The organism is Siphonobacter curvatus (assembly GCF_002943425.1).
GTDB lineage: Bacteria > Bacteroidota > Bacteroidia > Cytophagales > Spirosomataceae > Siphonobacter > Siphonobacter curvatus.
In genome coordinates, this window is record NZ_PTRA01000001.1 from 461,371 (window position 1) to 692,056 (window position 230,686).

At 48.4% G+C, this 230,686-nt stretch carries 183 protein-coding genes (2 of these 183 running past the window's edge); 91 read left to right on the forward strand and 92 right to left on the reverse strand.

All coding sequences use genetic code 11. From position 1 onward, the window contains the following. The 5 genes from C5O19_RS01895 to C5O19_RS01915 form a co-directional block, all read left to right on the forward strand. On the forward strand, window positions 1–543 hold the 3' portion of the coding sequence (locus C5O19_RS01895; protein WP_104709668.1) for an aldo/keto reductase. Its footprint begins 429 nt before the window's first position; the window shows 543 of its 972 coding nt (coding positions 430–972); the start codon falls outside the window, past its left edge; the stop codon is at window positions 541–543. A gap of 266 nt (window positions 544–809) precedes the next feature. Continuing rightward, a complete protein-coding gene (locus C5O19_RS01900) occupies window positions 810–1,817 on the forward strand; it encodes a sugar kinase (RefSeq protein WP_104709669.1) in 1,008 nt (335 codons plus the stop codon). Window positions 1,818–1,999: 182 nt separating this feature from the next. Next, window positions 2,000–2,668 (forward strand): bifunctional 4-hydroxy-2-oxoglutarate aldolase/2-dehydro-3-deoxy-phosphogluconate aldolase, encoded by a 669-nt coding sequence (locus C5O19_RS01905; protein ID WP_104709670.1) that lies wholly within the window; start codon window positions 2,000–2,002, stop codon window positions 2,666–2,668. A 122-nt stretch (window positions 2,669–2,790) separates the two neighbouring features. Next, window positions 2,791–3,375, forward strand: coding sequence for a LysE family translocator (locus C5O19_RS01910; protein ID WP_262509723.1), 585 nt, complete (start codon window positions 2,791–2,793; stop codon window positions 3,373–3,375). A gap of 80 nt (window positions 3,376–3,455) precedes the next feature. After that, window positions 3,456–4,088, forward strand: coding sequence for a LysE family translocator (locus C5O19_RS01915; protein ID WP_104709672.1), 633 nt, complete (start codon window positions 3,456–3,458; stop codon window positions 4,086–4,088). Here the strand turns inward: C5O19_RS01915 and C5O19_RS01920 are convergent. Further along, window positions 4,085–5,866: an ABC transporter ATP-binding protein gene (locus C5O19_RS01920; protein WP_104709673.1), complete on the reverse strand. Its 1,782-nt coding sequence runs from the start codon at window positions 5,864–5,866 to the stop codon at window positions 4,085–4,087. The genes C5O19_RS01915 and C5O19_RS01920 overlap by 4 nt on opposite strands. Before the next feature lie 278 nt (window positions 5,867–6,144). On the opposite strand from C5O19_RS01920, the gene kduI reads away from it, so the two are divergent. Further along, the gene (kduI, locus tag C5O19_RS01925; protein ID WP_102201309.1) at window positions 6,145–6,975 is read left to right on the forward strand and encodes a 5-dehydro-4-deoxy-D-glucuronate isomerase; all 831 of its coding nucleotides are present in this window, start codon (window positions 6,145–6,147) and stop codon (window positions 6,973–6,975) included. Between the two features lie 136 nt (window positions 6,976–7,111). Continuing rightward, window positions 7,112–8,359 (forward strand): metal-dependent hydrolase family protein, encoded by a 1,248-nt coding sequence (locus C5O19_RS01930; RefSeq protein ID WP_104709674.1) that lies wholly within the window; start codon window positions 7,112–7,114, stop codon window positions 8,357–8,359. Window positions 8,360–8,362: 3 nt separating this feature from the next. On the opposite strand, the gene C5O19_RS01935 is transcribed toward C5O19_RS01930, so the two are convergent. Beyond that, entirely contained in the window at window positions 8,363–9,694 is a 1,332-nt protein-coding gene (locus C5O19_RS01935; protein ID WP_104709675.1) for an Nramp family divalent metal transporter, read from the reverse strand. Between the two features lie 206 nt (window positions 9,695–9,900). Between C5O19_RS01935 and C5O19_RS01940 the strand changes: the two genes are divergently transcribed. From C5O19_RS01940 to C5O19_RS01965, 6 genes are all read left to right on the forward strand, one after another. Next, window positions 9,901–10,563 (forward strand): metal-dependent transcriptional regulator, encoded by a 663-nt coding sequence (locus C5O19_RS01940; protein WP_104709676.1) that lies wholly within the window; start codon window positions 9,901–9,903, stop codon window positions 10,561–10,563. A gap of 153 nt (window positions 10,564–10,716) precedes the next feature. Next, on the forward strand, window positions 10,717–11,796 hold the full coding sequence (locus C5O19_RS01945; RefSeq protein ID WP_104709677.1) for an LptF/LptG family permease: 1,080 nt from the start codon (window positions 10,717–10,719) through the stop codon (window positions 11,794–11,796). A gap of 116 nt (window positions 11,797–11,912) precedes the next feature. After that, the gene (locus C5O19_RS01950) at window positions 11,913–12,824 is read left to right on the forward strand and encodes a DMT family transporter (protein ID WP_104709678.1); all 912 of its coding nucleotides are present in this window, start codon (window positions 11,913–11,915) and stop codon (window positions 12,822–12,824) included. 360 nt (window positions 12,825–13,184) lie between these two features. Continuing rightward, window positions 13,185–15,665 (forward strand): S9 family peptidase, encoded by a 2,481-nt coding sequence (locus C5O19_RS01955; protein ID WP_104709679.1) that lies wholly within the window; start codon window positions 13,185–13,187, stop codon window positions 15,663–15,665. Between the two features lie 203 nt (window positions 15,666–15,868). Next, on the forward strand, window positions 15,869–17,752 hold the full coding sequence (locus C5O19_RS01960) for a hypothetical protein (protein WP_104709680.1): 1,884 nt from the start codon (window positions 15,869–15,871) through the stop codon (window positions 17,750–17,752). Between the two features lie 53 nt (window positions 17,753–17,805). Beyond that, a complete protein-coding gene (locus C5O19_RS01965; protein ID WP_104709681.1) occupies window positions 17,806–19,653 on the forward strand; it encodes a M61 family metallopeptidase in 1,848 nt (615 codons plus the stop codon). A 78-nt stretch (window positions 19,654–19,731) separates the two neighbouring features. On the opposite strand, the gene C5O19_RS01970 is transcribed toward C5O19_RS01965, so the two are convergent. Further along, entirely contained in the window at window positions 19,732–20,142 is a 411-nt protein-coding gene (locus tag C5O19_RS01970; RefSeq protein WP_104709682.1) for a phage holin family protein, read from the reverse strand. Window positions 20,143–20,357: 215 nt separating this feature from the next. After that, window positions 20,358–20,609, reverse strand: a complete 252-nt coding sequence (locus tag C5O19_RS01975) for a DUF6582 domain-containing protein (RefSeq protein ID WP_104709683.1) — start codon at window positions 20,607–20,609, stop codon at window positions 20,358–20,360. Between the two features lie 136 nt (window positions 20,610–20,745). Here C5O19_RS01975 and C5O19_RS01980 point away from each other — a divergent pair, with 136 nt between their 5' ends. Next, on the forward strand, window positions 20,746–23,508 hold the full coding sequence (locus C5O19_RS01980) for a TonB-dependent receptor (RefSeq protein ID WP_104709684.1): 2,763 nt from the start codon (window positions 20,746–20,748) through the stop codon (window positions 23,506–23,508). 127 nt (window positions 23,509–23,635) lie between these two features. On the opposite strand, the gene C5O19_RS01985 is transcribed toward C5O19_RS01980, so the two are convergent. Next, window positions 23,636–24,358, reverse strand: coding sequence for a hypothetical protein (locus tag C5O19_RS01985; RefSeq protein WP_104709685.1), 723 nt, complete (start codon window positions 24,356–24,358; stop codon window positions 23,636–23,638). 437 nt (window positions 24,359–24,795) lie between these two features. On the opposite strand from C5O19_RS01985, the gene C5O19_RS01990 reads away from it, so the two are divergent. From C5O19_RS01990 to C5O19_RS02010, 5 genes are all read left to right on the forward strand, one after another. Then, window positions 24,796–25,989, forward strand: coding sequence for a glycosyltransferase family 87 protein (locus C5O19_RS01990; RefSeq protein WP_104709686.1), 1,194 nt, complete (start codon window positions 24,796–24,798; stop codon window positions 25,987–25,989). A gap of 37 nt (window positions 25,990–26,026) precedes the next feature. Further along, window positions 26,027–26,734, forward strand: coding sequence for a glycosyltransferase family 2 protein (locus C5O19_RS01995; RefSeq protein WP_243406306.1), 708 nt, complete (start codon window positions 26,027–26,029; stop codon window positions 26,732–26,734). Then, complete coding sequence (locus C5O19_RS02000) at window positions 26,709–27,491, forward strand: polysaccharide deacetylase family protein (protein ID WP_104709688.1); 783 nt, start codon at window positions 26,709–26,711, stop codon at window positions 27,489–27,491. Before C5O19_RS01995 ends, C5O19_RS02000 begins: the two co-directional genes overlap by 26 nt. Before the next feature lie 430 nt (window positions 27,492–27,921). Then, window positions 27,922–30,993: an amidohydrolase family protein gene (locus C5O19_RS02005; RefSeq protein ID WP_104709689.1), complete on the forward strand. Its 3,072-nt coding sequence runs from the start codon at window positions 27,922–27,924 to the stop codon at window positions 30,991–30,993. A gap of 211 nt (window positions 30,994–31,204) precedes the next feature. After that, window positions 31,205–32,500: an amidohydrolase family protein gene (locus tag C5O19_RS02010; protein ID WP_104709690.1), complete on the forward strand. Its 1,296-nt coding sequence runs from the start codon at window positions 31,205–31,207 to the stop codon at window positions 32,498–32,500. 174 nt (window positions 32,501–32,674) lie between these two features. On the opposite strand, the gene C5O19_RS02015 is transcribed toward C5O19_RS02010, so the two are convergent. After that, complete coding sequence (locus C5O19_RS02015) at window positions 32,675–33,616, reverse strand: NAD(P)-dependent alcohol dehydrogenase (protein WP_104709691.1); 942 nt, start codon at window positions 33,614–33,616, stop codon at window positions 32,675–32,677. Between the two features lie 146 nt (window positions 33,617–33,762). On the opposite strand from C5O19_RS02015, the gene C5O19_RS02020 reads away from it, so the two are divergent. The 3 genes from C5O19_RS02020 to C5O19_RS02030 all read left to right on the forward strand — a co-directional run bounded on the left by C5O19_RS02020 (window position 33,763) and on the right by C5O19_RS02030 (window position 36,745). Beyond that, window positions 33,763–34,302, forward strand: a complete 540-nt coding sequence (locus tag C5O19_RS02020) for an RNA polymerase sigma factor (RefSeq protein WP_094808259.1) — start codon at window positions 33,763–33,765, stop codon at window positions 34,300–34,302. Window positions 34,303–34,569: 267 nt separating this feature from the next. Continuing rightward, window positions 34,570–35,253 (forward strand): response regulator, encoded by a 684-nt coding sequence (locus tag C5O19_RS02025; RefSeq protein ID WP_104713794.1) that lies wholly within the window; start codon window positions 34,570–34,572, stop codon window positions 35,251–35,253. A 100-nt stretch (window positions 35,254–35,353) separates the two neighbouring features. Further along, window positions 35,354–36,745 carry a sensor histidine kinase gene (locus C5O19_RS02030; protein ID WP_104709692.1) on the forward strand — a complete coding sequence of 464 codons (1,392 nt, stop codon included), beginning with the start codon at window positions 35,354–35,356 and terminating at the stop codon, window positions 36,743–36,745. 63 nt (window positions 36,746–36,808) lie between these two features. On the opposite strand, the gene C5O19_RS02035 is transcribed toward C5O19_RS02030, so the two are convergent. Further along, entirely contained in the window at window positions 36,809–37,282 is a 474-nt protein-coding gene (locus tag C5O19_RS02035) for a DinB family protein (RefSeq protein WP_104709693.1), read from the reverse strand. Window positions 37,283–37,474: 192 nt separating this feature from the next. On the opposite strand from C5O19_RS02035, the gene C5O19_RS02040 reads away from it, so the two are divergent. Next, window positions 37,475–38,731 (forward strand): sulfite oxidase, encoded by a 1,257-nt coding sequence (locus C5O19_RS02040; protein ID WP_104709694.1) that lies wholly within the window; start codon window positions 37,475–37,477, stop codon window positions 38,729–38,731. Between the two features lie 36 nt (window positions 38,732–38,767). Further along, window positions 38,768–39,160: a hypothetical protein gene (locus C5O19_RS02045; RefSeq protein ID WP_104709695.1), complete on the forward strand. Its 393-nt coding sequence runs from the start codon at window positions 38,768–38,770 to the stop codon at window positions 39,158–39,160. Window positions 39,161–39,574: 414 nt separating this feature from the next. Here C5O19_RS02045 and C5O19_RS02050 read toward each other — a convergent pair whose 3' ends face one another. The 5 genes from C5O19_RS02050 to C5O19_RS02070 form a co-directional block, all read right to left on the reverse strand. Continuing rightward, entirely contained in the window at window positions 39,575–40,111 is a 537-nt protein-coding gene (locus C5O19_RS02050; protein ID WP_104709696.1) for a YceI family protein, read from the reverse strand. Window positions 40,112–40,138: 27 nt separating this feature from the next. After that, window positions 40,139–41,053 carry a DUF5777 family beta-barrel protein gene (locus tag C5O19_RS02055; RefSeq protein ID WP_104709697.1) on the reverse strand — a complete coding sequence of 305 codons (915 nt, stop codon included), beginning with the start codon at window positions 41,051–41,053 and terminating at the stop codon, window positions 40,139–40,141. Window positions 41,054–41,088: 35 nt separating this feature from the next. Next, complete coding sequence (locus C5O19_RS02060) at window positions 41,089–41,535, reverse strand: QcrA and Rieske domain-containing protein (protein WP_207766377.1); 447 nt, start codon at window positions 41,533–41,535, stop codon at window positions 41,089–41,091. Between the two features lie 139 nt (window positions 41,536–41,674). After that, window positions 41,675–43,021 (reverse strand): outer membrane beta-barrel protein, encoded by a 1,347-nt coding sequence (locus C5O19_RS02065; RefSeq protein ID WP_104709698.1) that lies wholly within the window; start codon window positions 43,019–43,021, stop codon window positions 41,675–41,677. Beyond that, window positions 43,014–43,595 carry an RNA polymerase sigma factor gene (locus C5O19_RS02070; protein ID WP_104713799.1) on the reverse strand — a complete coding sequence of 194 codons (582 nt, stop codon included), beginning with the start codon at window positions 43,593–43,595 and terminating at the stop codon, window positions 43,014–43,016. The genes C5O19_RS02065 and C5O19_RS02070 overlap by 8 nt, the downstream gene beginning before the upstream one ends. A gap of 340 nt (window positions 43,596–43,935) precedes the next feature. Between C5O19_RS02070 and C5O19_RS02075 the strand changes: the two genes are divergently transcribed. Next, complete coding sequence (locus C5O19_RS02075) at window positions 43,936–44,772, forward strand: c-type cytochrome (RefSeq protein WP_104709699.1); 837 nt, start codon at window positions 43,936–43,938, stop codon at window positions 44,770–44,772. A 23-nt stretch (window positions 44,773–44,795) separates the two neighbouring features. Further along, window positions 44,796–45,242 carry a nuclear transport factor 2 family protein gene (locus C5O19_RS02080; RefSeq protein WP_133163285.1) on the forward strand — a complete coding sequence of 149 codons (447 nt, stop codon included), beginning with the start codon at window positions 44,796–44,798 and terminating at the stop codon, window positions 45,240–45,242. A gap of 53 nt (window positions 45,243–45,295) precedes the next feature. On the opposite strand, the gene C5O19_RS02085 is transcribed toward C5O19_RS02080, so the two are convergent. Next, window positions 45,296–46,801 (reverse strand): peptide MFS transporter, encoded by a 1,506-nt coding sequence (locus tag C5O19_RS02085; RefSeq protein WP_104709701.1) that lies wholly within the window; start codon window positions 46,799–46,801, stop codon window positions 45,296–45,298. Window positions 46,802–46,983: 182 nt separating this feature from the next. On the opposite strand from C5O19_RS02085, the gene C5O19_RS02090 reads away from it, so the two are divergent. The 3 genes from C5O19_RS02090 (at window position 46,984) to C5O19_RS02100 (ending at window position 50,452) form a co-directional block, all read left to right on the forward strand. Then, window positions 46,984–47,667 (forward strand): peptidoglycan DD-metalloendopeptidase family protein, encoded by a 684-nt coding sequence (locus C5O19_RS02090; protein WP_104709702.1) that lies wholly within the window; start codon window positions 46,984–46,986, stop codon window positions 47,665–47,667. Between the two features lie 94 nt (window positions 47,668–47,761). Further along, window positions 47,762–49,078 (forward strand): M16 family metallopeptidase, encoded by a 1,317-nt coding sequence (locus C5O19_RS02095; RefSeq protein ID WP_104709703.1) that lies wholly within the window; start codon window positions 47,762–47,764, stop codon window positions 49,076–49,078. Window positions 49,079–49,087: 9 nt separating this feature from the next. Continuing rightward, entirely contained in the window at window positions 49,088–50,452 is a 1,365-nt protein-coding gene (locus C5O19_RS02100; RefSeq protein ID WP_104709704.1) for a M16 family metallopeptidase, read from the forward strand. A gap of 126 nt (window positions 50,453–50,578) precedes the next feature. On the opposite strand, the gene C5O19_RS02105 is transcribed toward C5O19_RS02100, so the two are convergent. Together C5O19_RS02105 and C5O19_RS02110 are read right to left on the reverse strand one after the other, a co-directional pair. Further along, on the reverse strand, window positions 50,579–52,207 hold the full coding sequence (locus C5O19_RS02105; RefSeq protein ID WP_104709705.1) for a hypothetical protein: 1,629 nt from the start codon (window positions 52,205–52,207) through the stop codon (window positions 50,579–50,581). A 60-nt stretch (window positions 52,208–52,267) separates the two neighbouring features. After that, entirely contained in the window at window positions 52,268–52,801 is a 534-nt protein-coding gene (locus C5O19_RS02110) for a hypothetical protein (RefSeq protein WP_133163286.1), read from the reverse strand. 440 nt (window positions 52,802–53,241) lie between these two features. Between C5O19_RS02110 and C5O19_RS02115 the strand changes: the two genes are divergently transcribed. After that, on the forward strand, window positions 53,242–54,516 hold the full coding sequence (locus C5O19_RS02115; RefSeq protein ID WP_243406307.1) for an aminotransferase class I/II-fold pyridoxal phosphate-dependent enzyme: 1,275 nt from the start codon (window positions 53,242–53,244) through the stop codon (window positions 54,514–54,516). A 218-nt stretch (window positions 54,517–54,734) separates the two neighbouring features. Next, a complete protein-coding gene (locus C5O19_RS02120) occupies window positions 54,735–54,917 on the forward strand; it encodes a histone H1 (protein ID WP_094811031.1) in 183 nt (60 codons plus the stop codon). Between the two features lie 59 nt (window positions 54,918–54,976). Here the strand turns inward: C5O19_RS02120 and C5O19_RS02125 are convergent, their stop codons facing one another. Further along, on the reverse strand, window positions 54,977–55,378 hold the full coding sequence (locus C5O19_RS02125; protein ID WP_104709707.1) for a MaoC family dehydratase: 402 nt from the start codon (window positions 55,376–55,378) through the stop codon (window positions 54,977–54,979). A gap of 372 nt (window positions 55,379–55,750) precedes the next feature. Between C5O19_RS02125 and mdh the strand changes: the two genes are divergently transcribed. Then, the gene (mdh, locus tag C5O19_RS02130) at window positions 55,751–56,680 is read left to right on the forward strand and encodes a malate dehydrogenase (RefSeq protein ID WP_104713803.1); all 930 of its coding nucleotides are present in this window, start codon (window positions 55,751–55,753) and stop codon (window positions 56,678–56,680) included. Between the two features lie 88 nt (window positions 56,681–56,768). Here the strand turns inward: mdh and azu are convergent, their stop codons facing one another. Continuing rightward, window positions 56,769–57,245, reverse strand: coding sequence for an azurin (azu, locus tag C5O19_RS02135; protein ID WP_104709708.1), 477 nt, complete (start codon window positions 57,243–57,245; stop codon window positions 56,769–56,771). A 291-nt stretch (window positions 57,246–57,536) separates the two neighbouring features. On the opposite strand from azu, the gene pgeF reads away from it, so the two are divergent. Then, window positions 57,537–58,292 (forward strand): peptidoglycan editing factor PgeF, encoded by a 756-nt coding sequence (gene pgeF, locus C5O19_RS02140; RefSeq protein ID WP_104709709.1) that lies wholly within the window; start codon window positions 57,537–57,539, stop codon window positions 58,290–58,292. A 51-nt stretch (window positions 58,293–58,343) separates the two neighbouring features. Here the strand turns inward: pgeF and C5O19_RS02145 are convergent, their stop codons facing one another. The 12 genes from C5O19_RS02145 to C5O19_RS02200 all read right to left on the reverse strand — a co-directional run bounded on the left by C5O19_RS02145 (window position 58,344) and on the right by C5O19_RS02200 (window position 77,809). Next, entirely contained in the window at window positions 58,344–59,474 is a 1,131-nt protein-coding gene (locus C5O19_RS02145; RefSeq protein ID WP_104709710.1) for an alpha/beta hydrolase, read from the reverse strand. Between the two features lie 577 nt (window positions 59,475–60,051). Continuing rightward, window positions 60,052–61,251 (reverse strand): serpin family protein, encoded by a 1,200-nt coding sequence (locus C5O19_RS02150; protein WP_104709711.1) that lies wholly within the window; start codon window positions 61,249–61,251, stop codon window positions 60,052–60,054. A 139-nt stretch (window positions 61,252–61,390) separates the two neighbouring features. Then, entirely contained in the window at window positions 61,391–64,012 is a 2,622-nt protein-coding gene (locus C5O19_RS02155; RefSeq protein ID WP_104709712.1) for a glycoside hydrolase family 2 protein, read from the reverse strand. A gap of 109 nt (window positions 64,013–64,121) precedes the next feature. Continuing rightward, window positions 64,122–66,413 carry a GH92 family glycosyl hydrolase gene (locus tag C5O19_RS02160; protein ID WP_104709713.1) on the reverse strand — a complete coding sequence of 764 codons (2,292 nt, stop codon included), beginning with the start codon at window positions 66,411–66,413 and terminating at the stop codon, window positions 64,122–64,124. Window positions 66,414–66,656: 243 nt separating this feature from the next. Next, window positions 66,657–67,619, reverse strand: coding sequence for a lipid A deacylase LpxR family protein (locus tag C5O19_RS02165; RefSeq protein ID WP_104709714.1), 963 nt, complete (start codon window positions 67,617–67,619; stop codon window positions 66,657–66,659). A 169-nt stretch (window positions 67,620–67,788) separates the two neighbouring features. Beyond that, the gene (locus C5O19_RS02170) at window positions 67,789–70,899 is read right to left on the reverse strand and encodes an efflux RND transporter permease subunit (protein ID WP_104709715.1); all 3,111 of its coding nucleotides are present in this window, start codon (window positions 70,897–70,899) and stop codon (window positions 67,789–67,791) included. A gap of 27 nt (window positions 70,900–70,926) precedes the next feature. Beyond that, the gene (locus tag C5O19_RS02175) at window positions 70,927–72,003 is read right to left on the reverse strand and encodes an efflux RND transporter periplasmic adaptor subunit (protein ID WP_104709716.1); all 1,077 of its coding nucleotides are present in this window, start codon (window positions 72,001–72,003) and stop codon (window positions 70,927–70,929) included. A gap of 30 nt (window positions 72,004–72,033) precedes the next feature. Next, window positions 72,034–73,293 carry a TolC family protein gene (locus C5O19_RS02180; RefSeq protein ID WP_165795915.1) on the reverse strand — a complete coding sequence of 420 codons (1,260 nt, stop codon included), beginning with the start codon at window positions 73,291–73,293 and terminating at the stop codon, window positions 72,034–72,036. Window positions 73,294–73,546: 253 nt separating this feature from the next. After that, entirely contained in the window at window positions 73,547–74,365 is an 819-nt protein-coding gene (locus tag C5O19_RS02185; protein WP_104709718.1) for an ion transporter, read from the reverse strand. 182 nt (window positions 74,366–74,547) lie between these two features. Continuing rightward, a complete protein-coding gene (gene pyk, locus C5O19_RS02190) occupies window positions 74,548–76,059 on the reverse strand; it encodes a pyruvate kinase (RefSeq protein WP_104713805.1) in 1,512 nt (503 codons plus the stop codon). A gap of 565 nt (window positions 76,060–76,624) precedes the next feature. Beyond that, window positions 76,625–77,041: an ExbD/TolR family protein gene (locus C5O19_RS02195; protein ID WP_094815567.1), complete on the reverse strand. Its 417-nt coding sequence runs from the start codon at window positions 77,039–77,041 to the stop codon at window positions 76,625–76,627. Between the two features lie 78 nt (window positions 77,042–77,119). After that, window positions 77,120–77,809 (reverse strand): MotA/TolQ/ExbB proton channel family protein, encoded by a 690-nt coding sequence (locus C5O19_RS02200; protein WP_094815565.1) that lies wholly within the window; start codon window positions 77,807–77,809, stop codon window positions 77,120–77,122. A 262-nt stretch (window positions 77,810–78,071) separates the two neighbouring features. Between C5O19_RS02200 and C5O19_RS02205 the strand changes: the two genes are divergently transcribed. The 7 genes from C5O19_RS02205 (at window position 78,072) to C5O19_RS02235 (ending at window position 86,875) form a co-directional block, all read left to right on the forward strand. Further along, window positions 78,072–78,818, forward strand: coding sequence for a hypothetical protein (locus C5O19_RS02205; RefSeq protein WP_133163287.1), 747 nt, complete (start codon window positions 78,072–78,074; stop codon window positions 78,816–78,818). Window positions 78,819–78,909: 91 nt separating this feature from the next. After that, window positions 78,910–81,723: a M16 family metallopeptidase gene (locus C5O19_RS02210; RefSeq protein WP_104709720.1), complete on the forward strand. Its 2,814-nt coding sequence runs from the start codon at window positions 78,910–78,912 to the stop codon at window positions 81,721–81,723. Window positions 81,724–81,903: 180 nt separating this feature from the next. Continuing rightward, window positions 81,904–83,226, forward strand: coding sequence for an MFS transporter (locus tag C5O19_RS02215; RefSeq protein WP_104713807.1), 1,323 nt, complete (start codon window positions 81,904–81,906; stop codon window positions 83,224–83,226). 85 nt (window positions 83,227–83,311) lie between these two features. Continuing rightward, on the forward strand, window positions 83,312–83,965 hold the full coding sequence (locus tag C5O19_RS02220; protein ID WP_104709721.1) for a GDSL-type esterase/lipase family protein: 654 nt from the start codon (window positions 83,312–83,314) through the stop codon (window positions 83,963–83,965). A gap of 129 nt (window positions 83,966–84,094) precedes the next feature. After that, window positions 84,095–85,051, forward strand: coding sequence for a D-2-hydroxyacid dehydrogenase (locus tag C5O19_RS02225; RefSeq protein ID WP_104709722.1), 957 nt, complete (start codon window positions 84,095–84,097; stop codon window positions 85,049–85,051). 125 nt (window positions 85,052–85,176) lie between these two features. Then, a complete protein-coding gene (locus C5O19_RS02230; RefSeq protein WP_094810171.1) occupies window positions 85,177–85,524 on the forward strand; it encodes a BlaI/MecI/CopY family transcriptional regulator in 348 nt (115 codons plus the stop codon). 1 nt (window position 85,525) lies between these two features. After that, entirely contained in the window at window positions 85,526–86,875 is a 1,350-nt protein-coding gene (locus C5O19_RS02235) for a M56 family metallopeptidase (RefSeq protein WP_104709723.1), read from the forward strand. Window positions 86,876–86,906: 31 nt separating this feature from the next. Here the strand turns inward: C5O19_RS02235 and C5O19_RS02240 are convergent, their stop codons facing one another. The 8 genes from C5O19_RS02240 to C5O19_RS02275 form a co-directional block, all read right to left on the reverse strand. After that, window positions 86,907–87,695, reverse strand: a complete 789-nt coding sequence (locus tag C5O19_RS02240; protein ID WP_207766378.1) for a TPM domain-containing protein — start codon at window positions 87,693–87,695, stop codon at window positions 86,907–86,909. A gap of 69 nt (window positions 87,696–87,764) precedes the next feature. Continuing rightward, the gene (locus C5O19_RS02245) at window positions 87,765–88,190 is read right to left on the reverse strand and encodes a TPM domain-containing protein (protein ID WP_104709725.1); all 426 of its coding nucleotides are present in this window, start codon (window positions 88,188–88,190) and stop codon (window positions 87,765–87,767) included. Between the two features lie 59 nt (window positions 88,191–88,249). Beyond that, window positions 88,250–88,831 carry a LemA family protein gene (locus C5O19_RS02250; RefSeq protein WP_104709726.1) on the reverse strand — a complete coding sequence of 194 codons (582 nt, stop codon included), beginning with the start codon at window positions 88,829–88,831 and terminating at the stop codon, window positions 88,250–88,252. 159 nt (window positions 88,832–88,990) lie between these two features. Next, entirely contained in the window at window positions 88,991–89,941 is a 951-nt protein-coding gene (locus tag C5O19_RS02255) for a glycosyltransferase family 2 protein (protein WP_104709727.1), read from the reverse strand. A 51-nt stretch (window positions 89,942–89,992) separates the two neighbouring features. After that, window positions 89,993–91,672 carry a hypothetical protein gene (locus tag C5O19_RS02260; RefSeq protein WP_104709728.1) on the reverse strand — a complete coding sequence of 560 codons (1,680 nt, stop codon included), beginning with the start codon at window positions 91,670–91,672 and terminating at the stop codon, window positions 89,993–89,995. Then, on the reverse strand, window positions 91,656–92,615 hold the full coding sequence (locus tag C5O19_RS02265) for a glycosyltransferase family 2 protein (protein WP_243406308.1): 960 nt from the start codon (window positions 92,613–92,615) through the stop codon (window positions 91,656–91,658). The genes C5O19_RS02260 and C5O19_RS02265 overlap by 17 nt, the downstream gene beginning before the upstream one ends. A gap of 116 nt (window positions 92,616–92,731) precedes the next feature. Then, window positions 92,732–94,141, reverse strand: a complete 1,410-nt coding sequence (locus tag C5O19_RS02270; protein ID WP_104709729.1) for a hypothetical protein — start codon at window positions 94,139–94,141, stop codon at window positions 92,732–92,734. 15 nt (window positions 94,142–94,156) lie between these two features. Further along, window positions 94,157–95,293, reverse strand: a complete 1,137-nt coding sequence (locus C5O19_RS02275; protein WP_104709730.1) for an acyltransferase family protein — start codon at window positions 95,291–95,293, stop codon at window positions 94,157–94,159. Window positions 95,294–95,781: 488 nt separating this feature from the next. Between C5O19_RS02275 and C5O19_RS02280 the strand changes: the two genes are divergently transcribed. Then, window positions 95,782–96,618: a polyprenol monophosphomannose synthase gene (locus tag C5O19_RS02280; RefSeq protein ID WP_394341761.1), complete on the forward strand. Its 837-nt coding sequence runs from the start codon at window positions 95,782–95,784 to the stop codon at window positions 96,616–96,618. An 89-nt stretch (window positions 96,619–96,707) separates the two neighbouring features. On the opposite strand, the gene C5O19_RS02285 is transcribed toward C5O19_RS02280, so the two are convergent. Next, window positions 96,708–97,448, reverse strand: a complete 741-nt coding sequence (locus C5O19_RS02285) for a glycosyltransferase family 2 protein (protein ID WP_102200825.1) — start codon at window positions 97,446–97,448, stop codon at window positions 96,708–96,710. Window positions 97,449–97,737: 289 nt separating this feature from the next. On the opposite strand from C5O19_RS02285, the gene C5O19_RS02290 reads away from it, so the two are divergent. Then, window positions 97,738–101,610: an AAA domain-containing protein gene (locus C5O19_RS02290; RefSeq protein WP_104709731.1), complete on the forward strand. Its 3,873-nt coding sequence runs from the start codon at window positions 97,738–97,740 to the stop codon at window positions 101,608–101,610. A 52-nt stretch (window positions 101,611–101,662) separates the two neighbouring features. Here C5O19_RS02290 and C5O19_RS02295 read toward each other — a convergent pair whose 3' ends face one another. Genes C5O19_RS02295 through C5O19_RS02310 form a run of 4 tightly spaced genes read right to left on the reverse strand, consistent with a single transcriptional unit; the run spans window position 101,663 to window position 103,636 of the window. After that, complete coding sequence (locus tag C5O19_RS02295; RefSeq protein WP_094810082.1) at window positions 101,663–102,205, reverse strand: NADH-quinone oxidoreductase subunit C; 543 nt, start codon at window positions 102,203–102,205, stop codon at window positions 101,663–101,665. Continuing rightward, window positions 102,202–102,744: a NuoB/complex I 20 kDa subunit family protein gene (locus C5O19_RS02300; RefSeq protein WP_094810084.1), complete on the reverse strand. Its 543-nt coding sequence runs from the start codon at window positions 102,742–102,744 to the stop codon at window positions 102,202–102,204. Before C5O19_RS02300 ends, C5O19_RS02295 begins: the two co-directional genes overlap by 4 nt. Further along, window positions 102,741–103,205: an NADH-quinone oxidoreductase subunit A gene (locus C5O19_RS02305; RefSeq protein WP_104709732.1), complete on the reverse strand. Its 465-nt coding sequence runs from the start codon at window positions 103,203–103,205 to the stop codon at window positions 102,741–102,743. The genes C5O19_RS02300 and C5O19_RS02305 overlap by 4 nt, the downstream gene beginning before the upstream one ends. Continuing rightward, window positions 103,202–103,636 carry a DUF4296 domain-containing protein gene (locus tag C5O19_RS02310; protein WP_104709733.1) on the reverse strand — a complete coding sequence of 145 codons (435 nt, stop codon included), beginning with the start codon at window positions 103,634–103,636 and terminating at the stop codon, window positions 103,202–103,204. Before C5O19_RS02310 ends, C5O19_RS02305 begins: the two co-directional genes overlap by 4 nt. A gap of 98 nt (window positions 103,637–103,734) precedes the next feature. Between C5O19_RS02310 and C5O19_RS02315 the strand changes: the two genes are divergently transcribed. From C5O19_RS02315 to C5O19_RS02365, 11 genes are all read left to right on the forward strand, one after another. Next, the gene (locus C5O19_RS02315) at window positions 103,735–104,592 is read left to right on the forward strand and encodes a DUF58 domain-containing protein (protein ID WP_104709734.1); all 858 of its coding nucleotides are present in this window, start codon (window positions 103,735–103,737) and stop codon (window positions 104,590–104,592) included. Window positions 104,593–104,665: 73 nt separating this feature from the next. Next, window positions 104,666–105,565: a hypothetical protein gene (locus C5O19_RS02320; RefSeq protein ID WP_104709735.1), complete on the forward strand. Its 900-nt coding sequence runs from the start codon at window positions 104,666–104,668 to the stop codon at window positions 105,563–105,565. 39 nt (window positions 105,566–105,604) lie between these two features. After that, on the forward strand, window positions 105,605–106,624 hold the full coding sequence (locus tag C5O19_RS02325; RefSeq protein WP_104709736.1) for a VWA domain-containing protein: 1,020 nt from the start codon (window positions 105,605–105,607) through the stop codon (window positions 106,622–106,624). A gap of 200 nt (window positions 106,625–106,824) precedes the next feature. Further along, entirely contained in the window at window positions 106,825–107,475 is a 651-nt protein-coding gene (locus C5O19_RS02330; RefSeq protein WP_104709737.1) for a ribonuclease HII, read from the forward strand. 209 nt (window positions 107,476–107,684) lie between these two features. Then, window positions 107,685–108,524: a MotA/TolQ/ExbB proton channel family protein gene (locus C5O19_RS02335; RefSeq protein WP_104709738.1), complete on the forward strand. Its 840-nt coding sequence runs from the start codon at window positions 107,685–107,687 to the stop codon at window positions 108,522–108,524. Between the two features lie 124 nt (window positions 108,525–108,648). Then, window positions 108,649–109,269, forward strand: a complete 621-nt coding sequence (locus C5O19_RS02340; protein ID WP_104709739.1) for an ExbD/TolR family protein — start codon at window positions 108,649–108,651, stop codon at window positions 109,267–109,269. 42 nt (window positions 109,270–109,311) lie between these two features. Beyond that, entirely contained in the window at window positions 109,312–109,857 is a 546-nt protein-coding gene (locus C5O19_RS02345; protein ID WP_104709740.1) for an ExbD/TolR family protein, read from the forward strand. A gap of 93 nt (window positions 109,858–109,950) precedes the next feature. Beyond that, entirely contained in the window at window positions 109,951–110,790 is an 840-nt protein-coding gene (locus C5O19_RS02350) for an energy transducer TonB (protein ID WP_104709741.1), read from the forward strand. Between the two features lie 68 nt (window positions 110,791–110,858). Further along, entirely contained in the window at window positions 110,859–111,086 is a 228-nt protein-coding gene (locus C5O19_RS02355) for a hypothetical protein (RefSeq protein WP_104709742.1), read from the forward strand. 10 nt (window positions 111,087–111,096) lie between these two features. Then, window positions 111,097–112,044: a PstS family phosphate ABC transporter substrate-binding protein gene (locus C5O19_RS02360; RefSeq protein WP_104709743.1), complete on the forward strand. Its 948-nt coding sequence runs from the start codon at window positions 111,097–111,099 to the stop codon at window positions 112,042–112,044. 233 nt (window positions 112,045–112,277) lie between these two features. Then, window positions 112,278–114,083 (forward strand): tetratricopeptide repeat protein, encoded by a 1,806-nt coding sequence (locus tag C5O19_RS02365; protein WP_104709744.1) that lies wholly within the window; start codon window positions 112,278–112,280, stop codon window positions 114,081–114,083. 298 nt (window positions 114,084–114,381) lie between these two features. Here the strand turns inward: C5O19_RS02365 and C5O19_RS02370 are convergent, their stop codons facing one another. The 23 genes from C5O19_RS02370 to C5O19_RS02480 form a co-directional block, all read right to left on the reverse strand. Continuing rightward, window positions 114,382–117,240: a sialate O-acetylesterase gene (locus C5O19_RS02370; protein WP_165795916.1), complete on the reverse strand. Its 2,859-nt coding sequence runs from the start codon at window positions 117,238–117,240 to the stop codon at window positions 114,382–114,384. A 158-nt stretch (window positions 117,241–117,398) separates the two neighbouring features. Next, on the reverse strand, window positions 117,399–119,117 hold the full coding sequence (locus C5O19_RS02375) for a hypothetical protein (RefSeq protein WP_104709746.1): 1,719 nt from the start codon (window positions 119,115–119,117) through the stop codon (window positions 117,399–117,401). Window positions 119,118–119,190: 73 nt separating this feature from the next. Next, window positions 119,191–120,192, reverse strand: coding sequence for a GTPase ObgE (gene obgE / locus C5O19_RS02380; RefSeq protein WP_104709747.1), 1,002 nt, complete (start codon window positions 120,190–120,192; stop codon window positions 119,191–119,193). 240 nt (window positions 120,193–120,432) lie between these two features. Then, window positions 120,433–121,011 carry an adenylate kinase gene (locus C5O19_RS02385; RefSeq protein ID WP_104709748.1) on the reverse strand — a complete coding sequence of 193 codons (579 nt, stop codon included), beginning with the start codon at window positions 121,009–121,011 and terminating at the stop codon, window positions 120,433–120,435. Between the two features lie 109 nt (window positions 121,012–121,120). Next, window positions 121,121–121,873: a 3-deoxy-manno-octulosonate cytidylyltransferase gene (gene kdsB, locus C5O19_RS02390; protein ID WP_104709749.1), complete on the reverse strand. Its 753-nt coding sequence runs from the start codon at window positions 121,871–121,873 to the stop codon at window positions 121,121–121,123. 169 nt (window positions 121,874–122,042) lie between these two features. Beyond that, window positions 122,043–123,056, reverse strand: a complete 1,014-nt coding sequence (locus C5O19_RS02395) for a transaldolase family protein (RefSeq protein ID WP_104709750.1) — start codon at window positions 123,054–123,056, stop codon at window positions 122,043–122,045. Window positions 123,057–123,385: 329 nt separating this feature from the next. Beyond that, window positions 123,386–123,907 (reverse strand): gamma carbonic anhydrase family protein, encoded by a 522-nt coding sequence (locus C5O19_RS02400; protein WP_104709751.1) that lies wholly within the window; start codon window positions 123,905–123,907, stop codon window positions 123,386–123,388. 14 nt (window positions 123,908–123,921) lie between these two features. Beyond that, a complete protein-coding gene (locus C5O19_RS02405) occupies window positions 123,922–124,800 on the reverse strand; it encodes a phosphatase PAP2 family protein (RefSeq protein WP_165795917.1) in 879 nt (292 codons plus the stop codon). A 16-nt stretch (window positions 124,801–124,816) separates the two neighbouring features. After that, the gene (argH, locus tag C5O19_RS02410; RefSeq protein ID WP_104709753.1) at window positions 124,817–126,151 is read right to left on the reverse strand and encodes an argininosuccinate lyase; all 1,335 of its coding nucleotides are present in this window, start codon (window positions 126,149–126,151) and stop codon (window positions 124,817–124,819) included. 109 nt (window positions 126,152–126,260) lie between these two features. Continuing rightward, window positions 126,261–127,502, reverse strand: a complete 1,242-nt coding sequence (locus tag C5O19_RS02415; RefSeq protein ID WP_104709754.1) for an outer membrane beta-barrel protein — start codon at window positions 127,500–127,502, stop codon at window positions 126,261–126,263. Window positions 127,503–127,628: 126 nt separating this feature from the next. Beyond that, window positions 127,629–128,144, reverse strand: a complete 516-nt coding sequence (locus C5O19_RS02420) for an NADH-quinone oxidoreductase subunit J family protein (RefSeq protein ID WP_104709755.1) — start codon at window positions 128,142–128,144, stop codon at window positions 127,629–127,631. Between the two features lie 37 nt (window positions 128,145–128,181). Further along, the gene (locus C5O19_RS02425) at window positions 128,182–128,700 is read right to left on the reverse strand and encodes a NuoI/complex I 23 kDa subunit family protein (protein WP_104709756.1); all 519 of its coding nucleotides are present in this window, start codon (window positions 128,698–128,700) and stop codon (window positions 128,182–128,184) included. Between the two features lie 92 nt (window positions 128,701–128,792). Beyond that, complete coding sequence (nuoH, locus tag C5O19_RS02430; protein WP_104709757.1) at window positions 128,793–129,941, reverse strand: NADH-quinone oxidoreductase subunit NuoH; 1,149 nt, start codon at window positions 129,939–129,941, stop codon at window positions 128,793–128,795. 126 nt (window positions 129,942–130,067) lie between these two features. Next, window positions 130,068–131,168, reverse strand: a complete 1,101-nt coding sequence (locus C5O19_RS02435) for a 2Fe-2S iron-sulfur cluster-binding protein (protein WP_104709758.1) — start codon at window positions 131,166–131,168, stop codon at window positions 130,068–130,070. 64 nt (window positions 131,169–131,232) lie between these two features. After that, complete coding sequence (gene nuoF / locus C5O19_RS02440; RefSeq protein ID WP_104709759.1) at window positions 131,233–132,576, reverse strand: NADH-quinone oxidoreductase subunit NuoF; 1,344 nt, start codon at window positions 132,574–132,576, stop codon at window positions 131,233–131,235. 87 nt (window positions 132,577–132,663) lie between these two features. Continuing rightward, a complete protein-coding gene (locus C5O19_RS02445) occupies window positions 132,664–133,161 on the reverse strand; it encodes an NADH-quinone oxidoreductase subunit NuoE family protein (RefSeq protein WP_104709760.1) in 498 nt (165 codons plus the stop codon). Between the two features lie 6 nt (window positions 133,162–133,167). Further along, a complete protein-coding gene (gene nuoD, locus C5O19_RS02450; RefSeq protein WP_243406309.1) occupies window positions 133,168–134,448 on the reverse strand; it encodes an NADH dehydrogenase (quinone) subunit D in 1,281 nt (426 codons plus the stop codon). Between the two features lie 75 nt (window positions 134,449–134,523). Next, entirely contained in the window at window positions 134,524–135,024 is a 501-nt protein-coding gene (locus C5O19_RS02455) for an NADH-quinone oxidoreductase subunit C (RefSeq protein ID WP_104709761.1), read from the reverse strand. 32 nt (window positions 135,025–135,056) lie between these two features. Continuing rightward, window positions 135,057–135,614: an NADH-quinone oxidoreductase subunit B gene (locus tag C5O19_RS02460; RefSeq protein WP_104709762.1), complete on the reverse strand. Its 558-nt coding sequence runs from the start codon at window positions 135,612–135,614 to the stop codon at window positions 135,057–135,059. 42 nt (window positions 135,615–135,656) lie between these two features. Continuing rightward, window positions 135,657–136,052 (reverse strand): NADH-quinone oxidoreductase subunit A, encoded by a 396-nt coding sequence (locus tag C5O19_RS02465; protein WP_104713815.1) that lies wholly within the window; start codon window positions 136,050–136,052, stop codon window positions 135,657–135,659. Between the two features lie 182 nt (window positions 136,053–136,234). Further along, window positions 136,235–137,602 (reverse strand): neutral/alkaline non-lysosomal ceramidase N-terminal domain-containing protein, encoded by a 1,368-nt coding sequence (locus C5O19_RS02470; RefSeq protein ID WP_104709763.1) that lies wholly within the window; start codon window positions 137,600–137,602, stop codon window positions 136,235–136,237. 74 nt (window positions 137,603–137,676) lie between these two features. Next, on the reverse strand, window positions 137,677–138,141 hold the full coding sequence (locus C5O19_RS02475) for a DUF3299 domain-containing protein (protein ID WP_104709764.1): 465 nt from the start codon (window positions 138,139–138,141) through the stop codon (window positions 137,677–137,679). Window positions 138,142–138,241: 100 nt separating this feature from the next. After that, window positions 138,242–139,480, reverse strand: a complete 1,239-nt coding sequence (locus tag C5O19_RS02480) for an ABC transporter permease (RefSeq protein WP_104709765.1) — start codon at window positions 139,478–139,480, stop codon at window positions 138,242–138,244. A gap of 247 nt (window positions 139,481–139,727) precedes the next feature. On the opposite strand from C5O19_RS02480, the gene C5O19_RS02485 reads away from it, so the two are divergent. The 4 genes from C5O19_RS02485 (at window position 139,728) to bla (ending at window position 142,927) form a co-directional block, all read left to right on the forward strand. Continuing rightward, window positions 139,728–140,393, forward strand: a complete 666-nt coding sequence (locus tag C5O19_RS02485; protein WP_104709766.1) for a sensor histidine kinase — start codon at window positions 139,728–139,730, stop codon at window positions 140,391–140,393. A gap of 145 nt (window positions 140,394–140,538) precedes the next feature. After that, on the forward strand, window positions 140,539–141,201 hold the full coding sequence (locus tag C5O19_RS02490; RefSeq protein WP_104709767.1) for a response regulator transcription factor: 663 nt from the start codon (window positions 140,539–140,541) through the stop codon (window positions 141,199–141,201). Window positions 141,202–141,305: 104 nt separating this feature from the next. Then, complete coding sequence (locus C5O19_RS02495) at window positions 141,306–141,932, forward strand: ABC transporter ATP-binding protein (RefSeq protein WP_104709768.1); 627 nt, start codon at window positions 141,306–141,308, stop codon at window positions 141,930–141,932. Between the two features lie 110 nt (window positions 141,933–142,042). After that, complete coding sequence (gene bla, locus C5O19_RS02500; protein ID WP_165795918.1) at window positions 142,043–142,927, forward strand: class A beta-lactamase, subclass A2; 885 nt, start codon at window positions 142,043–142,045, stop codon at window positions 142,925–142,927. Window positions 142,928–142,937: 10 nt separating this feature from the next. On the opposite strand, the gene C5O19_RS02505 is transcribed toward bla, so the two are convergent. The 7 genes from C5O19_RS02505 to C5O19_RS02535 form a co-directional block, all read right to left on the reverse strand. Next, window positions 142,938–143,507 (reverse strand): uracil-DNA glycosylase family protein, encoded by a 570-nt coding sequence (locus C5O19_RS02505; RefSeq protein ID WP_104709770.1) that lies wholly within the window; start codon window positions 143,505–143,507, stop codon window positions 142,938–142,940. 32 nt (window positions 143,508–143,539) lie between these two features. After that, on the reverse strand, window positions 143,540–144,130 hold the full coding sequence (locus C5O19_RS02510; protein ID WP_104713817.1) for a precorrin-2 dehydrogenase/sirohydrochlorin ferrochelatase family protein: 591 nt from the start codon (window positions 144,128–144,130) through the stop codon (window positions 143,540–143,542). 65 nt (window positions 144,131–144,195) lie between these two features. Continuing rightward, window positions 144,196–145,590: a glycoside hydrolase family 140 protein gene (locus C5O19_RS02515; RefSeq protein ID WP_165795919.1), complete on the reverse strand. Its 1,395-nt coding sequence runs from the start codon at window positions 145,588–145,590 to the stop codon at window positions 144,196–144,198. A 124-nt stretch (window positions 145,591–145,714) separates the two neighbouring features. Then, window positions 145,715–151,345 (reverse strand): beta strand repeat-containing protein, encoded by a 5,631-nt coding sequence (locus tag C5O19_RS02520; RefSeq protein ID WP_104709771.1) that lies wholly within the window; start codon window positions 151,343–151,345, stop codon window positions 145,715–145,717. 763 nt (window positions 151,346–152,108) lie between these two features. Beyond that, on the reverse strand, window positions 152,109–153,176 hold the full coding sequence (locus tag C5O19_RS02525) for a T9SS type A sorting domain-containing protein (RefSeq protein ID WP_104709772.1): 1,068 nt from the start codon (window positions 153,174–153,176) through the stop codon (window positions 152,109–152,111). Window positions 153,177–153,195: 19 nt separating this feature from the next. Next, entirely contained in the window at window positions 153,196–156,531 is a 3,336-nt protein-coding gene (locus tag C5O19_RS02530) for a hypothetical protein (RefSeq protein ID WP_104709773.1), read from the reverse strand. Window positions 156,532–157,036: 505 nt separating this feature from the next. Next, entirely contained in the window at window positions 157,037–160,018 is a 2,982-nt protein-coding gene (locus C5O19_RS02535) for a S9 family peptidase (RefSeq protein ID WP_104713821.1), read from the reverse strand. Between the two features lie 160 nt (window positions 160,019–160,178). On the opposite strand from C5O19_RS02535, the gene C5O19_RS02540 reads away from it, so the two are divergent. After that, on the forward strand, window positions 160,179–161,945 hold the full coding sequence (locus tag C5O19_RS02540) for a CotH kinase family protein (RefSeq protein ID WP_104709774.1): 1,767 nt from the start codon (window positions 160,179–160,181) through the stop codon (window positions 161,943–161,945). Window positions 161,946–162,034: 89 nt separating this feature from the next. On the opposite strand, the gene galU is transcribed toward C5O19_RS02540, so the two are convergent. Together galU and C5O19_RS02550 are read right to left on the reverse strand one after the other, a co-directional pair. After that, window positions 162,035–162,904 (reverse strand): UTP--glucose-1-phosphate uridylyltransferase GalU, encoded by an 870-nt coding sequence (gene galU / locus C5O19_RS02545; RefSeq protein ID WP_094810575.1) that lies wholly within the window; start codon window positions 162,902–162,904, stop codon window positions 162,035–162,037. A 189-nt stretch (window positions 162,905–163,093) separates the two neighbouring features. After that, on the reverse strand, window positions 163,094–164,089 hold the full coding sequence (locus C5O19_RS02550; RefSeq protein ID WP_104709775.1) for a mevalonate kinase family protein: 996 nt from the start codon (window positions 164,087–164,089) through the stop codon (window positions 163,094–163,096). A gap of 208 nt (window positions 164,090–164,297) precedes the next feature. Between C5O19_RS02550 and C5O19_RS02555 the strand changes: the two genes are divergently transcribed. From C5O19_RS02555 to C5O19_RS02565, 3 genes are all read left to right on the forward strand, one after another. Next, complete coding sequence (locus C5O19_RS02555) at window positions 164,298–164,837, forward strand: TrmH family RNA methyltransferase (RefSeq protein WP_104713823.1); 540 nt, start codon at window positions 164,298–164,300, stop codon at window positions 164,835–164,837. A gap of 31 nt (window positions 164,838–164,868) precedes the next feature. Next, window positions 164,869–165,333: a prolipoprotein diacylglyceryl transferase gene (locus tag C5O19_RS02560; protein WP_104709776.1), complete on the forward strand. Its 465-nt coding sequence runs from the start codon at window positions 164,869–164,871 to the stop codon at window positions 165,331–165,333. 76 nt (window positions 165,334–165,409) lie between these two features. After that, window positions 165,410–166,294: an SMP-30/gluconolactonase/LRE family protein gene (locus tag C5O19_RS02565; protein WP_104709777.1), complete on the forward strand. Its 885-nt coding sequence runs from the start codon at window positions 165,410–165,412 to the stop codon at window positions 166,292–166,294. A 143-nt stretch (window positions 166,295–166,437) separates the two neighbouring features. On the opposite strand, the gene C5O19_RS02570 is transcribed toward C5O19_RS02565, so the two are convergent. Further along, window positions 166,438–166,962, reverse strand: coding sequence for an acyl-CoA thioesterase (locus C5O19_RS02570; protein WP_104709778.1), 525 nt, complete (start codon window positions 166,960–166,962; stop codon window positions 166,438–166,440). Between the two features lie 186 nt (window positions 166,963–167,148). Here C5O19_RS02570 and C5O19_RS02575 point away from each other — a divergent pair, with 186 nt between their 5' ends. Further along, on the forward strand, window positions 167,149–167,775 hold the full coding sequence (locus C5O19_RS02575) for a DedA family protein (protein WP_104709779.1): 627 nt from the start codon (window positions 167,149–167,151) through the stop codon (window positions 167,773–167,775). A 258-nt stretch (window positions 167,776–168,033) separates the two neighbouring features. On the opposite strand, the gene C5O19_RS02580 is transcribed toward C5O19_RS02575, so the two are convergent. Together C5O19_RS02580 and C5O19_RS02585 are read right to left on the reverse strand one after the other, a co-directional pair. Beyond that, window positions 168,034–169,086 carry a tetratricopeptide repeat protein gene (locus tag C5O19_RS02580; protein ID WP_104709780.1) on the reverse strand — a complete coding sequence of 351 codons (1,053 nt, stop codon included), beginning with the start codon at window positions 169,084–169,086 and terminating at the stop codon, window positions 168,034–168,036. A 350-nt stretch (window positions 169,087–169,436) separates the two neighbouring features. Further along, window positions 169,437–170,051: a class I SAM-dependent methyltransferase gene (locus tag C5O19_RS02585; RefSeq protein WP_104709781.1), complete on the reverse strand. Its 615-nt coding sequence runs from the start codon at window positions 170,049–170,051 to the stop codon at window positions 169,437–169,439. Between the two features lie 178 nt (window positions 170,052–170,229). Between C5O19_RS02585 and pheT the strand changes: the two genes are divergently transcribed. The 4 genes from pheT to rny all read left to right on the forward strand — a co-directional run bounded on the left by pheT (window position 170,230) and on the right by rny (window position 175,311). Beyond that, window positions 170,230–172,659 carry a phenylalanine--tRNA ligase subunit beta gene (gene pheT / locus C5O19_RS02590; RefSeq protein WP_104709782.1) on the forward strand — a complete coding sequence of 810 codons (2,430 nt, stop codon included), beginning with the start codon at window positions 170,230–170,232 and terminating at the stop codon, window positions 172,657–172,659. Window positions 172,660–172,718: 59 nt separating this feature from the next. Then, window positions 172,719–173,078: a hypothetical protein gene (locus C5O19_RS02595; RefSeq protein WP_094810557.1), complete on the forward strand. Its 360-nt coding sequence runs from the start codon at window positions 172,719–172,721 to the stop codon at window positions 173,076–173,078. Between the two features lie 288 nt (window positions 173,079–173,366). Next, complete coding sequence (gene zapA, locus C5O19_RS02600) at window positions 173,367–173,648, forward strand: cell division protein ZapA (protein WP_102200859.1); 282 nt, start codon at window positions 173,367–173,369, stop codon at window positions 173,646–173,648. A gap of 91 nt (window positions 173,649–173,739) precedes the next feature. Next, window positions 173,740–175,311, forward strand: coding sequence for a ribonuclease Y (gene rny, locus C5O19_RS02605; RefSeq protein ID WP_094810553.1), 1,572 nt, complete (start codon window positions 173,740–173,742; stop codon window positions 175,309–175,311). Window positions 175,312–175,384: 73 nt separating this feature from the next. Here rny and C5O19_RS02610 read toward each other — a convergent pair whose 3' ends face one another. Together C5O19_RS02610 and C5O19_RS02615 are read right to left on the reverse strand one after the other, a co-directional pair. Beyond that, window positions 175,385–176,185 carry a hypothetical protein gene (locus tag C5O19_RS02610; protein WP_104709783.1) on the reverse strand — a complete coding sequence of 267 codons (801 nt, stop codon included), beginning with the start codon at window positions 176,183–176,185 and terminating at the stop codon, window positions 175,385–175,387. Window positions 176,186–176,362: 177 nt separating this feature from the next. Next, window positions 176,363–176,737: a Rid family detoxifying hydrolase gene (locus C5O19_RS02615; RefSeq protein ID WP_094810549.1), complete on the reverse strand. Its 375-nt coding sequence runs from the start codon at window positions 176,735–176,737 to the stop codon at window positions 176,363–176,365. 146 nt (window positions 176,738–176,883) lie between these two features. Here C5O19_RS02615 and C5O19_RS02620 point away from each other — a divergent pair, with 146 nt between their 5' ends. The 17 genes from C5O19_RS02620 to C5O19_RS02700 all read left to right on the forward strand — a co-directional run bounded on the left by C5O19_RS02620 (window position 176,884) and on the right by C5O19_RS02700 (window position 202,031). Further along, a complete protein-coding gene (locus tag C5O19_RS02620; protein ID WP_104709784.1) occupies window positions 176,884–178,002 on the forward strand; it encodes an AI-2E family transporter in 1,119 nt (372 codons plus the stop codon). Window positions 178,003–178,024: 22 nt separating this feature from the next. Then, window positions 178,025–178,960: a DMT family transporter gene (locus C5O19_RS02625; RefSeq protein ID WP_243406310.1), complete on the forward strand. Its 936-nt coding sequence runs from the start codon at window positions 178,025–178,027 to the stop codon at window positions 178,958–178,960. A gap of 256 nt (window positions 178,961–179,216) precedes the next feature. Further along, window positions 179,217–180,236, forward strand: coding sequence for a class 1 fructose-bisphosphatase (gene fbp, locus C5O19_RS02630; RefSeq protein ID WP_104709785.1), 1,020 nt, complete (start codon window positions 179,217–179,219; stop codon window positions 180,234–180,236). Window positions 180,237–180,408: 172 nt separating this feature from the next. After that, window positions 180,409–180,885 (forward strand): ferritin-like domain-containing protein, encoded by a 477-nt coding sequence (locus C5O19_RS02635; protein WP_104709786.1) that lies wholly within the window; start codon window positions 180,409–180,411, stop codon window positions 180,883–180,885. Window positions 180,886–181,247: 362 nt separating this feature from the next. Continuing rightward, the gene (gene glmS / locus C5O19_RS02640; RefSeq protein ID WP_104709787.1) at window positions 181,248–183,086 is read left to right on the forward strand and encodes a glutamine--fructose-6-phosphate transaminase (isomerizing); all 1,839 of its coding nucleotides are present in this window, start codon (window positions 181,248–181,250) and stop codon (window positions 183,084–183,086) included. A gap of 492 nt (window positions 183,087–183,578) precedes the next feature. Continuing rightward, window positions 183,579–186,671 carry a SusC/RagA family TonB-linked outer membrane protein gene (locus C5O19_RS02645; protein WP_243406396.1) on the forward strand — a complete coding sequence of 1,031 codons (3,093 nt, stop codon included), beginning with the start codon at window positions 183,579–183,581 and terminating at the stop codon, window positions 186,669–186,671. A gap of 11 nt (window positions 186,672–186,682) precedes the next feature. Beyond that, window positions 186,683–188,530 (forward strand): RagB/SusD family nutrient uptake outer membrane protein, encoded by a 1,848-nt coding sequence (locus C5O19_RS02650; protein ID WP_104709789.1) that lies wholly within the window; start codon window positions 186,683–186,685, stop codon window positions 188,528–188,530. Between the two features lies 1 nt (window position 188,531). Then, window positions 188,532–189,200, forward strand: coding sequence for a DUF3823 domain-containing protein (locus C5O19_RS02655; protein ID WP_104709790.1), 669 nt, complete (start codon window positions 188,532–188,534; stop codon window positions 189,198–189,200). 384 nt (window positions 189,201–189,584) lie between these two features. Continuing rightward, entirely contained in the window at window positions 189,585–191,120 is a 1,536-nt protein-coding gene (locus C5O19_RS02660) for an alpha-N-arabinofuranosidase (protein WP_104709791.1), read from the forward strand. 21 nt (window positions 191,121–191,141) lie between these two features. Continuing rightward, the gene (locus tag C5O19_RS02665; RefSeq protein WP_104709792.1) at window positions 191,142–193,091 is read left to right on the forward strand and encodes an alpha-L-arabinofuranosidase C-terminal domain-containing protein; all 1,950 of its coding nucleotides are present in this window, start codon (window positions 191,142–191,144) and stop codon (window positions 193,089–193,091) included. 105 nt (window positions 193,092–193,196) lie between these two features. Then, a complete protein-coding gene (locus tag C5O19_RS02670; protein WP_104709793.1) occupies window positions 193,197–194,120 on the forward strand; it encodes an arabinan endo-1,5-alpha-L-arabinosidase in 924 nt (307 codons plus the stop codon). 201 nt (window positions 194,121–194,321) lie between these two features. Then, window positions 194,322–195,017 (forward strand): NUDIX hydrolase, encoded by a 696-nt coding sequence (locus C5O19_RS02675; protein WP_104709794.1) that lies wholly within the window; start codon window positions 194,322–194,324, stop codon window positions 195,015–195,017. Between the two features lie 156 nt (window positions 195,018–195,173). Continuing rightward, entirely contained in the window at window positions 195,174–196,838 is a 1,665-nt protein-coding gene (locus tag C5O19_RS02680; RefSeq protein ID WP_104709795.1) for a ribulokinase, read from the forward strand. 112 nt (window positions 196,839–196,950) lie between these two features. Next, window positions 196,951–198,435 carry an L-arabinose isomerase gene (gene araA, locus C5O19_RS02685; RefSeq protein WP_104709796.1) on the forward strand — a complete coding sequence of 495 codons (1,485 nt, stop codon included), beginning with the start codon at window positions 196,951–196,953 and terminating at the stop codon, window positions 198,433–198,435. A gap of 322 nt (window positions 198,436–198,757) precedes the next feature. Beyond that, window positions 198,758–199,459, forward strand: coding sequence for an L-ribulose-5-phosphate 4-epimerase (locus C5O19_RS02690; RefSeq protein WP_104713827.1), 702 nt, complete (start codon window positions 198,758–198,760; stop codon window positions 199,457–199,459). Window positions 199,460–199,565: 106 nt separating this feature from the next. Next, window positions 199,566–201,221 (forward strand): sodium/sugar symporter, encoded by a 1,656-nt coding sequence (locus tag C5O19_RS02695; RefSeq protein ID WP_104709797.1) that lies wholly within the window; start codon window positions 199,566–199,568, stop codon window positions 201,219–201,221. Window positions 201,222–201,374: 153 nt separating this feature from the next. Then, the gene (locus C5O19_RS02700) at window positions 201,375–202,031 is read left to right on the forward strand and encodes an HAD family hydrolase (protein ID WP_104709798.1); all 657 of its coding nucleotides are present in this window, start codon (window positions 201,375–201,377) and stop codon (window positions 202,029–202,031) included. 260 nt (window positions 202,032–202,291) lie between these two features. Here C5O19_RS02700 and C5O19_RS02705 read toward each other — a convergent pair whose 3' ends face one another. The 5 genes from C5O19_RS02705 to folP all read right to left on the reverse strand — a co-directional run bounded on the left by C5O19_RS02705 (window position 202,292) and on the right by folP (window position 207,595). Further along, complete coding sequence (locus C5O19_RS02705; protein ID WP_104709799.1) at window positions 202,292–203,458, reverse strand: metallophosphoesterase; 1,167 nt, start codon at window positions 203,456–203,458, stop codon at window positions 202,292–202,294. Between the two features lie 140 nt (window positions 203,459–203,598). After that, a complete protein-coding gene (gene lysM / locus C5O19_RS02710; protein ID WP_104709800.1) occupies window positions 203,599–204,078 on the reverse strand; it encodes a peptidoglycan-binding protein LysM in 480 nt (159 codons plus the stop codon). A gap of 124 nt (window positions 204,079–204,202) precedes the next feature. After that, window positions 204,203–205,249, reverse strand: a complete 1,047-nt coding sequence (locus C5O19_RS02715) for a M15 family metallopeptidase (RefSeq protein WP_133163288.1) — start codon at window positions 205,247–205,249, stop codon at window positions 204,203–204,205. Continuing rightward, a complete protein-coding gene (locus C5O19_RS02720; RefSeq protein WP_094810508.1) occupies window positions 205,246–206,067 on the reverse strand; it encodes an aminotransferase class IV in 822 nt (273 codons plus the stop codon). Before C5O19_RS02720 ends, C5O19_RS02715 begins: the two co-directional genes overlap by 4 nt. Before the next feature lie 676 nt (window positions 206,068–206,743). Further along, a complete protein-coding gene (gene folP / locus C5O19_RS02725; RefSeq protein ID WP_104709801.1) occupies window positions 206,744–207,595 on the reverse strand; it encodes a dihydropteroate synthase in 852 nt (283 codons plus the stop codon). Between the two features lie 175 nt (window positions 207,596–207,770). Here folP and atpD point away from each other — a divergent pair, with 175 nt between their 5' ends. The 3 genes from atpD to C5O19_RS02740 all read left to right on the forward strand — a co-directional run bounded on the left by atpD (window position 207,771) and on the right by C5O19_RS02740 (window position 211,075). Further along, window positions 207,771–209,288, forward strand: coding sequence for a F0F1 ATP synthase subunit beta (atpD, locus tag C5O19_RS02730; RefSeq protein WP_104709802.1), 1,518 nt, complete (start codon window positions 207,771–207,773; stop codon window positions 209,286–209,288). Window positions 209,289–209,407: 119 nt separating this feature from the next. Then, on the forward strand, window positions 209,408–209,650 hold the full coding sequence (gene atpC / locus C5O19_RS02735; RefSeq protein ID WP_104709803.1) for an ATP synthase F1 subunit epsilon: 243 nt from the start codon (window positions 209,408–209,410) through the stop codon (window positions 209,648–209,650). A gap of 168 nt (window positions 209,651–209,818) precedes the next feature. Further along, window positions 209,819–211,075, forward strand: coding sequence for an OmpA family protein (locus C5O19_RS02740; RefSeq protein WP_165795920.1), 1,257 nt, complete (start codon window positions 209,819–209,821; stop codon window positions 211,073–211,075). Window positions 211,076–211,095: 20 nt separating this feature from the next. Here C5O19_RS02740 and C5O19_RS02745 read toward each other — a convergent pair whose 3' ends face one another. Then, window positions 211,096–212,754 carry an LIC_10190 family membrane protein gene (locus C5O19_RS02745; protein WP_104709805.1) on the reverse strand — a complete coding sequence of 553 codons (1,659 nt, stop codon included), beginning with the start codon at window positions 212,752–212,754 and terminating at the stop codon, window positions 211,096–211,098. An 81-nt stretch (window positions 212,755–212,835) separates the two neighbouring features. Continuing rightward, the gene (locus C5O19_RS02750) at window positions 212,836–215,322 is read right to left on the reverse strand and encodes a glycosyltransferase family protein (RefSeq protein WP_104709806.1); all 2,487 of its coding nucleotides are present in this window, start codon (window positions 215,320–215,322) and stop codon (window positions 212,836–212,838) included. 365 nt (window positions 215,323–215,687) lie between these two features. Here C5O19_RS02750 and C5O19_RS02755 point away from each other — a divergent pair, with 365 nt between their 5' ends. The 3 genes from C5O19_RS02755 (at window position 215,688) to C5O19_RS02760 (ending at window position 217,758) form a co-directional block, all read left to right on the forward strand. Continuing rightward, on the forward strand, window positions 215,688–216,203 hold the full coding sequence (locus C5O19_RS02755; RefSeq protein ID WP_207766379.1) for an SMI1/KNR4 family protein: 516 nt from the start codon (window positions 215,688–215,690) through the stop codon (window positions 216,201–216,203). After that, the gene (locus C5O19_RS26155) at window positions 216,182–216,412 is read left to right on the forward strand and encodes a hypothetical protein (RefSeq protein ID WP_207766380.1); all 231 of its coding nucleotides are present in this window, start codon (window positions 216,182–216,184) and stop codon (window positions 216,410–216,412) included. The genes C5O19_RS02755 and C5O19_RS26155 overlap by 22 nt, the downstream gene beginning before the upstream one ends. A gap of 311 nt (window positions 216,413–216,723) precedes the next feature. Continuing rightward, window positions 216,724–217,758 (forward strand): hypothetical protein, encoded by a 1,035-nt coding sequence (locus tag C5O19_RS02760; RefSeq protein ID WP_165795921.1) that lies wholly within the window; start codon window positions 216,724–216,726, stop codon window positions 217,756–217,758. A 467-nt stretch (window positions 217,759–218,225) separates the two neighbouring features. Here C5O19_RS02760 and C5O19_RS02765 read toward each other — a convergent pair whose 3' ends face one another. From C5O19_RS02765 to proS, 6 genes are all read right to left on the reverse strand, one after another. After that, entirely contained in the window at window positions 218,226–218,396 is a 171-nt protein-coding gene (locus C5O19_RS02765) for a Sec-independent protein translocase subunit TatA/TatB (RefSeq protein WP_102201177.1), read from the reverse strand. Window positions 218,397–218,548: 152 nt separating this feature from the next. Further along, window positions 218,549–219,970 carry a TolC family protein gene (locus C5O19_RS02770; RefSeq protein ID WP_165795922.1) on the reverse strand — a complete coding sequence of 474 codons (1,422 nt, stop codon included), beginning with the start codon at window positions 219,968–219,970 and terminating at the stop codon, window positions 218,549–218,551. A 44-nt stretch (window positions 219,971–220,014) separates the two neighbouring features. After that, window positions 220,015–221,382, reverse strand: coding sequence for an HlyD family secretion protein (locus C5O19_RS02775; protein ID WP_104709809.1), 1,368 nt, complete (start codon window positions 221,380–221,382; stop codon window positions 220,015–220,017). Window positions 221,383–221,426: 44 nt separating this feature from the next. Further along, window positions 221,427–223,544 (reverse strand): peptidase domain-containing ABC transporter, encoded by a 2,118-nt coding sequence (locus tag C5O19_RS02780; protein ID WP_104709810.1) that lies wholly within the window; start codon window positions 223,542–223,544, stop codon window positions 221,427–221,429. A 266-nt stretch (window positions 223,545–223,810) separates the two neighbouring features. Then, entirely contained in the window at window positions 223,811–226,285 is a 2,475-nt protein-coding gene (locus C5O19_RS02785) for a glycoside hydrolase family 95 protein (protein WP_104709811.1), read from the reverse strand. Between the two features lie 180 nt (window positions 226,286–226,465). After that, complete coding sequence (gene proS, locus C5O19_RS02790; RefSeq protein WP_104709812.1) at window positions 226,466–227,938, reverse strand: proline--tRNA ligase; 1,473 nt, start codon at window positions 227,936–227,938, stop codon at window positions 226,466–226,468. 236 nt (window positions 227,939–228,174) lie between these two features. Between proS and C5O19_RS02795 the strand changes: the two genes are divergently transcribed. Next, window positions 228,175–229,260: a hypothetical protein gene (locus tag C5O19_RS02795; RefSeq protein ID WP_165795923.1), complete on the forward strand. Its 1,086-nt coding sequence runs from the start codon at window positions 228,175–228,177 to the stop codon at window positions 229,258–229,260. A 156-nt stretch (window positions 229,261–229,416) separates the two neighbouring features. Then, window positions 229,417–230,686, forward strand: the 5' portion of a protein-coding gene (locus C5O19_RS02800; protein ID WP_133163290.1) for an OmpP1/FadL family transporter. Its footprint extends 383 nt past the window's final position; only the first 1,270 of its 1,653 coding nucleotides appear in the window; the start codon lies at window positions 229,417–229,419; its stop codon lies beyond the right edge, outside the window.

Here is a 230,686-nt window from a genome sequence, read left to right on the forward strand (position 1 = left end):
GTTGAAAAACTGACAAAAGAGGGGAAAGTGGCTCATTGGGGCATTTCGGTGAATCGTTGGGAGCCGGATAACGTACTGCAAACCCTGCGTACGGGATTGATTTCATCGGTACAGGTGATTTATAACATTTTCGATCAGGCTCCGGAAGATAACCTGTTTCCGCTTTGTAAGGAACTTGACGTCGCTGTAATCGCTCGGGTACCTTTCGATGAAGGCACCCTAACGGGTAATCTGACCAAGGATACTACGTTCCCGGCAGACGACTGGCGTTCGACCTACTTCGTTCCCGAAAACCTGAATGCCAGCGTCGATCACGCCGAAGCATTGAAACCGTTGATCCCGGAAGGAATGAACCTGCCCGAAATGGCTTTACGCTTTATCTTGAGCAATCCCGACGTTGGAACGATCATTCCGGGGATGCGAAAAATCCGTAATGTCGAAGCTAATATGGCTACTGCCGATGGCAAAGGCCTTTCTACGGAATTACTGGACGAACTCAAAAATCACCGCTGGGACCGTACGCCTACGGAGTGGAGTCAATAGCCTAATACGCTGTTTATTGGGGAAGTGTATTGTTCGTCGGGTAAGTACCATTGGGTCTGGTCCGTTGTATTTACCCGACGAAATGAATCTGGGGAATGGAATCTTCATAAATCTATTACTCGATTCTCCCGGTAAGTCGGGGTATCTATCCCTTCCTAACGTCTTTTGTCTATATCAGAAAAGGATTTAGTATCCGTTTGGGTCGAAAGCAGAGTTAGGCTCCTACTAAATTCTTTCAGTACCTGTCCCAAGGATTGCTACCCTACATGAAAAAAGTTGTCACTTTTGGCGAGGTTATGCTCCGGCTCAGTACGCCGGGCTTCGCCCGTTTTGTTCAGACTACAAGTCTAAATGTGAATTTCGGTGGTGGAGAAGCCAACGTGGCAGCCGCTCTGGCGTACCTCGGCATTCCCGCCAGTCACGTAACCCGGTTTCCCGATAACGATTGGGGATACGCCGCTGCGGCGGCCTACCGTCGGTATGGCGTGGAAACGCAGGATATTGTATACGGCGGAGATCGTATTGGTACTTATTTCCTGGAAACCGGAGCCATGATGCGGGCCAGCCGTATCATTTACGATCGTACGAATTCAGCCTTTGCTCAGCTTGACCCGAAGGAACTCGATTGGGAGCGTATCCTGGCGGATGCTCAGTGGTTTCACTTTACGGGTATTGCCCCGGCGATTTCCGAAGGAGCTGCTCAGGCCTGTCGCGATGCCATTGCCGTAGCGAATCGGATGGGGATTACGGTTTCGGCAGATGTCAATTCCCGGAAAAACCTCTGGAAATGGGGCTCTACCGCGGCTGAAGTCATGACGGAGCTAACGGCCGGTTGCGATGTAATTGTTTGTGGAAAAGGCGACGCGGAGGAGTTATTTGACATTACGCCCAAAACGCAGGAAAAAGGCTTTATTGCCGTTTGCCGGCAGATTCAGGAGAAGTTTCCCCGCGTCAAAAAGATCATCAATACCAAACGGGGCTCCCTTTCGGCTTCGCACAACACCCTGCAGGGACGTTGCTGGAATGGCGAAGACCTCGTACAGACCATGACGCACGAGATGGTACCGATGGTGGACCGGATCGGTGGGGGAGATGCTTTCCTGGCGGGGTTCATTTACGGGCAAATTCAAGGCTTTTCCGATCAGAAATCCATCGATTTTGCGACGGCGGCTTCCGCATTAAAACACAGCATCGAAGGCGATTTCAATCTGGCCTCCGTAGCCGAAATCGAAACCGTCATGAGCGGCGATACGAGCGGACGGCTGAGTCGATAGGTACAGTTAGCGTTTAGGGTTTAGAGTTTTGGGTTAGATATCACAATGGATCAGTCAAAATTCTGCCTTAGCTGAAACGCTGACAGCATTAAAAGTAATTAGGATAACTGAGGTAGTAGAAAGGGCGAAAGGTTTGGAGCATATCGAACGCTAAACCCTAAACACCAAACTCAAAACTCTACATGGCAAGTTTCACTCGTTTGCAGGTTTATCAAACCTTACTGGAAAATCCGATTATGCCGATTTTCCACCATAATGATTTAGAAGTAGCGAAGAAAATACTGACGGCCTGCTACGAAGGGGGAATTCGGATTTGTGAATTCACGAACCGTGGTGATTACGCTCATGAAACGTACTCCGAACTGCGGAAATTTGGTAAGAAAAACTTCCCTGATCTAGTTGTAGGAGCGGGTACCATTGTGGATGCGGCTTCGGCTACGCTGTTCATTCAGCTAGGGGCGGATTTTGTAGTAGCTCCGGTATTACATCAGGATGTGGCTATTACCTGTAACCGCCGGAAAATTGCCTGGATGCCGGGTTGCTTTACCCTTTCAGAAATCTCCAAAGCCGAAGAGTGGGGAGCGGAAATTGTCAAGTTATTTCCCGGCCAAGCGTCCTCACCCGATTTTGTGAAAGCCATCAAAGGCCCTATGCCCTGGACGGATATTGTGGTAACGGGCGGCGTAGAACCCACCGAAGCTAGCCTAAAAAGCTGGTTCGATGCAGGGGCACGCGGTGTCGGAATTGGTTCACAGCTTTTCCCCAAATCACTGGTAGAAGCGAATGAATGGCAGGCTATTGCCGATAAAATTACGGAAGCCGTTCGCGTAGCGAAATCCCTGAAGGCATAAACTTACTGAACTACTTGTACCTGAAGATCGCTGGTTGCTGGCGATCTTTTTATTTTTGGGGCTGATTTGATTTTCCCTTGAAAACAGCCTGTATTTTTCTCGTAACTTTTGCCATCAGCTTTTTGGGATCGGTCCATCCAGGGCCGGTAAACCTATCGGTTATACAAGCCGTATTGAGGAAAAATTTCTACGCTGCTTTGTGGATAGGTTTGGGTGGAGCAGTGGTTGAAATTCCGTACGGGTACTTGGCTTTGCAGGGCGTGCAATTTGTTGAGCGTTACCCCAGTTGGCTTAAATCACTTCAATTACTGGTCATTCCAGTTTTGTTTCTTCTAGGCATCGCTGCGTTACTACGAAAACCCAATACTCAGCAAGAGCTTCCCCAATCTGGTACACCCCGCTGGGCCTTTGCCAAGGGCTTATTTCTGTCTTTTTTGAATGGACAACTGCCTTTGTACTGGTTTGCCATTCTACTCAACTACCAGGCTTACTACTGGCTCAAAGTACAATCCGGCTGGCATGAGTTAGGCTTTGTCATGGGAGCCAGTTTAGGGGCTTTCGCCTTGCAATTCAGTTACGCAAAATTGGCCTTACGCTACGAAAACCAACTGCTCAAACACATTAAGATTGAGTGGATGGAACGAATCATCGGTCTACTGTTTATTGCCGTAGGCCTTTGGCAGACTTTCCTATACTGGTGGAATTAAGGAAGGTGGTCTGGAATACCTTTTTGACAAATAGACCTACCTAGGGTTGCGAGAATACCCACCTCTCAGCCCAGACCATCATGAAAATTTTATGGATTTTTACAGTAACCTTTATCATCGGTTGTCTGGGTTCGATTTACCCAGGCCCGGTCAAGCTTAGTATTGTGCAGGTAGTCATGCAAAAAAACCTGCGGGTAGGCATATGGGCTGCCGTAGGAGCATCTTTACCTGAGATACTGGGCAGTGCACTGGCCATTTACAGCTTTCGCTGGTTGCAGCAGGTACCCGATGTACTGATCTGGTTTCAATGGTCGGTTATTCCCATACTGCTGATCATCGGATTTCTGACCTTGCAAAAGAAGTCAACTCCTGACGTAGAGCAGCAGGAAAGTGCATCGCCCGCCAATCGATCGGCTTTTACGAAAGCCATGGTGTTGAACTTGTGCAATCCGCAGTTGGTACCCTTTTGGCTGGTCACTACGGTATGGTTCAATAGCAAGCCGGGCTTATCGCTGGACTCGTTTGGACACGAGCTGTTTTTCATTATCGGAGCTACGGGAGGTTCATTTGCGATGAACTACCTGTATGCCAAACTAACTTCGGTAAATCGAGAGCGAATTCTGGATAAAATTCAGCCCCAAACCATCCGGTTACTGACGGGTTGGGGCTTCATCTTATTGGGCGTATGGCAGGCCGTACAGGCGTTCGCTTAAGCCTCTTCACCTTGTAGCTGTTTCTCGTAAAGTTCCCGATACGCTCCATTTCGCTTCATCAATTCTTCGTGCGTACCCTGTTCCACAATGGCACCGTCATCAAGCAGTACAATTTGATCGGCCAGTTTAGCCGAAGAAACCCGGTGACTGATAATGACCGAGGTGCGGTTCGCCATGATGCCTTTTAAGTTATTGAGAATCGTCGCTTCCGTTTGGGTATCCACCGCCGATAAGCAGTCATCCAGAATCAAAATTTTAGGTTCACGAGCAACGGCTCGGGCGATACTGAGGCGTTGTTTCTGTCCACCGGAAAGCGTAATCCCGCGTTCACCAATTTTGGTGTCGAATCCTTCGGGGAAGTCTACGATGTTCGCGTACAAGTCCGCATCCCGAACCGCCTGAACTACTTTTTCCTGCGAAAGATCCGGCAAGCCAAAGCGAACGTTGTTGGAAATTGTATCCGAGAACAAAAAGACATCCTGCGGTACGTAACCCATCTGACGACGTAAGGCCGGAATCTGATACGATTGAATCGGTGTTTGGTCAATCAGAATATCTCCCGAAGAAGCGTCGTACATCCGCGTGAGTAAACTGGCCAGCGTACTCTTACCCGAACCCGTACCGCCCAGGATTGCTACAGTTTCTCCCGCCTTGATGCGGAGGTTGAAATTTTTCAAAGCCACAATCCCCGAATCCGGGTAAATGAACGTGACGTGTTTAAACTCCACATCACCCGCAATTTCTTTCTCCAGATTTTCCGTAGAAATCAGGTCCGTTTTCTGATTCAGAAACTCATTGATCCGTTCCTGCGAAGCCGCTGCCCGCTGGATTTGCGAGGTCGTCCAGCCCAGAGCCGTTACGGGCCAGGTCAGCATGTTCACGTAAATCAGAAACTCGGCAATGTTACCAGGCGTCAATCGGCCCGCAATCACTTCCTGCCCCCCCACGTATACGCAAAGAATGTTCGATAAGCCCACCAAAACAAAAATCAGTGGGGTAAACATGGAGTCTACTTTTGTCAGACTCAGGGATTTATTACGGTAGCTTTCGGATTGCTTTTCAAACTGCCGGGTGGAGAACGTTTCCTGTACATACGCTTTCAGTACCCGGATGCCGGAAAAGGCTTCCTGGGCATTGGTGGAAAGCTGAGACAGATTCCGCTGAATTTCTTCCGAACGTTTGTTCATAACGCTCGACACGAAGAAGATACTGATCGAAAGTATTGGTAAGGGCAACAGCACATAAAAAGTTAGGTGCGGACTAACGGATACCATGTAGCTGATTACCATGATGAACAGCGTAATCAGGTTGAGTCCGTACATAATACTGGGGCCTACGTACATCCGTACTTTTGAGACGTCCTCGGAGATACGGGCCATCAGATCACCCGTGTTGTGCCGACGGTAAAAACTCAGGGGGAGGGTTTGGTAGTGATTATAAATCTCATTCTTCAGATCATACTCAATCAGGCGGGACATAACAATGAGCGTTTGCCGAACCAGAAAAAGGAATACTCCTTTCAGTAAGGCCATCGCCAGAATGAGCAGACCGTAAATGAGAATGTTATACGAGAAATCCTGGTAGATATTGGCCTGTACCTTGGTGCCATCGAAGAGGAAGTACAAATCCAGTGTTTCCTTTACCAGGTCCAGCGAATGCCGGACAATCTGGGCGGGAATAATCCCAAAAAGGTTGGAAATAATGGTAAACAATGTCCCCAAAAACAGGGTACCCTTGTACTTCCAGAGGTATTTATTGAGATAAGCGAGGGATTTCAATGGATATCTTGTTAATGAGTTGTGAGTTTTGGGTTTTGGGTTTTGGGTCAAAAGTTTCGCTAATGATTAAAAAACGAAAGAATCAATCCTTTAATCATTGATTATCTGCATAATGAACACAAGCGATGTGCTAGGCACGCTGAAACTCTAAACCCTAAACGCTGAAACCTAAACTGAAAACAAAGATAGTCAGGATTGGTTCGCTTCTTTGGGAATTGAAGGGTACGAATGCTTGATTCTCGTCTATTTCATATTCTGAAGCCATTATTATTCTACTCATGCAGACTCGCTATGCACACCACCCTGATGACGTTCGGCATTATGATACCGACCGTTTGCGGGAACAATTCCTGGTAGAGAACGTCATTGCCGACGATCAAATCCAGTTTACGTATTCGCACTATGACCGTTTTATTGTGGGAGGCGTGAAACCCGTTAGTCAGGAAATTTCACTACCTACCTACGACGAATTACGTGCCAACTACTTCCTCGAACGCCGCGAACTGGGTATCATCAACGTTGGTGGCCCGGGCATCGTTTCGGCCAACGAAGAACGCTACGAGCTTAGCAAATACGAAGCGTTGTACCTGGGTAAAGGCACAATGAATGTAACCTTTGCCAGTGCTGATCCGGCTCAGCCTGCGGTATTTTACCTGGCTTCAACACCCGCTCACCGGATTTGCCCCAATGCCAAACTGACGAAAGAAGGAGCTTCGCCCGTCAACGCTGGTTCGAAAGAAACGGCCAATGAACGGACGATTTACAAATACATTCACGCGGAAGGTCTGGAGTCCTGCCAGCTGGTTATGGGCCTTACGATTCTTAGTACAGGTAGCATCTGGAATACCATTCCGGCTCACGTACACGATCGTCGGATGGAAGCGTATTTCTATTTTGACGTTCCCGAAAATCAGCGGGTTTTCCACTTTATGGGGGAACCCCAACAGACCCGGCACTTGCTGGTGAACAACTATCAGGCGATCTTATCGCCGCCGTGGTCCATTCACTCGGGAGCGGGTACGTCGAACTATTCTTTCATCTGGGCAATGGCCGGAGAAAACTATACGTACACCGATATGGATCTGGTGGATTTGAAGAATCTGAAGTAAGTTAATCTTTGATTTATAGCAGTACAAAAGCCCGAAACCGGATTCATTCTGGATTCGGGCTTTTAGGTATGTAACGGGAAATACGAAGCGATTCAATTATTTTCGAACATTCGTACCACCGCTCGTTACTTCCACCATGTTTAGAAAATTACTCGCTCTTCTCTTCCTGACTACGTCGCTGAGTCAGGCCCAATCGTCGTTCGTACTCATTCCAGACCGCGTATTTGACGGAACGGACGTGCATACGGGCTGGCAGGTACTGGTAACCGGCAATCAGATTATTGCCGTAGGACCCAACTTGCAGCCGCCCGCCGGAGCCGAGGTTATCGTACTGAAAAATCAAACCTTACTGCCGGGATTGATCGAAGGCCATTCGCATCTGTTTCTGCATCCGTATAACGAGACTTCCTGGGACGATCAGGTATTACGGGAATCGCCAATGGAACGGGCCGCCCGGGCCGTTGTACACGCCGAAAAAACGTTACTGGCGGGTTTTACGACCGTACGGGATTTGGGTACCGAAGGAGCTGATTTTGATGACGTTGGGCTAAAACAAACCATCGAGAAAGGTATCATTCCCGGCCCTCGCATGATTACGGTAGGCCGGGCCCTGATCGCTACGGGTAGTTATGGACCCAAAGGCTACAACACCCGCACTAACGTACCGCAGGGAGCCGAAGAAGCAGATGGACAGGATCGACTCATTCAGGCCGTACGCGGACAAATTGGCCGCGGTATTGATGTTGTAAAAATTTACGCGGATTACCGCTGGGGACTCATGGGTGAGGCTAAGCCAACCTTTCTCCAGGAGGAAATCGAGTTAATGGTGAAAGTAGCGGCCTCGTCGGGACGTTCAGTCATTGCTCACGCGTCTACCGAAGAAGGCATACGACGAGCGATTCTGGGCGGTTGCAAAACCATCGAACACGGAGACGTCGGGACGCTTGAGTTATTTCGATTGATGAAAAGCAAAGGCGTTGCGTATTGCCCCACCTTAGCCGCTAGTGATGCTATCAGTCAGTACCGGGGCTGGAAAAAAGGACAGGATTCCGAACCTGAGCGAATAGTACAGAAACGAAAAAGCTTTAAAGCAGCTCTCGAATCTGGTGTGACGATTGTGATGGGTGGAGATGTGGGAGTATTCACGCACGGCGACAATGTACGTGAAATGGAACTCATGCAAGAATATGGAATGAAACCGCTCGACGTTCTTCGATCCGCTACTTCGGTACCCGCCCAAGTGTTTGGGCAGCCGAAGTTAGGCGAAGTAAAAACCGGAAAATTCGCGGATTTGATTGCCGTTGAAGGGGATCCTACCCAGAAGATTACGCACCTACGAAAGGTGAAGCTGGTCATGAAAGATGGGAAATTGTACAAGCGATAGCCCTTAAAAGCTGGCAATAATCAAATACAAGTTCAGTACGAAGATAATCGCCGCAATGATCCAGCTGGTAATACTCAGCCACCGGGCATTCACGAAGGAGCCCATCAAATCCTTTCTGGAGGTAAACCAGACCAGCGGCACTACCGCAAAACTCAACTGGATAGACAGTACCACCTGACTGAACACCAACAGTTCAGACGTGCCTTTTTCGCCGTACAAAAGCGTAGCGACAAACGCCGGAATGATGGCGATGGATCGGGTAAGGAGTCGGCGAATCCAGGGTTTCAGACGTAAATTCAGAAAGCCTTCCATCACGATCTGCCCGGCCAGTGTACCCGTCACCGTCGAGTTTTGACCCGCTGCCAGCAGGGCTACGGCAAAGGAAATACCGGCCAGTTTTACGCCCAGAACGGGGTCGAGTAAACGATGAGCATCGGTAATATCAGCGACGCTTTGATTGCCCGTACTGTGAAAAGCCGCCGCCGCCACAATCAGGATAGACGCGTTGATGAAAAAAGCCAGAAACAGAGACAGGGTAGAATCAAGCGTAGCAAACTTCACGGCTTCCCGGCGACCTCTTTCGTCACGCGTGAAGCCTCGCGTCTGGACGATGCTACTGTGCAGGTACAGATTGTGCGGCATCACGGTAGCTCCCAGAATGCCGATGGCCACGTACAATTTGTGCCGATCCATGACAATTTCGGGTCGGGGAATCAGATTCTGGACAATGGCTGGCAAACTCGGATGGGACGCAACCATCTGATAAATGAAACAGCAGAGGATAACGAAAATAAGCCCACCTACGATGCTTTCCAGGGCCCGAAAACCCCGGTTCTGAAAGTACAGGATCACCAGTACGTCGAGAATCGTAATGACTACGCCCACGGTGAGCGGTAACCCAAAGAGTAGATTAAGAGCAATGGCTGATCCCAGTACTTCCGCAACGTCGGTCGCAGCAATGGCAATTTCCGCCAATACCCACAAGGTTAAGCCGACCGGACGAGAAAACTGATCGCGGCAGGCCTGAGCCAGGTCACGACCCGTAGCAATGCCTAGCTTTAAAGCCAGGTGTTGTAATATCATCGCGAACAGGTTCGAAATCAGAATGACCGAAAGTAGGGTATACCCAAAACGGGACCCCCCTTCAATATCCGTGGCCCAGTTGCCCGGGTCCATGTAGCCTACGGCCACCATGAGTCCTGGTCCGGCAAATGCCAGAAATTTACGCCAGTTACTGGCTCCTTCCGGAATGCGTACGGAGGCGTGTGCTTCCGGCAGCGAGTGATCCAGAAAAGGAGAAGCTTTGGAACCTGACGTAGATAAAGGCGAATTCATACCAAATATAATGCGAGTTATGGTCCTGCTACCCGAAGTTTGGTGTATCCATTTTCAACGGAGCAGAAATCTAATATGCTGCAATCCAAGGTTAAACGAAGCAAATGTAAAGATGGTTTCGAAAAATCAAAACATTTTTTTAGGGTGCCCTAAATTTTTATTTTTGACTTCCTCAAAAGTACCTTTGTAGCCAACTGAATTTGCGAATGGCTTCATTAACGGAAGAAAACTATCTGAAACTGATCTACCATCTCTCAGGGCCCGGCTATGAAGAGGTGAGTACGAACGCCCTGGCGGAGCAAACGCAGACGAAAGCGGCGTCAGTGACGGATATGTTACGGAAACTGGCAGAAAAAAATCTGATCCATTATAAAAAGTATCAGGGCGTTCGGCTTACGGAAGAAGGTCAGCAAGAAGCCCTGAAAGTGATTCGACGGCACCGATTGTGGGAGGTTTTTATGGTGGAAAAGCTGGGTTTTCGCTGGGATGAGGTACATCCAATTGCCGAAGAACTGGAGCACATCGCTTCGGAAGAACTCATCAATCGCCTGGATGCCTTTCTGGATTTTCCAGAGTCCGATCCGCACGGCGATCCCATCCCGACGGCTTCGGGCCGAATGCCTTCCGCTGAATATGAGAAATTAGCCGAAGTGCCTGTTCATCAGGAAGTTATCATGATGGGCGTATCGGAGCATACGGCTCCGTTTTTGCAGTTTCTGAGTAAATCAGGGCTCATACCCGGAAGTTTGGTGCAGGTGCTGGAAGTCAACGAGTTTGACCGTTCGATGACGATCCAGGTTAACGAAGCTCATCCTTCTTTCGTGAGCTATGAGGTGGCCCGTAATATTCTGGTGCAGACGAAAGGCTAAGCCAGAACCTGTTCACTGAAATTTCTGTTGCTGCTCATTAGCGTAGGGTCGTCCGTTTTTTTAGCCTACGTTATTTGCATTTTTTAAGAAGGGGCTTTGCGAAAGTAGTTTTAGTTTCGCGTACAGAATTCCCCGAACCGTGACCCCGGAGCCGTGAAAATACTCGACTGGTATATATTCAAGCGATTTCTGACGACCTACGTTTTTGTCGTTTCGCTGGTGACATTGATTATTCTGGTGATCGACTACACCGAAAAGGTCGAAAACTTCATTCGTAATAAGCCCTCCACGCACGATCTGTTGTTGGTGTATTACGTCAATTTAGCCATTTTCTGGGCCAACTACGTAAGTCCGCTGATGGTCTTCATTACGGTCGTTTTCTTTACGGCCAACCTGGCGGCTAAAACCGAGATTATTGCCATTTTTAGTACGGGCGTCAGTTTTCTTCGCTTCATGCGACCGTACCTGCTGGCGGCCTCGCTCATCGCGGGGGTGATTTTCTATCTGGTGGCCTATGTCATTCCGACAGCTGATAAAAAGCGGCTGGCCTTCGAGCAGAAGTACGTGCAGGGAGGAACGTATTATTACGACAAACGCGATGTACACATCCAGGTCGGTCCGAACGTGTACGCGTACTTGGCGAGCTACAACAACAGCACCCAGCAGGGCGATAAGTTTACACTGGAAAAGTTTGAAAATAATAAGCTGGTACAGAAACTAGCGGCTTCGTACATCGTCTGGAAGCCAGAGATTAACAAGTGGTCGGCGGTGGATTACAGCATCCGTACCATCACCGAAACGGGCGAACAGCTTACGTACGGAAAGCTGATTGATACGACATTGGCCCTGGAACCCAAAGATTTTGGAAGCACGCAGGATCTGGAGAAAACCTTTACGCTAACCGAACTCAATGAGCATATTCAGAAGCTCCAGAGCCGGGGAGCGGAAGGAGTCGAACTATACCTGATCGAAAAATACCAGCGATTGGCTAGCCCCTTTGCCATTGTTATTCTGACGGCTATTGGCGTCATTGTTTCCGCCCGGAAATCGCGGGGTGGGGTAGGTTTCCAGATCGCCCTGGGTTTTGGACTAGCCTTTATTTACATTCTGTTTTTCATGATGAGTAGCGGTATTGCCAAAAAAGGGGCCTTTGATCCCTTCCTGGCCGTGTGGTTACCCAATATTGTGTTCTCAGTAGTTGGACTGGTTCTGTATCGCACTGTACCGCGTTAAAAAAGTATCGACACCGTAAGAAGCCCCTTATCTTTACGGTATACATCATTCATGCCTGTTTCCGCCCCCATAACTCGGCCCGATGGTCGAGCCGTATTTCTTTTGATCTGATTGCCATGAGGCCCACTGTTCGCGATTACTTACAATTACACTTTATTGTTCTGATTTTTGGTTTTACGGCCATTTTGGGAAGGCTGGTTACCATTCCTGCGTTGTCATTGGTATTCTGGCGTACAGGGCTGGCTACGCTGGGCATGTGGGCCTTTTTGCGTTGGCAGAAACAGGCGAAGCCCCAACAGCCGATTCCGGTCGTGAAACTGTTACTGACGGGCACGCTCGTGGCGGCTCACTGGCTGTTGTTTTTTGGCTCGGCCCGGGTTTCCAACGTTTCAGTGTGTCTGGCGGGTATGTCGACCGGTTCATTGTGGACGGCGGTGGTAGAGCCCTTATTTACCCGGCGTCGCATTAGTCCCATTGAAATTTTCCTGGGATTACTGGTCATGGCGGGTTTGTATCTAATCTTTTTGTTTGAATTCGATCACGCGTTGGGTTTAGCCATGTCGGTGACGGCGGCCTTCCTTTCGGCCCTGTTTTCCGTGTTTAATTCCATGTTCAGTCGTCAGGTAGAACCCCGCCTGATTACCGCTTACGAAATGACCGGGGCCTGGATCAGTACGGCCGTATTTCTGCCCCTGTACTATGGCGTACTGGCTCCGGAAGAGCCCGTAGCAATTTTACCGCAGGGCTGGGACTGGCTTTGGGTCGTGGTACTGGCGGGCGTGTGTACCGTATACGCTTATGCGGCATTTGTGCGGTTGTTTCAAACCTTTACGGCCTTCGTGATGAACCTGGCCGTAAACTTGGAACCCATTTACGGAATTCTACTGGCTTTCTTCATTTTTGGCGATGCCGAAAAAATGACGACGGGCTTTTACGCAGGGGCTTCCCTGATTTTAGGGGCCGTATTGTTGTATCCGGTTTTAAGCCGTTGGTCGAATCGGCGGGCGAAAGAGACGATAAACCCGTAAGCTATTCGCAGGAGTGATTAAATTGGTTGAAACGTTTTGAAAAGCGTGACGGGTAGCTTCAGGTTTGAGATTGGTTTTAGGTCGAAGCTGATTTCAAGTTTGAGCGATTTTAGGTTTGAGAGCAGTTTGAAATCAGCTTTTGGTTTGAAACGATTTCAGGTAACCTGTTTTAGGGGAAAGTTTCAATCTTAGAGTATTTAATCGGCTGTTCCGGGACCAGTGCCCGGCACTCCAATTCCTCCATTTAAACTTAAACATGACTCAAACTTCAAACCCTATTCAAACCAACCCTAACCTGCCTTCGAACCCACGCTCTTCCGCTATAAACACCTGTAAAATCTCTACATCATTCACTTTCCCATGAGAAAACCACTCCTTATCGTACTGCTGGCTTTGGGGATGGGGCAACTGGTATACGCCCAGGACGGCGGCTACCGTACGCCTCCCAAAGCCCTGGCTGATCTGGTCAACACGCCCCCCACGCCGGGTTTTAACGTCGATTCCAAAGGCGACTGGGTGCTGATTACCGAACGAGCGGCCAATCCTTCGATCGCTGAATTGTCGCAGCCAGAATTACGGATTGCTGGCTTGCGGATCAATCCTGCCAACAACGGACCCAGTCGTGGCTTTCCGCTCATCAATCTGAAACTACGCAAACTGAACGGCAAGGAAGAAATGCAGGTGAAGGGCCTACCCGCCAAAGCCGCTATTTCAAACCTAGCCTGGTCACCGGATGAAACGAAGATTGCCTTTACGAATTCCAGCGAAAACAAGATTGAGCTTTATGTACTCGACGTAGCGACAGCCACGGCTCAGAAACTTTCTGATCTGGCCGTAAACGCTGCTTTGGGTTCACCACTGAACTGGGTTTCCGATTCCAAGTCCTTGATCGTAACGACTGTACCGAATGGCCGTGGAGCGGCTCCGGCCATCAGTCGGGTGCCTTCGGGTCCGACCATTCAGGAAAACCTTGGTAAAAAAGGACAGGCTCCTACATACCAGGATTTGCTGAAAAATCCTTCCGACGAAAAGTTGTTTGAGTACCACGCCACCGCTCAAGTGGTTAAACTCGGACTGGACGGTTCGGCACAAAATATCGGTCAGCCCTTACTGGTGACGGATGCTACGCCATCGCCTGACGGACAGTACGTGCTTGTGGAAAGCGTACACCGTCCGTTCTCATACATCGTTCCGATGCGGTACTTCCCGACCAAGGTAGATGTATACAGCCTCAACGGTTCACTGGTAAAAACGCTGACGGATAACCCGCTGGTGGAAAATGCCCCCTGGGGTTCGGATGCCACGATTCCTTATCCGCGTAATTACAACTGGCGGGCCGACGTTCCGGCTACCGTAACCTGGGTAGAACCCAAAGATGGTGGTGACGCCAAACGGAAAGTAGCTATTCGTGATGTACTGAAAACGCTGGATGCTCCGTTCTCGGGCGAAGCCAAAGATCTGTACGCGAGTGCTTTGCGTTTTGGTGGTGTAACTTGGGGGAATGCTAATACGGCTCTCGTACAGGAACGCTGGTGGGCTACCCGCAAGCAGGTGACAAAAATTCTGAATCCTTCCAATCCGGCAAATCCGGTCGTACTGCTCGAGCGTTCCTTTGAAGATAAGTACTCCGATCCCGGTCGGCCCGAGACCCGTAAAAACCAGTACGGTCGTCAGGTGCTCGACATCAATGCCAAAAATGAACTGTACTTCACGAATACCGTCGGTGCGTCACCCGAAGGAGATCGTCCGTTTGTAAGCGTACTGAATCTGGCAACGAAAGAGAACAAAGTTATCTGGCGTTCGGAAGCTCCGTTTTTTGAAATTCCGGTGAGTCTGCTGAGTGCGGAAAAGGGACTGCTGCTGACCCGTCGCGAAGCCGTAGATCAAAACCCGAATTACTTCATCCGCAACCTGAATTTCAACGCGAAAAAGAAGAAGAAAAATGAAACGGCGGTAACGCAGGTGAGCTTCTTCCCCGATCCGTATCCGCAATTGAAAGGCATTCAGAAACAGGTACTTCGCTACAAACGCAACGATGGCGTGGATCTAACGGCAACGCTGTATTTGCCCGCGGGTTACAAAAAAGAAGACGGTCCATTGCCAACTTTCCTCTGGGCCTATCCGGCGGAATTTAAAAGCAAGGACGCCGCTGGTCAGGTCAGTGGCTCGCCCTACAAATTCAACGCCATTAGTTTCTGGGGTGCCGCTGCGTTTGTGACGATGGGTTACGCCGTTCTGGATAACGCCTCTATCCCCATTATCGGCGAAGGCGACAAAGAACCCAACGATACGTACGTGGAGCAGCTCGTAGCTTCGGCGAAAGCAGCTATTGACGAAGGAGTGAAACTGGGCGTAGTTGATTCGAGCCGGGTTGGCGTAGGCGGTCACTCGTACGGTGCTTTCATGACGGCGAATCTGCTGACGCATAGTAAATTGTTCAAGGCTGGTATCGCCCGCAGTGGTGCGTACAACCGTACCCTGACACCCTTTGGCTTCCAGAATGAACAGCGTACGTATTGGCAGGCTCCTGATGTGTATAACCGCATGTCGCCCTTCATGAATGCCGACAAAATGAAAACGCCGCTGTTGCTCATCCACGGCGAAGCGGATAACAACACCGGAACGTTCCCTGTACAATCCGAGCGTTATTACAATGCTCTGAAAGGCATGGGAGCTACCGCCAAGCTGGTATTTTTACCTTACGAAAGTCACCACTACGATTCACAGGAATCACTCATGCACATGCTCAGTGAGATGAATGGCTGGTTAGATAAGTACGTGAAAAATGCGGGTAAAACGCAGGGATCATCCAGTTCTTTAGGAAGTAAAACGGATAAATAATTCGTTAGTAATCCATTCAAATAAAAAAGCCTACTGGACGTCCAGTGGGCTTTTTTGTTTGAATGCAAGGGCTGATTAACTGTAGAATGGATTGAGTAATAACTCAAAATTAGCAATAGAGTAGTCTTCATAGAGAGATATAACTATATCTTTGTTTAAGTAAGTGAATCACCCATTGAAAACACCTTTACCTTAGTTGTCAAATGTTATCGTTTAAACGCTACTCTCTTCCTAAAGATTGGAATTATATTCCATTACTCATCGGCTTATATTGGCTATGGCCGAAACATTTTGCTCGAATCCCTTCCATTGGTTTAGACTGGAGTTGGATATTAAGTCTACACTACGCCTACGCTAATAAGTTAATATTTGGCAAGGAGTGGGTTTTTACGTACGGTCCTCTAGGCTGGTTAAGTACTCGTGCAGATTATCTCTTAAATCAACCTTTGCTATTAGGGTTCGATTTAGTGAAAATGACGCTATTTGGTATTGTTATTCAATACTTTATCGAGCGAAGTAAAGTCTACAAGTATGGATTGTTTTTGGTCATGTATGGTGTGTTCATACTGAGCCTCTTACCTGATTTGATGATTGAGTTGCTGTTCCTTTTTCAATTCTTTCTTTATCTCTTCCATACAGAAAAAAAGTATAGCTATCTCTTCGTGGCCGTATGGATTGGAGTAATGATGTTTTTCATAAAACTCAATTATGCGTTCATCGGATCTTTATTGTTAGGGACATATCTTTTTTTGGCTAGTATTCATACTCGAAGTCTTAAGACGAAACTGGTCTATCTGGGTATAATGATAGGCTATGTCCTCACAATCGTTATATTTAGCCAACTCTTGCACGTAGACTTACTAGGATACCTCAAAGCAAGTATTGAAGTAATTAGCGGTTATAACGATGGAATGAACATCTATAACCAGTATCAGATTAATTATACCCGCCGGGCTTTACCACCGGTCCTTATGGCTTCGGCAATTACGCTAGCTGTCTGGATTGGGGGAATTCTTTATTTTAAAGTGTATTTAAAAAATTGGTTTGATGGTTTTCTATACGTTTGTACCTCAATTTCTTTTTATCTGATTTATAAGCATGCCTTTACATTTTATACCGATGGGCCGGCTTCAGAATTTTTCACTACAGCTCCGGCATGGTTAAGTTTAATTTGGTTTTTTACTCAAAATGATGCTTTACAGAAAGTAAGCTTAAAAGCAATTGTTTTGGTTCTGCTAGTCGTACCCGTAGGACTCGCTAGTTTTTGGGTAGCCAATCCAATGGCACTTCCTTATAATGATGCTATCTTATACTCATCGGTAGAAAAAGAAGTTTATCAGGCAGACCAGAAAAAACATTCAATTGATTCTAATGTCATTAAAGAGCTTTCTAAAGGTACAGTAGACGTCTTCCCAACGAATCTGGATATTGCTTTTTATAACGAGCTTAATTATAAACCCAGACCTGTCATTTTAGGATACAAAGCGTATACACCTCAATTACAACACTTAAACGCTGAGTTTTTTACTTCTGATCATAAACCAGATTACGTACTTTACGAATTATCTAAACTGGAGCATTTTCACCTGGATGCACAATCCCGTTTGGCTTTAACGCGAGCGTACCAGATCAAGAAAGAAATTGTTACGAAAGCAGGTGACTCTTTATTAGTTCTGGAGAAGCGTAAAGGCGTTCAACCGCTACACGAAACCCTAATTGAAAAGAAGCAAACGCATGTAAATGAGTGGTGTAGACTGACGGCGTACGAAGGAATGGGTTGGTTAACCTGTCAGGTTGATTATACGATCTGGGGAAAATTAAGACGTTTTTTATTTCAGCCTCCACGCCTGTATCTGGAAGTAGAATATGCGGATCATACGGTCGAGAAACGTCCGGCCGTACCCCCCTGTTTGCCTAGCGGCTTTCCCCTGCAACGATTGAACTCCAAGCAGGAGCAGTATGAATGGTTCGAAAACGGTGGTAAGAAAAATACGCCCATCGTCGCCTTCCGATTTACAACTGAAGAAGCGGGATTTAAGGATACGATTCCCTATGGAATTAAAAGCTATACGCTTACGCCCCAGTAAAAGATGTGTTGTTTTTAGTAGGTTTGATGAAATAATATTTTAAAATATTGCCTATGCTTGGTAGTATTGATGGAATATTGCTCCATCTGCTTCGTGTAATGATCGCGTCTTTCTACTCCCGAACCATCAGTGTAATAAGTTCTTTTCTCTGGCTAGTCCCAATGGTAGGGGCTCAGCAACTGGCGTATACCGTTCGTACCCCAAATCCTGAAACGCACCTGTACCACGTAGCCTTGGCTTGTCAGAATGCCAAAGGGAGTACGCTGGAATTGAAGATGCCCGTCTGGACACCGGGGTACTATCAGTTAATGAAATATGCTTCGTATGTCGAAAACTTTCAGGCGAAAGACGAAGCGGGTCGATTGCTTCCCTGGGAAAAATCGACGCCCAGTACCTGGAAAGTCAGTACGAATGGAGCTAAAAATCTGAAAATCAGTTATGATGTTCGGGGAAGTTCCTCTTTTGTCGCCAGTAACTACCTCGATGCGAATAAAGCCTACATTTCACCCACGGGATTATTTCTGTATCTGAAAGACCGACTGGACCTGCCCGTAACGGTAACGTTGGAACCGCATAAAGGCTGGAGTTCACGCATTGCCACCGGTCTGGATTCAATCCCGGGTAAACGGTATACCTATCAGGCTGCTAACTTCGATGTACTCTACGATAGTCCGATTCTGATGGGAAAAATCGAAGAATTGCCTGCGTTTGAAGTGAAAGGAATTCCGCATTATTTCGTGGGATACAACATGGGCGACTTTGACCGGAAAAAATTCACAACCGATTTGCAGAAAATTGTAGCAAATGGCTCGGCCCTGATTGGAGATATTCCCTACAAACATTACACATTTATTGCCATCGGTCCGGGTGGGGGCGGCATCGAGCACCTGAATTCTACTTCAATCAGTTTCAGTGGAAATCAGTTGCATACGCGAGCGGGTGAGCTAAAGATGTACAACTTCCTAGCTCACGAATATTTTCACCACTACAACGTCAAACGGATTCGTCCACAGGAGCTAGGACCGTTCAACTATGATCAGGAAAACCGGACGAAGTTATTATGGGTATCGGAAGGCTTTACGGTGTATTATGAATACCTGATTGTCGAACGGGCCGGATTGATGACGCCGGACGAACTGTTTCAGTCGTTCCAGCAAAACATTCGGGCGTACGAAAACAAACCTGGGCACCGCTTTCAGTCGGCTACGCAATCAAGTTATGAAACCTGGGAGGATGGGCCATTTGGACGTACGGGCGATGAAGTCAACAAAACCATCTCATACTATAACAAAGGACCAATCTTGGGTTTAATACTGGATTTTAAGATTCGCCATGAAACGCAGAACAAACGATCGCTCGATGACGTCATGCGGTCGCTGTACCGGGACTATTACCAAAAAAAGCAGCGGGGTTTTACCGAAAAAGAGTTCCGTCAAACTTGTGAGCAGATCGCCGGAATGTCACTGACGGAAGTATTCGAATACGCCGCTACGGTCAATGACATTGATTATCCGAAGTACTTTGCCTACGGTGGTCTGTCCATCGATACTACCGCCCGCCCATTGCCCGGGGCTTGGTTAGGTATCAAAGCCGCTACGAAGGGTGATTCAGTTGTGGTGGCTCACGTTGAGTACGAGTCGCCCGCCTGGGAGGCTGGGTTACGCAGTAAAACGGTAATTCTAACAATGGATGGCAAACCCGTATCCGCACTGCAGCCGCTGGATCTGACTCGTAAACCGGATGAAACTGTAGTCTTAGGGGTAGTGCAGAACGGACAGCGAAAAGAACTAACCTTACGGACTACCGAGAAGTATGAACGTGATTTCAAAATTACCCGTTTACCGAGTCAAAACGCTTTGCAAGCGGCTATTCTGAAAAGCTGGCTGCAGCCTCAGGAGTAAATACAGAACTTTGTAGAAACCAAAAGAGCAGCGAACCCCGCTGCTCTTTTGGTTTCTTTATAATCTATCCTCTGCAAATTATCCTTTAAGTACAGCGGTTTGAGGCATCCACTGCAAGACCGTTTCCATGCGTCCATTGCCCGCAGGAGCTGGAGCCAGTACCTGATCCAGAACCGCTCCGGCAACGGCTACACCCAGAGCAATGACCACGGCGGGCCAGAAGCCACGAATGGTTAGACTACTCATGAACGAATCGACCAGCTTGAGCAGTACCGCCGTCACGAGCAGACGGATAACGAATGACAGGAGAAAGAACGTAACTAGGTTACCAATACCCCGCAGGATCCAGCCGATTGTAACATTGAGGAGAGCTAGGATCACAGCGACGAGTAACGCCTTCCCAAAACTTTTCACCTCAACCTGAGGCATGACATACGCTAGGCCAAAAATGACGGCAGCGTCGAGCAGTAAATGCAGAATTAAATTCATCTAAGTAGTTATAGCTAGGGTTGAAATGTTAGCTTCTTTACCAAAGGCATACCAAAATTCCTCTTTGCATAATCTGAGTCATATTTTCTACACATCAATGATTTTGCAAATGTTCTGATTGAGTTTCAGAAAACTGAGTAGATCTATTGCTGTACTACAAGATCCTATCCATCGAAAGCTTTCTCATATAGATACTCTTAAAGAAATTAGCCCTTTCAGGCATCTTTCACATCAATGCCGTGCTTTTCGGCAGCCCGACGAATGCGATCTTTGATAAGTTCGACCTCGTCGGAATCGTACTTGGCTGCATTGTCTTTGTGATGAATGTAGCTCCAGGCGGCTCGAATGTGTTCGGGCGTATCGATCGGATACTTATGATTGGTGGTATCAGCGAAGGGAACATCGCCGTATTTGCGTTCGCCTTCTTCAGGATTGACATCCTCCCGACGATCAATGTGCGTGCTCATGGTCTTTTAATGTTAGGGTGAAAATCATAACCTTGAGTAGTACAAAGGGCATGCCAATGGTTAGTCCAGGAAGGTGCTAGTATAGTGTTTTTGCAAGTAACGAATGGGTATACGTTTTGCAACAAAACTCCATTTTATGAAACACCTAATTACTTCCAAACTCTTCTTTTTACTCATTGGTATGCTACTGTCGGGCCTGACGTTTGCCCAGCAGGCTACCTTACGTGGCAAGGTTACTTCCGGTGGCGAAGCCCTGGTCGGAGCGACGATTACAGTAGGTCGCTCGGGAGCCCTGACCAATGCTAGTGGCGAATACAGCCTTTCGGTATCCCCCGGTACACTGACGGTGATGGCCGGTTTTGTGGGGTACAAGAATCAGACACAAACCGTGACCGTAGCCGCGGGCGAAACGGCCACGCTTGATTTCGCACTGGAACCCGGCGTTGAACTCAACGAAGTAGTGGTGATCGGGAGCCGCTCGCAACCGCGTACGCAACTCGACTCGCCCGTACCCGTTGATGTACTTGATGTCAAGCGGCTCACCCGCGATGCTCCGCAGGTGACGCTCAATCAGATTCTGAATTACGCTGCTCCATCGTTTAGCTCTAACACGCAGTCGCTCGGCGATGGTACGGACCACATCGATCCGGCTTCCATTCGCGGGTTGGGCCCCGATCAGGTGCTGGTACTGATTAACGGCAAGCGGCGGCATACGTCTTCGCTGGTAAATGTGAACGGTACGGTAGGCCGGGGATCGGTCGGAACGGATTTGAACGCGATTCCCGTATCCGCTATCGACCGGATTGAAATTTTGCGGGATGGAGCTTCGGCCCAGTACGGCTCAGATGCCATTGCCGGGGTTATCAACATTGTTTTAAAAAGTGCCGTCAACCACTTCGACGCTAACGTGACGACGGGCGGCTACATCACTCAGAGCAACGGAAAGAATATTCAGGATGGACAAAACGTCCAGGTAGCACTGAATTACGGGTTGCCGCTGGGTGAAAAAGGCGGTTACATTAACTTCTCCGGTTCATTCGACCAACGCGAACCGACCAACCGGGGAGGTGTATATAATGGCGTCATTTACCCGACCTATCCCGGCGGCGTAGATGATACGGAAGGCTTTCTAGCCCGTACCAACACCACGCGTGAAGATTACAGCCTGATTGTTGGACAGTCGCAGTTTCGGAGCGGTCAGTTTTTCTTCAACGCTGCTGTACCGCTGGGCAATAACGCCGAAATTTATTCCTTTGGAGGTTTGGGCTATCGTCGCGGACTTTCGCCCGGTTTTTACCGGTATCCTAATGATGCCCGAAACGTACTAGAGGTCTATCCGCTGGGCTTTATGCCCTATATTGGTTCGGACATCTATGATCGCTCAGTCTCCGTAGGGATTCGGGGAGATGTAAACGACTGGCACATTGACTTCAGTAATACCCTGGGCCAAAACCAGTTTGAGTTCCGGGTTGAAAATTCGATCAATGCTTCTTTGCTGACGGCGTCGCCTACGGTTTTTCGGGCGGGTGGTCCACGGTTTACGCAAAACACGTTCAATCTGGATTTTACCCGAAAATTCGATGTCCTGAGCGGATTGAATCTAGCCTTTGGAGGTGAATACCGCTTCGAGCGTTACCAACTGCTGCCGGGTGATCCGAATTCGTATACAAACTATGGGACGGCCCGTCAGGTGGGGGTAGATGCTACGGGTAAACCTATTTTGATTCCCGATCCAGCGGGTCCGGTTAATACGCTGTTTGGACCCAACGGTTCGCCGCGTCCCGGTGGGGCTCAGGTGTTTCCGGGCTTCCGGCCGGAGAATGCAGTAAATGCCAATCGCACATCGGTGGCCGCGTACGGCGAAGTAGAGTTAAATGTGAGTGAAGCCTTCTTAGTGGATGGAGCCATCCGGTACGAGAACTACAGCGACTTCGGCTCAACGCTAAACGGGAAAATCTCACTTCGCTACAAAATCACCGATCAGATCGCCTTACGGGCTTCGACCAATACGGGTTTCCGGGCTCCTTCGCTGCAACAGCGGTATTACACAAATACATCTACGGTCTTTACCAATGGAGTAGCGAATGAAGTAGGGGTGTTCCCCAACAACAGCCGGGCGGCTCAACTGGTGGGTATTCCGAGTCTGCGTCCCGAGAAATCACAAAGTGTGAGTGCAGGTGTAACGGGGAATCTGGGGTCGTTTAAGGTAACGGTAGACGGCTACTTCACCCGAATTAACGATCGGGTTATTTTCACCGATCAGTTTGCGGGAAGTAATGCGGCTAATGCTTCGGAAGCCGACCGGCAGTTGTACGACATCCTCTTACAAGCCAATGCGACCCGAGCCCAGTTTTTCGCCAACGCTATCGATACGGAGACCAAAGGAATCGATGCAGTATTGACCTACAGCGAGCGACTAGGGAGGGGGACCTTCCGGGCGGATTTAGCGGGTTCTTTCTTCCAGACCCGGCAGGTCGGTGCGGTAAAAGCCTCCGAGTTACTGCAGGGCAAAGAGGATATTTACTTCAGTAACGCCAGCCGGATTTACCTGGAACGGGCCATTCCCAACAAAAAAGTGAATCTGACCCTCACCTACAATCTGGGTAAGTTCAACGTCTTTTTGCGGAATAATTACTTTGGTGGTGTAACCGAAGCCGTCAATGCGATTGAGCGGCAACAGTATTACACGCCTAAAGTCATTACGGATATTGGTGTAGGTTACTCGATTGCCAAACCCGTCCGGATCACGATCGGATCAAATAACCTGTTCGACGTATATCCTGATCGTATGACCGTCGCGGCGAACTCCAACAGTGGTCAGTTTCTGTACTCGCGTACGGCCAATCAGTTTGGTTTCAACGGTCGTTATGTCTTTGGCCGGGTAGAGATCAATCTGTAACGAAGCTTGAATCCTGCTTTGTAAGCTCCGTCTCTTTCTGGGTTTATGAAGCAGGATTTTTATTTTATATCTATTCGCTATACTGCCAGAGCACTGCCGTGTTACCCCGCACGTAAGGCGGGGTAGCTTATGGCAATCGGTTTACTGCTAACACAAAACTCTGTAAGTCCTGATTCAGCGAACGAATACTAGACTGTAACTGATTGAGCAAATCGGCTCGGTCGTGCAGATCATTGGCTTTGTACTTGCCGCCCTTACCGAAAAGCAGGTTTTGCTTCCGGCCTTCCGTTTCACCGTCAAACTGTAGCGTCAGCCAGCGATCGCGGATGGAATGAATGATGCCTTGTTTGTGCTCGTTACTAAAGCTCTTTTCGTTCAGCATATACCAGATGAAAGGCGTATAGATACTGGATTGCTGGGGCACTTCCCAGATGTCTTTCAGTACATTTCTCGGATGATTGAAGGGTACTTTCCGACCCTTAATCAAACTACTACCTCCTAGGCCTCCACTCAACAAACCGCCCACCAGGCCTACGACGTTCTGCGTAGCATCGGATGAAATACTGACGGTAGCGATGGTCGTAACGGCACCCACGGCGATAGAGGCTACGGTGAGAACGTCGTTGCGGTTGTTGGCTCGTTCATCCAGGTACGAAGCCAGCTGATCGGCCCGTTCGCCTTCACAATCCAGCTCCGCCGAGAAAGAATTCAGTTCGGTAGTGACAAGTAAGAGCCGATTCTGTAATTCATTCTTGATGTGCAGGCGTTCAACTTTTCCCGCTAAAGAAGTATCCGACTGATTATGAATCAATTTGTGCAAAAAGGACAAGGTTCCCGTAGCATTAGCCATCAAAATATCATGGTCAGAGAAATAGGGTTTTAAGTCTGCCGCATGACTCAAAAGGGAATCTGCATTGGAGCTAGGAACATGCGTATTTTTAAGCTTAAAGGCTGGTGTACAATAACTAGATCGTACGGACGGGTGAAACCGTGAACAACTGGTTAAAAAAAAGAGTATTTCTATAAAAAGTGCAATAAGTATGTTTTTCATACGCGATTTTATTCAGATTGATTAAGATACAGATCAGCTACTTTGGTGCGACGTATATGCCTACTTTTTAGTTAAGATGCCTGTATTAAGCGACGTTATTAAAAGAAGAATTAAAAGCGAGAAAGAAATTAGATTAAAAATCATATTAAAATAATTTAATTCTTATTAAAGGTAAAAAAATAGTGATTTATCAGACCTGAAAATACATTTGCTTAGTTCGTTACTCACCCCCCTTTATGAAAGCTATCAAAGCATTCTTTTCAAAAGAAGGAACGGTGCTTCTGAGTTTTTTGCTGCTCGGTGGAATTATTGGTGTGCAGCATATTTTTGAAGGGCCCAAATCCTATAACAACTACCTGATTTTCAGGCAGTCTTTCCTGCACCTATTGGCTGGCACGAATCCCTATGTCGAGTATCCTTCCGAGTACTTCGATATTTTTCTGTACCATCCCAGTTTTACGCTGTTTTTTAGTCCATTTTCCTATCTGCCTATCTGGATTGGTTTAATTATCTGGACTGTAATCAGTTCCTACGTACTTTTTTACGCGATTCGTTCGCTTCCCATCACGCATTCGCAAAAGCTATTTTGCTGGTGGTTTGTTTTCATCGAGCTCAGTTTCGCTCTGCACTACCAGCAAACCAATCCGCTCATCACGGCACTGGGGTTGCTGACTTTTTCAAATCTGGAAAACGGAAAAACGGGTAGAGCGGCTTTGTTTCCGCTGTTGGCATTCTGTATCAAGGGCTATGGACTCATTTTCGCGGCTCTGTTTATCTTTTATCCCCGACCCGGTCGATACATCGCTAGTTCAGTAGGCTGGTTTTTATTATTAAATCTGTTACCCTTGCCAGTACTGGGTTGGGATCGGTTTCTGGAAGTGTACCAACAGTGGGTCGCCTGTCTGCAAGCGGATTATAAAGTAAACTACGGCTTTTCAATCATGGGTTTGCTGAAGCTAATCTGGCCCGCGTTTCAGGCCGTTAGCACCGTACAGATCCTGGGCGTGTTGCTACTGGCAGCAACCTGGAGTATCTACTGGCTGAAATCACGGGTTCAGCCCTTGAATCTAACGACCCGTTTAAGTTTACTGGCTTATGTACTGCTCTGGGTAATTCTGTTTAATCACGCGGCCGAATCACAGACGTATATCATTGCCGTTCAAGGTGCGGCCCTGTACATTTTACTCGAAAAAGAACGATATCCCCGTTGGGCGACTCTCTGCACACTACTGGTATTTTTTCTAACCGTTCTCTCGGCTTCCGATGTTTATCCGCCCCTGTGGCGAAGAGCATTCTTCTACCCTTATCTCATTAAGGTGATCCCCTGCACGCTGGTCTGGTTTGTTTTACAATTTGAATTAATTAGTCGTGGGCTTCAACAACGTAAGCACCGAATCTCAGAAAGTCAGTATCGTTCTCCCGTGCTATAATCCGGCCAGTGGCTGGAGTGACCTGATTCTGAAACGTATGCAGGAACTGCGAGCAGTTTTACCGGCGTACGAACTCGAGTTTATCCTTTCCAATGACGGTTCCACTCGTTTGCAGGCGGAAGAAGTCAACCGCATCACTCAGCAAGAAGGAATCATCTTTCTGAATCACCCGCAGAACGAAGGCAAAGGTTCCTGCATTCGAAAGGGGGCCGCGTATTCGCACGGCGAATTCATTGTGTATACCGATATTGACTTTCCCTTTGGTATTGATCCCATTGTACAAATGGTTTCGCTCTTGCACGATAATCCAAGCTGTCAGTTTGTGTACGGAGCCCGCACGAAAAGTTACTTCAAACAATTACCGCTGAAGCGAAAGGTTATTTCGTACGGCCTTAAAATGCTGAATAGTTTGCTGTTATCCCCCAAAACAAAGGATACGCAAGCGGGTATTAAAGCGTTGAAACGTGAAGTGCTACAGGATTTACTACTGACACAAACCAATTCGTTTGTATTCGAAATCGAATATATGTCTAAGCTGATGCGGAAAAAGGTGGGAATTCAATCCATTCCCGTACAGCCTGAACCGAACCTGATCTTTACGGATTTTTCCAGTAAAACCATTTGGCGGGAATTAATGAATTTAGTCTGGATTTACGCCCATCGCCGGGTTGAAGCAGTTCCGCAGCCAACCATTCGTACCAACCATTCATCCGAAACGTATGCAGGCGGTTACGCTGACTTTTGATCTCGAAGAATTTGATATTCCCGAAGAGTACGGGCAGACCGTACCCGATTCGGAGCAGATGGAGGTGACCCGACGAGGAACCGAAGCCTTACTGGCCTTGCTGGCGGCGTACAACATCAAGGCTACTTTTTTCACGACCGGTCACTACGCCCGGGTCAATCCGGACTTACTAAAGGCGGTGGCCCGCGATCATGAAATCGCTTCACACGCTTTGTATCATTCACCCCGGCACATCTTTGAGATGGACGATGTCCGGCAATCCAGGGAAATTCTGGAAGAACTGACGGGGCAGCCGGTTACGGGTTTTCGTATGCCCCGTCTACAGCCCTTTGATCGGGGGAAATTGCGGGCGTATGGGTTTCAGTACGATGCTTCCGTCAATCCGACGTACTTACCCGGACGGTACAATCTGCTGCACGAAAATCCGCAACCGCACGTGCAGGATGGACTTATTGAATTACCCAGTTCCACGACGCCCTTGTTGCGATTACCCTTATTTTGGCTATCGTTCAAAAACCTGCCCCCGGCTCTATTTCGGTACTGGGCTGTACGGACCTTACAAAGACGTAAGGTCCTGATGTTGTACTTCCATCCCTGGGAATTCACGGATATTCAGGCGTATCCATTACCTGGGTACGTAAAGCGAGTGGATGGCGAAGCTTTGCTGGCCCGCCTTGAAAAGTTGATCCAGACGCTACAGAGGCAGGGAGCCTCTTTCATGACTTGTCAGGAGTATATCCGGACAAATATGGTCTGAGCGTAGGGGATGTATGGAAATTGGTAAGCGAACCGATGGAATAGAAGCCGTCGGTTCGTTGCGTTTGTTAGAAGACATAATACCCCGCATTCGTACGGGGCTATGTGCATTGGATGCCTTTGGGGTTAGGAGTACTCAATTGAAAGACGCCACTGGTGGAAGTTTCCAAACGTAACCAACCTAATAGGCAGTAAGTCATAACAGCGTGTGTTGAGGTTCTACCGTGGAGAAGAATGCAAAGATGATTTGTTTATTGCCGATACAAATTTGGTTTTCCTGTATAAAATAGTACGAAAATTAGGACTTCTCTCTGACGTCGCAACTTTTCTTTTACTCGTCGTCGCTTTAGATAATCTTTCTTTTGTCTTTTCGCAAGAAGGTTATCTTTGATTTTTGTATCATTTTCCACATCAACATCCTTCATCTTCCCATGAAGAAACGAGTACTTTTCTGGCTATGCCTCGTCCTTTGCGGCGTCCGAAGCATGGCTCAAACGCCAACGTTCCCCACGAATGGCGTACAGGACGACCGCCCCAATCGGGTCGCGTTTACGAATGCAACCATTGTGACCAATGCCCAGACTACGTTGGAAGGGGCTACGCTGCTCATCAAAGGTGCATTGATCGAAGCCGTAGGCAAAGACGTAAAAATTCCGGCAGGTACGCAGGTCATTGATCTCAAAGGCAAGCGGATTTATCCTTCGTTCGTGGAAGGCTATGCCGCCTACGGTATGCCCGAGGTCAAGCGTGAAGCGGGCCGCATGGGTCGCGGAACGCCGCAGATGGAATCAAAAAAGAAAGGAGCCTTTGGCTGGAATCAGGCGGTACTGCCGGAACTAAAGGCCGCTGAAGTATTCACTACGGATGCCAAAGAAGCCGCGGAATTACGTAAAATCGGTTTTGGCTCCGCCATCACGCATTCCCAGGACGGAATCGTTCGGGGGACGTCCGCACTGGTGGCCCTGCTCGATGGTCGTGATCAGGAAGCATTACTGAAAGGCAACGTTTCGGCCCATTATTCGTATTCCAAAGGAACCTCGACGCAGGATTACCCCAACTCGCTCATGGGTTCGGTAGCCCTGATTCGTCAGACGTATTACGACGCTCAGTGGTACAAAGGGCTGAAAGGCAAAACGGAAACGAACCTTTCGCTGGAAGCTTTCAACCAGAACCAGTCCTTACCGCAGGTTTTTGAAGTAACCGACAAGCTGGGCGTCTTGCGTACGGCGAAAATCGGAAGAGAGTTCGGCGTGAATTACATCATCAAAGGCAGCGGCGATGAGTATCAACGACTGCCCGAAATCAAAGCGACGGGACTATCGCTGATTCTGCCCGTAACGTATCCGACGGCTTTGGATGTAGAAGATCCCTTCGATGCCAGCGTGGTCGATTTAGCCGCGATGAAACACTGGGAAATGGCTCCCGCCAACGCGGGTTTACTGGCGAAAGAAGGCATTACGTTCAGCTTCACTTCGTCGGGATTACGCAACAAAGCCGATTTCCTGGCCAACATTCGTAAAGCCATCGAAGCGGGTTTGGACGAAAAAGCAGCTCTGGCGGCTCTAACTTCCGTACCCGCTCAATTGATGAAAGTGGAAGATCTGGTGGGTAGTCTGAAACCGGGTATGCTGGCGAATTTTCTGATCTCTTCGGGCAGCCTATTCAACGAATCGAATACGCTATACGAAAACTGGGTGAAAGGAAATCGCTACATCGTAACGGATATGAACGCCAGCGATTTCCGGGGTTCGTATGATCTCGCCGTAGGCTCACGTCAGAACCTGAAACTGAACATTACGGGTACGACCGATAAACCAACCTATCAGATTTTGGTGGATACGGCAAAGGTGACGCCGAAAGTAACCCGTCAGGGCGATCTGCTGACCCTTTCGTTCAAGCTCAACAAACAGGAAACGGGTGAAAACCGGATTGCGGCGTACTACGATGGCAAGAATATTAAAGGCGATGGCTTCGATGCGGCGGGTAATCCCGTGACCTTCGTGGCGACGTACCGTTCGGCTCCGCCCGTGGGTCGGCCCCATCCGGATTCAGCTCGTAAAGCCACAGCTCCGATGGGTAAGCTGATTTTCCCCTTTACGGCTTACGGTGCCGAACAAAAGCCTAAAGCCGAAACGATTCTGATCAAGAACGCCACGGTCTGGACGAACGAAAAAGATGGAATCGTACCCAATACGGACGTGCTGTTGCAAAACGGCAAGATTGCCCGCGTAGGCAAGAGCCTTTCTACCCCCTCGGGTGCGAAAGTGATTGACGGTACGGGCAAACACCTTACCACCGGAATTTTCGACGAGCACTCGCACATTGGTCTGTATTCGGTGAACGAAGGCACGCAGTCCGTCACTTCGGAAGTACGGATGGGCGACGTAGTCAACTCGGAAGACGTGAACATTTACCGTCAGTTGGCGGGTGGCGTAACGTCCTCGCAACTATTGCACGGTTCGGCCAACTGTATTGGTGGACAATCGGCGGTCATTAAGCTAAAATGGGGTGAAACGCCCGAAAACTTATTGATTCCCGAAGCTCAGTTCATCAAGTTTGCTTTGGGTGAGAACGTGAAGCAGGCCAACTGGGGCGATGTTGCCCGCGTACGTTTCCCACAAACTCGAATGGGCGTGGAGCAGGTCATGATGGATGCTTTCATTCGGGCCAAAGCTTACGAGAAGGAGTGGAAAGAGTACAATGGTTCTTCCAAAAAGGCCAGTATGACGGCTCCCCGTCGCGATCTGGAACTCGATGCCTTGGTAGAAATTCTGAACAAGAAACGGTTCATTACCTGCCACTCGTACGTACAGTCGGAGATCAATATGCTAATGAAAGTGGCCGATTCGCTGGGCTTTACTATCAATACTTTTACGCACATTCTGGAAGGTTATAAAGTAGCCGATAAGATGAAAAGCCACGGAGCAAACGGTTCGACGTTCTCCGACTGGTGGGCGTACAAGATGGAAGTGAAAGACGCCATTCCGTACAACGCCGCGATGCTTTCGAAAGTGGGCGTGAATACGGCCATTAACTCGGATGACGCCGAAATGGCTCGTCGTCTGAATCAGGAAGCGGCTAAAACGGTACTTTACGGCGGTGTGTCCGAAGAAGAGGCCTGGAAAATGGTAACTCTGAATCCTGCGAAAATGATGCACCTAGAGAACCGTCTGGGTAGTATCAAAGCCGGTAAGGACGCCGACGTAGTACTCTGGAATAACAACCCGTTGTCGGTATACGCCAAACCCGAAAAGACCATTATCGAAGGAGCAATTTATTTTGATATCGAAAAGGATAAAACGCTACGGAAAGAAATCGATACGGAACGCAACCGTCTGATTCAGAAGTTACTGACGGCCAAAGCCAGCGGTGCCGCTACGCAACGCCCCACGGTACAGCGTCCGCGTCACTTCCACTGCAACACGCTCGGTGGTTTGTCGGAAGAAGAAGGCCACATGCGTTTCTTCGGTCAGTTCAACTGCGATGGTTCCTGTGGTTTTTAAAACTAGTTTGAGGTTGGATGTGGTTTGAAGTTTGAAATGGGTTTAAGAAAGTTTGAGGTGGGAGCGGGTTTACGGGAAGGTGCAAAGGAACTAGGTTGTTCCAACCTATCGAACCTGAAACCTACGCAAACATTAAACCTGAAGCCTATTCAAACTTCAAATCTGCTCAAACTCCCAACCCCTTCAAACTTCATTTTCCAACGATCTTTATATGAAGAAAATACTATTCACAGTACTGGCGTTCAGTACTTTATTGAAAACGGCTCAGGCTCAGAACGAGGCGGCGGCCAAGCCACAGACGAATCCCATCGCTCTGACGGGCGGTACCATTCACGTGGGGACGGGCGAGGTTATCCAGAACGGAACCGTCGTTTTTGAAAAGGGAAAAATTACGTACGTCGGCAGCGGTACGCCGAGTCTGCCCGCGGGTACGCAAAGCATTTCTGTAACGGGGAAACACGTGTATCCCGGCCTGATTTCGCCCTCTAATCAGCTGGGGCTGGTGGAAATTGCTTCCGTACGGGCGACCAACGATCAGCAAGAAGTAGGGGACTATACCCCTAACGTCCGGGCTTTGATTGCCTATAATACCGATTCCGAAGTAATTCCGACGGTTCGCGGAAACGGCATTCTACTCACACAGGCGACGCCCGTGGGTGGCGTAATCTCCGGCATGTCGTCGGTCATGCAGCTCGATGGCTGGAACTGGGAAGATGCTGTACTGAAGAAAGATGACGGCGTGCATCTCAACTGGCCAGGCTACTTCCGCCGGGGCTACAACTTCGAGACAGGCTCTTTCAGCGTAGGTAAAAACGACCGCCGCGAAGAGCAGTTCCGGGAGCTAGAGAAGTTTTTCGGCGATGCCATTGCCTATGCTCAGATTCCGGCCAATGATCCCGTAAATATGAAACTGGAAGCCATGCGGGGCCTGTTCGATGGGACGAAAAACCTGTACATCGCCGCTGATTACGGCAAAGAAATCATTGAAGCCGTACGCTTTGCCAAAGCCAAAGGTGTGAAGAAAGTTGTCATCATTGGGGGCGAAGAATCACTCATGGCGGCTGATTTCCTGAAAGAAAATAACGTGTCGATTATCGTCAATACCACGCACCGACTGCCCAACCGTACGGACGACGACACGGATTTACCCTATAAATTACCCTATCTGCTCAGTCAGAAAGGTTTGACGGTAGGTTTGGGTTACGTCGGACTAAACTGGCGTACGCGAAACCTGCCCTTTCTGGCGGGTACGGTAGGCGGTCACGGCATGACACCCGAAGAGGCTTTGAAGCTGGTTACGCTTAATAACGCCAAAATTCTCGGTATTGATAAAATGGTGGGTTCCCTGGAAAAAGGCAAACACGCAACCCTGATCGTTTCCGCAGGAGACATTCTGGATATGCGGACGGCGAAAGTGGAGCAGGCCTATGTACAGGGCAAATCCATCAACCTGGATGATAAACAGAAACGCTTGTACCGCACATTCTCGGAGAAATACAGCAAGTAAGTTTAGTTTGCAGTTTTCGGTTTACTGTTTTCAGTGGCTGTTGAAGGTTTAGTTTCTCAGACGCAACTAAAGGCTAACGGGCCTGTTTATCCCGACCATAAATCAGGGTAAACAGGCCCGTTAGCCTTTAAAACAAAACTGAAAACCGCGGCGGTGACTGCTATAAACCGAAAACTAACTAATCTTTATCGCCACTTTCCCCACAAAATGTCCTTCTTCGAGTTTGTAGTGAGCCTGAGCAATTTGTTCGAGTGGGAAGGTTTGGGCCACCAGTGGTTTGAGATGTCCGTCTTCCAGGAGCAATTTGATTTTTTCCAAATCCTCGGCATTAGGTTTAGCCATAAACATTTTCATCTGTTTACGGAATAACAAATCAATACCCGTTTCTACGGCACTGCCGAAATCTTTGGCTTCGGGCCGCGTGGTTACGTAATAGGCGTCATCTTTTAAATGGCCTTTCACTTCGGAAAACGAAAACTTACCCGACGCATCAAAAATTAGATCATATTTTTCAGTGGGCGGAATGGGTTCCTTCTCATAATCGATTACGATATCGCAACCTAATTCACGGGCGATTTCCACATTTTTTCCGCTGCACAAACCCGTGACCGTTGCCCCCCAGCTTTTGGCCACTTGTACGGCTATGCTCCCCACGCCACCCGTACAGCCATTGATGAGTACATGATCCCCAGCTTCAATTTTTCCTTCATCGACGAGCCCCTGCCAGGCCGTCGTAGCGACTAGCGACAGGGAGCCCGCTTCTTCATACGAAATATTTTCTGGCTTCAGTACCGCAACGTTGTCGTCCACGGCTACGTATTCGGCGTATGCTCCGCCCGTGATTGGACTGACGTGGCCGAATACCTGATCGCCAATTTTAAACTTTTGAGATTTAGTCGCCACAACGGTACCGCTGAAATCGCTGCCAATAATTTGTGGACCGAATAAACCGGAAGCTAGTTTCAGTGTACCCGACCGTACCAGTGCGTCAACTGGATTAACCGATGAGGCTTCATTACGAATAAGAATTTGCCCTTCTTTGAAATCAGGGGTAGATACTTCCTTGATTTTGAACTGATCGGCGGAACCATATGATTCTAAAACTGCTGCTTTCATGGTAGGGATTGGTTTTAATCAAAGCCTTGACTCGTACTAAAGTTGTTCCAGACAGACTTTAATAGCGATTTAATGCCGCTTTAAATCCCCCTTAACGCTTAGAGAGGAACTTTGACCCAGTCAATCGGCGATCAACGCCTATTCTTATGCAAACGGTCACTTTCCAGCCTGAAAATCGTTTCGGTACCTTCAATGCCATCGTGAAAGTATACGAGCGTAAATTGAATTATCACATCCGCCGCTACGTTCGCGATCCGGAAGACGCCCGTGACGTTACGCAGGACGCCCTACTTAAGATATGGCAGGGGTTGCCCAATTTTCGGGGTGATTCACAACTATTTAGCTGGATGTATCGCATTGCGACGCACGAGGCTTTAAATTTTTTACGTCGACAAAAGCATCAGGTGGGCATTCCAGCAGATACGGAGCTAATGGAAAACCGACCCGTATTTGCCGACGTAGATACGACCTGGAACGGCGAAGAAGTGACCATTTGGCTTAAGCAGGCCATTGACGCTCTACCCGAAAAACAGCAGATGGTTTTCCGTCTGCGGTACTTTAAAGAATTACCCTACGAAGAAATTGCTACCCAAACGGGAACGTCGGTAGGAGCCCTAAAGGCGAATTATCACCTGGCAGTTCAGAAAGTAGAACGGTTTATCTTAAGCCGTCGGAATGACTTTTAAGAAAACTAACGAAGGGAGATACTAGGTTTTTCGCCCTTCACTATAAAAGACGAGTAGGTGTTACCAGAACCGTATGTGAAAGCGAAACTAGGGGCTGAGCAACACCTATCACGGAACGAATACAAACCAGCGACTGGATTAAAAGTAAGCTAATCGGGTCACTGGTTTCGCTGTTACTGAATGCATTCAATCAATAAATAGCAGAAACGGATGATGCTCTATCAAAATATTGCTACTTTCCGGGAAGAAAATGTACCAACGATACCGATGAAAGTACTAATCGTAGAGGATGAACCTAAATTGGCGGCTTTTGTCAAACGAGGATTGGAAGCGGAGGCCTTTGAAGCACAAGTTGCCTACGATGGATTAATTGGTCAGAAAATGGCCTTGAACGATTCCTTTGATGTGATTATTCTGGACGTCAATTTGCCTTACGTGAATGGCTTTGACTTAGTCAAGAAAATCCGAAACGAAGGAATCAATACTCCCGTGCTCATGCTGACGGCACTGGGCGAGCTGGAGGACAAAGTCACCGGCCTCGATTCAGGAGCGGATGATTATCTGGTGAAACCCTTTGAATTCCGGGAATTACTGGCTCGTCTGCGTTCGCTGCATCGTCGTAGTCAGGCAGGCCCGATGACGCAACACGTACTGCAGGTAGCGGATCTGGAGCTAGATCTAGAAGAAAAGGTAGCCCGCCGGGGTGGGAAGCGAATCGATCTTACTGCGAAGGAATTCAGCCTGCTCGAGTACCTAATGCGAAATCGGGGACGGGTCGTTTCCCGGGTGGATATTGCCGAAAAAGTCTGGGATCTCCATTTTGATACTGGTACCAATACCATTGAGGTATACATTAATTTCCTGCGTAAGAAAGTCGATAAAGACTTCTCCCAGCGGCTCATTCATACCGTCATTGGTATGGGTTACGTGCTACGGGAAGAGGGTGTATAGTGGTCTCTAAACGTGTTTATACTCTACTAGGAAAGTCGTAAATCTGTTGCGTACGGATTTACGACTTTCTGCCTTTAGGCTCCGAGAAAGCTTTTTTCACATGTTGATTCGTAACAAACTCATCATCCTCTTTACGCTGCTGACCATGGGCGTACTGGGGTTATTTTCAACGTTCCTGTATTCGACGTTTTCGCTGTATAGGCAGGTCATTTTCCGCACTCGCCTTACCGAAAAAGCCCAGACGGCGGCGAGTCTGCTGATTAACCGTCGCCATCAGTTTGACGACTTTTTCGATCAACTCATGCAGAGCGATATGCTTACCATTGTGGATGAGCACATCATGATTTTTGACGAAAGGGGTACGATGGTGTATACCAACCGTCGAGGGAGACCTACGCCGGGCGTACTGAATTTCATCAAAACCCTGAAAACGCCGCTACCGATATACGTTGCTTTGGATGAAAACGAAGCCGTAGGCATGGTCCACCAGGATTCGAATCGGGTATTCCGCGTGGTAGCGATGGGCTACGATCAGGTGGGCTTTACGCGTCTGATTATGCTGCGTCAGCTCATGCTCTGGGGTAATCTAGGTAGTGTGATCTTGCTGGTGGCGGTAGGGTACGTCTTTTCTCGTCGGGTTTTACGGCCCATTTCCAAAGCGATGGACGAAGTGGATATGATTTCGGTACAGCATCTGGACCGACGGCTCGACGAGGGGAACCGTCGCGACGAAATTGCCCGACTGGCTATGACCTTTAACGAAATGCTCAATCGCCTACAGAAGTCGTTTGAAGCCCAGCGAAGTTTCGTGTCCCATGCCTCGCACGAGCTGCGTACGCCGTTGACGAATATGCTCGGTACACTTCAGATTTCGCACGATTACGACGAAGATCCCAAGGAACTCAAGGCCTCGATGGCCTCGACGATGGAAGAAATCCGGCAGTTAATCTCGCTGACGAATAGCTTGCTTTCCTTAGCTCGTACGGGGGAAGGGCTGGTGGGGCTGGAAGTGATTTCGGTGGATGACTGCGTAACCAATGCCCTGACGCATCTACATAACAAGTATCCCAATCGCCAGATTCGCTACGATTTTGGTCTTTTACCCGAGGATACCACCACGTTTTTTGAAACGTATGGCAATATGTCCTTACTAACCACCTGTATTCTAAATGTGATTGATAATGCCTGTAAGTATTCCGACGGACCGGTAGAAGTATTATTGAGCCAGGAAAAGATGATTATCCTTTCTGTACGGGATTACGGGCAAGGGATCAGTGAGACCGATCTGCCGCATTTGATGGAGCCCTTCTTTCGTAGTAATGAGGTCTCGAACGTTAGTGGATTTGGTATCGGGTTGGCCGTAGTACAGAAGATTATTAGTCTGCACGGTGGTACGATTCAGTTTCAGTCGCAGGTTGGGAAGGGAACGACGGTTACGTTAAAACTCCCCACCACGTCAAGTTTGAAAACTGCCGATGAGGAAAAGCAATAACAGAAACGTTAAAACGCACGTTGAGCAAAGCCAGAGATTATACTCTGGCTTTGCTCAATAAAACTAAACGAGCATTTTTTTTAGATGAGCCATCTGGCCGCTGTGGTATGCTTCGTGGTGCAGTAAACCGTGTAATAGCGTATAGTAGTTATACCGGCGACCGGGTACGGGGTCATTAAGCTTGGGCGTATGGATACGGCTAAGCGTTTCCAGTAATTCATCTTGCGTATCCTGTAAATTTTCCAGTTTTTCCTGCCACTCTTCTTCGGTCAACTCGTTAATGACGGGCCAGTCGGCTTCGGAGTTAAGAATAATATCGTAAGTAACCGAGTCCGTTAGTTTTTCCAAGACGAATACTCGCCAGTTCGTCAGGTGAACCACTAATTCGGCCATGTTATGTACTTGGGGCGAGGGACGATAAACGGCCATTTCGGCGGTTACATCCGTCAAAATTTCACGGGTGCTGGGTCCGTGCCAGGCTTCTCCGTCGTAAATAGCTTGTAATAAACCAGTAATACGTTCTACTTCTACTCGCATGATGAATGGGGCGTTTGTCGTAAGGCTATAATACGGCAACAATAGGATGGAAAATGAAGAAAAATACCCAGGCGTCGTCGATTCTTCTCAAAAAAGACCGTTTTTTGAGTTTAGTTTGTCGATGCGGGCTGGGCAGTACTAGAGAAATCGTTGATTAGGGAAAAAGCTGATCCTGAGAGGCTCGGGGAACTCATGAATGACAATTTGAATAAAAATAGTATGCGTGTGAATAACCGTAGAAATTTCCTCAAAAAATCTGTGCTAGGCGTCGTGGGTTCGGTATTGAGTAGTGAAATAGTATATGCACTGCCTAAGGGTTACGTACCGCTTGGAATACATCCATTGGATAATGACAAGGAAGCCCTGAAAGGGAAAAGTCCGGAAATGGTGGTGCTCAATGACCGCCCCTGGAATGTAGAAGCTCCGGCTCATTTACTCGATGATGCCGTAACGCCCGCCGAGAAGATGTTTATTCGCAATAATGGCATCGTTCCTGAAACCATCGATAGTAAAAACTGGACGCTCACCATCAAGGGGGAATCGGTAAAGTCTACGAAAACGTACACGCTCGAAGAGCTGAAGAAACGCTTTAAAGTCCATACCTATCAACTCACGCTTGAATGTGGGGGAAATGGTCGGGCCGGATACTTTCCCAGCACCTCGGGAAATCAGTGGACGCAGGGCGGAATCAGTTGTGCGGAATGGACGGGTGTACGGCTAAAAGATATACTGGCCGATGCGGGTATTAAAGACGATGCCGTCTATATCGGTTACTACGGAAAAGATATTCACCCCAGTCGGGAGCCGGGTAAAGTCGTTATCTCGCGGGGTGTACCGATCAAAAAAGCCCTGGAAGACGAAACGCTGATTGCCTGGGCCATGAATGGAAAGGATATTCCCGTCGTGCATGGTTATCCCTTGCGATTGGTCATCGGTGGCTGGCCCGCGTCCGTATCCGGCAAATGGCTGCATACGATTGCGGTTCGGAATAAAGTACACGATGGTCCTAAAATGACGGGCAAGAGCTATAAGGTTCCCATTGAACCGGTGGAGCCCGGGGTTGATCCGCCGGAAGATCACTTTCGTATCATCGAATCAATGCCGGTGAAATCGCTCATTACCTATCCCCAAACCGGAGCGATGCTGGAGCAGGGAAAAACGCTGCAACTGCGAGGCCATGCCTGGGCGGGTGATCTGGAAGTGAAAAACCTGGAAGTGTCGACTGACTTTGGAGCTACCTGGCAAAAAGCTCAGCTACAGGCTCCGAAAAACCGTCTGGCTTGGCAACACTGGACCGCTGACGTACAATTTCCCCGAAAAGGTTATTACGAAGTCTGGGCCCGGGCAACGGACTCGCAGGGCGTGAGTCAGCCAATGGTCATGCCCCAGTGGAATCCCGAAGGATACATCAATAACTCCTGCCACCGGATTGCGGTAAAGATTGTTTAACCCCAGTCTACTGGGAATGTTGAAAGACTTGTGCCTATGAAATACCTGCTCATTCTGTCCGCATTTATGTTGCTGGGGAGCGTAGCTTTTACGACTCGGACTCCGGCGGAGGCTACTGCAAGCCGGATTTGGGCGGATTCTGTGAAGAAGGATCCGGAAACGGGGCTGGCCGTTGACTCAAATCTGCCGCTGATTAAAGCTCATTGTACCGCCTGCCATTCGAGTAAGTTAATTACGCAGAATAAGTTTACCCGCACGGGCTGGGTAGATAAAATTCGCTGGATGCAGAAGTACCATAAACTCTGGAATCTGGGACCCTCGGAAGTGGCCGTACTGGATTACCTGGAAAAGTATTACGGCCCTTCCAAACAAACCTTCGATGGAAGAAGGAAGCCGCTGGAGAAACCGAGTTGGTATAAGTTGAGGTGAGTGAGTTTTCAGTTTTGGTAGGATAAAACCCGGTAAAGTTAGCGGGACGGGTTGTCCGTAGTATTCACTACGGATACGGGGTTGGCGGGTCTGAATTCAAGAAGCGGCTCTTTCAGATTTGCAATCCGAAAGCGATCTGAGAGGGATTTATAATTCCGTGCCTTTTCAATGTACCGCAAGCAAATCTCAGATTGTAACCTACAACAGCGAACATTGCTTAGCCAGTATGCTTATTCGTAACTTTCTTTGAAGGCGTTACTTTAGTCTCACAAGCAGCGAGACTCACGGAGTATTGGATACCGTGAGTCTCGTAGATAACTTTCCGAAAGTGGCCTGAGAAAGGTCAGAAAAAACGTTCTTATCGATACGTGAGCCTCGGGTTCTCGGGTTAAGTAGTCTTTTAAGCCAAAGCCCTTATTTCTTCTGCAACACAAACTGGTTTTTCACGTCAATGACCTCGGCAATTTTAGCAAAGACTAGTTTAGGTACTTCAATCTTGTGATCGACCAGAGCGACCTGTAAATCCGATTGCAGCGTGATCTTGTCCCCCTGTACGGTAATTTTGCCCTTCATCGTACGGTCCTGCTTTACGCCGTGGATATCCAAGCTACCAGGAGCCGAAACGTCGTACGTTCCGGGTTTTGTCAGGTCGGGTAAATTCTGAATTTTTCCCCGAAACAGGCCATACGGATACTTTTCCGATTCCAGGTAGTTTTCATTGAAATGTTCCTGCATCAGTTTATTCGGAAAATTAAAATCCGTGATGGCCATGCGTACCACTATTTCGCCCGTCTGACTATTTAGCACAACGCCCACTTTCTTGTTAACGGCAGAAATATCCTCCACGGGAGTTTTGGAAAAGAAACGGGTTTCGCCCGTCTGCGTCAGGAAAAGCTGAGCATGAGCGGAAAAAGACAGAGCAAATGCCAACAGAAATGAAAGTATTTTCATGGTCTGGATAAGGATTTAGGTGAGCAATTACCAGTCTTTTTTCGTCTTCCGATCGAAGCTAAAGGTGCGGGAAATGTTAAAGCCGTAATGAATATCTCCTTTGAAGAAATTGCCCGTAGCCTGACTCAGGAATTGCTTCTCGATCATGCCCTGCGAGTTGGTGAAGTGTAATTGAAAGACGTGACCGCCCGTTTCAATGTCAACGCCTACAGCAACGGCATTGTACGATTTAACGCCACCGGGAGCGGTTAGTTGGTCGCTTTCACTGAGGAAACGGGCGTAGTACTCGGCATTGATCGATACACGTTTGCTGATTTTAAACCGTCCGCCAATGCCCACGGCTGGAATCGCTTTGGGACCTTGTTCGGGCTTCGCCAGGGTGAGAAGCGTGGGCATGAGTTGCAGCGAAAAACGATCGCTGAATTTGCGGGCAATCAAGGCCTGGAACGTCCAGTTCTGGCGTTCGCCATTGTTGTAATACAGGGTGCTGCTGGCGTTACTACGCGTAGGTTCGGTAACGATGGCATCCGAAGCAAACAACGTAACGCTCAGCAGTGAGCCTTGTGTACTCTGGCGAAGCAAACGGTATTTCAGGTACAAATCGACGGTTTTCTGAATATTACTGCGACCTACGCCGGCTGTCAGTCGATCCGTAATGCCGTATTCGAGGCCGAGACGGATCGAAGCTTCATCCAGGCCGTAGAAATTATCAACACCCGAATTAAGTCGACCAAAACGGTGTGAAATTAGGAAATCAAGGTGTTTACCCTTGACGGTCTCGACCGTATGACCATTAATGAGACGAGTACCTTTGAACGTTGCTGAAGTAAACGTTTTGGATGTGGGCTGATCCAGCGATTTGAGCAGATCATCGTCCTGAGCACGTGCCGTCTGACTCAGGCATACGAATGCTAGAAGGAAGAAAAGAACAGAGTTTTTCATACACAAAAACGGGTGAAGAGCGGAACAAAAAACGACTATTCAAAAACGCGAAGCGTCGTGCCAGTGAGTTCAGTTTTATACTGTTTGAGAGCGGCATTCGCAGGGCCCTGTACCACCGAACCCGTGGTGCTGAAGCGGGAACCGTGAGCAGGACAATACAAGTCATTTGTTCCGGTTCGGTACTCCACCGACACGCCCTGATGCGTACAGGCCTGAGACACGGCGATGTACGTGCCCGCATTGGTACGAGCTACGATGATGCCGTTGGTATACACGTAACCGCCGTTAATAGCTAGTTTGGAATACGTTGCATTCGTCAGGTCAAGGGAGAGGTTGACGCCGCCAGTACCGCCGTTGCCGGATCCGGGATCTACGGGATCATCCTTCTCATTTTTACAGCCCGAAAGGCATTGTTGCAGAATAATCGCACCGATACCGGTACCTACCATACTCATAAATTGTTTGCGGTCCATCGTCGCCATGTCGTTTATAGTTATAGGGTTCAAAAAGGGTAATACGTTTCGGAGCAGCCTTTCAGCTACGAGTCATTACGGCAAACGCCAACGCGGCGTTGCAAGCAAGAAGGAAATGGACGGTTAGCAGTTAGTAATGTTCTGTGTACTAGAATTTTATAGTTGGCTTTTGTAAGTGGTAGCGAAGAGTGAAGAATACACCTTCCGTACGCAAACGCACGTTTCCAAAGCCTACCCCTCCCAGCGGCATTTTTACGAAGGGTTCTATACGCAACTGCAAGCGGGAGGTAATGGGCCGTTCGAAACCCAGCGACAAGTTCACCGTGGCCAGCCAGTGATTGCCCGTACGTTTTTGTTCGATGTCGTACTCATAGGTGGCATATTGATACCGATAATTCTCCCGAAGCATGAGATAGGAGGTACTCCCCAGACTCACGAAAAGCTGATTCTGTTTGATTTTCCAGGCATCGAAGGTCACACTCAGCGGCAGGTCCAGCATCCGGCAAGTGGCGTCGATCTGGTCTGGGCGATGGTAGGTCGTCCAATATCCCTTATAGGGCCGGTAATCGTAACTGGTAGCGGCGTAGTTTTTGAGTGAATAAATAACCCCGGCCGCTACTCGCCAGCGTGGAGCCAGTCGGTATTCCAATTGAAGCCCCGTATTAACGCCCGTAGCCGCTTTTCTACCAGGAACGCGGGTGAAATCCGGTGACAACATCAATTGTAAGGCCCAGCGGGGTTGCGGCTTAGGTACTGAAGCCTCCGGCTCGTTGGGTTGCTCTAGATCCGGAACCTGAAAAGCTAGATCTATTGGTAATGCTTTCCAGGACAACGTAGCTAATGCGTTTGTTTCGAGTTTCGTAATACTCGTATCAGCAGAAACCGTAGGTTGAGGTACAGCTAACTTGGGTACCAAGGTTTCCTCTTCTCGCCGACGCGATTGCCGCTTGGAATAATCAGAAATAGACTGGTTGCGGAAGCCAGAAGTCCGGGCCTTCCGAGGGCTTACGCCCGAAGCCACTAGTGGAGCTTCGGAAGCGTAGCGACTCGGCGTAGTTGGACGGTGTATTGGTTTTAAAGGTTGACGTACGATGGACGAACGGTTTATTGACGTATCCTCATTAGTTGTACGGATTGCTTTTTTTGAATTCGAAGAAGCTAATGGTGAAGCTTCCGGGTTACGCTGAGCGGACGAAGGCTGGGATGTTGTAGCCGATTCCACCCGCGTAGAGGGCTTCGCCTCACTTACGACCGCCGTTTCTGAAGGTTCCGTGCCCATTTTCGCCGGGATAGGTCCGTGACTAGCCCACCAGAATAAGCCCAGCATACTCAGCACCACCAGTGCCTCAATGAGCGTAAAGCGTTTAATTGCCGATTTGAAATACTGATCCCCGCCGAGCTTTTGCTCCATGCGTTTCCAAGCCTCCGGATCGAACGGTGGTTCGTAGCCCGAGGCAGCCTGTCTGAACAGGTCATCCAGCTGATCATCAGACATATTTGGAGGATCGTTCTTCATGACTTTGTTTTAACAACTCCCGCAGGTGTTGTCTGGCTTTTGCTAAATTTGATTTGGAGGTACCAACGTTGATGCCCAGTTGTTTAGCTACTTCTTCGTGCGAATAGCCGTCAATGACGTATAAGTTAAATACGGCCCGGTAGCCGGGCGTCAGTTGTTGCACCAGTCCAATCAATTCTTCATAGGCCAGCCCGTCGAGCGGACTTTCGGTGTGGGAAACAGTAATACCTTCTTCCAGATTTACCTGGTGACTATGTTTAATGATGCTTCGATACTGATCAATGGCTGTGTGAATGATGATTTTTTTGAAATAGCCTACGAACGACGGCACGGGCTCGTGTTTCTCGATCTGATAATGCGTCATCCCGTGAAAAACCTTCAGAAATCCGTCATTGACTACTTCCAGGCTTTCTTCTTTGGTTGGACAATACCTTGACGCAATACTCATCGCAAACGAATAAAAAAGCCGGTAGAGTCGCTCCTGGCTTTTTCGTTCGTTCCGGGCACAGCCCTGTAGAAGGGGCAATAGCTCTGCGGGAGTGATTTTAATCACGTTTTGGCTAGTTTCAATCAAATACTCGCAGGATAGGACGAAAGGGTTGCCCGGGTATAATGAATTTTTCTGAAAAAATAGAGAATAGTTGGATAGGATGCTGATAATCAGAATAATAAAATTGTAAAGATTTTAGAGTACGGCTCTAAGTTAAAGGGTCAAAACGAGCCGTAGAAGCTGAAATTTCTGAACTAAGAGTTTAAACTAAAAATCAGTTTCGAATGCTGAAAGCGTTCAATAGAAGTAACCATAAATGAAATTTCTGGGACTCAAACCTAAAACCTGAATCAAACCTCTTGCACCCGCCCAGCGTTTCGTCTTTTTTCTCATATTTGCCCGTATGCAACGAGCCTTAGTTTTTATACTTTTTCTGACCTGCCTGGCCTGCCAGCCCGCTTCGAAAGCGACGCAGGCGGAAGCAACTGATTCTACTTCGCAAGCTCCGAAGGCACGTACGGAATCCTTATCGATTGACTTGGTGGCGTGGAAAAATAAGCTGGGGCCAACGGAATCGATTACGGTATCGAATGATCCCGTTTTTCACCGGACCAAAACCTTTGATGCCATACCCTTAGCTACGGTTTTGAAACAGATCCCGGCGTATACTAACATCAATCCAGCCGAAACGCAGGTTGTCTTTGAATGCGAGGATGGCTATAATCCTTCCATGCCGCTGACGAAAATACTCGGCAAAAAAGCCTATCTGGCTGTTCGGGACCACGATGCTGCTCAGGGAGAGGACTGGACGACCTTGCAGAAAGGTTCGGAAACCAAGAAAATCGCTCCGTATTACATCTGTTATACCGACGTTTCGGGTGATGACGCTACCTATAAGTGGCCGTATAACCTGGTTAAAATTTCCCTAACCTCCGCTTCCAAAGAGACGCAAGCTCTGTTTCCGAAAGACGATGATTCCGTCGTCAAAGGGTACGGATTGTTCAAAACGCATTGTTTAACCTGCCATGCCCTCAACGGCGTCGGGGGTACGCTCGGCCCCGAACTTAATTTTCCTAAAAGTGTGACGGAGTACTGGAAAACGGATGACCTGAAAGCCTTCATTGCTCACCCCGATCAATACCGGAATAAGGTGAAAATGCCTACGCTGGGATTGGAAGCGAAAGAAATTAACGAAATTGTCGGCTACCTTTCCTACATGGCCAAACATAAATCCAAGTAGTTCAATCATTGAATACCTTCAACATGAAAAAAATTGTATTGACGAGTTTACTGGGACTAGGCGTTTTTTCAGTACAGGCTCAACAGGCCGAAGAACCTGCGATTCGGGCCGTCGTGGATCGGCTTTTTGAGGGAATGGCCAAGAAGGACACCAACCTTGTACGAAGTGTCTTTCATCCCTCAGCTCGCCTGCAAGCAACCTTTGTCAACGGCCAGGGGCAGCCTGTGCTAAAGAGTCAGAATATTGATGTCTTCGTCAAGGCTATTGGCTCGATTCCATCGGATACGAACGTGGAAGAACGTATAACGTCCTGTGAAATTCGCGTAGACGACCGGCTGGCGACGGCCTGGGCATTCTATGAATTTTACGCCAATAAGGAATTTAGTCACAAAGGGGTGGATGCTTTTCAATTCTATAAAACCGAGCAGGGCTGGAAGATTATCCAGCTTAGCGATACGCGTAGAAAATAAAAACAGCTCCGGATTCATCGTCCGGAGCTGTTTTCTTATCGCCTTCTTGTCTCTTACATCATTCGGGTGAGTCGTCTCGATAGCAGGAACAGCAGTACCGCTGCTACGCCGGACATCACCACAAACAGCAGGAAGAAGTCGTACAGACTCGCCATTTGATAGCCGAGGAAGTTGGTAATCTTACCCGCTTCAGGATAGTACGAACTCAGCGTACCCGCAAATTTGTTGGCCGCTACGTTGGCCAGAAACCACACCGCCATCAGCAAAGAGCTGTACTTGGCTGGTGCCAACTGGTTCACCAATGACAAACCAATGGGAGAGAGGCAGAGCTCCCCAACGGAATGGAAAAAGTACAACGCAGCCAGATAGCCCGCACTTACCTTCACACCCGGCACTGGATCTTTCACAGCCGGTAACATAATCAGATACCCAATGGCCAGTAACGTCAGACCAATCGCCATTTTGTAAGGTGAAGCGGGTTCGATACCCTTGTTACCCAGATACGTCCATACGGCAGCCATAACCGGAGCACAAGTGACGACGAAGAAGGGGTTGAAATTTTGGAACAATGCGGGAGGAATGGTCCAGCCAAACAACTGGCGATCCACCTGTTCATCGGCGAAAAACGTCAATGACGCACCCGCCTGCTCGAAAGCAGCCCAGAAGAAAATAACGAAAAACGAAACGATGTAAATAACAATCACCTGTTGCTTTTCCTTGGCATTCAGGGACTTATCCATCAGGATGAAAACCAGTGAACCGACGCCACCAATCAGCGGAAACCAGAGCAGAATCGGATACACGTTTACGTCAAACCATAACATGCCCAGGCCTACTACCAGCAAAACCGGCAACACCCAGTACACCGATTTTACGGCGGGAGAGTTGACGGGCGTTTCGCCTACGGGTTCACCTTTCCAGGTGACAAGGTACTTGATTTTTCCCCATTGAAAGACAACGGTACCTAGTAAGAGGGCAATGCTACAGGCGAGGAAAGCCCAGCGAAAATCTTCGGGCCGACCCGTATTACCCACCAGGGCACAAATCGTTTGCCCGATGAATGAGCCCAGGTTAATTCCCATGTAAAAAATGGTATACGCCGCATCTTTCCGCCGGTCTGCCGGGTCGTACAACGTCCCTACCATCGAAGAGATATTGGGTTTGAAGAATCCATTCCCAACGATCATCAGACCTAGCCCGATGTAGAGCAGCATATTTCCGCCGGGCTGGTCATAGATACTCCCCGAGCAGAACAGGAAAAACTGGCCCAGAGCCATCACCAATCCGCCCACTAAAATCGAGCGACGGTTGCCCCAGTATTTATCCGCGATATAACCGCCAATCAGGGGCGTCAGGTAGACCAATGACGTATAACCACCGTAGAAGTTAGATGCAAAGGCTTTGTCTTGCATCAACGCCTGCGTAAAGTACAGCGTAAGAACGGCTCGCATACCATAGTAGCTGAAGCGTTCCCACATTTCCGTAGTGAAAAGCAAAAAAAGGCCCTGCGGGTGGCCTAAAATCCGTTTCGTCTGAGGCGGTTTAATAAATTCGGGCATCCGATTTCGTTTTGATGAATGAAGTTAAGTAAACTTTGGAGTTCGTATGGACGTGTGCCGGGCAACCGCTACTTTAATAAAGCCGTTGAAAAAGCTTCTAGACAGCTTTAAATCAAGTGCAGGGTAATTCGTAGCACCCCAAATATAAACGTAGATTTGGGGCTTGCCAAATACAGCCATCCATGAAACTTACTGATACCCTTCTGAAATACCAAATTTCCTTTGCTTCCGTAGTACCCTTTGACTGGCAGCGTTTCCGCGTAAAAATTCTTGATTTTACGGCTGGAAATCAGGCTTTACAGCAACAGGAACTCGTCAACACGGCCGATTTTTCCCGTTTTGTCACGCAGGAAATTCGGGAAGCCGGAGCCCTATGCGGGGTTGGTGGTTATAACGAACACCGGGTTCTGTATCGGCGGAGTGCACATTTTCAACAAACAACCGAACCCCGGGAAATTCACCTCGGAATCGATATTTGGGCCGAAGCAGGTACGCCCGTTTCCGCTCCGCTAACGGGTACCATTCATAGCCTGGGGGATAACGCTAATTTTGGTGATTACGGGCCCACGATTATCCTGCAACACGAACTCGAAGGAACTATTTTTCATACCCTGTACGGTCACCTCAGCCGTGCGTCGCTACGCGATAAAGTACCCGGCCAAATCATTGCCGCGGGGGAGCCCTTTGCGGAATTCGGATCGTATCCGGAAAATGGCGACTGGCCGCCGCATTTGCATTTTCAAATCATTGAAGAGATGCAGGAATGGTCGGGCGATTATCCGGGCGTATGCAGCCTGTCGGAGCGGGCGATGTATCTGGCCAACTGCCCCGATCCCAACCTGATTCTTCGGATTCCGGGCCTGTAGGTAGCCTTTTCCTACAACCATTCATCATACAGTTGAGCCTCGTTGCGAGGTTTGCCTGTAACTTTCCTATTCTACACCTTTCCCCCTTTCTGTCATGCTAAAACGCTTTTGTATGTGGGGGCTGGCCTTCTGGCTGAGCGTCCCCGCTTTCGCTCAGCTAAAACCGGAAGATGTCCAGTCGTTCACCCTGAAAAATGGAATGAAAATCTTCGTGCTGGAAGATCATTCGATTCCTAACGCGAACATGTATTTGTTCTGGAACGTCGGTTCGCGGAACGAAAAACAGGGCATCACCGGACTGTCGCACTTTTTCGAGCACATGATGTTCAACGGAGCCAAGAAATACGGTCCTAAGCAATTCGATCAGGTCATGGAATTCAACGGTGGGCAGAATAACGCCTACACCAGTCAGGACATGACCGTGTACACGGACTTTTTCCCGGCCACTGCCCTGGAATCTATTTTCGATCTGGAAGCGGATCGGATTCGGGATCTGGCTCTGGACCCCAAGATGATCGAGTCGGAACGCGGCGTAGTGCATTCGGAGTATACGACCGGTTTGGAAAACAGCCCCGAAGAAGAACTGGATCAGGCGATGCTTTCGGTTGCTTTTTCCCAACACCCTTACATGTGGAGCGTCATTGGGTATGAGTCAGACATTCTGAACTGGAAACGGGAAGATCTGGTCAACTACTTTAAAACGTATTATGCCCCCAATAACGCCATCACCTTTATCATCGGTGACGTCAAGCTGGCCGATGTCAAGCGATTGGCCGAGCAGTACTTCGAGCCCATTCCCGTACTGGCTCCGGCTCCTCCGGTCGTCCACAACAAAGAACCCGAGCAAAAGGGAGAACGCCGTGTAATGGTAAATCGGGACGTACCCTCGCCTTACGTACAGATTGCGTATCACACCCCAGAAGCCCGACACCCGGATTATTACGCCCTGGATTTGCTGTCGGCCATTTTATCCCGGGGCCAGTCCTCGCGTCTGTACAAAGCCCTCGTCGATACACAGATCGCCAGCGAGGCCTATACGAGTTTTGCTCCCAGCATCGATCCGTACCTGTTCTCCTTTACCGCCCAGGCTTCGGATGGCAAAACGGCGGATACCCTGGAAGCCGCTTTGCTCGCTGAAGTGGATAAGGTCGTGAAAACGGGCGTGACGGAAGCGGAATTGGAGAAGGTAAAAAATCAAAAGGTAATGGATTTCTACCGCAGTATCCAGACTAACAACGGAAAAGCGAATACGCTGGGTCGGTACGAACGCTACTTCGGCGACTACCGCAAGTTTTTCACGGCGTCCGAGGATTATCGAAAAGTGACAGTGGCTGACATTCAGCGGGTAGCGAAAACATACTTCAAGAAATCGAATCGGACGGTAGGCGTATTGCAGAAGGAAACTGAATAATCATTCGACATGAAAAAGATCTTATTTTTTCTGCTACTGGCTCTTCCGGGATTCAGTCAGAATTTTAAACTCCCCCGTTACGAAAAACTGGTACTACCCAACGGATTGACACTGATGCTGATGGAACAGCACGAAGTTCCGGTGTTGGCCGTGTCGGTAGGTCTGCCGGCGGGAGCGGTTTACGATGGTGCCCAGTATGGGCTGGCGAACCTAACGGCTGAGTCGCTGAAGTTTGGCACCAAGTCTTTCCCCAAAGCCCTGCTGGATGAAAAGCTGGACTTTCTGGGGGCTCAGCTCAGTACCTACGCTACGCTGGAAACGGCCTTGCTGACGTCTTCCTTTGCGGTGAAAGATCAGGAAACGGTATGGCCCATGATTAAGGAAGTACTGGTTAATCCAGCGTTTGATGCCAGCGAGTTTGAAAAGCGGAAAAGCCGTTTACTGGTTGAATTAAAGCAGGCCAAGCAACGCCCTTCGGCTGTACTGGGTGAGTATTTCAATCATTTCTACTACGGCAATCAGCCCTATGGCTCACCCGCTGATGGAACGCCCGAGAGTATTGGCGGGATTACGCTCGATCAGGTGAAAAACTTTTACCGAACGCACTATCAGCCCAATGGTACGGTCGTGTCGGTCGTGGGTGATTTTAATACGGCGGCGATGAAAGCAAAGCTGACGACGCTATTTAAAGACTGGAAAAAAGGAACGGCTGCTACGCAACCTCCCGCCTTGAAAGCCGTGCCTAGTCAATCCCGCGTGCTGCTTGTCAATAAGGAAAACGCCACCGAAACGCAGATCATGATTGGGCAGAAGGGCGTACCCATGAACAACCCTGATTACGTAGGCATTGAAGTGGTGAATACGGTACTGGGAGCCCGTTTTACGTCCTGGCTGGTGGACGAACTGCGGGTAAATCACGGCTACACGTACGGCGTTCGCAGTAGTTTCGACATGAAAAAAGCCGGTGGTACGTTTGTCATTCGCACATTTACGCTGACTAAAACTACGATTCCTGCCATCGATCTGGCCCTGGAAGTCATCGGTCGTTTGTATACGAAGGGGATCGACGAAAAGCTACTGGCTTCGGCGAAAAACTACGTCAAAGGTCAATTCCCGCCGCGTTTTGAAACGCCGGCCCAACTGGCCAGTTTGCTGACTACGATGTTTACGTATGGTTTGAACGATAGCTATATCAATGATTTTCAGGCGAAAGTCGATGCCCTGAATGTGGATTCTGTGAAACGAATCATTCAGACCTATTTTCCGAAAGATCATTTTCAACTGGTACTGATTGGCAAAACCGCCGAGTACCGCGAAGCTGCCAAAAAGTACGGCGAGGTTTCCGAGAAACAAATCGAAACCCCCGGCTATTAAATGTACGTAGTAAAACAGGGAAGCCCGCGTTCACCAACGCGGGCTTCCCTGTTTTATAGCTATAAGACCGTTCAAACAAGAATCAAGCAGATTGCCGCTTCTTCAGTAGTACGAAAAAACAGAAAACTAAAACACCGCCCGCCACTCATACGGCCCCAGCGTAATCGTAGCGGCTCCGGGCAGGCGTATCTGTAGCTCTTCGGTTGTATGATTGGCCAGCAGGGTAGTTTTCCACTTGTTGCCCTTTTCCAGAATCAGGCTACTGCACCGCAGGGGTTGCGAAACCCGACTAGGAATGACGCGTTCGGGTTTAAACTCACTCAGAAAAGCAAACCATTGGTACAGTGGCGTAGGCTGATCATCGACAATGATACCGTTGGAGCCGAACGCTTCGTAGTACGTGACGGAGGCAGCTCCAGCTTCGGCCAGGTGTTTGAAACTTCCTACCGTCCAGCTGGCGGCAAAATTCGTATGCAAGCGTTCGTCCGGATCGGGAGCGAGTAACACGGGCGACACGTACACCGGTTTTCCTGAGCGTGCTGCGGCCGTACGAACGGTATCCGCCTGACCCGCCAGATTTTCAATGATGGAAACTTCATCGAATGTATGCACTTGGGGACTGAGGGAATAACTGACGAAATCTACCCGGCTGTAGTCGAAGGGATGGCGGTTGAAATTGACAAAAAAGCCGTTGGTACCGCCACCAATTTGTAAAGCCGGCCAGCGGGATTCGAGTAGGGGCAAAGCCCGGTCGAGTAATTCCGAGGTCGTCAGTCCGTTTTCGTTAAGCAGAATGACTTCCTTAATAAGGGACTTGGATTTAAATAACCTCAGACTCGGTACGTATTGCTCGTCAATCAATACGGCTAATTGTACCGGAACTCCTACTTTTTCAATCTGCTCGAACGTAGCCTGAAAATCCTGCTCCCAATCGGGCTTCCGCAAATCTAGCCGGAGCAAGATATGAGCAGGGGTAAGCTTCCGAAGTAGTTCAATTTCTTTCGTGCTAATCGAACGATCCAGCTCCGGCCAGGTGAGTCCCCAGGCGGGGATGGACTGTGGGTCGCCAGCCATATCAATCCGAACGCTAGTATCGGGCGTAATGAAAGGTGGCCATTCGCCCGTAAAGGTTAGTGTAGCTCGCTGATGAAACGTTTCACCCGCCTCTACTTCGACGGGTTTGGGCAAACTCTGCGGCGTAGCGTACGTTTTATAAGAAGTATCCGAGTAATTACGCTGGTCTTCCGTTTCAAAAATATCGCCTTCCAGCTCAATCTGGGCTTTCAGTTTAGGAGTAACGTCCCATTCCATGGCCGCAATCGTCAGGAAGGGCTGATGCGGCATAATGAGATCCGGAAATTCAGCGGCCGTATCCTCTCCGTTCGGATGAATGATGCGAACGGGTTTACCGCGAAAGCCTTCCACCGGGTGCAGGATACAAAGGCCTACCCGGTTTTTGGAAAAACTTTCCAGAGCCGTTCCTTCCCAGTCGAAAGTCACGGAGCCATCCATGTTCCCCTGAATGTGAACGTGGCCTTCCATACGAGGCGTTTCGGTGCTCCAGCGGTACTGAATTTCAAAGGTATCTTCTGAAGGCTCAATGCGTTCTTCCTGAATCTGAATGTCGGCCGTACCCCAGTTACCATCCCGGATGGCAACGTAAATTCGACGAAGTACTTCCTGGCCCTCTATCGTAAAATAGCGTAAAGAGCCTCCATGGTACAGTAGCGTTAGGTTTCCGGCACGTAATAACATCAGTAATTTCAGTTTAAAGCTAGCGGGAATGAATAAAAAAGAATGCCTAAGCGGAAGGGTTTACTGACGGTTCGGTCGGATTTTCCATTCTTGTAATAGACTATCCCGAAAGGTACGGGCGGAACGAGAAGATGGAATTTCAAACGAACCAATGGTCGGTAAACCCACTACTTCCAGACGGGTACGGAACTGACGATCGGGCAGGCTATCCGGGAAAAAATCAAAATGCAGTACCTGGTTACCCTTCGGGGTTGGGTATGTATACGAGTCGGTTTCCTGCTGAAGTTTCTGTTGACGAACCCGTACTTCTTTCTTCCAGAAATGGGGACGATTCGGAGATTCAACACGGGCCGGAATCCAGCTAATACGGGTAGTCCCGGCCGAGTCGGTGGTCAGTCGCGTTTGGTCGGTATCGAGTAAAAGCTGCATCCCCCGATTGGCTCGCTGAGCATTCAGATCCGTACCGAACGTTTTCAGATACCCCTGGTCGCGGGAGGAGCGGGGATAGGTTTGAAGCACTCTCCAACCCAGAACGCCCACGCCGATCAGCAAGAGAAAAAAAATAACACGTTCGAGTTTACGGAGTAGAGCCATGAAAATCAGGTAGCTAGAAAATAAGCGGAATTTTTTGTCAGCACTCATTCATGCTGTAAAAGCCCTTCGACACACCTAAAGCTAGGGAGGCCTACTCATCCGCAGAAAAAATCACTGCATTTTTTGTATTCACTAAAACGATAGGGAGCAGGTAACTGTTTTACAGCTCATAGGTATAGAAGCCAGAATTTTAACGGATACGTAGAAAAATAGACCCTTTGTGTCGCAAAAAAGGCAGACCCCTCCCAATGCTTCAAAATGGTACTGTACATTCCTTGGTAGTTTCGTAGAAAAATCCTATTTTCGCGGCCGTAGAAATCGTGAAAGAACCGAAATTAATTTTGAAGGAAGTACTGGTCAAAACCAGCCTGTTTTCAGGATAAAATACAACCATTAAAAAATAATTTTGGTCAAGTATAAACAATAAAAATTGACTGAACGTGGCAGATATTTTTGAACGTCGTCTGGCGAATCTAGGCCCTCTTGGACAGTACTCTGATAAAGTCCATGGCTATTTTGCTTTCCCTTATCTCGAAGGTGAAATCGGTCCGCACATGAAGTTCCAGGGCAAGGAAATGCTGAACTGGAGCCTTAACAATTACCTGGGATTGGCTAACCACCCCGAGGTACGGCAGACCGACGCCGAAGCTGCTGCCCAGTGGGGTATGGCGGCTCCGATGGGAGCCCGGATGATGTCCGGCCAAACGCCTTACCACGAGGAGCTGGAACGTCAGCTGGCTGAGTTTGTTCAGAAAGAAGATGCGTTCCTGTTGAATTTCGGCTATCAGGGGGTCATGTCCACCATTGAAGCCATCGTCGATTATAAAGATGTAATCGTATACGACGCCGAAAGTCACGCCTGTTTAATCGATGGTATCCGCCTGCACAAGGCGAAAATGGGTAAATACTTTACCTTCAAGCACAACGATATGGAATCGCTGGAGAAAAACCTTCAGCGGGCCACCAAGCTAGCCGACGAACAGGGTGGTGGAGTACTGGTGATTACGGAAGGCGTTTTCGGTATGTCCGGAAACATCGGAAAACTGGATGAAATCGTAGCTCTCAAGCAAAAATACAATTTCCGTCTGCTTGTGGATGATGCCCACGGTTTTGGTACGATGGGAGCCACTGGTTCTGGCGTAGCCGAGCATCTGGGTGTACAGGATGGGGTCGATTTACATTTTTCAACGTTTGCTAAGTCGATGGCAAGCATCGGCGGATTCATCGCTGGTCCCAAAGCAATCATTCAGTACCTTCGGTATAACCTGCGTTCGCAAACTTACGCCAAATCACTGCCGATGCCGCTGGTCATTGGAGCGATGAAGCGTCTGGAACTACTGCGTACGCGTCCGGAACTGCGTCAGAATCTTTGGAACATCGTAAATGCGGTACAAAAAGGTTTACGTAGCCGGGGTTTTGATATTGGTACTACGCAATCACCTGTTACGCCGGTATTCCTGCACGGTGAACACGCTAATTCCGTCGTGACGCAACTCGTTGTGGACTTACGCGAAAATCTAGGAATCTTCTGTTCGATTGTCGTATATCCCGTCGTTCCGAAGGGCGTAATCATGTTACGTATCATTCCGACGGCAGTGCATACGCTCGAAGACGTTGAACGTACACTGGATGCGTTCGATATTATTCAGGAGCGACTGACATCTGGTACTTATGCCGATAAAGGTTTTGCTCAAGTGGTAAAAAGTGCCGTTTAAGGCCCTCAAACACTGATTTTACCCCATTTTTTTCAGTAAATACTGGATAAAATGGGGTATTTTTCTGCTCTGGCAAATAAATTGTATAATTTTTCCAAGAACTTTCACATTTTTGAGCTGCTAACACTTGCAGGGAAAGCGTAAATGCCTAAATTTCGCCAGAAACGCACATTTGCGTACTTTCAATCGTTTGTTATACATTAAAACACCAGACTCACATGAGCAGATTTTCAGAACTCAAAGATTTAGTTATGTCACTCGAAGGTGACTTCGAAAAATTTTATGATAAACAAAATCAGGCTGCTGGTACGCGGGTGCGTAAAGGAATGCAGGACTTGAAAGTACTGGCTCAGGACATTCGGTCTGAAGTACAGAACAAGAAAAATGAAAAAGAGGACTAATACTACGCCTCTCAAAACATTCAACCCCCGATTGTAAGCAGTCGGGGGTTTTTTGTTGCTTAAAAATGCTCGCGGTTCATGACGACGGCTACGCCTTTGGTAGTCACCTTCTTCGTCTGAACATCGATGATTTCCGTAGAAATCTCCGCCGTATGTTTATCCGCGTTAATGCTCAGAATTTCGAATCGGGCTTCGTAAGCAGTATCGACAAACATCGGACGAAGAAAATCGAGCGATTGCTTCACGTAAATACTGCCCGCTCCCGGAAACTTGGTCCCGATTACATTGGAGAATACACTGGCTCCCAGAATACCGTGAATGATGGGCCGTTTGAATGGCGTGCTGGCGGCAAAGTCAGCATTGAGGTGAAGCGGATTGTCATCACCGGATACCTGAGCAAAAGCCACGACGTCGTCTTGCGTAAATTGAAAGGGGTAAGCGTAAGTTTCGCCCTGCGTCATAAGAATAAGTTTGAACGTTCGTCCTGAAATCTTTCGCAAAGTAAGCCCTCTTTTAAATCGCTTCGGGCTTTAAGAATGGATTTTGTCCACGCAGGCACGAACAAAGTGTCGCGGATTCCGTAACATTGCCCTTGAATAGACCCTGACAAACATGAAACAGTTCTGGCAATCTTTGTATAGTTACCGACGATATATAGGCGTAGATGGAATGATGTATCTAGCCTTTATTCTGGTATTAATCGTCCTTTTCCTCTTCTTTTCCTAAAAGGAAAATTTTATTATTTTTTTGTGAAAAGATAGTATTTAATAAATGTGAATCCCTACTTTTAGGGTAAGAAGTCCTTCATTTCACCTATTAAACCGTTCATGTTCATGAAAATCACCGTTGTAGGAGCCGGGGCCGTAGGAGCCACTTGTGCCGATAACATCGTACGTAGGGAATTAGCCCAGGAAGTGGTCTTGCTGGACATTAAAGAGGGACTTGCCGAAGGAAAATCGCTGGACATTTTTCAGACGGCAACCTTGCTGGAATTCGATTCCAAAATCATTGGATCTACCAACGATTATACCAAAACGGCGGGCTCGGATGTGGTGGTGATTACCTCGGGTATCCCCCGAAAACCCGGTATGACGCGTGAGGAACTGATCGGTATTAATGCAGGCATTGTAAAAACAGTAACTACCAATATTCTCGAACATTCGCCCGATGCCATTGTCGTGGTTATTTCCAACCCCATGGATACCATGACTTACCTGGCCCTGCAGGCTTCGGGTTTACCTAAGAACCGAATCATCGGGATGGGTGGTATTCTGGATTCAGCCCGTTTCAAAACGTACTTGTCATTGGCGATGAACGTACCCCCGTCTGACTTGCAGGCAACCGTAATTGGGGGACACGGGGATACAACCATGATTCCGCTGACGCGGCTGGCTACGTATTCGGGTACGCCCGTCAGTGAGTACCTCAGTGCGGAAGCCTTACAGAAAGTAGCTGCCGATACGATGGTGGGCGGAGCAACCCTGACGAATCTAATCGGAACTTCCGCCTGGTACGCTCCCGGAGCCTCCGGAGCCCTGCTCGTAGAAAGTATTGTACGCGACCAGAAGCGTATTTTCCCCTGCTGCGTGTATCTGGAAGGCGAATACGGACAATCCGATATTTGCCTGGGTGTACCCGTGGTGATTGGTAAAAACGGCTGGGAAAAGATTGTCGATTTTAAGTTGAACGAAACCGAGCAGGCTGCTTTCAACAAGTCAGCTGAGGCCGTACGGGCCATGAATAGCGTACTGGCAAGTTTATAAAAAGAAATGCGTGCTAAAGAGAAGAGCCGGTTTTCATCGCTGAAAACCGGCTCTTTTAACTTAACGCTGGCAATAAAACGCTAAAACCTTACTCAACAATGAAATTACCTTTCATCATGCTGTAGTGGCCGGGGAAGCTACAGATAAAGGTATAGGTACCTTTCTTGGGTGCGGTAAATTCAATAGTATCGCTTTCGCCACCACCCAGCAGTTTGGTATGAGCTACGATGCTGGCGGCTTCTGATTTAGGAATGTATTCCGTACTGGCAGCCATGTTGGCTTTAGAAGCAAAAGCCTGCAAATCCGTACCTGGTTTCAACAGTACAAAGTTGTGGCCCATGGCTTGTTTGGCAAATTTGCCGGTATGTTTAAGCGTCAGCTTCACCTTTTGGCCCGCTTTCACTTTAAATTCTTTCTTGTCAAATTGCATGCCGTCGGTACCATTCAGCGTCAGCACTTTCACACCTTTGCCGGTTTGAGCTACGGCTTCATTGGCAGAAAAAGTCAAACCAAAAGCGGTAAGAGCAAAAGCCGCTACTAAAACTCGCAAACCTGATCGTTTCATGTAATTATTTTTATTTAGTTTAAATTAATGCAATGTACAGTCAATCTTTTAATACTATAACATATCTATTTAAGTTTTTAATTCATTTCAGTACGAAGCTTAACACTTATTAGGAAATTCATTAGCATAGGAAGCTTTATGGAAACGCTGTTCAGACAATGCAATAAAAGCTCCTAGGTACAACATACGAAAGTAAAAGAAGGCAGAGCTATACAAACGGCATCCAAAGGAATACTGAGTAGTATTCCTTTTTTCTCGTTAGTTTTGAAAAGAATATTGATGCGTCATTCTATGCCGATTTCTTCCCGTCTTTTCTATAGTCCTCCCATTTTTCATTCGTTCCCGGAACTCATCGCGGGCGAAAGTACCCGTCATGGCGGCGTCAGCGAGCCGCCGTATGCCAGTTTAAACCTGGGTGGTTCGACGCAGGATGATCCCGAGCACGTAGCCGAAAACCGCCGACGTTTTTACGCGAGTCTGGGTATTGAAGCCGATCAGGTGGCGTCGTCTCATCAAGTACACGGTTCTGAGGTTTGGGTGACCGATCAGCCTGGTCGCCAGCAGGGGCACGACGCCGTCATCACGAATCAGCCCGGCGTATTTACGTTGGTCACCGTTGCCGACTGCACGCCGATTCTGGTGTATGATGCCGGTACGAAAGCAGTAGCGGCTATTCACGCGGGTTGGCGGGGAACCGTTGCCGGAATCGTAGCGAAAACCTTACAAACGATGCAGGAGCAGTACGGTACCCAGCCGAAAGATTGCTACGGATACGTGGGGACCTGTATCGATGAATGTTCGTTTGAAGTAGGAGCGGATGTAGCCGACCATTTTATCAGTGATTTCAAACGCTGGGACGAAACGCGGGAGAAGTTTTTCGTGGACCTGAAGGCCGCCAATGCTCAGCAACTACGCGACTTTGGTATGCCCGAACATCAGATTGGAATTTCCCCGTATTCCACCGTACTGAATAATCAGGACTACTTTTCGCACCGACTGGAAAAAGGCTTGACGGGACGGATGGTAGCCGTGATTGGTAGAAAATAAAAAAGACCGGCGGTAGCTAGTACTGCCAGTCTTTTTCTGTGATAGGATAGCTTATTTACCAAAGGCACTCTTCAAACGGGAAGCCGCATAGTCCTGGGCATCTTTGGCACTAGGTTCGATGGCATACGTACCGAAAAATTCGTGCGTTACGCCTTCGTACATCCGGTATTCGGTGCTAACGCCCGCCTGTTTCAGTTTAGCAGAAAGCTGTTCACCTTCCGTCAGAAGCGGGTCAATTTGAGCGGCGATGATGGTAACGGGGGGCAGGCTTCTTAGGTCTGCTACGTCAACGAGTGAAATGTATTTGCTGTCACCGTCGGCCATCGTGTTGAAATATTTATCCACGAACCATTCAACCAGCGGTTTGCTGAGGGGTTTGGCATTGGCGTATTGCTGATACGAAGCAGTGGTCAGATCGTTGTTAGCTACCGGATAGACCACGAGCTGGTGAATCGGCATGGGGAATTTTGCGTCGCGAGCCATCATACTCACGTTAATAGCCATGTTGCCCCCGGCACTTTCACCAGCTACGGCAACTTTCGAGGTATCACCACTAAAAGAAGTAGCATTCTGACGAACCCATTTGTAAGCTGCATAGGTGTCCATGTGAGCCGTCGGGAATTTGTTTTCGGGTGCTTTGCGGTATTCGATCGACACTACAATTGCCCCTACGTTATGAGCCAGTGCCATGGCCGAAGCTTCGTATACTTCCGGACTGGCAATCACCCAGCCGCCCCCGTGGTAGTAGACAATAACGGGTAAATTGCCCGATACGTTCTGAGGTTTGTACATGACCGCCCGAATGGAAGCACCATTTGCTCCGGGAATGTTCCGCTGCGTTACTTCTACGCCCAGATTCGGAGCGGAGATATTATTTCTGGATAGCAGTGAGTTCACGGCATCTTTCACTGTCGGCTTAGTGCGGGCTTGCTGGGGCGTGAGGGTATAAAGTGGCGTCGAGTCAAGACGAGCCATTTCTTCAATGATCGCCTGCATTTGTGGTTTGATGTTGGGTCCCCAGGCGGGTTTTGGGCCAGTGGGCTGAATGTTGTTACCCGGGTTGACGTTACCGTGATCTTTTGTGCACGAGGCTAATGATACGAGGGCTGCCAGGGCAAGCGTAGAACCGCTAGCCAGTAGCGATTTCCTCTTTGCCGAATAAGTACTGATTACGTTTTTCATGTATCCGTGGATTGGTTTGACGGTCTTTTACGTGTAATGCAAAAGGCGAATGATTCTAAGAAAATCATATACCATTTCTTTCATCTTGACAAAGCCGCATCGTCCAGGGATTAGAGAAAAATACCCAATTAATCAAAGGAAGAAGTTAATATCGAAAAATCAAATGAATACAATTTTTAGATATTAGAATAATAGTCAAGTCATTGATTGGCTTAGGAATAGCATAAGATAATGTGTAAGAAAATAAAAAGTAAATGTCCTGTAAATCAGAAATATTAGTTTATATAAATTGATTCGAACCTACTAGTCATTAAGTGATATGTACAGTTGAAAGCGTTATGTATATTGGTATCAATACCGTAAAAATACAAAAGTCATTTCGCGGTTATTTGTGCAAGTCTTACCTCAGATTAATCATTTGCATAAAAGTTTCTTGTCGATACTAGCCCGTTAGGCAGGAACTAGTTAATAAATGGCAAGACGAGCTTTGTTCAAAAGGAGCAAGGGGTACTTAGATGTTAAAAATGAGGCCCTGGAAAACGCTATCTTTTCCAGGGCTTATGATAGATGATTTAGATTACAAACTGACAACTTTCCCCGCAAACAAAATGACACTGGAGTTTTTTTCACTAATAAAGAAAGCAAACGGACGGTTGCAAACAAACGGAACAGGCGTAGAAGCAAAATTAGTTGCGACGAAGCCAACAGTAGTTACCGCCGCCGCTTCGGAGCCTTTTTCATCCGTGTTGATGTAAGCTTTCTGTTTGACAAAATCTACCCATAGATCATTCTGTGGCCGAATCTTGGTAAGATTCGCATCCTGTCTCCTAAAAACTTTCGACATACCCATTTGTGGGAGAATTGTATTCAACTGATCTTCCGAGTCAAATTTGATTTCGAACTTGGGTAGAGATATTTGTACTGATAGCATTTTGAGGCTCTTTTGCAATTCATTCCAATGCGTCGTCGTATAGTTTTGAACTAGTGAATCAACCAATTGTCCTGAGTTAGGTAGTAAAATCGTCATGCGGTAATCGCCGTTTCCGTAAGGCAATTCACAGGCGACGTACCCTTGCATTTGTGCGTACCCAAAGCTGTTCTCCTGATGCATCATTTTCACCTGCTTGCTGGTACCATTAGCCTGGGTAAACGACTCATCCCGCGTATTGGAGGTTTTGAACTGACTTTGCCAGTCCCCTTTAAAATAGACGGCATTCATTAGGATCATGAAAAGGTCAGGGTCGATACGATCTAACACCTTATCAATTTTGTTGTTAGTTTTTTGCCGTGCCCAGTCGTTGAGAGGTCCAACCGTAGTGAGAGGTTTCACCTCCGCCTGAAAGTACTGTTTGAGGATTTCGGTGTAGGAAGCCTCTACACTCTTATCCTGTCGGTACCAGACTGAATTGGCGAGATTAACGGTAACCCGGTTGTCTACTTTGGGTAAGCCCTCCATCAGAATTTTGTACAGGTTGTTATACTCTTCATCCGTCAGGCGTAAAACCTTTTTGATTTCCGCGTACGATTCCTTTTCCGCACCGTTCAACAGCATACCCAGGGCAATGTGCAGACTCAGGGGCGAAACAAATACGTTTTTAGTGGAATTGCTTTGATTGATGCGGCGGAAGAAATCAAAGGCGAAATCCGTGGAATGTTCGGCATAAGCCCGGTTGCCTAAGTGAAGAGGAATACCACCCTCTTTAACCTCATCCCCGGGCTTACAACTCACGAAGCCAAGAAGCAGAACGAAAAGTAATAAGGAAGTAAAGCGTATCATAACGAGAAAGGTTTAGTACAGTCATGACACGAGGCTTGTACGTTCGGTTGGAATAGATTCAGGAAATCAATGCATTAAAACAAAACTTCCCGAAAGTGCTGCACTTTCGGGAAGCCAAATTTGAATCAATCTATACCTATTATTGAATCGCAATAAAACGTTCTGTTACATTCCAGCCTTCCAGAGAAACCAGCGGTTTGTTTTCCGAACTTGGCGTGTACTCCAGCGTTACGGTTTTCTGTTCGCCGGGGAGTACCGAAATGTAATTGTCGCTGTAGAAGGTTGGCAAAATGCGTTGCTTCGTCTGCGACTGTACCAGCGAGAGTCGATTGAAGAAAGCCACCGGATTGCGGGCATCGTTACGCAGGGTTACTTCAATTTTGCCTTGGCCTACCTGTTTAGCCGTAGCCTGTACATCTACGGTATTGAGTTGCTGCAAGCCCGAGTAGGTGCCTTTTTCATTCGGCAGCCAGTACAGGTTATCGCTGACGATTTCTTTGTTCAGATTCAACAGACGCAAAGACAGGAATACGCCGTCTTCCTTCGCTGCTTTCGCCAGAGCTTTGGCCACGGACAGATAGGGGCGGGCCGTACTGGGGCCGATTTCCGAGAACACCTGCGTGATGAGCGTTTCCTTCCCTTTCATATCGTACAGCTTCACCACCAGCATCAAATCGCGGTGGGTCTGGAAGGTGTTATTCGCCAGCATGACCATACTATCCGCCGGGTTGTACATGACGTGCAGCGGCTCGCTCCCGTTGTGTAGACCGTACAGGCAGGCGTTGGGATCGAGGTAGTAATCGTACATCTGTCCGCGAAGGGCCGTCCAGGGATTTTGCGTTTTCCAGATGATCGTGCCGGTATACCATTCCCACATGTGCGAGGAAAATCCTTCCATCAAAGCCCGGTACTGGTCGTAGTTGACAAGCTGAGCTTTCCGGCCAAAATCGCGAGTGTCCTTCGCCTTACCGTAGGGATCGATGTACTGATCGTAGCCAATGTATTTGTGATACTGCCACACGGAATCCACCTGCGATTTGCCCTTGCTATACTGCGGAGCCACGAGGTTTTCTTTGGGTATGAAACGTTCGAGCGATTGTATATCCCCTACGCCTACGGAACCCACTTCTGAGTTGAACGGCCAGGTTTTAAACGACCAGAATTGAGTAATGGGCTGAATGCCGTAGGGACCATCGCCGTTACCGCCGAGGGAGTTGAACGACATATCATCGGAGTTCGAGTAGTCGATGAACCAACGGGTACCGTCCAGAGCGGGCAGGAGCGAGTCGCGGAGCGGCAGCATGATGTCCGAAGGCAGCGTAATTTCGTTACCACCGCACCAAATCGCCAGTGAGGCGTGGTTCCGGATCATTTTGACTTGATCAGCAGCGGATTCCAGAAATAGGGAATGATCATCGGGGTACTTCCGTCGGGTCCACTGATCTTCCAGTTTGGCCGGATCGACCCAGCGACCGTTGCAATCGCCCGAACCCCAAAAATCCTGCATGACGAGCAAACCATAGCGATCGCAGGCTTCGTAAAATTCCGGACGTTCAGTGATAGCCCCGCCCCAGATGCGAATCAGGTTGAGGTGCATATCGCGGTGAAAACGAATTTCAGCGTCGTAACGCTCAGGCGAAAAGCGTAACATGGCGTCGGAAATAATCCAGTTACCTCCCTTGATGAAGATTTTCTGACCGTTAACGGATACTTGCTTACTACGGGTGGTGGCATTCCATTCCGTCTGAATTTCCCGAACGCCTACCTGAATTTTCTCTTCGTCCGAAACCCTGGTACCCGTTACAAACTGAATGGTCACCGGATATAAATGTTGTTTTCCGTAGCCGTAGGGCCACCAGAGCTTGGGATTCTGAAGCGTGAGAGCGGGGAGATCAACTGTGAGGGAAGACTTTGCCGGAATGCTTACTTTTTTCGAAACCTTGCTTCCCTCCAGCGTGTACTGCACCGTTCCTTCGATACGGCTGGCGGTGGGGTTTTCCAGTTCGGTTGAAACCTTGATGGTCGCTGGTTTCTGTGGACCGTCGGGCATTCGGGTACCAGGAACGAGCGTTACCACATGCGGATTTTTCAGTTGAACGGCTCCCGTTTTTTCAATCAGTACTTTATCCCAGATTCCCGTGTTGCGGTCGCGAATGGGTTGAATCCAGTCCCAGCCCGCCACGTACTGGTGGGAAACGTTCTTGGCGATTGTCCCATCACCCCCCTGACCGCCGTTGGGGTTCCCCACCGGATCGGGGGGATAGACGATCACCGCCAGCCGGTTCGGACTGCTTTTTTTCAGGTACGGGGTAATGTTAAACGTCTTTCGCAGGAACATTCCGGTATGGGGCTTATCCGTCAGCTTTTTACCGTTCAGAAAAACGTCACAACTGTAATTGATCCCCCGAAACTGAAGCCATACCTGCTCGCCCGCCTGGGCTTCTTCCTTGAAATCCTTCACGAACCAGTAGGTATAGTAGTCGCGACCCGTCTGGTAGATGTCCGGGATATGTTGGTTGTTGATGCCGTAAAACGGATCCGGGATCTGCTTATTATTCAGCATCGTCGTCAGGACCGTTCCGGGTACGGTGGCGGGTTGCCAGTCGGCCAGGCTGTACGAAGGGTTGGACAGCTCCGTACCCTTTACCGCTACTTTCCCAACGGGGGCACATTTCCAGCCTGAGTTAAGTTCATAGGGTTGTTGAGCAAAACCCAGAGCCGAAGTCAGCAGGGTTGCCAGCGTAAGAAAGAGCTTTTTCATCGCATTGAGGGAAGAAAGGATTGAGATGTAAAAGAATAACCTCCGGCAAAACCAGATTCAACGGTTTCGCCGGAGGTTACGTAAGGCCCTCCGGGCGGGGAAAGGTTACTTAGTCGTGAATCGAACGCGGACGATCGGCCGGAGCTACGCCGAAGCTCTGGCTGGGTTGCTTACCCATTTCGATCTCCATTTCACCGCCATTCATCAGCTCTTTATGGAGTAGATAAGATTTCGTATACGGTTTGCCGTTCAGCTTGATGCTCTGAATGTATTTGTTTTCGGGACCGTTGTTTACCGTTTTCAGATGGAAGACTTTTCCGTTGCCGAGCTTCAGATCAACTTGATCGAATACCGGACTTCCAAATACGTACGCTCCATTGGCGGGATTAACGGGATAGAAGCCCATCGCCGACAGGATATACCAGGCTGACATCTGGCCTACGTCTTCGTTTCCGATGATTCCGTCGGGTTTGGTCGTGTACATGTGGTCTAGAATGTAACGTACTTTTTCCGCCGTTTTCCAGGGCTGACCCACGTAGGGGTACAGATACGTAATGTGGTGGCTAGGTTCGTTTCCGTGGGCGTATTGACCAATCAAACCCGAAATATCGTTTGAAGCTTCGGCACCCATGTCGCCCTTCACGATGAAAAGTGAATCCAGCTTTTGCGTGAAGCCTTTTTCACCGCCTAATAATTCGATCAGGCCTTCCACATCCTGGGGCACCAGCCAGGTATATTGCCAGGCGTTTCCTTCGGCAAAGTCATCTTTTTCGTGACGCGAAACGAAGGGATTGAAGGGCGTCCGCCATTCCGTATCCGATACGCGGCCCCGCATGAAACGCGTGCTGGCGTCGAAGTTGTTTTTATAATCCTTGGCCCGCTTACTGAAGTATTCATAATCGGCCGTTTTACCCAGCTTCTTGGCTACCTGAGCCACTGCCCAGTCGTCGATGCTATACTCCAGATTTTTGGCTACGCTTTCGGTTTGGGTATCAGCGGGAATGTAGCCTTTTGCTTTGATGTAATCCAGTCCGCGTTCGTCGAGCATAGCTGATTTTTTCATCGCTTCAAAAGCCAGATTGACGTCAAAACCCGTGTACCCTTTCAGAATGGCATCCGAAATAATAGGCAGTGCACTGTTGCCGGGCATTGTATTGGTTTCGTTGCCCACTAGGTGCCAGACGGGCAGTTTACCCTGTTGCTGATAGATGTGCAGCATGGTATTCACAATGTCATTCACGCGTTGTCCCTGTGTGATCGTCAGCAGAGGGTTCGCAGCCCGATAGGTATCCCAGAGGGAAAACGTTGTCAGGTTCTTGAAGTTCGCGTTTTTGTATACCTTCTGATCGGCACCCCGGTAATCGCCGTTGTGATCGTTGAACGTAGACGGAGCAATCATGGTATGGTACAGAGCCGTATAGAAAACTTTCAGCCGATCCTGATCCTTGGTTTGTACCTGAATTTTGCTCAATTCGGTATTCCAGGCCTCATCCGCATTCTTGGCTACCTGATCGAAATTCCAGCCCGGTACTTCGGCCTGAATGTTGGCGAGGGCGTTGGCTTCGCTCACGGGTGAAATGCCCACTTTCACCAATACCTGATCGCCTTGTTTCGTAGCAAAACTCAGTACGCCTTTGATCTGGGTTCCTTTGGCTGCGTTGCCTTGCAGAGGATTCTGCCCCTGGTATAGAGCAAATTTTTCGATGGGTTTCGAGAAAACAATGGCAAAGTACAGCCGCTGGTCTTTCGCCCAACCCGTTGAGAAACGGTAACCAATCAACGTCGTAGCGTCCTTTTGTTCCAAGTATGTGTCCGTTGGACGGTCCCAGCCAATGCCTTCTTTCAGATCGATCAGAATGTGGGAATCATCCGATTTTGGAAAAGTATAGCGATGCATGCCCACGCGTTCGGAGGCGGTTAGTTCCACCCCCACATCGTAACGTTGCAGTTTTACGGCGTAATAACCCGGACGTACCACTTCGTCGTCGTGGGAGAAACGGGACATATAGCCACTCGGCGAAGCTCCTGCAACGCTACGCTCCACACGAATGGGGCCCGTCGTCGGAATCATCAGGACATCACCCAGATCGCCAATGCCCGTACCACTCAGGTGCGTATGCGAAAAACCAGCAATTAATGAATCCGATACGTGATAGCCCGAGCACCAGTCCCAGCCATCGCCCAGTTTACCGGGGTTAGCCTGTGTAGGGCCAATCTGTACGGCTCCGAAAGGTACGTTCGCTCCCAAAAAGACGTGACCATGAAAGCCCGTTCCGATACGAGGATCAACGTACTGCGTCAGATGCCCCGGTTTCATTTTCGAAGCGGATGATTGTGGTTTACTGTGTTTGCCGCACGCCGCTGCCAACAGGCCTAATGCCAGAATACTTACTTTTTTCATATACCAGGAACGGATTTACCGGGCAACGCCCGTCTTAATCCAAACGTAAAACTTTTGCGTAACGAAGATAAAGCGGAGGATTGAAGGCGATGTACTGAGAACCGAAGGATATTTTAAAATATTTTACAAATATGGGAATCGCCGGGTGATATGAAAGAAAATTGTGTGAAATCTGAGAAGCTATTTTAAAAAAAGCCAAATGAAAGCTGGGCAAAAAAGGATGTTAGAGAGCAAAAGCCAATGCTAACGAAAGCGATAGGCCGCAGAGAAACCGCCGTACTTTTCTACCTCATTTTGCATAGAACGGGCTTCTTTTTGTTTCAGGTCGAGTGTCGCTTGTAGTGTAAATCGGCGGGAGGCGTACGTTAAACCTATCTGATGCTGATAGACACCCCGCGTAATTTCCCCGGCTCCGGGTCCCTTGTTTGACCGGAACAGACCTCCTTGTACGGTTGCGTTGTACACTTGATACTGATACCCGGGCTGAAAGAAAAGATACAATTCCGGAGAAGAAGAGCTGGGATTTCGGCTGATGCGCGAATGAAACAGGGCTGACTCCGAGGCCGGACGAAACAAACCTATTTGCAGTAATAAACCCACCGACGCACGCGTAAACGTAGTACCTAACTGAGCCTGCCCTAGGGCATACAGGTCCAACCATTTTTTCGGAGCAGGAATCAGATTATACGCATATTGAGCGTTCAGATTCAGGCCCCATTCGTTGTTCAACTGATTTCGCCAGCCCACGGGCGGAATGTAATCGAAGGTACGGTGAATGAATTTCTGAATGTTTTCCGCTCCTGAACGCGGGCCAATCGTACCCAAAGCCAAGTCAAGCTGTAAAACGTGGTTCTGGCGGTAAAAAAAGGTAAATCCTTTGCTGGCGTATAGATAACCCGTATACGGACGGTCAATCTGATTACGCTGGGCCAGAAAGACATTTTCTGGATTGAAAATCTGCTGTCCTAACTGGTAGGTAGAAATAACTTTCTGTAGTCGGGAGGTAGAATCCCGCCGTTCATTCCAACGGCGGGGTACGTAGCGATAACTCACAAAAAAGCCGTTGGTGTAATAGCCGTCGTGAAGGGTCCAGCGGTACGCGTCGTTTTCGGAAGTGATCTGAATTTCCTGTGAATAGGTTTGGGCCAAGGCCAGCCGGGATAGTAGGAAAAGGCAAATCGTATACCGGAAGAGAGTAAAAGACATAAGCGTACTCGTAAATGCATGGGGTTGAAGGATCTAGAGGTAAACATAAAAAAAGGTCTGATGTTTTACGTCAAACCTTTTGAGAAATGAGGGAGTGGTAGCGATGGGACTGATACGATCGAATTATTATTGCATTCACAAAATCCATCCATCGTCAGCAATCCTGCTGCTAATCCATTAGCTTCTTCCGACGTTCGCGGCCGCTGTATACCCATTCGTACACGGCGGGAAGAATCAACAGCGATAATGCCGAAGCCGTCATCAATCCACCAATAACGACGATGGCTAAAGGTTTCTGCGTTTCAGATCCGATGCCGTGGGAAAGTGCCGCGGGTAACAGACCCAGCGAGGCCATTAGTGCCGTCATGATTACCGGACGCAAACGTGACTTGGCACCTTCTTTAATGGCTTCGCCGAGGGGCATTTTTTCGTGCAGATTCTGTCGGAATTTATTAACCAGAATAACACCGTCCTGCGTAGCAACGCCAAAGAGGGCAATGAAACCAACCCCAGCAGAGATACTGAAATTCATACCCGTTAGCAACAAAGCCAGAATCCCACCGATGAGAGCAAAAGGTACGTTGAGTAAAACCAGAATCGAATCCAGTGCATTGCCGAAAGAGGCAAAAAGAATGAAGAAAATCAGTAGAATACTGATGGGCACGACGATGGATAACTGACGTTCGGCTCGTTGCTGGTTTTCAAATTCGCCATTCCATTTGATCTCATACCCTTTATCGAGTTTAACCGCAGCTTGTACCCGCTGTTGAGCTTCTTCAATCGTACTGCCCAAGTCGCGTCCCCGGACGGAGAATTTGACCGCAATAAAGCGGGCGTTATTTTCCCGGTAAATGAAAGCCGGACCCGAGACGTTGCCAATGTTGGCAATTTCCTTGAGGGGTATTTTGCCGCCATTCAGCGTAGGAACCTTCAGGTTACCGATTTGCTCAATCGACGAACGGAAGGGTAAGTCGTAGCGTAACCGCAAATCAAACTTGCGTTCTTCTTCGTACACCTGACTCACGGCCTTTCCCCCAATCGCCATTTCGATCACAGCGTTGGCATCGGCCGCATCGACGCCGTACTGGGCCATTTTGTCGGGATTGAGCGTAATCAGTAATTCCGGCTGACCCAGGTTCCGGAATACGCCCAGATCCTGAATGCCCTGTACTTTCTTGAGAATCGCGTAAACCTGATCCGCTTTCTTGTCGAGCACCTGTAGATCGCGGCCCTGGATTTTAACCGCAATGGAGCCTTTCACGCCCGATACGGCTTCTTCTACGTTATCCGAAATCGGCTGCGAGAAGTTAAAATCAATGCCTTGGTATTTGGCGAGTTTCTGCTGCATTTCCGCAATCAGTTCATCCTTGGAAATGTCGCGTTTCCATTCATCCTGCGGGAACAAATCCACGAAAAATTCCTGATTGAAGAAGCCCGTCGCATCGGTACCATCATTCGGGCGGCCCGTTTGCGAGATAACGCCGCGTACTTCCGGAAACTGTTCGAATACCTGCCGGAATTTACGAGTATAGTGATACGAATCTTCCAAGCTGATGCTGAGGGGCATACTGGCCCGTACGTAAATCGAACCTTCGTTGAGGTGCGGCAGAAATTCGGTACCGACGAAGTGAAAAGAAGCCAGCGAGCCAACCAGGAAAAGTACAGCCGTGATGATCGCCCGTTTGGGGTGATCCATGACTCGGTTTAGTAGGGGACCGTAGTTTCGATTCAGCCATTCAATGATGGGGTTGTGACGTTCACGGACGTTCTTATTCAGCAACATGCTGCTTAGCACCGGCACCAGCGTCAGGGCTAATAATAAAGCTCCCAGTAGGGCAAAACCCATCGTAAAGGCCAATGGACTGAAGAGTTTACCTTCTACTTTCTGGAACGAGAAAATGGGAAGCAAGGCAGTAATGATGATCAGCTTCGAGGTAAAGATGGACTTGCCCATCTCCACCGAAGTTTTCAAAATCCGGCCCATTTTGGCTCGTTTGTTAAACTTCTCCATGCCCTCGTGTTCGGCCCAGTGGGCCAGCATCACAAAGAGGCCTTCCACCATAACCACCGCTCCGTCGATGATGATCCCGAAGTCGATCGCTCCGATGGAAAGCAGGTTAGCCGACATGCCTTTGATTCGCATCAGAATAAAAGCAAAGAGCAAAGCCAGCGGAATGACGATGGCTACAGTAACAGTGGTTCGCCAGTCGGCCAGAAAGATCAGCAGAATGATCGTCACCAGCGTAATGCCCATGATCACGTTTTCACCCACCGTATGCAGGGTATGGTTATTCAGCTCAGTACGGTCGTAGAAAACCTTGATTTTTACGTCCGAAGGAAGAGCAACGGAGTTCAGGTAGGCTACTTTTTCTTTGAGCTGGGGTAATACTAAACCAGGGTTTTCGCCCTTCCGCATCAGTACGATCCCTTCAACGACATCGTCGTGATTGTCGCGACCCACAATACCCAATTGCGGTAAGGCTGATTCGTGAACCGTACCTAAATTCGACAAGCGAACGGGTACACCATTGACGTTTTTAACGATGACTTTCTCGATGTCAGACACGTTTTTGACAATTCCGATGCCCCGAACGACGAAGGCCTGCTGACCTTCCCGGAGGATATCGCCGCCCACGTTAACGTTAGCCCGTTGGAGGGCTCCGAACACGTCCAGGGCGGTCAGGTCGTATTTAGCCAGCAAGGCCGGATTGATACTGACTTCAAACGTTTTCACCTGTCCGCCAAAACTGACTACATCCGCAACGCCGGGTACGGCTTTCAGGGCTTTCTCGATGGTCCAGTCCTGAATGGTTTTGAGTTCCGTAGTCGTCTTACCTTTGGAGGCCAGGGTATACCGATAGATCTCACCCGTGGGGCCGGCTGGCGGTTGAATCTCCGCATCCACGCCGTCGGGCAGATTGACGTTGGCCAGTTTCTGGCTGGCTTCCATACGGGCGTTGAAGTTATCTACGCCGTCTTCGAAAACGATTTTAATGAAGGATAAGCCGAACAGGTTAATGGAGCGAATGGCCGTCTTGTGCGAAATAGAGTTCATTTCCGTTTCAATCGGGCTGGAAATGAAACGCTCGACTTCTTCGGCACTGCGACCCGGCCACTGCGTAATGATCACGACTTCGGTGTTCGTTACGTCAGGGTACGCTTCAACGGGCGTGTTATAAAAACTGACGGCTCCCGCAATAATGACCAGCAGAGTCATCATAAAGACAATGCCTTTATGTTTGAGGGAAAAGCCAATGATATTTTTAATGAACTTATTCATGATCGGACCCGGGAAGGGAGTGTGGGATTAGTCCGTTAATTCATTGAAAAGCAATAGGGCACCTTCAGTAACCACGCGATCGTTATCTTTCAAATCGCCCTTAACGTAGCTGTAACGTGAGGTACTCCGAACCACTTCGACGGGTACGGCCACGTATTTTTCCTTACCCGCCGCCTTGATGACAAAGTACTTATCTTCACTAAAAATGACTGATTTCGGATTGACTGCCAGCAGACGCTCGGGCTTTTCAATGTGTAGCTTGATGGTACAGAACATCTGGGGTTTCAGTAAGCCATTCGGGTTGGGCAAGACCACCCGGGCCTGTAGCACTTTGCTGTCATTGTCAATGACCTGGCTGATGTTCTCAATGCGACCCTGAAAGACTTTGTCGGGGTACGCCAGGGTCGTGATGTTGACCTGCTGACCCACCTTAACGGCTTCAATATCCGATTCGTAAATATTGATCATGATCCAGACATCCGACAGATTGGAAATGGTGAACATACTGTTGCCATTGTCGGAACGAATCTGGGTGTTGGGGTTGACGTTCCGCTCCACGACGTAGCCGCTTACGGGAGCCTTCACCAGAAAGGTAGGCTGATTACCCGACGACGTACCGCCGTACATCTTTAGTACCTGCGTTGACCGATCCAGTTCAGAGGTGGCAATTTCGAGTTGTTTACGGGCGTTAATCAGGTCCGATTCACTCGAAAACTTACTTTTGTACAGTTGTTCGGCGTTGTCAGCATTACGTTTGGCCATATCGAAACCCGCCTTGGCCTGATTGTAATCACGCTGGTACTGACTCACGTCGGCACTTTGAAGCTTCGCCAAGACCTGACCTTGTTTGACGTACGCTCCCAATTCCGCATTTACATCCAGTACATTACCGCTGACGATGGGGAAAACCCGATCCACCCGTTTCTGATCAAAAGAAACCTCCCCCGTGAATTGTAATTCCTGTTCGTAGTTGCGAACGTGAACGGTATCCGTCTTGAAAGCCGAATCCGTATCCTTCGAATTGACTTCCTGAGGTTCTTTGTTCGAGTGGCAGGCTGCCAGAGCGACCAGACTCAGCAAATAGAAAAACGATTTCGTTTTCATGAGGAGTGGGCAAAAGGATAAAACCTTTAGTTAGAAAGTCTTGGAGTTGGTAACGTAATTAAGCTGTTGCTGAGCCTGATAGAGTTGATTGCTCAGGTTAATGAAATTCAGCTGAGCATCTTTGTAGGAGCGAATTTTATCAATGAAGCTGACCAGATCAATCACGCGTTTCTGGTAGTCAATCGTTGCATTTTTACTGATGTCCTGAATGCGTTGACGGTACCCCGGATCGAGGTTTGCCTGGAGTTGTTGGGCGTGTTGCCACTGTTCGTAAGCGGAAATGACTTCCTGTCTTATCTGTAACTGACTCTGATTGATGTTCTGAGTACTTTGTTCTATACCGATTTTAGCTGCCTGAATATTGCCCTGATTTCGGTTTTTAAAGGGCAGATCCATAGCTACCTGCAAGCCGTAGTAGTTGGGATACGCCTCACCAAAGCGTGCGTAGTTGGCTCCAACCATCAGTTGTGGGGTTGCCAGTGATTTCTGATACGTCAGATTCTGCTGAGCGTAGGTCGTTTGGCGTTGGGTTGTTTGCAAATCGGGACGATTCGCGACGGCCTGATCCAGTAACTGGTTAAGCAGAGGGGAGGCCGAATCGCTGATCTGAAATTCCGTGCGGTAATACGTAGAAGACGTATCGGCTAGGAGTATACGTAAGGTTGCTTCGTCCTGACTGATTTGATTGCGTAAATCATTGATGGCGGCGTCCGTATTTCGCTGTTCCAGTTCGAGGCGAGTCACTTCGTATTCAGAAATAACGCCCAGTTTCAGTTGAGCCCGGAAGGCGTCGAGCAAATTTGCCAAACGAGTTCGTTCTTCCTGAATGAAGGCATACTGAGCCTGTTCGCTGGCCAGAGTACCGAACGTTTGAGCTAGCTGATAACGTAAACTCCGCATTACATCCTGAAAAACGGCTTGTTGAACCTCCGTATTCGCTTCATTCAGAGCCACGAGCTTACTCCGACGACCTGCCAGGCTCAGGACTTGCTGAAGTTGCCAGCTGTAGGCACCTCCCGTAGGGTTAAGCTTGTCACCCGAAGGGTTGGTCAACGGAAGTACCTTCGACGTATTCGGATTGAATGCATTAAAGCCAAACTGAAAATTGGGATTGTCCCAAAGTTTCGCCTGCTGAACAGCCGCCTCCGAAAGGTTGATGTTGTATTTCTGAGCCAGCAGAGCAAAGTTTTTCTGAAGAAACTGCTGTTCTGCCTGGGGTAAGGTCAGACGGAGCGTGTCCGTCTGACCATAGGATAGCTGGGAGACCGAAAGAAACAGGAGAAGACTCACTAGCACCCTTGAAAATTGAATAAGCTTCACTGCCTTATAGTTTAAAAGTGGGGTCAGTATTAAGAACAGGCCTTACTTTTTGTGCTTGTCGTCAGCAAAGGTTCATCTACGAGTTTAGAGAGAGTTTAAAGAAATTTTAAAAGCGAATTAAAAGAGATCAGACATCAGATTCCTGCGTGAAAACTAAGTTGTATACCTATCGAACATTGCTGACACAAGTCGAAAAGCAGTTGTTCTACGATGCGAAAAACATTTAAAGATGATGTCCACAAAATTTGCAGAAGACCGCGTCTGCATCGTGACCTTCCCGGCCACAGGAGGGGCAGGATTCGCTGCTGTGGTTTTTGTTACGGGCCGCTGCCGCGATTTCATTGGTAATGATCCCGGTCGGAACGGCAATGATTCCGTAACCAATCAGCATGACAATACTGGAAATAAATTTTCCCAACGGTGTTACGGGTGAAATATCTCCGTACCCTACCGTAGTAATCGTTACAATGGCCCAGTAAATGCTTTCCGGAATGCTGGAGAATCCATTCTGACGGTCTTCCACCAAATACATGACCGATCCCAGAATGGTTACCAGCATAAGAACCGTAAGCATGAAGATGCTGATTTTCTTTAGACTGGCCCGAATGGCAACACTCAGAAACTCTATTTCGGTAAGAAAATGGGTGAGCTTGAAAATGCGGAATACCCGTAGGAGTCGTAGAGCCCGAAGTACCAGCAGTGATTGGGCACCAACGTAAAAAATGCTCAGGTAGGAGGGAACGATGGCGAGCAGGTCAATCAGGCCCAAGGGACTGACTATATACCGGATTGGTCGTCGAATGCTGATGAGTCGTAACAGGTATTCGAGCGTAAAAAGCAGGGTGAAAGCCCATTCAAGTCTAAAAAACAAAACTCCGTACAACCGATGGTAGTGCGTTACACTATCCAGCATGACGACGAGAATGCTACCTAAAATGGCAAAAAGCAAAGCAACATCAAAGGCCTTTCCTGCCGCGGTGTTTGATTCAAAAATAATCTCCTGTAATCGCTCCCGCCAGGTTTTGCTAGGTTTTGGTTCCATGCGGGAAAGGTAAAAAAAGTAAGTCGGGGGCACAAGAAGGAAAAAAGAATGAACAAATCTCAATCTAAGAAACGTTGCCGTTATCGTTTATAGCTGGATAAAAGACGACTTCTCCCCCAATAAAATAAAACCCCGTTACTTAAATTTTAAGTAACGGGGTTTTATCAAATGGTTCAAACAGCCTATTGTTCAGCCGCTACTTCATCCGCAATTTTATCAATCACACCCATTTTCACCGTGTTAGTACGTAAATCCTGCTGGGCGGGTACGCTCAGTAAGGTTACGAACACATCACCTTTTTGCAGGTGGCCCTGTTTGACCAGGATTTTGGCAATGTCGTGTGAGATTTGCTCGGTGCTGAGGTTTGCACTGTCGTAATTGAATACGCGTGTGCCCCACAACAGCCCCATCTGCGTCATCAGGTTTTCGTCTGCTGAGAATACAAAAATATCCGCTTTCGGACGGTGAGACGACAAACGGTACGCCGTATACCCACTGTTCGTAATGCACAGAATGGCTTTCGCCTGTACGTCACGAGCCAGACGGCAAGCAGCGGCAATGACACGATCGTTCAGGATGGTCGGCGAGTTTTCTTCGCCCTTCAGCATGTGATTTTTGAAGTAAATCGCTGATTCATCCCCGTATACAATCGGAATTTGATTTTGCTGTTCTTCAACGGCTTCAATGATATGCGTCATCGTCGAAACGGCTTCGACAGGGTACTGTCCTGAAGCTGATTCTGCCGAAAGCATGGTTGCCGAAGCTCCATCCAGCACAGCGTTAGCAACGTCCGAGGTTTCCGCACGCGTAGGGCGGGGAGAGCTCGTCATCGACTCCAGCATTTGCGTCGCCACGATAACGGGCTTGGCGTGCTTGATACACTTGCGGATCATCGTTTTCTGAAGCTCGGGTACCATGGCACCGTCCAGCTCAACGCCTAAATCACCCCGGGCCACCATTACGGCGTCGGTAGCTTCGATGATGGCATCGAGTACTTCAGGAACCACCGCCTCGGGTTTTTCGATTTTAGCGATGATTTTTGAGCGACCATTACGGGCTTTGATTTTTTCTTTAACAGCCAGAATATCTTCAGCGGAACGAACGAAGGAAAGGGCGATCCAGTCCACATCATGTTCCAGACCAAAGATCAGGTCTTCTTCGTCTTTTTCAGTCAGAGCAGGTAAGCCTACTTTCGTGCCGGGCAGGTTAATGCCTTTCTTCGATTTCAGGATACCACCGTATACCACTTTCGTGAGTACTTCTTTTTTATCGTAATCGATAGATTCTACCAGTACCTCCAGGTTACCGTCATCCATCAGGATGCGTTCGCCGGGTTTTACGTCCAGGTACATCGAAGTATAAGTCGTACCTACACGCTCAGAAGTTCCCAGCAGATTTTCGTCCATAACGAAAGTCAGTGGGTTTCCTGCGACGAGTTCAACGCCGTTATTTTCTACGAGTTGGGTACGAATCTTAGGTCCCTGTAAATCCTGAAGGATGGTAAGGTTTAAGCCATGTTCGGCGTTAATTTCGCGAATAGCCTGAATGCGACTCAGATGGTCAGCGTGCGTTCCGTGGGAAAAGTTAAGCCGAAAGATGTTCGCACCAGACTGGGCGAGCTTCAGCAACATTTCTTTGGATTGGGAAGCCGGACCAACGGTGGCAACAATTTTGGTTTTTTTCTGGTAAGGCATGTGTACGGAATACAAGTGTTCGAGTTTCCAGGGCCGCAAGTTAGGGTTTCGTCCCGGAAATTCCAGTTTTCAGGAATGGAAACGTTCCGGAAGGTAGGGAAATTTTCTTTGGCAGAAGTGTAGGAATGAGTCTTAAACTAATATTTTCCAGACAAAAAGCCATACGATTCCGAATAAAGCTTCCATTAAATGACGCCTGCCGGGTATCCATAAAATCCAGAAAACTTGCTAATTAAAGATAGATGAGCTTCGGGAAGTCTATTGAAGGGCAAACAGCTGGAAAGACAGTGACGTGTATCTCAGAGGACAAACGGGGCAACCTGCACCAGTTGGAACCTGCATCAGTATAGACGGGTGAATTCACCCTGCGTGGTATATAAGGCTATGTATATTGAACCCCTCCGGGGTTAGCGTACTTCATTAACAATGAAGGTAACCTCATTCAGGCCGTTTTGAATGTTAATTCATGCCTCTTATACTTAGCATATACGATCTCACTAGCCTTAAAAACAAAACCTCCTGAAGGCATTAAAGCTTCCGGGAGGTTCGCGTATCTCTACTTTTCTTACTTCGAACTGGTCGCCGTAGGTTTTGCTGAAGTGGCCAGTACGAGTTTGGCTCCTACCTTCGCCGTTACATCCGCGACGTCTACTAGATCCTGGACGGAACTGGTTTTCTCGATTCGTACCAGTACTACGGGACTTTCCTGCCCTTCGGCTCGTGTGGCTAAGGCACTCTCCAGTTCGGCGGCTCCTACGATTTGCCCTTCCACATTATACTGTTGATTAGGCATTACCGACAGGTTAATCACCTGCGAGGGTGTTGAAGGAGCCGTTGACGATTGCGGTAGCAACATTTGCATGGCCGATGGACTAGCCAGCGTCGCAATCATCAAGAAGAAAATCAGTAAGAAGAAAAGAATATCCGACAGCGAAGCAGCCTCAATATGACCACGATGCCGATTCCGACGTTGTATTTTCATGAGTAAGTTTGGAGTTTAGGGTTTGGAGTTTTGAGTTGTTAGAACATATTAACGCTAAAACTCAAAACCCTAAACGTTCTAAGCTGATACAGGTTGGTAGAGTACGTCCAGGAACTGGTTAGTCGCGGCCTGCAGGCGAGCGACGGCCCGATCCACCATGCCGTTCAGGATGGTCAGAAGGATGTACGCCAGGATACCAACGGCAAGTCCCGAAGCAGACGTGATCATTTTTTCGTAGATCCCGCCTGAGATCGTACCAATGCTCAGGTTATTGGAAACGGAAATGTCGTGGAAGGCCCGAATCATCCCGGCTACGGTACCCAAAAAGCCGAACATCGGAGCAATGGCCGCTACCGTACCTAGTAAACCCAGGTTTTTCTCCATGTACGAAAGTTCCAGCTGGGCCGTATTGCCCATGGCCTGTTCGATTTGGGGAATGGGCGTTCCGATGCGGGTGAGTCCTTTTTCCAGTACGCGGGATACGGCCGACTGGTCGTTCCGGCAGAGCTGACGGGCCGCATTCAAATTACCGGATTGTACTAATCCCCAGAAACTGGCCTCGAAGGAGGCTCCCAGAGCGGTTGCTTTTTTGAGATACATCCAGCGTTCAACGAACAGATAGATCGTTACAAACAGCAGGACGGCGATGGGGATCATAATCCAGCCACCGGCGGCCAGCAAATCAATAAGGCTGATGGATTTTTCGGCTCCGGCAGCAGCAGGTGCAGCCGTCGAGTCGGCGGTCATGTTAAGTGTCTGTAACAGCATGCGTACGGAAAATCAAAAATGGTTGATGCTAAGTCCTTCTAAATACGAAAACAACGCGTAATTCTTGTACAAAGATAGATTGCAATGCGAAAATACTTTTCTAATACGCATTCAGGTGCGTCCGAAGAAAAAACTTTCGCGTAATTGCTTCGGATAAGTAACTGAAAGTACGGTTTTTAGTTTTGATTTGGTTTTGCTTTTGACGTAACCTATGCTGGGGGCTTTTCGAAATATAGTTTTATACGGGATTGTGGTTTTGCTAGTGTCAGCTTGCCAACGTCCAGAAGATCAATTCAATAAAGGCTGGATGACGCGTGATGTAGACGTCGAAAGCCCCACGGGAGTTCCTTCGGATTCAACCAGTGTCTTACCCCGTGAATCGTACCTTCGGTTTTACCCCGAAGGCCGACTGGCCTGCTATACGCGAAGGGGCAATTACCAGCTAATGGATTGGGAGCTGTCGGCGGATGCTCAGACCATTTACGTGAATCGGCAGGCTCTGGCTCTGCCCGCTTTGCAATTGAGTGTCTATACGATTTTTCCCAGCTCCTGGTCGGCCCGCCTGCCCGGTAACGATTCCGTCCGGCTATTTAAATTCAGTACGGTATTTTCCCATCCCGAACATGACCTGCTTCATCCCAATCAGAACAAATGGCGGTTTAAATCGACGCATCGACTGGCCGAAGCTGAGTTAAAGGCCAAGGTTGCCGGGCATATGCAATACGCGGCCGATTACTTCGACATTGTCGTAAAACGCGAACAAGGCTATTTCGAACCTCGTTTTCTAAATCTGCCCGTTCGTTTTTACCAGGGAGCGATGGGAGTTCAGCGATTTAGCTCAACCCCAATGGCGTGGCGAAATTTATTCTACGACGATACCGAAGCCCTCAAAGCTCTGTCGTATTATCAGTTGGCTTTCAGACAGCTACGGTATATTCCACAGGAGAAACAAATGCTCGTCGGACTACAGAAATCTTTCGAAAAAATGGCCACTTTTCTCAACGAATAATCCGGTGATACAACCATTCACCCAGGCTCTCTAACTAGTTACCTAAAAGTTTCGTTTATTGCAGAAACTTAACAACCTAAACGAATTACCCATGCGAGTGCGTCCAACCCTATTACTTGGAATGGTGTTGCTGGCGGCTAATGTGTTAGCTCAGCAACTCAACCAGCCCATTCCCTTCGACCCCCAAACCAAAGTGGGCAAACTGCCCAACGGGTTGACCTACTACATCCGTAAAAACGCTGAACCCAAGAACCGGGCTCACCTCATGCTGGCCGTGAAAGTAGGAGCCATTCAGGAAGAGGATCCCGAAAACGGACTGGCTCACTTTACCGAGCACATGGCCTTTAACGGGACTAAGAATTTCCCTAAGAACGAACTCGTCAGCTTTCTACAATCCAATGGGATCAAGTTCGGTGATGATCTGAACGCCTTTACCAGTTTCGAACAAACGGTATACTTTCTGCCCGTACCGACGGATTCGATGAAAGTGTTTTTACGAGCTTTTGACATTCTGGAAGACTGGTCACACGATCTGACCATGGACGAAACCGAAATCAACAAAGAGCGGGGCGTCATTTTGGAAGAACTGCGGGGCGGCAAGGGAGCTTCCCAGCGGATGCGGGATGAGTACTTCCCCGTCATCATGAACGGTTCGAAGTGGGGCAAGCGGAACGTCATTGGTACGGAGGAAATCCTGAAAAACTTCAAACCCGAAACGATTCGTAACTTCTACAAAACCTGGTATCAACCCCAGAATCAGGCCATCATTGCCGTGGGTGATTTTGATGTAGCACAGGTTGAAAAGATCATCAAAGAGAAGTTTGGAGCCATTCCGGCGGCCACGAGTCCCAAACCCTTGGGTGAATTCCCGATTCCGGCCAACAGCGATACGAAAGTGGCCATCGTAACCGATAAAGAACAGCCGTACACGATTGTTCAGATTCTGACGCGACTGCCCGAGTTGAAAGAAAAGACCTTCGCCGATACCCGCGAGAAAATCAAGCGGTCTTTGTTCAACCAGATGTTGAATAGCCGCTTACAGGAATTGACGCAAAAAGCCGATCCTCCATTCCAGTACGGGTTTAGCTCCACGAGTAGCTTCCTGGGCAATTACGATTCCTTTGTAAGTGTAGTGGTTGCGAAAAACGGCGGTATTGAAAAAGGGCTGAAAGCGGTACTGGACGAAAATGCTCGTGTGGCCAAGTTTGGCTTTACGGCTACGGAGCTGGAACGGGCCAAACAAAACCTGCTGACGGGTACCGAAAAACGCTTCAAGGAGAAAGATAAAACCAAGTCGGAAGCATTTGCGATGGAGTACATGAATGACTTCATCAATGATGTACCTTCCATGGGCGTAGAGAAAAACTTTGAATTTGTTAAAGCCGAATTGCCCGGTATTACGCTCGAAGAAGTGAATGCCTTACCTAAAACGCTGCTGACGAAGGAAAACCGGGCCGTTATTGTAATGGCTCCCGAAAAAGACAAGGCAACGCTTCCCAAAGAAGCTCAATTGCTGGACTGGATTGATAACTCCGGGCAGAATGTAACGGCGTACGTGGATGAAGTCATCTCTAAACCTTTGCTGGCGGCAGCACCCAAAGCGGGTAAAGTAACCGCCGAAAAGCAGATTCCCGAAATTGGTGTAACGGAGCTAACGCTTTCCAATGGACTGAAAGTAGTACTGAAACCCACGGATTTCAAAAATGACGAGGTCCTGTTCCGTTCCTTCAGCTTTGGCGGAACTTCCCTGTACCCCTTAGCCGATTACATCGACGCTGATCAGTCCAATGTGATTGCCGCCCAGGGTGGGGTAGCGGAGTTCTCAGCGACGCAACTCAAAAAGTACCTGACGGGTAAAGTGGCTAATGTTTCTACCTACGTGGGCGAACTGACGGAGGGAATGAACGGCTCTTTCTCACCCAAAGATGCTGAGACGGCTCTGCAACTCATTTACGCGAATTTTGTAATGCCCCGTAAAGACCCGGAAGTCATCAAAGGGTATCTAGGGAATATGAAAGATGAGCTAGAGCAGAAATTCGCAACTCCCGATCCGCAGGGCGTCTTTTTCGATACACTTTCTGCAGTATTGCATGGCTACAATCCCCGCTATATGCCCATGAAGCCCGCCGATGTGGATAAAATCAACGTGGACAAAGCGATGCGTATTTACAAAGAACGCTTTGCGAATGCTTCGGATTTTACCTTCTTCTTCGTCGGAAATTTCAAGGTTGACGAATTCAAACCGCTGTTGGAAAAATACCTGGGTGGTTTGCCTAGTACGGGTAAAAAGGAAACGTACAAAGACCTGAACATCCGTCCGCTGAAAGGCAAAGTCAACAAAACCGTCTATCGGGGGATTGACGACAAGGCAGCGGCTCAACTCGTGTACTCCGGCGATTTTGTGTACACGCCCGAAAATGAAACCAATCTGAGTGCCATCGAAGAGATTCTGAACATTAAACTCATCGACGAAATTCGGGAAAAGGAAAGTGGCGTATACTACATCTATGCTCAGGCCAGTGCCGAAAAATTACCGAAACCTCGTTATTCGCTGAGCATTGGTTACGGTACCAATCCGGGTCGTATTGATGAATTGGCTACCAAAACCCTGGCCATTCTGGAAGATATGAAGAAAAATGGACCTTCTCAGACGGATCTGGACAAGTACAAGATTGAAACCAAACGCCAACTGGAAGTACAGATGAAAGAGAACCGTTTCTGGGCCAATAGCCTCTCTTCGAGCTATCAGAATGGAGAAGATCCCAAAGATGTACTGAAAGAAATGAAGCTGGTCGATCAAGTAACCGTCGCTTCGGTAAAAGCCATGGCCGCCAAGGTATTCGGTGGTAATCTGATTAAAGCCGTACTGCTGCCCGAGAAAAAGCAGGCCACGAGTAGTAAATAAGAGAAAATTCAGTACCCTAAAGAGCCGGATGAATGGAAGCATTGCGTAACCATTCGTCCGGCTTTTCTCTTAAATTTTATAGAAACTAGAGGGTAAATCCTGCCGGAGACCGTCTATTTGAAACATGCGGGTTGTTCTTCTAAACCTTAATTACCTCTTTACGCACCCAATGGTATGAATATGAATCCTACACAGGTAAGCGATTCCCTGACGTCTACGAAAATGGGAAATTTCCGTTGGACGGTCGTGGCTTTACTCTTCTTCGCTACTACCATCAATTACGTTGACCGTCAGATTATTGGGTTACTCAAGCCAACGCTGGAAAAAGAGTTCAACTGGACGGAATCCGATTACAGTCTGATCGTAACCTTCTTTTCGGCCGCGTATGCCGTGGGCTTGCTGTTGTTTGGACGAATTGTCGATAAAGTAGGTACGAAGATGGGATATACTATTTCCATCATATTCTGGAGTATTGCTGCCATGTTACACGCCTTGGTGAGTAGTACGGCCGGTTTTATCACCGTACGGGTATTATTAGGTTTAGGCGAAGCCGGAAACTTTCCCACCGCCATCAAATCCGTAGCCGAGTGGTTTCCTAAAAAAGAACGGGCACTGGCCACGGGAATTTTTAACTCTGGAGCCAACATCGGAGCCGTGGTAGCTCCTATTATGGTTCCCTGGATTTTAGGCGTTTACGGCTGGGAAGCGGCGTTTTTAGCGACTGGTGCCATCGGTTTTGTATGGCTGGTGTTCTGGTTGGTATTATACGAAATACCCGCTCGTAAGAAAAACATGGACCCCACCGAGTACGCTCACATTCACAGTGACAGCGATCTGGCGGCGGCTACGGCTGAAACCGAAGGTGGTTCCGTATCCTGGGGCCGGCTGTTGGGCATTCGACAAACCTGGGCTTTCATTTTTGGTAAAATGCTTACCGATCCCATCTGGTGGTTTTTCCTGTTCTGGTTGCCTTCGTACTTTGCCGAACGCTTCCAGTTAGATCTGAAAAAGCCGAGTCTGCCACTGATCATCGTATATACGGCTACGACGATTGGTAGTATTGGTGGCGGCTATCTGTCGGGCTATTTTATCAAACGAGGTTTCCCCGTATTCAAGGCTCGTAAAACGGCGATGCTCATTTTTGCTCTGGCCGTCGTCCCCATCATCAGTGCTAAATACATCAACGATATTTGGGTAGCCGTGGCCCTGATTGGTCTGGCGGCAGCCGCTCACCAGGCCTGGAGTGCGAATATCTTTACGACTGCTTCGGATATGTTCCCCAAACGAGCCGTTAGTTCAGTGGTCGGCATGGGCGGTATGGCTGGTTCCATCGGCGGTATGCTTTTCCCGATTCTGATTGGCTATCTGCTAGATTACTACAAAGGACAGGGCAACATTGTCGCTGGTTACAACGTGGTATTTATCATTTGCGGTTTTGCCTATCTGGTGGCCTGGGGTGCCATGCACATCTTCGCTCCCAAAATGGAAGAGGTAAAACTTTAAGTTGCATAAGCCAGTATTTTCCGGCTTTTTTGAAGGCGAATGAAACATCTTTCATTCGCCTTTTTTCGTATTAAAACCTTTTTGCATGAAAACCAAGTTATGGTACGGATTGGTCTTAGCCCTTCTGGTTACGATTCAATCGTTCGCTCAACAGCAATTTGAAAAGGAAATTCAGGCATTTGAAACGCAGGACCAGACTACACCGCCGCCGAAAAATCCGATCCTGTTTGTGGGGAGTTCTACTTTTCGTCTGTGGTCGGATATGCAGGAGGCCTTTCCTGATCAGCCCATTATCAACCGGGGCTTTGGCGGTTCTACACTGACGGATGTCGTATATTACTACGATCGACTGATTCCCAAGTATAAGCCGAAACAGATCGTCATTTACTGTGGTGAAAACGACATCGCTACGGGTAAGAACGCTAAGAATACCTACCTGGAATTTTTCAGATTGTACGGAAAAATCCGCAAGGATATGCCCCGAGTACCCTTGATTTTCATCTCAGCAAAACCGGCTCCTTCCCGCTGGGACAAACGCGAGGCTATGCAGGAATTTAATCGACTCGTCAGCTCTTTCTTGGATGGCGAAGAGGATGCCGATTACCTGGATGTATGGCCCGTGATGCTAAATGAAAGTCTGCGTCCTGAACCCATCCTGTTCAAAGCCGACAGTCTTCACATGACGCCTGAAGGCTATCGCCGCTGGACCGAAGTGCTTAAACCTTTGTTAGTGGATTGAACAGTTTTGGGTTTTGAGCAACCGCTGTCGCTGTTTAGAGTTTTGAGTGGACGGACCTTCTAAAAGATGCGATGAACATTCAAAACCTAACTCAAAACGATCAACCCTTAACCCCAAACTCAGATTTTTATGAAGATTGTCTTACTAGACGGCTATACACTCAATCCGGGTGATCTGGACTGGACTCCGCTGGAGCAGCTGGGTTCTTTCCAGGTATATGACCGGGTAAAGCCGGAAGAAGTGGTTGAAAAGGCGAAGGAAGCCGATATCCTGCTGACCAATAAAGCAAAGATTACCCGGGAAGTGTTGGAGCAACTGCCCAACGTAAAATACATTGGCGTGACCGCCACGGGGTACAACATCGTTGATACCGAAGCCACCCGGGAACGGGGCATTCCGGTGACTAATGTGAGCGATTACAGCTCCCGGGCTGTAGCCCAGCACACCTTTGCCCTGATGCTGCATTTCACGAACGACGTGGCTCGTCTGGGTGAATCGGTGCGAGCCAAAGCCTGGGCTCAAAGTCCAGATTTTTGCTATTCCTTTCAGCCGTTGACGGAGCTTTCCGGAAAAACGCTCGGACTGGTGGGTTTTGGAAGTATTGCCAAACAGGTTGCTCAGATTGGTCATGCGTTTGGCATGCGTATTATGGCCCATCGTCGGCACGCGAAACCCGAATTAACCCACCCCTACGTGGAAATGGCCAGTCTGGAGGACGTGTTTCGGGAAAGTGATTTCGTTTCACTGCATTGCCCGCTCACGCCGGAAACGCAGGGGCTGGTAAACGCCGAACGCCTGAGCTGGATGAAATCCACGGCTTTGTTGATCAATACCGGTCGCGGTCCGTTAATCGTCGAGCAGGACTTGGCGGATGCTCTCAACGCGGGTACGATTGCCGGAGCGGGTCTGGATGTACTCTCCGTCGAGCCGCCCAGCCCGGATAATCCCCTGACCGAAGCTAAAAACTGCCTCATTACGCCACATGTAGCCTGGCTGGCTTTCGAAGCCCGGCGGCGGTTGCTCCAGATGGCAGCCGATAATATCCGTGCTTTCATAAACGGTACACCAATCAACGTGGTGAATTAGAAAGTGATACATCACAAATCCGAAGAAAAGTCAACTAGTAGACCTTTCTTCGGATTTATTTATCAATGGTATAACTAGTGAATTAACTATTTTCGTAGATTTCCGAAAATTTCGGATGTATGGTTATGGAAAAATTGACTCCCGCTGAAGAAACGGCCATGCTGACGCTCTGGCGATTGGAACGTGGTACCTTAGGCGTCATTCTAGAAGAAATGCCCGAGCCCAAACCGCATTACAACACCCTGGCTTCTGCTTTTAAAAACCTGGAGAAAAAAGGGTACGTACTGTTTCGCCGATACGGAAATGTATACGAGTATTATCCGGCCGTAAGTCGCGAGCAAGTGGCGGATCGGATGGTAGAAGAGTACTTCGATGATTCGTACAAGAATCTGGTTACGCATTTTGCCAAGGAGCAAAAGATATCAGCTGAGGACCTGCGGGAAATTTTATCCATGATCGAAAAAGGCCAATAATATGCAAACGCTGGTGTATCTCTTACAGGTGAGTTTAAGCTTGGCGGGTTTCGCGGGTTTATACGCTTTGTTACTGAAAAAAGAGACCTACTACCAGTGGAACCGCTGGTATTTCTGGATTGCTGGAATAGCCTCGCTACTGGTTCCGGCCTGGAACGAATGGTTTTCGCAGCGGGAAAGTATTCAGCAAGTAACCACGTACGTACCGGATTTGAGTTTTCAGTATGCTGCTCAGCAGGTAGCCGACTCAGACTATCCCTCCGCTGAGTCCATAGTGCTAGGACTTTGGTTGTTTGGTGTGCTGATTATGAGCGTTCGCCTGATACGCCAATTGAGGAGTGTGTATCAACTGTACCGAAATTCCCGGATGCAGTATGTAGGGGAGCAGAAAGTACAGGTACCGGCGTCCGAAACGGCTCCTTTCTCCTTTTTTCACTGGATTTTCATGAATCCAACCCTGTTTACTCCTCAGGAACTCAAGGAAGTGCTCTTGCACGAACAGATACACGCCCGACAAGGCCATTCTTGGGATGTACTGATGGGAGAGATGCTGCAAATCGTATTTTGGTTTAATCCCCTGGTTTGGTGGTGGAACAAAACGGTCCGTCAGAATCTGGAATATCTGGCTGATTATACGGTACTGGCGAGCGGCCTGAACGCCCGGCATTATCAATACCATTTGTTACGTCAAAGCGGTTTGGCCGTGCCCGTACGTACGCATTTTAGCGTTTCTGAACTCAAAAACCGGATTCGTCAAATCAATACTCCTTCGTCGGCTCCCTGGAAGGGAATCAAGTTATTGCTTCTATTGCCCTTGCTGGGATTCTGGATTATGGCGTTTACACCCCGGCGAGTCATGGAAAAAATCGTAATACTACCCGCTAGGCAACAGCAACCTGTAGCCACGGATACGATTCGTCCGGTTCTGCCCGCAAAAATAATCCTGACGAAGAAGCGAACGCCTCGAACGAAGTCTACGAATTCGCCCAAAGCAACCTCGACTACGCCAGCTACGTATGCGTATTTCCTCGACGACCGTAAAACGCCCCGGGAAGGAATAGACGGCTTACATCCTGATGAGATTAAAGAAATGCAGATTATAAAATCGGAATCTGAGCCCACTCGGAAAGAACTTCGAATTTACACCAGAGAACCTGTTCCGATACAAATGAAGGTCAACGCTGCTGCTAAACCGCTGTATCTGGTTAATGGGGAAGAGGTTGAAAATTTAGATGCAATCAAACCCGACCAGATCGAGAGTATTAACGTTCTGAAAGATGCGAAGGCAACGGAGCATTACGGAGAAAAGGCAAAAAATGGAGTAATACTTGTTACCTTGAAAGAGCAATAGAAAAGGCCCCATACAGGGCCTTTCTTCATTTTTAGTAATCACCTCCGGCACCGCCGCCACCAAAACTACCACCACCAAAGTCCCAGCCGCCTCCGCCACCACCGCCACTGCTGCCCCCCCAGCTACCGGAGGAGCTTCCCCAACTCGACATCGTAGCGTAAGGCACAAACCAGGGCATACCACCCCCGGTACCACCCGAATTTCGGCAACCGCGTCCCATCAAACGGGCAATGACAATAAATCCTACAACGGCAATCACCAGAAAGATGATCACACCGCTCATCGGAAGCTCCGTATCATCACTGGCCTGATCGTTCTTGTATTCTCCACTGGCTCGACGAATGATTTCGCTGGTCGCGTTATCCAATCCTTTGAAGTACTGCTGTTGTTTGAAAGCCGGAGCAAGCTGGTCAGAAATAATGCGTTTGGCTACGGCATCCGGAATGGCTCCTTCTAGACCATATCCGGGAGCAATGTATAATTTACGCGTTTCCGTGGCCCATAGTAACACGAGGCCATTGTCTTTGTCTTTTTGTCCGATACCCCATTTACGTCCGATCTGAAAGGCATAGTCGCCGGGTGGATAATCGCCCGTCGTTTTCACGATCACAATCACAATCTGATTGGACGTGGAATCCATAAAACCTTTTAGCTTTCGCTCGAGCTGGTCTTTTTCGCCGCCCGCTAACATGCCTACGTAATCATTAACAAAACGGGCTGGAACCGGACGTTCGGGAATATCCTGGGCAAAAGCAACAACGAAACTCAGAATTGAAAAGACCAGCCAGAGTCCCTTCCGTAGCACTCGCAAAAATGGCATGTGGGTCATGACTGTAATAAATAAAAAACTAGGGGTAAGCCGTAGCCAATCCCATAAATAAATAGATAATTATTGGAATGAAATGTCATCGGGAAGCTCATTGCGATCCTCTGACTGGTAAGGGAAATACGCCTTTAACTGCTTCCCTGCCATTTCGATGCCCGTTCGCAATCCCGTTACCAGATCATCCTGCCGAAAGTGCTGCCGCATGGCATCGCGGGTAGTATCCCAAAAATCAGCCGGTACGACCTTATTGATACCATCATCCCCCCAGATGGCAAATTTCCGGGCTTCTAGGGCAATGAAAAATAAGACGGCATTTCGCTGGGCTGTTTTATGCATTTCCAGCTTGGCGAATACTTCCTTCGCTCGTGCAATGGGGTCCAAGGGTGAAGGTGATTTCTCTTCAATGTGTACCCGAATCTCACCGGAAGTGCGCGTTTCGGCTTGCTTGATAGCCGCAATGATTTCCTGTTGCTGAGCCTCGCTAAGCATATGTGATCGCTGATAAGCTTCAAGGACCAGCGTACGCGTACACTGGTCCTTGAAGCGAATTAGAATTGAACTTTTGGAGCTTTTTCCGTTCCTGGATCGGACTCGAAGTAAGCTTTAGTGGAGAAGCCAAACATACCGCTGAGCACATTGGTCGGGAATGAGCGAACCTTCTGGTTATACTGCTTAACGGCGTCGTTGAAATCGTTACGGGACACTTTGATTCGGTTTTCCGTACCTTCGATCTGAGCCTGCAAATCCCGGAAACTATCACTCGCCCGCAGTTGGGGATAATTTTCAGCAACGGCCAGTAATCGAGACAGCGAACCATTCAGTTGCGACTGAGCCTCTTGAAAACGCTGAATATTTTCAGGCGTAAGCTGATCGGCTGTGAATTTAATGGACGTAGCATTCGCCCGGGCATTCACTACATCCGTAAGCGTCTTCTGCTCGAAGTTGGCTGCTCCCTTAACTGTGGCAACCAGGTTCGGGATCAGGTCGGCCCGCCGTTGGTAATCGGACTGAACTTTACCCCAGGCTGTTTTTACATTTTCGTCCTGCTGCACTAAACCGTTGTACGAGCAACCGCCCATCAGTACAACTAGAATAATAATAGCAATGGTAGCGATGATTCCGCGTGACATATTCTATGAAAGGTTTTAATTCGGGTTTTGGTTGACTAGTTAAAATTGTTGGGCCAAAGCTAGTTTTTTCGGCCAGACTTGTATACAATTTTGGGATGAAATGAAAATAGCCGGATGGTCGATCCGGCTATTTAGTGATGAACGGAAAGCCAGCGAAGGCTATTTTTCCCACTGCTTATTGAGAATTTTGGATTTAATGATAAAAAGCGGTCGGCCTTTCGACTGAAAAAAGATCCGCAGTACATATTCACCGATAATCCCGAGGCCGAACAAATTCAGTCCACCGAAGAAGATAATGGCAAATAGCGTCGCTGGAAAGCCCTGCGGAACGTCCATGCCTAGTACATATTTCTTGATGAGGTTGTAAATGAAATACATCATCGAGAAGGCAATAGCCGTACCTCCTAGTCGGGTAAGCAGTTTAATGGGAAACTCGCTGAAGTTAAAAATCCCGTTGTAGGCTAGTTTAAACAGCAGAGCAAACGAATATTTTGATTCGCCCGCTATGCGTTCGTCGCGTTCGTATTCTACACCCGTCTGCTTGAAACCTACCCAGGTACGCATGCCCCGCAGATACCGGCTTTCTTCGGGCATTGCGTTCATGACGTCTACGACCCGACGCGAAACCAAAGCGAAATCGCCGCTATCGAGCGGAATATCAATGTAAGAAATAGAACGTAGAATCCGGTAGAAGGAATGGTAGGCCAGCCGTTTGATCCAGCCTTCTTTCCGTTTCCGCCGTACGGCGTACACCACGTCGTACCCTTCTTTATAAAGTTTGTAAAAGTCTTCGAGTAATTCAGGAGGATCCTGTAAATCACCATCAATCACCATGATGGCTTCCGTGCCCCGTGCTTCGTTCATACCGGCGGAAAGAGCCAGTTGGTGACCGTGGTTACGGGCCAAAAACACACAATGATAACGCGGATCGGAAAGAGCCAGTGCCTGCATGAGCGTAGCCGTATTGTCACGGCTGCCGTCGTCGATGAGTACTACCTCAATCGAGAGAGGGAGACGATCCATCAGACTATTTAAACGCTCCACTAGGTGAGGAAACGTCTCACTTTCGTTATACAGGGGGGCGACTATCGAAATTTGTGGATTATTCAATGGGAAAGTTGCTAAGAAGGTTGCCGCCAAAATTTACTGACAAAAATAGACTCAAATCGATAATTTATTCAAGGTTGGATACCGTTTTAGCGTCGTACCATCCTGATACAGAACCTGAAGCTCGTAGGCTCCGGGGCGTAGCATATCTTTCGGAAGCTCTGCTTTACCCCCTACACCCGGCCGGAACGGATTGCGGCCCGTATTGGGCAACGCCTGAAAAGGAATCAGGTATTGATCGGGGCGTTCCGTCGATTTGACGTGTAGCAACAGCAAACTATTACGGCCCCGAGGAACCGTAAGGTCGGGTTGCGTAAGCAGGTAATGCGTGGCGGTTTCCTGCGTCTGTAAAGATAAGACCTGACTTTCGGCGGACTGGGCAAGTACAGGATCAAAAAAATGAATGGGTGGGTTGTAAATTCCTTTTTCGAGTGGCGTCATGAAATTATTCTGAATATACGGCTCCAGAAACGATCCACGGGTGGCTCCCAGACCGATGCCCGCATGGTACTGGTTGAAGGTAGCCGTTAGTAAGTTCTTCCGTCGGTCTTCGACAATCGGGAAGTACGCCAGATAAAGCCCCAGATAGATCAATACGCTGGCAGGGATAAGCCACTTCGGAGTGCGAGCGTAATCACGTCGCATACTTAGCCAGGCCATATACGCCACGCAAAGGAAAAGCGTAGGGTAAAGCTTGTAATTACTGATGAGCATGACGTGGTAACCAAAATGCGGTCGTAAAACGGCAATGATGGTATTGTTAGCCAGTAGAAAAAGGGCCGTACCCAACAGGAAATCCTGCACAAAACGTTCCTGATCCGGTACGGACGATGCCCCCGTTGTACGGAAGTATCCAAGTAACACCGGCCAGATGTTTTTCCGGAACCACAGGACGGCAATGGTCATTAATCCAACACCGGCCAGGGTTGGTAGGATGTAACGCCAGGGGGCGGAAGCATTCGGGAAAAAATCAAAAGCCGCTCCCAAGTAGGTGAAGAAGCCCAGCAGGGATAATTGCGGAGCTTCAAGAAACTTACTGAAACTCTTCCCGTTTGCCGTCGAGGGATAGTGGTAATAATAGCCAGCAATAGCCAGAGCCATAGCTAAACCCCAGATGAGGAGGAAAGAGTACCGCTTCCGTAAGACCAGAATAATACCGCCGGCAATCCAGACAAACATTCCATTGCTCATCGTGAACGTCGTGATGAAGGCCAGTACCAGGGCTCCGGCCGCTGAAGCGGGTGTTCCTTTGGCCAGTACAAAGAGCGTAGCAAAGGCAAAAAAGAGTAGCGGTTCGTGTTGCAACCCAGCGTTGGTCAGGAACGTCAGCAAGTAATGTTGCGGCTGAAACATGAAGAGCGTAACCGGCAGAAAATACCACAGCGACAGCCGCATTCGCCGGAAAGCCAGTAGAAACAACACCCAGATAAATACCTCGGTCAGGTTCGCCAGGGCCTGCATCCAGACGTATTGCAGTTCGCCCGTCAGGTAGTAAGTAGCCAGTACGAGTAGCTTGGCCGTTACCATCCGGTGCTCGTTATTGGGCAGAAAAAGCCAATACGCCTTTTCGGACCAGGTAGGAGCGTTCTGAAATTCCAGGAAGAAGCCGGAAAGCGATTCGTAATCGTCAAACCACGCTACGTTTAATACATAGAAAAAGAAAAAAATGATAAAAACAGCAAGTGGTAAAGCAACAATAAGCTGAGATATGAATGAATTACTGGACGTTTTCATCGAAATTAATTGATTCGGAGACAATGAACTCCGGGCGTTTTTTTAATTCATCGAAAATACTGCCGATGTATTCACCCAGTACGCCGATGGTCAACAGTTGAATTCCGCCGAAGAAAATAACCATGATAACCGTGGAAGCCCAGCCTGGTACCAGACTTTCTGGACGCAGCACGCTGCTGGCAAATACCCATATGGCTAATCCAAGCCCCACCAGAATACTAATAAAACCCAATGAAAGGGCTACTGTCAGGGGTTTTTTGCTAAAATATAACAGGCCGGTCTGAGCGAATTTCAGCATCTTCGAAAGCGGATACTTCGTTGCTCCGGCAAACCGCTCATCCCGTGAATACTCGATGGGTACCTGCTTGAAGCCCATCCAGCTAATTAGGCCCCGGATGTATTTATTACGTTCCTGAAGTTTTTTGAATTCCCGGATGACTTTGGCATCAATCAAGCGGAAATCGCCCGTATCCAAGGGTAGGGGAACTTCCGATAATGAGTTAATAAGCCGGTAAAAGGTACGAGCCGACCAAAGTTTGAAAAAGCTTTCACCCTTCCGCTCTTTCCGTACGGCATACACTACGTTAGCCTGCTCTTTCTGGTACAGGTCTACCATCGCCGGAAAAAGCTCCGGTGGATCCTGCAAGTCAGCATCAATAATGATGGCAATATTGCCCGAACAGTACCGGATTCCGGCCGATACTGCCGGTTGGTGACCAAAATTTCGCGAAAACGAGAGTACCCGTACCCTGGGGTCCTGTACAGCTAACTGCTTTAACAGGGTTAAGGTTTTATCGCGACTGCCGTCATTGATGAAAACCAACTCGTAACGCCAGCCCTGGCTTTGTACTACCTGGGTGAGTCGCCGATAGGTTTCAACAATGACTTCTTCCTCATTAAAACAGGGGACAATAACCGAAAGATAAATCTCTTCAGGATTCAAGGTAATAAGGATTAAATGATGGATTCTGCTTCGTAAAGCAGAAGTATATAACCGTACATGCCTTTGATATCGGTAGTAAGCCGGTTTATCTACTCATCAGTCAAAGAGCAAAAAGGTTACTCTTTGGTTTGTAAAATCAATGCTTTTTTACCGAAAAACTGCGATTCACACTTATTCCATAAGTGCGTCGTGTTGTCCTTGATGTCTTCTGTAAATAAAGACGCCGGGACATGCTGAAGCGGTGCAATGGTAACGGTATCCTGCTTCGACTGCCGGATGTACGCATAACGTTCCGTTAATTCCCGGTCGTACTGAGCCGCCGTTCCCGTAGTTAAGTCGCGGGTCATCATCCGAAAGTTCTTGTTGAATGCGTACGCTACGGGTACAGCCAACAAAGCCAGCACCAGCAAGGCCTTCAGAATGGCGGGCTGAGCTACTTCTAGGCCTTTCGTTTCCCGAAGCCAGAGTACGCTTACCGTCAGGTTATAAAACAGGCCCGTCAGGTAGAAATAATACACTGTATTGGTAATGCGAACGGGTACTTCATCCATACCTACCCCGTAAAAATACGGGAAGAAGAGGAGAGGCGTCAATCCTGCCCAGACCAGCCAACCCGCCCAGGGACGAATCCGCAGGTACGAACGAAACGCCTGATCTTCCCGGTGAGCCAACCACACAAGCCAGAATACCACAAAAATTAAAATCAGGGGCATCCAGTGAAGGGCCAGTTCAGCCGTCGTACGGAACGAGATGGGAAGCGAGAAGACCAGATTACCACCCAGAGGATTCGCATGCTGACGCACTTTTGAACCCGGCGATTGCAGAATGAAGTAGCTACTGACCAGCGTAACCACTAGCAAAAACACTAAACGCAGGTCGAGCTTACGGTTGAAAAGCAGTTGGTACAACAGGAAACTACCCAGCAGACCGCCCAGTAAAATGACGAACATTTCACAAAGACCGACAATACCCACAATGAATACCGCCGCCAGAAAGAGCCAACCATTAGCCGCAACGGCCGAACGACTTTCATAGGCCTTGCTTAGAATGACCAGCAGGAAAGTCGTTAGAATCTGGGGCAAAATGTAGGTATACGAAACCGTGGCCCAGTAAAAACCTTCGGCCAGACTCGCCATTTGCAGAACATACGCAATGACCAGAGCCGCCGTAATCATGAATTTATGAGCGGGCGAAACCTTGAATAAAACGCCGACCAGAGCATAGAGCGACCAGAAGGTCGTTAGCAGATAAACAATTGGCAGTACTTTAAAATACCAGAAACCATTGGCAAACAGAGGCGTCACGTGGAAAAGGACATTGGCTAGGTAGCGTCCGCTCCACTGTTCGTAATAAAACTGCGTAGACCACCAGATGCCGTAATCACGGGCCATGTAAGCAAAACAGAAATCGTCGGCAGCACTGGGGTGATTATAAAAACTCAGGGCAATGATCGGAACTACCGTAATGAGCAGGAGGAGTACCCAGGCCGGTAGAATCCAGAACTTTTTCGAAAGAAAGTCAGACATAAAGCGTAGAAGGCATTAATAACGGAAGCGATTTTTAAGGTTGTTGATGGGTTTTTCAATCACGTACCAGGATAACGTAGCTACTAGAATAGTTAACAAGGTATACGCAGCAAAGTTGAACAGATAACTTTCTTCCAGAGCTGGGATCTCCCGATAGATGCGGTGCATCAAGCGGTACACGGGGTGAGTGGGAGGCGTATGGTAGTGGTTATACACAAAGTTGTGATACAAGTAAATACCGTAGCTGATGCGGCCGAGGTAGATACTCACCGGATTTTCCAGTACCCATTTCATCACCCCATCGTAGCCTAAGATGGCTTTCCCAATCAGGAAAAAAGCAAAGATGGAACCCGCCAGCCGCTCGAATACACTATTGAGGGATTGATGCGGATCGGCAGAAATGTGGTACCAGTACAAACTACCCCCCAGAATAATCAGTCCTAGCCAGACTAAGGCCGTATGACGGAAAATTCGCTGAAAATGGCCCAGTTGGAAAATGTACAGATAGGCCAGAAAACCACCTAGTCCGAACGAATCCAGGCTGGTAGGCATCAATACATAGGATACAAACCAGGGTTCGCCTTTCAGAAAATAGTACAACCGCAGCGAAACGCTACCAATGATAAACGCAACAAGTATTTTAGGCAAATGGCGGGTAGGAACGAAGAAAACCAGGAACGGGAAGAAGATGTAAAACTGTTCTTCCACTGCCAGCGACCACAAGTGGTCCATCGACCCCAGCCAGGTTTCGTAGTGGGCAATGTAAATATTGGTAGCATACAACGCCAGCCAGAGAAATTTTTCGCGGGCAGGCGGTACGTTAAACAGAACCAGTAGGAAAATAACGAGGTAATAAATGGGGAAAATCCGGATGGTACGGCGAATGAAGAATTTCTTCAGATACGTACTTAGACCATTTTCACGGGGCTGGTACTGATGCTTGCTCTCAATCAGAATACGGGTAATGAGAAAGCCACTCAGTACAAAAAAGATCGTAACCCCAATGGGGCCAATGGGAAGGGTATTGAACCCGGCCAGCAGGTGATCGTATAAAACCAGAAATACAGCGATAAAGCGGATTCCGTCCAGTTGCTTGAAGTAGGATTCCTGTTTTATTGCGGTTCTTGGTACATCTATCGGGGTTGCTGACATGGAAACGATGAATTTATATCGCAGTATGCTATGGTCGGTTGAACAGAATCAGGTAAAACGAGCAAAGGCTGACTAACCTTTGGAATAAACCAAAGGAGCCTAATTAACTCTAATGACTTACGAACGGAAAGTACAGGCTGTGGATGAGCTATGAATCAGTCCTTTGAAGCCGTGAATACTACTGATTCCATTCAAAATCAGGGGCTAATTTCTTAAAGTTCTTTCAAATAGCCTTGAATTATTTTTTGGTAAAACCGTTCACCCATCCATTCCTATGGTTCTGATCATTGCTGAAAGCCTCTGACAATGAGTTAGTTTTATTGGAATTAATCCGCGAAATTTGTTGTACGATCTACGCTGCCTTAAAGTATTTTAACGCTCCAGATGAATGAGTAAGGTCGTTTTGACGTTACTAAATTAATTCCCTCGAATTTTTTGATTGGCTTCGGCTAACCTAACCATACCCTGATTTCCACCTGATTTGGTTTATGGAAGCACTTTCTGTTTTTACGGGTACCTCTACACCGCTTTTGATGAATGGGTCGAAAGAGCGAATCGTCGTGATTCCGACTTATAATGAAATTGAAAATATTGAAACGGTTCTTCGGAAGGTTATGAGCCTGGAGCCGACTTTCGATGTCCTGATTGTAGATGATGGTTCCCCCGATGGTACGGCTCTTAAAGTGAAACAACTGCAGGATGAGTTTGGTGATAATCGCATTCACCTGCTCGAACGCAAGGGTAAGCTGGGCCTGGGCACGGCCTACCTGACGGCCTTCAAATATGCCCTCAAAAAAGGTTATCAGTACATTTTCGAAATGGATGCGGACTTTTCCCACAATCCCGATGATCTAGTACGACTGTGGCGGGCCTGTGCCGAAGAAGGCAACGATCTGGCCATCGGTTCGCGGTACATTCAGGGCGTAAATGTGGTGAACTGGCCGATGGGGCGGGTCCTGATGTCGTATTTTGCCGGTGTCTACGTACGTTTTATTACGGGCATGCCCGTGATGGATGCGACCGCGGGTTTTAAGTGTTACCGTCGCCGGGTTCTCGAAGCGATTGATCTGGATTCCATTCGTTTTGTCGGGTACGCCTTCCAGATTGAAATGAAATTTACTTCCTGGAAATATGGCTTCAAGCTCAAGGAAGTACCGATCATTTTTACCGATCGCACGAAAGGCGTTTCTAAAATGTCCACGAAGATTTTTAAGGAAGCTTTCCTGGGCGTCATTCAGTTGAAAGTAGACAGCTTCTTTAAACGTTACATCCGCGAATCCGTAGAGACGTTCGAAGCAATTAAGCTGGAACCCCAGCAGAGCTAAACCCGTCCGTACGTTATAAAAGGAAAGCCCGTCAAGTGATTGACGGGCTTTCCTTTTATAACAGTAAATCTGGTCAGTAACCGGATGAATTAATCAAGAATTTTCCACTTCCCCAGACCCCATTTCGACAGGCGATACAAAAGGGATGTTCGTAGTACGCCCAGTCCGTACTTGGAACTGCGAAGGAAGTTGATGGAAGAAGCTTCGTCAAAATACTTGGTCGGGCAGGTTACTTCCGCAATTTCAAAGCCCTTCCAGAAAATCTGGGCAATCATTTCGTTATCGAACACAAAGTCGTCATCGCACTTGTCGAAAGGGACTTTTTCCAGTACTTCCCGCGAGAAGGCCCGGTAGCCCGTATGGTATTCGGATAATTTCTCGTTCAGTAACACATTTTGTACAAAGGTCAGAAAGCGATTGGCAATGTATTTGTACATGGGCATTCCACCTTTCAACGCTCCTTTCCCCAGGATACGCGAGCCAAATACAACCGGATACAAATCATTTCCGATGATGGAGATCATGGCCGTTAGCAGCAAAGGCGTGTACTGGTAATCCGGGTGCAGCATGATCACAATATCACCACCCAGTTCCAGAGCCTTTTTGTAACACGTTTTCTGGTTTCCTCCGTATCCTTTATTAATGTCGTGGCGAATGACGTGCTGAATGCCCAGGGCTCGAGCGACTTCTACGGTGTTATCCGGACTATGATCGTCAACGAGTACCACTTCATCCACCAAATCAAAAGGGATTTCCCGGTACGTTCGTTCTACCGTAAGAGCGGCCCGGTACGCGGGCATAACCACAACGACTTTTTTATTATTGTACATAGATAGTAATGATCCACACCTCGCCCTGGTTAGTCAAACTTGGCACGGGTAAACAAGAGGAGTTTGCAGGGGAATTGAAATAAACCTCAAATTTACGTCTACCCGTTGGTATTATTGGTATAAGCAACTAATTCCTCCGAAGAAACCCATCGTTACTTTCTACAAAAAGATCAGATGGGAGCCTGAGTGAAGTAAGGATTAGCCTAACGAAAGCCAGCAAAGCAAACAGGTTGACGCGTTTTAACGTAGATTGTCAGAGATTCGCTCGCCCGCAGGCGGCGTCCTTATTATGAAGAAGTTTAATAAATCAAGCATTCGGGTGTTTCAGCGAAGACTGGCCAATCTGAGTCCCCGAAACCGATCACTTTTGCTCCTAAACTTACCGCAGGAACAGTTTCTGGATGTGCATGACCTGGACTTTCTATCCGGTACCTCTTCGTTTGACGTCATTACGGCCTGCATTGCGGGTAAAAGCAACGTACTACTCTGCGATGTACTCGATGCCCGGTACGAAAAGGTCAATGAAGTTTCCAAACGCCTCCGACGTATGGCCCGCACCGCCGCCTTTATTGAGGCCGAACGGGGTACTGAAGACTTATACTTGGGCTGGCCGCTGGTGCAGGGAAAGTTCTCGGACGGTACGGTGGTGCGGGCTCCCTTGCTGTTCTGGCCTGTCAATCTACGGGTAACCCCACAAAATCGCTGGGTACTTGATCGCCGGGATGAACCGCTTTCGCTGAATCGATCGCTGGTCATGGCCTACGCTCATTTCAATGGGCTGCGGCTGTCGGAAGAGTTGTATGAAAAAAATTTCGAAGACTTTCCAAAGGATGCTCTGGCCTTTCGGACGGCTCTGTACGAATGGCTGAAAGAAACGCCCCTGACGCTCAACTATAATTCTGACCTGTTCGAAAATCAGCTTCAATTTTTTCCAAAACTTTTAAAAAGCGACCTTGAACGTACCGAACGCAATGGCGAGCTTCAGCTATTGCCGCACGCCATACTGGGCATTTTTCCCCAGGCCGGTTCGTATCTGGTCCGGGATTACGAAGCCCTGTTGGCGGACGAAACAAAAGAGTATTCTTCTGTGGAATCAGTCCCTATCCAATACCAGAAATTACGGGAAGCGGATATGCTGACCCCATTTTTGCTGGATGCTTCGCAGGAAGCGGCTTTCCGGCGAATTAAAAAAGGCGAATCATTGGTGATTCAGGGGCCACCGGGAACGGGGAAATCCCAGTTAATCTGTAATCTCATTGCCGACTTCACGGCTCAGGGAAAACGGGTGTTGGTTGTGAGTCAGAAACGGGCGGCGTTGGATACCGTTTACGAGCGGCTTTCGCTGGCGGGCTGGCAGCCTTTCGTAGCAAACCTGCACGATTTTCAGCACGATCGGAAAAACTTATACGATCAGATTGCCGGACAGATTGATCGAATCGATGAGTACCGACGCCTGAATACCAGTCTGGATGCGATCTTACTCGAACGGGAGTTTACACAAAATGCCCACCAGATTGACCGGATTCAGCAGGAGTTACAGGATTTCAAAACCGCACTGTTTGATACCCGTGTTTGTGGGCTTTCTGCGAAAGAACTGTATTTGACTTCCCATCTGCAGGAAGATCATTTTGATTTGGGTGAGTGGTACCAATCCTTTCACTTTGATACCTACGCCGAGACGCTACGGCGGTTTAAACGCTACGAGTTGTATGCGACCCGTTCAGGAACCGATCATCCCTGGGCGGACCGGGTGAATTTTAGTGGGTTAAGTTTTCAGGCAGTACCGCAAATACGAGCCCTGATCCAAGAAGTACCGACGCAGATCCAAGAGTTTAATCACCAATGGGAACAACTGATTGGAAGAAAACTAGGCTGGACGGAGATGCGTAGCCTTCCGGTTGAAGCTTTGCAGACCATTCAGCGTCAACTTACTCCGGAATTAGAATCCTGGCTACAGAAAGTACACCGTCAGCAAATTCCCGATTGGGAAAGCTGGCCCGAACGACGGGCCCTCGAACGAATTGAACAAGCTAGCTTGCTTCACACGACGCGGAGAAGTTCAGAATTGCTCGAATTCCGTACTCGCCTGGAAACGGCTCTGCACGCCCGGAACTCACTAGTGAAGTGGTTGTTTTTTAAAGATAAAGAGTTTATCCGGGCTGAGGCCGAACAGCAGGGACTGTCGTTGGAACTGTCGGATTTACAGCAATTAAAGGCCCGACTGGATCGCCGGATCGAAGCCGAGCAACACCTGAAAAGATGGGCAGAGCAAGCGGAGGTGACGGTACTTGCGGAAGATTGGTCGGTTTCCCGGGAACGCTGGAACGAAGTGGGTAAGCAACTGAAACAAGCCAGTGAATTATATCAACAGATTCGACAAGAGCCTTCCTTACTAAAAGAACTGCATTTTGAAGGGTTACGGCCCTTTCGCAATCAACTGGAAACGGCTTTGCAACTAGCGGCTCAATTCCAGAAGGCGTATCAGTCCTGGCGAGTGTACCTGACCGACAGTCAAATCGAACAGCTGACTCAACAACCCGAGACTGCCGTTCCCGTTTTAACGACGAGCCTTACGGACGATTTTGAATGGCTGCACGAGTGGGATACGCTTAGAAATCAGCTTAGTACCGCCGAACGGGAGATACTTCAGCGGTATGAGGGGCAAACGCTCGTAGCCGCTTTCGATAATTCATTACGACTAGCCTGGCTCGATCACCTCGAAGTACAGCATCCCATTTTGCGAAGCGTATCGGGGCTGGGCATGAGCCAACGGGAAGAGGAATTACGGGCAGCCGTCATTCGGAAACAGGAGCTGGCCAGGGAGATTGGCCGAATGCGATTGCGGGAACAAACCTACGAGTCGCTCGAAACCAATCGACTGGGAAATACCATTACGTATCGTGACTTACATCACCAGGTAACCAAGAAGCGGCTGATTTGGCCCGTGCGACAGGTACTGGCTACGTTTGCGGAAGAGATTTTTTCGTTGGTACCTTGCTGGTTGGCCTCGCCCGAAACGGTATCGGCCGTCTTCCCTTTTCAACGCGGTACTAAACCTTTGTTCGATCTGGTCATTTTTGATGAAGCCTCCCAATGTTTTGCTGAGCTGGGCTTGCCGGCCATGTTTCGGGGTGAACAGGTTGTCATTGCGGGTGATAGCCAGCAACTCCAACCTTCGGACTTGTACCGTGTTCGGTTTGAAGAAGAAACGGAAGATGTACCTGAACTGGAAGTCAGTAGCTTGTTGGAACTGATGGCCCGTGATTTGCCCCAAGTAGTCCTGCAGGGGCATTATCGTAGCCGATCGCTGGATTTGATTGATTTTTCTAACCAGCATTTTTACCAGAATCGCCTGAAGTTACTTCCGGATTTCCAAGAAATGAACCGCCGCGAAGGAGCTATCCGATATTGGAAAGTAGAAGGCGAATGGAAAAATCAGAGTAACCTCGTTGAGGCCGAAGCCATTCGCTCCCTAGTGGAAGACTTAACACGACAAGAACCCGAACGGTCCATCGGCATTGTAACCTTCAATGCTCCTCAACAACGCCTGCTGGAAGATACGCTTGAGGGCCTTTCTCCCAAGCCCGATTCATTATTCATTAAAAACCTGGAAAATGTACAGGGAGATGAACGGGATATTATTATTTTTTCTATCGGCTATGCTCCTGATGAGCGGGGTAGAGTTGCTCTACAATTCGGTTCACTCAATCAGGCGGGGGGCGAGAATCGGCTGAATGTAGCCATCACGCGGGCTCGCGAACGCATTTATGTGGTGACGAGCCTCTGGCCGGAACAATTACACGTGGAAGAGACCGTAAATGCCGGACCTAAACTGCTGAAACAATACCTGAACTTTGCCCGCCAGGTGTCACAGGGTGCGTATAAACCGAAACCGCTCAATACGGCAGAGCTACAGTCCAATCAATTACTGAAAGATCAACTGCAAAAACAGCAACCCCAGTGGAAGAACGAATTGCCCTTTGCCGATCTGGTCGAGAAAGAACAAGAATACTATAAACGGCTGATTTTGACCGACGATGATGTATATTATCAAAGTTTGAGTGCGAAGGAAGCTCACGCATATTTCCCCCTGAGTCTGGAACGGAAAGGGTGGCTGTATCAACGCATCTGGAGCCGGGAGTGGTGGAAAAGGCAGGGTTAAGCCACAAAAAAACCGTCTTCAAAGAAGACGGTTTTTTTGTGGGCCCAGAAGACTAGGATAAATCCGTATTCTGAGCCATGCCTTCGGCATTAACGCCGTACTTTACTTCAATGCCATGGTACAGCTCCTGTTCTGAATAATCTTTCCGGAGCGGATGCCCTTCCCAATCTTCGGGGAGCAGAATCCGGCGTAAGTCCGCGTGGCCGTGAAAGTACACGCCCATCAAATCATAGGCTTCACGTTCGTGCCAATCCGCTGTTCGCCAGATTCGGCTCACGCTGGGTACTTCGGGCAGCGTTTCATCCTGCGTCTGTCGGGATACTTTTACTTTCAGACACAGCGAATGTTCGTAAGGAATCGAAAACAAATTGTAGGCTACTTCCAGCGTATCCGCTGAGGGGCCGTTGTCAAGAGCGGTCAGGCAGGAAAGTGAATCGAAATACGTTCGTTCATCATTCCGCAGGAAATCACAAATGGGTACAAGAAACTCTTTAGCGATCGTCAAATTCGGCATTAATCCCAACTCTTCTTCGGCTACCAAAGCTTCCATACCGAATTCCTGAGTCAACAGGGATTTAAGTTCGGAGAAAGTCATGCGAATGTTGGTTGTTCAAATTTTTCAAGCAAACTCAAAGCAGCTGTAGGTTCCTGTACACTTTCATGACGGATTTTATCCTGCAGCTTCATGATGGCCCCAATTAATGCTTCGGGGCGGGGTGGGCAACCCGGTACGTACACATCCACCGGAATAATCCGATCTACCCCTTTCACAACGTGATAGCCATGCTCCCAGTACGGGCCGCCACAGTTTGAGCAGCTTCCCATGGAGATCACATAACGAGGTTCAGCCATTTGTTCGTATAAGCGGCGAATCCGGTCGGCCATTTTAAACGTAACGGTTCCGGCTACAATCATCACATCCGACTGGCGGGGCGAGGGCCGGGGAAAGATGCCAAAACGCTCCAGATCATAGCTGGAAGCGAAGGTCTGCATCATCTCAATGGCACAGCAGGCCAGTCCAAAGCCCATGGGCCAGAGGGAGTTCAGACGAGCCCAATTGAGCAGATCCTCAGCGGTGGTCAGTACCACGCCGCCCTCTCCGGTTTTGAACCGACTATCGAGAAAACTCTTCATTGATATTTCTTATTTACTTTTCCGTACAGGTCCGTCGGAACCTTGGAAGGTATGTGCGTAACCTTAGCCTGGGGGCGTACCCAGTCAAGATGTCCTTTTCGCCAGGCATAGGCTAAGCCTAAAGCCAGAATGCCGATGAAGAGGAACATCTCCAGTAAAGCAAACATTCCCCAGCGGCCATTCGTTTCCTGGATTAAAGATTCTTGTCCAAAAACCGTAGCCCAGGGAAATAGGAAGACGAGTTCTACGTCGAAAAGTAAAAAGATCAGGGCAATACTGTAGAAACGAATGTTAAACTGCACGTTGGCATTACCTACGGGTTCTTCGCCGGATTCGTACGTGCTGAGCTTTTCTTCGTTGGGCCGGGCCGGACGAATCAAGCGGGCAATGGCCAGCATTACGGCCAGAAACAGAATGCCTGCAATCAAGAAAAGCAGTATGGAGCCGAAATCAGAAATCATTTGCGTTTGAGTATCTTTTTGATGCGGACGTTGCGAGCCGTATCCGCTTTTGAGCTATCGGGCTGGGCTGGAGCAGACTGAGCACGGGCCTCCTTTTTACTCCGTTCGTCAATGGCCGTCAGACTATCCACGACGCCCTGATAAATTTCCTTAAATCGGTTGGGTTGAGCAATGTAGTAACGGTAACTGGCCCGGTACGAACCGGTATCGGCACCGTATTTTTTCAGAATGTCTTTTTCCAGTACTTGAAAAGCCACCAGCGAAGAATCCTGCGAGCCTAACCGAAGCCGGGTGATGCGTTGCTCGGCCAGATGAATGTCTTTGAGAATCTGCACCATTTGCTGTTCCGGTACGAGGTGTTCCGGAGGGGAAGGAGCATTGGAACAGGCCGTAAGCCAGGCCAATAATGGGAGCAAAAGACGCGTTTTCATGTTTTATTTTAGCAAAGTTAGGTAGTTTTGGCAGAAGGCAGCTACAAAACCTGCGTAAACAACTGCCTTTAAGAAGGCTGCCTTAAACGGACCGTCGTATGAATGATCTGCTTTCAAAACTTCGTAATTACGAAATTCGGATACGGAAAGCCGTTGATTCTCAGATGCACGGCAATTTTAAATCCGTATTTAAAGGTTCTGGACTGGAGTTCACAGACCTGCGGCAATACCAGTATGGTGACGACATTCGTCTCATTGACTGGAACGCATCTTCGAAGGGTCATGGTCTGTTTTTAAAGATATTTAAGGAAGAAAAAGAGCAGACGGTGTTTTTTATGGTGGACGTAAGTGCCTCCCAGGACATTGGTCGGGAGGATCGTTCGAAACTGGATGCCACCAAGGAAATCTGCGGTGTACTGGCCCTGTCGGCCATGCACGAAGCCAGTCACGTAGGATTGTACTGCTTTTCGGATCAGAAGGAAAAATACATTCGTCCGGCGAATAGTCTCAAGCACGGGTATCAGATGATTCTGGAGCTGTTTCGACTCAAACCCGAATCGCTCAAGACCAACTTATCCGAAGCCATTTTATTTGCCTTAAATATCCTGCGGCGGAAAAGCGTAATCATTCTCATCTCCGATTTCATTGATACAGGTTACGAACAAAACCTGAAAGCCTTGGCTAAAAAACACGATCTGGTAGTTGTACACCTGTACGATGAACGGGAGGTAAATATGCCATCGCTAGGAATCATTCCGGTGTATGATAAAGAAAGCCGCCGTACCTTGTGGATCAATACGTCATCGTCGCAGTACCGGAAAACGACTCGTCGAGTATTTGAGGAGAATCAGCAACGATTGGAAAAGCTGTGTAAGCAGTATAAAGCCAATTATTTATCCGTCGATACGCAGGAGGATTATGTACCCAAGCTTATTAAACTGTTCCGGGTAAAATAAGTCAACGAAAGAAGATTCAGTAGATCGGCGTTAAAATTTCAAGCCGTCGGTCAAACGCTTAACAAAGGAATACGTGAGAAGCTGGGTTGGTACCATTGTTCTATTTCTTACCTTTTTTTCGCTTCACTCGGCATTGGCTCAGCCGAAAGGAAAGTTCTTGTCTACGGAATTTAAAGTGGGCAGTCCGGTCAAGTATGCGCTTAGCTATCGGCATAATCCAGGCGACGAAGTGTTCTTTCCAGATTCTACGCATGATTTTACGCCGTTCCGGTTCCTGAAGCGAGATTATTTTCCGACCCGTACCAATGCTGCTGGCAGTGTCGACAGTGTGGTCTATACGCTAGTGTCTTTTGAAATCGATTCCGTGCAACCCCTGAAGCTACCGGTGTACTTGTTGCGTAAACAGGATTGTACGGCGGTCTATGCGCCGATGCAAATGATCCGACTCCGTCGGTTGGTGGACCCGCGGGTAAAGTCCGTTATACTCAAATCCAGTACAAATCTGGTGGTACTGGATACTCAGGTAAATTACCCGCTATTCTTTATTATCCTGCTCATGGCAGCGGTGCTGGGTGGACTCATTTACTGGTTATTTGGAGACGCGATTCAGCGTCGCTGGCGACAATTTCAGCTCTGGCGAAGACATCTGGAATTTCGGGGCTCTTTTCAGCGGTATCTGCGAGGAGCGGCCGATCCTAAACAAGGCGTAATGAATGTAGAACGGGCCGTATTTCTCTGGAAACGCTATCTGGAGCGGTTAGAAGGGAAACCCTTCACTACCTTTACTACGAAAGAGGCCGTTAGTCAATTTCCGCAGAATCCGCAACTCGAACAAGCCCTTCGTGAAACCGATGCTGTTGTGTATGGTGGGGTAGCTTCGCCCCAAACGCAGGAATCCTTGCGTATACTGCGGGATTTGGCTGGACGAACGTATCTTCGTCATCGGCAAATTATTCTAGCTAAAAACTCCTGATTTAAAAAGGGTAACTGAATTGCCTGTTTTGGCTTGATTATGGGTGAGTGGTTTTCGTTGAAGTGGTTTTCAATAGGTACGCTGGAGGGCTTTCACTGGTCTCAACCGTATTACCTGTATGGAATAGCAGCGGTGCCTTTTCTGTTCTTTTTGCGGCGGCTTTTTTACGGAAAATCCCGCCAGCGACTGAACGTTGCTTTTCTGGCCAAAGAAGTCAAAACCAGTTGGATACAGTATCTACGCTATCTTCCAGCTATATTAAGTGCCGTCGGAATCATGTTAGTATTAGTTGCCTTAGCCCGGCCACAGCTAATCAAGGAAACAGAGGAACGTTTCTCCGAAGGAATTGAGATTGTACTAGCTCTTGACGTTTCGGATTCCATGCTAATGAAAGATTTAGCACCCAATCGGCTAGAATCCGCCAAAAATGTGGCTATAGAGTTCGTGGACGGTCGTTTTCAAGATAAAATAGGCCTAGTCGTCTTCGCAGGGCAGGCTTTTTTTCTATGTCCACTTACTACCGATTATGAATTACTCAAGCAACAGATTGCTTCGATTAAACCCGACATTATCGCGACGGCAGGTACAGCCATTGGTTCAGCTTTGGCAAATTGCATCAACCTGATGCGAGATAGTGAGGCTAAAAGCAAAGTAGCCATTTTATTAAGTGATGGCGATAATACCGCTGGTAATCTTGACCCAATCACGGCAGCTCAGCTAGCAAATGCGTACGGCATTCGCGTGTATACCATTGCAATCGGGAAAGAAAATGCTCCCGTAGCTCAGGATTCAACGGATATGGCCCTGGAATCGCTTGATACGGCGGTACTAAAAGATATTGCTCAGCGGAGTAAAGGACAGTTTTTTCAGGTACAAGACGCTCGTTCGCTTAAAAATGTATTCGAACGGATCAATAGTCTGGAAAAGATAAACATCAAAGTATCCTATTATCAAGATATTAAAGACTTTTATCATATCTATCTGAAATGGGCAATTTGCTGCTTATTAGGAGCATTAGCCTTAAAATGTACGTTTATTGGTAACATTTTAGAAGATTGAGAAAGACAGGTAGATTTACGGACTATTTTTTCGGAAATTTTTCTAAGCAGATAGCCGCTGACACTCAATTTATTATAAATAAATTAAATAGTTTTAGTAAAAATTTGCACTCTATTTGTAAAGTTTATGATAATATTGTTGGCTATTTTAGATGTTTCTACACCAATTTAGTCGGAGAGAAGCATTCAAATTATAGAATAATGCTGAAACAATTCTATCATTGGCAAAGTATCGAAGCGGGATTAGATGAGGTGGGCAGAGGGTGTCTGGCGGGGCCAGTAGTGGCTGCTGCTGTGATCCTTCCGAAAGACTATACGAATCCTTTGCTCAATGATTCGAAACAGCTTAGTCGTCTGGAGCGACAGAAATTGCGAGTAGAGATCGAACGTGAAGCCGTAAGCTGGAAAATCGCCGAAGCGAGTACGGAAGAAATTGACCGAATTAATATTGCCAAAGCCAGTTTTTTAGCCATGCACCGAGCGGTGGAGCAACTAACCGTTCAGCCAGAGCATCTACTGGTCGATGGTAATCGATTCGTTCCTTATCCCATGATTCCGCATACGTGTATTATAAAGGGGGATAGCCTATATGCTTCCATTGCCGCCGCCTCGATTTTGGCAAAAACGTACCGGGATGAACTCATGGAACAGTTGGCTTGGGATTATCCCATGTATGGATGGGAACAGAACGTAGGGTACCCAACACCTAAACACTGCAGAGCTTTATTGGAGTATGGAACGACCCCATGGCACCGAAAGACCTTCGGACCCGTAAAAAATGTGTTAAAATCGGATGAATTAACGTCTCAGAAAAGTACTGATTTGGTCGATTTATCTTTGGGATATTCTTAAATTAATACAATTTTTTAGAATTCTTACAAAAATTTTCACAAAACCTTAACGTCGGGAATGGGAAAAAAAACAGTAGATTTGCTGAATCGTTTACTCGGTTTCGAGGGACAAAAACAAAATTTTCTTTCGTAGTTGCTTAGGACGTCAAATTTTATTTTTCTTTACACCAACAAACCAAAGTTTCACTAAACCCTAAAATTACCAAACTAATGAGTAACACTACCAAGACCCCTACTCCCGCTGCCAAGCCTGCTGCTGCTCCGAAGAAGAAGTCGGGGGGCATTTCGTCTGGTCTTATTATTTTGATTCTGTTCATTGTAGCTGAGCTTTTCTATCACCTCTACTTAGGTGACGGTAGCCACTTTGAAGGAGGAGATCACAACAACGAACCGCTTCCAGGCGATTTCTTTGGTATCGTTTACAAGGGAGGTTTTATCGTACCCATTCTGTTTACCTGTTTCTTAACTTCATTGACGTTCACTATTGAGCGTCTGTTCACACTGGGCAAAGCAAAAGGAACGAGCAGCATCGACGAATTCGTTCGTAAAGTACAAGTGCTGTTGAACCAAAACGACATCAACGGAGCCCTGAAAGAGTGTGACAAACAAAAAGGTTCAATCGGTAACGTAGTTAACGCTGCTCTGAAAAAATATCAGCAATTGACTACTGACACTGAATTAGACAAAGAACAAAAACTGGTTGCTCTGAGCAAAGAAATCGAAGAAGCTACGAGCTTAGAAATGCCTTCTCTCGAGAAAAACCTGACCATCATCGCTACGCTGGCTTCTGTAGCTACGCTGATCGGTCTGCTCGGAACGGTATTAGGTATGCTTCGTTCTTTTGCTGCCATGGGTCAATCAGGTTCTGCGGATTCAGCTGCTCTGGCTGCTGGTATCTCTGAGGCTCTTGTAAATACAGCTTTAGGTATCGGTACTTCAGCTATCTGCTTGATCGCTTATAACTACTTTACCAGCATCATCGACGGTATTACGTATAATATCGATGAAATTGGTTTGAGCATCACCAACAATTACGCTGCCCACTACTAGGCGTTCCTAAAGGGGCTCAGAATTGGGCTTCTTTAAAAGATTGTCGGAATTATTAAGTTTTTAGTTTGAAAACGAATAATTTTGATCAACGAAACGTTTAGTTATAAAATCAAAACAGGTAGCGATGGCAAAGGTTAAAGTAAAACGTCATGGAGTGTCGATGGACATGACGGCCATGTGTGACGTAGCTTTCTTGCTGTTAACGTTCTTTATCTTAACGGCGAAAATGCGTCCTCAGGAGGCTGTGCAGGTCACTACTCCAAACTCTGTAGCCCAGGAACCCCTTGCAGCAATTGATGTCATTACGGTATTAGTTTCTGCGGATGGTAAAATTTTCATGGGTGTGGATAACCACCAGGTACGTTTGGGTATGCTGGAGCAAATGTCTAAGCGTTACAATGTGGCCTTTACGGATCCCGAAAAAGAAGCTTTTCGTTTGTCTGAAAACTTCGGGGCTCCCATGGCCAACATGAAACAGATTCTGGACATGGATCCTGCTGAGCGTAACAAGCCCGGTGTACAGCCTGGTATTCCTAGTGATTCAGTTCGTAACGAACTTTTCTACTGGGTAGCAACGGCTCGTCAGTACTTTGGTAGCCAAGGAGCTAAATACAAAGTATTAATTAAAGCGGATCAGAATGCACCTTATAAAACGGTAAAGCAAGTGATTGCTACCATGCAGGAGCAGGATGTGAACAACTTTAATTTGATCACAGGTCAGGAAACAAAACCCACTTCCATGTAGAACTTGAAAGTTCGCTTTCAAATTCTTTAAACTAACAACGCAATGGCAGAGATAGCACAAGGTGGTGGGAATGACAAAGGTGGTAAAGTCCGTAGTAAAAAGGTATCTACCCGTGTAGATATGACCCCCATGGTAGACTTGGGCTTTTTATTGATTACTTTCTTCCTACTGACTACTACGCTTCAAAAACCGGTTACCATGTTCTTGGGTATGCCGGCTAAGGACAAAGAAAAAGAAAAGCAAGAAACATCTCCTATTAAAGAGTCTGAAGCAATCACCGTATTGCTGGGCAAGAAAGATGGAGAAGATGTGGTATACTGGTACCAAGGTACGGGCAAAGACGTAGCTACAACGCAGGTAGAGAAAACCTCATTTGCAGCCAGCGGCGGTCTTCGTGATGTACTGCGTCGGAAGAAGAAAGAAGTAGGCGAAAAATTCTTCGTAGTAATCAAATCTAAAGATGATGCTTCGTACAAGTCTTTAGTGGATGTACTCGATGAAATGGCTATTTCTGGAATCGACAAGTACGGTATCACCGACATCAACCTGAACGATAACAAGATTATCGATAAGGCAGAAGGTAAATAGTCAAAATAAAACTAAGAATATAGTTGTAAAACTAAATTTTTAGTTTTAACTTTGAATCAATCTTTTAGAACGTTTAACTAGTTGCCTACTCTTATGGCAGAAACAATCAAAATAACTAACGATACCACCTTAGAAGATCTGATTTTTGCAGATCGGAATAAGGAGTATGGTGCATACGACCTCCGTCGCCGGACGTCTCGTAATGCCCTGATTGCTACTGGTATTGCTCTTTTGATTGTTGCGGCCTTCTTAGCTGCTCGCTTGCTTGCTGCAACGATTGGTGAAGAAGAGAAAGAGGTAGAAGTTAAGCTGGCAAACATGTCAGAGCTTCCTCCTCCTCCGGAACAACCAAATCAGCCACCGCCACCACCGCCACCACCACCACCACCACCAGAGGTACCGGTGATGAGTACGACGGCGTTCCTTCCTCCTGAAATTAAGGAAGATACTGAAGTTCCACCCGATGTTGAGCCTCCCAAGCAAACTGAACTGGTAGATGCTCAAGCTGGTAAAGAAACCGTAGTAGGGGATCCTAACGCGGTAGAAATCGTAGCTATCGAAGAAGGAACGGGTAAAAAACGCGAAGAGGTTATCGAGGTGAAACCGGCTGCTAAGGAAGAAGTCTTTACGGTCGTTGAGCAAGCTGCTCAGTTCCCCGGTGGTGACGCAGAAATGTACAAGTACCTGAACAAAAATATTAAGTACCCCGCTGCAGCTCAACGAGCTAACGTACAGGGAAAAGTATTTTTGAGCTTCGTAGTATCCCCGGACGGAAGCATTTCTGATATCCAAGTACAAAAAGGTCTTGGTTTTGGTTGCGATGAGGAAGCAATCCGCGTGGTAAAATCAATGCCCCGTTGGAAACCTGGTCGTCAGTCAGGTCGGGCCGTGAAATCTCGCTTTAACTTGCCGATTTCATTCGTACTCGAATAATCTGAATTAACACCTAATATAAATGGGTCAGCATCTTTTACGGATCTGACCCATTTTTTCTAAAAGCTATGCCAAAACCCATTAACGAACAAGTAAACGCTTTAGTTGGTCTGATTATCCCGTTAGGATATGCAGCTATGGGCTATTACCTGATTGATTCTGCGTCGACAATAGCCGCTAGTGGAGTCTTATCGGAAGATATTGCGAAAGTATTGGGCGGGCTTTTTATTGGGTATAGTCTTTTAAAGTTATACTGGGCTTATCGTAAGTGGCTCCGTAATCAAGAAGAAGAGTAAATCTACGTCCATGAAAACTGTACTAAATTATTTCGGAATGAGTATGCTGGCTCTGTTAGCCTTAGTGGGTTGCCAGCAGAAATCAGGGGATAATCCTGAAGAGACGGTATCAAGAGGCGAAATGTTAGTAGCGGTTGATGAATCACTACAACCTGTATTGACGGCCGAGCAGGAAGCTTTTGCGGATAAGAACAAATATGCGAAGGTACATATGGCTTACGTTCCCGAGCTGATGGCTATCCAACTAATGTTGCAGGATTCTGCCCGGATAGCCGTAGTAACCCGGCACTTGAAAGCCGATGAGAAGAAGATATTTGAAGAGAAAAAGTTGAAGTACCGAGCCATTCATATGGCTACGGACGCTTTGGCATTCATTACCAATAGTAAAACCAGTGATACCTTAATTTCCGTAGATGAAATTGACGGGATCATGAAGGGAAAGATTACCCAGTGGAATCAACTGAAACACGGGAAGTCTTCGCAAAAAATTTCCTTCGTCTTTGACAGTGACAATTCGAGCAACTTGCAATATTTATTAGATACACTAAGAATAGCCGACAAGAAACAGACACCTATTTACGCAGTCAAGTCTAATAAAGAAGTCATTGAGTACATTCAAAAAACGCCCGGAGCGATTGGGGTAATTGGTGTAAACTGGATCAGTGATATTGATGATCCCGAGCATCCCCGCTTCATGAACGGTATTAAGGTAATGGGAGTGGCTAAAAAGGCGACAACAGACTTAGAACAATATTTTCAGCCTTTTCAGTACGCCATCGCTTTAAAGAAATACCCTTTGAATCGTAATGTGTATATGATTACTAAAGAAGCTAAACGAGGCTTAGGTACGGGATTCATTAACTATGTGATGACTGACGCTGGGCAACGAATTGTGTTAAAAAGTGGTCTCTTACCAGCCAATCAAATTATTCGTTTGGTTCAGGTGCGGCAGATGTGATTGTGAGGCAACTAGCGTAAAAATCATTTTTTTTCATAAAATTGTGCAACTATTTATTTAGTTAGTCTGTTATATAAGAGTGATGGCTAGTTGACGAAAAAATAGCTGAATTGAAATTCTAACAATTCTCTAATTTTTTTTATAATCGCTGGAAATTACAGTAATTTCGAATTCTATATCCATTATTGTTGAACGTAAGGTATCACCTTCCCAAAACCCAATTTTCTTCTACGATGAGAGTGAAATTCAAATCGCTAATTCTGGTAGCCGGGATGCTGGCCTTGGGTGCAACGAGCTCGTTTGCACAATCGCCAGAAGTTGCAGGAGCACTAAAGGCTCTTGAAGCAGATCGTCTTGGTTCAGCCCGTGAGGCTTTGGAAAAGGCGGCGACTTCCTCCCCATCGGCTGAAAATCAGTTTTATTTAGGATATTACTATTTAAGACTGGCTAGTGCCGAAGATGAAGGCAGTGTGAAAATCGCTGAATATCTAGACAAAGCAAAAGCTGCTTTTGATAAAGGCGTAGCGGACGATGCAAAATCGAAATTTCCGCTCAATAAAGTAGGGCAAGCTGGCGTATTGCTGGGTCAGGGTAAATTGGCTGAAGCAACGACTTTAATCGATCAGGTATTAGCTGATACAAAGAGCAAAGACGAAGATGTACTATGGCGAGCTGCTGAAATGTACACGTTGTTCACCAAAAAAGGACAAGCCAATGATCCGGGTAAAGCTATCACGCTGATTGACCAGATTGCTGGTTTGAAAAAGAAAAAAGATCGTCCTGAGTATCAACTTGTTAAAGGAGATGCTTACCTGATCAAAAACGAAGGTGGTCCGGCTATTTCAGCTTACGAGGAAGCACTTCGTTTACAGCAAGATACGCAAATGGCTGCTTTGGCCTATACGCGGATGGGTCGAGTTTGGAAACGTGGTAAGAACTACTCTAGTACCCAAACGTCGTACAATGATGCGATCAAAGCAGACGAAAAATTTGCTCCAGTATACTGGGAGTTTGCTGAATTATGGTTGTTTGCCGGTAACTACAAAAATGCCGCTGAGAACCTCGATAAATACATTCAGTATAGTGAAGAATCTCCAGACGTAATCTTGCGCTACGTTAAGTTTGCCTTCCTTGCTCAACAGTATCAGAAAGTAGTAGATGCATTGGCTAAAATTGAAGGTAAAGTAAATGATCCCGATCTTCCTCGGATTAAGGGCTGGTCTTTAACGGAATTAGGACAGTATGAGCAAGGAGCTCAGAATCTGGAAACGTTATTAAAGTCTAATCCGAAGAAAGTTTATCCGGATGATTATCGTTACCTAGGTATTGATTACCGTGAATTGAAGCAGGATTCTCTGGCTGTAATGAACTTCGAGAAAGCTGCTGCGGCAGGTGATACGGTGTTCAATAACTACGAAGAGATCGCTAAGATCCGTCAGGCTCAGAAACGTTACCTGGATGCAGCGAAAGCTTATGACCAATCGATTGCTTGGAAAGATAAGCGTCCTGACAAACGCCCAACTTACGCCGATTTCTACCGCAAAGGTATTGCTTACTATCAGCATATTAGCTCTGCTAAAGATACCACAGTAGTACCCCAAGCCGTTGAATCATTTGCTCGGATGGGAACGATGGCGGATAGTACGGTAAAAGCAAATACTCAGTTGACAGAGGAACAGAAAGAGTCGCTCCAAGGATTCGTAACAATGACTCCCCTGTGGCAAGCTCGTTCGAACCGTTTGTTCGCGGATCGTTCTAAAGCGTTACCTTACTACGAACAGTATATTGCTGTAGCGGATACGGCTAAAAATCAGAAAGAACTGATTGAAGCTTACCAATACCAGGCTTACTATGAGTTTTTAGTAACGAAGGATAATGATAAAGGTAAAGAGTACATGAAGAAAATCTTGGCTCTGGATCCTGAAAACGCAGAAGCGAATCGTATCCTGAACCCACCTGCTCCAGCTGTCGCTCCTAAGAAAGGTGCAGCTAAGCCTAAGGCAGGTGCTAAGGCTAGCTCAGCCCCGGCTAAAAACTAATCGTAGCCTTAATAAATAAAAAGAGCCTCGTTTCCGAGGCTCTTTTTATTTATTGCTAACTAACCTCATAAGCCCCTAATAAAGAGAGTCGAAGCAGATAGAGTATCATTCATCAACTTGAACCATAATAATGATTGCTTGTCATTCAAGGCTGATATTTCAGAACGGCTGAATTTGCCCTCCTTGAAAGGCCTGTTGATAACGATAGACTAGATAACACCAAAGATGGTCATGGGAATGAACCTATAAAAAAGCCTGCATCCATTAGATGCAGGCTTTTTTATAGGTTCATTTTATACTAGGGTAAAATCGTTAGACGCTTGGTACGTTCAAAACCATCTACTCTAATACGAATGATGAAAATACCGGGGAGACGGCCTAAACTGATGAATTTTCGTTCGTTGAATTCATTGATAATGCCACTGTATAGAACCACTCCTGAAGTAGTAACTACACTCACTTCTGCTCCTTTCCAGTTCTCTTTCGTTTCCAGGGTAAAGTTTCCGTCTGGGCTCGGATTCGGATAGACACTAAAGCCGTCTTGAGCCGGGTCATAACTATAACTAAAAGGCTGCGACAAGGCCGAAGTACACTCAAATCTTCCCACCGGAGCAACATTATATTCGATCACACTTTTAACCGTATATACTCCTTCTTTAAGAGGCTTGAAATAAACGGAATTAAACGTACTCGTATCCATGCCCATGATCCATGAATTACGCGTACCTGGAATATTGGCTTGAGCCTGTAAAGTATAAGGACCTACCTGAGCAATTTTGGGCGTTTCAGGATTCGGACGAGCCGATACCGTCACTTTATCCGATTGATTTCTACAGCCGTTCGCATCCGTTGCCTGAGCGTAGTAATCACCACTGATGCGGGCGGTTAGCAAGTCCGTATTCGAAACTTGCTGATTGGCCAGTAACCAGGAGGGACGTTCGGATGTGATGGCTCTTAAAGTGACCGTTTCTCCTTCACAAAACGCTAATTTTCCTTGTAACAAAGCCACAGTAGGCTTAGCGGGTAAAGGATTTACTTTTAAGCTTACGGGATCAGATACGGGCGAAGGACAGTTTGCTCTACTGATGGTTTGAACCGTATACGAACGGGCTTCATTAGTTGAAATGCTCAGCGTAGCCGCATTATTGTAATTCCACAAATAGGTACCGTCCGATGGACTCGAAGTAAATTCAACGGTTTCATTCGCACAAATGGTCACATTTCGGTTGGGGTCAATCCCGCGGTTAGCCTGAATGGTTGGTTTGGCCGGAATAGGATTTACGGTAATCTGAATGGCGTCAGAAGCCACCGACCGGCATTGGTCGGCATTGAGTACCTGCACTGAATAATTACTGGTCGTAGTAGGCTGAATGTTTTTACTGGTAGCTCCATTACTCCAGATATAACCTACAGCAGTCTCATTCGTAGCGAGGACCCGGGGAGTTCCCGCACAGAAGCTAGTGGGTCCATCAGCCGTGATACTAGGTTTAGCTGGCCGCGAGCGTCTTCCCAAAACGATGGATTCTGCACTATAATTACATCCTAAGAGATCCTTATACGTTAAGGAATACGAACCACCTTCTGCTCCTGGAATAGTAGGCGTAGTCGCTCCGGTATTCCAAACGTTATTCGCCGCATAGTTAGACTGAAGGGTAGGCGTAACGCCTTCGCAGAAATACGTACTTCCACCATTATCTTTCAAAATGTCACCACCAATTACCGGGCGATCGGGTACTTTATACGGCAGTGAAAAAACGGTGGTATTACCGCTTTTCATCTTGGCCATGTACGGGTCGCCCTGACCCACGGTGATAGTAGCCCCGTTTTGTCCATTACTCCAGCCATAAGGATTTTGATTGGGTACACTTAACGTAAGCGTATTGGTATTGCCACAGACTGCTGAAATCGTAGTGAGCGTATTGGCCTGTTTAGGTGTGGAGCGGTTGAACACACCATTTGACATTAGAGCATCGTACCAGCCTTGAGCTACCTGATTATAGGCATTGACGTAGAAGTGAACACCTCCTGAACGAGGAATGCCGTAATCGTCTGTATTAGGTCCCAAAAATACGTTAGGTACAGAAGAAGCTACTTGTGTTTGGGCAGCAATGATATTGGGCGATACGCCATTGTTATAACTGGTTCGGGCTACTACCCAGCTGAGCTGATCGTAACCGAGATCCTGACGACTTTTTTGGATGACTGCCGTTAAATCATTGACGTAAGAGGCTAATGGCGTATTGATCGTTGCTGAATCATCCGCTTCACCCTGCATCCACAGCACAGTACGGGCTCCCGTGATCGATAGGTAATAGGTCAGAATATTTTTCAGGTTATTATACGGATAACCCTGAGCAAAATATTTATACTCATCGGCACAGGAAGTACAATAGCGGCTGATGGTACGCTGGCCTTGCGATGATTCACGCCAGTTCTGAATCGTAGTACCGCCAAAAGCACCGTTGTAGAATAACACGGGTACATTTAGATTCTGCGTGAGTAATTCACCCAAACGGCCCCAGTAATAAGATCCTACACCCACCGGAGCTACATCTTGCGAACCGCTCATTTTTCGGAAGGTAGGAAGCATCGGATAGAGGGGACTGGCTGGTTGTCCGGATACTACATCATACCGGTAAAACTGAGGATCCTGTCCATTCCCAGGCGTACCCCCTCTTAAATTCGAAGGGTTAGCAATCGTTATTCGGTCATCACTGGGGTCACTTGGGCTAGGTTGATTTTCAGACGGCTGATAGGTCACACCCTGGGCATTGGATTGACCAGCAATCACGAATACTTCACCCACTCCAAAGGGCTGCAGATCGTCGGAAGCGACTACCTGGCCGGCCAACGAGCCGCGTACTTCAAGCTTATACCAGCCGCCTGTAGCGGAAATTGTACCCGAAAAGAAACCATTGGACATGGAGGGAAGAGCCGTCCAGTCGATTGCATTACCCCCGTTGAGCGGCGTTAGTTTTGCTTCAATCTTATCAACGGGTTGATAGTAGTTGCCCGCAATTTGTACGGTAGCTCTATTATTGTTATCCCGTTGAAACACGATCCGTTCCACTGGAAAGGTAATGGTCATCTGAGCTTGTGCTGAGATACTGAACACCAATCCCAAAAGGCATACTAGCTTACTTAAATAAGACCTCATGCAGCAAAGGTTTTTCATAACAGATAGGAAGCACAGGCGAATACTTCCAATTAACAAAAATATGAATAAAATGTTAAATAAAAAATCCTAATCTTTGACTGTCAATGAGTTACAGTCAAGTGAAATAGGCTTCATCTAATACTTTACCAATTATAGTTTCAAGATTGGCTAATTCGTACGGCAAAATTAGGTAATGCATTTAATCGATAAGTTGTCGGATGCAGTACTTTCACTCCTCCATGAATAACTACCACCCACACCTGATATTGCGTATTCGGTTGCAAGTACTCGACTGGAAAACTGCCATGAAAACCATTGGCGTAATAGTGCTTACCAAGGGAAGAAACGAAAGATTTGAGCGAATACCGTTTTTGTCTGGTTGGAATATAATGCGACTGAGAGGCATTCTTCAGTAAGATATACGCTCCGTCGTTTTTATGAACTGAACGAATAAACTGCTCATTAGTAAAGACCAATGCATGACCCATTTGTTTGGTTTCTAACGTAAATAAGTCGGCACTGACCTGATAAGGCATTTCAAAAAAGTAGTCATTGGGAAGGTCGTATACCCCTGCCCGAATGGATTGTGTGGTAATGGTATCTACGGCTGACTGTAAGCTTAAGTAGATGGGTGAACTGGGTAGGGCCCGGTTATTCTCCCAGCCATACATATCCGTATTGCGTTCTTTATAATAGTAATCCAAAGGAGCTAAGTATTCGAAATAGCTAAAGAAACAAACGAACACACTCAAAATTGTCCAGATACGAGCCCAGCGTAGCGTAGGACGAAGCTGGCTGAATACTAAAATTGAAATCAAAATCAGCCAGATAAAACCCATGTGTTTGTACCGGCTAATTAACACGGCCTGTGTACCTTCCATCGCTCGACCTACGGCAAAAGCAAGTATAGTGATACTGAAGTGAATAAGTCCACCCCATAGCGTAATCTTCCAGCGAGGGTAAGCAACTTTTGCGTGTTGAAAGGAAGGCTTAATGAAGAAGAAAGCCGAGTAAATAACAATACACCAAAAACTTAAACCCGTAGCCATAATCAGACCCGAGCGTAGTTTGAATGGAAGGACAGTATTTAAATCCGCAGACAAGCCGCTGAAAGACAGTAAGTTGTAAAGGATGAGCCAGGGGTGTTGTAAATTATCCGAGAGCTTAGGCCGATACGCGGGTACCACCAACTGATAGTAATACAACGCAATCATTCCACCAATGACGAGTACCCAAATACCCGCGTGCTTCCAACGGTGCTGGAGTAGTAGTAAAACTAAACCCGTAGGTAAGACGAATGTGCCACTAACGTCACTGAGAATGGCAAGAATAGCCGCACCTAAAGCAAGTGTTAAGTGACTTGCTTTGGGTTTATATAAGTAGTAAGCCGATAGTAAGGCAAAGAAGTGAACGACAATATGTTGCAAGGGAATCATTCCCCAGTAAATCGCTTCGTAGTACTGGATATGGAACAATAAAAAGGAAGCGGCTACTACCAGCAATACGGGTAATTGAGCTTCTTTAATAATGGTATAGAAAAGAAATAAGAATCCCAGTAGCGAAAGAAGCCCAATGAACATTTGAATCCGTAAATCCAGATGTCCGTTGATCAAATAAATGAGCGTAGCCGCAACCCGATCTACCACAATCCGCCGTTCGTCATCCTGTACCCAAATAATATGAATGAATTCTTTCCAGGAAAAAGGGGAGAGCTGCGTAAACTTGGTAACCGGTTCTAATAAAGCGTCGTAGTCATCCTGAAAAGGAATGTTAGTTACGTACGCAAAGAAGGTATAAAAGAAAAGACTAATCGGAATCAGGCTAACAAAGACAATCCATGTGGAGGAGATACTATTCTTGGAAATAGTAGAAGGCATTTTTTGAAAATAATTGGTTGAACGCAGTCATTTGAAACAATACAGCCCCCGTTAAGAGGCTGTATTGTAAAAATCAGGCTTGAGTCGGCGGATTTAACGCTTGCCAAATCAAATCGAGCAATGGATCCAGACCTTCTCGCGTAAAGGACGAAAAAAACAAATGAGGAATGTCAGCGGGTAATTGCTGAATGAAGGTTTGCTTATCTTCTTCCGTTAATAAATCGGCTTTAGAAATAGCTAATAAGCGGGATTTATCCATTAATTCAGGATTATATTCCTGCAATTCATTCAATAGAACTTCGTATTCTTCACCCGGATTTTCGGAAGAAGCCGGTATAAGGAAAAGTAAGATAGAGTTCCGTTCGATATGTCGTAAGAAGCGTAATCCCAGGCCTTTCCCCTGCGAAGCTCCCTCAATAATTCCCGGAATATCAGCCATGACAAACGAACGGAAGTCACGGTAGGGGACTACGCCCAAGTTCGGAACAATCGTCGTAAAGGGATAATCTGCAATTTCGGGTTTGGCAGCCGATACTACCGAAAGCAACGTGGATTTTCCGGCGTTGGGAAAACCTACCAGACCAACATCGGCTAGTACTTTCAACTCCAGAATAAACCAGACCTCTTGACCATCTTCACCAGGTTGAGAGGTGTGCGGAGCCTGGTTCGTGGAAGTTTTAAAGTGGGAGTTACCCAAACCGCCACGGCCCCCTTCCAGCAGAATCATCTCCTGGTCGTTCTCCGTAATTTCGAACAGTACTTCGCCCGTTTCAGCGTCTTTGGCAATGGTACCCAGCGGTACGTCCAGGTACACATCTTCGCCCCGGGCTCCGGTGCGGCGGCCACCCTCGCCGGGTTGGCCTTTGCTGGCAATGACGTGTTTCCGGTATTTAAGGTGGAGCAGTGTCCAAACATTGGTACTACCCCGTAGAATGATATGGCCTCCCCGGCCTCCGTCGCCACCATCCGGTCCGCCCAGCGGAACGTGTTTCTCCCGGCGGAAGTGCGATGATCCGGCACCTCCGGGTCCTGAACGGCAGCAAATTTTTACGTAATCAATGAAGTTTGTTGTCACAGCCCTAGTAGGTAATCTGATCCGTGTTAGCACACGGCTTGAGTGAGTATGGTCGTCCTTCTCCTAAATTTATGCAAAGTAAAGCAATGTTTTGCCTAGCCGGTAGCGATTCGCTCAAGTACGGCTGGATTCGGACGAAGCAAGGCCCGATAACTGGGCAATGCAAGGCTTAAGCCTGAATGAAAATAGGCCATTTCGGACGTTCCGAAATAGCCTATTTCAGTAATGTGAACGTATGTACTAAACGGCCGATTTTTCGATAGCCGTACAGATCTTCTCAAAAATTTCCTCGATGGCTCCAATTCCGTAAACTGAGGTGAACTTACCCTGTCCTTGGTAATAGTTGGCTACGGGCAACGTTTTTTCGTTGTACTCTTGCACCCGTTTGCGAATCAATTCTTCGTTCTGATCGTCGGGACGACCGGAAGTTTTTCCGCGTTCGAGCAAACGACGCGTTAACTCTTCCGCTTCTACTTCCAGAGCTACCATCGCTGAGATCGCCGTACCGTTTTCTTCGAGTAAGGTATCCAGAGCTTCGGCCTGGTTGACTGTCCGGGGAAAACCATCGAAAATAAAGCCAGCGGCCTGTTTATTTTCTTTCAGTTTATTATCAATCATGCCAATTACTACTTCATCAGGCACCAGCAATCCCTGATCCATCAGAGCTTTGGCTCTCAGTCCCAGTTCCGTACCTGCTTTAATTTCAGAGCGAAGCAGATCGCCGGTAGATAAATGGACGAGCTTGTATTTGTCAATCAACTTTTCGCTCTGGGTTCCTTTCCCGGCTCCCGGAGGGCCAAAGAGTACCAAATTAAGCATGAGACTATTGATATTCAGTATGAAACGATGTTAATAGGGCTGCAAAGGTACAATACTGCGTGGAAATAGAAAGCATCCGACTGGCTTTTACCCGTAATGTACTGTCGGGTTAGGCATTTAAATACTTCAAAACCTTTTCCAGGTCTTCAGGTGTATCTACGCAGGGGCTATCGTAAGTCGTTTCTACCATCCGAATTTTATAGCCGGCTTCGAGCCATCGGAGTTGCTCCAGCGACTCGGCTTTTTCTAGGGATGAAAGCGTAAGTTGCGTAATGGCCTGCAGAATATCCGTACGATACGCGTACATGCCCACATGCCGATAGTAGGTATGGTACAAGTGCCATTCTTGAGGCGGATAGTTACGCAGGTAAGGAATCGCCTGACGACTGAAGAGCATCACTTCACCCTTATTGTTAAGGACTATCTTCGCTTCGCCTGGATCGTGCAGGGTTTCCGCTGACGTGACTTTAATCATCTGCGTAGCTAATTCTACTTCTCCATCTAAAGCATCCACTAATTCATTGATCTGAATGGGATCTAGAAAGGGTTCATCTCCCTGAATGTTCAGTACATACTGCACGGATTCGGGAGCCTGATGCGTTTCTGCCCAACTCGTAAAAGCTTCCCAACAGCGATCTGTACCACTGGGATGATCTTCACGCGTAAGTACGGCTTTACCGCCAAAGTTCTGGACGTGTTCAGCAATACGTACATCATCGGTGGCAACAATAACCTCCATCAGTTTTGAAGCCTGGGCGGCTTCGTATACGCGTTGAATCATGCTTTTGCCCTGAATGTCGGCCAGGGGTTTACCCGGAAAACGGGTCGAAGCATAACGGGCGGGAATGATTCCTAATACCATAGTTTTGGTTATGGGCTATACAGTATGAAGCCGTGGATGAATTTACTAATCAACCTTCGTTTTGTTTATAGGCCAATAGTAAAATTGCCTCCCGAACACATTCGCTCAGGAGGCAACTAGGATATGCGTAGTTCAGTTACTTCCTGCTGGAGCAAGAAACTGAATCTAATTAATCGTTCTTCAAATCCTGAATATCCAGCATCCCTACGGGCTTGCCGTTTTCGGTGACCAGAATCGTATCTACGCTGGTTTTCTTGAAAAGAGCAGCAGCGGCGTCCAGCAATTCGGTACTTTCGATAGAAATAGGCGTTCCGTATTCGAAATCTCCCATTTTCTTCGACAGCACATCGCGACCACCGTCAGCCAGTTTCCGGCGAAGATCACCGTCAGTAAATACACCTTTCAGGTTACCGGCTTCGTCAACAACCGTAACACAGCCAAAGCCGTATTCAGTCATTTTTACGATGGCTTCCGTCAAGGAGATATCCGTCGTAACCGTTGGGTTGATGGTATTGATCGCCTGACCTACCGTGACCGTGATCAAACGCGTATGCTCGATGAACTGGTTCGTACCGATAGCCGTGAAGTTGTTTTCTGTCAGGGCTTTCATCAGTTTCCAGGGCACAGTAATGGTGTGGCAACCCAGGTCGATGGCGTTCCGTACGTGCTCGGTATTCCGTACTGACGAGAACATTACTTTTGAATCGAAACCGTAGGCTTCAACCAGTTCTACTACGTCACCGATCAGCGTCAGGGCGTCGTATCCCTGATCCTGCATCCGTCCGGCCAGTACGCAAATGTAAGTAGCACCAGCTACGGCTGCCATGTACGCCTGTTGGATGGTGTATACCAGGTGAACGTTTACTTTCAGTCCTTTGTCAACCAGCGTGCGGCAAGCTTTAACGCCTTCCAGCGACACGGGGATTTTAAATACCGTACGCTTAGGGTCCAGACCCAGAGCCAGTTGGCGTTCCGCGTCGGCTACAATATCGGCGGCGGTTTCACCCAGTGCTTCAATCTGAAGAACGGGTACAATTTTAGAAAGCTCCACGATCGTTGCATCCAGGTCACGAATTCCTTCGCGGTGCATGAACGTGGGGGTTGTGGTAAGACCGGTTAGAAAACCGAGTTGAAATGCCTCTTTGATTTCTTTTAAATCGGCAGAATCAAGATACAACTCCATGTGTGTAGTAGCAATGGCCGTTTTAGGTTAGGTTTCCGCGGTAGTGGTACCTGCGGGGGATAACTTATCCACCAAAAACGTTACGCCTCTTTTAAAATGTTACTTAAAAAGTAAAGAAGGAAAGTAGTAGGCTGTGAAAATCAGGTTTGTTGCCGGTGAAGGACGGTTATCGATCAAGGCATTGGAAACGAAAAAACGGACTATTACTTTCTTATTGTTTTCAGGCAAAAATGAATCGCCGGATAGTTGGCTGCAAAGTTGGCGATTTTCGGGGAGAATTTCAGAACAAATCCAAAGTCCTTTACTTCTGATTTTCAATCCGCCTATGATTACCAATCCTGCTCCTTGAACCAGCCCGCGTACATGACGTAGTTGTTTGCCGTACGGTCGAATACTTCACCCGCCGCTTCCGACACGGGTTTGAGGAATCTAGCCGGGTTACCCGCATAAATGCTGCCAGGGGGAACGACGGTATTTTGCGTGACAATGGCTCCGGCCGCAATGATGCTCCCCGTACCAATCACGGCTCCGTCCATGATAATGGCTCCCATGCCCACCAGTACGCGATCTTCGATGGTACAGCCGTGCACCACGGCGTTGTGGGCGATGCTTACGGAATCACCGATAATGGTTTGCGTTTTCTGATAGGTACAGTGAATAACGGCTCCATCCTGAATATTAGTACGATTGCCAATTCGGATGGCGTTCACGTCGCCGCGAATAACGGCATTGAACCAGACGGTGCAGTCATCGCCCATACTAACGTCACCAACGATGGTGGCGTTAGGAGCCAGCCAGCAGTTTTGCCCCAATTGGGGCGTATGATCCTGAACGGGTAAGATTAAAGCCATAAGTTTAGTTACTGTTAAAACCGCAACGTAGCTCCCTGACCATTAAAATCCAGAGCTACTTTTGAACGCTTTTTCAGCGGATGTTCGGGATGGCGACGGACAATGGTTTTGGAAATAAAATGGCCCATGGCCGCCCCAACGAGTAAATCCGAAAACCAGTGAGCATTCGCATTCAGACGGGATAAGCAGGTGAGCGTTGCCAGCGAATAGGAAATGATCGGTACGGCTTTAATGTCCTTAAATTCTTCCGCAATGACCGTCGCCAAGGCAAAAGACGTCTGAGCGTGACCACTCGGGAAGGAATGAAAGGGCGGATACTGCGGACCCGCCCATTCGTGCGGACGGGCACCATCCCAGGGCCGTTTTCGTCCAGCTGCGAGTTTTACCACTTGTCCGAGTACACCATTGATCAGCTGACTTTCTAGAATCAACAAACCGACACGCGTCGTTTTGTCATTATGGAAAATCTGACCGTGTAGGAAGACCAACCCCGAAGTAATCCACAAGTATCGTCCATTCCCCAAAGGATCTACGATTTCAGAAGCCGTATTGGTAAAATGTGATTTGTGTTCCTGAGAAAACTTCTGAATTCTGCCGTCCGCAAAGGCGTACGACAAAGCCGCGACACCGATAATGGTCCCGGCTTTGGCCCAGTCCTGACCCTTCCAGCGAAAGGGACTCGTCACCACCGCTTTGGTGTCGTACCAGTAGCTTTTGACGTAAGTCCAGTTTGGTTTTACTGGCTCGTACCGGCGGGCGGAGTCTTCCGAGAGAGGAAGCACTACGGCTTGGGTCAGCGAATCCGTTTGCAAACTGTCGCCGCTGATCTGGGCGTAGGCACCTGCCGAAGTAAACAACCAGAAAAGAAGGATCAGATAGGGTGGAAGTTTCATAAGTAAAAGCGTAAAATTACTGAATGAGGGCTTCCAAGGCGGTTCGTACCCGTTCAAAGCCAAAGCCCTGCAACTGAGCATCCATCAAAGCCGTAATCTGCTCGTTGGCCGGATTGCCGATGCTGCCCAGGTGCGTATGCTTCAGATCCCGGGAAGCCGCGTACGAACCCTCGCCAATTTCCTTACCCACCTGACGATAGGCATCCCGGAAGGGCACGCCTTCGATCACCAGTTCGTTTACCCGCTCTACGCTGAAAAGCAAGTCGTATTTTTTGTCTTCCAGCAAATCCGTTTTCACCTGAATGTTTTCCAGCATGTAAGCCGTAATATCTAGGCAATCCAGAATTTCCTCGATGGCAGGCATCAGGATTTCCTTGAGCAACTGCATATCCCGGTGATACCCCGAAGGCAGATTACTCAGGACCAGCGTTACTTCCATCGGCAGTGCTTTCAACCGGTTTGTTTTTCCGCGTAACAGCTCAGCCACATCCGGATTTTTCTTGTGCGGCATGATACTACTGCCCGTCGTCAGAGCATCGGGAAGCGTTAGAAAAGCGAAATTCTGCGAGTTATACAGACACACATCCATTGCCAGACGGGAAAGCGTCTGAGCCAGATTGGCGATGGCCGTTAAGGCCATCCACTCCGTTTTACCACGACTCATCTGAGCGTATACCACATTGTAGTGTAAGCCTTCAAATCCCAGTAAGTCAGTCGTCAGTTGGCGATCCAGCGGAAAGGAAGAGCCATAACCCGCTCCGCTACCCAGCGGATTGCGGTTGGCAAAATGGTAGGCAGTCTGGAGTAAAGCTACATCATCCGTCAGTGATTCGGCGTAAGCCCCAAACCACAGCCCAAAGGACGAAGGCATGGCAATCTGAAGGTGCGTATAGCCCGGTAACAGATCGTTTTTATGCTGTTCGGATCGCTGAACGAGTACGTCGAAAACGCGTTTGGTTTCCTTGGTAATCAATTCTAGCCGGTCCCGGGTGAAGAGTTTCAAATCCACCAATACCTGATCGTTCCGACTGCGACCGGAGTGAATTTTCTTTCCTACGTCACCAAGCGTTCGGGTCAACATCAGCTCTACCTGTGAATGGACGTCTTCAATACCGTCTTCAATCTCAAAATTTCCGGCCTGAACCTGAGCGTAAATGACTTTCAACTCTCGCTCCAGATCTACTAGCTCGGCTTGTTCCAGCAGGTTCACGGAAGCCAGCATACGGGCGTGAGCCAGGTTGCCCAGTACATCGAAGGGAGCGAGGTACAAGTCCATTTCCCGATCCCGGCCTACAGTAAATTTTTCTATTTTTTCAGAAGTCGAAACGCCTTCTTTTTGCCACAATTTCATGCGTAATGCTGGAAAGTTTAGCGGTTACAGAAAAAGCTGTAACGCGTAATTCAGTAATTGAATCGCAAAAGACCGAAAAAGAGAGCATCCATCAAAAAAAACACTTGTTTTAGAAGGAGAACCCTACCAATACATAGGCTCGTTTTACCGCCGATTTTAGGGTAGAATAATCCGACATGCCATTACTAGTTTCGTACCGAATCTCTGCAGAAAGCTTTCGCAGTTGTGCTCCAATACCTACGATAAGACCCTGTTCATGTTTTCGGGTACCATCTAAGACCTGTTCCAGCGTAACGCGATCTTTATCCGAATATAAGGTAGCTACTTTTCTTCGGGTATTGGTCTCTGAAACAACCCAGCCATTAGAAATCCCCACATGGGCAAAAAATTGTAGACGCTGCACCGGAAGCTGGTAACGAATAAGGTTATTGAGCTTAATATAATCATAAGCCAGGGTGAAATCCGTGAGAGAATAGCGGTCTGGATTGATATACTCCTCCGTATGGGCTGTACTACGATATGAAGTGTAGAGAAGCTCATTATGAATGGCTAGTCGCTGACGGGTACGGGGTAATCCCAGCTTGAGCGAAAGACCACCGGCTGGCCCGTAAGAAGAAGAAAAATTGGGTAGCGAACTTGGTCCCGAAAACTTCAATGTTGTGTAAGTGAGTCCGGCTACTAAACCCACTTGAACCTTTATTCGCTCGCGAGTCGTCGTTCGGATTTCGGTCGTATGTCCACAGTTACGGAAATAGTTTTCAAACAATTTTTGTAAAGAGATCTGATTGTAAGCCGCGAAGGAGACTTTCTTCTGAGTTTCTGCACAATCGCTGAAATAGGACTTCAGCTGCTCTTTATACGTGTCCAGAACTGCAATTTGGGCCGATTGCTCCGTAGAAACCTTGTAGCGGTAATACGTTAAGAGTTCATACGTACGATCTCTTCTGATGTAAAAATGAGTCCGATCTTTGGTATCTTTTAAATAATAAAGGCTTTTAACGCCTTCTACCAATGTTCGTAAGAAAACCGTACGCTCCTCTAGTTGAGGGGTAGGAGAGGTGGAAAGCTGCTGGAGTTGATCCGTGCTGGCATTCAGCCAGACGGTCGCTTTGGTATAGGTTTCATGATGAACGTTAAAACCTTGTAGATCCTGTAGGGTAAACGTTTTCTCAGGAGCTTCAGGGGAGGATTTAAAACGAACGCTTTCTGGATTTAGATACCAATTTCGATAATCAATGTAACCATGAAGCGTATCTCCCGAAGGCGTAATCAGCGACCCGGATTCAAAAGTTTCCTGGGCAAAAACGGAATGAAAGGAGAGGAGGATACCAACGAGTAAAAAGGCTTTCATTAGATGGACAAGCGTTTTAAGGATTTTGGTTAGGGAAAGAAATGCCAGCGTGCTGGAACCGTCAAAAAAACAAAAACCCACTGACTAATCAAGGTCAGTGGGCTAAATAAAAAGCTCTGGATCGTTTTAGAAATGCCGTTCGCCTTTTTCGCGTTTACCCAGCATGACCGCTCCAACCATTGCTACAAAGAACAGGATGGTAACTAGCTCAAACGGAAGCAGATAATCCATGAATAACGTTTCTCCGAGTACTTCCACGTAACCCGTACGAACATTAAACTGCTCGGGAGACGGCATCGGATATTGCAGACGCCGCACCGCCATGACAATGGCTCCCAAAATGGCGATGCCGACTACAAAGGCCGCCACCTTCTGGAGATTACTCTTGGTTTCTTCCCTATACTCCCGCAGATTCAGGAACATGACTACGAAGAGAAAGAGTACCATAATGGCTCCGGCGTAGACAATTAGATTGACTACGGCCAGAAACTGGGCATTGAGTAAGATATAGTGACAGGAAAGGCACAGAAAAGTTAAGACCAGACAAAGTACACTGTACATGGGGTTTCGGACCAGAATGACCGCCAACGCAAAGATGATGGTCAGGGCCGTCAGAAGGTACCAGATTTTATCAGCTGACATAGCGTAATGAAGGATCGATTTTTAACGAATAAACAAATTACTTCCAGCCCTCCCGCAAATACCGGCTACTCATATCTTCCACCAGGCGGTCCTTTCCGTAAATCACCTCATCCCGGCTCATAAATACGGGCACAAACTGATCGTGACGCAGGTAAATCGCTTGTTTCGGACAGGCTTCTTCGCAGAAACCACAGAAAATGCAGCGGAGCATATTGATTTCATAAACCGCCGCGTATTTTTCTTCCCGATACAGATTCTCTTCTCCTGCTTTCCGCTCGGCCGCTACCATCGAAATGGCTTCCGCCGGACAGGCTACCGCACAAAGACCACAGGCGGTACAACGCTCGCGACCAGCTTCATCCTTTTTCAGAATATGGTGCCCCCGAAATACGGGCCCCAAATACCGTTTCTGTTCCGGATAATTAATGGTCGGTTTTTTCTTGAAAAAGTGTTTGAGCGTAATAGCCATGCCGCCAGCAATGGCCGGAAGGTACATCCGTTCGGCTAGCGTCATTTCGCTCTTATCTATCTTCTTTGCTCGATTAGTGAGTTGCATGAGAGGGATGAGTTTAGGGTTTAGGGTTTTGAGTTTTTAAGAGTTGCCTGAGCGTTAACATTTAACACTAAACTCAAAACCCTAAACTCGATCTATCGTACAGGTGCGGCTTCCAGAATACCTCTGGCGGCTTTGGGCTTTGTGGCGGCCTGTATTGCTACGACGGCTACGATAATGCCGACGGCGACCCAGCTGAACCAGCGAAGGTTGAACATCAAACCGATACCCGTAACAATGATGTTAAGAATAGAAAGCGGAATCAAACTCTTCCAGCCCAGATTCATGAGTTGATCATAGCGGAAACGAGGCAAGGTCCAGCGTACCCACATGAAGAAAAACACAAAAAATAAAGCCTTGGCAAAGAAGGCAAAGAACCCAATGGCCGTGGCAATGTTGTGACCCGTGGCGTCGTTGCCCAGAGCTTCCGCGACTTTATCCATAAACGGATAGTTGAAACCACCGAAGTACAGAGCCGATACCACGCAGGACGATACGAACATGTTCACGTATTCGGCAAACAGGTAGAAACCCAGTTTCATCGACGAATATTCCGTATGGTAACCGCCGATCAGCTCGGCCTCGCATTCGGGTAAATCAAAGGGCGTACGGTTACATTCGGCAAAGGCACAGGTCAGGAAAATAACGAAACCCAGCGGCTGAAAGAGAATATTCCAGCCTCCGCCGTGTTGACTGTTGACAATATCCCGAACCGATAAACTGCCCGTCATCATGATTACCGCAATGAGGGATAAGCCCAGGGCCAGCTCGTAACTGATGTTTTGTGAAGCAGCCCGAATGGCTCCCAGCAGCGAAAATTTGTTGTTGGAAGCCCAACCTCCCACCATCACGCCGTAGACGCCCAGCGAAACGATACCGAATACCCAGAGAATACCAATGTTCACCTCGATACCCTGCACCTGAATTTCCTGACCGTCGATGCGGAGAGTATCCCCGAAGGGAATAACTGCCGAAGACAACAGAGCCGTCAGCATCGCCAGACAGGGACCAGCGATGAAGAGCCATTTGTTGGCTTGTGCGGGAATGAAATCTTCCTTGAAAAACATCTTTCCGGCGTCGGCGAGGGGTTGCAACAAACCACCCCAACCCGCCCGGTTCGGTCCCGGACGATCCTGCATGTAACCGGCTACTTTACGCTCGGCCCAGGTCGAATACATAGCCACAAAGAGCGAAAGCCCAAAAATGACCAGAATGATGATTGCTTTGATCCAGAATATATCCATCTTTTTTCTAGTTGATGGTTATTGGTTGACTGTTATTGGTTGAGTGATCCATTAAGGATTCTTGAGTTAATGACGCTTTTGTCATGCATACAACTTCCAACAACTAAGAACAATCAACGAACAACATTACTTATCCTCCGCCCAGTTTTGAATTGACCGTATACCTGCGACGGCAGATTCGCCCGCGGGTGGAATTAATGCTTTAAAACGTTCTTCCGGCAACTGCTTGATATCCAGTTGGCTGGTGTCACGTTCTTCGTGAACGTCTTTGTACTGCGAAGCCGCCAGACGACGGGCAAACTCCGGAACGATCTTGTTGGCTCCGTACTTGTTCGCGGAAATCACCGAATGACGAGCCACCTTCGTGGGCCCTTCAATGGTCCAGTCTGCCGTGTTTTTGCGTTCGAAGCGGCAGGTGTTGCAAATGAAATCCAGTACTTCACCCCACTGGTTTTTACGAGCTGTCACCCGGATCACCTCATCACCCCGATACCAGAGCGTTACTTTACCCGAACACTTTTCACAATCGCAGTGAGCATCGACGGGTTTGGTAAACCAGACCCGGTTTTTGAAGCGATACGTCTTGTCCGTCAACGCACCTACGGGACACACGTCGATTACATTTCCGGAAAAATCATTGTCAATCGCTTTTTCGATGTACGTCGAAATCTCCGCGTGATCGCCACGATTCAGTACCCCGTGTACGCGTTTGCCAGTAATCTGATCGGCCGTGAATACGCAACGGTAACACAGAATGCAACGGGTCATGTGCAACTGAATATTCGGCCCAAGATCCTGTTTTTCAAAGGTCCGGCGTTCTTCTTCGTAGCGTGTTTGCTGAACTCCGTGCTGGAAAGAAAAATCCTGTAAGTGGCATTCCCCGGCCTGATCGCAAATGGGGCAGTCGAGCGGATGATTCAGTAACAAGAATTCAACGATGCCTTTCCGCGTTTCGAGAACCTGTTCGTTGATGGTGTTTTCCACAATCATACCATCCTGAACCTGCGTGATACAGGAAGGCACCAGCTTGGGCATAGGGCGGGGGTCTTTTTCCGAACCCGCCGTAACTTTCACCAAGCAGGCCCGACACTTACCACCCGAAGCCTTTAACGGCTCGTAGTAACACATGGCCGGCGGAGCTACTTCTGGACCAATCTTCCGGGCCGCCTGAAGAATGGTCGTACCCGGCTCGACTTCAATGGTAATATTATCAATCGTAACTTTCATGTCATTACAATTTTGAATGAACGAATGATAGAATGAGCGAATAATACACTCATTCTATCACTTATTAAACCAGTTCCATGTGGCCTTTGAATACCGCACCGGGACGCGTAGCCTCCTGTGGATTGGTAATGTGCCATTCAAATTCGTCACGGAAATGCCGGATGGCCGAGGCGATGGGCCAGGCTGCTGCATCCCCCAGTGGACAAATGGTATTGCCTTCAATCTTCTTGGCTACATCCACCAGCAAGTCAATGTCGTGCATGGAGCCGTGGCCGTGCTCAATTCGGTGGAGGACCTTTTCCATCCAGCCCGTACCTTCCCGGCAGGGCGAACATTGACCGCAGGATTCGTGGTGATAGAATCGGCTGAAATTCCAGGTATTCCGCACGATACAGGTCGTTTCGTCCATGGCAATAAATCCACCCGAACCCATCATGGTCCCCGTAGCAAAGCCACCGTCGGCCAGCGATTCGTAGGACATCAGGCGATCTTCACCGTTCGCTGTTTTGAGTAACATCGCGGCAGGTAGAATGGGTACGGACGACCCTCCCGCTACCACCGCTTTCAAATGGTGACCGTCGCGAATACCACCGCACCATTCGTCAGAGTAGATGAATTCCTGTACGGGCAGACCCAGCGGAATTTCGTAGACGCCCGGTTTTTTGAGGTGACCGGAAGCCGAAATCAGTTTCGTGCCCGTCGAACGGCCAATTCCGATAGCAGCGTAGGCATCGCCTCCGTTATTGACAATCCAGGAAGTCGTAGAAATAGATTCGACGTTATTAACTACCGTTGGGCATTGGTACAGACCCTTGACCGCCGGAAAAGGCGGTTTATTTCGGGGGTTTCCCCGTTTGCCTTCCAGCGATTCGAGCAGAGCCGTTTCTTCACCGCAGATATACGCTCCGCCACCAGGTTGTACGTAGAGTTCGAGATCGTAGCCCGAACCCAGAATGTTTTTTCCAAGAAAACCGGCTGCCTTTGCTTCCGCAATGGCTTTTTCCAAAATGCGAACCACGTACATCAGCTCGCCCCGCACGTAGATGTAGCTGGCATTGGCCCCCAGAGCGTAGCTGGATACGATCATGCCCTCAATCAGCAAATGCGGGATGGTTTTCATCAGCCAGTGGTCCTTAAAGGTACCGGGTTCTGATTCGTCGGCGTTGCAAACCAAATAGCGGGGAACGCCTTCGGGTTTCGCCAGGAACGACCACTTCATACCCATCGGGAAACCCGCCCCGCCGCGTCCGCGTACGCCCGATTTCTTTACTTCTTCCACCACTTCGTCGGGCGTCATGGTCTGAATGGCCTTTTCCACAGCGGTGTAGCCGCCGTTTTTACGGTATACATCAAAGGTCTCAATCCCCGGAAGGTGGGTATGAGCCGTAAGGATCTTAGGAAGCGACATAATGCATAGTTTTCAGTTTTCGGTTTTCAGTTTTTAGTTTTCGGCAAAGCGTGCTTCGCACTGAAAACGGCCACTGAAGACTGAAAACTATTTCTTGAGTTCATCAATAATTTCGTCTACTTTCTCAATCGTTAGGTGCGTGTAGTACTTTTCACGGATCTGAAAGCAGGGACCCCAGCCGCAGGCGGCCAGACATTCCACGGGCTTGATCGTGAACAGCTTATCGGCCGAAGTTTCGCCGTCCTGAGCACCGATTTTCTGCTTCAAATGGGCGTATACTTCTTCGCCCCCCATCAGCATACACGGACCGGTTCGGCAGTATTCGATGACGTGTTTGCCAACGGGTTCGAGGTGGTACATGGTGTAAAACGTCGCCACTTCGTATACTTCAATGGGCTGTATACCCAGCAATTCTGCGATGTAATCCATCCCTTCGGCAGGCGTCCAGCCTTCCTGTTCCTGTAACAGGTGCAGGAGCGGGAGCAGGGCCGATTTTTGCCGGCCTTCGGGATAATGGGTTATTATTTCTTTGGCTCGTTCCAGCCGTTCCGGCGTGAATTCGATGCGAGGTTTTGTTTCAAGCATGGGAGGTTAAGCGTCTAATTCACCGGCAATTACGTTCATGCTACTCATGATAATGATGGCATCGGACAACGTAACGCCCTTGCATAATTCAGGGTAAGACTGATAAAAAATGAAGCAGGGTCGCCGCATTTTCAGTCGGTAGGGACTTCGGCCGCCGTCCGAAATCAGGTGGAAGCCCAGCTCTCCATTTCCGCCTTCAACGGCATGGTATACCTCACCCACGGGAATCGGGATTTCACCCATCACGATCTTGAAGTGATAGATGAGAGCTTCCATGTTGCGATACACTTCCTGCTTGGGCGGGAGGTAGTACTCTGGAGCATCGGCGTGGAAGGGGCCTTCGGGCAGGTTTTCTACGGCCTGCTGGATGATTTTAAAGCTCTCCCAGATTTCTCCGTTGCGTACCATGAAGCGATCGTAGGTATCGCCCGAGTAACCAACGGGAATATCAAAGTCAAAATCCTGGTAAGAAGAGTACGGACTCATCACCCGTACGTCGTAATCGATGCCCGCGGCTCGCAGGTTTGGACCGCTGAAGCCATACTGAAGGGCCATTTCCTGCGATACCGGACCCACGCCCACCGTACGATCAATGAAAATACGGTTGCGATTCAGCATCTTCTCGAACTCCTGCATCACGGGTGGGAAGCTGCGAATGAATTCACGGATTTTACGAATGGCTTCGTTAGACAAATCCCGCTCCATTCCCCCGAAACGACCCATATTGGTCGTCAGACGGGCTCCGCACATTTCTTCGTAGATCTCGTAAATTTCCTCGCGTTTCTGCATGACGTACAGAAAGCCCGTAAAGGCTCCGGAATCTACGCCCAGAATGGAGTTACAAATAAGGTGATCGGCAATACGAGCCAGTTCCATCATGATCACCCGGATGTACTGAGCCCGTTTGGGAACTTCAATACCGAGTAATTTCTCGACCGTCATGTGCCAGCCCATGTTGTTGATCGGACTGGAACAGTAGTTCATCCGGTCGGTCAGCGTGGTAATCTGGTACAGGGGGCGGCGTTCGGCTATTTTTTCGAAAGCCCGGTGGATATAACCAATCGTCGGTACTCCCGAAACGATCTTCTCACCGTCCATCGTTAGAATATTCTGGAAAATCCCGTGCGTGGAAGGGTGCGTTGGCCCGAGGTTGAGGGTGGTAAGTTCGCGACCGTCTTCCGCAATTAGGGGTACACCATCCTTGAGGGCCAGGTTTCCCACCTGCGGACCCATAACGGTCGGCTGATCCCGCTGGGTTAATGTATTATTTGTGTTGGTTTCGCTCATCGGATTAGGCTTTTTAGCAGTTCGCTGCAGTGAGGTCAGTGGAGTTCTAGGGGAGCATCGCTCGCAGAAATCCGCCTAACGGCCAAAAAGGGCGTCGATTTTGTCCTGACGGGTCGCGTCTTCCAAGGGATATTCTTTTCGCATGGGGAAATAATCCATTTCCTCGATGTTCAGAATCCGAATCAGGTTCGGGTGACCCACGAAATTGATACCGAAGAAATCATACGCTTCCCGCTCCATCCAGTTGGCACTCTTATGCAGGTCAACAATCGTAGGAACGTCCGGAGCTTCGATGGGAACGAAAATCCGGATCATAATGCGATGATTGTGCGTCCAGCTGTGGAGGTGATAGACCACGCTCAGCTCACCGCCCGTATTATCCGGGTAGTGAATGCCGGCCAAATCGGTAAGATATTGGAATTTAAACGTTGGGTGGTTATACAAATACGCAATCATGGGCTTGGCCGTCTCAACGGTCGTAAAGACACTCATGATCTCGTGATGCTCTTCAAACCCCGCAATCTTATCACCGTACTGAGCCAACAGATCGTCGGCAATTTCTTGATTACTAAGCATAAGTAGTTTTCAACGAGGGAATGAAGCCGTAGCTATTTGATAATTCCGTACGATTCGAGCAGTGCCTTATACTCGTCAGAATCCCGACGACGCAGCGGCTCGTTTTTAACAATCTCCTGCAATTGCATGACTCCATCCAGAATCTGCTCGGGGCGGGGCGGGCAACCAGGGACATAGACATCCACGGGAACGACCCGATCAATGCCCTGTAGTACCGAATAGGTATCAAAAATTCCACCCGAAGAGGCACAGGCTCCCACGGCAATGACCCAGCGAGGTTCGGCCATCTGAATGTACGTTTGCCGTACAATCGGAGCCATTTTCTTGGCAATGGTACCCATCACCAGCAGCATATCCGATTGCCGGGGTGAGAAGCTCGGACGTTCCGAACCAAAGCGGGCCAGATCATACGTAGCACCCATCGTAGCCATGAACTCGATTCCGCAGCAGGAGGTAGCAAAAGGGAGCGGCCAGAGCGAGTTGCTGCGGGCCAGAGCAATTACTTTTTCAAACGAAGTAGCAAAGAAACCCGAACCGCCGTAGCCGTCCGGAGCATCTACAATTTTGATATTATTGGGTCTATCGCTCATAGTTGGAATACTGTTCAGGGGACGTAGCACAGGGACAAGACCTTAGTCCTGATCCCACTTCAATACGCCCTTTTTAATTACGTAATAGAAACCTGCCAGTAGCAGGAGCATGAAAACGATCATTTCCCCAAATACCAGCGTGCCCAAACCAGCGTTTCGAAACTTGAGGAAGTTGACGGCCCAGGGGTACATGAAGATGATTTCTACATCGAAAAGCACGAAAAGAATAGCCGTTAAAAAGTATTTAACGGAAATAGGGGCACGGGCATCACCGTAAACGGGGATACCGCACTCCCAAGGGTCTTCTTTTCTAAGGGTACTACTGGTTTTACGACGACCCGTAAGCAAGTGAGTCGCCACCATGGTCATTCCGATGAATCCGGAAGCCGCAATAAATTGTACAAGGACAGGTGCAAAATCCGCGGGAAGTGAAGCCATAGGAAACGAGGTACGGGTGATTAGTATAAGTAAAGTCTGAATCAGACTCGATATTAAAATTGTACTTTCTTTACTTACAAAAATCGTATTTCCCGGCGTCTTTCCCAATCTTCTGATGATTTTAGAATCTTTCTAAATAATTTTAGATTATTCTAACCTCATTCCTGGAAATTGCTACTTTTTCACAGTTTATTTAAAAGTTTACGGCCTGTTTCGACGAAATAACTACCGGTATTAGGGCCAAACCAGTTCATAGCTACGCTCTCGTAGGTGTCGCGGGTCCAGTACTTGTCGGGCGTAACGTAGCCGATATAGTATCCATTAAAACTGGTTACCATGAGATGCTGGTTTCGTTGTCGTACAACCTCCGTGAAGTCTGTCACTAGTTCGCCGGAAAAATCGCAGGGCATACCCAGCAATACTGTCTGACCAATGCGTAAGGCTTTCAGATCGGCTTCGGCCTTTCCAAAGAGCCAGTTGAAAACCCAGGGGCGAAGTTTCCAGCCTTTGGCAATTTGGAGCTGAGGTTGGCGTAATCCGAGGGGAAGACGGACAAATTCCAATTCGCGGGCTTTTTGAGTAGGCAAGGTTCCGTACGCTTTTTCAATGTCGCCGAGTAAAGCCCGGGCCTGGTTGTTCATTTCCTCATCGTCGGTCTGGCCCTCGGTCTTGGGCCGCATGGAGCCCACGGCTCCGGCCATGTAAGCCGCAAAATTCACGGTTTCTTTTTCCAGGGAATCCACCAGAATGCCGGGGTAATCCCGCGATACCACTAGGTTTTCGTCTTTGAGCAGCGTTGCGTGAGCAGCATACGTCACCAGTAGGGCCGTTTCACCAGTAGATTTCTTGAACTTAAGCATCCGGATGAGGCTATCAACCGTACCTTCATTTCCCACTAAACGGTTTTCAATGCGATTAGGCTCACTGATTTCTCCGTATCCTATTTCTGTAGGAGCTAGGCGTTGCGTAGCCTCCGTAATGGCCGTAATAATTTGTTTAGCCAGAAACGTTTCTACTTCGGGATTGTAGCTTCCCGCAATCAGTTCGCTACCCACACCTGCCTGCCAGCCCCCTGCACTGTTATGGCTATGAATGGCTCCGTAGTAAATGCGATCCGCCGGGAAACCCAGATTCTTCGGCCATTGTGCCTGCACGGCGGCTACAACCGTAGGAGGGACGATGAGCAAATCGGAGGCAATCAAAGCCGTACGGGTTTTGCCGTTATCAAAGACGAAAGCCCGTACCCACAGCGAATCCCGTACACCGGTAGACACTTTGCCCCGGCGGGTACCGTAACCCGCCAACGGGGTTGCGTAGCTGGGGGTAATGTTCGCTTTCGCCCAACCGACATTCAGGGTAGGGCCGGTCGTATCCACCCGCTGTGAGGCCAGTTGTTGGTCCACGCGTTGAAGATTCTGCTGGGTTTGCTGATACGCTTCGGTGGCCGTATAGGGCGTTTCGTCAACGGTCGTCATGGTAACCGCTAAAATCAGGAGAATAAAAACAATAAGAGCCAGGGAAATCTTGGTAATGAGGCGTAGGAACTTCATGAACAATCCGTTAGAGCAAAGAAAAAACCCCACCGCTAGGGGTGGGGCAAAGATACAAAGGAACGTAGATGGACTTATTCGCCGTTGTAAATCTCGGCATTGTCCAGAATGTAATTAAGTTCGTAGATGTCGCTGGCGTTGAGTTTGAGCGTACCCTTGAAGGTTTGTACTTCGTCCACTTTAAACCGGCGGGTCTTCTTCATTTTAAGAGCCATGATCGTTTCCGGACCCGTACCCGTACAGAAGAAACACATGGAGTTCGGGTAGGCTGAAAGTACGAAGGTGTTGGTCGTAATGTCTACCGGTACCAGATAACCCTTGATGATGACTTCTTTATTACTGAGCTTCTGTACGCCAGGACCGAAGTTCGGGTACAGGATATACATTTTTTCTTCGGGATACCACTTCTTCTGAAATTTCACATCCTTCAGATTATCCCAGGTAATCTTAGCAGGATCTGCCACTTTCGGGGCGTCCGTAGTAGCGTTTACGAACAGTCCAACGGCCAAAAACAGCGATAATATTTTGAATAGCTTCATAACACGGAAATGGTTTCAGCAATGAGTAACGCTAAAAATCTGTACAAAGTTACCGCAATCCCTTACTTTTTTCAACAAGGTTGCAATCAGCTTTCTGGAATTATTCCTCGGCCAGGGTCCGCGACAAATTGAGGCGGTATACATTCAGCGAAGGCAGGGCTGCCGCCAGTAATCCCAGCAGGAGTACGCCCACCAGTAATAAGCCTTCCAACGGCGAAAGAGCCAGTACCTGAAAACTGTAATGAAAGCTTTGATCAGCTCCGGCGGAAAGGACTCCTAAACCCACCCGACTCAGCACAATACCAATGATATAGCCCAAGATACTGATTAGTAAACCTTCCAGCAAAAGCATGGCAAAGAGTTTACTCCGGGTCGCACCCATGGCGAGCATCAGGGCCATTTCATAGCGACGTTCTTTCAGCGAATTGTACAGCGAAACAAATACACTGATACCCGCAATGACAATGATGACCAGGGCCATCCAGCGAATGGTATCGACGCCCACGCCGAGCAGATCGAGCATCCGGTTGATTTCTAGGGCAGGCGAAGCGGCCTGTAGCTTACTATTTTCGTTGATGATCCGGGGCAGAATGACGTTACCCATCGGATTGCGGAACTTGATGAGCAACGAAGTAATCTCATGGCTGGGATCGTCGGCCGTGGAATCTTCCGGCGTTCCATTGATCATTTCACCAATAATAGCATTGCCCTGACTGCCTTCCTGACCTTCGTGTACTTTCCAGAGGCTTTCCACGGGCGTCAGGATTACATTGTCTACCACTGAATTATTATAAGCTGCAATGCCTACGACTTTATATTTGGCGTCGCCGTGTACGTGGCCTTCCTCGTCAAAACCGTGGGCTCCGGCGAATGTATCGCCAATCTTCAGGCCGGTCTGCCGGGCTACTTTTTCACCAATGACGGCTTCCAGCGGCTGGCTAAACATACGACCCTCCGTTAGTTTTGCTTCAAAATGAGTCAGGTACGAAGAATCGGTACCAACAATGCGAAAGAGTTTGTAGTTATCTCCCATAGCCAGCGGAATCGCTTTTTGTACCATGGGGTTACGCGAGAGCATCTGGGCGTCCGACAAGGGAATGTTGCCCGTAGGAGAGTCTATCTGATAAATAGAAGAAAGAATGATTTGCAGGGGACTGCCTTTGGCTCCAACCACTAGATCAATGCCTTTCAGATTCCGGGTAAACTTGTCTTCCAACTGCTGACTAATCAGTAACAACAGCGAAATCAAGCCTACACCTAAGGCCATTAGAAGGGTGCTCAGGAAAGTACTCAGCGGTTTATCCCGCAAATTAGCCAGGGAGATCTTGATTACATTCATGCCACAAAGTTGCAAAAAAACCAATGCCTTTTACGGGTAAAAAAAGGAAATTCAGCACACTTTTTCCAGGAAGAGAACGCAACAGACCAGGGCTGAATACATCACTCCAAAGGCTAACAAAAGTCAGTCGACGAAGAAATACATAAAAATTGCAGTAGAATTGTACTCAACAATCAACTCAGCCTACCCGAAAATGACAGGCCGCAGGTAGTAAAAGCGACCAGTATATTTTCAAATTTTAAACAACATGTCAGATCTACCTGAATCGACCGATCCCATTCGTACGGCTGCCCTCTTGGAAGGGCAGGAAGAAGAACGCCAACGCCTGGCCCGCGAGTTACACGACGGCATCGGGCAGCTACTGATGGGCATCCGTTGGCACATCGACCAGTTAGCGGATGCTTCCTTTACCGAACGCCAACGCAATAGTTATCAGGAGTTGCAACAACTGATTCTGGAAACAATTGCTACGACCCGTCAGGTAGCTTTTGATCTGATGCCTAGTGTGTTAAGTGATTTTGGACTGGAGGCCGCTCTCCGTCTGCTTTGCGAACGCGTCACCCGACCCGGGAGCTTAACGGTTGATTTTCAGTCCAATGGAAAAAACCAGCGATTGCCTGAAACGGCTGAAATTCAACTATACCGAATTACGCAGGAAGCTCTCACCAATGCTTTAAAATACGCTCAGGCTTCGCGGATTGAGGTACACTTGAGCGAAACTGATTTATATCAATTAGTTTTACGTATAGTAGATGACGGTATAGGTTTTTCTGTGGAAGAACTTACGCGACGTGCTCAGGTACAATCCGGGTTACGGAATATGAAATTACGGGCTGAATTGCTGGGAGGACGCTTCCATATGGAGTCTGTTCCGGGGCAGGGAACGAGTATTGAAGTATCTTTGTCTCGGTAATTGTAATTATTTTTAAAAATAAAAAAGTGGGGAATAGTATTCAATCTAATATGTTTCGTTACTTTGGAGTACAATCCTGTGGTTAATGCTTCCGCCGAGCAATATCACAGCACTTCTTTCTTTTATATAACCGTCAATGAAACGAATGGCAAAAATTCGAGTACTCGTCGCAGATGATCACACCATAGTACGGAAAGGGCTTAGAATGCTGCTCGCCGATGAAGATTCAGTAGAAATTGTAGGAGAAGCCGCAGATGGTCAGGAAGCGTTGGATAAAATTCCTGAAACGAAACCTGATGTGGTAATTCTGGATATTAGTATGCCTCGCTTATCCGGAATTGAAGCTGCTAAAGCCATTGCCCAGCAGTATTCAACCGTTAAAGCCTTGATTTTTAGCATGCATAATAATCAGGACTATATTCTAAAATCAGTAGAAAGCGGAGCTGCGGGCTATTTGCTGAAGGATACGGATAAAGAAGAAATTCTACTAGCCTTGCAGAAAGTATCGCAAGGGGATAAGTATTTCCCTCCGACCATCTCGTCCGTATTCGTAGACGCGTTGTTGGGCCGCAGCCGCGGACGCACAGCTACGCGTGGAAACGACGATAGTCCGCTGAGTAAACTTTCCCGCAAGGAACGTCAAATTCTGACCATGATTGCGGAAGGCCTCAACAGTCGGGAGATTGCTGAAAAGCTAAACCTGAGTATTCGTACCGTAACGAACCACCGGGCGAACATGCTGCGTAAAACCAAAGTAAAAAATACAGTTGAGCTGGTTCGTATTGCCGTGGAAGAGAAAAAGTCCTAAGGTTTTACGTACTTCGCGTACCGTTTTCCGGGAAGATTCATCTATAGGGATTGAATGTACTCGTTTGGAAAGCACAGTTGCGAAACCGTAAACAAACTTCCTGCATGATTCAGACGCACAATTTGACGTTTGCTTATAGCCCAACGAAGCAATTTAGCTTTCCCGATATTGAATGTCCCGATCAGGATACTCTTCTGATTTTGGGACGTTCGGGCCGGGGCAAAACGACCTTTCTACATTTACTGGCTTTGTTACTTCAGCCGCAGGGCGGACAAATACGCATTGGCCAGGAGGACATATCGCAGTTTTCACCCAGCGAAGCGGCGGCGTTCCGGGCCAAACACGTAGGTCTGATTTACCAGCGGCCGCATTTCGTACGCTCGCTATCGGTACTGGATAATCTGGTTTTGGCTAACTACTTAGCCGGGAAAAAAGCCGATACCGAAAAGGCCCGTCAACTGGCTCAACGTTTGGGCTTTGCGGAACACCTCGGTAAAAAAACGCATCAACTCAGTTTGGGTGAGCAGCAACGGGTAGGTATTGCCCGGGCTCTGATGAACGAACCGCAGGTAATTCTGGCCGATGAACCTACCTCTAGCCTTGACGATGAAAACTGCTATCTGGTCGTGGAGCTACTCAAGAAACAATCGGCTCATCTGGGGGCCAGTCTGGTCGTGGTTACACACGACGGCCGACTGAAAGACGTATTCCCGAAGCGAGTCGAATTGTAAAGCTATTCAGACAGATCTCAGAAAAATCCTGCAGAAATTATTACTATACCCTGCTACGTATCAGTAGTCAGGGTATTTTTATGTTTCCATCGGTTCAACACTTCCCTACCATGTATCGTCTTTCTGCTCTTCTCCTGGGCTTACTAATTTCGCTGGCAAGTTTCGGGCAATCGTCCTTACGCAAGGCTATTCAACAAATCGCCCAAAGCTCCGGGGGAACCGTCGGCGTCTCCATTATTCATCTGGAAAGGGGCGATACGCTTTCCTTGAATGGTACCGGACATTTTCCGATGCTAAGTGTCTATAAATTTCCGATTGCTATAGCTCTGTTGAACCAGATCGAGGCGGGTAAATTCGACCTGGATACAAAATGGCACGTTACGAAAAAAGAATTGTTATCCAATACACACAGCCCCATTCGCGACAAGTACCCGCAAGGAAACGTGGATATAACGATTCGGGAATTGATTGAGAACATGGTAGCTCTAAGCGATAACAATGCCTGCGACATTATCCTGCGAAAACTTGGAGGTACAAAAGTCGTGGAAAATTACTTTCACCACTTGGGTTACAAAAACATCGCCATTCGGGCAACCGAAGAAGAAATGGCGACGGAATGGTCCGTACAGTATCAAAACTGGTGCGAGCCGGTACTGATGGGACGTTTGTTGAACGATTTTTATGAGGGAAAACTCCTCAATTCCGCCTATACCAAGGTTCTTAAGGATATTATGCTCAGTACTTCTACGGCTCCTAACCGCTTGCCGGGATTGCTGCCCAAGGGTACGCCCATCGCTCGGAAAACGGGCACGTCAGGTACGAGCCCGGCGGGTGTGACCGCGGCTACTAACGACGTAGGGGTGATTACTTTGCCTTCCGGCCAACACCTGGTAGTGGCTGTATTCGTGATGGACTCTAAAGCGGAAACGGCAGTACGAGAGCAAACCATCGCCCGAATTGCTAAAGCCGCCTACGATCACTACAACCAGAATTAAAAGGCAGTACTCACGCATGAAGAATCGCTGCAACTTTTTCTCGTAACAGGGGTACCATCTCTTCTTCAAACCAAGGATTCCGGCGAAGCCAGAACTGATTACGTGGTGAAGGATGGGGCAGGGGCCAGTACGCCGGTAAAAAGCGTTCGGCCTCCCGCACGGCTTCGGTTAGTGGTTGCTGGACGGGTAAATACTGCCGCTGAGCGTACTGACCAATTAGTAACGTCAGTTCGATATGGGGTAAGTGACGAAGGATCGCTTCGTGCCAGTACGGAGCACACTCGGGCCGGGGCGGCAAATCGCCACCCGACCCCTTGCCGGGATAACAAAAGCCCATGGGAACAATGGCTACCTGCGTGGGATCGTAGAACGTATCCCGATCCATGTTCATCCACAGCCGCAGGCGATTACCACTGGCATCGTTCCAGGGAATGCCCGAATCATGAGCTTTCTGGCCGGGAGCCTGCCCGATGATGAGTATTCGGGCCTGACTACTGGCCTGCAAAATGGGTTTGGGTGGTAAGGGCAAAAACGAAGTACAAAGGGTGCAATTACGTACCTGAGCTAGCAATTCTTCCATTACGGTTCTAACGGAAAAACGAGCCAAAAAATTCAGGAATCTTTGGACGGTGCTTCTTTAACCAATCCTTCCGTCAGGTCGTTGAGTTGTTTGACTTTCGCCTGAAAATCGCCCTTGATCCGTTCCCGTATAACGACCAGATTATCCAAAATCTCCTGAATATTATCGGGAATGATTTCGCTGAAAAACTCCCGCAACCGCTTGGCCAGGGTAGGGGATTTCCCATTCGTGGAAATCGCAATTTTCAGATCCCCCTTCTGGACAATGCTCCCCAGGTACAAATCGCAGAGATGCGGCGTATCGGCTACGTTGGTCAGGATGCGTCGTTGCCGGGTTTCGGTTTTGATGGTGGCGTGTAAGGCGGGATTATCCGTTGCCAGAATGACCAAGTCGGTATGGTCCAGGTCACGGAATTCAAAGGCCCGTTCGACGAGTCGGACGCGGGGGTGTTGCCCGGCCAGTTGCCGTACTTCGTCACGAATAAGCGGGGCTACTACCGTCACCGCAGTATCTGGACTATTCTGGAGTAAGGCGGTCAGTTTTTCCAGGCCAACGTTGCCACCACCCACCAGCAGGACATCCAGCGTTTCGAGTTTTAGAAAGACGGGGAACAGACGATTCATCAGTACATACGGATTTTGATCAAAAGTACGGATTAAAAAACACCCGAACGAAACAGTCGTTTCAATCATCGCTTCGGCAGAGAGTAGGCCTTGCTGTCGTCGTCGAGAATCAATACCCAGTCCTGTCCGTATCCCTGCGTAGGTGGAGTGAATTTCTGAGGCTTCTGACCCGACACTTTCCCGACCGTTTTGCTGTCTCCCGTACGCGGGTCGTACCAGGTCGCCTGCCAGGAGGTTCCCGAAATTTTTCCGGGGCGGACCGTAAAGGGCCGCCCGGCAGCGGAGTACACAAAGGCGTAATCCTTCCCCCGCGTCGCCTGAATCCGGTCGGCGGGTCCGTACTGGTTTTCTTCGATCAGCGACTGATCCGGCACGCGGTCGAGCAACGGTCGCGATTCCATCAAAGCCCGTACGTACTGCATCTGATTAGCCGCGGGCAAATTCAACGCTTCTTCCCAGGAAAGATGCGGCCCGTTGACGGGCTCGTGCCGGGGCGTATACATCTGCCAGACATCGTGACAGCCGTACGTATGGCCGTGGGCACCCGCAAAGAGGTCGAAGTACGCGTACTTCCGCACATCGTATGCATTGGAATAGCCGAGGTCTTTGGCGTTGAAACACACCGGATGGTCTTCGTAAATGGGTTCGCCATCAAGGACGGGTTTGGCGGGCGTTCGCTTGTAGACGAAGGCAATTTTGTTGTACGTAGGCGTATCGCGGCAGTGACCGTTCTGCATCATATTGAAATCCAGCCAGCTATCCTGATGAAACCAGTGTGAAGAGCCGCCCATCGTCAGCTCGTTGGGTTGAGGATGAAAGGTCATCAGGGCCTGATCCACTCCCCCCACGCCTTCGGTGACCCCCTGAGCCAAGGCCCGCCAGACGGCCACGTCATCCGACTTCTCGCGGGGGGTACGGTCGCCACCGATCACCCATACCACATTCGGCTGATTTTTGTACCGGTTTCCCAGCCATTGGCCAAAGGTACGGGCGTTTTCAGTCGTGAAAATTTCAGGGCCTTTCCCCCAAGCTTTGTTCAGTTTATCTCCCCAAGTTGGTAACAGAGCAATGACGATTCCGTACGAAGCCGCCTTTTGAATCACGTAATCCACGTGCTGAAAATAGGCTTCATTGGGTTGGGCCGGATCGTTGTGTCGAAGGGGTTTTTCACCTAGAGCATTCGGCGTATGTAAGCCATCCAGCTCAGCCAGGGCTACGGCTTGTACTACGGTAAACCCCTGCTCGGCCCGGCGTTTGAGATAGCGATCGGCTTCTTCCCGATTCAGCCGGTGAAACAATTCCCAGGCTGTATCGCCCAGCCAGAAAAAGGGAGTGCCGTCGGCGTGAACTAGGTATCGTTGATTAGAGGCTACTTTTAATTTCCCGTGAGAAAAGGCTTGTTGAGCCCACACGCCCAAGCTCAGCAGAGCAAATCCCAGCGTCATGCCTACGGTTTTCATTGGTCAAGAGGTTTAGAGAAGAAAGATACATCCCGCAAGGGATTACACGTAGAATTTCCAGAAAACGGAATAAAAAAAGCCACCCCGAATGACCGGGGCGGCTTTTTTATAAGCGTAGGACCTACTAAGGCAGAGCTACTTTGGCCGACGCCTTTTGCGAGGCATTATCCATGCGAATCAGGTAAATACCTGAACCCAGCGTACCGGATGAGAATTCTACCGTATTGCGACCGGGTTGCAGTTCCAATTGCTGCGAACTCAGGATACGGCCTGAAAGATCCATCAAATACAGGGTGGTTTCTTTAGACAGTTGCTCGTCACCGTAGTCGACAAATACCCGAACATTCCGCGAAGGATCAGTACTGGCTTTCATCGCGATGCCTACATAACCATCCAGTTTCACCGAGCGTACCGTGGAAAGGGTGAACTTCCCATCAAAGTCTACCTGCTTCAGGCGGTAGTAGTGGATGAAGGCCTGATTTACCGACGCGTGTACGAAGGAGTAATTCTGACGCGTCGTTACCGTACCTTTTCCATCAACTGTACTTACCGTTTCGAAATCACGTCCATTCGTTGAGTACTGCACTTCGAAGTGGGCGTTATTCTTTTCCTGAGCCGTTGACCATTCCAGTTGAACATTGTTTCCGGAAGCTTTGGCCGTAAAGGCGATCAGCGTAACGGGCGTAGCCTGTTCAGTGATGGTAATGCTCGTGGTCTGAGTAATGGTTTGAGCCGGAGAGCCTGCATCCGTAACTGTTACGGTGATGTTATCGAAAGTACCAGCTTGCGTAGGCGTACCGGTAATCTGACGCGTAGTCGGATTGAACGTTAAGCCCGGAGGTAGGTTGTTTACCACATACGTGTACGGAGCCGTACCACCCGTCGCCTGAGGAATAATAGCCGAGTAAGCCGTTCCAGCTATACCATTGGCCAGGGTAACCGGAGGCTGAGTCAGGGCCGATGGGCTTACCGTCAAAGTGTAGCTACGCGTAGCCGTTTGCGGAGGATTACCCGCGTCCGTGGCCGTCAATACGATCGTGAAATTACCAAATTCCGTGGGCGTACCCGTAATCTGGCGAGTCGTTGGGTTGAACGTCAGACCAGCGGGTAAACCAGATACGGTGTAGGTAATCGGCGTCGTACCACCCGAAGCTGCCGGAAGCGTAGCCGTGTACGTAGCACCCACCTGAGCTGCCGCTAGTGTAGCGTCGGGTAGGATCAGCGTCGCCGGATTGACCGTAATGGTGTAGTTACGCGTGGCCGTCTGCTGCGGATTGCCCGCATCCGTGGCGGTTACCGTTACCGTAAACGTGCCCGATTGCGTGGGCGTACCCGTAATCTGACGCGTATCCGGATCAAAGGTCAGACCCGCTGGAAGGTTAGACGCTGCGTAGGTAATGGGCGTCGTACCACCCGTAGCCGTCGGAATGGTGGTGGCATACGATGAACCTACCTGGCCCACCGCGAGGGTTGCATCGGGCAATACTAGCGTCGCCGGAATAACCGTGATGGTGTAATCCTGCGAAACCGTTTGTTGCGGCGAACCCGCATCCGCTGCCGTTACCGTCACGGTAAACGTACCCGCCGTGGTTGGCGTACCGGTAATCTGGCGAGTGGCAGGATTGAACGACAGACCCGCTGGAAGTCCCGTAGCCGAGTACGTCACTGGGGTGGTACCACCCGTAGCCGCAGGCGTCGTCACTGCATAACTGCTACCTACCTGAGCCGTAGCCAGCGTTGCAGCGGGCAATACGAGTGTAGCCGGATTCACCGTTAACGTGTAGGTCCGCGTGGCCGTTTGCTGGGGATCGCCAGCATCCGACGCCGTCACTTCGATCGTAAAGTTACCCGATTGGGTAGGTGTACCCGTAATCTGACGCGTCGTTGGGTTGAAAGAAAGCCCTTCGGGTAAGCCCGTAGCCGCGTACGTCACTGGCGTGGTGCCACCCGTAGCCGCTGGAATGGTAGCGGTATAGTCATTACCCACCTGAGCGGCAGCTAGCGTAGCGGCCGGTAGAATCAGTGTGGCCGGATTCACCGTAATGGTGTAGGTCCGCGTGGCCGTCTGTTGCGGATTGCCCGCGTCCGTAGCCGTTACCGTTACCGTAAACGTGCCCGATTGCGTGGGCGTACCGGTAATTTGCCGGGTCGCCGGATCAAAAGTCAAACCAGCCGGAATGCCCGTAGCCGTATACGTAATGGGCGTGGTGCCACCCGTAGCGGCTGGAATGGTGGTTGCGTAAGGATTTCCAACCTGACCCGTCGCCAAGGTAGCCGCGGGTAGTACCAGCGTAGCCGGAACAACCGTGATGGTGTAATCCCGGGAAACCGTTTGCTGTGGATTACCCGCATCAGTAGCCGTCAAGGTTACTGTAAAGGTTCCGGCTGTTGTCGGTGTACCCGTGATTTGCCGCGTTGCCGGATCAAAACTCAAGCCCGCTGGAATACCCGTAGCCGCGTAAGTAATGGGCGTGGTACCGCCGGAAGCGGCCGGAAGGGTCGTCGTATAGCTCGTTCCCACCTGAGCCGTGGCGGGTGTGGCCGCTGGCAGCACCAGGGTAGCCGGAACGACGGTCAGTGTATAATTGCGGGAAGCCGTTTGCTGTGGATCACCCGCGTCGGTAGCGGTTACGGTGATGGTAAACGTACCCGACTGCGTCGGCGTACCCGTGATTTGCCGCGTAGCTGGATCGAAATTCAGACCCGCCGGAACACCCGTAGCGGCGTAAGTAATGGGCGTGGTACCACCCGTAGCGGCTGGAATGGTAGCGGTATATTCAGTACCTACTTGAGCCGTAGCCAGCGTAATGGCAGGCAGGACGAGGGTAGCCGGAACAACAGTCAGCGTATAGTTACGCGTAGCGGTCTGCTGGGGATTACCCGCATCCGTAGCCGTTACGGCGACAGTAAAGGTACCCGATTGCGTAGGCGTACCGGTAATTTGACGAGTTTCGGGATTAAACGTGAGTCCAGCTGGAACGCCCGTAGCCGCGTAAGTAATGGGCGTAGTACCCCCCGTAGCGGCTGGAATCGTCGTGGAATAACTCGTTCCTACCTGAGCTGTTGCTAAGGACGTATCAGGCAATACTAAGGTTGCCGGAATGACCGTGATGGTATAGTCTCGGGAAACCGTTTGTTGCGGATTACCCGCATCGGTAGCCGTTAAGGTTACCGTAAAGGTTCCAGCGGTGGTCGGCGTACCCGAAATCACGCGAGTCGTAGGATTGAAGCTCAAGCCAGCTGGAATACCCGTAGCCGCGTACGTGATCGGTGTCGTACCACCGGAAGCAGCCGGAAGCGTCGTTGTATAACCCGTTCCTACTTGAGCCGTTGCTGGACTAGCGGCGGGCAGTGTTAGAGTAGCGGGATTAACCGTTAGCGTATACGTACGCGTAGAGGTCTGGGCCGGCGAAGCTCCATCGGTGGCCGTCACGGTTACCGTAAAGGTACCCGATTGGGTAGGCGTACCGGTAATTTGCCGCGTTGCCGGATCAAAACTCAAACCAGCTGGAACACCCGTAGCCGTATACGTAATAGGTGTGGTACCACCCGTAGCGGCTGGAATAGTAGCAGTATAGGTAGTCCCTACCTGGGCGGTCGCTAAGGTAGCCGCAGGTAATACCAGCGGAGCCGGATTCACCGTTAGTGAGTAATTACGGGTGGCCGTTTGCTGCGGATTACCCGCGTCCGTGGCCGTTACCGTGACCGTAAACGTGCCGTATTGGGACGGAGTGCCCGTAATTTGCCGCGTAGTCGGGTTAAAGGTCAATCCAGCCGGAACATTAGAAGCCGTGTAAGTGATAGGCGTCGTACCGCCGCGAGCGGCTGGAATCGTCGTCACGTAGGGATTGCCCACCTGACCCGTTGCCAGAGTAGTATCGGGTAACACCAGCGTAGCCGGAGCAATGATTACCGTTACATCCCGGAAGGTCGTTTGGGCCGGATTAGAAGAATCGGTTACCTGTACCCGTACCGTATATGAACCAGCGGTGGTCGGCGTACCCGAAATCACCCGCGTTATTGGATCAAATGTCAGTCCAGGAGGCAAATTGGTGACCGTGAACGTGTACTTCGGATTTCCGCCCGTAGGCTCTGGTAAGGCCGCCGAAGCGTAGGGCGTTCCTACGGTACCATTACCCAACGCAAATGCGGGCAAGGTCAGGTCAGCCGGAGCGATCACCAGGGTATAGACGTGGCTACCCGCGGTTAGATTCCCGCCGTCAGTTACGTCGCGGATGTTCACATTGATCTGATAGGTACCAGGGGTTGCACTGGCCGCTACGGTACCGGTAATCGTTCCGTTGGCATTCAGCGTTAATCCGGCGGGTAAGCTGGAACCGGTGGCCAAAGCATAATTAAGCGTCCGGCCCGTGCCACTTGAGGTAGCGGATAAGCCGCCCGTATAGGCCTGACCTACTTTTCCACTGGGCGGATTGGTAAAGCCTGTCAGGGTGAGTACCGTAACCACGGCCGGAGTCCGTAAGGAGGTTTCCGTGCAACCATTACGCTGGGTTGCGGCGTAGTAACGGGTCGTTTGCGTCAGGGTAGGCGTGGTGAACGTTTTAGCGTTACTCACCTGATTCGTTCCCGTGGCTGAACCATACCAGATGACGTTGTCACTAGTAACGGTAGTAGAAGCCGTTAACGTAGCCGTATTGCCCGAGTAAATCGTTACATTCCGGCTAGCTGGAGCTACGGTCGGAGCTCCCGGCGTTCGCTGAATCTCATAGATGGTGAGGTTACCCAGCAAGTTCGCCACCCCCGCCGTCCGAACTTCGATGCGGTCAAAGGCTCCGCTGGCCCGGAAGCCTACGTAATAGCGATCGCTCGTACCACTCAGCAAATTCAGGGAAAGCAGGTTCCCCGTAACGCCCGAATTCACGAGTGTATTTCCCAGATAAGTATTGATGGAGAATGAGCCGAGAAGCTGTAAATCCAGTAGATTACCCGTGCGTTGAATCAGTACTTTTACACTGTCACCCGCCGCTCCTTCGGAAGTAAATACGGCCGTAGAATGAATGTAACCCGTAGCACCAACGGCCGTTTGTAATACTGCCGCCGTATTGAGGTTACCATCCACGGCATTGAGGGGATTCAACACCCCACCAGCAACGCCAGTAGCCAAACCAACCGCACCATTGAGCTGATCCTCCGGCGAATCGCAAGCTACGCCAGTGGCACTGGTTTTATAGTAGGCACCGTATACATCAATCCCGCCATTCAGCAGGGCCGCTACCGGAGCAAACGTTACCCGTACCCCTTGGGATGCCACGGTAGGCGTGAAGATGACTTCGTACTGGTTCACGCCATCGGCCAGGGACAACAATGTTGACACCTGGGCGGGCGAACCAAGTAATCCTCCGCTACTGGAAATGGCCTGCACGCGTAATCCTTCACCGACGCCTAATAAGCTTGCCGTACTGCCCAGCTTAATGTGGATGGGTGTATTGGCCGCAACGGGGTCCGCGAACGTAAGGTTCAGATAAGCACTGGCCAGCAAACCACTAGAATTTAGATTGGCCGCCTGATTTCGTTCCGCTAGCGTCGTATTCGTTATCGCGTTGTTGGGGTTGCTTACCGAACCGGCTCCAACTAATGGAATACTGGTCGTTCCGGGCGTTGCGTTGTTGGCATAGATGCGTCGCAGAGCCCGTTGAGCGTACGTGTGCGAAAGCAACGTTAGAAAGAAAATACAGAAGGTTATCCCAAACCTAAGCACGGCTCGGGCATAGATTGTCCGGGTAAAGTTTTTCATAAGTTGAATTAATTTGGATTGAAATCAAAAGGGTACTCACTTAACCTTGAAACAAAGGTTAAAATCAGGCATAGAAACCTCTGACTCCCTTGGTTAAAGGGAGACCGTAAAGCACACACGTGAAGACTAACCTAACTGTATAGCTAAGTCAGCACATAACGCATAGGTATGCTAGGAGCAGGACAAAAGAAAAGACGATTCGTGGGTTGTAAAATTAGTCATAGGCGGTAGCTAATTTTCACAAGGATTAATTTGGATTGGTCGATGGATACTCCTAATGGATAAGCAATAAATAATGTCGTGGATTGAGCTAATCTGCTTATTTATAGGAAACTTGAACGGCTTATTATCACTTGTCAAGCGGATGTAAAAGTAATTAAATAACTTATACTGTCAATAGTTTTTTGATTTTTTTGTGATTTATTTAAAATAAAATGCTCTTCCTAATATTAATATACGTATGAACTATAACCTCAAGTAATTGGTTGAATCCTGTAAAGGGATAGTTGGGTTAAAAGGTGCCTAATGTATGCGGTAATTGATTGTTAAATTTTATCCTAATTGAAAATATTATTGCTGTAATTGAAAATTAAATTCTTAAGAAAAGAATTTAGATTTATAGGTTTAAACACCTTTATCGATAGTAATTACGTGAACTAACGTACTTGGTAAGAAGACTTATTGGTGCAGTTTCTTAAGTGGTTTACCAATAATAAAGGCCAGCAGAGAACTGCTGGCCTTTTAGTTAGGGGAATGCTTAACGTTAAGGCAGTGCTACTTTTACTGCAGCGGGTTGTGAAGCATTTTCTAAACGAATCAAGTACAAACCGGAGCTTAACGAAGAAGCGGAGAAGTTTACGCGATTAAATCCCTTCTCCAATTCGATTTGTTTCGAGCTTAAGGTACGGCCTGACAAATCCATCAGGTGAATTGTAGCCAGGTTGGAAAGTTGTTCATCGCCGTAATCAACTAATACGCGTACGTTACGGGCGGGATCCGTACTAGCCTTGAGCTGGATTCCTACGTACTGATCCAGTTTGACCGAACGAACCTGACTCAAGGCGAAGCTACCGTCCGTATCGATCTGCTTGAGGCGATAGTAGTGAGTCAAGGCCGGGTTCAAACCCGGATGAACGAAGGAGTACGTCTGACGAACCGTAGTCGTACCTTTACCCATCACCGAACCTACGGCTTCAAAGTCCTGACCATTCGTCGAGTACTGCACTTCAAAGAGAGCGTTGTTTTTCTCCTGAGCCGTTGCCCAGTCAAGCTGGGCATTATTGCCCACTCCTTTTGCCGTAAATGATACCAGCGACACCGGCGTAGGGGCTTCCGCCACGACAATCGATCCTGAAGAGTTATCATTGTTTGCCACATTCGTAGCCACCGGTGGAATAGAAGCGGCATTGATGGTCATTGTGGCATTTAATCCACCCGTTGAAACCACACCTTCTACGTTGAGGACAATTTCATAGGCTCCATTTCCAGGAAAATCCCCACGGTTGCTTACGAGGGTAATGATTGTACCCTCTGCTGCATCATAATCGGTTACGGTTACCGTGATAAAGTTGGTAACGGTAGGATCTTCGAACGTGTAAGTCAACAAGCGGATATTACGGGGTAAATTGATCGTCCAGGTCGCATTGTTAATCTGCGGTATGGCCGTAGAACTCCCATTAAAGAAAGTAGATCTTACCAGAGTACTGGCTCCTACATTAATAGAAGCTACGTCAGGATTAATCCCCGCGGTAGCAGGATCTTGAGCCTGTGCCCAAAAACTTACCAAGAAAAAAGCTATTGCTAGTAAATGCTGCGTGATTCTAGTTTTCATATGATAAAGGCTTTAGTGCTTACAGAGCACTGTTGATGATACGTGAATAGATGTTATTGGCTGAGTTGCTGTCGAAGGTCTTGGTAGGATCATCCGAAATATTTACGGTGATCGAACTACTACCATTCGTAGAGGTCGTACGGCTAATGGTGAAGCCCAGTACGGAACTCTGACCCGCCGCAATGAATTCACCCGCTTTCATGCGTAGGGTCAATCTTCTGCCCCCTAAGCTGGAATTGGTTACCGTCCAGCGACCATTTTGAATCGTGGTGGAAGAACCGCCGGAAACGCCGATGGATGTGGCCGAAGGATTGAAGGTTAGCGAAAATCCATTAGGCACCGTTACCGTGAATTCGATGGTTCCGGCCGGCGTTGCGGAGACATTCTGCGTTTCGTAGATGCCCACCGTAAACGATTTAGTTGCGGTAGAACCCGTAGGGGGGAAATTGTTGGCGGGCAACTGAATAAGCGGAGTAAGGTCCGAGGTGAGCGGTACTCCCAGGCCACCAAATTCCGTAGGTTTGTTGTCTACCACGTCCGCAATACCATCATTATCATTGGTATCTACCGGTCCATCTACCTTGCCATCGTTGTTGAGGTCAGTCGATCCTTTACCATTTTCAATAATATCGTTGATACCATCACCATCGCTGTCCAGGTCGTTATAGTCCGGGGTACTATCGCCGTCGGTATCACGGGGCGGGGTAATGCCAGGGGAACCAAATACGCCGTCATTGTTATCGGCACTATCCTGAATACCATCACCATCCGCATCCGGACCGTCTACGACTCCATCATTGTTGCCATCGACCAGACCCGGATTACCACTTTCAACCAAATCTGAAACGCTGTCCTGATCGCTGTCGAGGTCTACGTAATCGGGTTTCGTGTCGCCGTCCGTGTCCTTAGCTGGCGTAATACCGGGTGATCCAAAGACTACGTCGTCGGAATCGGCACTATCCCGAATTCCATCGCCATCGGCATCCGGGCCATCAACTACACCGTCGTTGTTGGCATCCGTTAATCCCGTCTTACCACTCTCGACCAGGTCGGTAATGCTGTCATTATCACTGTCCAGATCCCGCTGATCCGTAATGGTATCGCCATCGGTATCTTTAGGTAGTGGCATATTGGGTGAACCGAAGGTCGTATCATCCGTATCCACACTATCCTGAATACCGTCCTGATCGGCGTCGGGGCCATCGACTACACCGTCGTTGTTGACATCCGTAAAGCCCGTAAGTCCACTTTCCCGCAGGTCCGTAATGCCATCATTGTCGCTATCCAGGTCGAGGAAATCAGGGATACCATCGCCATCCGTATCCCGGGGCGTATTGGTAGAAATGGGGTTAGGACTGTCAAGTACGCCATTCCGGTTCGCATCATTGTTTCCAACCGCAACACCCGATTCGTACAAGTCCAGAATACCATCGTTATCACTGTCCAGATCTAGGTAGTTAGGAATGCCATCGCCGTCCGTATCGACATCAATGCCCTCTACGGTATCCGGAATGCCATCGTTATCACTGTCGACATCGCAAGCGTTGAAGATGCCATCGGAATCCGTATCAGCAAAGGGTGATTTATTGTTCACCTGATTACAGCCATCGACGCAGTCCGGTATACCGTCGCCGTCGGAATCCAGAGCGTCATTCCCTGCAGGACAGGCTTCAAAGCAATTCGGTACGCCATCATTATCATCATCCAGCGAAGCCAGAGCGTAGTAAATTCTGATGCTGCCGCCGAGATTAATTCCTGCCGGAGTATTGATGGTAATACGGATACGGTTATACGGAAGAGCCGTTTTAAAACCGACGGTAGCTAATCCATTGCGACCATTAATCAGGCTTAAGCCGAGTAAGCCTCCAGCCGTGCGGCTTTCCTGCTGAGTAGTACCATTAAAGGTAGTAATGACGATATTATTCAGTAAACCAAGATTTAGTAAGCCATCGACTCGCTCGATGGTAAATCCTGCGAATGAATACCGGGGAATCGTATCCGTGTTAACCGTAGTGGCATTGTTGCGTACGGTCACCTGAGCCGAACCTCCCACACTAACCAAGGGGAACGAATACGTTGCGTAATTAGTCGTATCTCCGTCAACTATCCTTGCTTGGTTAGTGATGTCATCGGAGGAAGCAATGGCTCCCTTGAATCGGTTCTGCGTAGCCGTACTCACCAGCAGCGAGCGACATTCGGCACAAGCGGAGCCGCTTTCAAAGGCATAATAAATTAATAAAGGAGCACTCAGCACACTAGCTGAAATGCCACTCCGTTGTACCAGCCGTATTTCATTATAAGGCTTCGTCGTCGTAATGGCTACTTCCTGAGCCGGAGTCGTATTACTGCCAGAGATCAGACTCAATCCTAAGATGCCCGTACCATTGCTCAAATCCACATCGTCCTGTAACTGACCGTGCAAGTACGTGCGGATACCCAGGCTGTTGAGTACATCGGTACTCAACAGACCACCATTACTGACCTGAATGACGAATCCGGCTTTACTGCCCGCAGGGTACACCTGTTGCAGGCTGTTTACGCCCACAAAGGGTGAATTCGACAGCACCCCGGTGCCCGCGGTCAGCGTCCAGGAAGCGGCCGTATTCTTATTTCCGTCGATGATATTCTGCGGATTAGCTAGCCCAGAAAGAGCACTTGCCAGGCCGTTGGAGTAATTGACCACCGTCTGATTTCCCGCAATCTGATCAAAGCAAATGTTATTATTTTCCTTAAATCCACAGCTCGGATCAAAAGCAGTTGCGTAGTAAATCCGTAGTGAGGAAGCCAGAGAAACAGTTAGCGTTTGAGGCTTGTACAAACGAACTTCATTAAAAGGGCGGGTGGTTTTAAAATTCAAGTACACCCGTCCCGTGGAACTCCCCGAAACGACGGTTACTCCTACACCATTGTTAATGGTAAAGGTTTCCGGAGCCGTAGCGGAATTACCGTCGTCGGTTTGAATGACAAAGCCATTCAGTACATCCGCATTGAGTAGCCCAGAACCGCCTAATTCTACCACATATCCGGCGTGCCAGCCAGAAGGGTAGGTTGTCGAGCTGTTTTTTACGCTTACGCCGCCATTTCCCAGTAGGGTTACGATATTGGAAATCTCAGCGTAATCGTTGAGGTTGCCATTAGCAAGTTTATCTGGGGTATTGCCCGTCGTGAACCCAAGGCTTGCTACCGAGCCACCGATGGGTGTAGCCGTAACGCCGGCTCCTACAATGGGTTTATAGCAAAGGGAACCTTCTTGGGCATACGTAACGGAAGGCCGTAGTAGTCCCAGTACAAGCGACAAAAAGAGAGCCAGTAAAGGCCTACTACAAGCCGCTGATTGCGAAGTAGAAATTTCCATAATTTAAATTTGGATTGTTGAACCTTAGGTAATCAGAAATACGCCTATACGCTTCTCGATCGCTTGGACGTTCGGGAAAGTGTATATACCAATGACTCCTACGAAAGAAGGTAGGAGAAAGAAGCACATCGATTGCAAACCATCCTTAAGAGGAGGTCAGGCAATCACAAGACGTTGGGAAGCCATTAAAGGCTGTACCGTTAAGAAAAGTGGGCGATTGTGGGCGTTGTTGTAAAATTGGTCATAGCGGTCACTAAGTTTACAAACGATGGACGGGTACTTACTACAAATAGATTCGAGGCAACTGAAAAGGTAAAAAGCAGGTAGTTAATGGACAAATTAACGCCTGATAATTAGTAATAAAAGTAAACAAATAACTTACATTCGTTAGAAAATGTTTAAATTTTATTGACGTATATTAATCATGTAAATAACTATGCCAGTATAAAATGGTAATAAAAAAAGCCGTCACCTGGTGACGGCTTTTAAGGGTTATTGAGATAAATTACTTATTAAAAAGGATTCGTTTCTCTAAATGCTCTTCGAGCTGCGAGCGTTCAATTCCCTTGCTCCACCAGTCGGGAGCGGGTTTATTCTTAAGATGGTAATCAAAAAATTCCATCATCCGAGCCGCATAATCTTTACGATTGGGCAATTTCGCCAAACCATGATTTTCTCCCTTGTATTGAAAGAGTACGACGGGTTTTTTCAGTCGGCGTAAGGCCGTGTAATACTCAATGCCCTGGGTGAAATCAACGGCACCGTCTGCATCATTGTGTAATAGCAGTAATGGCGTCTGAATGTTCTTGACGTGGTGCAGGGGGGAGTTGCGGTAGTAGGCATCCCAGTTTTCCCAGGGAGCTACGAGTCGGCCTTGTGAACCCTCAAAAATCTGACCGTTGCTGGTCCCTGAGTTCTTGTAAATCAGGTTGTACATGGAAACCATGTCAGTCAACGGGGCACCCGCCGCCGCCGCCTTGAACAAGTTAGTTTGGGTAATTAGGAAGCTGGTTTGGTACCCACCCCAGGAGTGCCCGTGAATCCCCATTTTCGTTTCATCAATGACACCCGTCTTTAGAGCCGCCTTTACCGCGGGTAGTACACACCACACGGCCGACATACCCGGATCATTCATTTTGTAAACAATATCCGGAATGAAAACAGCGTAGCCATTCGAAGTATACACGCTAGGGTTCCAGCCCGTGCCACTGTAACCCGGATTGGTATACGCGTGCAGCGTTTGCGACAGCTTTTCGTAGTAATAGACAATCGTCGGATATTTCTTACCCGTTTCGTAACCTGCGGGCAGGAACAAGGCTCCCTGTAAGGTGTCACCTTTGTCGGAAACGTAGTCTACTAGACGTACGCCGGAGCTCCAGGCATACTTTTCAAATTCCGGCGTATTCTTGGTTATCTGCTTCCCACTGGTCAGTTCCGGTGAAGTAGATACGAAATAATCCGTGGGATCGGTGAAGGTTTCGCGGCTGAATACGTAAACGTTTGCCTTTTTCGCCTTACTCAGGTTACTTACGCTGGCGTCTTCCCACAGCAGGGGTTTCACACCCGTAACGAGGTTTCCTTTCTTATCTACGTCAATGCGGCCAATGCCCGATTTCTTCGTAAACTCACCGTACATCCGCACGTACAGGGGTTGTTTAAGGTTGATACCCTTTTCTTCGGGATCAAGCTTGTAACGGGTCGTGTAGTGAATCTTTTCTTTCCGTCCGTTTTTCGTCAGGTTTACCGCTTCCTTACCGTCCACAGAAACTTTCCAGATGTCCCAGACATCCCGTAGCAGCACGTACTTCGAGTCAGAAGACCAGCCCAGCATGGGTACCATAGGCTTCTTCTGGTTATGATCGTCTTCGGTATCAACAAAGCTAGTGGGGAGCTTTTCGGTCAGGTTCAGACTGGTTTTCGACGGAATATCGTATATGTAGAAATGACCGTCTTTGCCATACGTGAATTTCGTTCCATCTTCGGAAGTCATCGGCGAACTGGCGTAGCTGGGCAGGTAGAGCTTTTCGATTACCTTGGTTTTAACTCCTGTTTTTAGATCCACCACGTAAATATCAGCGTAGTTCTGACCGTCCAGACTGGTCTCCAGTTCATAGGTTTGATCTTCCAGTCCGACGGCGTATAAATCCTTCGCGGCCGGGCGAACGGTCATGAGCGTACTGTCCGTGAGGCGAATGAATTTCTTCCCGTCGTACATCGCCAGAAAACTAAATTGCTTGTCCTGCATTTCCGTTACCTGTTGCCGCGACTGCAGACGTTTATCCTGCCAGTTCCAGATGGTTACTTCGGGCTTGTCGATATCGTCTTTACCCTGGCTGGGTACGGTACCACCTCGTTGGGCTACGCGGGCCGAATCGGTCTTGACTTTCGCCAGAGCTTTCTGCAAATCTTCGATTGATTTAATCGTCGTATCGGCTTTGATTTTCGCCAGTTTCTCGGCTTCGCTTACGGGTGAAGGTTTGGGCTTCTGTACGGTATCTTTCTTAGCTTCCGCTTCTTTCTTCGCCAGATCCTCTTTCTGAATACCAAAGAGGAGACGGCTCAGATCTTCCGTCCAGGTAGGGCGACGGTTCGGACTGATTTTCATCTTCTTGGGAAAATTCAGACTGTCTTTCCCCGGATCATATACCGTCAGTTCGGGAGTCGTGCCGCGGAGTTTCACGCCCAGTACGCTGAGTACATCCGTTTTGTATTTGTCATTCTGAGTACCTTTCAGAGCGGCCAGACCGTCGCCTTTTTCCGTCCAGGTCAGTGACTGATAGCGGGCTTTGTCATTGTCGATGATGGACGTCAGACCTGTCGTCATGTTCCGCAAATGCAAGCCGTTACCCGCTTTTTCGGTTGCGTCAATGGTCAGAGCCAGCCATTCGCCTTTTTTGTTAAAGTTCATATCGGCCACGTTACCGATGTTCTGCGTTTTACCACTGCTCAATTCATACAGCAGTAGATCGCGTCCTTTGGGTGCCGTGGGGGTCATGGCGGGTGTCGCTGGGCTCAATAACAGGGCCAGGTGCGAGGCTTTTTCTCCATTGAACGCAAACGAGCTGACGCGTTCGAATTCCGTTTTCTTCCGGTTGGCTAATTCAATCAGAAATACCTTTTCCGGCAGGGGTTTGCCGGGCGTTTTACTCGCTGCCTTTTTTTCCTTGGCGTTAGGAAACACTTTGAACGCGAAAAAGCGGGAATCATCCGAGTAATTCATCGGAACGAAGGTGGTGGCTCCAATGGGATAACGGTACTGAGTGCTGTCCTTCGTTTTTTGCAGAATCAACTCGGCGTCGCCTTCTGCTACGGACGACAATACGTAAGCCATCCACTCTCCATCTGGCGAAAGCTGCGTTCCCCCGAAGGTCGAAATAGCTTTCCAGTTTGTTACGTCTTTCCAGGTAATTGGGGGTTTGCCCTTGGATTGTGTCCAGCCTGGTAAGTACAGACTCAACAGTAATCCCAGCAGTAAGCATCTTTTCATACAATGAGAAAAATGAAGTGAGAAAGTAAACATACAAAGATTTGGCAGGCTCTGCCAGTGGTTCGGTAGGAACGGCGTAACGTATAGTAATTTTTCTTCTGTAAATGAACAAGTTATGAAAAATTAGAGTAGCTTTAAACTGTTCTAACTTTCAACTACTATGAAAAAAATATTACCCTGTACGGGGACTGGTGCCAGTCTCGTTTCTTACCTGTTTTTGTTTAGTAATACGTTAGCTGCCCAAGTGAATTTTACTTCCTCCAATCTGCCTATCGTGGTCATCGATACGAAGGATGGGCAGGGCATTCCGGATGAGCCGAAGATACCGGCAACGATGAAAATCATTTATCGGGGACCGGGTCTGCGAAATGCACGGACCGACACGCAGTACGATTACAATGGAGCGATTGGTATCGAGGTACGGGGAGCTAACTCCCAGGCTGCACCCAAGAAATCGTTTGGTTTTGAAACGCAGGAAGCCGACGGGTCCGAAAAGGATGTGTCGCTGATGGGGATGCCCGCCGAACACGACTGGATTCTGTACGCTTCGGCGTATGACAATTCTTTCATCACGAATGTACTGGGCTATAAACTTTCCAACCAGATTGGTCGCTACGCCAGTCGGAGCCAGTACGTAGAAGTGGTTCTCAATGGTTCGTATCATGGCTTGTACGTATTGGGTGAAAATGTGAAACGGGGAAAAGATCGCATCCCCATTTCCAGCCTAAAAGAAGATGACGTGTCGGGCGATAAACTGACCGGTGGATACATCCTGAAAGTCGATGCTCCGGATGGAAATCATCGTTGGGGCTCGGCCTTCGGAGCCGAGTGCCGCAACGACGGGCGGGCCATCTTTGAGATTCACTATCCCAAAACGAAAAATCTCCAGATCGTCCAACGGGACTACATTCAGAATTACGTAACCCAATTCGAAAACCTGCTTCACGCGAAAAACTTCAATCCGCAGACGGGCTATGCTTCCATGGCCGACGTGCCGTCGTTCGCCGATTATTTTCTGATGACGGAGCTGAGTAAAAATTCCGATGGCTATACGAAAAGCACGTACTTCTACAAGGATCGGGACAGTAAGGGCGGCAAGTTGAACATGGGCCCTATGTGGGATCTGGATCTAGCGTACGGACGGGGTTTTTGCGATGGAAACGTACCGGAGGGATGGGCTTTTGAAATGAACCTGGGCTGTACGCCGAGCGATCAAATCATGCCCTTCTGGTGGTCGTACCTGATGCAGGATACGCTGTTTGTTCAAACCTCCCAGCGACGCTGGACGAACATCCGGCAGGGGGCTTTTGCCACGGCTCGCGTCATGTCGATGATTGATTCGCTACAAAACATTTTTCAGGAAGCTCACGCCCGTAACGCCATCCGCTGGAATATGGGCCAGAATCTGAACGCTGAAATCCAGGATCGTAAAAACTTCATTACGGCTCGTTTCAACTGGATGGACCAGAATATCAGTGGCCTGGGCTATTACATCAAACCGTATAACGCTACCGAGCTTTGCCCCGGAAACGCGGTGGTACTTCAGGGCAATAGTAGCTTCAACGTGATTCATTTCTGGAAGCAGTCGAACGGAAGTATCGTCTGGCAGGGAAAGGAATTCAGCCCCAGTACGGCGGGGTACTACATGTTAGAATTTAGCCACGCCTCGGGTAGCCGAATGTGTACCTATACCTTCACGAAAACCCTGAGTCCACGCAACGACGGTGTCAATACCAGCCGGCAATCGGGGCCCTGGGAAGAGGATAATACCTGGAGTTGTGGGAAGCCACCCGTTCCGCTGCAAAAAGCGTACATCATCTCTCCGCACGTGGTTCGGCTGAATAGTACGGCAGCCGCCAGTCAAATCGATGTAGCGAAAGAATCCCGACTGATTTTTCTGCCCAACGCCCGATTCAACGCTCCGTAAGTTGCTTCAAAAAAGGAAAGAGCAGGCACGTCGCCTGCTCTTTCTTAAATTTACTAACCATCAACTACTAACCAGTAGCTAACAACTAATTACTGTTCGTACTGCTGAATCACCTCTTTCAGAAACGCCAGGAACGGCTTTTCAAACTCTTTCCGTTTCAGGGCAAATTCGACCGTGGTTTTCAGGAAGTCGAGTTTGTTGCCGATGTCGTGACGCTTGCCTTCAATGCGGTGGCTATAGACGTTTTCACGCGAGAGGAGCAGTAACATGGCATCTGTCAGCTGGATTTCGCCGCCTTTGCCTTTGGGTGTTTGCTCAATCATCCGGAAAATCTCGGGCGTTAGAATGTACCGTCCCGCGATGGCCAGATTCGACGGAGCCTGACCCAAGGCCGGTTTTTCTACCAGCGTTTCCAGTTGCATGATCGAATCGCTGAGTTCTTTCCCGCCGACAATACCGTAGCGATTCACCTTGTCGGTAGGAACCGTTTCTACAGCAATGACCGAACAGCGGTAGGTTTCGAAGGTATCCATCAACTGCTGCGTAACGGGAATAACCGAGTCCATGATGGTATCGCCGAGCAGGACGGCAAACGGTTCATTTCCCACGTGGTGACGGGCGTAGTAAATGGCATCTCCGAGTCCATTAAGTTCTTTCTGGCGAACAAAGTGGATGTTGGCCATATCCGAAAGCCGACGTAATTCGTGCAGCATTTCGTCTTCTTTTTCGGCCAGTCGGGTTTCGAGTTCGAAGTTGCGGTCAAAGTGATCTTCAATCGAACGTTTGCCTTTCCCCGAGATGATCAGAATATCTTCAATGCCCGAATCAACCGCTTCCTGCACGACGTACTGGATGGTCGGCGTATCGATAATGGGCAACATTTCTTTGGGTTGTGCCTTGGTGGCGGGCAGAAATCGCGTACCAAAACCGGCCGCTGGAATAATCGCTTTTTTAATCATAACGTGTGGAAAAAAAGGGGAGGGTGGGAAGTGTTTAGCGCTTCGTGTTTTGAGTTTAGAGGGAGCGGTCCAGGTTACGTGCTCTGATGAAGGTCACGAAAATGATTTCACTAGGCTCCTATACAGATGATCAGGAACTTGTCTTACAGACCGGAGCTGCTGTACAACTAACTCAAAACAACCTACGCATCACATCACATACGGTTTAATGACCCTGGCGTTTAGTTTTCTTAATTCGACAAAGAGACGGTTTAGCATTTCGTCGTCCCGGTACAGACCGATGATACTGCCGCCCGAGCCCGTAAACGAAGCGGAAGCTCCCAATTTACGAGCCGTTTCGATCATCTGAATGTTGACCGGATGAATGTTATAAATGCGAGTCCGGAAATCAAAATTTTGATTCACCAGTTCGTGTAACGTTTCGTAATCACGCCGTTCGATGGCTTCTTTACCCAAAGTAGCCAGATTGGCGATGGATTGCAGAGTTTCGTGTACCAGCGGCTCACCCCGGTCGAACCGGGCCCGTACGTCGTTATGGACTTTGCCCGAAACCTTACTCATGTCGGTGTTATAAGCTAGATAAAGCTTAGGCAACTGGGCCGGATTGATGCGTTGGTACTCGCCGTAGCCGCGGCTTTGTACAAGCTCTTTGGCAAAATCCATATACACACAGCCTTCGTAACACTGAATTACTCGATCCTGTAGGCCGGCAGTAATGCCGAGTTCTTCGGTTTCCGCCTGTAAGACTAGCGTAGGCAGATATTCGAGCGGAATATCCACTTCGTAAAACTGCATCAAGGCCCGCATGGTAGCCACAATGATGGCACTCGATCCGGATAAACCGACCTGTCGGGGAATGGAACTGCTATAGCGAATGGTGAAATTCCGGTTAGGCAGCCGGATGCCCTGATCCCCGCAGTACAGCGTAAACTTACGAATGGCTGCTTTGATGAGGGGAATACCGCCATTGTACCCAATTTGTCCGACGGTATCACAGAGGTGAAAAATACTGCGGAAGGTGTTGGCGTCGGCCTCCTGCTGTTCAATATGAAGCTCCGGCGATTGCCATAAGCTAACGGAAGCCCCAAAATTTCGGACGGTGATGGATAGCGTTTTCCCAAAAAAACCGTCCGAGGGATTTCCTAAAAGTCCGGCCCGGGCGTACGCTCGCGTTTCAATCAGCACTGGTTGATAGGTTTGAAAGATGAGTAATCTGGTTTCAGTAGCGATCCACCTCTTCAGAGAAACGCTGGAATCATTTTTGGCGGGACGTTTTTCTGAAAATGCCCGGGTACTACCGCAATCTGCCCGGAAGTTTACGAACTTTAGGCCAAAATGGTACGATCGTTCGCTGAAAAAGACCCGGCTTACGACTGTACACCCTGATTTTTGTATGCGAAAACTTTCAATGGATGAACTCGACCGCCTGTCAGTCGAGGAATTCAAGGCTGCGGAAAAATTTCCGTATTCCGTGTTACTCGACGACGTTCGGAGTTTAAATAACGTAGGTTCCGTCTTTCGTACGTCCGATGCCTTTCGGGTGTCTACGGTATATTTAGGGGGAATTACGGGTACACCCCCGCACCGGGATATTACGAAAACGGCTCTTGGAGCCGACGAATCTGTCCATTGGGAACACGTACCTGATGCGGTTGATTTTTGTAAAGAGCTGAAAACGAAGGGCGTACGCATTGTAGCGGTGGAGCAGGCCGAGGCTAGCGTGGGCTTGCCCGATTTTCAGCCCGAACCCGATGGCGAATATGTTTTTGTTTTTGGGAATGAAGTTTTTGGAGTGAATGATAAAATCATTGAAATTGCCGACCTATGCCTGGAAATTCCCCAGTACGGCACGAAGCATTCCCTCAACATTGCCGTAACAGTCGGAATCGTTTGCTGGGATTTTGTTTACAAGCGACTGGCTGCCAAGCAATAACAGAACTACCCAATTCATAATAAATCTCTTCATGAAACCCGACAAGAAGCTTACCAACGAACTGGCCTCTACGCTTACTGAAAAACTGAGTGGTCTGAACGCCAAACACGGCAAAAAACTGTCGAAACAAATTGAAAAAGCAGCGGAAGACTTAGCAAAGAAGTTTGCTAAACTACAACTGAAAGAGAAAGAGAAAGAAGAAAAATCAGCAAAAGACGCTAAGAAAAAATTAGCCAAACAGGCGAAGAAGACCTCTTCCAAATCCGTAGAGGTACCTTCAAAAAAAGAAGAGGCTCCCGCTGAACCGAAAAAGGAGTCAACGCCCGCTGCTTCTCAACCGAAGGCTCCTGCGGCTACCAAGACGCCCACGCGTTCGACCAAAGCTCCCGCTGCTAAAAGTGCCAAAGTACCCGCAACGGCCAGCAAAAGTGAAGTAGCCACTACGAATGATAGCGTAGAGCCGACTGATATTGAAACGCCCGATATGCCTCACTAAGAGCCAATCGCTGATTAAATAGAAATGGAGGAGCCTCACTAGCTCCTCCATTTTGTATGCACTAATTTTTTACCTTATGTTTCGTATTCTTCTGTTACTGCCGGTGCTTTTTGTGGCCTGTGCCCGCAAACCGGCTTCTTCCCAGTCTTCAAACCTCTACCAAAGCAGCGACTTCACCGCTGAGAATCAGTTTAGCGGGAACATCGAAGGCCCCAGTTTCGACGCGGCAGGGAATCTGTACGTAGTCAATTTCAAACAGGATGGTACCGTCGGTAAAATCAATGCTCAGGGACAGGGCGAAGTGTTCGTAACCTTACCGAATAAAAGTATTGCCAACGCCATTCAGTTTAACTCGAAGGGCGAGATGTTACTGGCCGATTTTGTGAATCATAACATTTTAAAAGTGAACATGCAGACGAAAGAAGTAAGCGTGTTTGCCCACGATGATCGATTTAATCAGCCCAATGACATTTGCATCACGAAGAAGGACGTGCTGTATGCTTCTGATCCGAAATGGAAAGATAATACGGGCCAGCTCTGGCGAATCGATCCAGATGGGAAGACGACCCGACTACTGGAGAACCTGGGTACTACCAATGGAATTACGTTGAGTCCCGACGAAAAAATCTTGTACGTCAACGAAAGTGCTCAGCGGAAAATCTGGAAGTACGATTTAGATGATCAGGGCAGTGTGCAGAATAAACAGCTTTTCCACGAATTCACGGACTTCGGCATGGATGGCATGAAGTGCGATCAGAAGGGAAATCTATACTGTACCCGGCACGGCAAAGGCGTCATTGCGATTCTGAGTCCGCAGGGGAAATTATTACGAGAAGTGCCGCTCAAGGGTAAAAGCTGTAGTAATCTCGTTTTCGGAGGAAAAGATAAAAAAACGGTATTCGTTACCCTTCAGGACCGCCGAGGGATGGAGCAGTTTCGGGTAGAAACTCCCGGAAAATAAAGTACCCAAGCGACGGTTGAAAAGGCATTCGTTGGCAGCGTTTCAGGCAAGTTTGTATTCAGGAAATGGAAGTTTTTTTTCCTGAATCAAAGGTCCGCTTGAAACGCTGCCTTTTATGTTTGTTACCGACTTCCGGAAAAAGCTTAGGCTTGTAGTTCAAATAATTTAGCCAGCTCGGTTGCTTCAGCGGGCATCATCCGTCCGGCTAAGACCAGACGTAATTGACGGCGACGAAGGGCGGCGTCGTACAGTGATTTCTCTTCATCCGTCTGCGGCACTACTTCCGGAATATCCGTTGAAGGTTTTCCATCGGCTCCTACGGCCACGAAGGTGTAAAAGGCCCGGTTCGTCATGAAGCGTTCACCGGCCGGAATATTCTCCGCATGTACGTCGATGAATACTTCCATGGATGAATTGAATGCCCGCGTCACGAATGCCCGCAGCGTAATGACACTACCCAGGGGAATCGGGTCTTTAAATGCTACGTTATCCACCGAAGCCGTAACGACTACGTGGCGGGAATGCTTCTGGGCGGCAATCGCACCGCAAATATCCATCAGACGTAACAGGTTTCCCCCCATCAGATTACCCAAATTATTGGTATCGTTGGGAAAGACCATTTCAGTCATGGTGGTCAGGGATTCGGAGGCAAATTTGGGCTGAGTCAAAGCAGTGAATGTTCAGAATCAAGATTCAACGTTGATGAAGAAGCAGGCTCCGTCAGACCCGGTGTCCGACGAAGCAATCGAACGAGCGGCTTACAAACCGCTCGTGTAGTTTACGGTAAAAATCGCTGGAATGAATCGGCTATACCAAACAACTCCGCTAAATTCGTCGAAAATTAGTATCAAGCCATGAATTTGCCAGATTGGTTAACCTTTTTAACGGATTCCCGGGAGATTATTCAAACCGGTGGCCTGGTGGCCATTACCTTAATCGTTTTCGCGGAGAACGGTTTGTTCTTTGCCTTTTTTCTTCCCGGCGATTACTTACTTTTTCTGGCGGGCGTATTCTGCGGAACGGGCGTACTAAACGTGACCCTGCCCGTACTGCTAGCTTGTATTCTGGGGGCGGCTGTTTTTGGCTCGCTGACGGGGTATCTCTTTGGGAAGTACTTTGGCGGTAGGCTCGAAAACCGGCCAGATTCCCTGTTTTTTAAGAAAAAGAACATCGAAACGACTCGCCAATATTTTTTGAAGTATGGTTCCAGTGTGTTGATTATCAGTAGATTCCTGCCCGTAGTTCGTACCTTTGCACCGATTTTATCGGGTATGATCAAGCTCGATTTCCCGCATTTCATGACCTACAATGTTATCGGTGGGGCTCTTTGGACGATTCTGCTTTCGGGCGGTGGGTACTATCTGGGCGAGAAGTTTCCCGGTATTATTAACTACGTGCATTACATCATCATCTTCTTCCTGGCCGTCACGACGTTTACAGTCGTTAAAGGCTACCTAAATGCCCGTCGGGATATGAAGTAAGCGAGCAGGTTGAATGCCTAAGCAAGAGGCTTTCCATCTTACTTGACAATACCGATGAAGCCATAGACCGCTCCAAAGTAGTGAGTACCCCTACTAATGTTTGTATTGGATGAAAATGGACAGACTCTCTTTAAGAGTACGGGTAAGGGTAGTAAGACAGTGACTGCTTGCCGAGACAGTGACTCACATGATCGAATTGCTGCGAGCAGAAAAGTAAAGCAATAAAAAAGAAAAGGCCGGTTTTCCGGCCTTTCTTCATTAATTCTGACAGTGTTTCTTTAACAATTTCGTCGCTTCTTTTTCTCCTGCCCGTTCCAGAAGCTTCCAGTCCTGGCACGCTTCTGGCAGACGGTTGAGTTTGTAGAAGGTAGCGGCCCGGTTGAAACGAATCGATACGTTGCCGGGATCCAATTCAATACACTGATTAAACACGGCCAGTGCCTGGTCGTACCGCTGGCGATTGTAATGTTGCAAACCCGTTTCAAACAAATCTTTCGCCTTCAATGCTTTAATATCATCCAAAGTAAGTTGGCGGTTTTCGGGGATACCATACGGGAATTCGTAATTCACCTGCACCCGTACCGGCTTGCGGCCAACGGTTGCGGGAATCCACATACCTTCAGAAGCTTTAATGGCCGTTCTGAGGTTGTCGTCCATTTTGGGATCCGAACTTTCCACGATTTGGATGTTTTCGATTCGGCCCGTACGATTCACAATGAAGCTCACCCGAAAGCGATCCCGACGCGGACGAGCCAATTGTCGGAACGCATCTTCAATATACGTATAGGAATTCTGGTACGTTTCGTAAAAACTACTGTCAATCAGACGCGTACGGAATTTGGGGTAGATCGTTTCGTTCATCACGTAAAACGTGTCCCGATCAAAGCGAGCGGCAGGCAGAACGAATTTCTTGCGGATGTAATCATCGTAACTAGTGGCTTCCTGGCGAGCACAGATAAACCGAAGCTGATCATTACGCATGACGGAGGAAGTCTGCTCGGAAAGCTGTAATTCGTAATCCGTGAGTTTATCGATCGTGTAGGTGGCGTTCTCGGCCGTACGGATACGATTGCCACTCAGCGTGTAGCTTACGGTGCTAGACTTTTCGTTGGTATAAAACCGTAGTCGCCGATCTTCAAAAACAAAAACGATATTGGACTTATCGACTTCAGCATCACTCATCATTTGGTACCCGTTGCGGTATTCGACCCGTTTCGCTACCCAAACACCTTTGAGCTTCTCTTTATCAATATCCTGAGCCAGTAAAGACTGGGAAAACAAAAAAATCAACAACAAACAAAACGGTTTCATGGCAGTCGTTTTGGATCTATCTTAAGGTCGTGAGCTGGAAAATGTTTTCGCTGCTCCGGTCAGGCCATACCAGCCAATGGCCGAAAATGAACGACTCCAGGGACTTCGACAAATATAGTTTTTTCAATTAACGAAAATTAACGTAATCTGATGAAGAATTACCCGGCATTCAACCGCCTTTACTAAAATCCGTTTCCTTGGGGAGAAGAAAGGACGGTCAAGGACAGTATGAGCAAATAAACGTTTGTACCAGTCTTTTTATACCACAAACTAGAAGAAAAAAAGCATAGAATGGTACAAAAAGATTATACAGTGGGGCAAGATACGACATAAGCCGGGCTTTTTGGGCATCAAAAATGACATTTCCAGTAGTAGAAGGTGCCCAGTCGCGTTGGAATCCGGTATGGAATCAGCACGGTAGAAAAGCCAGCCTGAGCTAGTAATTCCGGCCAGTGACCCGCCGGGCCTAGTCCGTTCTGGGTCGGGTCGATCCAGTGGACGAGGCGTCCCAGTACCCGTTGCATCGGGCCTTGGGAAGGCCCCCAGTCTCCCAGCCAGAATGTACCGCCGGGCTGAAGAATTCGCCGGATTTCCCGAAAGTAAAACAGCGATTCTTCGACTGAAAAATGCTCAAAAACCCAGGTGCTCGTTACGGTACCAAACCGCCCGGCCGCGTAGGGCAGAGGACCTGAAGCGTAGTAATCAACAGGTACGGATTTTCGGCGACTCACGCGAACCATGTACGGGTCGGTATCCAGTCCCCGAATGCTTTGTTGCGGGTTAATCTGCTGTAACTGTTGGAGGAAATTGCCCGTACCACAACCAAAATCCAATAAGGGCTGATGGGCGTCAATATGTTCGATGAGATAGGAACGAATCTTACGTTCGGGTACGCCTAGCCACAGGGCCCACTCGTACGCGGGCGTCAGGAATGAATAACCAAGGGCAGGGTGGGGGTTGGACATACAAAATCAGAGAAAAGCAGGGGCTTAAAACTCGGCATGGAAAACAAAAGAGAAACGTACTTTTTGATGAATTTAAGCGAATTCTAATAATCCTTCTGTTCCCTTTTTCAAATTAGTTATTTTTGCAAATCGGTCTGGCTGTAAAGGACCTTTTCCAAGTGATTGTACCCGAAGTACTATGAATATTTCCCTTAATTGGCTCAAACAATACATTTCCCTGACCGAGTCGCCCGAAGAATTAGATCAGTTACTGACGGGCTGTGGCCTTGAAGTGGAAGAAATCGAACGCATTGATTCCGTACCGGGTGGTTTGCAGGGCGTGGTGATTGGCGAAGTATTGACGTGTGAGCCGTTTACCGTCAAAGAAAAACAATTACACCTCACCACCGTCGACATTGGAACGGGCGAACCCACGACCATCGTTTGCGGAGCTGCGAACGTCGCCGCGGGTCAACGCGTGGTCGTCGCTACAGTAGGAGCCACCATTTATCCGACGAATGGCGAACCGTTTACCATCGGTAAGCGTAAAGTGTACGGTCACCCTTCTGAAGGGATGATTTGTGCTGAAGACGAGCTGGGTCTGGGTACCAGCCACGCGGGAATCATGGTACTCACCACCGATCTCCCCAACGGCACGCCCGCGGCTACTTACTTCAAACTGGAACCGGATTACCGCATTGTGATTGGCCTGACGCCCAACCGGGCCGATGCCGCTTCGCACATTGGCGTAGCCCGCGACCTGAAAGCACTCTTACATCGAGATATTAAGCTGCCTTTTGCGGATAACTTTTACGCCGCCAACAATCAGCATCCGATTGACGTAGTGGTGGAAAATACCGAAGCTTGTCCACGGTTCTGTGGGGTTACGATTGACGGGGTGAAAGTGGCGGAATCGCCCGACTGGCTCAAGCAATCGCTGCTGGCCATTGGTCTGCGGCCCATCAACAACATTGTCGATGTAACCAACTTCATCTGCCACGAGCTGGGTCAGCCGATGCACGCCTACGACTGGCACGAACTGGCCGGACAGAAAATCGTGGTGAAAACCATGCCGGAAGGAACGAAATTCGTGACGCTCGACGGAATCGAACGGACGCTTTCCAGCGAAGACCTGATGATCTGCGATGCTGAAAAACCCGTAGGCATTGCGGGCGTATTTGGTGGTCAGGAATCGGGCATCAAGGAAACGACGACGCGTGTTTTTTTGGAAGTAGCGTACTTCTCACCGGACTGGGTACGGAGATCATCCATGCGACATGGCCTGAAAACGGACGCCAGTTTCCGATTTGAACGCGGTACGGACCCCAATTTCAAGCTGTATACCCTCAAGCGGGCGGCACTGCTCATGCAGGAACTGGCCGGCGGAAAGATTACGAGTGAAATTACGGATACGCATCCGGCTCAGTTCAAACCCGCTCAGGTGCTGATGAGCTACCGGAATATTGACCGCCTGATCGGACAAAAAATTCCGCATGAGCAAATCCACCAGATTCTGACGGATCTGGATATTAAAGTCTGGAATGGTACGGAAGAAGGCTTCACGGCTTCGATTCCGGCTTATCGCGTGGATGTGACGCGGGAAGCTGACGTGATTGAAGAAATCCTGCGGATTTACGGATTGAATAATATCGGCTTGTCGGCTCATCTACGGACCGACTATCTGGCGAAGTTCCCCGAGCCCTCTAAAGACAGAGAACGCGTTCCGTTCAAAATTTCTCAGTTGCTGGCCGGAGCTGGTTTTCAGGAGATTTTCACCAATTCATTGACGAAACCGGCCTACGCGGCCAGTATAAAAGATAGTCTGCCTGGTGAAGATGTCGAGATTCTGAATAAATTGAGCGAAGATTTGGGTGTGATGCGGCAAAGTATGCTATTCTCCGGCCTGGAAGCTCTGGCCCATAACGTCAATCGGCGTCAACGGGATCTGAAGTTTTTCGAGTTTGGGAAAACGTATCACAAGATGCAGCCTCACCAATACGTCGAGAAACCGCACCTGGCTCTGTATCTAACCGGAAACATCGTTTCGGAAAGCTGGCAGCAGAAAAGTCGGCCCGTAGCTTTCCACGATCTGGCTAGTACGGTGAACCGGATTTTCAAAAAAATGGGTGTGAAAGGCCTGACTACGCAGGAAGTAGAAGCCGGAAACGTCTGGGCGTATGGTTTGCAATACCTCAAAGGAAAACAAGTGCTGGCTACCATCGGTTTAGTACGCAGCGATCTGACCAAGCTGACGGATCTGAAACAGGCGGTATTCTTCGCTGATCTGGATTGGGCTGCTTTGCTGGATCACTACACCACGGAAGTGACGTTCCAGGAGATTTCGAAATTCCCCGAAGTACGCCGTGATTTGTCGCTGGTACTGGATAAAACTGTTAGCTTTAAAGAGATTCAGGAAGTTGCTTTCAAGTACGAGAAAAACCTCCTGCAGAGTCTAAACGTATTTGATATTTACGAAGGACCGAATCTGGGCGAAGGTAAGAAGTCATACTCAGTAAGTTTCACTCTGCTGGATGCTTCGCAAACGCTGACGGATAGTCAAATCGACAAAACCATGAATCGGCTGATGCTTGGTTTTGAAAAAGAATTAGAAGCTGTCATTCGAAAATAAGTTTCAGGGTACGGGAAGCGATTTCCGTACCTCCAAATGCTAAACGTACCATACCCTTGATGAATCCCCTGGATACCTCCCGCTCGGCGGATGAACTGGAAGAACGTCTGCGTGCCAAAGGCCAGCATCTGGAACTAAAGATACGCACGCTCATTTCCCAGATGGAGCAAATGAATATGATCTTGCAGGACAAGCAACGGGAGCTGGAAGGCTTACATTCGTTGTTGAAGGAGCGGGATGAAATCATCAAAAAGCAGAAAACGGAGCTTTCGGACTTACGGAAACGCAGTGAGCAAAAAGGCCGGATGAGCCGGGTTGCTCTGGATTCACTGAACCCGGATAATCCCGAAGCGTTGCGTATTCAGGTTGATCATTTCATCCAGGAAGTGGACAAGGCCATTAAAAAATTATCGGAATAGCGTTCCACAAGGAATTGCTGTACCAAAGAAAAGTGAAGCAAAACCAGAGGGTGTAAAGGTAAAAATGAACCGATGGCTAGGGCGAAAATAGGATTAAAGCCTATAATTTATTGCGAAAAGCCAATCATTCGGAATGAATAGCCTGCACAACATTTGCATAATTTCACTTTTAAGTACTAAACTTGTAAAAGTTTAGATTGTAATACAGGCCATCTGACCGGCTCAACCGCCGATTAAAAGACCGAAGAAAATGCAGTTAGAGCGATAATAAGCCATAACTACTTTTGCATGGGAACGAATCGTACCATCCACATACAGCTTGCTGGCACGCAATACGAAATGACGATTCCGAAAGAAGATGAACTCTACATTCGGGAAGCGGCTAAACTATTGAATCAGCAAATGCAGCAATTACTCGAGAAGGAAAATGTTCACAGCATGCACGAGCGGATGACGCGTGTGATGCTTTTTTGCATGGTTACTAATCTGAAGCTCAATGCCTTACAGCATCAGGCTTTTGCTCAGCTCGAAATGATGGATGAATTAGTCAATCCGGTACTGCGGAATTGATTGATACACTAGAGATCCCTGTTTTTCTTCACTTTTAACGGTCTCCGGCAGAGGGCTGTTTGGTTTCACTATTATTTAACCATACAGACAAATGCAGGATAGTAGTATTCTATTGTATTTGCTCGATACCCTCATTACAGCGGGAATAGTATTCTTTATTACCCGGATATTCTTAGGGAAAGCGATTAAAAATCGGGAAGCAGAGGCCGAAGTAAGAGCCGTCGACATTATTAAAAACGCCGAAGAAAAAGCGGAAAACCTCAAAAATCAGCGGATTCTTGAAGCGAAAGAAAATTTTCTTAAACGCCGGGCTGAATTTGAGGAAGAAACCAATAAGCGGAAACGTGTTCTTCAGGAAAATGAGGCGAAACTGAAGGATTTTGAGCGTCAGATCAATCAGCAACGTGAACAGGCGAAACGCAAGGAAGACGAACTGGAAAAGCAGCGGCAGCAGTTAGCCCAGCAGCAGGAGTCAGCAAAACGGAAAGTGGATGAGGCCGAGAAAGCCCGCACCAGTGCCGTTTCCCAGCTCGAAAAAATCGCCGGTCTGACCGCCGACGAAGCTCGTCAGCAACTGGTCGATAACCTGAAAGCCGAAGCGGAAACGCGGGCCTCCAGCTACGTAAAAAACATCGTAGAAGAAGCCAAGCTGACGGCAACGAAAGAAGCGAAGAAGATCGTTATTGAAACCATCCAGCGGACGGCAGCCGAACAGGCCATCGAAAACTGCGTCTCGGTTTTCAATATCGAATCGGACGATATCAAAGGTAAAATTATTGGACGTGAAGGACGGAATATCCGGACGTTGGAATCGGCTGTGGGCGTGGAAATCATCGTAGATGATACGCCGGATGCTATTGTGATTTCGGGTTTTGACCCCGTACGTCGTGAAATCGCCCGTTTGTCGCTCCATCGACTGGTACAGGATGGTCGGATTCACCCGGCTCGTATCGAAGAGGTGGTAGCTAAAACGCGAAAGAATATCGAAGACGAAATCGTCGAAATCGGTGAACGTACGGTCATTGACCTGGGTATTCACGGCTTGCACCCGGAACTGATCAAGATGGTAGGTCGGATGCGTTTCCGCTCTTCCTACGGTCAGAATCTGCTTCAACATTCTCGCGAAGTAGCCAAGTTGTGTGCAACGATGGCTTCCGAACTTGGGTTGAATGCGAAGCTGGCTAAGCGGGCAGGTCTGCTGCACGATATTGGTAAAGTGTGGCACGAAGAGCCGGAATTACCGCACGCCATTCTGGGTATGGAAATGGCCCAGAAGTACAAGGAGCACCCGGAAGTTTGCAACGCCATTGGAGCTCACCACGATGAAATTGAGATGACCAGTATGATTTCCCCCATCGTGCAGGTATGCGACGCCATCAGTGGTTCGCGTCCCGGGGCCCGTCGGGAAATGATGGAAAGCTACATTCAGCGTTTAAAAGACTTGGAAGCTCTGGCCCTCAACTTCAACGGCGTAGATAAGTGTTACGCCATTCAGGCCGGTCGTGAACTTCGCGTCATCGTGGATTCGGATAACGTATCGGATGAGAAAGCGGGTCAGCTGAGCTACGATATTTCACAGAAAATTGAGAAAGAAATGCAGTATCCCGGTCAGATTAAAGTGACGGTAATTCGGGAAATGCGTTCCGTAGCTTACGCAAAATAAGCAAGTCTATACAAGCAAAAACCCCGCTGATTGATACCAGCGGGGTTTTTGCTTGTATAGGCGAAGCGGCTACTTATCTTCGCTTGTCTTTCACCCGTTTTTGTTCAAACTGGAATGAAAGGGCTTGGTTACGGGCTGGATAAGTGATTTCGTAGAAGTGAGCCGCCCGATTGGACTGGAGTAAAAGTTTGCCTCGCATGGCCTCGCCCGGTTGGAGTATCATCTGGCGAAACGTTTCCCGCTCGAAGTTGCCCTGTTCCCAAGTAAGCTGATCCATCCGATTGCCAAAACGCTGGTGATCAGCTACTCGCTTAACCGCCAGGGTTTGCCAGCCTGCGGCAATACCCGCCCGTTTGGAAGCGTACTCGTGATACGTTTGCCGCGAGTTCGTTTGGGTCGCTACGTCAGCGGCAACCAAACCGACCAGTAAGACGGTATTGAACACTTTATTGAATTGAAGAATCTTCTGTTCCTGCTTAATTTGTCGGGCTATTCGCTGCAATTCCAGGTCTGGATCCAAGCCTTGTCTTCGCCAAGGGTTAAGCGTACCGGCGGATGTTTTGTAAAGTAACAGGGTTTGTGTCTCATCCAGGGCGGTAATTTCGAAGTCATGCGGTTTGATTTCGATGGGACGCTCGGTGAGATTTGTGATTTCAGTATCAAAAATCAGGTACTCGATTTTAGCTCCCGGCTGACGGCTGAGATAAACGGATTCAAAAGCCGTAACAACTTTTAAGCTATCATTGAGCTGACGAGCTACTTCTAAGCCATTTTCCCGCTGAGTATCCGGATTAAGGGACTTAAGCTGCAGCGTCGAACGCGTACAGGAAGCCGAAAGAAGGACAATCGTAAAAAAGTAGAGGTATGTTTTCATAGCTAGTGCGGATGCGGTTGACTAGCCGAAAATACGGAGGAAGCTCCTGATGATGAAAGAATTAACAGATTTTAACGACGAGCGTTAATCACCAGAAATACGTAAAGTAGCGTTTTATGCCTCAGCCAACGAACGTACGAAACATTGCCTTGAGGCGTAAAACGCTACTTTGAATAGTTAATCAATGAGAGCGACCACCGAAATTTCTACGGAAACATCTTTAGGAAGGCGGCTAACCTGAACGGTTTCACGGGCCGGGTAGTCACCTGAGAAGAACTCGCCATAGATGGCGTTTACTTCCGCAAAATCGTTCATATCTTTCAGGAAGATGGTAGTCTTAACGATATTGTGGTAATTCATGCCCGCTGCATGTAAAATTTCGCCAATGCTTACCATAACTTGGCGAGCTTCAGCCTGGATTCCGGCTTGGCTGGCGGCTAGATCGGCAGCAATCTGACCGGAAACATACAAACGACCATCTATTTTTACTGCTTGAGAATAGGGTCCGATGGGTGCGGGTGCATTGGGAGTGAAAATAATCTGCTTGTTCATTGGTCTCTTTGCAAATATTTAAAGGGGCAAGTTAAAAAAAAGCGTGTAGTTGTACGGTTAAAGAACATTAAACTCAAAGCTTGAGGACGTTAAAACTTTTTAATCAAACTAAGGTTCATTAGTCAATTCCTTTACGAATTATCGACATGCCAGCTTCTGACCGTCCGTTCTATCACCGGGCTTCTCACTCTTTAATTATCATTAGCCTCGTTACGCTGGGTATTTACATTGGACAGGAAATTATTGTGCCGCTGGCGTTAGGAGGCTTATTGGCCATCCTATTAAGACCCGTAGAAGCCTGGTTTATGCGAAGGGGTGTTCATAAAGTAATCGCTATTTGTTTAACCCTGGCATTGGCTGTCATCGTATTGTCGGGCGTCGCTGTTTTTATTTCCATCCAGATTTCTAACTTCTCGGACGATCTTCCCAAGCTGCAGGATAACATCAATGATTTTTACCGGACCGCCCGCCGCTGGGTTCGTCAGGAGTACAATGTCAGCTATACCAAGCAGGCTCAGTACATCAAGCAGGCTCAGCAAAAAACGCTCGAAAACCTGCAGGGTGGTACGGGAGCATTAGCCGCTATTTCGGGACCACTCGGTACGCTGGCTTTAATTCCCATTTACGTGTTTCTGCTGCTGTACTACCGGGCGATGTTACTTAAGTTTCTGGTGTCACTTTTCATGGAAGAGCACGCCGGGCGGGTCTGGGAAATTATTGGGCAGGTAAAGGCCGTCATTCAAAGTTACGTGGTCGGCCTGCTGCTTGAAACCGCTTGTGTAGCCATTCTTAATGCTTTAGGACTACTGGCTTTGGGGGTAGAATATGCCATTATGCTGAGCGTCATCGCTGCCATTTTAAACTTAATTCCTTACTTGGGAGGGATCATTGCAACGGTACTGGCCGTGGCTATTGTGTTTATTAATAATCCGGAGCCTTCGATGTTACTGGGCGTGGTAGGGGTATTTCTGGCCGTACAATTCATCGATAATAACTTCTTAGTACCGATGATTGTCGGTTCGAAAGTAAAGGTCAATGCTTTAGTGTCCATCGTGGGTGTACTCATCGGAGGAGCATTGGCTGGTGTATCGGGAATGTTTCTTTCCATTCCGGCCATTGCCCTGATGAAGGTAATCTTCGACCGAGTCGAAGGACTGGAACCCTGGGGCATACTCATCGGCGATGATCAGCCCGACGACGCCAAACAACCGATGTTGCCGCGATGGATGCGAATCTGGGAACGCAGAAAGGCCGAAAACGGTTGATTCCAAAAGCTTTCTTCCCAGTATGCAATCATCTACGGCCGAACCGATTCAAAAAAATAATCAACGCTATCAACCTTCAGCGGTTGTATTGATGCTACTGGCTTCCCTGCTGTTTGCGATTATGACGCTGACCGCCAAGCAGCTCAGTACCCGTTTCAATGCCGTAGAACTGGTATTTTTCCGGAACCTGGTAGGGGCTACCTTTATTTTAATCAGCCTCCAACGCCGTCCCATGCAACAGCCGGGCGGCAAACCCTTCCTGCTCATTTTTCGGGGCGTAGTGGGGACGGCTTCTCTTTACATGCTTTTTTATTCGGTACGAACGCTAACGCTTGGTACCGCTTCGGCTTATCAGTATACGTACCCTATTTTTCTAAGTATTCTTTCCTTTCTGTTTTTTGGCGAAAAACTCAACCGTCGGGAGTGGGCGGCGATTGGACTGGGCTTTGTGGGAATTCTCTTCATTTTTCGTCCAGACGTAACCATGCCCCTTCGCTGGCACCTGATTGGGCTAAGCTGTGCATTACTAACGGCCATTTCTTACCTGTCCATTCGAGGACTTAACCGCTATTATGATACGCGGGCCATTGTTCTTTCCTTTATGCTATCGGGTCTGATCTTACCGGCTATATCCATGATACTGGGTGAATATTGGCCTGAGGCAGAAAGTTTGTGGTTGGGTCGGTTCGTATGGCCGCAGGGCTGGGAGTGGCTCGTCTTACTTGGAATGGGGGTGGCGGCTCTGGCGGCTCAACTCGCCATGACGCGTTCCTTAGGCATGGACAAAGCAGGTCGGGTATCGGCAGTTGGTTATTCAAATATTGTCTTTTCCCTACTGCTGGGGTTATTACTAGGGGACGCTCTGCCCTCCCTGCCTGTACTGCTCGGAATCACGTTGGTCATTAGCAGTGGGGTGCTCATTGCCTGGAGGAAACGAACGTCTGCAACCGCTAAATAAAGATCAGTTGTTATCAAAAAAAGATTAGATTTTTTTGATAACAAGCAGGGTTTGCTTTTGCTTTAATCGTCTTATCCTCAGTAGTACTTAGCCTCTTTCCGTTAAACAATTCCTTAATTTTTTTAAGAATACGCGTGAGCGTAGGAAGCTCAACCGTTGTCGCCTTTCGGGCTTCATACGGACGGGAATGCTGTGCCTTTATAAACTCAATCTATCTATTCCAACCTTTTCAAAACCGTTTAAACGAGCACCGACTATGACCTTTTTGGATGAAACCATTGCCCTGCCTGTCGGCGTAACCCTGGATCGATTTATCAAACGCAATCAGGAAGCTTTTCCTTTCGCTACTGGTGAGCTTTCGCAACTTTTACGGGACATAGCCCTAGCGGCGAAGATCGTGAATCGGGAAATTAATAAAGCGGGTCTGGTGGATGTGACTGGAGCCATCGGAACGTCCAATATCCAGGGAGAAGCCCAGCAAAAACTAGACATGATCGCTCATATACGGTTCATGCGGGCCCTGAGAAACGGCGGTGAAGTGGCCGGGATCGTGTCGGAAGAAGAAGAAAACATTGTCTTAACCGGAAACGACGAAGCTAAGTACGTAGTAGCGATTGACCCTTTGGACGGATCTTCCAATATTGATGTCAACGTTTCGATCGGTACCATTTTTTCCATTTATCGCCGTTTGAGTGCACAGGGTACTAAAGTAAACGCGAACGATTTTTTGCAAGGTGGCGAAGCTCAGGTCGCCGCCGGGTACGTACTCTACGGCTCGTCAACGGTGCTCGTCTACACAACGGGTCATGGTGTCAATGGCTTTACGTACGAGTCTTCACTGGGCGAATTTTTCCTTTCCTATCCCACCATCCAGATCCCGGAGGATGGCAATCTGTACTCGATTAACGATGGAAACATGCCTGATTTTCCGGAAGCTATCCTCCGTTATATTGACTTGTGCCGCAATCGCCGGTACTCAGCCCGGTATATCGGGTCACTCGTGGGAGATTTCCATCGGAATTTATTAAAAGGAGGCATTTATTTCTATCCACCGACCCGTAAAACGCCCCAAGGCAAATTGCGGTTGCTGTATGAATGCTACCCCTTAGCGTTTATTGTGGAGCAGGCAGGCGGTATGGCCACCGATGGAAAACAACGTTTATTAGAAGTAGAAATCAAGAACTTACACCAGCGAAGCCCGTTGTGCATTGGTTCCAGTACCATGGTGAAGGAAGCTGAGCAAGTATACGTTGAACAAAGTAGCATGATACAATAGAAGTAATCGTACAGTCAACGCTTACCCATAAGTGCTCGAATGGGAATCCTTTTCTACAGGTTTATTAAGTTTACTATTAATTTAAGTTATTGATTTTCAATGAACTATATTTTTTGGCTTAGGTTTTTCTTATAGAATTACCATAAGAGTATCAACCTTAAATAAATAAGTCATGGAAACTACAGTAACGAACGACAAATTAGTAGATGTACTTAATGATTTAGTGCGTATTAATAACGACCGGATCGCTGGATACGAAAAAGCAGTAAACGAAGCTGAACTCGAAGACGTAGATCTGAAAGCTTTGTTCAATCGTTTTGCCGATGAAAGCCGTACGTACCGGGATGAGCTGAGCCGCGAAATTGTTAGTCTGGGAGGTACGCCTACCGACGAAACGACAACTTCTGGTAAATTCTACCGCGTGTGGATGGACATCAAAGCTGCCTTCTCTGGTAAAGATCGGAAAGCCATTCTCGAAAACTGTGAGTTTGGTGAAGACGCCGCACAGGAGGCCTATCAAACGGCTCTGGAATCAGATGCTACGATGACCACGGATGTGCGTCAATTGATCAGTACACAAAAATCAAAACTGAAGGAGTCGCATGATGCGGTGAAAAAGTACCGTGACCTGCATGCTTCTTTGAGCTAATAAAAATTGTTGAGTAACAGAGAAGGCGATCCCTGTATAGGGGTCGCCTTCTCTGTTTTATGGTTTTTGAAGAAGTAGTTAGTTTATGCTTTATGAGCTGAATATAAGGGAGTTCAATGGATAAAAATGCTTATTAAAAATAATTTTAAAATAATAGAATACATCTTTAAAATTATTAATTAAATAACTGATTTTTAGTATTTTATGCATAAAACAGGCTTTTCGTTTTTTATTTGATTCGCGATTTATTTGTTTTGAATAGCCTATAAAAATAAGTAGTATTTACGTAGCTTTTCAAAGCTTAAGAATTCATGCGTATAATCAACCCTCCATTACATTTCTTCCATTAATCCTTATCAACTATGTGCGGAATCGTAGCATACATTGGGCATCGCGAAGCCTATCCCCTCATCATTAAAGGCCTAAAGAGACTGGAATACCGGGGCTATGACTCGGCTGGGGTAGCTCTGCTCACCGATACGGGCCTGAATGTATATAAGAAAAAAGGAAAGGTATCCGATCTGGAACAGTCACTGGGCGAAGAACAGCTCAGTAGCCATATTGGCATTGGGCATACGCGTTGGGCTACCCACGGCGAACCGAACGATCGAAACGCCCACCCGCATTATTCACACACGCAAAAGCTAGCGATAATTCACAATGGCATCATTGAGAACTATGGAGCTATAAAACTTAATCTTCAAAACAAAGGCTACGCGTTCCATTCGGATACCGACTCGGAAGTATTTGTCAACTTCATTGAAGATATACAGAAAGAAACCTATTGCTCACTCGAAGAAGCGGTCCGGCTGGCCATGCAGGAAGTAGTAGGAGCCTATGCCATCGTTTTGATTAACCGAGAAGAACCCGGTACACTGATTGCCGCTCGTAAAGGTTCACCACTGGTCATTGGGGTAGGGGAAGGCGAGTATTTCTTTGCTTCGGACGCAACGCCCATTATCGAGTATACCAACGAAGTAATTTACCTGGATGATTTTCAGATTGCGGTAGTACGCGAGGGTGAACTGACCGTTAAGAATATCGAGAATATCGTTTTATCGCCTTACATCCAGCACATTGAGCTTGAGTTGGAAGCAATCGAAAAAGGCGGTTATGAGCACTTCATGCTCAAAGAAATTTTCGAACAGCCCCGCTCCGTGAAGGATTGCTTCCGGGGCCGGGTCAATGCTGATGAAGGTCATTTGGTTCTTGGAGGCCTGCGGGAGTATTTGGACGATATTGCCAAGTCGCAGCGAATTGTCATTGTGGCCTGCGGTACCTCCTGGCACGCGGGACTGGTCGCTGAATATGTTTTTGAAGAACTAGCCCGTATTCCCGTCGAGGTGGAGTACGCGTCTGAATTCCGTTACCGAAACCCCATCATTAAGGAAGGCGATGTTGTCATTGCCATTTCGCAGTCGGGCGAAACGATGGATACGTTGGCGGCTATCGAACTGGCTAAATCCAAAGGGGCCATCATTCTGGGCGTTTGTAATGCCGTGGGATCCTCCATTCCCCGAACTACTCACGCAGGGGCATACACCCACGCCGGTCCCGAAATTGGCGTGGCTTCGACGAAAGCATTCACCGCTCAGGTTTCTGTCCTCACGCTGATGGCCATCGCGGTGGCTCGCCGGAAAGGCATTCTGCACGAAGATACCTTCCGCCGCTTCCTCTTTGAGCTCGAACGCATCCCCGAAAAAATAGAAAAGGTGTTGAAGAACGCCGAAAAGATCAAGGAGATTTCGGCCTTGTTTAGCGAGGCCCGTAACTTCATTTACCTGGGCCGGGGCCTCAATTTCCCCGTAGCTCTGGAAGGAGCCCTGAAACTCAAAGAAATTAGCTATATCCACGCTGAGGGCTATCCGGCAGCGGAAATGAAACACGGCCCAATCGCCCTGATTGACGAAGATATGCCCGTCGTGTTCATCGCCACGCGAGATCAATCATACGAGAAAATTGTTTCGAATATTCAGGAAGTAAAGGCCCGGAAAGGTAAGGTGATTGCGGTCGTGACGGAAGGTGATAAACTGATTCCAACCATGGCGGACCATGTCATCGAAATTCCGATTACGCACGAAGTTCTAACGCCGCTTTTGTCCGTGATTCCCCTGCAGTTGTTGTCGTATCACATTGCCGTCATGCGGGGTTGTAATGTGGACCAGCCCCGTAACCTGGCGAAATCGGTTACCGTAGAATAAAGCATTCCGATTCAAAAAAAGCCATCTGTTCAGATGGCTTTTTTTGTTGGATAGACTATTATAAATCGATGTAAATACTAATGAATGTACAAATTGATCTTCGATAGATCATAAAATAGTCAAAATACAGTCAGTGGACGGTAAACGGCAGGGAGTGCAGGCTTAGAAGTATAAATACATTTGTATTAGTGGATAAATTCATTATTTTCTTAGATAGTGAATATAAATCCGCTAGTCACTTACGACTTCCCGCTAAAATTACACCTAATCAATCGCTTCTTAATCCTTTCCACTATGACTGTAACGTAACGTATTTCCATTTGTAGAAGAGAGCCTTTTCTGCAATCCAAGTTCGTATTGATCTGCCTTAATGTGCACTTCGCCCAGCGAAGGAGCCTGTGCCTGTATTGCCTGATCGATTTCCTAAAAACCTTTACTTCTATGTTAAAAAATCGACTTTTCTTACCAGGAGGATCAACCTTCTGGCTATTTATGCTACTGCTCTGTTGTGTCGTACGACTGCCTGTACAAGCGGCGGATGTAGTCGTTTCTGGAACGGTCAGCAGTCCCAGTGGTGAGCCGCTTCTGGGAGTAAGCGTTCTGCTCAAAGGGACGACCCGGGGTGTTATTACGGATGCTCAGGGAAAATTTAAAATCAGTGTTCCCGATAATGAATCGGTATTGATTTTCAGTTTTGTAGGCTACGTGCCGCAGGAAATGGCCGTAGGCTCTCTTACCCAACTGACGGTTACGCTCCAGCCCGATACCAAAAACCTCAGTGAGGTAGTTGTGGTAGGGTATACCACGCAGTCGCGGGCTACCGTAACCGGAGCGGTGGGTACGCTCAAATCGTCGGATTTGCTGCGTACACCCGCCGTTACTACTTCTGGAGCGTTAGTGGGTAAAATTCAGGGGATTACGGCTCGTCAGGCCGACGCCCGCCCCGGAGCCGGAACGAATATTCAGATCCGTAACATGGGTACTCCCTTGTTCATTATCGATGGGGTTCCTTCGGATGAAGGCAATTTCAACAACTTGGGCCAGAATGATATTGATAACATTTCCATTCTGAAAGATGCCTCCGCTTCCATCTATGGACTGCGGGCAGCCAACGGGGTAGTGCTGGTAACCACGAAACGCGGGAAGATCGGTAGCAAGCCACTCATCAATATTAATGGCTATTACGGGGTGCAGAATTTCACCCGGTACCCACGTCCGGCTAATGCTTATCAGCACGTTCGAGCCCAGGCAGAATCGGATCAGAATCAGCGGATTAATACAACCTGGACGCCCGAGGAGTTGGCAAAGTGGAAAGTAGGTACGGAGAAAAATTACCGCAGTTTCGATTATTACGATATGGTCATGCGACCTAACGTACCTCAGTTTTCGCTCAATGCCAATGCTTCAGGGGCTAATGAAACCGTAAACTATTACGTATCCGTCGGACACTTGGGACAGGAAGCATTGATTAAGGACTATCGGTTTAACCGGACCAACATCCAGACCAACGTGGAGGTAGCTCTGGCGAAACGGTTTAAAATCGGTACACAGCTAAGTGCCCGGCGGGAATTCCGCCACCAGGTAGGGGTACCCGGACTGGATGATTACTTCAATCCCTTCCTGAGTATCTTCACCATGTGGCCCACCGAGCGGCCTTACGCGAACGACAATCCGAATTACATCAATCAAACGCACAACGTGAACGTAAACCCGGCAACGTATAAAGAAGACGTTACTGGGTACATTGACGAAGTATGGATGAATGGCAAAGGGAACTTCTACGCTCAGTATGACTTTGACTTCGGTCTGTCGGTGAAAGGCACATATTCTTACGCATTTACCAACTTTGATTTTGATGGGTTTGAATACACCTATAATGCCTACCGTTACGACGAAGCAACGGACACCTACAATGTAGTTCCGGGCGGTGGAAATCAAAACCCCTGGCGGGAACGTCGAAAACGTAACATCATTGACCGGTTTGCTCAGGTTCAGCTGAGTTACAACAAGCAATGGAAAGATCACAGTATCTCGGCGGTAGCTGCTTACGAACGGTACGATCAGGACAATAAATACATGGTTGTCCATACCGTACCACCGAACAATTACATTCCGATTCAGTATTTCGCAAACCAGGATGTATTGATTGATGAATGGAATGTTCAGGCCCGGGCGGGTTACATTGGTCGTTTAAACTACAATTACAAACAGAAATACCTGTTTGAGGCCGTGGGCCGTTACGATGGATCCTTTCTCTTCGCCCCTAATCGGCGGTACGGGTTCTTTCCCGGCGTATCCTTGGGCTGGCGATTGTCGGAAGAACCTTTCCTGAAAGATCGCACCAGTAATTTTCTGGATGATTTGAAGCTACGGGTTTCGTACGGAAAAACGGGTAGTGACTTGAGCGGTAACGATTTCATTGTGCCTCCCTTCAGCTACCTGCCGGGCTACAACTGGAACAGTCGTACGGCCGTTTTTGACGGAAATCTGGTGACGGGCCTGCAACCTCGGGGGTTGCCCATCCGAAACCTGTCTTGGGTAGAAAACACTTCCCGTAATGTAGGGATTGACTTTTCGTTCTGGGATGGCAAGTTCTCGGGTACGTTTGATGCCTTCGAACGTTTACGCCAGGGCTTACCCGCCGCCCGCTACGATGTGTTACTACCCAGTGAAGTAGGCTACACGTTGCCTAATGAAAACCTAAATTCGGATGCTCACCGGGGTCTGGAAGGGGTGCTGACGTACCGGAATCGGATCAATGAGGTGCAGTACTCGTTCAGCGTCAACGGAACTGTAGCTCGCCGCTGGGACGTACAGGGTCGCTACAAACCCCGATACGGAAACTCCTGGGATCAGTACCGAAACTCCTGGGAACACCGCTGGGCCAACATTAACTGGGGTTATCAGGTGGTGGGCCGGTTTCAGTCGCAGGCCGAAATCGACAATTATAACGTCAACAACGACGGACAGGGCAACCGCACCCAGTTGCCGGGCGATTTCATCTACAAGGATGTCAACGGCGATAAAATCATCAATGAGCTGGATGAACGACCCATTGGTTACGCCGAAGGAGCCAACCCGTACGTGAGTTTTGGTATCAACAGCAGCGTATCCTGGAAAGGCTTTACCCTTCAGTTCGATTTCGCCGGAGCTACTATGCAGACCTTCCAGCGGAACTGGGAGATGAAGATTCCTTTCCAGAACAATGGCACATCTCCAGCCTACATCTTCGAAGACCGCTGGCATCGGCAGGACCCATTCAACCCCGACAGCCCCTGGGTGCCTGGTACATATCCGGCCGTTCGGAAGGATAACCCCAGTCACGTCAACTTCCGCAAGAGCGATTTCTGGTTAACCAACGTAAGCTACATTCGGTTGCGTAACCTGGAACTGGCCTACAATATTCCATCACCCGTACTCAAAAAGCTGAAATTATCGGGTTTGCGGGTGTACGTGAATGGTACCAACCTCTTCTCCTTCGACAACGTCAAGAGTTTCGGAATTGACCCCGAAATCTCTTCCGGCAACGCCCTGGTGTACCCACAACAACGCCTCGTAAATGCTGGATTTAGTCTGAATCTCTAAAAGCTACTTCAATGAAATTATCGTATAAACACTTTGTGCTGGCGGCCGCGGTATTCGCTGCTTCCAGTTGCCAAAAAGGAGACTGGCTGGAGCGGAAATCGCCCACGCTGATTACGGAAGAGCAGGTATGGAACGATCCGAAAATGATTACCAGTCTGCTAGCCAATTACTACGACCGTTTGCCCGCCCACGCCGAGCTGGAAGGGGGCTGGGCCGAAATGGCTGCCTACGACGAGGCTATGTGGTCGGGCAACAACGATGATCGCAATAACATCATCGCGTACCCCTTCGACCGCTGGCGTTTGTGGGATTACGGTCTGATTCGGGATATCAACCTGGCCATGGAAAGTATTGAACGCTATGGAAACACCCTGTCGGCTACGCAAAAAAGCCAGTTTGCGGCGGAGTTACGGTTCCTTCGGGCGTATCAGTATTTCGAGCTGGTGAAACGCATGGGCGGTGTACCGATCGTAACGAAGCAATTGGTGTATGATTTCAGCGGTAATCCCGAACCCCTGCAACAACCCCGTAACAAGGAAGAAGAGGTCTACGATTTCATTGCCTCCGAACTCGACGCAGTGAAAGATCAGCTGGGCAACGCGGGTAGCAATACCCGGGCTAACAAGTATACCGCTCTGGCTCTGAAAAGCCGGGCTTTACTCTACGCCGCTTCCATTGCCAAGTACAACAACCAGATGAGTTCGCCCATCACTTTGCCCGGAGCTGTCGTAGGAATTCCCGCCGCCCGAGCCAGCCAATACTACACGCAGTCGCTGGCCGCCGCGAAGGAAATTATTGCTTCCGGAGCGTATTCGTTGTATCAGACAAACCCGAATCCGGGCGAAAATTTCTTCGAAGCCATTACCAAAAAGCAGAATAACAAGGAAGTCATTCTGGCCAAAGACTACCTGGTATCGAAAGATAAACGCCACAGCTTTTCGTACGATAACATTGCCCGTGGCATTCGCGAAGATAACCTGGGGTCTTCGGCCGTGACGCCAACGCTGAATCTGGTGGAAGATTATGAGTACCTGGATGGTAGTTCCGGTGAACTGAAAAACCGTACCGCCGACAATGGCGACTACATCTACTACGATCGTCCGCAGGATATTTTCGCTAATAAAGACGCTCGTTTATACGGAACCATCATCTATCCGGGAACGACGTTTAAAGGCCAGGATGTACAGATTCAGGCGGGTGTGAAGGTTTGGAATGGCACCACTTATCAGACGGTAGAATCCAACGTGTTGGGTGCTACGCATACGGATGGAAAATTACTGACGGGTACCTCCGGTCCGCAACGCTCGCAGACGGAAGTTTCCAATACCGGTTTTTACCTGCGGAAATACATTGATCCAGCGACGATGTCCAGTACGCGGGGTATTCGAAGCGATATGTGGTGGGTGCGTTTCCGGTTGGGTGAGGTGTATCTTAATGCCGCCGAAGCTGCCTTTGAACTCGGTCAGACGGCCGATGCTCTTCAGTATCTGAATACCCTGCGGCAACGGGCCGGTTTTGCGGCGAATGCCTTAAAGACGGTGACCATCCAAAAAATTCAGAATGAACGTCGGGTGGAGCTGGCGTTTGAGGATCACCGCGTTTGGGATCTGAAACGCTGGCGAATTGCCCACGAAGTCTGGAACGGAAGCACTACTAACCCCGACGCCATGGCGTACGCTCTGTATCCCTACCGCGTGGTACGGCCCGGCGATCCGCGGGATGGCAAGTACGTGTTCGACAAACTGGTAGCTCCCCGGTATCGGGCTCCGCGTCAGTTCCAGATGGGAAATTACTACTCGTCCATCGATCAGACCGTGATTAACAATAATCCTAAAATTATTCGAAACCCCTTCCACTGATATGAAAACGCTTTTTTATGGATTACTGACTCTAGTACTCGGCCTGGCAGGTTGTGCAAAGGATAATTTCGATGCTCCGGCTTCAGTATTACAGGGGCGGGTTATCTACCAGAATCAGCCCGTTGGCGTACGCAGCAATGGCGTTCAGCTTGAACTCTGGCAGCCGGGCTTTCAGGTATACACCAAAATTCCCGTATACGTAGCCCAGGATGGCTCGTTTGAGGCTACCCTTTTTGATGGCGATTATAAACTCGTACTCCTGCGAGGCAACGGGCCCTGGGTGGATAACAGTGATACCGTTCGGGTATCCGTGCGGGGGAATACGCAGGTTGATGTGCCCGTGCAGCCTTACTATACCGTCAGTGGGGAGCAGTACCGCAAAGATGCTAACAACCTCCTGGCTACGGCAAAGATCAATGGCGTGGTCACGACTCGGGCCATCGAGCGGGTGACGTTTTACGTCGGAACTACGCAGTTTGTGGATGTCAACAACAACGCCGGACGCGTAGACCTGACGGGTACGGCTCTGGCTGATCTGAGTAAAACCTTATCTTTTACCTTGCCTCTGCCGACGTCTTTGGGCAAAAATTACGCGTATGGCCGAATCGGTGTAAAAACCGCGGGAGTAGCCGAGTTGCTGTACTCGCCCGTGCAGGAAATTAAATGGTAAGGATTGGCATAGACGCCCCGATTGTCCCGAAATAAAACGTTTCAAGAAGACCCTACTCATTCTATAGTATTGTGACAATCGTATAGAATGAGTAGGGTAATTACGTTTCGTTTTCTTCGGAGCGTTTAGTGGCGGCAGAATTAGACCTTTTATTCGTCTATATTGACCGAGGAGCATTATCGCTGAAAGCTCTACGACTACGCCTATTAACCACTATTTTGACTATATTTTTTTAGATTTATTAGAAAAAAGTCAAAATAAAGGAATAAACAGATAAATCATAGGGAGTTAGAACCTTTCTCATCTTCTACTTTTGAAGGTAGTATATTAGCGTCGAACAAGAATGCCTCGCATAAAAGCATCGAATTATTGCCTTGACTTACTATGAAAAAAACACTTACTACGCTAGCCTGTGCGTTGGTTTCCAGCTGGGCGTTTGCCCAAAATCAGCTGACGATCAGTACTTCTTCGGAAAACGTTATCATTGACAAACACATTTACGGCCACTTTGCCGAGCACCTCGGACGCTGTATTTACGACGGTATCTACGTAGGTGAAAAGAATACAAAAATTCCTAATCAGAAGGGTATCCGCAACGATCTGGTTGATGCCCTCAAGAAGTTAAAAATCCCCAATCTCCGCTGGCCCGGTGGCTGTTTTGCGGATACCTATCACTGGAAAGATGGCATTGGTCCCAAGGGTAAGCGTCCATCGATGGTCAATACCTGGTGGGGTGGGGTAACGGAAGATAACAGCTTCGGTACGCATGACTTCCTCGACTTGTGCGAACGTCTGGGAGCGGAGCCGTACCTGGCGGGTAACGTCGGTAGCGGTACGGTGCAGGAACTGACCGAATGGGTACAGTACGTGAACTTCGAAGGTAAAAGTCCCATGTCGAACCTGCGGCAGGAAAACGGCCGGGCAAAACCCTGGAATGTCAAATACTGGGGGGTCGGTAACGAAGCCTGGGGCTGCGGCGGTAATATGAAGCCCGAATATTACGCCAACGAATACCGCAAGTACGCCACCTTTATGCCGGATGGCAATGGAGCCAAGTTGTTCCGAATCGCCTCCGGGGCCAATTCCGCCGACTACAACTGGACGGAAGTGCTCATGCGAGACATTCCCCATGAATTACTGGCGGGAGTGGCTCTGCACCATTATTCAGTAACGAACTGGCAGAAAAAAGGACCTTCGACGGAATTCGACGAAAAACAGTATTTCGGCACGATGAAGCAGGCGTTGTTTATGGAAGAACTCGTCCAGAAGCACAGTGCCATCATGGACAAGTACGATCCGAAGAAAAAAATAGCCTTGGTGGTGGACGAATGGGGTGGCTGGTACGAAGTAGAACCGGGAACCAATCCGGGTTTTCTGTACCAGCAGAATACCATTCGGGATGCCATGATTGCGGGTGTAACCCTGAACATTTTTCATAACCACGCCGACCGGATTCGGATGGCCAATCTGGCTCAGGTCGTGAACGTACTACAGTCGGTCATCCTGACGAAGGGCGAAAAGATGATTCTGACGCCTACGTACCACGTCATGGAAATGTACAACGTGCACCAGGACGCCACCCTGCTTCCCGTTCAATTGAAAAGCAACGATTACGCCTTCGAATCGGATAAGTTAAAAGCCGTTTCGGCATCGGCTTCGAAAGATAAAAGTGGCTTGACCCACGTATCACTCGTGAATATTGATCCGAAAAAAGAGCAGGATATCACCGTGGACCTGAAAGGAATGAACCTGAAAACGGTAAGTGGCCGGGTACTGTCTTCCGGCAAATTGCAGGATTACAACACCTTCGAAAATCCCAACAAAATACATCCGGTTACTTTCAACGGAGCGAGCCTGTCGGGCAATCAGCTGAAGGTGAAACTTCCGCCGGCGTCCGTCGTCGTACTAGAACTCAAATAAGTAACATTAACCGCATACGTAATGCAAAAGTGGTATACAACGGTACTGGCCTTGGGTTTGGCCGGGCAGGTATTCGCTCAAAATCCGCTGGTGGTGAAGGTGAATCAGCCCAAAGCGGAGATTCAACCGACCATGTGGGGCCTGTTTTTCGAGGATATTAACATGGGAGCCGACGGCGGCCTGTACGCCGAACTCATCAAAAACCGCTCTTTTGAGTTCGAGTCTCCGATGATGGGCTGGAAAGAGCAGAAAAACCCGAAAGCAAGCGTGCTGGTACTCAACCGGCAGGATCAGCCCGAAAATCCCCGGTTTATTCGCGTAAAGACCGAAGGTGGGAAGTACGGGTTGACCAACGAAGGTTTTCGGGGCATGGGCGTTAAACAGGGCGTCGGCTACGATTTTTCGGTACTCTCGCGAAACGTGGAGGGAAACCTGACGCTGAAACTCGAACTCATCAAACCCGACGGCCAGGTACTCGGCACGGCTTCGTTACCCCTGAATAGTACCGACTGGAAAAAGCATTCCGTACGTTTTACGTCGAATGGTACCGAGCCCAAAGCCAAGCTCAATGTCTGGTTTGAAGGCACCGGAACGGCCGATCTGGACATGATTTCGCTTTTCCCGCAGGACACCTGGAAAAACCGTCCGGGCGGCTTACGGGCCGATCTGGTTCAGTTGTTGGCCGATATGAAACCCGGTTTTCTGCGGTTTCCCGGTGGCTGTATCGTGGAAGGCATGGACCTGAGCAATCGCTATCAGTGGAAGAAGACGGTAGGGCCTCTGGAAGGCCGTGAAGTAGCGATTAACCGCTGGAATAAGGAATTCAAACACCGGCTGACGCCCGATTATTTTCAGACGTTTGGACTGGGTTTCTTCGAATATTTCCAACTGGCGGAGGACATTGGAGCTGAACCCCTGCCCATTCTGAATTGCGGCATGGCCTGTCAGTACAACACGGCGGAAGTAGTACCGGTCGAGGAACTGGACCCGTACGTACAGGATGCTCTGGATCTGATTGAATTCGCGAATGGATCGACGGACACCAAATGGGGAAAACTCAGAGCAGACATGGGACACCCCGCTCCGTTCAATCTTAAATTGCTGGGGGTCGGTAACGAGCAGTGGGGACCGCAATACATTGATCGGTACGTAGTCTTTGAAAAAGCGATCAAGTCCAAATACCCGGAGGTTCGCCTGATTTCGAGTGCCGGGCCGAATCCGGATGGGGAAGTCTTCGGTTTTCTCAACGGAAAATTACGTTCGCTGAAGGCCGACATTATCGACGAGCATTACTACCGCAAGCCCGAGTGGTTTCTGGAAAACGCGACGCGTTACGATGATTACGACCGCAACGGTCCCAAGATTTTCGCCGGAGAGTACGCGTCTCAAAGTAAAGATGTGGCCAGTCCTGAGAACCGGAATACTTGGCTTTGTGCCTTATCGGAGGCGGCTTTTATGACGGGTCTGGAACGGAACGCCGATGTTGTCCACATGGCCTCGTACGCTCCGCTGTTTGCCCACGCCGACGGCTGGCAATGGACACCTGATCTGATCTGGATGAACAACCTGCAGTCGTACGGAACCCCCAACTACTACGTGCAGAAGTTGTACTCGACCAATAAGGGTACCAAAGTGCTGCCCATCCTTTCCAACAATCAGTTGATTACGGGCAAGGATCAACTGTACGCATCCGCTACCTGGGACGAACCGACGAAAGAAGTAATTCTGAAACTCGTCAACGCTTCCAGTCAGCCGCAAACGCATACGGTCAATCTGGAAGGCGTCAAAAAGCTGGAAAATAAAGGCAAACGATTTACGCTGAAAAGTAGCGAACCGGGAGCCGTGAATAGCTTCGATCAGCCTAAGCAGGTGAGTCCGACGGAGGAAGAGCTTGCCGTAAAAGGAACGAAGCTCAACCTGACATTGGCTCCGCAATCATTCACGGTCGTACGGGTAAAAGTAGTAAAGTAGTACTTGTTCTGTTGGTGCTCATGCAAGGCCGGGTTTGGTAATCCCGGCCTTCTTTTTCATCCAGCTACGTCGTTACATCAGAATCCCTCACCTTACTTCTGCACTATGCTTCGCTGGCTTCTGTTTCTTCTACCGGTATGGGCCTTTTCGCAGGCACCCGCTACGCACGATCCGAGTACCATTCTAAAAGAGGGCAATAAGTACTATTTCTTCTCAACCGGGCACGGCATCACGGTATATGCCTCCACGGATTTAAAAAGCTGGCAACAAACGGAACCCGTATTCAAGAAAGGTGTCTGGCCGGAATGGATTAACACCAGCGTTCCCGGGTTCAAAGGCCACTTCTGGGCTCCCGATCTGCTATTTATGAATGGAAAGTATTATCTGTACTATTCCTGTTCAACGTTTGGGGCTTCGACTTCGGCTCTGGGACTGGCGACGAACGTCACGCTCGATGCCGCTTCCCCGCAGTACCAGTGGCAGGATCAGGGCCTAGTGATTGAATCCAGCGACCGGAAAGGTTATAATGCCATCGACCCCAACCTGTTTCGCGATACGGACGGCAAGGTTTATCTAACCTATGGTTCGTTTTTTGGTGGAATTGCGACGGTGGAACTGGATACGTCAACCGGAAAAATCAAGACGGGAGCCACGCTAACGAAAGTTGCGGGCGGCAACGCTTCGGACTGGGAAGCGGCCTGTCTGATCAAACAAGGAAAGTACTATTACCTGTTCGTGAATAACGGTCTATGCTGTAAAGGAGTAAATAGCACGTATACCATCGTAGTAGGCCGTTCGGAACAACCCTTGGGACCGTTTCTGGATGATACGGGTAAGGATCTGACGAAGGGAGGAGGAACGATAGTACTGCGAACGTCAGGAGAATTTATTGGTCCGGGCCACGTGGGATTACTCGCTGAAAAACGACTGGTATCCACGCATTACTACGATGCCAATGATAATGGTAAATCGAAACTGCGATTACTGAAGCTTCAGTTTAAAAAGGGCTGGCCGATCCTGACGCCATAAGTTTATCCATTAAAACCAGGCTAACGAACTTCGCATTTGGTTACAAGCTATCGTTAAAAACGTAGTAATGGCCCGTTCATTCCCATCTTTATTCTATATTTCGAAGCTTAAATAATTTTAAAAAATATATGGTAAATACAAAAAAATTGTGTTATTTCGACACGATTTAAATGTGCTCGTTTATAGCCTCCTTGTATTCCTATGCTTCTAAAGTATCCTCATTCTAACCGCGTGCTGGTTGCCACCGATTGTATCATTTTTGGCTTCGATGGCGAGGAACTGAAGTTGTTAGTGATTAAGCGAAACTTCGAGCCAGAGCAGGGGAAATGGTCTTTGATGGGTGGATTTCTGAACGAAAACGAAGATCTGGAAGTAGGGGCCAAACGCATTCTGCACGAACTGACGGGACTGGAAAACGTGTACATGGAACAACTGCATACCTTCGGCGAAGTTAAACGTGATCCAGTCGAGCGAACCGTATCCGTTAGTTTTTATGCGTTAATTAACATCTCCGATCACGACGCAGAATTAGCCCGTTCGAAAAATGCGTACTGGCAAAGTCTGGAAACCATGCCGGATCTGATTTTCGATCACGGCCGGATGGTACAAATGGCCCTGCAACGCCTGCGGTACAAAGCGGCCCTGCATCCCATTGGTTTTGAGTTACTTCCCGAAAAATTTACGATTCCTCAGCTACAGCGTCTATACGAAGCCATCTATAGTCAGGCTTTCGACCGCCGAAATTTCAGCCGGAAGATTCTTTCCACGAAACTGCTGAAAGATACAGGCGAGAAAAATGAACAAAGTTTGACGAAAAAAGCCATCCTGTACCGACTCGATCAGGAACGATACCAGAAACAGTTTAATGCTTTCATTCACTTTATCAGTGATTTTTAATCGCCAGAAGGTAAGGTTTTCAAAGCTGAACCAACGTCTTGAGTAGAGTTAAGACGAGAGGAAATACAGGTTCAAGCCATAGGAAATGCCGCAAAAAGCGTCGAATGGTGTCCGTGTACTATAATGAATGTGTCAGATTAACACTTTAGCATACAAATGGAAACAAAATACGTCATTGGCGTAGACTACGGAACGGATTCCGTACGGGCTCTGGTCCTGAATGCTCAGACGGGAGCGGAGGTAGGAACGGCGGTATACGAGTACCCCCGCTGGAAACAGGGTTTGTACTGTGATGCTCCGCATTCCCAGTTTCGTCAGCATCCCCTGGATTATCTGGAAGGATTGGAATTTTCTATTAAAGGAGCCCTGGCTAATACTACGGACGAAGTACGTCAGAACGTAGTCGGGATCTCCGTAGACACCACGGGTTCGACCCCCGGCCCGGTGGATGAAAACGGTACGCCCTTGTCCTTGCTGCCCGAATTTGCCGAGAATCCCAACGGTATGTTTATCCTCTGGAAGGATCATACGGCCAATAAGGAAGCTCAGGAAATCAATGATTTAGCTCATTCCTGGGACCTGGATTTTACGAAGTATGTCGGTGGTATCTATTCTTCCGAGTGGTTCTGGGCAAAGATTCTGCGTACGCTTCGCGTGGATGAAAAAGTACGTGAAAAAGCGTTTTCCTGGGTGGAACATTGCGACTGGGTTTCGGCCGTTTTGACGGGAAATACGAACCCATTGACGCTGAAACGCAGCCGTTGTGCCGCTGGCCATAAAGCCCTCTGGCACGAAGACTTCGACGGTCTGCCTTCCGAAGAATTCCTGACTCAACTCGATCCGCTACTGACGGGCATTCGTGGTCGCCTTTTCCACGACACCTATACGTCGGACGAAGCCATGGGTAAAATCTCGAAGGAATGGGCTGAAAAGCTGGGTATTTCTGACGAGGCCATCATCGGCGTAGGAGCTTTCGACGCCCACATGGGAGCCGTAGGCGGTACCATCGAAGCGTATTCGCTTTGCAAAGTGATTGGTACGTCTACCTGCGACATGCTAGTAGCTCCGACGGAAGAAATTGGCAATCTGCTCGTACGTGGCATCTGCGGTCAGGTGGATGGTTCGGTCATTCCCGGTATGCTGGGGATGGAAGCGGGTATGTCCGCCTACGGAGATATTTACGCCTGGCTGCAACGCCTCGTACTGCAACCCGTTCGCGAATTACTCGGCGAGGAAGCTGCCGAAACGCTGCGTAAACAACTCATTCCGCACTTATCCGAAAAAGCGGCTCAGCTGCCCGTGACCGAAAACGATGCAGTCGCGATCGACTGGTTCAACGGTCGCCGCACGCCCGACGCCAATCATACGCTGAAGGGAGCCATCATGGGCCTGAATCTGGGAAGTGATACCGCCCGGGTATTCAAAGCTCTGGTGGAAGCAACGGCCTATGGTTCTAAAAATATCGTGGATCGTTTCGTGCAGGAAGGCGTCCCCATCAAGCAGGTCATTGCCATTGGTGGTGTAGCCCGCAAGTCGGCTTTTGCCATGCAAACCCTGGCGAACGTGTTGGACATGCCCATCAAAATTGCTAAATCCGACCAGGCCTGTGCCCTCGGTGCGGCCATGTTTGCCTCCGTGGCGGCGGGTCTGTACGCCAACGTGAGCGAGGCTCAGGAAGCCATGTCTTCCGGGTTCGATGCCATTTACGAACCACAGCCAGATAAGGTGGAAGTTTATAAAGTGCTCTATCAAAAGTTCTTGGACCTGGGCCAGTTTGTGGAGTTTGGCCCGCAGGAACCGGCGATACTTGGGCATTCGTAAGGTGAATTACAAATTCACTACAGGTTAATTCGGGATTTGCAATCCGGAAGCAAACGCTCAGGAATTTATAATTCCAGTATAAACTAGTCATTGATATTCAGAAGTATACACCATGATTGACTTAAAACAATTTGAAGTCTGGTTCGTAACGGGTAGCCAGCATTTGTACGGCGAAGAAACGCTTCGTCAGGTAGATGAACATTCTAAAACCATCGCCGAGCATCTGGATCGGTCGTTGCCCGTACGGGTGGTTTTCAAACCCGTTGTGAAGACTTCGGAAGAAATTTACCGCATTATTCAGGAGGCCAACGTAGCTCCGAATTGTGCCGGGATCATTACCTGGATGCACACGTTTTCGCCCGCTAAAATGTGGATTCTGGGGTTGAAAGCTCTGCAAAAGCCCATGCTGCATTTGCATACGCAATTCAACCGGGATATTCCCTGGGGTGAAATCGATATGGATTTCATGAACCTGAACCAGTCGGCCCACGGGGACCGCGAATTCGGTTTCATGATGTCCCGGATGCGACTGAACCGGAAAGTTGTGGTCGGTCACTGGGAGCAGGAAGATGTGATTGCACAAATCAGCACCTGGTCTCGCGTATCGGCGGCTCGTTACGAAATGCAGGGCATGAAAGTCGTTCGTTTCGGCGACAACATGCGATACGTAGCCGTAACGGATGGTAACAAAGTATCCGCGGAAATGACCTTCGGGTACTCGGTGAATACGCATGGCGTTGGAGATCTGGTACAGGTCGTAAACCAGATTTCGGACGCGGAAATTGACCGACTCGTTGCCGTTTACGAAGAAGAATACCGCGTGGTGAACTCCCTGCGGCAGAATGGTGAGTTTCGCCAGTCGCTGCGGGAAGCGGCTCGTATCGAGCTGGGGCTGAAAGCATTCCTGGAAGATGGAAATTTCAAAGCCTACACCGATACCTTCGAAGACCTGCACGGACTGGTACAATTGCCGGGTATTGCTTCCCAGCGACTGATGGCCGCAGGCTACGGTTTCGGTGGCGAGGGCGACTGGAAAACGGCGGCGATGGTACGTACTATGAAAACCATGGCAAGCGGTCTGCCGGGCGGTAACTCGTTCATGGAAGATTATACTTACCACTTCAATCCGGCGAATAAACTCGTACTGGGTTCACACATGCTGGAAATCTGTCCGTCGATTGCCGACGCTCAGCCTTCCTGCGAAATCCATCCGCTGGGTATCGGTGGCAAAGCCGATCCGGTGCGTCTGGTATTCAATTCAGCGGCGGGTCCGGCGATCAACGTTTCGATCATCGACGTTGGAAACCGTTTCCGGATTCTGGTGAACGAAGTAGAAGCCGTAGCCGCTCAGGAAGAACTGCCCAAGTTGCCCGTGGCCCGCGTACTGTGGAAACCCCAGCCCGATATGCAAACGGGTTGTGCCGCCTGGATTCTGGCCGGAGGTGCTCACCACACGGTATACAGCCAGAACCTGACGACGGAATACATCGAGGACTTCGCCGATATGTTCGGTACCGAACTCGTAGTCATTGATAAAGATACTACCCTGCGTCAGCTCAAAAACGAGCTTCGCTGGAATGACGTAACGTATCGCTAGTAGGAGGTGAAGTTTGAGGAGTTTGGAGTTTGAGTGGGTTTGAAAGGTATAACGTTTGAGCGTTTTGAAGTTTGAAAAGTATAAGGTTTTAAAAGGGGTAGGTTGAAAGGAGTAGAACGGGACCGTTTCGGGTTCGTGCATTCCTGAATAGCAAAGACTCTTCCAAAAACAAACCTTGTACTTTTTAAATCTACTCCAACCCATAGGATCGGGTTATAAAGGAAACACTCCTTCAAACCTTATGCTTTTCAAACGTTATACCTCTCACACTTTTCAAACCACTCAAACGGCCCTTTATCAGCTTACTCAACATTCAAACCCCATGAGTTATCAAAGCTTAAAAGAAGAGTGCTACGAGGCTAATATGTTGCTGCCCAAGCTCCACCTCGTTGTATTTACGTTCGGCAATGCTTCGGTAGTAGACCGGGAGAAGGGCGTATTTGCCATTAAACCCTCGGGTGTACCCTACGAATTTTTGCGTCCCGAAGACATCGTTATCTGTGATTTCGATGCCCAGGTAGTCGAAGGTACCAAACGCCCTTCGTCGGATACGAAGACGCACGCCGTACTCTTCAAAAATTGGGAAAAGATCGGTGGCATTGTGCACACGCACAGTACGTACGCAACGGCCTGGGCTCAGGCTCAGCTGGATATTCCGATTCTGGGAACGACCCACGCCGATCACCTGACCACGGACATTCCCTGTGCTCCGCCGATGGACGATGAAATGATCAAGGGCAACTACGAATACGAAACCGGTTATCAGGTTCTCAACGAATTTGAGCGGCGTAACCTTTCCTACGAAGAAGTCGAGATGGTTCTACTGGGCAATCACGCTCCGTTTACCTGGGGAAAAACGGCGGAAAAAGCCGTGTACAATGCCGGGGTACTCGAAGCCGTGGCCCAGATGGCGTATTTGTCCTGTACCCTGCGTCCGGACGTGCCCCGCCTGAAACAGACGTTGATTGACAAACACTTTTTCCGGAAACACGGGAAAGATGCTTACTACGGACAAGGCTGCTAGGCAATCCTAACCCACGAAATGATACGTGTCGCTACCGACGGCACCGTCGGTAGCGACACGTTCAACAATCCCCTTCTGCAAAACTAATCTTACTCTAAACCCATTTATGACACTCGGTCTTGAATCGCTGGACTACACGATTTTCCTGGTTTATTTCGTGATAGTGGCCGTATACGGTTACTGGGTCTTCAAAAACAAAGGCAAACAAACCGCCGACTCCAAGGATTTTTTCCTGGCGGAAGGTTCGCTTACCTGGTGGGCCATTGGTTCCTCCATCATTGCTTCTAATATTTCTGCCGAACAGTTTATCGGTATGAGCGGTCAGGCTTTTCAATTGGGGCTGGCGATTTCGGTTTACGAATTAGTCGGTGCGTTTTCCCTGATTATCATTGCCGTATACTTCCTGCCGATGTACATCAAGAACAAGATTTACACCATGCCGCAGTTTCTACAGGTTCGTTACGACGGACGGCTGGCAACGATCATGGCGGTATTCTGGCTTTTGCTGTACATCCTCGTCAACCTGACCTCGATTATTTACCTGGGAGCCATCAGTCTGGAAAAGATGACAGGTTTTGGCTTCATGCCCTCGGCTATTTTCCTGACGGTTTTTGCGGTATTCATCACGCTAGGTGGGATGAAGGTAATCGGTTACACCGACGTAATTCAGGTGGTTTGTCTGGTCGTAGGGGGTCTGGCAACGACCTATCTGGCTCTGGATTTGCTGTCTGACCGGGTGGGTACGGGAGCGGGCGTTTTTGAAGGACTGGGCCTGTTGAAAGAAAAAGCCGACAGTCACATGCACATGGTCTTCTCGCCGGGCGAGTATCAGGTACACGACGGACGCGGTGGGTTTATTGATGCCTACAACCAGTTACCGGGTCTGATGATGTTCATCATTGGCGGTCAGTGGATTGTGAACTTTAACTACTTCGGCTGTAACCAGTACATCACGCAACGGGCCCTCGGAGCCGACCTCAAAACGGCCCGAAACGGTCTGCTGTTTGCTTCTTTCCTGAAAGTAATGATGCCTTTCATCGTGGTATTGCCCGGTTTGGCAGCTTATGTTTTGTTTCAGGAAAATGCCGATCCGGCGATTGTGAGCGGTATTACCGAAGGAGGCGTCGTTAAACCCGATAATTCGTATCCGGTACTGCTGAACCTCCTGCCCACGGGTCTGAAAGGCCTGGCCTTCGCGGCTCTGACGGCAGCTATCGTCGCTTCGCTGGCCGGAAAAGCGAACAGTATCTCGACCATTTACGTACTCGATATTCACAAGAAATTCTTCAATGCCAATCTGAACGAAAAGCAGACCGTACGCCTGGGTCGTCTTTCCATCGTGGTGGCCTTTGGTATCGCGTTACTGCTGAGTCCGTTCCTGCGGAATTTTGGTCAGGGCTTTGAATACATTCAGGAATATACAGGCTTCATTTCACCGGGTATTCTCGCGATTTTCCTACTGGGTTTCTTCTGGAACAAAGCCACGGCCAACGGTGCTTTGGTGTCGGCTCTGCTGAGTATTCCACTCTCAACGCTGTTCAAATATCAGGCTCCGGATATGCCCTTCCTCAACCGAATGGGTACGGTCTTCTGGATTTGCGTAGCCGTACACGTAGCCATCAGTTTGCTGGAATCCAAAGGCAAGGCCAACCCCAAAGCCTTTGCTGTCGAATCCAGCTGGTTTAAAGTATCCACCTCCTTCCTCGTCGGAGCCCTGACTATTACGGGACTGATTCTGACGATTTATGGGGTCTTCTATTAAGCGTTGTTACGTTTTGAGTTTAGGGTTGTTTTCTCCCAAATCTTTCTTGATTCGTTTTTGGAATTATACCTATTGAGAAATCAGAAAGCTCGAGATAAAGGTAAAGAGGGGATAATTAACTCTAAACCCAAAACCCACCATTACCTTTGCCGCATGAAAAAGAAAGCTTTAATCTTCGATATGGATGGGACGATGGTGGATAACATGATGGTACACCACCACGCCTGGCAGTCGAAACTGGCCGAGGTTGGGAAGGAGATGACGCTTGATGAAGTCATTGCTACCTGCCACGGTATGAATGATGATATTCTGGTTCGGATCTTTGGTGACCAGTATGCGTTTGAGGAACGCGACCGTATTTCCGCCGAGAAGGAAGCCCGCTACCGGGAAATTTTCCTGGAGCAGCTTCGCCTCATTGATGGCTTACCCGAGTTACTGGCCAGAGCCGCCGAACTGGATATTCCGATGGGGATCGGCACAGCGGCCCGGTACGAAAACGTGGATTACGTGCTGGATAACCTCAACATACGGCATTACTTCAAAGCCATTGTTTGTGATCGAGATGTCAAGAAAGGTAAGCCCGATCCCAGCGTATTTTTTCAAGTTGCTCAGACGTTAGGCGTAGAGCCGGAGGAATGTCTGGTGTTCGAAGATTCTCCCACGGGAGCCCGTACGGCCTTCAACGCCGGTATGGAAGCCATCATCCTGACAACCACGCACAAAGCCGAAGAATTTGAAACGTTTACCAGCGTTCGGAAATGCGTAAAGGACTATACGGAGATTGATCTGGAAGAGGAGTTGGCGAAGTAAGAAAATGCTGGACTTAAGTACTAAATCTTGGTACACCGTATCCAGTACTTGAAGATCAAATTTCCTATTTATGAATTGTAAAATTATAGCACGGAAATTAATCTAAATTACTATCCTAGTTGCGAACAACTTAGTAAACTCAAAAGGATTGATTAAGGACAAAGAGCTAATTCAATACCTGAAGTAGCTCCTTGTCCTTAATTAAGAAATTGCGTGAATAGTAGGTGATTATTCCGACTTAATCTTGATAAGTCGCGACTTTACACCGCATCCGCCTTTTCCACAATCACTGCTCCATTTTCTACCCGCCAGTTTTCCTGAAAGATCATCGTATCCTCTACGTCGATGTACTTCATCACGGCATTCGGTCCCTGTAGCGTCAGGTACGCGAAGCCATTGTAGCTCACATCCCGGCGGCGAAGACGGGTACGGATGCGGTCGTCCATGAAGTAGATCGGATCGTGGGTTTCGGGGGCTTTGAGTTCTACGGGCATGCCGCCGTGGCCGATGCAGCGGCCGTGTACGGTCAAACTATTTTTTAGCTGCTGCGTATGGTAAATCACCATGCGATGTTCATGTCCGTAAATCCACGCGACGGGGCGGTTAGCTTTGCCTAGAATCTCGCGGAGTTGTTCACCGGGTTTGGGGAAGGCATTTCTAAACACCGAAAAAACGGGATGGTGGCTCAGAAAGATAAGGCCGCGGCTATCGCTGGAATCGCCCAGCTTTACCTGCTCCCGTAGCCATTGCACCTGCGAATCTTTCAAGCGACAGTCTGGTGGGTTGATGATTTCCATGATTGGATTTCGTACGGAGGTATAGCCCGTATCCAGTCCAATGATCCGCCAGTGATCGTTTTCCAGACAGAAAAATCCCGCCTTCTGCGAAACGCGTACACCTGCCTGATCGACGCCCATGCGGGGGAGCAGTTCTTCAAAGAAACCGCGACCATTGGAGTACATTTCATGATTCCCCGACAGGGCCAGACTACCCTGCGTACCCCAGGGCCAGGAAGCATCCGGATTTAGAAAGTTGGCCCGTATCTCTTTCGGAGCTCCAACAAAATAGACGTCTCCTAAGTGTAAGGTATAGTCGGCCTGATACCGGGCTACCAGACGTCCCACCAAATCGGATTCAATGGTATCCGTGGCCCAGTCGGAAAGCAGGGCCAGGGTCGCATCGTTCGGAATTCGATACACACCCGAATCCCCGTCCTTCGGATACGACTGATACGGATAGCGTTTCCCGAATCGACTTTTAAAATAATGGTAGACGAAACCGAAGAAATTCGACCAGAAAAATTGCCGGAGTTTATAGGTGACGGTATCCGTTGGTACTACTTCTTCCTCAAACTCGTTTTGCAGGGTTTTGAGGTGGTTTTCTACCTTGTTATGACTCAGATTAACGTATTGCTTACTGGAACGCACGGATGATCAGTTTTGCAGAGAAACATTTCTTTAGAAGAATTACCAAAAGCCAGCGAAGATGTTTTCACATGAGAAAATCTTAATAATAAAAAACGTCCCTTCCGGTGAGAAAGGGACGTTTTTGTACGCAAATCAAAGGACTAGCTTTCCAGCGGTGGAATCCGCAGTACCTGACCGGGATAGATTAGATCGGGATCTTTCAGCATGGGCTTGTTGGCTTCAAAAATGACGGGGTATTTCATGACATCGCCATAAAACTTACCCGCAATTTTAGAAAGCGAATCGCCTTTTTCTACGGTGTGATACTGAGCCTCGGGTTTCGGAGCCGTCACGCGAATGCGGTTGTCTACCTGTTCTACGCCAGTGACGTTACCCACAGTCAGGGCAATTTTTTCAGCGTCTTCCTGCTTGTCTACTTCGCCTTCCAGTACGACTGTCGAACCAGCCGTTTTAATGGTCAGGTTTTTGTAGGCCAGCCCCAGGCTTTTTACTTTTTGTAATAAGGCTCCGGCCCGCAGTGGTTCTACTTCTTCCGGCTTGGCCTGAGCTACTTTGGTTTCTTCATCTTTACTACCGAAGAGGTTTTCGCCGACCCCTTTCATGAATGAAATCAGTCCCATAAGGATTGAGAGTTAAGGTTGAATATAAGTTAGTATTCCTAGAAATATGGAAAATGTCATTCCAGCACATCTCTACATCAGGAACGGGCGAAAATTAAGTATTTTTACGGAAAATGTTGAGGAATTACTGCCAAATTCCCAAGCGGTAAGAAATCAACAACTCGTTGCCCCGCCAGAAGGATAAGCGTTGACTGCGTAAATCGCCGAAAATCAGTACGTCTTCTGAAGTAAGGGGCGGAACTTTCGCCAGCTGAGGCAACGAAGTATTTAATGAATCTCCTTGACAAGCACAGGGCATCTGTTGCCGGAATTCGTTGAGGATCATTAACAAAGCCTTAGTGTCTTCGACTTCATGTTCCCGATTATTCTCAATCTTTTGTCGTACGCGTCGCAGGTAATTTTCGTAAAAAGGCTCAAACTCAAAGCGAAGCATGGGGAAATCCCGCAGAAATACCGCCGCGTTTTTGTAGAGTTGAAAGTGAGGCGGATCAACAAAACCCACAAAATTTCCGCCCCATATTAATTGATAATATGGTGTCAATTCCCCAATGGCCTCGTAGGGGCCTGCGTTACGAACCAGACGCCCCCGCCGGAAAAAGCCCAGGTCGGCAGCCAATCCCAACTGGTGAAACGAAATCGGAGCCATACTACGGCCTCGGCCTAGCAGTTTGGTTTGTAATTCCGCACTCCGAAGATCAGAAATGACTTTTACTTCGTAGTTGGGCAACTGACGACGGAGCGAATCCACGAGTGAATCGCGGCGGGCCAGAAATACTTCACGCGTGGTATTGAGCAGCCAGGACCAGCGGTCGTACAAATAAATGGGCTCGTCGGTTGCCGAAGCGAGGTATGTATGCCTTTGTATACTGTCTAAAGGTGTAGTGGGGGAGCCTAGCGAGTCCGCGATTGAACCTGTTCGATGCGAACCCAGAAAGCGGACCGTACCTTTTTCATCCGCCACAAAGGCCAGCACGCGGTTGACGCCAATGGTTTTTTCGCGGATACTGTCCGTGCTGTACAGGGGAAGAATCAAATCATACAGGCTTAAAGTACTAACGCGTTGGGTACTGTCACAACGCAAAGCTTCCCAGCCGGGTAAGGCCTGCGGGAGTTGCCCGCAGGCCTGAAAGATGGTTCCGAAAAACAGGCAAAAGTGAATGAATCGCTTCAAATCGTTTCTTGTTCGTACTTTAAAAAGAGCTCGTAAAGCTTACGGGTAACGGCCCCCGGCTGTCCGGTTCCGATGGGTTTCTGATCAATTTTAGTAACGGGTACAATCCGTTTGGTCGATCCGGTGGTGAAAAGCTCGTCGGCCTGCAGCGTCTCTTCCAGCGTAACCGGACGCTCTTCTACCCGCATAATCTGGGGAGCAAATTGCAGGATGTGTTTCCGGGTAATGCCGCGTAACATCCCTTCAGCAGGTGTAATGAGCGTATCGCCTTTCACCACAAATACATTGGAACGGGACGATTCGGTAATCAGACCGTTTTCGTAATACAATACGTCATCGGCTCCTATTTCGCGTTGCTTTCGCAATAAATAAATCGGCAACAGGTAATCGAGTGACTTGACTTCGGCCAGCTGACGTTGGTGTTCGACGCTCATGAAGTGCAGGCCTTCGTCCGGACTTTTGAACTCGAAGGGCTTCGGAATGACGAAGAAATTGGGCGTTTCGGCGGGAGCAAACCCATCGGGAGAGTAGCCACCCGTAAGCACCAGCTTCAGACCCAGCAGAGCGTGCGGATTCAGACGAATCAGTTCGGCAATGATTTCGCGAAGCTGTTCCCGACTGGCGGGAATCGTCAGACCCATCAGTTCCGCCGAACGCTCAAAGCGGTCGAGGTGGTCTTCCTGGAAAATGGGCTGACCGTCCATGGCCCGGAAAAAATCAAAAATGCCATAGGCCCGCAACAGCCCCAGGTCGGTGATATGAAGTTGGGCTTGTTCTTCGGGAACGAACGAACCGTTGACAAAAAAAGTAGCTGCCATGTTGAAGAAAGATATCGTCGGTCAAAGATAAGGATGGGATTTTTGATTCTTTCTCAAAGACTAAGGATTACGTTTTGTAAGCAAGGTTTGAGTAGTGTATCTGTATAGATGTAGGAATTGATAAGTTCTAAATAACTGATAATTATAAACTGGCAACTAGTTTGATAGGATCACTATTTCGTCCTGTTGAGTGGGCTGGTCATTTAGTCCGTATGCATCCCATGCCGGCACGCCCGCCGCTCTTTTCATCCCGCTTTAGGCCACCGCATTGCGGATGAAACCGCCATGGAATGGAAGGCGACTTGAGCCCGCCATGGAATGGGATAGAACGGGGCCTTGATTTAAGTCGTCCGTGTAGAAACTTGTTTAAACCCAACAATTGTAAACGATCAACCAACAACTGATCAATTGTCAGAAGAAGAAAACCTCTCCCGCCATTGAGCCATTCCATGGCGGCAACTGAACGACCTACGGCAGCCGCAATGCGGTGGCCCAGAGGAGGCTGTCGTTAGTCGTGGAGAGGTCCAGCCTGGAAGGCTTCCGGACTATCGAACAGCCCTATCTATAGCACCAAACCCCGTTTAAGGTGAATAACGAAGCTTCAAAAAATCAACACAGTATGGAATGAAGAGAAGTTACTAGCCAGAACAAGGCCCAGATACATTCTAGCCAACCGCTAGGCCTTCTGCATCCACTCCATAATCTGAATCACCTCACAGGCTTCCCGTACATCATGCACCCGCAGGATCTTCGCTCCTTTTTGCAGAGCAATCGTATTGAGTACCGTCGTACCGTTGAGAGCTTCGGCGGGGGAGATACCCAGTTTTTTCCAGATCATACTCTTGCGGGATAAGCCAATCAGCAGCGGTAACTGAAAAATTTGCAGGGCTTCGACCTGAGCCAGTAGCTGGTAATTCTGATCCGCATTTTTGGCAAAACCAAAACCGGGGTCCAGAATAATATCTTTAATACCAGCCTGCCGGGCCAGATGTACCCGTTGAGCCAATTCGTCGATGACTTCCGTCAGCAGGTTTTGGTACTGATTCATACTGCCCATCGTCTGGGGTGTCCCCCGCATGTGCATGAGTACGTAGGGAACGTTGAGTTCGGCGACGGTGGTAAACATCGCCTGGTCCAGTAAACCACCTGACACATCGTTGACCATTACTGCTCCCGCTTCAACGGCCCGGCGGGCAACGCCCGAGCGGAAGGTATCCACCGAAATCAGGGCTTTAGGAAATGCTTTTAAAATGGTATCTATGGCAAGTACAACCCGACGGACTTCTTCTGCTTCCGAAACTTCGGCCGCACCGGGCCGGGTGGAGTACCCGCCAATATCCAGAAAAGTAGCTCCTTCAGCAAGCATCTGCTGAGCTTGCTGGCGAATCCGATCCGGGTCTTCAAAACGGCTACCGGCGTGGAATGAATCGGGTGTAATATTGAGTATTCCCATCACCACCGGCTTTTTCAAGGATACAATTTGCCCCCGGCAGTTGAGCGTAGATGGGGTAGAAAGAAGTGCTTGCATAGCGTAAAATTACGATTAGAAGGGGCTAAAAAGGGCCTGAAATCCAATTCTGACAACTATATAATAGCTATTCAGGAATTTTCCCGGAAATATCCAATATTGACTTTGGCAATACGCGAATCGTGGGCTATTTTTGCGGGCAAATTTGCAATCTCCCAGTAACTACTCATATTCAATGGCAAACGCAGTCAATAAAGGTAAGATTACCCAAGTGATCGGACCGGTTGTGGACGTGAGTTTCGAAGAAGAAGGTTCGTCCTTGCCGGCAATCCTTGATGCCCTCGAAGTAACGAAACCCAACGGTCAGAAAGTGATCCTGGAAGTGCAGCAGCACTTAGGCGAAGATCGCGTACGTGCGATCGCCATGGACGCGACCGAAGGTCTGTATCGGGGTATTGAGGTGCTTCACTTTGGTACGACCATTGTAATGCCATCCGGCGATGCCATCCGTGGTCGCCTCTTTAACGTGGTAGGTGATGCCATCGATGGTATGCCACAACCCAGTGGAGAAGACAGTCTCTCCATTCACCGGAACGCTCCCAAGTTCGACGAACTGGCTACTTCAACGGAAGTATTGTTCACGGGTATTAAAGTAATCGATTTGCTCGCTCCTTACGTAAAAGGGGGTAAAATTGGTCTGTTCGGTGGTGCCGGTGTAGGTAAAACCGTATTGATCCAGGAGCTGATCAACAACATTGCTAAAGTATACGGTGGTTTGTCCGTATTCGCTGGTGTAGGTGAACGTACGCGGGAAGGAAATGACCTGCTTCGCGAGTTTATCGAATCAGGGGTAATCAAGTACGGCGAAGCCTTCAACCACTCCATGGAAGCAGGTGGATGGGATCTGTCGAAAGTAGACGACGAAGCTTTGAAAGATTCCAAAGCTACGCTCGTGTTCGGACAGATGAACGAGCCTCCGGGAGCACGTGCACGGGTAGCCCTTTCGGGTCTGACCGTAGCTGAGCACTTCCGTGATGGCGACGGCGAAGGTCAGGGTCGCGACATCCTGTTCTTCATCGACAACATCTTCCGCTTTACGCAGGCTGGTTCTGAAGTATCGGCTCTATTAGGCCGGATGCCTTCAGCCGTAGGTTATCAGCCCACGCTGGCTACCGAAATGGGTGCCATGCAGGAGCGGATTACGTCAACCAAGCGTGGTTCCATTACTTCCGTACAGGCCGTTTACGTACCTGCGGATGACTTGACTGACCCCGCTCCGGCAACGACGTTTGCTCACTTGGATGCTACCACGGTATTGAGCCGTAAACTTTCTTCGCTAGGTATCTATCCCGCCGTGGATCCGTTGGATTCAACCAGCCGTATCCTGAGCCCGGATGTATTGGGCGACGCTCACTACGATTGTGCAATGGCCGTGAAAATGATTCTGCAACGCTACAACGAATTGCAGGACATTATCGCCATCCTTGGTCTGGACGAATTGTCAGAAGAAGATAAACAAACGGTATCACGGGCTCGTCGCGTACAACGCTTCCTGTCTCAGCCCTTCCACGTTGCCGAGCAGTTTACGGGCTTGAAAGGTGTATTCGTTTCGATTGAAGAAACCATCAAAGGCTTCAACAAAATCATGTCGGGTGATTACGATCACCTGCCAGAAGCTGCATTCAACCTGGTAGGTACGATCGAAGACGCGGTCGTAAAAGGGGAGAAACTGCTGGCAGAAGCTTCTAGATAGTTTACAGTTTTTGGTTTTCAGTTGACAGCGAAAGCTTGGTGAGCCTTTACAGTCAACTGAAAACCGCAAACTGAAAACCGCAACGGCGGCCGCTGTAAACTCAAAACAGAAGACTGACTATGTTCATCGAAATCATTACTCCCGATAAGAAAGTTTTTGCCGGAGAAGCAACTTCGGCTTCATTTCCGGGTACGCAGGGTTCCTTCCAGATCTTAAATCATCACGCCCCCCTGGTGAGTACACTGGGTAAAGGCGAAGTGGTTGTGGAATCGAAAGAGGGCCAGAAAACGTACATCGTAGATGGGGGCGTAGTGGAAGTACTCAACAATAAGATTCTGGTTCTGGCCGAAGCCATTTTATAAGAGCTGTGCTAACGTATCGTGCGTTAGTTGCTGATAGTCCCGCAAGTTTTAAAACCTGCGGGACTATTTTTTTTGCCGTTTATCCGAAAGCGGGAATTTGGTAGTTTTGCTCCGAAAATATTCGGATGAAGTTCGGCGTTAATGAAGGTATTTCAAGTACAACATTCCATGAAAAAGCGACTACTGTTTAGTTTGATCGGGGCCCTGCTGCTCGGAGCTGTACAGGCCCAGGTAACGGTGAAACCCCGGGTGGAAGGGCAAACGGCCGCGGATGTGTTCATTACCAAGGTAGAGCTAACCAGCCAGTTTACCATTGTGTACATGCGGTACGAAGATCCGCCATTGAATATTCAGGACCGTTGGTTGCGAAAACTGAATCCGCAAATGCAGGAGACTTCGTACAGCAACGTCGCTGTTGATCCAGAGAGCGATTTACGGGTGAATCAGAAGGGGAATTTGTACTCATTCAAGTTCATCAAGGCCGTGGGCATTCCGGTAAGACCCGATAAACGGGATGTACAGCCGGGGGACGTGATTAATTTTGCGGTGTATTTTGAACGCCTCGAACCGGGCATGGAAGATTTTGATCTGTTTGAATGCCGGGATCGGGCAAACGGTTGGCGGTGCTGGAATTTTTATCACATACACATCAAAAATCCAGCGGACAAAACGAAAAAGGATACAAAAGCTCCAGCGGTTGCTCAGGCCTCTAAAAAAACGGCTGAAGTCGCCACGGTACTGCTGAGTGGTCAGGTGTACGACGCCGTAACGAAAGAACCACTGGAAGGGAAAATCGCTGTGTTGCGGGCGGGAGCGAAAGCAGACACGCTTCGAACCATCGGTAGTACGGGCGTTTTTCGGAAAAACGTGCGACCCGGAAGTTACCAGCTTTCGACGGTAGTACCGGGTTACGAAACGATGACGGCGACGGTGACTGTGAAGGATAATGCCGTAGAAAAAGACTTCTATTTACGTGCTGGGAAAAAACAGTCTGCTCCACCCGTAGCGACTGCTCCGGTTAAGCCAACACCTCCACCCGCGACTACATCATCGTCTATGGAGGATTTGAAAGCGGAAGTAGGCTCCAAGATTGAATTGAAGAACATTCTTTTTGAAACGGGCAAAGCCGTACTACTCACCGAATCGCAGGAAAATCTGGCTCAGGTGGTTGCTTGGATGAAGAAAAATCCGACGGTTGAAATTCGGCTCGAAGGTCATACGGATGCCATCGGCGATTCGCAGAAAAACATGGAATTATCCATCGAGCGGGTAGAAACCGTTAAACGGTACCTCGTCAATAATGGCATTAACGCCTCGCGTATCGAGGCGAAAGGTTTCGGCGATACGCGGCCGCTGAGTACTGCTAAAAGTGATCAGGAACGCAAGGTAAACCGACGGGTTGAACTCATCGTAACTAAGAAGTGATAGATCAGGTAGAGACGCGGTTATCGCGTCTCCACTGCTTTAAAACCTTCCGATAAAGTGGTTCCCCGCAAATGCAGCGAAGGGTTATAGTACGGAGAGCAGGGCAGGGCTGCATCCTGGCAATTACTCCAATAGCCCTTGATGCCGTGAATTACGCGGGGATCGTCCGTGGCGACGTACATTCGCTGGCCCTGTAACGGGTAGGAAGTCAGTTGAGCCGCCGGATACGAATCAGGAAATACCAGCGGACTGGCTTGCCGCTTGAAGGAGGCATACAGCAGGGCCAAACTCAATACGCCAACGATTCCAAAACGGTACAAAGCCGGGACGGGCACGCGATAGGGAAGATACCCTACGACTAGAGCCGCGATGATGAAGCCCATCCCAAAGCGGAATTCCGGAGCCGAGATGAACCAGAAAGCTACCCCAGCGTACGCCGTCACCAGTACCCAAAACCAGTTGGGGTACTGCATCAGAAAAGCAACCGTCTGTTTCCAGCGAAAACTGGCAAACAGCGGCCAGCCAAACAGAAATACCAGCAATACTTGATCGGGTACGAGTTGTTGGGTAAACCAGTACGGTACCCAGCTGAAATCGAATAGGCCCTGTACCGGACTAAGTTTCGTACCGCCCGAAAGATTCAGTAATCCTTGTTCAATGACGATTTTAGGTACTTTCCAGTCGAACGAAAACCAGTCGAGTACGGGGGAAGTCGTAGGGTACAGGATGTACCCCGTCAGAATTACATTGGCCGTCAGCCACCAAAGCAGGGGGAGCAGTCCTACTGCAATCAGGCGGGGAAGGAAGGCGTAATCTTTCTTGCGAAACGCATCAACGAATAAAAGAAGGGAAATGAGTAGGGCAACGAGTGTACTCATTTTGATGGTAAACGCCAATAACGTCAGCCACACCATCAGCAGGCGTTCGGACGAATTGGCGGGGGCCTCCATTTGCCGGATCAGCAGGAAAAAAAGTAAACCTACCAGCAACTGAGCCGGGTGGTCGGGACTCGGCGAAGCGAGCCGCCAGTGCGAATGCCAAAGATACCATACCCCCAGTACCACAATGAGTACTTCACTGGGTTTGAAGCGTGTATTTTGCAAAAGAAGTAAGGCCCAGCACCAGACCACCGCCATGAGCCAGCCGTTGAGTACGTGAAAGGCATCTCCCCCCAGAAATCGCAAGCTGAAAAAAGCCTCGGTTAGAAAGGAAGCGTTGTTGAAACCAAAGCGATAGTTCACGTTCGCTAGTCCCGGTACCACGGCATATTCCGAGATCCAGCGAATCATGGGAGCGTGGTATCCGCCCGTATCCGCCACGCGGGGCAGGTGCGTCGTACGGGTCAGAATGACGAGAAAACCAAGTATACTTACGCCCCAGAAAAGCCAGGAACGCGGGAGTTGCAGCGTACGAACGACGCTAATCCAGTACTTTCGACGAAGCCAGCCGCTTATCAATAGTCCTGTTAACACAAACAGGTGGACCGCTTGCCCTACGGGGATCAGTAGCCAGCAATACCCCAATCCATTCATCAGGCCCGCCCAGCCGAGTATAGCCAGAAAAGGAAGCGGTACCTCCAGAGAAGTACGGCCCAGTTTCTGAAAACCCATTCGTACCAGATCGCCCGCCAGAAGACAAAGCAGCGAGATGTACAGCCAGAGCAGCAGGGTAAGCAGCATGAGAAAACAAGGTTAAACCGGGGTAACACAAATGGCTGATGCAAGCACCAGCCATTGTTTAAAAACCGTACAAAGATACGCTTACTTCCGTCGGGAATCAATGACTACGCCCGCGACGATGAGCAGGATCAGGGCAATGTTACTGACCAGATCAATCGTCATGCCGGTTTTCCAGACGGGGGGATCGAACTTGAATTCAATCGTGTGCGTACCCGCCGGAATGCGTAAACCGCGTAAAAGGTAGTTCACCCGGATGTGCGGCACTTCCTTGCCATCGATATAGGATTTCCAGTCGGTATTGCCTTTATAGAAAATCTCCGAAAATACGGCCAGCTGTTCGCTCTTTGCCTTACTCTCGTACTTGAGTTGGTCGGGCTGGTAGGCAACCAGTTGAATCGTATTCGTAGAATCGTACTGAAGGGTCGTCAGGCCTTTGAGATCACCCGCGTACCGTTGATCAATCAGGGCCGTTTGTTTGGGATTGAGCGTTTGCAGGGCCGTCATTTCCGCATTGGCATCGGGAACCAGACGGTAATTTTGCACGAACCAGGCATTACCCAGGGCTTCGGGATTTTGCTGGGCTACGTCCTGATTGCTCTGCGGATCGCGTTGAATGACGTACTTGGCGTTGAGCATGTTGATCACGCCCATGAAGTTTTTGGGCAACGCATACTCCATCAATTCCGAGTATCGCTTGAGTTTAGCCGCGTGATAGCCTCCTAATGATTTGTGGAAGTACGAAGCGTTGGCATCGCTCATGAAGTAACCCCGATTATCCAACACCCGATAACTCAATCCTTTATCCTGTAAAATCTGCTCATCCACGGGCGAAGGGGCAATCCGCTCCTGTGCCTGCCGCTTGGTGGTAAAGTCGTCGTTATTGAAATACCGTTTGTCGATGAAGAAAAGATCGAAGTACGTTAGTGCAATCAGAACTACGACTAGTACCGTTTCTTTTACCTTATTCGTCACGTACAGCCAGACCAAACCCGCGGCCAGTACGATGAAGATCAGGGTACGTAACGCATCGGCCCGGAGAATAGAACCCCGGTCTTCAATCATAGCTCGCAAAACATCCGGACCAAAAGCGGGATCACCGAACATTTGTCCCAACTGAGCACTCTCATTGGGCTTACGTAATTCCAGTATGGAAGGACCTACCAACCACAACAGCAGAGCCAGACCACCCGTGAGAGCAAAGCTGGCAATCAGGCCCGTTTTGATTTCAGCAAAGCTGGGTTTCCGACTCAGTAACGTTTCTATAGCCAGTACCGCTAATAAAGCCAGTAGGAATTGGATGATACTGAGGGTCATAGTAACCGCCCGGAACTTGTTATAGAGCGGGAAGTAATCGAACATGAAATCACCAAAAGCCGCAAAGTTTTTACCCCAGGCAATGAAGAGCATTAGAAAGGTAGCCCCCAGTATCCACCACTTGATCCGGTGTTGTACTACAAACAAACCCAGCACCGCCAGGAAAATAAGTACTGCTCCTGCATAAGCCGGACCACCATTGATAGGGAGATCGCCCCAGTAGGTAGGCATACCCCCTTCAACAATCTGTTTGGCCTGAGCTGAATCGAGTCCGCGTTGCAGCAGTAATTTATACATATCGGAACCGTCCGTTAACGGTTCACCAGAAGCTCCACCATAAACGCGGGGAATAAGCAGGGTTAGCGTTTCACCAATACCGTAACTGTACTCAAACGCATAACTGCGATCCAGACCGTTTTGGGGAGCGGTAGTGGCTGCTGGAGCCGCCTGGCCGGGTTGTGTCGGTTTGGCCAGGGTAAGTTCGGTCTTGCCACGAGTGGTCTCTTTCGTATAATCAAGCGTAACGAGCAAACGGCCGCCGTAACTACCGATACCAATGGCCGCCGAAACCGCCAGGACAATACCCGCGGTAATCAGGTTTTTGAGTCGACCTTCCTTAATCTGAACCACGGCTTCCATAATAATATAGGGAACCAGGGCCAGACCGAAATAGTAGGTAATCTGTAAGTGATTCGAGGCTAGTTCCAGACAGAGAAACAAGGCCGTAACCGCTCCGCCGATCCAGTATCTACCCCGTAAAGCCAGCATTACCCCAGCCAGAATACCCGGCATATAAGCCAGAGCGTACATTTTGGAAACGTGTCCGGCTTTAATGAAAATCATGTTGTACGAACCAAAGGCAAAAGCTACGGCTCCGAGTACAGCCAGCCAGCGGCGTACGCCCATGGTGGTCAGCAGTACGTACATGCCCAGCATCATCAGAAAAACGATGCGGATGGTTTCGGGAATGATGAGTAAAGTAACGGCTACGGTCTTACCGACGAAGGTGTACGGATAATCGCCAGCTACCATGTAGGCGGGCATGCCACTGAACATCGAGTTAGTCCAGAGAGCCCAGCGGCCCGTCGCTTTGTAAAATTCATTGAGTTCCTGAGCACCCGCCTGGGCCTGCTGAATATCGTGCATACCCAGCACCTTGCCCTGCAAATTGGGCGAAGCGTATAGAGCAGCGAGTACAAACAGAACCAGTAGGGCGAGTAAATGAGGGAGTAACTTGCTTAGCGTGGATTTCATGCGTGCAGAGATAGAAACCACAAAAATAGAAGATACGGCAGACTGTGAAGCGTTGCAGGAGAAAAAGGTTTACTCGACGGAGACTATAGCAGAGAAAACGTACGACGTACCCTACAGAGAACGGATAAACTAAATACTAATCCTAACAGGAGATAATAAGCAGTCGTTTTCCAGAATGATATGAAAGGTGCTCTTTCGGATTTCCAATCCGAAAGAGCCGGGTACTACAGAAAACAGCTGCGTAGATACAAGCGATAAGGAGCAGGCAGTTTTTAAAATAAATCCCCAAAGCCGCTTTTCGGATTTGTAACCCGAAAAAGCTAAGATTGCAAATCCGAAAGAACCTCCTTTACCTAACCTATCTGATGACAGTTACAGAAAAATTAAAATCACTTTTAAACGAACGTTACGTCACTGAAGAGGACGAAGTATATGAGATTGTACTCAAGCCTGGCTTGTCCGAGGAAGCTATGGCAGACTTAGGCAGTCGATTGCCTAAAGGATTTATACCTGCTGAAATAAAGGAGCTTTTAACGTTTACAAGTGGGTTTGAATTTTATGGGGTTGAAGAGGTACGATTCAATGTCGTTGGAACATTCGGTATGGAAGATTTTTTTCCTCATGCAGTACAACTCTGTAGCGATGGATTTGGAAACTACTGGATTCTAGATATTAATCAGGATGGAAATTGGGGAGTAGTATTCTATGTATGCCATGATCCAGCGGTGATTGTCAAGCACTCGGAAAATCTAACGCAGTTTATGGAGCATCTGGATGACTTCGGGAAAAACAAGAGTAACGCTCATCTGGATACTATTCACGAAACAAGAGTATTCGAAATTTGGGAAAACATGGATTCATGGAATGGCAACAGGCGATAGAAAGCGAAGATAGGCTATTGAAAACCTTTGCATTGACACTCCCCGAAACCTTTATGATTGCAGATTTACGCAACGCTACCAATGGAGCTGGGTTTGCTTATGGAAAGTTCACCAAGACTAGTACAGCTATAAGACACAAAACTGAATTAATATGGGCGATAGAAAAGCCACTGAAAAGAAGTTTCATGGCAAGATTATTTGGTAAATGATCTGATTAAATGTCTCTATCTTTTGAAATGATAATTTGCATACAGCAGTGTATGCTAGTCGGGAAACTAAAAGAAGCAGCAAAGTGGAGATCAGAAAAATCTGAATTATTTTTTTAAAAGGACGAATGAAGTTATCATTAGGAAACAAAGCGTATTGAGCTGTATACTTGCTCTTAAATTTTATCTCCACCACCTGACCATTTATGTTTTACCGATCGTTATTGACATCATTCGTTATACTCTCTTCTTTTTCCTGTTTTGCTCAAAAGAACTATCAACCCGGTTATGTGGTAATCAATAAGTCGGATACTGTGCGTGGCTATATTGATGATAAAGACTGGAATGAAAGCCCAACTCAAATCTCTTTTAAAAGAGATTTGAAACAAAATGAAGAAATTATTACTTCGGACCAAGCTCTAGCATTTTACATCGCTGCTGAAAAAAAGCTTTATGAGTCTCATCGGTTGCGTTTATTATTAGTGACCAATGATATATATGCTTTTGTACCTGATACCTATTTAGAGCAAACATTATTTCTGGAAAATATATACAAAGATCAAACGGTTAGTCTATTTCGTGGCAAAAGCCCAAATGATCACCGCGAACGCTTCTTTGTTCAAAAGAAAGAGGTTTTTCAAGAGCTTATTAATTTCAAATACAATAAAATTAAAGAGGGTCAGCAATATGCGGTAGAGGTAGCGGAATACAAAGATCAGCTTACTCAATTAACCGCAGATGCTCCTGAATTTTTAATTTCTTCTCCTGCTTATTTTGCGAATAGTCTTATCCGTCACCTTAGTTTATACAATGAAAATCTAACGGGTACGAAGACACTACAAAAATCTATTGATCGTAAAATCGCTGTTTTTGTGGGAGTAGGGGTCGGTGTAGAACGTCTGAATAGTTATGATTTAAATAGAAAAGAAAGTTATTTGACAGGCGGCATGACCTTACGAGTGAATATGCCCCGTAATAATCAAAATGCTTATATAAAGCTCAACTACTTTCTGATACCTGGAATGTATTACTATAACTTTTTTATGGCGAAAGGAGAGCCAAGAATGGGTAAAGCTTGGGAAGCAATGGTAGGAAGTTATCTAGGCAGATCTAAAGTCCAACCCTTCTTTAGTATTGGGTTAGGCCATTATTCTATAAAACCTCCTAAAGAGATATATACTCCTGCTTTTAGTTATACCATCTTGCAACCGAGTGCCGGAATCAGTTATAAAAAAAGACTTGAACTAGAAGTAGCTCACTTTTCTCGTTTATTTTTCAAGATGAGAGAAGAAACGCCCTTCTTTATCCCTCCCAGAATTTCTTTAAATTATTATCTAAAAATTAAATAATGAATGAGCCTACTGCTGGATAGTTTTTCTGCTTTAAATATCTATCTTTCTTTTGAGAGACACTCTCTAGGACTTTTAGAGATCAAATTCTTTTGAAGATTAAAACCAGGCCTGTTGTAGTTGGCTGATTTACCACGCATTGAGTTTTGAGGGTAATAAAAGTAAGAGTATAAGATTAGAACGTTCGCGTTGGCTTGGTCTAGTACTTTGTGGGACTGGTCATGCAGCATACGCCCTAAGCAAGTGACTATCTTACCAAAATTCGATAAGGGTGTATTCAACTGATAAGTTATAGAGTTCGCTGCCTAAAATCCTGTATAGTGAGCTAGTGCTACTGATTGTTAAAAGCTAAGCCCGATAATAAAGAAAATACGGAGCTATCTCTTAAAGGCCGTTACAGTCCGACTCATAACAAAAAAGGCTTACTTCTCTAGGGAAGTAAGCCTTTAAATTGGGACCATACGAAATTATTCTTTCGTCGAATTTTCGATATTCTCCCGAATTTCTTTAGATGCATCCTTGAATTCACGGATACCTTTACCCAGCCCCCGTGCGAGCTCGGGAATTTTCTTGGCTCCGAAAAGCAGAACAAAAGCCCCTACGATGAGGGCGATTTCGGGTCCTCCCATTCCAAACATAGCGATGGTCGTTTTTTAGTGAATAAAATTGCTAGGATAAAAGTACACACTAAAACCATTGCTTGTTTAGTGCACTCGTTCTATTAGCTAAGAATCAGGCTAATTAGTTTCAAAAAAATGAAAATTTAAGGTATTCTTAATCGAAAATAGCCCTATTGTTGCGGATTTCCACCGGCGGCGTATAGACTGTTGGCCCAAGCTTTGGCGTACTTCGCCCGTAGAGATTCCGTCTTGATTTGCATATCAATCAATTTACTTTCCTGCGTGTTGACCAAGAAAAGCGTACTCTCACCGATGTCAAATTTTTGCTGCTCAGCCCGTACCAATAGGAGCTGATTGGCCGTTGCCTGACCTTGTGTTTCGGCCTGTTGCTGCAAGGCTCGGGCTTCATTGAATACCTGCCGAACGGTGATCGTAATCAGCCGTCGCGTTTGTTGCTGATCAAATTGCGTGTCGGCCTGCTTGATGCGAACCTGCTGGAGTTTACCCCGTTCTTTCCGTAGAAATAGCGGGAAACTCACTTCAGCCCCTACTTTATAATTGTTGGTAAGCCACCAGCCCGCGTCATAGGATTTGCCGATGGCGACGGGTTCCCGGATGAAATTATAATTCACGTTAACCGTCGGTAAAAGCTGATTTTGCCGGAATCGCCGCTCAATATCCAATTGCCGGAGTTTAAAATCCAGCTTAATCAGATCGGGGTGCTGGCGGCTAGCCCGGGCCAGTAACTCGTCGAGTTGTTCCTGGGTAGGCTCAGGAATGGTAACACCGCCCGGAATCGCATTCTCGGGTAACTCTACCGGTTCATTGTTCTCGTTCCAGAGATTATTGGAAATGCCCAGTCGTGTATTCTGAAATTCCAGCAATGCGGCCTGGTAGGAAGCCAGTCGCTCCTGTACCGTAATTTTAGCCTGCACGGAATCAATAGCGGCTAAGTCACCAATTTCCACGCGTTGCTTTACCGCCCGATAGCGAATATCCGCCAGATTAAGTCCGTCCGCCGTAAATCGAAATTGCTGGTAGGCAAAGTACCAGTCCCAGTACGTTTTGGCAGCATCGTACATGGTTTTGTTAATCACTTTCTGGCGATCCGCTTCGGCAATATTCTGGAGTAGCTTGGCCTGTTGTAACGTCGAACGGCGAGCATCAATCAGCAATCCCTGGGCCAGGGGTACACTCAACCCTGCATACACCAACCCGGCATCGGGCGTGTAATACTGCGGATTGATGTATGGCCCCGTATTCCGGTCATAACCCGCCTTCAGGTCAATACCCGTCCAGGTCGGTATTTTCAGCGTATTCTCCCAGTGATTGTAGTATTCTTTATCCTTATACTCTTTTCGACTGAAGTCCGAGGTCAATTTCGGATCGAACATGCCGCGAGCCTGTAACAATTCCGTACGGGCGTCGGCTGGAATCAAATCCGCCTGCCGTACGACGGGATGATATTTTAAAATCAAATCCGCGTAATCAGCAAAACTGAAAATTCGTACCGAATCCTGAGCCCATACAGGGGCTACTAGGGCTGTCCAAAGGAAGAAAGCCCAGGTAAAAACGCTAGTTCTGGACGGCAAGACCGTAGGTGCAAGCCCTCTCAACCAGCGAGCCATTAAAAACCTCATTTTTTCGCCCCCTTTCCGGCGTAATCGCCTTTGGGCTCCTCTTTTAAGCTCGGTGGGAAGCCGTTAAGTTGTCGCCAGATTTCGTACCATACGGGTACGCTGTCAAGCATAACCCAACCGTACACGCCCGAACCCAGTCGCAACTGAGCAGGCCAGGGGTGATCCCGCCGTTCTTCCACTTTTTCCGTAACCAAAATCCGGTATTCGCCACTCGTCGAGTTCACCTGATCGATGACGGCTACGCGACCGCCAAACGTACCGACACTTACTGAAGGCCAACCCGAAAACTGTAAAGCGGGCCAACCATCAAACTGAATCCGTACTTCACGACCTTTCTGAATCAGGGGAACGTCCATAGCTTTGATGTACAACTCGACCGCCATCTGCGGATTTTGCGGTTGTAGGGTACAAATGGGTTCCCCTTCTTTAATGGTTTCACCCACCCCGGCTTTCAGAGCTTTCACCACGATACCCGACTGCGGAGCCCGCAATACGTACTGATTGCGTCGAACATTGACGTTCGCTACTTTATTCCGTAGCTCGGAAAGTTCTTTCTGGCCATCGCCGAGTGATGAAACGGCCGAACTACGATCCGACAACGATTTGGCAATTTCTTTCTGGTAGTCGGCATCAATCGAGCTGAGTTCGATTTTGGAGTTAATCAAATCCTGCCGGGAAATATTGAGTTTATTCTGGGCAGAAACCACTTTTGCCTGAGCGGCCTGGAACGTAAGTTCACGACCTTCGAGGTCGGTTTTTGAGAACAAACCCTGTTGGTACCCTTGCTGGAAACGCTCAAAACGAACCTCAGCAATTCGAAACTGAATGCGCTCATTAGCCAGATCAACGCTATCCGACTGAACCTTAGCCTGTGCCTGTAGCACTTTGTTGCGGGCTTTTTCCAGACTAAGTCGCAGAGCATTACGCAAAGCGGCTAGCTGATTTTCCACGGCTTCAATTTTATTTTCGTACCCATCCACGGCCGTTTCCTTGGCATCGACCTGTTCAGTTAGACGAAGGGGCAGGTTTGGATCGAAGTACTCATCCTTGATCTCAGATAACGTCAAGATGGTGTCGCCCTTTTGTACAGCCTGACCTTCGCGAACGTGCCATTTTTCGATCCGTCCGGCAATAATGTTTTGTACCGTTTGCGGACGGTCCTGGGGCGTTAGGGCCGTGACCGTACCCGTTCCATTGATATTCTGCTGCCAGGGCATGAAGAGTACAATGAAGAGTACGGACAGAATACCCACAATCCAGCGGGCCAGCTTCCGGCCCGTCCGGTGGGTAGAAAGCGTCTTGAGGGACTGGATTTCGTTTTCCGGTAGGTCCGAATCCACTCGTTTGGGAGATATATTGAGCATGGTTTGAGTTGAATTAAGTGTTCTCAGCAGCTGAAAACAAAGGACTAATACGGCCCGTCACTGACGATTTTCCCATTTTCCAGAATCAGTACCCGATCACAGGCCGCTAACACTTCTGGATCGTGCGAAATGGTGATGAACGTCCAGGGATGAGCTTTATCGCATACAAACTTGATGAGTTTTAGCTTTTCATCTCGGTCGAGCAAGCCATAGAAGTCCGTGAACATCAACAGTTTGGGGCGTTCTACAATACAGCGGGCGGCCGTAACTTTTGCTTTGAAGCTTTCCGAAAACCGCTGACCCTCAGCCAGCATTTCGGTATTGATTCCATCGGGGAGCTGACCAATTTTATCCGTTAGTCCGAGGTTTTCAAGGGTCCATCGGAGGTCATCCAATGAAACATTCGTACGCCCCATCGTAATGTTTTCGAAGATGGTTCCGTCAAAAATTTCGTCGGGGGCCACGTTTTTCGCCACCGCGTTCCGGAAGTCGTTCAGGTGAATATCTCGTAGCGAAAAGCCATTGACTGAGATGCTGCCATCGTATTCCGTCATTAAACCGCTCAGCAGGGTTAACAAAGTATTTTTACCGCCTCCGTTTGAACCCGTAATCGCCACCCGTTCACCCTGTTTGATGGAGAAACTCAGGTTTTGAAGGATGGGACGCTTGCCATCTGGGTAGCGGAACGTAAGGTTATGTACTTCCAGAGCCAAGTCCTGCTTATTGATCGGCATACGTAGGCCTCCTTCCCGTTCGAGCGGCAGATCCGTAACGTTACCCATCTTTTCGGTGGCTGTAACCAGATCAAAGATGGTATCGATACTCGTGATGAGTTTTTCTACGGAGCTAACGATCAAGACGATAATGATATCGGAAGCAACAAACTGACCGAGTGTAATTTGGCGATCTACCACGAGGAAAATACCTAAAATCAGCAGGGCTGCGATGACCAGAGTCTTGAAGGCCACCATGTAGTAAAAAATCCGCAACAGAATTTTGAAGTGCTTTTGCCGGTACAGCAAGTAACGACTAACCAGTTCATCCATTTTTTGGACGGGAAGGTTAGTATTTCCAACTACCTTAAAGCTGAACAAGGTACGAGCAATGTCTTCGAGCCACTGAGCCACCTTGTACTTGTACTTGGATTCATACAGACTGGTTTCCAGACCTTTACTGGCATTAAAACGAAACACCAGAAAGATGAGCAAAATAGTCAGTAACCCGAATACAATGAACATCGGGTGGTACGCAAAGAGCAGCAACAGACCAAAGGCAATTTGGATGACGGCCCCGGTAATATCGATGAGGATTTTGGGTAAGGCCTTTTGTACCGTGAGAATGTCGAAGAAACGGTTCATCAACTCCGGTGCGTAATACCGGTTGAGAGCTTCCACTTTAATTCTGGGAATCCGGTAGACAAATTCGAAGGCCGCTTTTGCAAAGATGCGTTGTTGCAAAACTTCCACAATCGACACCTGAACGATCTGCAAAATACCCGTAATGAGCGTACCCACAATCACCAAAGCTGCCAGCAGATACACGGAAGAAAAGACCAGCCCCCCCTGAATAAGCCCTACAATGGCCTGACTACCTAGAGGCAAGCTTAGTGCAATTAATCCGGAAACGATGGCGTAGAGGTACAGGTAATAAATGTCCCGCCGTTCATTTCTGAATAACTGCATGGTACGCTGCCAGGGCGTCATGGGCTTTTCGTCCGTACTGGCATCGTCACTGGCGAGGGGTTGAATCGGAAACGCCGTTAGGAACAGTACCTTCCCATTATCGTTTGTTGCGGGCGTCAAACCTTCGCCGCTGATGAGTTCGGGACCATGTTCCGTAATGGCGTAATGATAGGGCTTCCCTTTTTTCAAATCCCGGCCCGCAATGATGGGACGCATGTCGTCTTTTGAAGTCTGATCAAAGAAGACAAAGGGATGCTCGCTGTTTTTTTTCCAGTCCCAGAACTCGTTTTCGGCTTTTTCGTGCTTGACCAGAGCCAGATTCACACTAAAGGCCTGTTCAATCAGATCTCCTACGAAAACTTCTAGTGTTTCGGGTTCATAGGTAGAGGCAGAATGATTAATAGAAGCAAGCGTTGGGGTTTCGGGGAAAAAGAGTTCGGCTAGTTTCCGAACAGTATGGTCTAATACGGGAATGGTCATATAGTTAAATATTCAAATGAGGGTTCACTTGAAAAGGTACTCCGTTTAAAGTTGTAGGTTTTGAACCTATTGACTTCATATAAATCAGTGCCAGCATGGTGCTTTACCAATCATGACTAACGACAAAACTAAATCCGGTGGTTCCTGAAGAAAAGATTCTCATTAACTTCTAATAATTTCAGTATCTAGGCTTTAGAAGGGATTGAAATAAAAAGAGGTACGGAAACAACGTTTCCGTACCTCTTTAAGATGGGTTAAGCGTAGAATTACTGTGTGAGGAGTTCGTACGTTTTTCCCGCCTGCGTAGGAAAGGAAAGTACATAATACGAGCCCGAGCGTTCGGCTTTTGCACGCAGACCTTTGACGGACAGGGGTTGAGCCGTGCGGATTTTACAGGGCTCACCTTTTAGCGATGTAATGGTAGCCTTTGTCAATTTGCCGTTTTTCCACTGCATACCTAATTCAAAGCCCCCACGAGCCCGTAGCCCTTGTACTTGCCCGGCTTTCCAGGCGTCGGGCAGAGCGGCCAATAGGTGAATGTCGTCGAGATGGCTTTGAACCAGCATTTCGGTCATGCCTGCGGTACCGCCAAAGTTACCGTCAATTTGGAAGGGGGGGTGAGCATCGAAAAAGTTGGGATACGTACCACCCCCGCGTTGATAGGCGGTTCCGTTTTCTCGCGTGTAATGAAGTAACTGCCGAACCAGCGAATAGGCGTGGTTCCCGTCGAGCAGACGAGCCCAGAAGTTGATTTTCCAGGCTTTACTCCAGCCCGTACCTTCATCGCCGCGTAACTCGAGGCTACGGCGGGCGGCCTGAGCAAACTCAGGGGTACTCAGCGGAGCAATCTGCCGTCCGGGGTGGAGGCCAAATAAGTGCGAAACGTGCCGGTGGTGCGGATCTTGGTCTTCCCAGTCCTTATACCATTCCTGTAGGTTGCCTTTATGACCGATGTGCAGCGGTAAGAGCTTTTTCTTCTTTTCAATTAGCAGGTTACGAAATTGCGTATCCGTGCCCAGAGTTTGCGAAGCTTGAATCAAATTGGTAAACAAATCCCAGATGATCGACATATCCATCGTGGAGCCAACCGTCACATAAGCCGGTTTACCCTTGGAATCCAGAAATGAGTTTTCGGGAGACGTGGAGGGGGAGGTAATCAGATAACCATCCTTGTCTTCGACTAGATAACCCAGCAGAAAAGTGGCGGCTCCTTTCATGAGTGGATAAGCCGTTTCTTTCAAAAACTGGCGGTCACCCGTAAAGCGATAGTGTTCCCACAAGTGCTGCGAAAGCCAGCCAGCCGCTTCATTCCAGTTAGCCCACATCGGATCGCCATCGCCCATATCGCCTACGGCGTTGGATAGAGCCCAGATGTCCGTATTATGGTGGGCGACCCAGCCCGGAAGTTTATAATAGGCCTGAGCCGTTTGTTTCCCCGTTTTCGATAAATCTTTAATGAGTTCAAACAGAGGCTGGTGCAGTTCCGAAAGATTGGTCACTTCAGCGGGCCAGTAATTCATCTGCGTATTAATGTTGATCGTGAAGTTCGAGCTCCACGGGGCCCGCATATGCTGATTCCAGATGCCTTGTAAATTGGCTGGCGTACCACCGGGCCGCGAACTCGAAATGAGCAGATAGCGACCGTAATGGAAGTACAGCGTTTCCACCCCTGGATCGTACGTACCCTTGCCGTATTGCTCCAGTCGCTGATCCGAAGGTAAGGCCACATTGGGATTCGTCCGGGTAGAATCCGTTAATGTAAAGGAAAATCGGTTGAAATACTTCTGATAATCAGCTGTATGCTTGCTTAATAAACGATTGTACGGCTGAGTGGCGGCCTGATTGAGGTACTGAGCGGCCAGTTTGGCTTCGTCTTTGCCATCTTTGTCGGGGCATTTGTCGAATCCGTTGAAACTGGTAGCTGCCGATACTAGCAAGACCACTTCTGACGCATTACGTACGTGAATGCCCGCTGTATCCGTCTGTACCTGTCCCTGCACGGGCAGAGCTTTGATGCGAAACTGGTACCGCATGCCGTTACAGCCCGCCGGATCGTCGTAGATGATGGGATTTCGACCGGGGGCGTTGTAGTAATTCGGATCAACGTGGGCCGGAGCTTTGCCTTTCACAATCAGCTCATTCGTACCCTGCGTCTGCTTCTCGAATCGTAGCTTGCTGCTGCCTTTTACGTCAAAGTTAAGTTGACCGGACTTGCTGGCTTTCAGGCGAATGACAATCACCTGATCGGGAGCGGAGCTGAACACTTCCCGGGTATACTCAGTGCCATTTACCGTAAAACGCGTGGTAGCCAGAGCCTTGTTCAGGTCCAGATCACGCGTGTAGTTAGATGGCTGTTGTCCCTTTAAATCCTGTTGAATGAGTAAATCGCCCAGCGGCAAATACGTTTGCGTATAACGGCCCTGCATTTTCTTCAGCAGTTGTACCGCTTTGGGATACTCTTCAGCCGCCAGAGCTTCTCGTACCTGAGGCAAATACGTATAGGCATTAGGGTTTTCGTTCGGTTTCACGGGACCTCCCGACCACAACGTACTTTCATTGAGCTGAATGAGCTCCTGAGCGGGCCGCCCAAAAACCATTGCTCCCAGTCGACCATTACCCACGGGAAGGGCTTCCGTCCAGACTTCGGCGGGTTGTTGATACCAGAGCTTAAGATTTGACTGACTTAGAGCAGGAAAGAAGGTAAAAGCTAGGAGGAGCGTACTAGCCAGTTGCTTAATCATGCAAAGGTTATTTTGAATGAAGTTCAGAGAAAGGAACGTGAGTTATCTACAGACGTCCCTTATGAACATAAGAGGGCTAGCGACTCGCTTGATACTCTAGGAAAGCAAACTATTTTGTAAAAAAAACAGGCAAGAAACCCAGGAGAAGCGTACTACTTCTCCTGGGAATAATCAAATTAATTAGTACGCCCGAGCAAAAATCACGCGGCGTTTGGAAGGTTTACCGGAGAATACGCAGGTACCTTCTTCTTCGGGAGCATCCAGGGGAATGCAACGAATGGTGGCTTTGGTAGCCTCCTTGATCTGCTCTTCCGTTTCGGAGGTTTCATCCCAGTGAGCCAGAAGGAAACCACCCGTTTCAATTTTCTCCTGAAACTCTGCCCAGGTATCGACTTTGAACGTGTTTTCTTCCTGGAATTTCAGAGCTTTTTGATAGATATTGGTTTGAATTTGTTCCAGCAAAGCCTGAATTGTATCCGCTACACCTTCAATCGGTACGATCTGTTTTTCTTTCGTATCCCGACGGGCTAGTTCCGTCGTACCGTTTTCCAGATCACGGGCTCCAATGGCCATCCGGACGGGTACGCCACGCAGTTCGTATTCGGCGAATTTCCAGCCGGGTTTTTCGTTAGTCGAATCATCGAATTTTACCGAAATTCCTCTGGACTTCAGATCTTTAATGATGGGTTCTAACCGATCGTAGATGGCGTTCAATTGTTCGTCATTCCGGAAAATGGGAACAATCACGACTTGAATCGGAGCCAGTTTGGGAGGCAGTACCAGACCCTGATCATCGGAGTGAGCCATAATCAAAGCTCCCATCAGACGCGTAGATACACCCCAGCTCGTTCCCCACACGTAATCGAGTTTATTGTCTTTACCCAGGAATTGTACGTCGAAAGCTTTCGCGAAGTTCTGCCCCAGAAAGTGGGAAGTACCCGCTTGTAAAGCTTTTCCATCCTGCATCATGGCTTCGATACAATACGTTTCTACGGCTCCGGCAAAACGTTCGTTAGGCGTTTTCACCCCGCGGATAACGGGCAGAGCGAGCCATTCTTCGGCGAACTTGGCGTATACTTCCAGCATTTGTTCTGCTTCGGCTATTGCTTCTTCCGAGGTAGCGTGAGCCGTGTGGCCTTCCTGCCAGAGGAATTCCGCCGTACGGAGGAAAAGCCGCGTACGCATCTCCCAGCGAACCACGTTCGCCCATTGGTTGATGAGCAAAGGCAGGTCGCGGTAGGACTGTACCCAGTTTTTATACGTGCTCCAAATGACCGTTTCGGACGTAGGTCGAACGATGAGTTCTTCTTCCAGTTTTGCCTCAGGATCAACGATTACACCCGAACCATCCGGGGCATTTTTGAGGCGGTAGTGGGTAACAACCGCACACTCTTTAGCGAAGCCCTCAACGTGGCTCGCTTCTTTTGACAGGTACGATTTGGGAATGAACAACGGAAAGTACGCGTTGACGTGCCCGGTTTCCTTGAACTTATCGTCGAGAGCCCGTTGCATTTTTTCCCAAATGGAGTACCCATAGGGCTTAATGACCATACAGCCCCGTACTGCTGAGTTTTCGGCCAGATCGGCTCGTTTCACCAGATCAAGGTACCACTCGGAGTAGTCGTCAGTGCGGGAGGTAATGCCTTTGCTCATGGAATTTTTTTTAAGTGCTCCGTGTTAAATAAGAAGAGATAGTTGATTGATTTTCAATTACTAATTTCCTCAATTCTTTAACACGTAGCGTCAAATGTTAAAATTGTCGTTAATAAAAGTTAAAGTCTTTTTAGAGGATTGCAAAGATACATTTTAGCCTTAAGTTTGTAACAGTCACACTGAATACTGTCACTAACAAGGGCAAATTCAACTTGAAAACGTCTACGATTATGAAAATGAGGAATGTTTCTAAATACCTGGCTGTCGCTGTATTGGCAGGTGTTTGGGGGTGTAGCCCCAAAGCTACGCAACGTTCCTACGTGTATGATGACCTCTATTCTTCTTCTTCGGATGTCCGGGCAATCGCCTACAGTAACAAGCAGAACGACGTAATTGAAGAGCAGACCAAAGGGGAAAACCTCGCGGAGAACGAATATTATAACCAATCGCTGGCTGACAAATATAACAATCGGCGTTACCTGGGGTCAACGTATGACAACCTAGTGAATGGTAATGCGTATAATAATTACGCCTATAACTCAGGTTACGGTAACTGGAACCCTTACGGATGGAATTCCTGGAATAGCTGGAACAACTGGGGTTATCCCATGTACGGTGGTTTAGGTGGATTTGGCCCCGGTCTTTCCATTGGTTTAGGTATTGGCAGTAGCTTCTATCGTCCTTGGAGTAACTTTGGCTACGGTGGCATGTGGGGCTGGAACGATCCCTTCTATGGTGGTATGGCTTACAATCCATATTACTATAATTCCTGGGGATATTATCCTTCGTACTTTGGTGGATTGGGTGGCTATCCCTACTATGGTGGTTACTACGGTGGCGGCTATTACGGAGGTGGTGGAGTTGTCGTGAAACCTGGTACGGGTGACAATGCAGGTTCATCCTACGCTCGTCCACGAAACACGAACTATGGCCGTTCGCAGTCTGCCTACAATAATAATTTTAATCGGAGTTCTATCGTAGGAAGCTCAGCGGATTCACGGGGCGGTCGTACCAGTGCTTACAACAATTCTGCGTCGGGGAACAACAGTTACTACTCACGTCCTCGTCGCGAAACGGCTAGCTACTCAGATTACAATTCTGGTACTAGTAACTCCTATCGTAGCGGTAACGGAACGGTAAATCGTCAGAACAATACGTATTCCCGTGGCTGGAACAATGAGAATAATACGCGTTCGAACAACTGGAATAACAACAATTCCTTTAATAATTCGAACATGAGCCGTAGTTACTCAGCTCCTGCGTCTTCGGGCGGAGGTAGCGTAGGCGGTGGCGGTGGAGCTCGTTCACGTGGACCACGCTAGTTGGCTTAACAAACTTTAACGCTTAAAAAACCCCGTCAATCGGCATGATTTGACGGGGTTTTCGTTATTTAAGAGCGGAATTAGCCGTTTTAATTACTGGCATTGCTTTTTGGCTGAGCCTTACACGTACTTTGATCGAGTCTCTTACTGCTGACCATGAAACGTCTTACTTATTTAGCAGCTCTGGTGTTACTTTCAGGAGCTGCCTATGCTCAGGACAATAATTACGAGTCATTGTCCCGAATGTTTTCCCAAACGAATCCACAAGGCTCTGCCCGCATGCAGGCTTTAGGCGGTAATCACTCAGCAATTGGGGCGGATGTATCGAACATAAGTGGAAACCCAGCTGGATTAGGGTTTTACACGCGATCGGAACTCAGCATTTCACCCATGTTTAGCACGAGTAAGAACGCGTCTCAATACATCAATAATACACAAAATGCTAGTGCTAATCAGCTGGCTATAGGCAACCTCGGCGTCGTATTCTCAAGTAAAAACCGAAACCCAGTTCGCTCAGGTGGCTGGCAGGGTGGCTCGTTTGGTATTAGCTATTCCAGACAGAATATCTTTAAGAATACCGTCCGTTTTGGAGATCGCAACGAATTTAGCTCCATGTCTGACTTCTTTGCGGAATACGCAAATCAGGAAGCAACCGGATCGCAGCAAGGGGTTGTTGTAGGGGACTTTAAAAACGACCTATACAATAATGGGACCGTATTTGATTTTCCCACCTCCATGTACTACTACGGCTTAGTAATTGATCCGCAGCCCGGTAGTCAAATTGGTTATCCCTACAGCGGCATAGAGGCCGGAAAGACGGCTAACCAGAATTTTGTATCGACCAGTACAGGATACACCAGTGGTTGGAATTTTGCTTATGGAGCCAATTACATGAACAAACTGTATGTTGGTGTGGGCTTTTCGTTAGCCCGGATGAATTATACGAATACGAAAACCATGAATGAGGATTTTGACAATGCAGGGGGCGTCAGTGGTTTCTCGTACACAAATGATTTATCAACCAATGGCAGAGGCTTTAATTTGTCTGGTGGGTTAATTTATCGGCCCAACGACCTGCTACGAATTGGGGTTTCGGTGACTAGCCCAACCTGGTTCAACATTACGGAATCGGCAGGACAAAGTCTACAAACCCGTCTGGCTCGTCCTTTTGAATTAAGTCAGGGTACCTTTCCCGAATACAGCTCCGATTTACCGGATGTTTTGCGTAGAAATGGATATGGTATAAACACCAGTAGTGGCGTCAACTATATTACGGGCGTTCCAGATTTATCAGTATTACCTTTTGAATCCAGTTATCGATTGCGTACGCCTACCAAGCTAACCGGGGGTGTTGGCTTATTCTTCGGTAAAAATGGTTTCATTTCAGCGGATGCGGAATACGTTAATTATACGGGCATGAAATTGT

Excerpts from the sequence above, each read along its gene's own strand:
- C5O19_RS02300 (WP_094810084.1), bottom strand. The coding sequence starts at position 102,744 with ATGAAGAGTTTTCTCGATAGTCGGTTCAAAACCGGAGAGGGCGGCGTG.
- C5O19_RS02540 (WP_104709774.1), top strand. The coding sequence starts at position 160,179 with ATGAAAAAAATATTACCCTGTACGGGGACTGGTGCCAGTCTCGTTTCT.
- C5O19_RS02360 (WP_104709743.1), top strand. The coding sequence starts at position 111,097 with ATGAAAACTGTACTAAATTATTTCGGAATGAGTATGCTGGCTCTGTTA.
- C5O19_RS02275 (WP_104709730.1), bottom strand. The coding sequence starts at position 95,293 with ATGTCAGCAACCCCGATAGATGTACCAAGAACCGCAATAAAACAGGAA.
- C5O19_RS02400 (WP_104709751.1), bottom strand. The coding sequence starts at position 123,907 with ATGGCTTTAATCTTACCCGTTCAGGATCATACGCCCCAATTGGGGCAA.
- C5O19_RS02045 (WP_104709695.1), top strand. The coding sequence starts at position 38,768 with ATGAAATACCTGCTCATTCTGTCCGCATTTATGTTGCTGGGGAGCGTA.
- C5O19_RS02075 (WP_104709699.1), top strand. The coding sequence starts at position 43,936 with ATGCAACGAGCCTTAGTTTTTATACTTTTTCTGACCTGCCTGGCCTGC.
- C5O19_RS02745 (WP_104709805.1), bottom strand. The coding sequence starts at position 212,754 with ATGCTGCTTACCCTGCTGCTCTGGCTGTACATCTCGCTGCTTTGTCTT.
- C5O19_RS02645 (WP_243406396.1), top strand. The coding sequence starts at position 183,579 with ATGCTACTGCTCTGTTGTGTCGTACGACTGCCTGTACAAGCGGCGGAT.
- C5O19_RS02425 (WP_104709756.1), bottom strand. The coding sequence starts at position 128,700 with ATGCAACTCACTAATCGAGCAAAGAAGATAGATAAGAGCGAAATGACG.
- C5O19_RS02040 (WP_104709694.1), top strand. The coding sequence starts at position 37,475 with ATGAATGACAATTTGAATAAAAATAGTATGCGTGTGAATAACCGTAGA.
- C5O19_RS02405 (WP_165795917.1), bottom strand. The coding sequence starts at position 124,800 with ATGAAACTTCCACCCTATCTGATCCTTCTTTTCTGGTTGTTTACTTCG.
- C5O19_RS02575 (WP_104709779.1), top strand. The coding sequence starts at position 167,149 with ATGAATTTGCCAGATTGGTTAACCTTTTTAACGGATTCCCGGGAGATT.
- C5O19_RS02350 (WP_104709741.1), top strand. The coding sequence starts at position 109,951 with ATGGCAGAAACAATCAAAATAACTAACGATACCACCTTAGAAGATCTG.
- zapA (WP_102200859.1), top strand. The coding sequence starts at position 173,367 with ATGGGAACGAATCGTACCATCCACATACAGCTTGCTGGCACGCAATAC.
- C5O19_RS02490 (WP_104709767.1), top strand. The coding sequence starts at position 140,539 with ATGGCAAAAATTCGAGTACTCGTCGCAGATGATCACACCATAGTACGG.
- C5O19_RS01960 (WP_104709680.1), top strand. The coding sequence starts at position 15,869 with ATGTTATCGTTTAAACGCTACTCTCTTCCTAAAGATTGGAATTATATT.
- C5O19_RS02595 (WP_094810557.1), top strand. The coding sequence starts at position 172,719 with ATGAATCCCCTGGATACCTCCCGCTCGGCGGATGAACTGGAAGAACGT.
- C5O19_RS02325 (WP_104709736.1), top strand. The coding sequence starts at position 105,605 with ATGGGTGAGTGGTTTTCGTTGAAGTGGTTTTCAATAGGTACGCTGGAG.
- C5O19_RS02015 (WP_104709691.1), bottom strand. The coding sequence starts at position 33,616 with ATGAAAGCAGCAGTTTTAGAATCATATGGTTCCGCCGATCAGTTCAAA.
- C5O19_RS02560 (WP_104709776.1), top strand. The coding sequence starts at position 164,869 with ATGAAACCCGACAAGAAGCTTACCAACGAACTGGCCTCTACGCTTACT.
- C5O19_RS02620 (WP_104709784.1), top strand. The coding sequence starts at position 176,884 with ATGCCAGCTTCTGACCGTCCGTTCTATCACCGGGCTTCTCACTCTTTA.
- C5O19_RS02065 (WP_104709698.1), bottom strand. The coding sequence starts at position 43,021 with ATGTCTGATGATCAGCTGGATGACCTGTTCAGACAGGCTGCCTCGGGC.
- C5O19_RS02305 (WP_104709732.1), bottom strand. The coding sequence starts at position 103,205 with ATGATTTCTGATTTCGGCTCCATACTGCTTTTCTTGATTGCAGGCATT.
- C5O19_RS02650 (WP_104709789.1), top strand. The coding sequence starts at position 186,683 with ATGAAATTATCGTATAAACACTTTGTGCTGGCGGCCGCGGTATTCGCT.
- C5O19_RS02635 (WP_104709786.1), top strand. The coding sequence starts at position 180,409 with ATGGAAACTACAGTAACGAACGACAAATTAGTAGATGTACTTAATGAT.
- kdsB (WP_104709749.1), bottom strand. The coding sequence starts at position 121,873 with ATGGTATTAGGAATCATTCCCGCCCGTTATGCTTCGACCCGTTTTCCG.
- C5O19_RS02170 (WP_104709715.1), bottom strand. The coding sequence starts at position 70,899 with ATGAATAAGTTCATTAAAAATATCATTGGCTTTTCCCTCAAACATAAA.
- C5O19_RS02585 (WP_104709781.1), bottom strand. The coding sequence starts at position 170,051 with ATGTCCAACCCCCACCCTGCCCTTGGTTATTCATTCCTGACGCCCGCG.
- C5O19_RS02055 (WP_104709697.1), bottom strand. The coding sequence starts at position 41,053 with ATGAAAAACTCTGTTCTTTTCTTCCTTCTAGCATTCGTATGCCTGAGT.
- C5O19_RS02060 (WP_207766377.1), bottom strand. The coding sequence starts at position 41,535 with ATGGCGACGATGGACCGCAAACAATTTATGAGTATGGTAGGTACCGGT.
- C5O19_RS01940 (WP_104709676.1), top strand. The coding sequence starts at position 9,901 with ATGGCTTCATTAACGGAAGAAAACTATCTGAAACTGATCTACCATCTC.
- C5O19_RS02485 (WP_104709766.1), top strand. The coding sequence starts at position 139,728 with ATGTCAGATCTACCTGAATCGACCGATCCCATTCGTACGGCTGCCCTC.
- pheT (WP_104709782.1), top strand. The coding sequence starts at position 170,230 with ATGAATATTTCCCTTAATTGGCTCAAACAATACATTTCCCTGACCGAG.
- C5O19_RS01915 (WP_104709672.1), top strand. The coding sequence starts at position 3,456 with ATGAAAATTTTATGGATTTTTACAGTAACCTTTATCATCGGTTGTCTG.
- C5O19_RS02415 (WP_104709754.1), bottom strand. The coding sequence starts at position 127,502 with ATGAAAGCCTTTTTACTCGTTGGTATCCTCCTCTCCTTTCATTCCGTT.
- galU (WP_094810575.1), bottom strand. The coding sequence starts at position 162,904 with ATGATTAAAAAAGCGATTATTCCAGCGGCCGGTTTTGGTACGCGATTT.
- C5O19_RS01900 (WP_104709669.1), top strand. The coding sequence starts at position 810 with ATGAAAAAAGTTGTCACTTTTGGCGAGGTTATGCTCCGGCTCAGTACG.
- C5O19_RS02025 (WP_104713794.1), top strand. The coding sequence starts at position 34,570 with ATGAAAGTACTAATCGTAGAGGATGAACCTAAATTGGCGGCTTTTGTC.
- C5O19_RS02010 (WP_104709690.1), top strand. The coding sequence starts at position 31,205 with ATGAAGAAAATACTATTCACAGTACTGGCGTTCAGTACTTTATTGAAA.
- C5O19_RS01965 (WP_104709681.1), top strand. The coding sequence starts at position 17,806 with ATGCTTGGTAGTATTGATGGAATATTGCTCCATCTGCTTCGTGTAATG.
- proS (WP_104709812.1), bottom strand. The coding sequence starts at position 227,938 with ATGAGCAAAGGCATTACCTCCCGCACTGACGACTACTCCGAGTGGTAC.
- C5O19_RS02050 (WP_104709696.1), bottom strand. The coding sequence starts at position 40,111 with ATGAAAATACTTTCATTTCTGTTGGCATTTGCTCTGTCTTTTTCCGCT.
- C5O19_RS02565 (WP_104709777.1), top strand. The coding sequence starts at position 165,410 with ATGTTTCGTATTCTTCTGTTACTGCCGGTGCTTTTTGTGGCCTGTGCC.
- rny (WP_094810553.1), top strand. The coding sequence starts at position 173,740 with ATGCAGGATAGTAGTATTCTATTGTATTTGCTCGATACCCTCATTACA.
- C5O19_RS02185 (WP_104709718.1), bottom strand. The coding sequence starts at position 74,365 with ATGGAACCAAAACCTAGCAAAACCTGGCGGGAGCGATTACAGGAGATT.
- C5O19_RS02445 (WP_104709760.1), bottom strand. The coding sequence starts at position 133,161 with ATGCTTGAAACAAAACCTCGCATCGAATTCACGCCGGAACGGCTGGAA.
- C5O19_RS02535 (WP_104713821.1), bottom strand. The coding sequence starts at position 160,018 with ATGAAAAGATGCTTACTGCTGGGATTACTGTTGAGTCTGTACTTACCA.
- C5O19_RS02795 (WP_165795923.1), top strand. The coding sequence starts at position 228,175 with ATGAGGAATGTTTCTAAATACCTGGCTGTCGCTGTATTGGCAGGTGTT.
- C5O19_RS02670 (WP_104709793.1), top strand. The coding sequence starts at position 193,197 with ATGCTTCGCTGGCTTCTGTTTCTTCTACCGGTATGGGCCTTTTCGCAG.
- C5O19_RS02375 (WP_104709746.1), bottom strand. The coding sequence starts at position 119,117 with ATGCCTTCTACTATTTCCAAGAATAGTATCTCCTCCACATGGATTGTC.
- bla (WP_165795918.1), top strand. The coding sequence starts at position 142,043 with ATGTATCGTCTTTCTGCTCTTCTCCTGGGCTTACTAATTTCGCTGGCA.
- C5O19_RS02330 (WP_104709737.1), top strand. The coding sequence starts at position 106,825 with ATGCTGAAACAATTCTATCATTGGCAAAGTATCGAAGCGGGATTAGAT.
- C5O19_RS02005 (WP_104709689.1), top strand. The coding sequence starts at position 27,922 with ATGAAGAAACGAGTACTTTTCTGGCTATGCCTCGTCCTTTGCGGCGTC.
- C5O19_RS01955 (WP_104709679.1), top strand. The coding sequence starts at position 13,185 with ATGAGAAAACCACTCCTTATCGTACTGCTGGCTTTGGGGATGGGGCAA.
- C5O19_RS02695 (WP_104709797.1), top strand. The coding sequence starts at position 199,566 with ATGACACTCGGTCTTGAATCGCTGGACTACACGATTTTCCTGGTTTAT.
- C5O19_RS02215 (WP_104713807.1), top strand. The coding sequence starts at position 81,904 with ATGAATCCTACACAGGTAAGCGATTCCCTGACGTCTACGAAAATGGGA.
- C5O19_RS01970 (WP_104709682.1), bottom strand. The coding sequence starts at position 20,142 with ATGAATTTAATTCTGCATTTACTGCTCGACGCTGCCGTCATTTTTGGC.
- C5O19_RS02125 (WP_104709707.1), bottom strand. The coding sequence starts at position 55,378 with ATGACGCAGGGCGAAACTTACGCTTACCCCTTTCAATTTACGCAAGAC.
- C5O19_RS26155 (WP_207766380.1), top strand. The coding sequence starts at position 216,182 with ATGGAATGGCAACAGGCGATAGAAAGCGAAGATAGGCTATTGAAAACC.
- C5O19_RS01930 (WP_104709674.1), top strand. The coding sequence starts at position 7,112 with ATGTTTAGAAAATTACTCGCTCTTCTCTTCCTGACTACGTCGCTGAGT.
- C5O19_RS02080 (WP_133163285.1), top strand. The coding sequence starts at position 44,796 with ATGAAAAAAATTGTATTGACGAGTTTACTGGGACTAGGCGTTTTTTCA.
- atpD (WP_104709802.1), top strand. The coding sequence starts at position 207,771 with ATGGCAAACGCAGTCAATAAAGGTAAGATTACCCAAGTGATCGGACCG.
- C5O19_RS02260 (WP_104709728.1), bottom strand. The coding sequence starts at position 91,672 with ATGAAAACGTCCAGTAATTCATTCATATCTCAGCTTATTGTTGCTTTA.
- nuoD (WP_243406309.1), bottom strand. The coding sequence starts at position 134,448 with ATGAGCGAAACCAACACAAATAATACATTAACCCAGCGGGATCAGCCG.
- C5O19_RS02290 (WP_104709731.1), top strand. The coding sequence starts at position 97,738 with ATGAAGAAGTTTAATAAATCAAGCATTCGGGTGTTTCAGCGAAGACTG.
- C5O19_RS02110 (WP_133163286.1), bottom strand. The coding sequence starts at position 52,801 with ATGGCTCTACTCCGTAAACTCGAACGTGTTATTTTTTTTCTCTTGCTG.
- C5O19_RS02095 (WP_104709703.1), top strand. The coding sequence starts at position 47,762 with ATGCTAAAACGCTTTTGTATGTGGGGGCTGGCCTTCTGGCTGAGCGTC.
- C5O19_RS02455 (WP_104709761.1), bottom strand. The coding sequence starts at position 135,024 with ATGCTTAGTAATCAAGAAATTGCCGACGATCTGTTGGCTCAGTACGGT.
- C5O19_RS02335 (WP_104709738.1), top strand. The coding sequence starts at position 107,685 with ATGAGTAACACTACCAAGACCCCTACTCCCGCTGCCAAGCCTGCTGCT.
- C5O19_RS01905 (WP_104709670.1), top strand. The coding sequence starts at position 2,000 with ATGGCAAGTTTCACTCGTTTGCAGGTTTATCAAACCTTACTGGAAAAT.
- glmS (WP_104709787.1), top strand. The coding sequence starts at position 181,248 with ATGTGCGGAATCGTAGCATACATTGGGCATCGCGAAGCCTATCCCCTC.
- C5O19_RS02315 (WP_104709734.1), top strand. The coding sequence starts at position 103,735 with ATGAATGATCTGCTTTCAAAACTTCGTAATTACGAAATTCGGATACGG.
- C5O19_RS02700 (WP_104709798.1), top strand. The coding sequence starts at position 201,375 with ATGAAAAAGAAAGCTTTAATCTTCGATATGGATGGGACGATGGTGGAT.
- C5O19_RS02280 (WP_394341761.1), top strand. The coding sequence starts at position 95,782 with ATGGAAGCACTTTCTGTTTTTACGGGTACCTCTACACCGCTTTTGATG.
- C5O19_RS02785 (WP_104709811.1), bottom strand. The coding sequence starts at position 226,285 with ATGATTAAGCAACTGGCTAGTACGCTCCTCCTAGCTTTTACCTTCTTT.
- C5O19_RS02665 (WP_104709792.1), top strand. The coding sequence starts at position 191,142 with ATGCAAAAGTGGTATACAACGGTACTGGCCTTGGGTTTGGCCGGGCAG.
- C5O19_RS02465 (WP_104713815.1), bottom strand. The coding sequence starts at position 136,052 with ATGGCTTCACTTCCCGCGGATTTTGCACCTGTCCTTGTACAATTTATT.
- lysM (WP_104709800.1), bottom strand. The coding sequence starts at position 204,078 with ATGGGACTGATTTCATTCATGAAAGGGGTCGGCGAAAACCTCTTCGGT.
- C5O19_RS02370 (WP_165795916.1), bottom strand. The coding sequence starts at position 117,240 with ATGAGGTCTTATTTAAGTAAGCTAGTATGCCTTTTGGGATTGGTGTTC.
- C5O19_RS02150 (WP_104709711.1), bottom strand. The coding sequence starts at position 61,251 with ATGATACGCTTTACTTCCTTATTACTTTTCGTTCTGCTTCTTGGCTTC.
- nuoH (WP_104709757.1), bottom strand. The coding sequence starts at position 129,941 with ATGGATATATTCTGGATCAAAGCAATCATCATTCTGGTCATTTTTGGG.
- atpC (WP_104709803.1), top strand. The coding sequence starts at position 209,408 with ATGTTCATCGAAATCATTACTCCCGATAAGAAAGTTTTTGCCGGAGAA.
- C5O19_RS02615 (WP_094810549.1), bottom strand. The coding sequence starts at position 176,737 with ATGAACAAGCAGATTATTTTCACTCCCAATGCACCCGCACCCATCGGA.
- C5O19_RS02680 (WP_104709795.1), top strand. The coding sequence starts at position 195,174 with ATGGAAACAAAATACGTCATTGGCGTAGACTACGGAACGGATTCCGTA.
- C5O19_RS02775 (WP_104709809.1), bottom strand. The coding sequence starts at position 221,382 with ATGCTCAATATATCTCCCAAACGAGTGGATTCGGACCTACCGGAAAAC.
- C5O19_RS02480 (WP_104709765.1), bottom strand. The coding sequence starts at position 139,480 with ATGAATGTAATCAAGATCTCCCTGGCTAATTTGCGGGATAAACCGCTG.
- nuoF (WP_104709759.1), bottom strand. The coding sequence starts at position 132,576 with ATGTCGCTTCCTAAGATCCTTACGGCTCATACCCACCTTCCGGGGATT.
- C5O19_RS02740 (WP_165795920.1), top strand. The coding sequence starts at position 209,819 with ATGAAAAAGCGACTACTGTTTAGTTTGATCGGGGCCCTGCTGCTCGGA.
- C5O19_RS02250 (WP_104709726.1), bottom strand. The coding sequence starts at position 88,831 with ATGTCACGCGGAATCATCGCTACCATTGCTATTATTATTCTAGTTGTA.
- C5O19_RS02515 (WP_165795919.1), bottom strand. The coding sequence starts at position 145,590 with ATGAAAACCGTAGGCATGACGCTGGGATTTGCTCTGCTGAGCTTGGGC.
- C5O19_RS02340 (WP_104709739.1), top strand. The coding sequence starts at position 108,649 with ATGGCAAAGGTTAAAGTAAAACGTCATGGAGTGTCGATGGACATGACG.
- araA (WP_104709796.1), top strand. The coding sequence starts at position 196,951 with ATGATTGACTTAAAACAATTTGAAGTCTGGTTCGTAACGGGTAGCCAG.
- C5O19_RS02245 (WP_104709725.1), bottom strand. The coding sequence starts at position 88,190 with ATGCTTAGCGAGGCTCAGCAACAGGAAATCATTGCGGCTATCAAGCAA.
- C5O19_RS01985 (WP_104709685.1), bottom strand. The coding sequence starts at position 24,358 with ATGGCTAATGCTACGGGAACCTTGTCCTTTTTGCACAAATTGATTCAT.
- fbp (WP_104709785.1), top strand. The coding sequence starts at position 179,217 with ATGACCTTTTTGGATGAAACCATTGCCCTGCCTGTCGGCGTAACCCTG.
- C5O19_RS02435 (WP_104709758.1), bottom strand. The coding sequence starts at position 131,168 with ATGAAAGTTACGATTGATAATATTACCATTGAAGTCGAGCCGGGTACG.
- C5O19_RS02270 (WP_104709729.1), bottom strand. The coding sequence starts at position 94,141 with ATGTCTGACTTTCTTTCGAAAAAGTTCTGGATTCTACCGGCCTGGGTA.
- C5O19_RS02750 (WP_104709806.1), bottom strand. The coding sequence starts at position 215,322 with ATGAAATCCACGCTAAGCAAGTTACTCCCTCATTTACTCGCCCTACTG.
- C5O19_RS02530 (WP_104709773.1), bottom strand. The coding sequence starts at position 156,531 with ATGGAAATTTCTACTTCGCAATCAGCGGCTTGTAGTAGGCCTTTACTG.
- C5O19_RS02120 (WP_094811031.1), top strand. The coding sequence starts at position 54,735 with ATGAGCAGATTTTCAGAACTCAAAGATTTAGTTATGTCACTCGAAGGT.
- C5O19_RS02175 (WP_104709716.1), bottom strand. The coding sequence starts at position 72,003 with ATGAAAACGAAATCGTTTTTCTATTTGCTGAGTCTGGTCGCTCTGGCA.
- C5O19_RS02765 (WP_102201177.1), bottom strand. The coding sequence starts at position 218,396 with ATGTTTGGAATGGGAGGACCCGAAATCGCCCTCATCGTAGGGGCTTTT.
- C5O19_RS02090 (WP_104709702.1), top strand. The coding sequence starts at position 46,984 with ATGAAACTTACTGATACCCTTCTGAAATACCAAATTTCCTTTGCTTCC.
- C5O19_RS02690 (WP_104713827.1), top strand. The coding sequence starts at position 198,758 with ATGAGTTATCAAAGCTTAAAAGAAGAGTGCTACGAGGCTAATATGTTG.
- C5O19_RS02755 (WP_207766379.1), top strand. The coding sequence starts at position 215,688 with ATGACAGTTACAGAAAAATTAAAATCACTTTTAAACGAACGTTACGTC.
- C5O19_RS02610 (WP_104709783.1), bottom strand. The coding sequence starts at position 176,185 with ATGAAAACATACCTCTACTTTTTTACGATTGTCCTTCTTTCGGCTTCC.
- folP (WP_104709801.1), bottom strand. The coding sequence starts at position 207,595 with ATGCAAGCACTTCTTTCTACCCCATCTACGCTCAACTGCCGGGGGCAA.
- C5O19_RS02555 (WP_104713823.1), top strand. The coding sequence starts at position 164,298 with ATGCGAAAACTTTCAATGGATGAACTCGACCGCCTGTCAGTCGAGGAA.
- C5O19_RS02310 (WP_104709733.1), bottom strand. The coding sequence starts at position 103,636 with ATGAAAACGCGTCTTTTGCTCCCATTATTGGCCTGGCTTACGGCCTGT.
- C5O19_RS02625 (WP_243406310.1), top strand. The coding sequence starts at position 178,025 with ATGCAATCATCTACGGCCGAACCGATTCAAAAAAATAATCAACGCTAT.
- C5O19_RS02395 (WP_104709750.1), bottom strand. The coding sequence starts at position 123,056 with ATGGAGTTGTATCTTGATTCTGCCGATTTAAAAGAAATCAAAGAGGCA.
- C5O19_RS02365 (WP_104709744.1), top strand. The coding sequence starts at position 112,278 with ATGAGAGTGAAATTCAAATCGCTAATTCTGGTAGCCGGGATGCTGGCC.
- C5O19_RS02030 (WP_104709692.1), top strand. The coding sequence starts at position 35,354 with ATGTTGATTCGTAACAAACTCATCATCCTCTTTACGCTGCTGACCATG.
- C5O19_RS02580 (WP_104709780.1), bottom strand. The coding sequence starts at position 169,086 with ATGAAACCGTTTTGTTTGTTGTTGATTTTTTTGTTTTCCCAGTCTTTA.
- azu (WP_104709708.1), bottom strand. The coding sequence starts at position 57,245 with ATGAAACGATCAGGTTTGCGAGTTTTAGTAGCGGCTTTTGCTCTTACC.
- C5O19_RS02155 (WP_104709712.1), bottom strand. The coding sequence starts at position 64,012 with ATGAAAAAGCTCTTTCTTACGCTGGCAACCCTGCTGACTTCGGCTCTG.
- C5O19_RS02505 (WP_104709770.1), bottom strand. The coding sequence starts at position 143,507 with ATGGAAGAATTGCTAGCTCAGGTACGTAATTGCACCCTTTGTACTTCG.
- C5O19_RS02235 (WP_104709723.1), top strand. The coding sequence starts at position 85,526 with ATGCAAACGCTGGTGTATCTCTTACAGGTGAGTTTAAGCTTGGCGGGT.
- C5O19_RS01990 (WP_104709686.1), top strand. The coding sequence starts at position 24,796 with ATGAAAGCTATCAAAGCATTCTTTTCAAAAGAAGGAACGGTGCTTCTG.
- C5O19_RS02470 (WP_104709763.1), bottom strand. The coding sequence starts at position 137,602 with ATGAAGTTCCTACGCCTCATTACCAAGATTTCCCTGGCTCTTATTGTT.
- C5O19_RS01975 (WP_104709683.1), bottom strand. The coding sequence starts at position 20,609 with ATGAGCACGCACATTGATCGTCGGGAGGATGTCAATCCTGAAGAAGGC.
- C5O19_RS02210 (WP_104709720.1), top strand. The coding sequence starts at position 78,910 with ATGCGAGTGCGTCCAACCCTATTACTTGGAATGGTGTTGCTGGCGGCT.
- C5O19_RS02495 (WP_104709768.1), top strand. The coding sequence starts at position 141,306 with ATGATTCAGACGCACAATTTGACGTTTGCTTATAGCCCAACGAAGCAA.
- C5O19_RS02510 (WP_104713817.1), bottom strand. The coding sequence starts at position 144,130 with ATGAATCGTCTGTTCCCCGTCTTTCTAAAACTCGAAACGCTGGATGTC.
- C5O19_RS02225 (WP_104709722.1), top strand. The coding sequence starts at position 84,095 with ATGAAGATTGTCTTACTAGACGGCTATACACTCAATCCGGGTGATCTG.
- C5O19_RS02520 (WP_104709771.1), bottom strand. The coding sequence starts at position 151,345 with ATGAAAAACTTTACCCGGACAATCTATGCCCGAGCCGTGCTTAGGTTT.
- C5O19_RS02295 (WP_094810082.1), bottom strand. The coding sequence starts at position 102,205 with ATGACTTTCTCCGAACTTAAATCCCTGTTGACTCAGGAATTCGGTATG.
- C5O19_RS01950 (WP_104709678.1), top strand. The coding sequence starts at position 11,913 with ATGAGGCCCACTGTTCGCGATTACTTACAATTACACTTTATTGTTCTG.
- C5O19_RS02780 (WP_104709810.1), bottom strand. The coding sequence starts at position 223,544 with ATGACCATTCCCGTATTAGACCATACTGTTCGGAAACTAGCCGAACTC.
- C5O19_RS02085 (WP_104709701.1), bottom strand. The coding sequence starts at position 46,801 with ATGCCCGAATTTATTAAACCGCCTCAGACGAAACGGATTTTAGGCCAC.
- C5O19_RS02240 (WP_207766378.1), bottom strand. The coding sequence starts at position 87,695 with ATGCCATTTTTGCGAGTGCTACGGAAGGGACTCTGGCTGGTCTTTTCA.
- C5O19_RS01935 (WP_104709675.1), bottom strand. The coding sequence starts at position 9,694 with ATGAATTCGCCTTTATCTACGTCAGGTTCCAAAGCTTCTCCTTTTCTG.
- C5O19_RS02660 (WP_104709791.1), top strand. The coding sequence starts at position 189,585 with ATGAAAAAAACACTTACTACGCTAGCCTGTGCGTTGGTTTCCAGCTGG.
- pgeF (WP_104709709.1), top strand. The coding sequence starts at position 57,537 with ATGCCGATTTCTTCCCGTCTTTTCTATAGTCCTCCCATTTTTCATTCG.
- C5O19_RS02165 (WP_104709714.1), bottom strand. The coding sequence starts at position 67,619 with ATGTCTTTTACTCTCTTCCGGTATACGATTTGCCTTTTCCTACTATCC.
- C5O19_RS02385 (WP_104709748.1), bottom strand. The coding sequence starts at position 121,011 with ATGCTTAATTTGGTACTCTTTGGCCCTCCGGGAGCCGGGAAAGGAACC.
- C5O19_RS02655 (WP_104709790.1), top strand. The coding sequence starts at position 188,532 with ATGAAAACGCTTTTTTATGGATTACTGACTCTAGTACTCGGCCTGGCA.
- C5O19_RS01980 (WP_104709684.1), top strand. The coding sequence starts at position 20,746 with ATGAAACACCTAATTACTTCCAAACTCTTCTTTTTACTCATTGGTATG.
- C5O19_RS02195 (WP_094815567.1), bottom strand. The coding sequence starts at position 77,041 with ATGAAAATACAACGTCGGAATCGGCATCGTGGTCATATTGAGGCTGCT.
- C5O19_RS02035 (WP_104709693.1), bottom strand. The coding sequence starts at position 37,282 with ATGCGAGTAGAAGTAGAACGTATTACTGGTTTATTACAAGCTATTTAC.
- C5O19_RS02420 (WP_104709755.1), bottom strand. The coding sequence starts at position 128,144 with ATGTCAGCTGATAAAATCTGGTACCTTCTGACGGCCCTGACCATCATC.
- C5O19_RS02720 (WP_094810508.1), bottom strand. The coding sequence starts at position 206,067 with ATGGCAGCTACTTTTTTTGTCAACGGTTCGTTCGTTCCCGAAGAACAA.
- C5O19_RS02000 (WP_104709688.1), top strand. The coding sequence starts at position 26,709 with ATGCAGGCGGTTACGCTGACTTTTGATCTCGAAGAATTTGATATTCCC.
- C5O19_RS02285 (WP_102200825.1), bottom strand. The coding sequence starts at position 97,448 with ATGTACAATAATAAAAAAGTCGTTGTGGTTATGCCCGCGTACCGGGCC.
- C5O19_RS02020 (WP_094808259.1), top strand. The coding sequence starts at position 33,763 with ATGCAAACGGTCACTTTCCAGCCTGAAAATCGTTTCGGTACCTTCAAT.
- C5O19_RS02220 (WP_104709721.1), top strand. The coding sequence starts at position 83,312 with ATGAAAACCAAGTTATGGTACGGATTGGTCTTAGCCCTTCTGGTTACG.
- C5O19_RS02145 (WP_104709710.1), bottom strand. The coding sequence starts at position 59,474 with ATGAAAAACGTAATCAGTACTTATTCGGCAAAGAGGAAATCGCTACTG.
- C5O19_RS02160 (WP_104709713.1), bottom strand. The coding sequence starts at position 66,413 with ATGAAAAAAGTAAGTATTCTGGCATTAGGCCTGTTGGCAGCGGCGTGC.
- C5O19_RS02475 (WP_104709764.1), bottom strand. The coding sequence starts at position 138,141 with ATGAAGCTATTCAAAATATTATCGCTGTTTTTGGCCGTTGGACTGTTC.
- C5O19_RS02460 (WP_104709762.1), bottom strand. The coding sequence starts at position 135,614 with ATGAGCGATAGACCCAATAATATCAAAATTGTAGATGCTCCGGACGGC.
- C5O19_RS02525 (WP_104709772.1), bottom strand. The coding sequence starts at position 153,176 with ATGAAAACTAGAATCACGCAGCATTTACTAGCAATAGCTTTTTTCTTG.
- mdh (WP_104713803.1), top strand. The coding sequence starts at position 55,751 with ATGAAAATCACCGTTGTAGGAGCCGGGGCCGTAGGAGCCACTTGTGCC.
- C5O19_RS02355 (WP_104709742.1), top strand. The coding sequence starts at position 110,859 with ATGCCAAAACCCATTAACGAACAAGTAAACGCTTTAGTTGGTCTGATT.
- C5O19_RS02105 (WP_104709705.1), bottom strand. The coding sequence starts at position 52,207 with ATGTTATTACGTGCCGGAAACCTAACGCTACTGTACCATGGAGGCTCT.
- C5O19_RS02100 (WP_104709704.1), top strand. The coding sequence starts at position 49,088 with ATGAAAAAGATCTTATTTTTTCTGCTACTGGCTCTTCCGGGATTCAGT.
- C5O19_RS02675 (WP_104709794.1), top strand. The coding sequence starts at position 194,322 with ATGCTTCTAAAGTATCCTCATTCTAACCGCGTGCTGGTTGCCACCGAT.
- C5O19_RS02200 (WP_094815565.1), bottom strand. The coding sequence starts at position 77,809 with ATGCTGTTACAGACACTTAACATGACCGCCGACTCGACGGCTGCACCT.
- argH (WP_104709753.1), bottom strand. The coding sequence starts at position 126,151 with ATGAAATTGTGGCAAAAAGAAGGCGTTTCGACTTCTGAAAAAATAGAA.
- C5O19_RS01995 (WP_243406306.1), top strand. The coding sequence starts at position 26,027 with ATGCAGGAACTGCGAGCAGTTTTACCGGCGTACGAACTCGAGTTTATC.
- C5O19_RS02345 (WP_104709740.1), top strand. The coding sequence starts at position 109,312 with ATGGCAGAGATAGCACAAGGTGGTGGGAATGACAAAGGTGGTAAAGTC.
- kduI (WP_102201309.1), top strand. The coding sequence starts at position 6,145 with ATGCAGACTCGCTATGCACACCACCCTGATGACGTTCGGCATTATGAT.
- pyk (WP_104713805.1), bottom strand. The coding sequence starts at position 76,059 with ATGCCTTACCAGAAAAAAACCAAAATTGTTGCCACCGTTGGTCCGGCT.
- C5O19_RS02230 (WP_094810171.1), top strand. The coding sequence starts at position 85,177 with ATGGAAAAATTGACTCCCGCTGAAGAAACGGCCATGCTGACGCTCTGG.